Annotated in this window: 196 protein-coding genes, 2 tRNA genes, 3 rRNA genes and 12 pseudogenes (2 of these 213 only partly in view); 89 read left to right on the top strand and 124 right to left on the bottom strand. The window is 59.4% G+C overall.

Going from position 1 to position 230,686, the window contains the following annotated elements; translation table 11 throughout:
- From JTY93_RS09780 to JTY93_RS09760, 5 genes and pseudogenes are all read left to right on the top strand, one after another.
- Window positions 1-926 carry the 3' portion of a glycosyltransferase family 4 protein gene (locus JTY93_RS09780; protein ID WP_205477767.1) on the top strand. The gene continues 289 nt to the left of window position 1, outside the view, so 926 of the gene's 1,215 nt are visible here — the last part of the coding sequence; its start codon lies off the left edge, out of view; it ends in the stop codon at window positions 924-926.
- Window positions 917-2,020 (top strand): glycosyltransferase family 4 protein, encoded by a 1,104-nt coding sequence (locus tag JTY93_RS09775; RefSeq protein ID WP_205477766.1) that lies wholly within the window; start codon window positions 917-919, stop codon window positions 2,018-2,020. The genes JTY93_RS09780 and JTY93_RS09775 overlap by 10 nt, the downstream gene beginning before the upstream one ends.
- Window positions 2,020-3,417 carry an O-antigen ligase family protein gene (locus JTY93_RS09770; protein ID WP_205477765.1) on the top strand — a complete coding sequence of 466 codons (1,398 nt, stop codon included), beginning with the start codon at window positions 2,020-2,022 and terminating at the stop codon, window positions 3,415-3,417. The genes JTY93_RS09775 and JTY93_RS09770 overlap by 1 nt, the downstream gene beginning before the upstream one ends.
- Window positions 3,414-4,235, top strand: coding sequence for an acyltransferase (locus JTY93_RS09765; RefSeq protein ID WP_205477764.1), 822 nt, complete (start codon window positions 3,414-3,416; stop codon window positions 4,233-4,235). Before JTY93_RS09770 ends, JTY93_RS09765 begins: the two co-directional genes overlap by 4 nt.
- Window positions 4,235-5,644 (top strand): annotated as a pseudogene (locus tag JTY93_RS09760) (lipid II flippase MurJ). Before JTY93_RS09765 ends, JTY93_RS09760 begins: the two are co-directional and overlap by 1 nt.
- Before the next feature lie 316 nt (window positions 5,645-5,960).
- On the opposite strand, the gene JTY93_RS09755 reads toward JTY93_RS09760, so the two are convergent.
- The 3 genes from JTY93_RS09755 to JTY93_RS09745 all read right to left on the bottom strand — a co-directional run bounded on the left by JTY93_RS09755 (window position 5,961) and on the right by JTY93_RS09745 (window position 9,721).
- Window positions 5,961-6,515, bottom strand: a complete 555-nt coding sequence (locus JTY93_RS09755; protein WP_205477762.1) for a DUF4174 domain-containing protein — start codon at window positions 6,513-6,515, stop codon at window positions 5,961-5,963.
- Between the two features lie 164 nt (window positions 6,516-6,679).
- Window positions 6,680-7,312, bottom strand: a complete 633-nt coding sequence (locus JTY93_RS09750; protein WP_205477761.1) for a glutathione S-transferase N-terminal domain-containing protein — start codon at window positions 7,310-7,312, stop codon at window positions 6,680-6,682.
- Window positions 7,313-7,363: 51 nt separating this feature from the next.
- Complete coding sequence (locus tag JTY93_RS09745; RefSeq protein ID WP_205477760.1) at window positions 7,364-9,721, bottom strand: DNA polymerase II; 2,358 nt, start codon at window positions 9,719-9,721, stop codon at window positions 7,364-7,366.
- A gap of 199 nt (window positions 9,722-9,920) precedes the next feature.
- On the opposite strand from JTY93_RS09745, the gene JTY93_RS09740 reads away from it, so the two are divergent.
- The 6 genes from JTY93_RS09740 (at window position 9,921) to JTY93_RS09720 (ending at window position 15,274) form a co-directional block, all read left to right on the top strand.
- Complete coding sequence (locus tag JTY93_RS09740; protein ID WP_205477759.1) at window positions 9,921-10,808, top strand: LysR family transcriptional regulator; 888 nt, start codon at window positions 9,921-9,923, stop codon at window positions 10,806-10,808.
- Window positions 10,809-10,924: 116 nt separating this feature from the next.
- Window positions 10,925-12,031 carry a tartrate dehydrogenase gene (locus tag JTY93_RS09735; RefSeq protein ID WP_205477758.1) on the top strand — a complete coding sequence of 369 codons (1,107 nt, stop codon included), beginning with the start codon at window positions 10,925-10,927 and terminating at the stop codon, window positions 12,029-12,031.
- Between the two features lie 2 nt (window positions 12,032-12,033).
- Complete coding sequence (locus JTY93_RS09730; protein ID WP_275899796.1) at window positions 12,034-13,377, top strand: aldehyde dehydrogenase family protein; 1,344 nt, start codon at window positions 12,034-12,036, stop codon at window positions 13,375-13,377.
- The gene (locus JTY93_RS29560) at window positions 13,331-13,483 is read left to right on the top strand and encodes an aldehyde dehydrogenase family protein (protein ID WP_275899795.1); all 153 of its coding nucleotides are present in this window, start codon (window positions 13,331-13,333) and stop codon (window positions 13,481-13,483) included. Before JTY93_RS09730 ends, JTY93_RS29560 begins: the two co-directional genes overlap by 47 nt.
- A gap of 32 nt (window positions 13,484-13,515) precedes the next feature.
- A complete protein-coding gene (locus JTY93_RS09725; RefSeq protein WP_159907053.1) occupies window positions 13,516-14,274 on the top strand; it encodes an SDR family oxidoreductase in 759 nt (252 codons plus the stop codon).
- Between the two features lie 28 nt (window positions 14,275-14,302).
- Entirely contained in the window at window positions 14,303-15,274 is a 972-nt protein-coding gene (locus tag JTY93_RS09720; protein ID WP_029293240.1) for a cyclase family protein, read from the top strand.
- Window positions 15,275-15,443: 169 nt separating this feature from the next.
- Here JTY93_RS09720 and mrdA read toward each other — a convergent pair whose 3' ends face one another.
- From mrdA to JTY93_RS09685, 7 genes are all read right to left on the bottom strand, one after another.
- A complete protein-coding gene (gene mrdA / locus JTY93_RS09715; protein WP_169997623.1) occupies window positions 15,444-17,336 on the bottom strand; it encodes a penicillin-binding protein 2 in 1,893 nt (630 codons plus the stop codon).
- 222 nt (window positions 17,337-17,558) lie between these two features.
- A 5S ribosomal RNA gene (rrf, locus tag JTY93_RS09710) occupies window positions 17,559-17,674 on the bottom strand.
- A gap of 149 nt (window positions 17,675-17,823) precedes the next feature.
- Window positions 17,824-20,724 (bottom strand): 23S ribosomal RNA (locus JTY93_RS09705).
- A gap of 249 nt (window positions 20,725-20,973) precedes the next feature.
- A tRNA-Ala gene (locus JTY93_RS09700) sits at window positions 20,974-21,049 on the bottom strand.
- Window positions 21,050-21,079: 30 nt separating this feature from the next.
- Window positions 21,080-21,156, bottom strand: a tRNA-Ile gene (locus JTY93_RS09695).
- Window positions 21,157-21,238: 82 nt separating this feature from the next.
- Window positions 21,239-22,776: ribosomal RNA gene (locus tag JTY93_RS09690) — 16S ribosomal RNA — on the bottom strand.
- Together the 16S, 23S and 5S rRNA genes with 2 tRNA genes alongside form the textbook arrangement of a ribosomal RNA operon.
- Before the next feature lie 293 nt (window positions 22,777-23,069).
- Complete coding sequence (locus JTY93_RS09685; RefSeq protein ID WP_205519000.1) at window positions 23,070-23,363, bottom strand: hypothetical protein; 294 nt, start codon at window positions 23,361-23,363, stop codon at window positions 23,070-23,072.
- Window positions 23,364-23,404: 41 nt separating this feature from the next.
- Here JTY93_RS09685 and rhtA point away from each other — a divergent pair, with 41 nt between their 5' ends.
- Together rhtA and JTY93_RS09675 are read left to right on the top strand one after the other, a co-directional pair.
- Complete coding sequence (gene rhtA, locus JTY93_RS09680) at window positions 23,405-24,292, top strand: threonine/homoserine exporter RhtA (RefSeq protein ID WP_205518999.1); 888 nt, start codon at window positions 23,405-23,407, stop codon at window positions 24,290-24,292.
- Between the two features lie 169 nt (window positions 24,293-24,461).
- Entirely contained in the window at window positions 24,462-24,743 is a 282-nt protein-coding gene (locus JTY93_RS09675; RefSeq protein WP_205479108.1) for a hypothetical protein, read from the top strand.
- Between the two features lie 4 nt (window positions 24,744-24,747).
- Here JTY93_RS09675 and JTY93_RS09670 read toward each other — a convergent pair whose 3' ends face one another.
- Window positions 24,748-25,308, bottom strand: coding sequence for a TetR/AcrR family transcriptional regulator (locus tag JTY93_RS09670; protein ID WP_205479106.1), 561 nt, complete (start codon window positions 25,306-25,308; stop codon window positions 24,748-24,750).
- A gap of 90 nt (window positions 25,309-25,398) precedes the next feature.
- On the opposite strand from JTY93_RS09670, the gene JTY93_RS09665 reads away from it, so the two are divergent.
- Complete coding sequence (locus tag JTY93_RS09665; protein WP_205479104.1) at window positions 25,399-26,130, top strand: SDR family oxidoreductase; 732 nt, start codon at window positions 25,399-25,401, stop codon at window positions 26,128-26,130.
- A 36-nt stretch (window positions 26,131-26,166) separates the two neighbouring features.
- Window positions 26,167-26,757 (top strand): 2-hydroxychromene-2-carboxylate isomerase, encoded by a 591-nt coding sequence (locus tag JTY93_RS09660; protein ID WP_205479102.1) that lies wholly within the window; start codon window positions 26,167-26,169, stop codon window positions 26,755-26,757.
- 45 nt (window positions 26,758-26,802) lie between these two features.
- Here JTY93_RS09660 and JTY93_RS09655 read toward each other — a convergent pair whose 3' ends face one another.
- From JTY93_RS09655 to JTY93_RS09645, 3 genes are all read right to left on the bottom strand, one after another.
- Complete coding sequence (locus JTY93_RS09655) at window positions 26,803-28,611, bottom strand: aminopeptidase P family protein (protein WP_205479100.1); 1,809 nt, start codon at window positions 28,609-28,611, stop codon at window positions 26,803-26,805.
- 37 nt (window positions 28,612-28,648) lie between these two features.
- Window positions 28,649-29,809, bottom strand: a complete 1,161-nt coding sequence (locus tag JTY93_RS09650; protein ID WP_205479098.1) for a cysteine desulfurase family protein — start codon at window positions 29,807-29,809, stop codon at window positions 28,649-28,651.
- A gap of 220 nt (window positions 29,810-30,029) precedes the next feature.
- Entirely contained in the window at window positions 30,030-30,299 is a 270-nt protein-coding gene (locus JTY93_RS09645; protein WP_169998204.1) for a hypothetical protein, read from the bottom strand.
- Between the two features lie 254 nt (window positions 30,300-30,553).
- Between JTY93_RS09645 and ssuD the strand changes: the two genes are divergently transcribed.
- From ssuD to JTY93_RS09630, 3 genes and pseudogenes are all read left to right on the top strand, one after another.
- Window positions 30,554-31,699 (top strand): FMNH2-dependent alkanesulfonate monooxygenase, encoded by a 1,146-nt coding sequence (ssuD, locus tag JTY93_RS09640; protein WP_205479095.1) that lies wholly within the window; start codon window positions 30,554-30,556, stop codon window positions 31,697-31,699.
- Window positions 31,700-31,754: 55 nt separating this feature from the next.
- Window positions 31,755-31,871: pseudogene (locus JTY93_RS09635) on the top strand (acyl-CoA dehydrogenase family protein); the annotation flags it as partial.
- Window positions 31,872-31,879: 8 nt separating this feature from the next.
- Window positions 31,880-32,983, top strand: a complete 1,104-nt coding sequence (locus JTY93_RS09630; protein WP_205479084.1) for a sigma-54 interaction domain-containing protein — start codon at window positions 31,880-31,882, stop codon at window positions 32,981-32,983.
- Here JTY93_RS09630 and JTY93_RS09625 read toward each other — a convergent pair.
- Window positions 32,972-33,337: an antibiotic biosynthesis monooxygenase gene (locus tag JTY93_RS09625; RefSeq protein WP_169998210.1), complete on the bottom strand. Its 366-nt coding sequence runs from the start codon at window positions 33,335-33,337 to the stop codon at window positions 32,972-32,974. The two genes, JTY93_RS09630 and JTY93_RS09625, sit on opposite strands and share 12 nt — an antisense overlap.
- Before the next feature lie 195 nt (window positions 33,338-33,532).
- Between JTY93_RS09625 and JTY93_RS09620 the strand changes: the two genes are divergently transcribed.
- The 9 genes from JTY93_RS09620 (at window position 33,533) to JTY93_RS09580 (ending at window position 40,423) form a co-directional block, all read left to right on the top strand.
- A complete protein-coding gene (locus tag JTY93_RS09620) occupies window positions 33,533-33,988 on the top strand; it encodes a VOC family protein (protein ID WP_205479082.1) in 456 nt (151 codons plus the stop codon).
- A 272-nt stretch (window positions 33,989-34,260) separates the two neighbouring features.
- Window positions 34,261-35,472, top strand: coding sequence for a PepSY-associated TM helix domain-containing protein (locus JTY93_RS09615; protein WP_205479080.1), 1,212 nt, complete (start codon window positions 34,261-34,263; stop codon window positions 35,470-35,472).
- On the top strand, window positions 35,469-36,008 hold the full coding sequence (locus JTY93_RS09610; RefSeq protein ID WP_205479078.1) for a PA2404 family protein: 540 nt from the start codon (window positions 35,469-35,471) through the stop codon (window positions 36,006-36,008). Before JTY93_RS09615 ends, JTY93_RS09610 begins: the two co-directional genes overlap by 4 nt.
- Window positions 36,005-36,334 carry a hypothetical protein gene (locus JTY93_RS09605; RefSeq protein ID WP_169998218.1) on the top strand — a complete coding sequence of 110 codons (330 nt, stop codon included), beginning with the start codon at window positions 36,005-36,007 and terminating at the stop codon, window positions 36,332-36,334. The genes JTY93_RS09610 and JTY93_RS09605 overlap by 4 nt, the downstream gene beginning before the upstream one ends.
- Window positions 36,331-36,906 (top strand): DUF6162 family protein, encoded by a 576-nt coding sequence (locus JTY93_RS09600; protein WP_205479076.1) that lies wholly within the window; start codon window positions 36,331-36,333, stop codon window positions 36,904-36,906. The genes JTY93_RS09605 and JTY93_RS09600 overlap by 4 nt, the downstream gene beginning before the upstream one ends.
- A gap of 34 nt (window positions 36,907-36,940) precedes the next feature.
- The gene (locus tag JTY93_RS09595) at window positions 36,941-37,861 is read left to right on the top strand and encodes a metal ABC transporter substrate-binding protein (RefSeq protein ID WP_205479074.1); all 921 of its coding nucleotides are present in this window, start codon (window positions 36,941-36,943) and stop codon (window positions 37,859-37,861) included.
- On the top strand, window positions 37,858-38,604 hold the full coding sequence (locus JTY93_RS09590) for a metal ABC transporter ATP-binding protein (protein WP_104912014.1): 747 nt from the start codon (window positions 37,858-37,860) through the stop codon (window positions 38,602-38,604). Before JTY93_RS09595 ends, JTY93_RS09590 begins: the two co-directional genes overlap by 4 nt.
- Window positions 38,601-39,500, top strand: a complete 900-nt coding sequence (locus JTY93_RS09585) for a metal ABC transporter permease (protein ID WP_169998224.1) — start codon at window positions 38,601-38,603, stop codon at window positions 39,498-39,500. Before JTY93_RS09590 ends, JTY93_RS09585 begins: the two co-directional genes overlap by 4 nt.
- Window positions 39,500-40,423 (top strand): metal ABC transporter solute-binding protein, Zn/Mn family, encoded by a 924-nt coding sequence (locus JTY93_RS09580; RefSeq protein WP_205479072.1) that lies wholly within the window; start codon window positions 39,500-39,502, stop codon window positions 40,421-40,423. The genes JTY93_RS09585 and JTY93_RS09580 overlap by 1 nt, the downstream gene beginning before the upstream one ends.
- Window positions 40,424-40,585: 162 nt before the next feature.
- On the opposite strand, the gene JTY93_RS09575 is transcribed toward JTY93_RS09580, so the two are convergent.
- The 5 genes from JTY93_RS09575 to JTY93_RS09555 all read right to left on the bottom strand — a co-directional run bounded on the left by JTY93_RS09575 (window position 40,586) and on the right by JTY93_RS09555 (window position 45,355).
- A complete protein-coding gene (locus JTY93_RS09575) occupies window positions 40,586-40,810 on the bottom strand; it encodes an MbtH family protein (protein WP_205476864.1) in 225 nt (74 codons plus the stop codon).
- A gap of 80 nt (window positions 40,811-40,890) precedes the next feature.
- Entirely contained in the window at window positions 40,891-42,303 is a 1,413-nt protein-coding gene (locus JTY93_RS09570) for an aspartate aminotransferase family protein (RefSeq protein WP_205476863.1), read from the bottom strand.
- 155 nt (window positions 42,304-42,458) lie between these two features.
- Entirely contained in the window at window positions 42,459-43,232 is a 774-nt protein-coding gene (locus tag JTY93_RS09565) for an N-acetylmuramoyl-L-alanine amidase (protein WP_205476862.1), read from the bottom strand.
- A gap of 123 nt (window positions 43,233-43,355) precedes the next feature.
- Entirely contained in the window at window positions 43,356-44,675 is a 1,320-nt protein-coding gene (locus tag JTY93_RS09560; RefSeq protein ID WP_205476861.1) for an ATP-binding protein, read from the bottom strand.
- On the bottom strand, window positions 44,675-45,355 hold the full coding sequence (locus JTY93_RS09555; RefSeq protein WP_169998237.1) for a response regulator: 681 nt from the start codon (window positions 45,353-45,355) through the stop codon (window positions 44,675-44,677). The genes JTY93_RS09560 and JTY93_RS09555 overlap by 1 nt, the downstream gene beginning before the upstream one ends.
- 171 nt (window positions 45,356-45,526) lie before the next feature.
- Here JTY93_RS09555 and dsbD point away from each other — a divergent pair, with 171 nt between their 5' ends.
- The 3 genes from dsbD to dsbG are packed head-to-tail and all read left to right on the top strand — an operon-like array spanning window position 45,527 to window position 48,863.
- The gene (gene dsbD, locus JTY93_RS09550; protein ID WP_205476860.1) at window positions 45,527-47,257 is read left to right on the top strand and encodes a protein-disulfide reductase DsbD; all 1,731 of its coding nucleotides are present in this window, start codon (window positions 45,527-45,529) and stop codon (window positions 47,255-47,257) included.
- Window positions 47,257-48,126: a TlpA disulfide reductase family protein gene (locus JTY93_RS09545; RefSeq protein WP_205476859.1), complete on the top strand. Its 870-nt coding sequence runs from the start codon at window positions 47,257-47,259 to the stop codon at window positions 48,124-48,126. Before dsbD ends, JTY93_RS09545 begins: the two co-directional genes overlap by 1 nt.
- The gene (gene dsbG / locus JTY93_RS09540; RefSeq protein WP_205476858.1) at window positions 48,102-48,863 is read left to right on the top strand and encodes a thiol:disulfide interchange protein DsbG; all 762 of its coding nucleotides are present in this window, start codon (window positions 48,102-48,104) and stop codon (window positions 48,861-48,863) included. Before JTY93_RS09545 ends, dsbG begins: the two co-directional genes overlap by 25 nt.
- Before the next feature lie 92 nt (window positions 48,864-48,955).
- Here the strand turns inward: dsbG and JTY93_RS09535 are convergent, their stop codons facing one another.
- Both JTY93_RS09535 and JTY93_RS09530 read right to left on the bottom strand, forming a co-directional pair.
- Complete coding sequence (locus JTY93_RS09535) at window positions 48,956-61,900, bottom strand: non-ribosomal peptide synthetase (protein ID WP_205476857.1); 12,945 nt, start codon at window positions 61,898-61,900, stop codon at window positions 48,956-48,958.
- A gap of 70 nt (window positions 61,901-61,970) precedes the next feature.
- A complete protein-coding gene (locus JTY93_RS09530) occupies window positions 61,971-62,729 on the bottom strand; it encodes a thioesterase II family protein (protein WP_205476856.1) in 759 nt (252 codons plus the stop codon).
- Window positions 62,730-63,041: 312 nt separating this feature from the next.
- On the opposite strand from JTY93_RS09530, the gene JTY93_RS09525 reads away from it, so the two are divergent.
- A complete protein-coding gene (locus tag JTY93_RS09525; protein ID WP_205476855.1) occupies window positions 63,042-63,593 on the top strand; it encodes an RNA polymerase factor sigma-70 in 552 nt (183 codons plus the stop codon).
- Between the two features lie 166 nt (window positions 63,594-63,759).
- Here JTY93_RS09525 and JTY93_RS09520 read toward each other — a convergent pair whose 3' ends face one another.
- The 3 genes from JTY93_RS09520 to JTY93_RS09510 all read right to left on the bottom strand — a co-directional run bounded on the left by JTY93_RS09520 (window position 63,760) and on the right by JTY93_RS09510 (window position 66,374).
- Window positions 63,760-64,773 carry a GNAT family N-acetyltransferase gene (locus tag JTY93_RS09520; protein WP_205476854.1) on the bottom strand — a complete coding sequence of 338 codons (1,014 nt, stop codon included), beginning with the start codon at window positions 64,771-64,773 and terminating at the stop codon, window positions 63,760-63,762.
- A gap of 81 nt (window positions 64,774-64,854) precedes the next feature.
- Window positions 64,855-65,652, bottom strand: coding sequence for a substrate-binding periplasmic protein (locus tag JTY93_RS09515; protein WP_205476853.1), 798 nt, complete (start codon window positions 65,650-65,652; stop codon window positions 64,855-64,857).
- Window positions 65,653-65,750: 98 nt separating this feature from the next.
- Entirely contained in the window at window positions 65,751-66,374 is a 624-nt protein-coding gene (locus tag JTY93_RS09510) for a TetR/AcrR family transcriptional regulator (RefSeq protein WP_169998253.1), read from the bottom strand.
- 157 nt (window positions 66,375-66,531) lie between these two features.
- Here JTY93_RS09510 and JTY93_RS09505 point away from each other — a divergent pair, with 157 nt between their 5' ends.
- The 8 genes from JTY93_RS09505 to ppnP all read left to right on the top strand — a co-directional run bounded on the left by JTY93_RS09505 (window position 66,532) and on the right by ppnP (window position 76,156).
- A complete protein-coding gene (locus JTY93_RS09505; RefSeq protein WP_205476852.1) occupies window positions 66,532-68,310 on the top strand; it encodes an acyclic terpene utilization AtuA family protein in 1,779 nt (592 codons plus the stop codon).
- Window positions 68,311-68,322: 12 nt separating this feature from the next.
- Window positions 68,323-69,195: an SDR family oxidoreductase gene (locus JTY93_RS09500; protein WP_205476851.1), complete on the top strand. Its 873-nt coding sequence runs from the start codon at window positions 68,323-68,325 to the stop codon at window positions 69,193-69,195.
- 3 nt (window positions 69,196-69,198) lie between these two features.
- Window positions 69,199-70,815, top strand: a complete 1,617-nt coding sequence (gene atuC / locus JTY93_RS09495; RefSeq protein WP_205476850.1) for an acyl-CoA carboxylase subunit beta — start codon at window positions 69,199-69,201, stop codon at window positions 70,813-70,815.
- A 20-nt stretch (window positions 70,816-70,835) separates the two neighbouring features.
- Window positions 70,836-71,993 carry an acyl-CoA dehydrogenase family protein gene (gene atuD / locus JTY93_RS09490; RefSeq protein ID WP_205476849.1) on the top strand — a complete coding sequence of 386 codons (1,158 nt, stop codon included), beginning with the start codon at window positions 70,836-70,838 and terminating at the stop codon, window positions 71,991-71,993.
- Window positions 71,990-72,772, top strand: a complete 783-nt coding sequence (locus JTY93_RS09485; protein WP_205476848.1) for an enoyl-CoA hydratase/isomerase family protein — start codon at window positions 71,990-71,992, stop codon at window positions 72,770-72,772. Before atuD ends, JTY93_RS09485 begins: the two co-directional genes overlap by 4 nt.
- Window positions 72,773-73,275: 503 nt before the next feature.
- Complete coding sequence (locus JTY93_RS09480) at window positions 73,276-75,210, top strand: acetyl/propionyl/methylcrotonyl-CoA carboxylase subunit alpha (protein ID WP_205476847.1); 1,935 nt, start codon at window positions 73,276-73,278, stop codon at window positions 75,208-75,210.
- 70 nt (window positions 75,211-75,280) lie between these two features.
- A complete protein-coding gene (locus tag JTY93_RS09475; RefSeq protein WP_169998267.1) occupies window positions 75,281-75,823 on the top strand; it encodes a 3'-5' exonuclease in 543 nt (180 codons plus the stop codon).
- A gap of 48 nt (window positions 75,824-75,871) precedes the next feature.
- The gene (gene ppnP, locus JTY93_RS09470; RefSeq protein ID WP_205476846.1) at window positions 75,872-76,156 is read left to right on the top strand and encodes a pyrimidine/purine nucleoside phosphorylase; all 285 of its coding nucleotides are present in this window, start codon (window positions 75,872-75,874) and stop codon (window positions 76,154-76,156) included.
- Between the two features lie 63 nt (window positions 76,157-76,219).
- Here the strand turns inward: ppnP and JTY93_RS09465 are convergent, their stop codons facing one another.
- Window positions 76,220-77,026, bottom strand: a complete 807-nt coding sequence (locus JTY93_RS09465) for an MOSC domain-containing protein (protein WP_205476845.1) — start codon at window positions 77,024-77,026, stop codon at window positions 76,220-76,222.
- A gap of 96 nt (window positions 77,027-77,122) precedes the next feature.
- A complete protein-coding gene (locus JTY93_RS09460) occupies window positions 77,123-78,058 on the bottom strand; it encodes a chemotaxis protein CheV (RefSeq protein ID WP_032862773.1) in 936 nt (311 codons plus the stop codon).
- Window positions 78,059-78,614: 556 nt separating this feature from the next.
- On the opposite strand from JTY93_RS09460, the gene JTY93_RS09455 reads away from it, so the two are divergent.
- The 3 genes from JTY93_RS09455 (at window position 78,615) to JTY93_RS09445 (ending at window position 80,938) form a co-directional block, all read left to right on the top strand.
- Complete coding sequence (locus JTY93_RS09455; RefSeq protein ID WP_205476867.1) at window positions 78,615-79,061, top strand: hypothetical protein; 447 nt, start codon at window positions 78,615-78,617, stop codon at window positions 79,059-79,061.
- Between the two features lie 327 nt (window positions 79,062-79,388).
- Window positions 79,389-80,282 (top strand): sensor histidine kinase, encoded by an 894-nt coding sequence (locus tag JTY93_RS09450; RefSeq protein WP_205476844.1) that lies wholly within the window; start codon window positions 79,389-79,391, stop codon window positions 80,280-80,282.
- Window positions 80,279-80,938 carry a response regulator transcription factor gene (locus JTY93_RS09445; protein WP_169998273.1) on the top strand — a complete coding sequence of 220 codons (660 nt, stop codon included), beginning with the start codon at window positions 80,279-80,281 and terminating at the stop codon, window positions 80,936-80,938. Before JTY93_RS09450 ends, JTY93_RS09445 begins: the two co-directional genes overlap by 4 nt.
- On the opposite strand, the pseudogene yegS reads toward JTY93_RS09445, so the two are convergent.
- From yegS to moaB, 3 genes and pseudogenes are all read right to left on the bottom strand, one after another.
- A pseudogene (yegS, locus tag JTY93_RS09440) lies at window positions 80,900-81,824 on the bottom strand (lipid kinase YegS); the annotation flags it as partial. The gene JTY93_RS09445 and the pseudogene yegS overlap by 39 nt on opposite strands.
- An 87-nt stretch (window positions 81,825-81,911) precedes the next feature.
- Window positions 81,912-83,138 (bottom strand): molybdopterin molybdotransferase MoeA, encoded by a 1,227-nt coding sequence (locus JTY93_RS09435; RefSeq protein ID WP_205476842.1) that lies wholly within the window; start codon window positions 83,136-83,138, stop codon window positions 81,912-81,914.
- Window positions 83,122-83,661, bottom strand: coding sequence for a molybdenum cofactor biosynthesis protein B (moaB, locus tag JTY93_RS09430; RefSeq protein WP_205476841.1), 540 nt, complete (start codon window positions 83,659-83,661; stop codon window positions 83,122-83,124). Before moaB ends, JTY93_RS09435 begins: the two co-directional genes overlap by 17 nt.
- 76 nt (window positions 83,662-83,737) lie before the next feature.
- Here moaB and mobA point away from each other — a divergent pair, with 76 nt between their 5' ends.
- The gene (gene mobA / locus JTY93_RS09425; RefSeq protein ID WP_205476840.1) at window positions 83,738-84,340 is read left to right on the top strand and encodes a molybdenum cofactor guanylyltransferase MobA; all 603 of its coding nucleotides are present in this window, start codon (window positions 83,738-83,740) and stop codon (window positions 84,338-84,340) included.
- Window positions 84,341-84,420: 80 nt separating this feature from the next.
- Window positions 84,421-84,642: a YgdI/YgdR family lipoprotein gene (locus JTY93_RS09420; protein ID WP_029298091.1), complete on the top strand. Its 222-nt coding sequence runs from the start codon at window positions 84,421-84,423 to the stop codon at window positions 84,640-84,642.
- Between the two features lie 68 nt (window positions 84,643-84,710).
- Here the strand turns inward: JTY93_RS09420 and JTY93_RS09415 are convergent, their stop codons facing one another.
- From JTY93_RS09415 to JTY93_RS09405, 3 genes are all read right to left on the bottom strand, one after another.
- Window positions 84,711-85,601, bottom strand: a complete 891-nt coding sequence (locus tag JTY93_RS09415; RefSeq protein ID WP_205476839.1) for a pseudouridine synthase — start codon at window positions 85,599-85,601, stop codon at window positions 84,711-84,713.
- A 50-nt stretch (window positions 85,602-85,651) separates the two neighbouring features.
- Window positions 85,652-85,987 (bottom strand): hypothetical protein, encoded by a 336-nt coding sequence (locus JTY93_RS09410; RefSeq protein ID WP_029298086.1) that lies wholly within the window; start codon window positions 85,985-85,987, stop codon window positions 85,652-85,654.
- Between the two features lie 74 nt (window positions 85,988-86,061).
- On the bottom strand, window positions 86,062-86,298 hold the full coding sequence (locus JTY93_RS09405) for a glutaredoxin family protein (RefSeq protein WP_205476866.1): 237 nt from the start codon (window positions 86,296-86,298) through the stop codon (window positions 86,062-86,064).
- 148 nt (window positions 86,299-86,446) lie between these two features.
- Between JTY93_RS09405 and JTY93_RS09400 the strand changes: the two genes are divergently transcribed.
- Complete coding sequence (locus tag JTY93_RS09400; protein ID WP_240344310.1) at window positions 86,447-88,183, top strand: cation:proton antiporter; 1,737 nt, start codon at window positions 86,447-86,449, stop codon at window positions 88,181-88,183.
- On the opposite strand, the gene JTY93_RS09395 is transcribed toward JTY93_RS09400, so the two are convergent.
- Window positions 88,170-89,378 (bottom strand): ammonium transporter, encoded by a 1,209-nt coding sequence (locus JTY93_RS09395; RefSeq protein ID WP_205476837.1) that lies wholly within the window; start codon window positions 89,376-89,378, stop codon window positions 88,170-88,172. The genes JTY93_RS09400 and JTY93_RS09395 overlap by 14 nt on opposite strands.
- Before the next feature lie 354 nt (window positions 89,379-89,732).
- Here JTY93_RS09395 and JTY93_RS09390 point away from each other — a divergent pair, with 354 nt between their 5' ends.
- The 8 genes from JTY93_RS09390 (at window position 89,733) to JTY93_RS09355 (ending at window position 98,699) form a co-directional block, all read left to right on the top strand.
- A complete protein-coding gene (locus JTY93_RS09390; protein WP_029298079.1) occupies window positions 89,733-90,047 on the top strand; it encodes an ElaB/YgaM/YqjD family protein in 315 nt (104 codons plus the stop codon).
- 2 nt (window positions 90,048-90,049) lie between these two features.
- Window positions 90,050-90,436, top strand: a complete 387-nt coding sequence (locus tag JTY93_RS09385; protein WP_205476836.1) for a phage holin family protein — start codon at window positions 90,050-90,052, stop codon at window positions 90,434-90,436.
- Window positions 90,433-90,774 (top strand): hypothetical protein, encoded by a 342-nt coding sequence (locus JTY93_RS09380; protein ID WP_057439165.1) that lies wholly within the window; start codon window positions 90,433-90,435, stop codon window positions 90,772-90,774. The genes JTY93_RS09385 and JTY93_RS09380 overlap by 4 nt, the downstream gene beginning before the upstream one ends.
- Before the next feature lie 94 nt (window positions 90,775-90,868).
- Complete coding sequence (locus JTY93_RS09375) at window positions 90,869-92,032, top strand: EAL domain-containing protein (protein WP_205476835.1); 1,164 nt, start codon at window positions 90,869-90,871, stop codon at window positions 92,030-92,032.
- Window positions 92,033-92,104: 72 nt separating this feature from the next.
- The gene (locus JTY93_RS09370) at window positions 92,105-93,436 is read left to right on the top strand and encodes a deoxyguanosinetriphosphate triphosphohydrolase (RefSeq protein ID WP_169998290.1); all 1,332 of its coding nucleotides are present in this window, start codon (window positions 92,105-92,107) and stop codon (window positions 93,434-93,436) included.
- A 246-nt stretch (window positions 93,437-93,682) separates the two neighbouring features.
- On the top strand, window positions 93,683-94,084 hold the full coding sequence (locus JTY93_RS09365; RefSeq protein ID WP_205476834.1) for a response regulator transcription factor: 402 nt from the start codon (window positions 93,683-93,685) through the stop codon (window positions 94,082-94,084).
- Window positions 94,085-94,437: 353 nt separating this feature from the next.
- Window positions 94,438-95,064 (top strand): response regulator transcription factor, encoded by a 627-nt coding sequence (locus tag JTY93_RS09360; RefSeq protein ID WP_205476833.1) that lies wholly within the window; start codon window positions 94,438-94,440, stop codon window positions 95,062-95,064.
- A gap of 8 nt (window positions 95,065-95,072) precedes the next feature.
- A complete protein-coding gene (locus JTY93_RS09355; RefSeq protein WP_205476832.1) occupies window positions 95,073-98,699 on the top strand; it encodes a transporter substrate-binding domain-containing protein in 3,627 nt (1,208 codons plus the stop codon).
- Window positions 98,700-98,809: 110 nt separating this feature from the next.
- On the opposite strand, the gene msrC is transcribed toward JTY93_RS09355, so the two are convergent.
- Complete coding sequence (gene msrC / locus JTY93_RS09350) at window positions 98,810-99,292, bottom strand: free L-methionine (R)-S-oxide reductase MsrC (RefSeq protein ID WP_205476831.1); 483 nt, start codon at window positions 99,290-99,292, stop codon at window positions 98,810-98,812.
- Entirely contained in the window at window positions 99,289-100,179 is an 891-nt protein-coding gene (locus tag JTY93_RS09345; RefSeq protein ID WP_029298058.1) for an ATP-binding protein, read from the bottom strand. Before JTY93_RS09345 ends, msrC begins: the two co-directional genes overlap by 4 nt.
- 165 nt (window positions 100,180-100,344) lie before the next feature.
- Here JTY93_RS09345 and JTY93_RS09340 point away from each other — a divergent pair, with 165 nt between their 5' ends.
- On the top strand, window positions 100,345-102,669 hold the full coding sequence (locus JTY93_RS09340; protein WP_205476865.1) for a hybrid sensor histidine kinase/response regulator: 2,325 nt from the start codon (window positions 100,345-100,347) through the stop codon (window positions 102,667-102,669).
- Here the strand turns inward: JTY93_RS09340 and JTY93_RS09335 are convergent.
- The 3 genes from JTY93_RS09335 to msrB all read right to left on the bottom strand — a co-directional run bounded on the left by JTY93_RS09335 (window position 102,653) and on the right by msrB (window position 104,172).
- Window positions 102,653-103,114 carry a MarR family winged helix-turn-helix transcriptional regulator gene (locus JTY93_RS09335; protein WP_205476830.1) on the bottom strand — a complete coding sequence of 154 codons (462 nt, stop codon included), beginning with the start codon at window positions 103,112-103,114 and terminating at the stop codon, window positions 102,653-102,655. The two genes, JTY93_RS09340 and JTY93_RS09335, sit on opposite strands and share 17 nt — an antisense overlap.
- Entirely contained in the window at window positions 103,111-103,596 is a 486-nt protein-coding gene (locus JTY93_RS09330; RefSeq protein ID WP_205476829.1) for a glutathione peroxidase, read from the bottom strand. Before JTY93_RS09330 ends, JTY93_RS09335 begins: the two co-directional genes overlap by 4 nt.
- Before the next feature lie 183 nt (window positions 103,597-103,779).
- Window positions 103,780-104,172: a peptide-methionine (R)-S-oxide reductase MsrB gene (gene msrB / locus JTY93_RS09325; RefSeq protein ID WP_029298046.1), complete on the bottom strand. Its 393-nt coding sequence runs from the start codon at window positions 104,170-104,172 to the stop codon at window positions 103,780-103,782.
- Window positions 104,173-104,375: 203 nt separating this feature from the next.
- Here msrB and JTY93_RS09320 point away from each other — a divergent pair, with 203 nt between their 5' ends.
- Together JTY93_RS09320 and htpX are read left to right on the top strand one after the other, a co-directional pair.
- A complete protein-coding gene (locus JTY93_RS09320) occupies window positions 104,376-105,587 on the top strand; it encodes a pyridoxal phosphate-dependent aminotransferase (protein WP_205476828.1) in 1,212 nt (403 codons plus the stop codon).
- Window positions 105,588-105,900: 313 nt separating this feature from the next.
- On the top strand, window positions 105,901-106,788 hold the full coding sequence (htpX, locus tag JTY93_RS09315; RefSeq protein ID WP_029298042.1) for a protease HtpX: 888 nt from the start codon (window positions 105,901-105,903) through the stop codon (window positions 106,786-106,788).
- Between the two features lie 56 nt (window positions 106,789-106,844).
- Here htpX and JTY93_RS09310 read toward each other — a convergent pair whose 3' ends face one another.
- Window positions 106,845-107,501, bottom strand: a complete 657-nt coding sequence (locus JTY93_RS09310; RefSeq protein WP_205476827.1) for a thiopurine S-methyltransferase — start codon at window positions 107,499-107,501, stop codon at window positions 106,845-106,847.
- A gap of 103 nt (window positions 107,502-107,604) precedes the next feature.
- Here JTY93_RS09310 and JTY93_RS09305 point away from each other — a divergent pair, with 103 nt between their 5' ends.
- Entirely contained in the window at window positions 107,605-108,372 is a 768-nt protein-coding gene (locus tag JTY93_RS09305) for a DODA-type extradiol aromatic ring-opening family dioxygenase (RefSeq protein ID WP_205476826.1), read from the top strand.
- A gap of 357 nt (window positions 108,373-108,729) precedes the next feature.
- Here JTY93_RS09305 and JTY93_RS09300 read toward each other — a convergent pair whose 3' ends face one another.
- Window positions 108,730-110,403, bottom strand: a complete 1,674-nt coding sequence (locus JTY93_RS09300) for a DEAD/DEAH box helicase (protein WP_017136163.1) — start codon at window positions 110,401-110,403, stop codon at window positions 108,730-108,732.
- A 422-nt stretch (window positions 110,404-110,825) separates the two neighbouring features.
- Here JTY93_RS09300 and JTY93_RS09295 point away from each other — a divergent pair, with 422 nt between their 5' ends.
- Window positions 110,826-111,617, top strand: a complete 792-nt coding sequence (locus JTY93_RS09295; protein ID WP_205480898.1) for a crotonase/enoyl-CoA hydratase family protein — start codon at window positions 110,826-110,828, stop codon at window positions 111,615-111,617.
- 354 nt (window positions 111,618-111,971) lie between these two features.
- Here the strand turns inward: JTY93_RS09295 and JTY93_RS09290 are convergent, their stop codons facing one another.
- Complete coding sequence (locus JTY93_RS09290; protein ID WP_205478036.1) at window positions 111,972-112,727, bottom strand: spermidine synthase; 756 nt, start codon at window positions 112,725-112,727, stop codon at window positions 111,972-111,974.
- A 142-nt stretch (window positions 112,728-112,869) separates the two neighbouring features.
- Between JTY93_RS09290 and JTY93_RS09285 the strand changes: the two genes are divergently transcribed.
- Window positions 112,870-114,216 carry a class II 3-deoxy-7-phosphoheptulonate synthase gene (locus JTY93_RS09285; RefSeq protein ID WP_169996769.1) on the top strand — a complete coding sequence of 449 codons (1,347 nt, stop codon included), beginning with the start codon at window positions 112,870-112,872 and terminating at the stop codon, window positions 114,214-114,216.
- A 170-nt stretch (window positions 114,217-114,386) separates the two neighbouring features.
- On the opposite strand, the gene JTY93_RS09280 is transcribed toward JTY93_RS09285, so the two are convergent.
- Complete coding sequence (locus JTY93_RS09280) at window positions 114,387-115,613, bottom strand: winged helix-turn-helix domain-containing protein (protein WP_205478037.1); 1,227 nt, start codon at window positions 115,611-115,613, stop codon at window positions 114,387-114,389.
- 44 nt (window positions 115,614-115,657) lie between these two features.
- Entirely contained in the window at window positions 115,658-115,867 is a 210-nt protein-coding gene (locus tag JTY93_RS09275) for a DUF1127 domain-containing protein (RefSeq protein WP_205478059.1), read from the bottom strand.
- Window positions 115,868-115,937: 70 nt separating this feature from the next.
- On the opposite strand from JTY93_RS09275, the gene JTY93_RS09270 reads away from it, so the two are divergent.
- Complete coding sequence (locus tag JTY93_RS09270) at window positions 115,938-116,819, top strand: LysR family transcriptional regulator (protein ID WP_205478038.1); 882 nt, start codon at window positions 115,938-115,940, stop codon at window positions 116,817-116,819.
- Here the strand turns inward: JTY93_RS09270 and JTY93_RS09265 are convergent.
- The gene (locus JTY93_RS09265) at window positions 116,809-117,558 is read right to left on the bottom strand and encodes a sulfite exporter TauE/SafE family protein (RefSeq protein ID WP_205478039.1); all 750 of its coding nucleotides are present in this window, start codon (window positions 117,556-117,558) and stop codon (window positions 116,809-116,811) included. The two genes, JTY93_RS09270 and JTY93_RS09265, sit on opposite strands and share 11 nt — an antisense overlap.
- A gap of 108 nt (window positions 117,559-117,666) precedes the next feature.
- On the opposite strand from JTY93_RS09265, the gene JTY93_RS09260 reads away from it, so the two are divergent.
- From JTY93_RS09260 to JTY93_RS09250, 3 genes are all read left to right on the top strand, one after another.
- Complete coding sequence (locus JTY93_RS09260) at window positions 117,667-118,617, top strand: LysR family transcriptional regulator (protein ID WP_205478040.1); 951 nt, start codon at window positions 117,667-117,669, stop codon at window positions 118,615-118,617.
- Window positions 118,618-118,694: 77 nt separating this feature from the next.
- The gene (locus JTY93_RS09255) at window positions 118,695-119,138 is read left to right on the top strand and encodes a MarR family winged helix-turn-helix transcriptional regulator (protein ID WP_205478041.1); all 444 of its coding nucleotides are present in this window, start codon (window positions 118,695-118,697) and stop codon (window positions 119,136-119,138) included.
- Window positions 119,139-119,372: 234 nt separating this feature from the next.
- A complete protein-coding gene (locus JTY93_RS09250) occupies window positions 119,373-119,792 on the top strand; it encodes an organic hydroperoxide resistance protein (protein ID WP_092235230.1) in 420 nt (139 codons plus the stop codon).
- A gap of 60 nt (window positions 119,793-119,852) precedes the next feature.
- On the opposite strand, the gene JTY93_RS09245 is transcribed toward JTY93_RS09250, so the two are convergent.
- Window positions 119,853-120,425: an elongation factor P gene (locus JTY93_RS09245; RefSeq protein WP_028615646.1), complete on the bottom strand. Its 573-nt coding sequence runs from the start codon at window positions 120,423-120,425 to the stop codon at window positions 119,853-119,855.
- Between the two features lie 49 nt (window positions 120,426-120,474).
- A complete protein-coding gene (gene earP / locus JTY93_RS09240; RefSeq protein ID WP_205478042.1) occupies window positions 120,475-121,608 on the bottom strand; it encodes an elongation factor P maturation arginine rhamnosyltransferase EarP in 1,134 nt (377 codons plus the stop codon).
- 132 nt (window positions 121,609-121,740) lie between these two features.
- On the opposite strand from earP, the gene JTY93_RS09235 reads away from it, so the two are divergent.
- Complete coding sequence (locus JTY93_RS09235; RefSeq protein WP_205478043.1) at window positions 121,741-122,109, top strand: hypothetical protein; 369 nt, start codon at window positions 121,741-121,743, stop codon at window positions 122,107-122,109.
- Between the two features lie 13 nt (window positions 122,110-122,122).
- Window positions 122,123-122,605, top strand: coding sequence for a GreA/GreB family elongation factor (locus tag JTY93_RS09230; RefSeq protein WP_205478044.1), 483 nt, complete (start codon window positions 122,123-122,125; stop codon window positions 122,603-122,605).
- A gap of 5 nt (window positions 122,606-122,610) precedes the next feature.
- Here JTY93_RS09230 and cysB read toward each other — a convergent pair whose 3' ends face one another.
- The 5 genes from cysB to JTY93_RS09205 form a co-directional block, all read right to left on the bottom strand.
- Window positions 122,611-123,585: an HTH-type transcriptional regulator CysB gene (cysB, locus tag JTY93_RS09225; RefSeq protein WP_010176165.1), complete on the bottom strand. Its 975-nt coding sequence runs from the start codon at window positions 123,583-123,585 to the stop codon at window positions 122,611-122,613.
- 105 nt (window positions 123,586-123,690) lie between these two features.
- Window positions 123,691-124,191, bottom strand: coding sequence for a universal stress protein (locus tag JTY93_RS09220; protein ID WP_205478045.1), 501 nt, complete (start codon window positions 124,189-124,191; stop codon window positions 123,691-123,693).
- A 70-nt stretch (window positions 124,192-124,261) separates the two neighbouring features.
- The gene (locus JTY93_RS09215) at window positions 124,262-125,179 is read right to left on the bottom strand and encodes a 5'-nucleotidase (protein WP_169996748.1); all 918 of its coding nucleotides are present in this window, start codon (window positions 125,177-125,179) and stop codon (window positions 124,262-124,264) included.
- 9 nt (window positions 125,180-125,188) lie between these two features.
- Entirely contained in the window at window positions 125,189-126,151 is a 963-nt protein-coding gene (locus JTY93_RS09210) for a putative 2-dehydropantoate 2-reductase (protein ID WP_205478047.1), read from the bottom strand.
- On the bottom strand, window positions 126,148-126,525 hold the full coding sequence (locus JTY93_RS09205) for a YbbN family protein (protein ID WP_240344473.1): 378 nt from the start codon (window positions 126,523-126,525) through the stop codon (window positions 126,148-126,150). Before JTY93_RS09205 ends, JTY93_RS09210 begins: the two co-directional genes overlap by 4 nt.
- A 145-nt stretch (window positions 126,526-126,670) precedes the next feature.
- Between JTY93_RS09205 and JTY93_RS09200 the strand changes: the two genes are divergently transcribed.
- Window positions 126,671-127,747: a 3-deoxy-7-phosphoheptulonate synthase gene (locus JTY93_RS09200; protein WP_029297994.1), complete on the top strand. Its 1,077-nt coding sequence runs from the start codon at window positions 126,671-126,673 to the stop codon at window positions 127,745-127,747.
- Between the two features lie 56 nt (window positions 127,748-127,803).
- Here JTY93_RS09200 and JTY93_RS09195 read toward each other — a convergent pair whose 3' ends face one another.
- Complete coding sequence (locus JTY93_RS09195; RefSeq protein ID WP_029297992.1) at window positions 127,804-128,085, bottom strand: GNAT family N-acetyltransferase; 282 nt, start codon at window positions 128,083-128,085, stop codon at window positions 127,804-127,806.
- 614 nt (window positions 128,086-128,699) lie between these two features.
- Here JTY93_RS09195 and oprI point away from each other — a divergent pair.
- The gene (gene oprI, locus JTY93_RS09190; RefSeq protein WP_003172710.1) at window positions 128,700-128,951 is read left to right on the top strand and encodes an outer membrane lipoprotein OprI; all 252 of its coding nucleotides are present in this window, start codon (window positions 128,700-128,702) and stop codon (window positions 128,949-128,951) included.
- 134 nt (window positions 128,952-129,085) lie between these two features.
- Here oprI and JTY93_RS09185 read toward each other — a convergent pair.
- The 3 genes and pseudogenes from JTY93_RS09185 to JTY93_RS09175 form a co-directional block, all read right to left on the bottom strand.
- A pseudogene (locus tag JTY93_RS09185) lies at window positions 129,086-130,057 on the bottom strand (L,D-transpeptidase family protein).
- Window positions 130,058-130,116: 59 nt separating this feature from the next.
- Window positions 130,117-130,413, bottom strand: a complete 297-nt coding sequence (locus JTY93_RS09180) for a hypothetical protein (protein WP_029297976.1) — start codon at window positions 130,411-130,413, stop codon at window positions 130,117-130,119.
- 56 nt (window positions 130,414-130,469) lie between these two features.
- Window positions 130,470-131,075: an arylesterase gene (locus JTY93_RS09175; protein ID WP_169996742.1), complete on the bottom strand. Its 606-nt coding sequence runs from the start codon at window positions 131,073-131,075 to the stop codon at window positions 130,470-130,472.
- A gap of 10 nt (window positions 131,076-131,085) precedes the next feature.
- Between JTY93_RS09175 and JTY93_RS09170 the strand changes: the two genes are divergently transcribed.
- Both JTY93_RS09170 and JTY93_RS09165 read left to right on the top strand, forming a co-directional pair.
- Window positions 131,086-131,769, top strand: coding sequence for an ABC transporter ATP-binding protein (locus tag JTY93_RS09170; protein ID WP_029297972.1), 684 nt, complete (start codon window positions 131,086-131,088; stop codon window positions 131,767-131,769).
- Window positions 131,769-134,279, top strand: a complete 2,511-nt coding sequence (locus tag JTY93_RS09165; RefSeq protein ID WP_205478050.1) for an ABC transporter permease — start codon at window positions 131,769-131,771, stop codon at window positions 134,277-134,279. The genes JTY93_RS09170 and JTY93_RS09165 overlap by 1 nt, the downstream gene beginning before the upstream one ends.
- 67 nt (window positions 134,280-134,346) lie before the next feature.
- Here JTY93_RS09165 and greB read toward each other — a convergent pair whose 3' ends face one another.
- Window positions 134,347-134,820 (bottom strand): transcription elongation factor GreB, encoded by a 474-nt coding sequence (gene greB / locus JTY93_RS09160; protein WP_169996778.1) that lies wholly within the window; start codon window positions 134,818-134,820, stop codon window positions 134,347-134,349.
- 138 nt (window positions 134,821-134,958) lie between these two features.
- Window positions 134,959-136,152, bottom strand: a complete 1,194-nt coding sequence (locus JTY93_RS09155) for a hypothetical protein (protein WP_205478051.1) — start codon at window positions 136,150-136,152, stop codon at window positions 134,959-134,961.
- Between the two features lie 311 nt (window positions 136,153-136,463).
- Here JTY93_RS09155 and JTY93_RS09150 point away from each other — a divergent pair, with 311 nt between their 5' ends.
- From JTY93_RS09150 to JTY93_RS09140, 3 genes are read left to right on the top strand one after another with little or no spacing between them, the layout of a single operon-like run.
- Complete coding sequence (locus JTY93_RS09150; RefSeq protein WP_205478052.1) at window positions 136,464-137,390, top strand: ABC transporter ATP-binding protein; 927 nt, start codon at window positions 136,464-136,466, stop codon at window positions 137,388-137,390.
- Complete coding sequence (locus JTY93_RS09145) at window positions 137,387-138,112, top strand: ABC transporter permease (RefSeq protein ID WP_205478053.1); 726 nt, start codon at window positions 137,387-137,389, stop codon at window positions 138,110-138,112. The genes JTY93_RS09150 and JTY93_RS09145 overlap by 4 nt, the downstream gene beginning before the upstream one ends.
- A 14-nt stretch (window positions 138,113-138,126) precedes the next feature.
- Window positions 138,127-139,920 (top strand): Gldg family protein, encoded by a 1,794-nt coding sequence (locus JTY93_RS09140; protein ID WP_205478054.1) that lies wholly within the window; start codon window positions 138,127-138,129, stop codon window positions 139,918-139,920.
- A gap of 9 nt (window positions 139,921-139,929) precedes the next feature.
- Here the strand turns inward: JTY93_RS09140 and JTY93_RS09135 are convergent, their stop codons facing one another.
- From JTY93_RS09135 to JTY93_RS09125, 3 genes are all read right to left on the bottom strand, one after another.
- Entirely contained in the window at window positions 139,930-140,238 is a 309-nt protein-coding gene (locus JTY93_RS09135) for a class I SAM-dependent methyltransferase (protein WP_169996727.1), read from the bottom strand.
- Window positions 140,239-140,485: 247 nt separating this feature from the next.
- Window positions 140,486-140,920, bottom strand: a complete 435-nt coding sequence (locus tag JTY93_RS09130; protein ID WP_169996725.1) for a DoxX family protein — start codon at window positions 140,918-140,920, stop codon at window positions 140,486-140,488.
- A gap of 103 nt (window positions 140,921-141,023) precedes the next feature.
- Complete coding sequence (locus JTY93_RS09125; protein WP_169996723.1) at window positions 141,024-142,445, bottom strand: MltF family protein; 1,422 nt, start codon at window positions 142,443-142,445, stop codon at window positions 141,024-141,026.
- Between the two features lie 235 nt (window positions 142,446-142,680).
- Between JTY93_RS09125 and JTY93_RS09120 the strand changes: the two genes are divergently transcribed.
- The 3 genes from JTY93_RS09120 to JTY93_RS09110 all read left to right on the top strand — a co-directional run bounded on the left by JTY93_RS09120 (window position 142,681) and on the right by JTY93_RS09110 (window position 145,572).
- Complete coding sequence (locus JTY93_RS09120) at window positions 142,681-143,487, top strand: TatD family hydrolase (protein ID WP_205478055.1); 807 nt, start codon at window positions 142,681-142,683, stop codon at window positions 143,485-143,487.
- A 96-nt stretch (window positions 143,488-143,583) separates the two neighbouring features.
- Window positions 143,584-145,065, top strand: a complete 1,482-nt coding sequence (locus JTY93_RS09115) for a methyl-accepting chemotaxis protein (RefSeq protein ID WP_169996719.1) — start codon at window positions 143,584-143,586, stop codon at window positions 145,063-145,065.
- Between the two features lie 144 nt (window positions 145,066-145,209).
- On the top strand, window positions 145,210-145,572 hold the full coding sequence (locus JTY93_RS09110; protein ID WP_169996717.1) for an Mpo1-like protein: 363 nt from the start codon (window positions 145,210-145,212) through the stop codon (window positions 145,570-145,572).
- 7 nt (window positions 145,573-145,579) lie between these two features.
- Here JTY93_RS09110 and JTY93_RS09105 read toward each other — a convergent pair whose 3' ends face one another.
- The 3 genes and pseudogenes from JTY93_RS09105 to JTY93_RS09095 form a co-directional block, all read right to left on the bottom strand.
- Window positions 145,580-146,377, bottom strand: coding sequence for an acyl-CoA thioesterase (locus JTY93_RS09105; protein ID WP_205478056.1), 798 nt, complete (start codon window positions 146,375-146,377; stop codon window positions 145,580-145,582).
- Between the two features lie 101 nt (window positions 146,378-146,478).
- Window positions 146,479-147,241, bottom strand: a pseudogene (locus tag JTY93_RS09100) (CHAD domain-containing protein).
- Window positions 147,242-147,336: 95 nt separating this feature from the next.
- Window positions 147,337-147,615 carry a hypothetical protein gene (locus tag JTY93_RS09095; protein WP_029300795.1) on the bottom strand — a complete coding sequence of 93 codons (279 nt, stop codon included), beginning with the start codon at window positions 147,613-147,615 and terminating at the stop codon, window positions 147,337-147,339.
- A 216-nt stretch (window positions 147,616-147,831) separates the two neighbouring features.
- Between JTY93_RS09095 and JTY93_RS09090 the strand changes: the two genes are divergently transcribed.
- Window positions 147,832-148,869, top strand: a complete 1,038-nt coding sequence (locus JTY93_RS09090) for a patatin-like phospholipase family protein (RefSeq protein WP_205478058.1) — start codon at window positions 147,832-147,834, stop codon at window positions 148,867-148,869.
- A gap of 371 nt (window positions 148,870-149,240) precedes the next feature.
- Here the strand turns inward: JTY93_RS09090 and JTY93_RS09085 are convergent.
- From JTY93_RS09085 to kdpF, 6 genes and pseudogenes are all read right to left on the bottom strand, one after another.
- A pseudogene (locus JTY93_RS09085) lies at window positions 149,241-149,931 on the bottom strand (response regulator).
- 49 nt (window positions 149,932-149,980) lie between these two features.
- Window positions 149,981-152,633: pseudogene (locus JTY93_RS09080) on the bottom strand (DUF4118 domain-containing protein).
- Window positions 152,634-152,769: 136 nt separating this feature from the next.
- Window positions 152,770-153,315, bottom strand: coding sequence for a potassium-transporting ATPase subunit KdpC (gene kdpC / locus JTY93_RS09075; protein WP_205477876.1), 546 nt, complete (start codon window positions 153,313-153,315; stop codon window positions 152,770-152,772).
- A 57-nt stretch (window positions 153,316-153,372) separates the two neighbouring features.
- Complete coding sequence (kdpB, locus tag JTY93_RS09070) at window positions 153,373-155,436, bottom strand: potassium-transporting ATPase subunit KdpB (protein ID WP_205477875.1); 2,064 nt, start codon at window positions 155,434-155,436, stop codon at window positions 153,373-153,375.
- A gap of 5 nt (window positions 155,437-155,441) precedes the next feature.
- Entirely contained in the window at window positions 155,442-157,136 is a 1,695-nt protein-coding gene (gene kdpA / locus JTY93_RS09065) for a potassium-transporting ATPase subunit KdpA (protein WP_205477874.1), read from the bottom strand.
- An 8-nt stretch (window positions 157,137-157,144) separates the two neighbouring features.
- Window positions 157,145-157,234, bottom strand: a complete 90-nt coding sequence (kdpF, locus tag JTY93_RS09060; RefSeq protein WP_032863112.1) for a K(+)-transporting ATPase subunit F — start codon at window positions 157,232-157,234, stop codon at window positions 157,145-157,147.
- 300 nt (window positions 157,235-157,534) lie between these two features.
- On the opposite strand from kdpF, the gene eat reads away from it, so the two are divergent.
- The 3 genes from eat (at window position 157,535) to JTY93_RS09045 (ending at window position 159,903) form a co-directional block, all read left to right on the top strand.
- Complete coding sequence (gene eat / locus JTY93_RS09055) at window positions 157,535-158,899, top strand: ethanolamine permease (protein WP_205477873.1); 1,365 nt, start codon at window positions 157,535-157,537, stop codon at window positions 158,897-158,899.
- 111 nt (window positions 158,900-159,010) lie between these two features.
- Entirely contained in the window at window positions 159,011-159,178 is a 168-nt protein-coding gene (locus tag JTY93_RS09050) for a DUF2897 family protein (RefSeq protein WP_003172675.1), read from the top strand.
- A 134-nt stretch (window positions 159,179-159,312) separates the two neighbouring features.
- Entirely contained in the window at window positions 159,313-159,903 is a 591-nt protein-coding gene (locus tag JTY93_RS09045; protein WP_169996697.1) for a TetR/AcrR family transcriptional regulator, read from the top strand.
- 17 nt (window positions 159,904-159,920) lie between these two features.
- Here the strand turns inward: JTY93_RS09045 and JTY93_RS09040 are convergent.
- The 25 genes and pseudogenes from JTY93_RS09040 to JTY93_RS08920 all read right to left on the bottom strand — a co-directional run bounded on the left by JTY93_RS09040 (window position 159,921) and on the right by JTY93_RS08920 (window position 184,526).
- Window positions 159,921-160,257: pseudogene (locus tag JTY93_RS09040) on the bottom strand (ComEA family DNA-binding protein).
- 108 nt (window positions 160,258-160,365) lie between these two features.
- A complete protein-coding gene (locus tag JTY93_RS09035) occupies window positions 160,366-162,360 on the bottom strand; it encodes a polysaccharide biosynthesis protein (protein WP_205477880.1) in 1,995 nt (664 codons plus the stop codon).
- A gap of 87 nt (window positions 162,361-162,447) precedes the next feature.
- Window positions 162,448-163,488, bottom strand: coding sequence for an MraY family glycosyltransferase (locus JTY93_RS09030; protein WP_169996693.1), 1,041 nt, complete (start codon window positions 163,486-163,488; stop codon window positions 162,448-162,450).
- Window positions 163,485-164,447, bottom strand: coding sequence for a UDP-glucose 4-epimerase family protein (locus tag JTY93_RS09025; RefSeq protein ID WP_169996690.1), 963 nt, complete (start codon window positions 164,445-164,447; stop codon window positions 163,485-163,487). The genes JTY93_RS09030 and JTY93_RS09025 overlap by 4 nt, the downstream gene beginning before the upstream one ends.
- Window positions 164,447-165,700 carry a glycosyltransferase family 4 protein gene (locus tag JTY93_RS09020; RefSeq protein WP_169996688.1) on the bottom strand — a complete coding sequence of 418 codons (1,254 nt, stop codon included), beginning with the start codon at window positions 165,698-165,700 and terminating at the stop codon, window positions 164,447-164,449. Before JTY93_RS09020 ends, JTY93_RS09025 begins: the two co-directional genes overlap by 1 nt.
- Before the next feature lie 13 nt (window positions 165,701-165,713).
- A complete protein-coding gene (gene wecB, locus JTY93_RS09015) occupies window positions 165,714-166,844 on the bottom strand; it encodes a non-hydrolyzing UDP-N-acetylglucosamine 2-epimerase (protein WP_205477871.1) in 1,131 nt (376 codons plus the stop codon).
- A 24-nt stretch (window positions 166,845-166,868) separates the two neighbouring features.
- Window positions 166,869-167,987, bottom strand: a complete 1,119-nt coding sequence (gene wbjC, locus JTY93_RS09010) for a UDP-2-acetamido-2,6-beta-L-arabino-hexul-4-ose reductase (protein WP_169996684.1) — start codon at window positions 167,985-167,987, stop codon at window positions 166,869-166,871.
- Between the two features lie 3 nt (window positions 167,988-167,990).
- A complete protein-coding gene (locus JTY93_RS09005; RefSeq protein WP_169996682.1) occupies window positions 167,991-169,025 on the bottom strand; it encodes a polysaccharide biosynthesis protein in 1,035 nt (344 codons plus the stop codon).
- 310 nt (window positions 169,026-169,335) lie between these two features.
- Complete coding sequence (locus JTY93_RS09000) at window positions 169,336-170,118, bottom strand: AglZ/HisF2 family acetamidino modification protein (protein ID WP_205477879.1); 783 nt, start codon at window positions 170,116-170,118, stop codon at window positions 169,336-169,338.
- 1 nt (window position 170,119) lies between these two features.
- Window positions 170,120-170,734, bottom strand: a complete 615-nt coding sequence (hisH, locus tag JTY93_RS08995) for an imidazole glycerol phosphate synthase subunit HisH (RefSeq protein WP_169996680.1) — start codon at window positions 170,732-170,734, stop codon at window positions 170,120-170,122.
- Entirely contained in the window at window positions 170,731-171,873 is a 1,143-nt protein-coding gene (locus JTY93_RS08990; protein WP_205477870.1) for an N-acetyl sugar amidotransferase, read from the bottom strand. The genes hisH and JTY93_RS08990 overlap by 4 nt, the downstream gene beginning before the upstream one ends.
- Before the next feature lie 29 nt (window positions 171,874-171,902).
- Window positions 171,903-172,718, bottom strand: a complete 816-nt coding sequence (locus tag JTY93_RS08985) for a hypothetical protein (protein ID WP_205518998.1) — start codon at window positions 172,716-172,718, stop codon at window positions 171,903-171,905.
- 43 nt (window positions 172,719-172,761) lie between these two features.
- Complete coding sequence (locus JTY93_RS08980; RefSeq protein WP_205518997.1) at window positions 172,762-173,202, bottom strand: hypothetical protein; 441 nt, start codon at window positions 173,200-173,202, stop codon at window positions 172,762-172,764.
- Between the two features lie 120 nt (window positions 173,203-173,322).
- Window positions 173,323-173,700, bottom strand: coding sequence for a polysaccharide biosynthesis protein (locus JTY93_RS08975; protein ID WP_205518996.1), 378 nt, complete (start codon window positions 173,698-173,700; stop codon window positions 173,323-173,325).
- A gap of 493 nt (window positions 173,701-174,193) precedes the next feature.
- Window positions 174,194-174,529, bottom strand: coding sequence for a hypothetical protein (locus JTY93_RS08970; protein WP_205518995.1), 336 nt, complete (start codon window positions 174,527-174,529; stop codon window positions 174,194-174,196).
- A gap of 742 nt (window positions 174,530-175,271) precedes the next feature.
- Window positions 175,272-175,802 carry a hypothetical protein gene (locus JTY93_RS08965; protein WP_205518994.1) on the bottom strand — a complete coding sequence of 177 codons (531 nt, stop codon included), beginning with the start codon at window positions 175,800-175,802 and terminating at the stop codon, window positions 175,272-175,274.
- A gap of 141 nt (window positions 175,803-175,943) precedes the next feature.
- Window positions 175,944-176,426, bottom strand: a complete 483-nt coding sequence (locus JTY93_RS28970; protein WP_240357280.1) for an SDR family oxidoreductase — start codon at window positions 176,424-176,426, stop codon at window positions 175,944-175,946.
- A 190-nt stretch (window positions 176,427-176,616) separates the two neighbouring features.
- A complete protein-coding gene (locus tag JTY93_RS08955) occupies window positions 176,617-177,399 on the bottom strand; it encodes an acylneuraminate cytidylyltransferase family protein (protein ID WP_205518993.1) in 783 nt (260 codons plus the stop codon).
- Complete coding sequence (locus tag JTY93_RS08950; protein WP_205477864.1) at window positions 177,396-178,418, bottom strand: Gfo/Idh/MocA family protein; 1,023 nt, start codon at window positions 178,416-178,418, stop codon at window positions 177,396-177,398. Before JTY93_RS08950 ends, JTY93_RS08955 begins: the two co-directional genes overlap by 4 nt.
- Window positions 178,415-179,419, bottom strand: a complete 1,005-nt coding sequence (locus JTY93_RS08945; RefSeq protein ID WP_240344454.1) for a nucleotidyltransferase family protein — start codon at window positions 179,417-179,419, stop codon at window positions 178,415-178,417. Before JTY93_RS08945 ends, JTY93_RS08950 begins: the two co-directional genes overlap by 4 nt.
- A gap of 60 nt (window positions 179,420-179,479) precedes the next feature.
- The gene (locus JTY93_RS08940) at window positions 179,480-180,148 is read right to left on the bottom strand and encodes an acetyltransferase (RefSeq protein WP_169996655.1); all 669 of its coding nucleotides are present in this window, start codon (window positions 180,146-180,148) and stop codon (window positions 179,480-179,482) included.
- Complete coding sequence (gene neuB, locus JTY93_RS08935; RefSeq protein ID WP_169961283.1) at window positions 180,145-181,230, bottom strand: N-acetylneuraminate synthase; 1,086 nt, start codon at window positions 181,228-181,230, stop codon at window positions 180,145-180,147. Before neuB ends, JTY93_RS08940 begins: the two co-directional genes overlap by 4 nt.
- A gap of 3 nt (window positions 181,231-181,233) precedes the next feature.
- On the bottom strand, window positions 181,234-182,388 hold the full coding sequence (neuC, locus tag JTY93_RS08930) for a UDP-N-acetylglucosamine 2-epimerase (protein WP_169996653.1): 1,155 nt from the start codon (window positions 182,386-182,388) through the stop codon (window positions 181,234-181,236).
- Window positions 182,385-183,536 (bottom strand): LegC family aminotransferase, encoded by a 1,152-nt coding sequence (locus JTY93_RS08925; RefSeq protein WP_169996651.1) that lies wholly within the window; start codon window positions 183,534-183,536, stop codon window positions 182,385-182,387. The genes neuC and JTY93_RS08925 overlap by 4 nt, the downstream gene beginning before the upstream one ends.
- A 9-nt stretch (window positions 183,537-183,545) precedes the next feature.
- On the bottom strand, window positions 183,546-184,526 hold the full coding sequence (locus JTY93_RS08920) for an NAD-dependent 4,6-dehydratase LegB (protein ID WP_169996649.1): 981 nt from the start codon (window positions 184,524-184,526) through the stop codon (window positions 183,546-183,548).
- 583 nt (window positions 184,527-185,109) lie between these two features.
- Between JTY93_RS08920 and JTY93_RS08915 the strand changes: the two genes are divergently transcribed.
- From JTY93_RS08915 to JTY93_RS08900, 4 genes are all read left to right on the top strand, one after another.
- On the top strand, window positions 185,110-186,144 hold the full coding sequence (locus tag JTY93_RS08915; RefSeq protein ID WP_169996647.1) for a glycosyltransferase family 2 protein: 1,035 nt from the start codon (window positions 185,110-185,112) through the stop codon (window positions 186,142-186,144).
- 93 nt (window positions 186,145-186,237) lie between these two features.
- Window positions 186,238-186,927 carry a hypothetical protein gene (locus JTY93_RS08910; protein WP_205477862.1) on the top strand — a complete coding sequence of 230 codons (690 nt, stop codon included), beginning with the start codon at window positions 186,238-186,240 and terminating at the stop codon, window positions 186,925-186,927.
- Window positions 186,924-188,738 (top strand): hypothetical protein, encoded by a 1,815-nt coding sequence (locus tag JTY93_RS08905; protein ID WP_205477861.1) that lies wholly within the window; start codon window positions 186,924-186,926, stop codon window positions 188,736-188,738. Before JTY93_RS08910 ends, JTY93_RS08905 begins: the two co-directional genes overlap by 4 nt.
- A 100-nt stretch (window positions 188,739-188,838) precedes the next feature.
- Complete coding sequence (locus JTY93_RS08900) at window positions 188,839-189,420, top strand: acyltransferase family protein (RefSeq protein WP_205477860.1); 582 nt, start codon at window positions 188,839-188,841, stop codon at window positions 189,418-189,420.
- Here JTY93_RS08900 and JTY93_RS08895 read toward each other — a convergent pair.
- From JTY93_RS08895 to mtnA, 16 genes and pseudogenes are all read right to left on the bottom strand, one after another.
- Complete coding sequence (locus JTY93_RS08895) at window positions 189,409-190,437, bottom strand: IS30-like element ISShes10 family transposase (RefSeq protein ID WP_011711660.1); 1,029 nt, start codon at window positions 190,435-190,437, stop codon at window positions 189,409-189,411. The genes JTY93_RS08900 and JTY93_RS08895 overlap by 12 nt on opposite strands.
- Window positions 190,438-191,099: 662 nt before the next feature.
- Complete coding sequence (locus JTY93_RS08890) at window positions 191,100-191,441, bottom strand: metallophosphoesterase family protein (protein WP_205479656.1); 342 nt, start codon at window positions 191,439-191,441, stop codon at window positions 191,100-191,102.
- A 276-nt stretch (window positions 191,442-191,717) separates the two neighbouring features.
- Window positions 191,718-191,978 carry a DUF6429 family protein gene (locus JTY93_RS08885; protein WP_205479654.1) on the bottom strand — a complete coding sequence of 87 codons (261 nt, stop codon included), beginning with the start codon at window positions 191,976-191,978 and terminating at the stop codon, window positions 191,718-191,720.
- Between the two features lie 65 nt (window positions 191,979-192,043).
- Window positions 192,044-193,554 (bottom strand): annotated as a pseudogene (tnpC, locus tag JTY93_RS08880) (IS66 family transposase).
- An 18-nt stretch (window positions 193,555-193,572) separates the two neighbouring features.
- Window positions 193,573-193,932, bottom strand: a complete 360-nt coding sequence (tnpB, locus tag JTY93_RS08875) for an IS66 family insertion sequence element accessory protein TnpB (RefSeq protein WP_240344616.1) — start codon at window positions 193,930-193,932, stop codon at window positions 193,573-193,575.
- A 404-nt stretch (window positions 193,933-194,336) separates the two neighbouring features.
- Window positions 194,337-195,626: a Wzz/FepE/Etk N-terminal domain-containing protein gene (locus tag JTY93_RS08870; protein ID WP_240344619.1), complete on the bottom strand. Its 1,290-nt coding sequence runs from the start codon at window positions 195,624-195,626 to the stop codon at window positions 194,337-194,339.
- 431 nt (window positions 195,627-196,057) lie between these two features.
- Window positions 196,058-196,291 carry a lipopolysaccharide assembly protein LapA domain-containing protein gene (locus tag JTY93_RS08865; protein WP_205479650.1) on the bottom strand — a complete coding sequence of 78 codons (234 nt, stop codon included), beginning with the start codon at window positions 196,289-196,291 and terminating at the stop codon, window positions 196,058-196,060.
- Window positions 196,292-196,316: 25 nt separating this feature from the next.
- On the bottom strand, window positions 196,317-196,613 hold the full coding sequence (gene ihfB / locus JTY93_RS08860) for an integration host factor subunit beta (RefSeq protein WP_008437689.1): 297 nt from the start codon (window positions 196,611-196,613) through the stop codon (window positions 196,317-196,319).
- 329 nt (window positions 196,614-196,942) lie between these two features.
- Window positions 196,943-198,637 carry a 30S ribosomal protein S1 gene (gene rpsA, locus JTY93_RS08855; RefSeq protein ID WP_029298694.1) on the bottom strand — a complete coding sequence of 565 codons (1,695 nt, stop codon included), beginning with the start codon at window positions 198,635-198,637 and terminating at the stop codon, window positions 196,943-196,945.
- Between the two features lie 121 nt (window positions 198,638-198,758).
- A complete protein-coding gene (gene cmk / locus JTY93_RS08850; protein WP_029298696.1) occupies window positions 198,759-199,448 on the bottom strand; it encodes a (d)CMP kinase in 690 nt (229 codons plus the stop codon).
- Window positions 199,445-201,655 (bottom strand): bifunctional prephenate dehydrogenase/3-phosphoshikimate 1-carboxyvinyltransferase, encoded by a 2,211-nt coding sequence (locus JTY93_RS08845; RefSeq protein WP_205479660.1) that lies wholly within the window; start codon window positions 201,653-201,655, stop codon window positions 199,445-199,447. The genes cmk and JTY93_RS08845 overlap by 4 nt, the downstream gene beginning before the upstream one ends.
- A 28-nt stretch (window positions 201,656-201,683) precedes the next feature.
- Entirely contained in the window at window positions 201,684-202,796 is a 1,113-nt protein-coding gene (gene hisC, locus JTY93_RS08840) for a histidinol-phosphate transaminase (RefSeq protein WP_205479648.1), read from the bottom strand.
- 9 nt (window positions 202,797-202,805) lie between these two features.
- Complete coding sequence (pheA, locus tag JTY93_RS08835; RefSeq protein WP_029298704.1) at window positions 202,806-203,900, bottom strand: prephenate dehydratase; 1,095 nt, start codon at window positions 203,898-203,900, stop codon at window positions 202,806-202,808.
- Window positions 203,900-204,985, bottom strand: coding sequence for a 3-phosphoserine/phosphohydroxythreonine transaminase (gene serC / locus JTY93_RS08830; RefSeq protein ID WP_169996621.1), 1,086 nt, complete (start codon window positions 204,983-204,985; stop codon window positions 203,900-203,902). Before serC ends, pheA begins: the two co-directional genes overlap by 1 nt.
- Before the next feature lie 226 nt (window positions 204,986-205,211).
- Window positions 205,212-207,866 carry a DNA gyrase subunit A gene (gene gyrA, locus JTY93_RS08825; protein WP_205480594.1) on the bottom strand — a complete coding sequence of 885 codons (2,655 nt, stop codon included), beginning with the start codon at window positions 207,864-207,866 and terminating at the stop codon, window positions 205,212-205,214.
- A 424-nt stretch (window positions 207,867-208,290) separates the two neighbouring features.
- Window positions 208,291-209,367, bottom strand: a complete 1,077-nt coding sequence (gene mtnA, locus JTY93_RS08820) for an S-methyl-5-thioribose-1-phosphate isomerase (protein WP_205480592.1) — start codon at window positions 209,365-209,367, stop codon at window positions 208,291-208,293.
- Window positions 209,368-209,476: 109 nt separating this feature from the next.
- Between mtnA and JTY93_RS08815 the strand changes: the two are divergent.
- The 5 genes and pseudogenes from JTY93_RS08815 (at window position 209,477) to JTY93_RS08795 (ending at window position 214,575) form a co-directional block, all read left to right on the top strand.
- Window positions 209,477-210,809, top strand: a pseudogene (locus JTY93_RS08815) (TRZ/ATZ family hydrolase).
- A 63-nt stretch (window positions 210,810-210,872) separates the two neighbouring features.
- Window positions 210,873-211,571 (top strand): bifunctional 2-polyprenyl-6-hydroxyphenol methylase/3-demethylubiquinol 3-O-methyltransferase UbiG, encoded by a 699-nt coding sequence (gene ubiG, locus JTY93_RS08810; RefSeq protein WP_003172645.1) that lies wholly within the window; start codon window positions 210,873-210,875, stop codon window positions 211,569-211,571.
- 4 nt (window positions 211,572-211,575) lie between these two features.
- Window positions 211,576-212,247 (top strand): N-acetylmuramic acid 6-phosphate phosphatase MupP, encoded by a 672-nt coding sequence (gene mupP, locus JTY93_RS08805; protein ID WP_205480582.1) that lies wholly within the window; start codon window positions 211,576-211,578, stop codon window positions 212,245-212,247.
- Window positions 212,248-212,401: 154 nt separating this feature from the next.
- Complete coding sequence (locus JTY93_RS08800; RefSeq protein WP_169996613.1) at window positions 212,402-213,142, top strand: YciK family oxidoreductase; 741 nt, start codon at window positions 212,402-212,404, stop codon at window positions 213,140-213,142.
- Window positions 213,143-213,648: 506 nt separating this feature from the next.
- Complete coding sequence (locus JTY93_RS08795) at window positions 213,649-214,575, top strand: GGDEF domain-containing protein (protein ID WP_205480021.1); 927 nt, start codon at window positions 213,649-213,651, stop codon at window positions 214,573-214,575.
- A gap of 22 nt (window positions 214,576-214,597) precedes the next feature.
- On the opposite strand, the gene JTY93_RS08790 is transcribed toward JTY93_RS08795, so the two are convergent.
- From JTY93_RS08790 to JTY93_RS08760, 8 genes and pseudogenes are all read right to left on the bottom strand, one after another.
- Window positions 214,598-215,356 carry an iron-containing redox enzyme family protein gene (locus tag JTY93_RS08790; RefSeq protein ID WP_178120359.1) on the bottom strand — a complete coding sequence of 253 codons (759 nt, stop codon included), beginning with the start codon at window positions 215,354-215,356 and terminating at the stop codon, window positions 214,598-214,600.
- A gap of 79 nt (window positions 215,357-215,435) precedes the next feature.
- The gene (locus JTY93_RS08785) at window positions 215,436-217,898 is read right to left on the bottom strand and encodes an EAL domain-containing protein (protein ID WP_205480023.1); all 2,463 of its coding nucleotides are present in this window, start codon (window positions 217,896-217,898) and stop codon (window positions 215,436-215,438) included.
- A 95-nt stretch (window positions 217,899-217,993) separates the two neighbouring features.
- Complete coding sequence (locus tag JTY93_RS08780) at window positions 217,994-219,862, bottom strand: ABC transporter ATP-binding protein (RefSeq protein ID WP_240344633.1); 1,869 nt, start codon at window positions 219,860-219,862, stop codon at window positions 217,994-217,996.
- On the bottom strand, window positions 219,792-220,394 hold the full coding sequence (locus tag JTY93_RS08775) for a DsbA family protein (RefSeq protein ID WP_205480055.1): 603 nt from the start codon (window positions 220,392-220,394) through the stop codon (window positions 219,792-219,794). The genes JTY93_RS08780 and JTY93_RS08775 overlap by 71 nt, the downstream gene beginning before the upstream one ends.
- Before the next feature lie 36 nt (window positions 220,395-220,430).
- Window positions 220,431-221,372, bottom strand: coding sequence for an oxygen-dependent tRNA uridine(34) hydroxylase TrhO (trhO, locus tag JTY93_RS08770; RefSeq protein WP_205518992.1), 942 nt, complete (start codon window positions 221,370-221,372; stop codon window positions 220,431-220,433).
- Between the two features lie 103 nt (window positions 221,373-221,475).
- Window positions 221,476-221,565 (bottom strand): annotated as a pseudogene (locus JTY93_RS28965) (outer membrane lipoprotein carrier protein LolA); the annotation flags it as partial.
- A 31-nt stretch (window positions 221,566-221,596) separates the two neighbouring features.
- Window positions 221,597-221,890, bottom strand: a complete 294-nt coding sequence (locus tag JTY93_RS08765; protein WP_029298730.1) for a BolA family protein — start codon at window positions 221,888-221,890, stop codon at window positions 221,597-221,599.
- Window positions 221,891-221,902: 12 nt separating this feature from the next.
- A complete protein-coding gene (locus JTY93_RS08760; RefSeq protein ID WP_205480037.1) occupies window positions 221,903-222,424 on the bottom strand; it encodes a DUF2059 domain-containing protein in 522 nt (173 codons plus the stop codon).
- A 194-nt stretch (window positions 222,425-222,618) separates the two neighbouring features.
- On the opposite strand from JTY93_RS08760, the gene JTY93_RS08755 reads away from it, so the two are divergent.
- Window positions 222,619-224,007, top strand: coding sequence for a class II fumarate hydratase (locus JTY93_RS08755; RefSeq protein WP_205480039.1), 1,389 nt, complete (start codon window positions 222,619-222,621; stop codon window positions 224,005-224,007).
- A 9-nt stretch (window positions 224,008-224,016) separates the two neighbouring features.
- Here the strand turns inward: JTY93_RS08755 and JTY93_RS08750 are convergent, their stop codons facing one another.
- The 5 genes and pseudogenes from JTY93_RS08750 to JTY93_RS28955 form a co-directional block, all read right to left on the bottom strand.
- The gene (locus JTY93_RS08750) at window positions 224,017-224,979 is read right to left on the bottom strand and encodes a DMT family transporter (protein WP_205480042.1); all 963 of its coding nucleotides are present in this window, start codon (window positions 224,977-224,979) and stop codon (window positions 224,017-224,019) included.
- Window positions 224,980-225,169: 190 nt separating this feature from the next.
- A pseudogene (locus JTY93_RS08745) lies at window positions 225,170-226,355 on the bottom strand (thiolase family protein).
- A gap of 104 nt (window positions 226,356-226,459) precedes the next feature.
- Window positions 226,460-227,974 (bottom strand): polyphosphate:AMP phosphotransferase, encoded by a 1,515-nt coding sequence (pap, locus tag JTY93_RS08740; protein WP_205478834.1) that lies wholly within the window; start codon window positions 227,972-227,974, stop codon window positions 226,460-226,462.
- Between the two features lie 102 nt (window positions 227,975-228,076).
- Window positions 228,077-230,149 (bottom strand): NEL-type E3 ubiquitin ligase domain-containing protein, encoded by a 2,073-nt coding sequence (locus JTY93_RS28960; protein ID WP_240357279.1) that lies wholly within the window; start codon window positions 230,147-230,149, stop codon window positions 228,077-228,079.
- A gap of 44 nt (window positions 230,150-230,193) precedes the next feature.
- Window positions 230,194-230,686, bottom strand: the 3' end of a protein-coding gene (locus tag JTY93_RS28955) for a dermonecrotic toxin domain-containing protein (RefSeq protein ID WP_240357278.1). Its footprint extends 2,231 nt past the window's final position; 493 of the gene's 2,724 nt are visible here — the last part of the coding sequence; the start codon falls outside the window, past its right edge; the stop codon is at window positions 230,194-230,196.

The following is a 230,686-nucleotide window of genomic DNA, read 5'->3' as shown; positions in this document are numbered from 1 at the left end:
AGGCGCGCTTTGGCGAACTACTGGCCGAAACCTGGGATGTGATCCAGGTCGAGCACAGCTACAGCCTGCAACCGTACTTCAATATCCTGCGCCAGCAATCGCGGGATTTCGTGCTCACCGAGCACAACCTGGAATCCAGCCTGGGCGGCGCCACCTATGACCGTTTCCCGAAGTGGGCCGGGCCGTTCGTGCGCTACGACCAGTGGCGCTGCCGGCAGTGGGAACGCAAGGCGTTTGATGCGGCGTGCCATGTGGTGGCCGTGACCCAGGCCGACGCCCAGGCCATCGGCCAACTGACCGCCACCCCGGTGAGCGTGGTGGTCAATGGGGTCGACAGCCGTGCATTCAGCACAGTCAGCGCCGATGCGCAGAGCCAGCGCCTGCTGTTTGTCGGCAACTACGAATACGCGCCGAACCTCGACGCGGTGCAGTGGCTGCTCGACGAAATCTTCCCCAGGGTCTGGTTGCAATGCCCCGGCGCGCGCCTGGCGGTGGCCGGCTTCGGCTTGCCCGAACACTGGCGCGAGCGCTGGCCGGACGAACGTATTGAATGGCAGGGCTTTGTCCCCGACCTGACCGCCTTGCAGCGCCGCTGCGCAGGTTTTGTCGCCGCCCTGCGCCACGGCGGCGGCTCCAAACTCAAAGTGCTGGAGGCAATGGCCGCCGGTCTGCCGCTGGTAAGCACCGCCCAGGGCGTGTCCGGGCTGGCGGTCGAGGCGCAGGCACACTATCTGGCCGGTGAAAGCGCCGAAGCCCTGGCCGAGGCCATTGTGCGCCTGCTGGACGAACCGGCGCTGGCCCGCCAACTGGCGGATGCCGCGCGGGACTACGCACGCAACTATCACGACTGGGCGGTGGCCGGTAACGAACTGGAGCAGATCTACCGCACCTTGCCTACCCATCAGGAGCCCCAAGCATGCGCGTAGCCCTGGATTACCGCCCCGCCACGGTCGCGCCTTCGTCGGGCATCGCCCGTCAGGTCCTGGCCCTGGAGCAAGCCTTGCGCGCCCGGGACAACACTGAAGTGGTGCTGTTTAGCGAAGCGCCACTGGATCATCCCCAGCGCGATACGGCGGTGTGCCCACCCTGGGCCAGCCCGCTGGAAGGCCTGCAGCGCCCCCAGGTACGGCTGCGCTTTGAACGCGGTTTTTTGCCCCGGGGGATCCACGAACAGCGGATCGAGTTGTACATCGCCACGGCCAATATGGGCTTGCCCTTGTGCCGCAAACCCGCCGGCACCCGCTATGTGCTGGTGCTGCACGACCTGTTCCAACTGACCCATCGCAACTTCCATCGCTCCCGGCTCAAGGCCCTGGCCTACCGCCTGATCGATGGCGCGTCGATTGCCTGGTCGGTGTGGCAGGCGGATCGGGTGTGGTGCCCGTCGCAGTTTTCGTGCGATGAAGCCGCGCGCCTGTTTCCCTGGGCGCGGGCCAAGTTCCGGGTGCTGAACAACCTGGTGCCAGAGTTCACCCAAGCCTGCGAGCCGCTGCCCGAGGGCTTGCCGACACGCTACTGGCTGGTGGTGGGCACCCGTGAACCACGCAAGAACATGGCGTTTTTTCTTGCGCAATGGCAAGCCAGCCGCGCCAGGGACCCGAACGTGCCGGACCTGGTGCTGGTCGGCCACGCCAGTGATGTGCCGGCGACCCTCGGCGACTTGCCCGGCCTGCATTGGCGCAACGGGCTGTCCGACGGCCAGTTGCAGGCGCTGTACCGGCAGGCCGCCTACCTGTGGCAGCCTTCCTATGCCGAAGGGTTTGGCCTGCCGGTGGTGGAAGCGTTGAGTGTCGGCACGCCAGTGGCGGTCGCCCGTGGTTCGGCCCTGGATGAAGTGGCGCCGCCCACGGCGCCGCGCTTTGCCCCCGACGACGCCGGGCAACTGCAAACATTGATGCTGTCGCTGGCAGCGCCTGGGGCCAAGGCCGACCCCCAATTGCAACGCACGTGGGCCCGGCAATTTGCCGAACCGGCCTATCGCCTGCGCCTGGATAAACTGCTCAAGGAATTGAACCGCTAATGCTGCCAGGAAAACTCGTTAGTCTGCTCCTGGGCCTGGTCTTCGGTGGCTTGCTGTTGGCACTGCCGCCGATGAAGGTCTTTATGATCGTGGTCGGCGTGGGCGTGGCGCTGACCCTGATCCGCAAACCCTTGTGGGGGCTGCTGATCTTTGCCGTCTTGGCCACCAGTATTCCCTACACCACCTTGCAGTTGGGGATCCGCACCACCATCAGCGAAGCCGTGCTGGGCCTGACCTGGGCCGGGGTGTTCTGGCAATCGTTCATCGGCAAGACCCGTGGTTTCATGGTCTGGCGCCCCACCGAACGGGCATTGATGTGGCTGATGCTATTCAGCACCATCCCGTTTATCTGGGGCATGATCATCATCCACGCCGAGGGCAATGGGCCGGTCAACTGGGTACGCTGGCTGATGAACCTGTCGCTGCTGTTTATCGTGCCGCTGCTGCTGCGCACCGATGCCGACCGCGACAAAGTGGTAGTCGCCCTGCTGCTGGGCAACCTGGCGATGCTGTTGCTGTCGATCTTCATGTTCCTCAAGACGCGCAACGCGATGTCGATGATCGACATCCTCACCGACCTCAAATACGCCCACCCCGAGGCGGTGAAGGACATCTTCTCGGCCAACTACAAGCGCATGGCCTCGCCTTGGGTTCACCCGAACCTGACCGGTGGCGTGTTGGTGCTGTTTATCCCGCTGGCGCTGTTCTACGGCTGGACCCGCACCGGCTGGCGCCGCGCCCTGGGCCTGGCGGTGGCCGTGCTCGGTTGCGCCGGGCTGCTGCTGAGTATCTCCCGGGGCGCGATTGTGGCCCTCGCGCTGATCCTGATCTGGCTGACCTATAAGCGTGTGCCCAACAGCGGGCGGATTATCGGCATCGGCGTCGCCTTTGTGATCGCCCTGGTGATGTTCTATCCGCCGTTGCAGGACCGTTTGATGACGATGTTCTCGACCACCAACGCCAGTACCGAGATCCGCTTCGACGAGTACGCCGGGTTCCCCAAAGTAATGGCCAAGTACCCACTAGGCATCGGCTTCAAGATCGACCCACCGGTGCCGGGCAGCAACTTGCTGGGGATTTCCAACCTGTGGCTGAACTTCATCTACAAGATCGGCATTCCCGGGATGCTGCTGTTTATCGCCGTCACCGTGTTGTGGTGGCGTGAGGTTCGGCCGCTGGGCTCGGTGCGCAAAGTCACCGCCGACAACGCGCTGTGGCTGGGCTGCGTGTGCGGCGTGCTGGCGGCGCTGCTGACCGGGATTTTCGACCACTACTTCAGCTTCACCTTTGTATTGATCGCGCTGTTCTGGCTGTTGATGGGCATCAGCCTGCAACAGGTGCGCCTGAGCCCGACCATTACCGCTCCTGTTTCCGTGCCAAAGGATAGCCAACCATGAAACATCGCACTATTCACTCCCCCGACCTGCGTGACCGCCTGCCCGCCCTGGCCAGCGAACTCGGCGTGAGCCTGGAAGACTTGCAAGATGGCTTGGCCTGGTGCCTGGCCAACGAGGTGGTTTTTGAAGAAGGCGAAGGCAGCAACAAACTCTTCTGGATGACCTCCTTCGACGTAGAACCGACCATTGGACATCCGGTGGCACGCCGCTTGTTCCATCGCATGAAACAGGATGTTCCAGCGCAGTTCCTGCCGATCTATGGCAAGAACCTGGCAACCCTCAAGGACCGCTGGCGCAGCGCCTGGGACATGGCCTACAACATCCTGATCAACAAGATCCCCAGCCACCACATCCGTATCGGCTGGCTGCGCCTGGGCGGCGCGAAGATCGGCAAGGGCTCCAGCCTGTGGCGCAACACCGAGGTGCTGGGCATCCACAACCTCAGAGTGGGTGACGACACGGTGATCGGCTGGCATTGCCAGGTGGATGCGCGCTCTGGCCTGGTGATCGGCAACCATGTGGCGATTGCCTCCCATGTACTGATCATCGCTGGCAGCCATGATTTGCAGGCGCCGGAGTTCTGGTCGATTTCCGGGGCGATTTATATCGACGACTACGTGTGGATCGGTAGCCGGGCGCTGATCGGTTTCGGCACCCATCTGTGCGAAGGCTCGGTGGTGACCGCCAATACCGTGGTGGCCAAAACCGTTGCGCCGTACAAAATTGTCGGTGGCACCGGCGCCAAAGTCATGGGCGAACGCGTTCGCGGGCTGAACTACAAGGTGGGTGGCAAGGGCCTGTTCACCCTGTTCCACTGATGTTTGGCAGCACCCTGTGGCTGACCCTGGCGACCCTCGCCGGGCTGGTGGCCGGCTTTGCCCGGGAATGGCTGCTGGTCGCGGCCTGGGGTGCGGGCAGCCGCAGCGACGGGTTCCTAGTGGCGGTGTTTCTGCCCGAAGCGCTGCGCATGACCCTGGCCGCCGGCTTGCTCGCAGCGGCTGCCCTGCCCCTCTATCAACAACGTGATGCGCAGCGCCAGCAAGCCTGGTTGGCGAGCCTGTCGCCGCGCCTGCTCGGCGTGGGCCTGGGTCTGTTCGCCCTGCTGGCACTGGGCGCGCCATTGTGGGTGCGGCTGATCGGCCCGGGGCTGGATGCTTCCGCCCACGACCAGGCGGCCGCCAACCTGCGCTGGCTGGCCGCCTGTGCGCCGGGGCTGGTGATGCATGGCCTGTTCAGTATTCCGTTGCAGGCGCGCCAGCGCTTTGTGCTGCCGGGGTTGGGCTCGTTACTGTTCAATCTGCCGCCGGTGCTGTACCTGTTTATCCGGGGTACGGCCAGCGACAGCCAGGAACTGGCGCTGTGTTTTTTTGCCGGCAGCGTGTTGATGTGCCTGCCGCTGCTGGCGCCGGTCTGGTCGTTCGGCTGGCGCCCCTGGCAGGTCAAGGGCGATGCCCAGGCCGGCCGCGAGTTGCTGGGGCGTATCGGTCCGCTGTTGGCAAGTAATGTCGCCAGCCAGGGCCTGGCCTTGCTCGAACGGCTGATCGCCAGTTACCTGGGCGAAGGCGCGGTGACTTGGGTCAACCTGGCGCGCAAACTGATCAACCTGCCGCTGATTGCCCTGATGAGCCTTAACCAGGTATTGCTGGGGATGATGAGTGGTGAGCAAGGCCAACAACGCCTGGCGCTGCTACGGCGTGGCCTGGACGCCGCCACCCTGCTGAGCCTGCCGGCGGCCCTCGGCCTGATTGGCGCCAGCCCCGTGCTGATTCACCTGCTGATGCCCGCGCAAAGCGCCGACGGCCCACTGCCCGCCCTGCTCGCCTGGTTCGCCACGCCCCTGGTGTTCGGCGCCTGGAACGCCATGCTCGCGCGCTATGCCTACGCCAGCGGCGATACGCGCCTGCCGCTCAAGTGCGAACTGCTGGGCAGCCTGGTCAATGCCGGCCTGCTGGTAGTGCTGCCGTACTTTTTCGGCCTGCCGGGCATTGCCTTGGCGGCCTTGGGTGGGGTGATCGTCACCAACCTGCTACTGATGCAACGCCAACACCTGCTCGGGCAACTGGGCTGGCCATTGCAGTGGGGGGGCTGAGTGTGGTGTTGCTGGGAGCGGCGGCGCTGGTCCTGCACCCGTTGCACAACGATGGTTGGCAATTGGGCTTGAGCACCCTTGCGGGCGCGGGGGGTGCTGCTGGGGTTGGGGCTGTGGCTCAAGCCGTGGAAGGCGTGAGCTGAGCACAGCTAAAGCCAGCGCGTGGCGCTGCTGCCTGGGGGGAGCGGGCTTGCTAGCCGACAAACTCGTTGACTGATACGCCGCTATCGCGAGCAAGCTCGCTCCTACAGGGGATCTTTGTCGGGCGCAGCGTTTTGGCCACACCACCAAACAAAGGGGGAGCTGGCTTGTCGGAACGCCGCATCGCCCGCGCTGTGCTGAGAAGCAGCCCCAGTAAGCCGAGTGCGGTGTATCAGATACTCCGTAGCGGCTGGTTTTGGGGGCTGCTGCGCAGCCCAACGGGGGACAAGCCCCCTCGCCACAATAAGTACGCTTAGTCCTCCAGGGGTTGCGGCGCGTGCTTGCCTGGTTTGGCTTTGGCGCCAGGCTTGCCCGCAGCCGGGGCGGCGGGTTCAGGCTCGGTCGGGGCGGCGGCTTCTTTTTCTGCCATCGGCATTTTGTCGACTGCGGCAAAAAACTCTGCAAGGTCCAGGGTCTCGGGCGGTACGGTCTTTTCGACTTTCTTCTCGCCGTCCTTGCCCACCAGGATCACTTTGGTACCGGCACCGGCGCCAAGCTTAAGCGCACGGATCAGTGCGTTGGTGTCCTGGGCGCCGAGGTCCTTGCCGTCGCGCTGGCCGACGGTGCCGATGCTCGTGTAGTTCACGGTGTAGAGCACCATGTTGCGCTCGGCGAACTTCTGTTTGTTCTCAGGCTGTTCAAGATCTTTCTTGAGTTGGACCTGAGTCGGGTCGATGGAGCTGGGTGCAATCACGATCAGCGGGCGGAATTTGCCTTGATCCTGTTCCAGCGGGCCTCGGTTATCCGCAGCCAACAACGGCCCCGTAAACGCCATTAAGGTAGCCAGGGTCAGCGACCGGACGAGCATGCGTACCTCCTTCCAATTCCATGCAGAGTTTTTGAGTTTCATGTCTGCGACAGCCAATTTCAAGGATGATTCCTACGCGACTATCAGAAAGAGTAGGCCAGGACGCCCGCGACGCAAGGGCTTGAGGCCCCTCGGGCCTCATTGTTTCCTCTGATTACCAGGGCTCACTGCCCGGGCCAATCCGGCCAGTGCCAGGCAAATACCGCAGCTACCTGCGGATCGCCATCCACCTGCGCCAGGGCCTGGGCGCACGTGGGGTGGGAATGCTGCAGGACGTCTCGCACGCCCTCCCAGCGGGACACGGCGGCCGCCATGATGCCCAGGGCGTTGGGCAACCCCTGTGGGGTAAAAAGTTGCCCGGCAAACTGCTCGGCAAATACCTGCCAGGTTTGGTGCAGTTTCTGTTGCGTGCCCGCGATCAATTGCGCCTGCACCGTCTCATCGGCGTCGTCGAGAAAGCGTTGCGGGTAGTCGATGATGGTGATCGCCGAATAGCAGTTGGCGGCGATATACACCAGGCCGCGAATGATCTGGGCGCGGTTGCCGGACAGCAACCCAGAGTCTGGATACTCCAGGCCCAGATGGATCAGGATCGCCGCGCTCTCGGTCAGCACGCTGCCATCCGGCAGTTGCAGGGTGGGGATTTGCCGCAGCGGGTTGATCTGCCCAAGGGCCTCCATCCCCGCCGCATCGCCCCAGGGGCTGGCGTCCACCTGTTGCCACGGCACGCCGCAACGTTGCAGGGCGATTTCGACGATGCATGAGCCTGAGCTTTGTGTGCCGTAGAGCGTGTACATGGGGCGTTCCTCCGACAGGTTCAGCGTCCAGAGTGAAGCGTTTTCCCGCTGTTAAAACAAGCCCATCTGACCACCGACCAAGGTGCTGAAATCGTCATCGACAAACGGCAGGATCGCGTCGGCCACCGGCTGCAATTGCCGGGTGACGTAGTGGTCGTAGTCAATCGGCGCCTGGCGCACTTCCAGGGGCTCAGGGCCATTGACGGTCATCACGTAGCGAATCCAGCCACCATTTTGGTACTGGCGTGGGCGGCCCTCGCGGTCGTTGTACTCATCGGCCAGGCGCGCGGCCCGCACATGGGGCGGCACGTTACGCTCGTAATCGCCCAGTCGGCGGCGCAGGCGCTTGCGGTAGATCAGCAGCTCATCGAATTCGCCGGCGAGGGTGCGGCGCACGTAGTCGCGCACATAGTCCTGGTGGGGCTGGCGGTGGAAGATGCGCTGGTAGAGTTCCTGCTGGAATTGGCGGGCCAGGGGCGACCAGTCGCTGCGCACGGTTTCCAGGCCTTTGTAGATCATTTCTTCACTGCCATCGGCCCGGGTCACCAGGCCGGCGTAGCGCTTCTTGCTGCCCTCCTCCGCACCGCGAATGGTCGGCATCAGGAAGCGGCTGAAGTGGGTTTCGTATTGCAATTCCAGGGCGCTTTGCAGGCCGAATTCGCTTTGCAGACGTTCGCGCCACCACTGGTTGACGTGCTGCACCAGCCCCTGGCCGATGCGCGTGGCATCCTCCTGGGAATGGGCACTCCCGAGCCAGACAAAGGTGGAGTCGGTGTCGCCATAGATCACTTCATAGCCCTGGGCTTCGACCAGTTCGCGGGTCTGGCGCATGATCTGGTGGCCGCGCATCGTGATGGACGACGCCAGCCGCGTGTCGAAGAACCGGCAGCCGCTGGAACCCAGTACGCCGTAGAAGGCATTCATGATGATCTTCAGGGCCTGGGACAACGGCGCATTATGCTCACGCTTGGCCACCTCGCGGCCTTCGGAGACCCGCGCCACAATCGACGGCAGGCAATGCCGGGTGCGGGAAAAACGGGCGCCGCGAAAGCCTTCCACCGACTCGCTGTCGTCAGGGTGGCGCAGGCCTTCGATCAGGCCTACGGGGTCAATCAGGAAGCTGCGAATGATCGACGGATAAAGGCTTTTGTAGTCCAGCACCAACACCGACTCGTAAAGCCCCGGCCGCGAATCCATGACAAAACCGCCAGGGCTGGCCTGGGGTGGTTTGTCCCCCAGGTTGGGGGCGACAAAGCCCTGGCGATGCATCAGTGGCATGTACAAATGGGTGAACGCCGCCACTGAACCGCCGTTGCGATCCGCCGGCAGGCCGGTGACGCTGGCTCGCTCCAGCAGGAATTTGAGCAGCTCGGTCTTTGCGAAAATCCGCGTCACCAGCTCGCAGTCCTTGAGGTTGTAGCGCGCCAGGGCGGGCTTGTCCTCGGCAAACATGCGGTTGATCTCGTCCATGCGCTGGTAGGGCGTGGAAATCGACTTGCCTTCGCCAAGCAGGGTCTGGGCGACGTTTTCCAGGCTGAATGACTCAAAGCTCCAGGTTGCCGAACGCAGGGCTTCGATGCCATCGATGATCAGGCGCCCTGCAGCGGCAGCGAAGTAATGGTTACGGCTGCCGTGTTCACGCCAGGCCATGGCCTCGCCGCCACGGCCGAGCAACAAGGGCACGTTAAGGCGCTGGGCATGCTCGTGGAGGACCCGCAGGTCAAACTGCACCAGGTTCCAGCCGATGATCGCGTCGGGGTCGTGTTGCGCCAGCCATTGGTTCAGGCGCTCCAGCAGTTGGGCGCGGCTGTCGCAGTATTCGAGCTTGAAATCCACGGTGTCCGTTTTATTCGGCGGGCCGAGCATATACACCTGGCGCTCGCCGCAGCCTTCCAGGGCGATGGAATACAGCTCGCCACGCGCGGTGGTTTCGATATCCAGAGACACCAGCTTCAACGCCGGACGGTAGTCGGGCGCCGGCTTCATCTGCGCCTCCAGCAGCATCCCGCCCTCGCCCGGAGTGCCGCCAAACGCCACGGGCGCGGTGATAAAGCGTTCCATCATGTAGCGTTCGGGGGGGCGTACATCGCCTTCATAAACATCCACACCGGCCTGGCGTAGACGTTTTTCCAGGTCCATTGCCTGGCGATGCTGACGGGTATAGAGGCCCAGGACCGGGCGGTGATGGAAGTCACACAACTGCAGCGGGCGCAGATCCACATCGCGCTCGCCCTTGAGCACCCGTTGCGCGTGCTCGCGATGGGCCACGGGAATAAACATCACCGAAGGCTGCACCGGCAGACGGATATACCGCGGCCCCTGGTCGGTCGCCAGCCAAAAGCTGACCTGCGTGCCCGCCGGGGTATCGGACCAATGCCGGGTCAGGACAAAACCCTGCTGTAAATCCACCTTGCCGCACCTCAGGAATCGCTTTCAGGGCGCGATTCTACTCGGCATCCGCCATAAGGCCTTAATAGAAATTTTCTGCCCTTCAGAAAAGTCGAGGGATCGGCGGCGCCTCCAAGTCTGTATCAAAAGCGCAGGCAACCGATTGGACAGCCCGGCCCCAACTGCGTAGTTTTCACAGACCGCGCACAAGGACTCTGGCATGGCCCCCGACCTCACCTCCATCGAGCTGTTCATCAAGACGGTCAAGCTGGGCAATCTGTCCCGGGCTGCCGAGCAGTCGCACCTCTCGCTGTCAGCGGCCAGCCGGCGTCTGTCGTTGCTCGAGCAGCATTTCAAGGTCGCCCTGTTGCACCGCTCCTCGACCGGCGTCTCGCCGACGGCGGCCGGGGAAGTGCTGGTCGAGCATGGGTTGTCGATCTTGCGCGCGGTAGACGTAATGCATGCCGACCTTGCCGACTACGCCAAGGGCGCCACCGGCCGTGTGTGCCTGTATGCCAACAGCTCGGCGATGAGCCAGCAACTGCCCAACCAATTGACCCAATGGAACGCCCTGCATCCCGGTATCCGCCTGGATATCCGCGAGGAGCGCAGCCGCGAAATCCTCCAGGCGGTGCGCGATGGCGTGGCCGATGTGGGGATCGTCACCACCCAACCCGGCGGTGAGGACCTGCGCTTTGTCCCTTACTGCCAGGACCGCCTGTGCCTGCTGGTGCCCGATGATCATCCGTTCAAGATGCGCCATGCGCGCTTTGCGGATTTGCTGGGCTATGACTTTGTCGGTCTGGAAGATAACGCCGCCATCACCGCACTGATCACCGAAGCCGCCGCCGCGATTGGCATGCCGCTGCGCCTGCGGGTCCAGGTACGCAGCTTTGAAGCCGTGTGCCGGCTGATTGCCGCCGGGCAAGGGGTTGGCGTGTTGCCCCAGGGCGCGGTGCAGATCTTTCGCAAGGAAATGGCCTTGCGCTTTATCGAAATCGACGACCCTTGGGCCGACCGCCAGATGTACCTCTGCACCCGCCAGCAACAGCCTTCGCCTACAAGCCTGGCGCTGTTCGACTACCTCGGTGCCTGCCATCGCGCCTAACCACTGGCCTTCGAGTTTTGCGAAGGCCACTTCCATAATCAGCAATTCCCCCACCGATGCAGCTGTGCCAAGAATGTCCCCGCCTCACTGACAACAACAAAAACAGGAGACACGGCGTGTCCAATTCCACGACCAGCACCCCCCATCGTATTGCCGTGATTCCCGGCGACGGTATCGGCCGCGAGGTGGTGCCCGAAGGCCTGCGTGTACTGGAGGCTGTCAGCCGGCGTTTCGGCATTGCCTTTGAGTTCGATCACTTCGCCTGGTGCAGCGAGCACTACCTGGCCCACGGCAGCATGATGCCGGACGACTGGGCCGAGCAGATCGGCAGCCATGACGCGATCTTCTTCGGTGCCGTGGGCGCACCGGACATCATCGCCGACCATACGGCGGTGTGGGAGTCGCTGCTGAAGATCCGCCGCCAGTTCGACCAGTACGTCAACATCCGCCCGGTACGCCTGATGCCCGGCGTGCCCTGCCCGCTCGCCGGCCGTGTGCCGGGGGATATCGACTTTATCGTGGTGCGGGAAAACACCGAGGGCGAATACTCCAGCGTCGGCGGGCGGATGTGGGAAGGCACACCGCGCGAGATCGCGGTGCAAGAGTCGATCTTCTCCCGCGAAGGCGTGGACCGGGTGGTGGACTATGCCTTCAAACTGGCCCAGCAGCGACCGCGCAAGAACCTGGTGGCCGCCACCAAATCCAACGGTATTTCCATCACCATGCCATTCTGGGACGAGCGGGTGAACCTGATCGCCCAGCGCTACCCGGACGTCAAGAGCGCTAAATTCCATATCGATATTCTGTGTGCGCACTTCGTGCAACACCCGGACTGGTTTGACGTGGTGGTGGCCTCCAACCTGTTTGGCGACATTCTCTCCGACCTCGGCCCGGCCTGTACCGGCACCATCGGTATTGCCCCGTCGGCCAACCTCAACCCCGAGCGACGCTACCCGTCGCTGTTCGAGCCGGTGCACGGCTCGGCACCGGATATCGCCGGGCTTGGCGTGGCCAACCCCATCGGGCAGATCTGGTCGGCGGCGTTGATGATCGAGCATCTGGGCAATGGCAACCCGCTCTACCAACAGGCCGCCGCCGCCATTGTCTCGGCCATCGAGACGGTACTTGCCGAAGGTCCACGCACCCGGGAAATGGGCGGCAGCGCCAGCACGATTGAAGTGGGCGTAGCCATCGCCGAATGCATCGCCGGGAACAGGAGCTGAACATGATCAACGCACACTACATCGCCAACCAATGGCAGGCCTCGACGTCGCAGGAAGACATTCCGGTGATCGATCCCAGCAGTGGCGAAACCTACTCCAGCATCGCCCGGGGCACCGCTGCCGATATCCACACCGCCGTCAGCGCCGCCCGCCAGGCCGTGGGCGAGACCTTTGATGGTCCATGGGGCTCGTTGTCGGCCCTGGAGCGCAGCCGCTTGCTGGCCAGGCTCGGTATGGCCGTGTTGCAACACCACGAAGAGTTGGCGCAGATCGAGGCACGGGACACCGGCAAGGCGCTGAAAGTCGCACGGGCCGATGCCACCGCCCTCGCCCGCTACTTCGAGTATTACGCTGGCGCCGCCGACAAGTTGCACGGCGAAACCCTGCCCTATCAAAACGGCTACACGGTGCTGACGGTGCGCGAGCCCCATGGGGTGACGGGGCATATCATCCCGTGGAATTACCCGATGCAGATCTTCGGCCGCAGCGTCGGTGCGTCCCTGGCGGCGGGCAATGCTTGCGTGGTCAAGCCGGCCGAGGATGCCAGCCTGTCGCTGCTGCGCCTGGCGCAGATCGCCGCCGAAGTGGGCTTTCCGGCGGGCGCGATCAATGTGGTGACCGGCTATGGCTACGAAGCGGGCGCGGCATTGTGCAGCCATCCCGGAATCGATCACATCTCCTTTACTGGCTCCACCGTGACCGGCACTGCGGTATCGAAAGCGGCCGCAGAGCGGCATTGCCCGGTGACCCTGGAACTGGGCGGCAAATCACCGCAACTGGTGTTCGCCGATGCGGACCTGGAGGAAGCCCTGCCGGTGCTAGTCAATGCCATTGTGCAGAACTGCGGGCAGACCTGTTCTGCCGGTAGCCGCTTGCTGGTGGAGCGCAGCGTGTATGAAACGGTACTGGCCAGGCTCAGCCAGCGCTTTTGCGAGCTGCGCACCGGGCCTTCGGCGCTGGACCTGGATATGGGCCCGCTGATCAACCAGAAGCAACAGCGCCTGGTGCGCGAGTTTGTGCGCGAAGCCGAGCAGGCCGGAATCCCCGTTGCCGCGCGCGGCCAGGTGGTGGCCGAGGCCGGCAGTGGCGGTTACTTCCAGGAAGCGGTGCTGTTTCGCGACGTGCCGCCCCGCAGCCGCCTGGCCCAGGAAGAAGTCTTTGGCCCGGTGCTGGCCGTGATGCCCTTCGACGACGAAGCCGAAGCCATCCGCCTGGCCAACGGCAGCGATTTCGGCCTGGTCGCCGGCGTGTGGACCCGCGACGGCGCGCGGCAGATGCGCCTGGCCCGCAAACTGCACTGTGGCCAGGTTTTCATCAATAACTACGGGGCCGGCGGCGGGGGTTGAACTGCCCTTCGGCGGCGTCAAGTCCAGCGGTTATGGCCGCGAAAAAGGCTTCGAGGCCCTGCTGGGCTTTACCACCTTGAAGACCATTGCGATCAAACACGGCTAAGCCATTACAACAACAAGAAAGGAGAACACTCCATGCGTCTCGCAAACAAAGTAGCCATCGTCACCGGCGCCGGTTCCGGCTTTGGTGAAGGCATCGCCAAGACCTTCGCCCAACAAGGTGCGCGGGTTATCGTCGCCGACATGAACGCCACCGGCGGCCAGCGGGTGGTCAATGAGATCGCAGCCAGCGGCGGCCATGCCCATTTCGTCGAGGTCAACGTGGCCAACGACGAAAGCGTGGGCGCGCTGCTGCGGGCGACCCTGGAGCAATTCGGCGGGCTGGATATTGTCATCAACAACGCCGGTACCACCCACCGCAACCGGCCGATGCTGGAAGTGGACGAGGCCGAGTTCGACCGGGTGTTCGCGGTCAACGTCAAAAGTATCTTCCTCAGCGCCAAGCACTTTGTGCCGCACTTTCGCGGCCAGGGCGGCGGCGTGTTCGTCAATATTGCCTCGACTGCGGCGATCCGCCCGCGCCCGGGGCTGGTCTGGTATAACGGCAGCAAGGGCGCGGTGGTGGTCATGAGCAAGACCATGGCAGCGGAACTAGGACCGGACAATATCCGCGTCAACTGCGTGAACCCGGTGGTCGGCGCCACTGCGTTGCTCAGTGAGTTCATGGGCGTGCCGGACACCCCGGAGAACCGTCAGAAGTTTATGGCGACTATTCCCCTGGGGCGTTTTTCCACCCCGCAAGACGTGGCCAATGCCTGCCTGTACCTGGCCTCGGACGAAGCGGCCTTTATCACCGGCACTTGCCTTGAAGTCGATGGTGGGCGCTGCGTGTAACTCAACGACTATAGGGATCGGAGTCGATATGTGTGACTTACATAACAAGAACGAACCGAGCACCAAGCAATTACTCGATGGCCTTCCAAAGAACTGGGGTAAATGGGGACCGGACGATGAGGTCGGCGCCCTTAACTACCTGACCGAAGCCGAAGTGCTGCGCGGCGTGGCCTCGGTGCGCCAGGGCAAGACATTTACCCTGCAAGTACAGATTGGGCATCCGGGCGGCGATCCAATGTGGCCGGCGCGCAACCCATCGATGCGCTTCAACACCCTGGATCACAGCCACTACCACTTCGGCAAACAGCCGGAAATGACCGGCGGCGCAGCGTATTGTGACGATGTGATCTTCATGCAGTTGCAAGGCTCGACCCAGTACGACGCCCTCGGGCATGCCTGGTACGACAATCAACTGTGGAACGGCTACGACGCCATGAGCACCGTCGGCGGCATGGCCAAGGCCAGTGTGCTGGCGATTGCCGAACGTGGCGTGGTCGGGCGTGCGGTGCTGATCGACATGGCCCGCCATCGCGGCAAGAAGTACCTGGGCCGTGGCGAAACCTTCAACCACCTGGACTTGCTGGCCGCCGCCAAGGCTCAGGGCGTGACCATCGAAAAACGCGACATCCTGATCATCCGCACCGGCTCCATGGGCGCGTTCTACGAGTACGGCAAGACGGAGTTCTTCAAGGACCTGGTGGAGCCTGGGCTGACCTACAGCCGGGAGTTGGTGGAGTGGTTCCATGCCATGGAGATCCCCAACCTGGTGACCGATACCATCGCCAATGAGGTGATCACCGATCCGGTATCGGGAGTGCAGATTCCATTGCATTGCGCGCTGATGCGCAACCTCGGTATCGCCTTTACCGAGATCGTGCTGCTGGAGGATCTGGCCGCCGATTGCGCTGACGACGGCCAGTGGAAGTTCCTCTATACCGCTGCACCGTTGAAGATTGTCGGTGGCAGCGGCGCACCGGTGAACCCGGTGGTGATCAAGTAACTTACCAATCGTAGGACACGGCCAGGGACGCAGTGCGCTCCTGGCCGTAGTAGCAAGACTCTGCACTTTGAGGATGGCTTCGGCGCCCTTGAATGCAGGGCCTCGTGGCTAACGATGGCCGAACGACTGGGCCTTGAAGGTGTTGGCCGAGTCCGCGGTGGCAGGTGTCCTATACGTGAGGGTCACCCGGTGCCTTGGCCGGGGTAGCGTACTGCGGTTTGAGGTGGCCCTGTTGGTCAAGCAACCAGGCATCCATGATCTGGCGTACCACCGGGCCTGCTACGCGGCCGCCCGCCTCGCCGTTTTCGATCATCACTGAAATCACGATCCTGGGGTGCTCAGCCGGGGCGAAGCCGACGAACAATGCGTTATCGCGATTGCGCTCGCGGGTCTTGAGCCGGTTGTAGCGCTCACCCTGTTTGATCGCCACCACCTGTGCGGTCCCGCTCTTGCCGGCGATCCGGTACTGCGCGCCGGCGGCCGATGCGCGGGCAATGCCGCGCGGATCGTGCATCACCATTTGCATGCCATGGTTGACCTGGTCCCAGTCGCGGGGGTTCTTAAGCACGACATTGGGCATGGGGTGTTCATCCACGGGCGGTACACCGTCGATGGTCTTGGCCAGATGCGGGCGATTCCACACGCCCTTGTTGGCGATCAGCGCGGTGGCCTGGGCCAGTTGCAACGGCGTGACCTGCATATAGCCCTGGCCGATGCCAAGGATCACGGTTTCGCCCGGGAACCACGGCTGGCGGCGCGTCGCACGTTTCCAGGCCTGGGACGGCATCAAGCCAGCCGACTCTTCGAACATATCCAGGGAGACTTTCTGGCCCAGGCCGAATTCGGCCATATAGTCGTGTAGGCGATCGATCCCCAGTTTGTGGGCCAGGTCGTAGAAGTAGGTGTCGTTGGAACGCATGATGGCAGCGTCCATATCTACCCAGCCATCGCCGCTGTGGTTCCAGTTGCGGTATTTGTGATCAAAGTCGGGCAGTTGGTAGTAACCGGGGTCAAAGACCCGTGTCTGCGCGGTGACGACACCACTGTCGAGACCGGCGATGGCCACTTCCGGTTTGATCGTCGAGCCTGGCGCATACAGCCCGCGCAGTACGCGGTTGAACAAGGGGCGGTCGATGGAATCATGCAGAGCGGCATATTCCTTGAAGCTGATGCCGGTGACAAACGCGTTGGGGTCAAAGCTGGGCTTGCTGACCATTGCCAGGACTTCGCCGGTTTGTGGGTCCAGGGCAACCACTGAACCACGACGGTCGCCCAGGGCTTCTTCGGCGGCTTCCTGGAGCTTGATATCCAGGCTCAGGACAATGTTTTTACCAGGGATCGGGTCGGTATGCTTGAGCACTCGCAGGACTCGGCCCTGGGCGTTGGTCTCGACCTCTTCATAGCCCACATGGCCGTGCAACTGTGGCTCGTAGAAACGCTCGATACCGGTTTTTCCGATAGATTGCGTGCCACGATACTCGACCGAATCCAGCTCTTTTGACTCTTTTTCGTTGATACGGCCCACGTAGCCAATGGAGTGCGCGAAGTGTGCACCCAACGGGTAGTGACGCACGAACTGTGGTTCCACATCCACGCCGGGCAGGCGGAATTCGTTGACGGCCAATATGGCGATCTGTTCTTCAGTCAATTCATAGAACAGCGTCACGGGCACAAATGGGTGACGCGCCTGCTTCAAGGCCTTGTCAAAGACTGCGCGGTCTTCGGCTGGCAGGTGCAGGAGAGTGATGATCGAATCCAGCTCGCCTTTGAGGTCGGTCGCCCGTTCGCGGGTGATCGTCAGGTTGTAACTGGGGCGGTTATCGGCCAGGACCACGCCGTTCCGGTCATAGATCAGGCCGCGAGTCGGGGTGATGGGTAGGACGTGGACACGATTGTTTTCGGAGATGGTGGAGTGATAGTCGAACTCAACCACTTGCAGGAAGTACATGCGGGCGACTAGGGCGCAGGTGATGCCAAGCACCAGTATTGCGCAGGCCAGCAGGCGTTTATTGACCAGGCGATGTTCTTTCTCGTGGTCTTTGATAGGTATGGCTTCGGGCATTTCTACAGCATCTCGTTGAGCAGGGACAATGCCGCTTCCTGCGGTGCAAAGATCAGTCCTTGGAACAGGTGCTGCACCATACCAAAAATGCCGAAACACTTTGTATTGAATTACCCGAACGGCATTTCAAGTGGGTACCAACAGCGTCAAGAGCACCCTTTGCTTTTCTACCGCCCAAAACAAAACCCCAAATGCTTTCGCAATTGGGGTTTCGGAATTTAATCTTGACGATGACCTACTCTCACATGGGGAAACCCCACACTACCATCGGCGATGCATCGTTTCACTACTGAGTTCGGGATGGGATCAGGTGGTTCCAATGCTCTATGGTCGTCAAGAAATTCGGGTACTGAGTCGTGGCCAGCTGGCCTCGCTTCAGCAAATTGGGTATGTAATAGAAGTCGGTGTTTGCAAGATCGAACTTTCGGTTCATTTCGTCTTCATACACCGCAATCTGGCCTTTCGACGCAAATTGCTTGGGTGTTATATGGTCAAGCCTCACGGGCAATTAGTATTGGTTAGCTCAACGCCTCACAGCGCTTACACACCCAACCTATCAACGTCGTAGTCTTCGACGGCCCTTCAGGGAACTCAAGGTTCCAGTGAGATCTCATCTTGAGGCTAGTTTCCCGCTTAGATGCTTTCAGCGGTTATCTATTCCGAACATAGCTACCCGGCAATGCCACTGGCGTGACAACCGGAACACCAGAGGTTCGTCCACTCCGGTCCTCTCGTACTAGGAGCAGCCCCTCTCAAATCTCAAACGTCCACGGCAGATAGGGACCGAACTGTCTCACGACGTTCTAAACCCAGCTCGCGTACCACTTTAAATGGCGAACAGCCATACCCTTGGGACCGGCTTCAGCCCCAGGATGTGATGAGCCGACATCGAGGTGCCAAACACCGCCGTCGATATGAACTCTTGGGCGGTATCAGCCTGTTATCCCCCGGAGTACCTTTTATCCGTTGAGCGATGGCCCTTCCATACAGAACCACCGGATCACTAAGACCTACTTTCGTACCTGCTCGACGTGTCTGTCTCGCAGTCAAGCGCGCTTTTGCCTTTATACTCTACGACCGATTTCCGACCGGTCTGAGCGCACCTTCGTACTCCTCCGTTACTCTTTAGGAGGAGACCGCCCCAGTCAAACTACCCACCATACACTGTCCTCGATCCGGATAACGGACCTGAGTTAGAACCTCAAAGTTGCCAGGGTGGTATTTCAAGGTTGGCTCCACGCGAACTGGCGTCCACGCTTCAAAGCCTCCCACCTATCCTACACAAGCAAATTCAAAGTCCAGTGCAAAGCTATAGTAAAGGTTCACGGGGTCTTTCCGTCTAGCCGCGGATACACTGCATCTTCACAGCGATTTCAATTTCACTGAGTCTCGGGTGGAGACAGCGCCGCCATCGTTACGCCATTCGTGCAGGTCGGAACTTACCCGACAAGGAATTTCGCTACCTTAGGACCGTTATAGTTACGGCCGCCGTTTACCGGGGCTTCGATCAAGAGCTTCGCGTTAGCTAACCCCATCAATTAACCTTCCGGCACCGGGCAGGCGTCACACCCTATACGTCCACTTTCGTGTTTGCAGAGTGCTGTGTTTTTAATAAACAGTCGCAGCGGCCTGGTATCTTCGACCGGCATGAGCTTACGGAGCAAGTCCTTCACCCTCACCGGCGCACCTTCTCCCGAAGTTACGGTGCCATTTTGCCTAGTTCCTTCACCCGAGTTCTCTCAAGCGCCTTGGTATTCTCTACCCAACCACCTGTGTCGGTTTGGGGGTACGGTTCCTGGTTACCTGAAGCTTAGAAGCTTTTCTTGGAAGCATGGCATCAACCACTTCGTCACCCAAAGGGTAACTCGTCATCAGCTCTCGGCCTTAGAATCCCGGATTTACCTAAGATTCCAGCCTACCACCTTAAACTTGGACAACCAACGCCAAGCTGGCCTAGCCTTCTCCGTCCCTCCATCGCAATAACCAGAAGTACAGGAATATTAACCTGTTTTCCATCGACTACGCTTTTCAGCCTCGCCTTAGGGACCGACTAACCCTGCGTCGATTAACGTTGCGCAGGAAACCTTGGTCTTTCGGCGTGGGTGTTTTTCACACCCATTGTCGTTACTCATGTCAGCATTCGCACTTCTGATACCTCCAGCAAGCTTCTCAACTCACCTTCACAGGCTTACAGAACGCTCCTCTACCGCATCATCCGAAGATGATACCCGTAGCTTCGGTGTATGGTTTGAGCCCCGTTACATCTTCCGCGCAGGCCGACTCGACTAGTGAGCTATTACGCTTTCTTTAAAGGGTGGCTGCTTCTAAGCCAACCTCCTAGCTGTCTAAGCCTTCCCACATCGTTTCCCACTTAACCATAACTTTGGGACCTTAGCTGACGGTCTGGGTTGTTTCCCTTTTCACGACGGACGTTAGCACCCGCCGTGTGTCTCCCATGCTCGGCACTTGTAGGTATTCGGAGTTTGCATCGGTTTGGTAAGTCGGGATGACCCCCTAGCCGAAACAGTGCTCTACCCCCTACAGTGATACATGAGGCGCTACCTAAATAGCTTTCGAGGAGAACCAGCTATCTCCGAGCTTGATTAGCCTTTCACTCCGATCCACAGGTCATCCGCTAACTTTTCAACGGTAGTCGGTTCGGTCCTCCAGTTAGTGTTACCCAACCTTCAACCTGCCCATGGATAGATCGCCCGGTTTCGGGTCTATTCCCAGCGACTAGACGCCCTATTAAGACTCGCTTTCGCTACGCCTCCCCTATTCGGTTAAGCTCGCCACTGAAAATAAGTCGCTGACCCATTATACAAAAGGTACGCAGTCACCCAACAAAGTGGGCTCCCACTGCTTGTACGCATACGGTTTCAGGATCTATTTCACTCCCCTCTCCGGGGTTCTTTTCGCCTTTCCCTCACGGTACTAGTTCACTATCGGTCAGTCAGTAGTATTTAGCCTTGGAGGATGGTCCCCCCCCCCATATTCAGACAAAGTTTCTCGTGCTCCGTCCTACTCGATTTCATGACTAAGAGATTTTCGCGTACAGGGCTATCACCCACTATGGCCGCACTTTCCAGAGCGTTCCGCTAATCTCAAAGCCACTTAAGGGCTAGTCCCCCGTTCGCTCGCCACTACTAAGGGAATCTCGGTTGATTTCTTTTCCTCAGGGTACTTAGATGTTTCAGTTCCCCTGGTTCGCCTCTTACGCCTATGTATTCAGCGTAAGATAACCATCTTATGATGGCTGGGTTCCCCCATTCAGACATCTCCGGATCAAAGTCTGTTTGCCGACTCCCCGAAGCTTTTCGCAGGCTACCACGTCTTTCATCGCCTCTGACTGCCAAGGCATCCACCGTATGCGCTTCTTCACTTGACCATATAACCCCAAGCAATCTGGTTATACTGTGAAGACAACATTCGCCGAAAATTCGATAATACTCAGTTACGAGTAACTCACAAATTTTACCTTAGCCTGATCCGTTACCAGTGAAAGTAACGTTCAGTCTATCTTTCTATCACATACCCAAATTTTTAAAGAACGAACTAGTCAAAGACTAGAAATCAACATTCACCATCACAACGATGGAATGCTCATTTCTAAGCTTTATACAAACAGAAGCAGTAGTGGTGGAGCCAAACGGGATCGAACCGTTGACCTCCTGCGTGCAAGGCAGGCGCTCTCCCAGCTGAGCTATGGCCCCGTATTTCTACAGGCGTTTCCCACACAAAATTGGTGGGTCTGGGCAGATTCGAACTGCCGACCTCACCCTTATCAGGGGTGCGCTCTAACCAACTGAGCTACAGACCCAATTTCGGGCTGCTTCTTTTCGTCTTCTTCAATGAATCAAGCAATTCGTGTGGGAACTTATGGAGCAGCTGATGTCGTCGATTAAGGAGGTGATCCAGCCGCAGGTTCCCCTACGGCTACCTTGTTACGACTTCACCCCCAGTCATGAATCACACCGTGGTAACCGTCCTCCCGAAGGTTAGACTAGCTACTTCTGGTGCAACCCACTCCCATGGTGTGACGGGCGGTGTGTACAAGGCCCGGGAACGTATTCACCGCGACATTCTGATTCGCGATTACTAGCGATTCCGACTTCACGCAGTCGAGTTGCAGACTGCGATCCGGACTACGATCGGTTTTGTGGGATTAGCTCCACCTCGCGGCTTGGCAACCCTCTGTACCGACCATTGTAGCACGTGTGTAGCCCAGGCCGTAAGGGCCATGATGACTTGACGTCATCCCCACCTTCCTCCGGTTTGTCACCGGCAGTCTCCTTAGAGTGCCCACCATGACGTGCTGGTAACTAAGGACAAGGGTTGCGCTCGTTACGGGACTTAACCCAACATCTCACGACACGAGCTGACGACAGCCATGCAGCACCTGTCTCAATGTTCCCGAAGGCACCAATCTATCTCTAGAAAGTTCATTGGATGTCAAGGCCTGGTAAGGTTCTTCGCGTTGCTTCGAATTAAACCACATGCTCCACCGCTTGTGCGGGCCCCCGTCAATTCATTTGAGTTTTAACCTTGCGGCCGTACTCCCCAGGCGGTCAACTTAATGCGTTAGCTGCGCCACTAAGAGCTCAAGGCTCCCAACGGCTAGTTGACATCGTTTACGGCGTGGACTACCAGGGTATCTAATCCTGTTTGCTCCCCACGCTTTCGCACCTCAGTGTCAGTATCAGTCCAGGTGGTCGCCTTCGCCACTGGTGTTCCTTCCTATATCTACGCATTTCACCGCTACACAGGAAATTCCACCACCCTCTACCATACTCTAGTCAGTCAGTTTTGAATGCAGTTCCCAGGTTGAGCCCGGGGATTTCACATCCAACTTAACTAACCACCTACGCGCGCTTTACGCCCAGTAATTCCGATTAACGCTTGCACCCTCTGTATTACCGCGGCTGCTGGCACAGAGTTAGCCGGTGCTTATTCTGTCGGTAACGTCAAAATTGCAGAGTATTAATCTACAACCCTTCCTCCCAACTTAAAGTGCTTTACAATCCGAAGACCTTCTTCACACACGCGGCATGGCTGGATCAGGCTTTCGCCCATTGTCCAATATTCCCCACTGCTGCCTCCCGTAGGAGTCTGGACCGTGTCTCAGTTCCAGTGTGACTGATCATCCTCTCAGACCAGTTACGGATCGTCGCCTTGGTGAGCCATTACCCCACCAACTAGCTAATCCGACCTAGGCTCATCTGATAGCGCAAGGCCCGAAGGTCCCCTGCTTTCTCCCGTAGGACGTATGCGGTATTAGCGTCCGTTTCCGAACGTTATCCCCCACTACCAGGCAGATTCCTAGGCATTACTCACCCGTCCGCCGCTCTCAAGAGAAGCAAGCTTCTCTCTACCGCTCGACTTGCATGTGTTAGGCCTGCCGCCAGCGTTCAATCTGAGCCATGATCAAACTCTTCAGTTCAAACATCTTTGGGTTTTTAAGAAACCCTAAACTTGGCTCAGCAATCGTTGGTTACATCTTTGATTTCTCGCGGAGTAACTTGTGATGCTGATAATCTTGTTGACCATCAGTCTGACTCCACAAGCACCCACACGAATTGCTTGACTCAGTTGTTAAAGAGCGGTTGGTTAAGATCTTTCGTCTCAACCGAGGCGCGCATTCTACAGCAGCCTCATTTGCTGTCAAGTGGTTATTTTCAGAAGTTTTCGAGGTTTTTCTCAACAACTTCAACCACTTGCGCCTCCGATCTCTCGTCAGCGGGAGGCGAATTCTACAGCGTTACACGCTGCTGTCAACACCTCTTTTTCAACTTCCTTTTGGCCTCGATGAACTGAAGCAACCCACTGTCGAATTCTGCATAACTCATTGTTTACCAAGGAGTTTTCCGTTTCGACTGCGCCGGAAGTGGGGCGAATTATAGACAGATATAATTCGCCGTCAAGGGTTAATGTGGTTTTTCTATCTAGACACTCAATATCCGTCGCTTTAAAGAGAATACGTACAAAACTGAGCAATATATTGCCCATTGCGAACCAGTTGATCATCATAGCGGCCTCTGCCTTTATATGACCCTGGACAAACACCCCCAATGACCACCTCATCCCGCAGCCTGGGTTCAGCGCTTTTCCCTGTCGGCCTGCTGCTGATTGCCATGGCCTCGATCCAGTCAGGCGCCTCGCTGGCCAAAAGCATGTTCCCGATTGTCGGCGCCCAAGGCACTACCACCCTGCGCCTGGTTTTCGCCAGCATCATCATGCTGCTGCTGCTTCGCCCCTGGCGTGCAAAACTCACCGCCAAGTCGCTGCGGACCGTCATCGTCTACGGGATGGCGTTGGGCGGCATGAACTTTCTCTTCTATATGTCATTGCGCACCGTGCCCTTGGGAATTGCAGTGGCCCTGGAATTCACTGGCCCACTGGCGGTGGCCATCTATGCCTCGCGGCGCGCTGTTGACTTCTTGTGGATAGCCTTGGCCGTCATCGGCCTGCTGCTATTGATACCGGTTGGTGAAGCCAGCCAAGGCATCGACTTGACCGGGGCAGCCTACGCACTAGGTGCGGGTATCTGCTGGGCACTCTATATTCTGTTCGGGCAAAAAGCTGGCGCGGACAACGGCGTCCAAACAGCCGCCCTTGGGGTAATGATCGCCGCACTGTTCGTAGCCCCTATCGGTATCGTCCACGCCGGTAGCGCCCTGCTCACACCCTCATTGATTCCCATCGCCATTGGCGTGGCGATTCTTTCCACCGCCCTCCCCTATACCCTGGAGATGGTCGCTCTGACCCGTCTGCCCGCACGCACCTTCGGCACTCTAATGAGTATCGAGCCCGCATTCGGCGCGCTTTCCGGCCTGTTTTTCCTCCAGGAATACCTGTCCCTGGCCCAATGGCTCGCTATCGCCTGCATTATCCTGGCGTCCGTGGGCGCGACGCTGACCATGCGCAGCCAGTCAAAGCCAATCGTCGCGGCAGATTGAGACAGGATTTAACGAAGCTCTGGCATTTGCCGCTCAATTAGGCCATGTTTAGGCCGTAACTCAGTGTCAGTCATGGAGATTTTCGTATAAGGACATACACGAACGCTACACTTGAGAGCGAGCAAAGCCAGCATCGGGCATTCCAGCGGCGCGGCTATTAAGGATGGTAATGAAGCGAATTTTGATAGTGCTTGTAGTCATCGCCATGGCGGGGTGTGCCGCAACCACCAAGACAGAAGTCAAACGCGGAAAGAAAGGGCTGCATATCAACTGCTCTGGCCTGTCCTCCTCCTGGGACCAGTGCTACGCCAGCGCAGCCAACTCGTGTGGCAAGAAGGGCTACCGGGTCATCGCCAAGTCCGGCGACAACACCGAAGAGCCGGGTGATTACCCTTTCGGTATCAACCCTGCCGGCTATACCAGCCGCAGCATGATCGTACTCTGCAAGTAAATGGTCATGGTTGGGCGATTCTCTGGCTGAGCTCTTTATAGCTCGATGAAAGCACCTGTGCTTGAAGATTCGGGTCAACCATCATTCTAGCCACCACCAGTGCCCCCACACACTGGGACAAGATCGCCCAGGCCAAGCTGTCACTCTCCAAAGTCCGCGCCCAGTTGGCCTGCAACCGACAGATCCACTCCTGCGCCTGCTGGCGTACGGCTATATCAGCACGGGCAATTTCCGCCCCCATGCTCGGCAACGCACACCCTTCTTGCACTTGCTCCACGTGGGCCATGCTCAAGTAGATCTTGAGGCATCGATCCAGGCGTTCTCGACTCTGCCCCTCCCCTTCCCCCAAACGCTCAAGGCTTTGGCTCAACTCGTGCTCGACGATTGAGCTGAACAATGCGTCCTTCGAGGAAAAGTGGCTATAAAACGCCCCCCCACTCAAGCCAATGGCCTTCATCAAGCCATCCACTCCAACACTGGCAAACCCTTCTTTTTTTGCCAGGGCCGCACTGCTCTGTAGGAGTTTATCCCTGGTTTGCTGCTTGTGACTGACTGAATAGCGCATCGCCTCTCCCCTTGAATTCACCACCTTGACGCATGCCAAAGCGTAGCATAACGTTCGTTTAGTTAACGATCGTTTACCAAAGGACCTCCCATGACTGAAAATAAGAAAATCGTACTGGTCGTCGGCGCAGGCGACGCTACAGGCGGCGCCATCGCCAAGCGCTTTGCCCGTGAAGGTTATGTGGCCTGCGTCACCCGACGTAGTGCCGACAAGCTGCAGCCACTGGTAGCGAGTATTCAAGCCACTGGCGGCGAAGCTCACGGCTTTGCCTGCGATGCGCGCAAGGAGGACGAGGTGATCGCGCTGATCGAGCAGATCGAAAGCGAGCTGGGTCCGATTGAGGCCTTTGTGTTCAACATTGGCGCCAATGTGCCTTGCAGCATCCTCGAAGAAACCGCACGCAAATATTTCAAGATTTGGGAGATGGCCTGCTTCTCAGGCTTCCTGAATGCCCGGGAAGTAGCCAAGCGCATGGTGACCCGCCGGCGCGGGACGATCCTGTTTACCGGTGCCACCGCCGGGTTACGCGGCGCCGCCGGCTTCGCTGCCTTCGCCGGGGCCAAGCACGGCATTCGCGCCCTCGCTCAAAGCATGGCGCGTGAGCTTGGACCGATGAACATCCATGTGGCCCATGTGGTGGTGGATGGCGCCATTGACACCGACTTCATCCGCGACAACTTCCCAACCAAATACGCTCTCAAGGATCAGGATGGCATCCTTGATCCAGAGCATATCGCCGACAACTATTGGCACTTGCACAGCCAGCCACGGGACGCCTGGACCTTCGAGCTGGACCTGCGTCCCTGGAACGAAACCTGGTAAGCACGCCTACATAACAATAAGCAGCGAGTATCCGAAATGAGCAAAACCCTGGAGTTCTTCTTCGATCTCGGTAGCCCCACCACCTACCTGGCCTACACCCAACTGCCCGGTATCTGTGCTGAAACCGGCAGCCAACTGGTGTACCAGCCGATCCTGCTGGGCGGCATCTTCAAAGCCACTGGCAACGCCTCCCCCATCACTATCCCGGCCAAGGGCCGCTACATGCTGCAAGACCTGGCACGTTACGCCAAGCGTTACGGTGTGCCCCTCAAGTTCAACCCGCACTTCCCCATCAACACCCTGACACTGATGCGCGCCGTCACCGGCATTCAACTGCACCAGCCAGAGCGTTTTATTGACTTTATAGATTGCCTGTTCCGGGCGTTATGGGTGGACGGGCGTAACCTGGGTGATCCAGCAGTCGTAGCGCAGGTCCTGGCGGAACACGGCTTCGACCCTGCACAGGTGCTGGAACTGACCCAGAATGAGGCAGTAAAGGACGCCCTCAAGCGCAAGACTGATGAGGCGATTGCCCGTGGCGTGTTTGGTGCGCCCAGCATGTTTGTCGGTCAACAACTGTTCTTCGGCCAGGATCGCCTGGATTTTGTACGCGAAGCCTTGAGTTGACGCCTATATGCTACTCGCAGGCCTGGACCTGCGAGCAGTCAGTCCTTATATAGCCGCCGTACGCACCTGCAACCACTCCAACGCGGCGCCACTGAGCAACGGGCTCAAGCGCTGCCGCACCTCGGCGTGATAGTCGTTGAACCACTGCCGCTCCTCGAGCGTCAGCAATGATGGTACCAGGCAACGGGTATCGATCGGGCACAGAGTCAGGGTTTCGAACTTGAGGAACTCACCGAACTCGGTCTTACCCGCCTCCCGGTTCAACACCAGGTTCTCGATACGCACCCCCCAACGCCCCGGACGATATGTGCCAGGCTCAATAGAGGTGATCATTCCCGGCTGCATGGCGGTTTGCGGTGCAGCCGCGGCCTGGTAGGCAATCACCTGCGGGCCTTCATGGACATTGAGGAAGTAACCCACCCCATGCCCGGTACCATGGCCATAATCCACGCCTTCGGCCCAGATCGGCGCACGGGCGATCGCGTCCAGCAATGGCGAGAGAATGCCCTTGGGAAATTGCGCGCGTGACAGAGCAATCACGCCCTTGAGCACCCGCGTGCAATCACGTTTTTGTTCCTCGCTCGGCGTGCCGATTGGCACCATCCGCGTGATATCCGTGGTACCGCCCAGATACTGGCCACCGGAATCGATCAACAGCAGGCCATCGCCCTCGATCACCGCGTGCTCTTCTTGCGTGGCATGGTAATGGGGCATCGCGCCATTGCCATTGAACGCGGCGATGGTATTGAAACTCAACGACACATAATCCGGGCGCCGGGCGCGCGCTGCCGTCAGGTGTTCGTCAATCGTCAGTTCGGTGACGCGCTCACGCCCCAGGGCCGAGTCCAGCCAGGCGAAAAACTCGCACAGCGCTGCGCCATCCTGTTCCATCGCCCGGCGAATATGCTCGGCATCCGCCAGGCTTTTACGGGACTTGGCCAGCGTGGTCGGGTTGATGCCTTCCACCAGCTTGACGCCACTACCCAGGTTACCCAGCAACCCTGCGGTAACACGCGCCGGATCGATCTGCAGGCTGGCACCGTCCGGCACTTGAGCCAGGGCCGCAGCCACCTCACTGTAGTCACGCAGCGTCACGCCATCCCGCTCCAGCAACCCGCGCAACTGTGCATCGACCTTGCTCAAGGCAACAAACAGCGTTGCCTGCTGCTGGTTGATCAGGGCGAACGACACAAACACCGGGTTGAACGAAACATCTGCACCGCGCAGGTTGAACAGCCAGGCGATGTCATCCAGGGTGGCAATGAAATGCCAATCCGCGCCCTTTTCCTTCAGGCTGGCACGCAGTGCCGCGAGCTTTTCGACCCGGCTGGCAGTGGCCTGGGGCGGCAGGTGCTCATAGATCGGCTGGCTTGGCAGCGCGGGACGGTCGGTCCAGACCTCGCTCAATAGATCGATATCGGTACGCAGGCGAGCACCCCGCTCCGCCAGCTTGGCGCCCAGGGTACGGGCGGACGCAACGGCCATCACCGCACCGTCCACTGCCACTACCCCACCTTCCGGGGTTTGTTCACCCAGCCATTCCAGCGGGCCGGGCTGCCCCGGTTGCAGTTTCACCAGCTCAATGCCGCTGCCACCCAGTTCCTTGGTTGCCTGCTCCCAGTAACGGCTGTCAGCCCAGACGCCGGCAAAATCAGCCGTGACGATCAGCGTACCTACCGACCCATGAAACCCCGACAACCACTGCCGTCCCTGCCAGTAGCCCGGCAAGTATTCGGACAGGTGCGGGTCGGCCGATGGCACCAGAAGGGCATCGATCCCCTCCCGTTTCATCAACTCGCGGGTATGCGCCAGGCGCTGGGGAACCGTTCCATGGGTCAAAGGCTGCGTACTCATCTTGTCTCCTGCTAACCACTAATAATTGTTATGTGTTTCAAACCGCCCAGAAGGCCGGTGCGCTGGCCAACGAGCTCTTGATCAATTGCACCGCCTGGTCGATATCCTGCTCAGTGGTATACCGCCCCAGGCTCAGGCGAATAGTGCGACCGGCGCTGCGCGCATCATGCCCCAGGGCAAGCAGTACATGGGACGGCGCATTGCTTGCCGAATTGCAGGCAGACGTCGCCGAAAAAGCGATACCCGCGCTCAAGGCCGCCGAATTGAACTCGCCTTCGTTGAAAGTCAGGCTCAAGGTGTGGGGAATACGCTGGGTGGCACTGCCGTTCAGGCGCACGCCGGGCATAGCCTGCACTTGCTCAAGCAGACGCTGGTGCAACGCGACAATTCCCGCCGACTCTTCAGCGAAAAATTGCGCAGCCAAGGCAAAAGCGCTGCCCATGCCGGCGATCTGGTGGGTCGCCAGGGTGCCCGAGCGCAGCCCGCCTTCATGGCCACCGCCGTGGATCTGCGCCGTAACGTTCTGCTGCGCCCTGGGCCCGACATACAACGCACCAATGCCTTTGGGGCCATACAGTTTGTGTGCAGAAAACGACATAAGGTCGACCGGCCAACGCGCCAGGTCGATCTCGACCTTGCCCGCCCCTTGCGCCGCATCCACATGCAACAGCGCGCCATGCTCACGCACTCGCGCGCCAATGGCCGGGATGTCGTTGAGCGTACCCAGCTCATTGTTGACCAACATCAACGACACCAGGAACGTGTCTTCACGCAGGGCCTGGCTGACCGCCTCGGCGGTGATCAGGCCGTCGGCGTCCGGCACCAGGTAGGTCACGGCAATCCCTGCTTCCTGCAATTGGCGCGCAGTGTCCAATGTCGCCTTGTGCTCGATCTGGCTGGTGATGATATGACCACCGGCCACGCCCCGCGCCTGGGTCACGCCCTTGAGCGCCAGGTTGTTGGACTCGGTGGCGCCCGAGGTCCAGACGATCTGTTCGGGCTGGGCGCCGACCAGCTCTGCCACCTGCCGGCGTGCCTGCTCGACCGTGTGCCGGGCCTGCTGGCCAAACGCATGGGAGCTGGACGCGGGGTTACCGAAATTGGCATTGAAACCCAGGCACTCGACCATGACCTGGATGACCCGCTCATCCACCGGTGTGGTGGCGGCGTAGTCGAAATACAAAGGACGTTTATTCATGACGTTAAAGACCCGCAGAGCATGTTCCCGAGATCAGCATCCCAGGGGCAGCGACCAGTACAGAGATCGTCAGGTTAACCCGATCGGATGCCGTTAAAGAATTGAAAAGTGCGTAGGAACGCTCCTGAAATTGAGCTTAACAGGCTCGATGAAAAGGATGGAAAACAAAAAGCCCGAAGTTCCTGCGGGGAACCTCGGGCTCGGGACCATAACCAATGCTTTAGCTCGGACGGCCATGCAACGTCACGTTGCGTTCGGCATTCATTTCGCCCTGGCGATCAAAACCAAACTGCTTCTGTGGCCGGGCCGCCAGTTCGGCTTTCTTCTGCTGATATTCGTCAAACGACAAACCGCGACGGTTGAGCCCCTCCATCGCCAATTGCCTGGTTTCCTCGGCTGTATACGGGCGCAGTTCGGGTCCCGGCTGAGCGGCACAACCGGCGAGGAAAGAGGCAATCAGCAACAGGGAAACAGAGAGGCAATGGTTCATGACGAAGGTCCTGCGAATCGGGGTCAAGGCAATGAACACAGGCTACTCCCGCGCCTTCCCGGGGGAAAATCATCCTCTGTGATAGTCGCTATCAGCCAATCCAGCATATTCCTTATAGATCTATAAATAGAGAAATACGTTCGTTTACGGAATAAACCAGACGATCTATAACGGTCCCCCCCACGCCGCAACTGTTGTTTAGATAACTGTTGATCAGGCAACACTCTCTGTCGAACATCGCTCAAGGACTTGTCATGGATGTTTTCTGGTTTCTTCCCACCCATGGCGACGGCCATTTCCTCGGGACCACCCAAGGCGCGCGCCCGGTCACCCTCAACTATTTGAAGCAAGTAGCCCAGGCCGCCGACAATCTTGGTTATCACGGCGTGCTGATTCCCACTGGCCGCTCCTGCGAAGACTCCTGGGTGATTGCCTCGGCACTGGTGCCTTTGACCGAACGCCTGCGTTACCTAGTGGCGATCCGCCCCGGGATCATCTCGCCCACCGTGTCCGCGCGCATGGCCGCCACCCTTGACCGCCTGTCCAACGGCCGCCTGCTGATCAATGTGGTGACCGGCGGCGACCCCGATGAAAACCGTGGCGACGGCAGTTTCCTCGACCATAGCGAACGTTATGAGGTGACCGATGAGTTCCTCAAGATCTGGCGTCGGGTATTGCAAGGCGAGTCTGTCGACTTTGAAGGCAAACACCTCAAGGTGCAGAACGCCAAGGCCCTCTATCCGCCAGTCCAGAAACCTTACCCACCGCTGTACTTCGGCGGCTCGTCCGATGCGGCCCACAACCTCGCCGCCGAACAGGTCGACGTGTACCTGACCTGGGGCGAGCCGCCCGCAGCTGTCGCCGAGAAACTCGCCGATGTGCGCGAACGTGCGGCGCGCCATGGCCGCACCGTCAAGTTCGGGATCCGCCTGCATGTGATCGTGCGCGAAACCGAAGACGAGGCCTGGAAGGCCGCAGCCAAGTTGATCGAACACATCAGCGACGAGACCATCGCCGCCGCGCAAAAATCCTTCTCGCGCTTTGACTCCGAAGGCCAGCGCCGCATGGCCGCCCTGCACGATGGTCGGCGCGACAACCTGGAAATCGCCCCCAACCTGTGGGCCGGCGTCGGCCTGGTACGCGGGGGCGCCGGCACCGCGCTGGTGGGCAACCCACAGCAAGTGGCCGAACGGATCAAGGAATACGCCGACCTGGGTATCGAGAGCTTCATCTTCTCCGGCTACCCGCACCTGGAAGAGGCCTATCGCTTTGCCGAGCTGGTATTCCCGCTGCTGCCCGAACCCTACGCCAGCCTGGCCGGACGCGGCATCACCAACCTCACCGGGCCGTTTGGCGAAATGATTGCCAACGATGTACTGCCCGCCACCGCAAAGGTCTGACCCAGCCTTTATAGCGCCCTGCCATCCCCTTGCAAGCCGCCAAGCGGCTGATCGCCGCCACTGGCGCGACCTGCACACCCAAAGCCTGCACGATCCGGTGGACTACTAGCTCCACGAACCGGGCGACTGGGCCCTGAACCAGTCCCTGCCGACGCCAACGTTCTATTCCTAGAGGTGCCCATGCAGCTTTTAACCCTACCGCCCTCGCCCGCCCTTGCCACGTCGATTCGCGCCACCGCGCAAGTCTTCGAAGACCCCAAGTCCCAGGCGCTGCTCGCGCATATCCAGCAAGTGGCCCCCAGCGAGGCCAGCGTGCTAATCATCGGCGAAACCGGCACCGGTAAAGAACTGGTGGCCCGCCACATCCACACCCTCAGCGCCCGGCGCAACCGGCCCTTCGTCGCGGTGAATTGCGGGGCATTTTCCGAATCCCTGGTGGAAGCGGAGTTGTTCGGCCATGAAAAAGGCGCGTTCACCGGCGCCCTCAGCGCCAAGGCCGGCTGGTTCGAAGAGGCCGACGGCGGCACTTTGTTCCTCGATGAGATCGGGGACCTGCCCATGGCCATCCAGGTCAAGCTGCTGCGCGTCCTGCAAGAACGCGAAGTGGTGCGCCTGGGCTCACGCAAGAGCATTGCCATCGATGTACGGGTGTTGGCGGCGACCAATGTGCAACTGGAAAGGGCCATCAACGCCGGGCATTTCCGTGAAGACCTGTATTACCGCCTGGACGTGGTCAGCCTGGAACTGAGCCCGTTGCGCGAACGTCCAGGCGATATCCTGCCCCTGACCCGCCACTTTATCGACGCCTATAGCCAGCGCCTGGGCTACGGCCCCATCACCATCAGCCCCGAGGCCGAGCACAAGCTCAAGCGCTACAGTTGGCCGGGCAATATCCGCGAGCTGGAAAACGTCATTCATCACACCTTGCTGATTTGCCGCAACGGTGTGATCGAGCGCGACGACCTGCGCCTGTCGAACATGCGCATCGAGCGCCACGACGACAGTCATCACGGGCTCGACAGTAGTGCCGAAGCCTTGTTGGAGCGGGCCTTCCAGAAGCTGTTTGACGAACAGGCCGGCGCGCTCCATGAGAAGGTCGAAGACGCGCTGCTACGCGCCGCCTACCGCTTCAGTCACTACAACCAGGTGCACACCGCCAATTTGCTCGGCCTGAGCCGCAACATCACACGCACACGCCTGATCAAGATCGGGGAACTGGCGGTCAACAAGCGCCGCCCAGGGGAAACCCTGCAAGGCGAACGCATGTTGCATCTATCGATATAGGTTGCACGCCAATGCATTGTCGGCGCTGCGCTCGATACTGCGCAGCACCTGGAATGAACCGAACGTCACGGCCGTGGCCTGATGGGCGCAAATCAAGGTCCAGAAGTCCCCGCCCTCGCACTCCAGGCGATTGAACGCCGCCTCGCCATCTGCGCGGGTCCGCCATTGCAGGTAGTTGAGCACTCGCCGCCCATCATCACTGACCTGCACACTGGCACTCAGAAACCCCTCATGGCCTTGGGCCAGGCGCTCGGTCTGCTCAGACAGCGCCAACACCAGCGCGCACTGCTGGCGGGGCTCGATCTGAAACTCGATCAATTGGGTAAAACCATAACTTTTCGCGCAAGCCTGCATGACAAATCCCCTTTAGCTGTAGGTGCCACGCAGGGTAAGACCTCTAGTTAAGTCAAGGTCAAGCCTCTGTTCGAGGAAATGTTAAAGGCGCCGAAACAGCACGGTCGTCGGCTGCCCAGAGGCCAGAAAAAACTTGGCCTATAGTGAAAACACCGGAAAAACCGGGCCCCAGAACAAACCATCAAGGAGAGCGAAATGAGCGTCAACCCTATCCCCGAGGGCTATCACAGCATCACGCCCTACCTGGGTATCGAAAAGGCCGCTGAAGCCATCGAGTTCTACAAGAAGGCCTTCGGTGCCACCGTTGTCATGCGCCTGGATATGCCCGACGGCAAGGTCGGCCATGCCGAGCTGCGCATTGGCGACTCGCCGATCATGCTGGCATCACCTTGTGCCGAAATGCCACTTGGCACCCCTGGAGAGCATCCTGCCAGTGTTGGCTTGCACCTCTATGTGGCGGACGTCGACGCGCAGTACAAACAAGCGATCGCGGCCGGCGGCACAGGCATTTGCGAACCCGAGGATCGGTTCTACGGCGACCGCTCCGGCACAGTGAAAGATCCCTTCGGGCACGTCTGGTTTCTCGCCACCCATAAAGAAGAACTGACCGAGGAACAGATCCGCCAGCGCGCCAAGGACCAGTTTGCCTAAACCCAATCACCTGTAGGGGCCGGCTTGCCGGCGAAAAAACCGAGAACACCACGGGATAACCGGTAACCCGCGCAATCGTTGGAGATTTTCGCTGGCGAGCCGGCTCCTACAGGGTGGTTGTTGCGCATTGGAAACATTTGCTTTCATTTCCGCCTTAGGGTTTTGCGATTCTCATCCGTCTTAACTTAGATACAGCCCGTCGCGTAAGCAAAAGCTACGACCGGCCTTTCCCGGGCCTTCTTTGCCCCCCTCCGATCAAGACCCCCATAGACATGTCGAAGAAGTCACGCTCCAAACTCTGGTTTCTCGTACACAGCTGGCTGGCATTGCCCATCTGGTTCTTCGTACTGATCGTCTGCGTCACCGGGACCCTGGCGGTGGTCAGCCAGGAAATCGTCTGGCTGGTGAACCCGGAAATGCGCGCCAACAAACCCTCGGACAACGCCGAGCCGCTGAGCTATGACCAGATCATCAAGGCCATGAACCGCGCCGAACCCGATCTGATTGTCACCGACCTGAGTCGCCACGACGAATCCCACTTTGCGCTGATGTCCCGGGTCACCTACCCCGACGGGCGCGCCGTGACTGTCTACGTCAACCCCTACACCGGGGTGATCCAGGGCATCAGTCCGGCGTTCAATTTCGAGCAATTCACCCGCGCCCTGCATGGGTGGTGGCTAGTGCCCTTCACCAATGGCTACAGCTGGGGCTGGTATCTGGTGTCGTTTCTCGGCTTGCCGATGCTGGCATCTCTGGTCACCGGCCTGGTGGTCTACAAACGCTTCTGGAAAGGTTTTTTCAAACCCACCCTGCGTTTCAAGCATGGTGCACGGATCTTCTGGGGCGACTTTCATCGCCTGAGCGGGATCTGGTCGATCTGGTTTATCGCCGTGATCTCCATCACCGGCACCTGGTTCCTGATTGAAGCAGCGCTGTCGGATAACCAGATCACTATTTCCACGGCGCCGATTGTGCCGGTGATCAGCCGGGACAAAGTGCCGATGTCAGCCCCTGGCGTGCCGGCCCCCATGGTGCCCATCGACGAAGCTATCCGCATTGCGACCGAACGCATTCCCGGGCTGGAGGCCAGCTTCATCAGCCTGCCAAGCACCGCCTATAGCCACCTGAGCATTGGCGGGCGCGGCTGGTACCCATTGATGTACCAGTTTGCCGACATCAACCCCTATAACGGGGAAATCGCCTCCTCGCACCTGCTGTCCGACCGCTCGGCCCTGGAGTTCGTCACCGAGTCCATGCGCCCACTGCACACCGGCGACTTTGGCGGCCTGTGGATCAAGCTGATCTGGGCGTTTTTCGGCCTGTTGCTGAGCATGATGGTCCTCAGCGGGCTGCTGATCTGGAGCAAGCGCACCGCGCTGGCGACGCTGCATGCGTTCAAGCGCAACAACAAGGCACAACGCCAGGCCGAGCACTCCCAAGCCACGCCAGCCCTGCACACCGAAAGCCCGGAGGGCACACGATGAACAAGGCCACTACCGTGCAACCGCCCTCGCCACTGCGGGCCTTTTGGCTGAAATGGCGCTTCCACATCAATATCCTGCTGTTGCTGGTGCCCCTGGGGTTCATGCCCAAGTACTTTGCCGATGCCGCGCTGTTTCGCGGTGACAGCGGTCTGGGCGAACGTGAAGTGGGCGAGGTACAGGTCGGCCCGTGGAGCCTGACACTGGCCGAACTGCGCAACGAAGCCCCACGCCCGGACCCGGCCGGCCCGATGAAATCCTTCAATGCCGCGCTGTGCAAAGAGTGCGTCAAGCAGGTCAAGGCCACTTACCTGCGCATCGGCAAACCCCGCAGCCTGCGCGCCGCCGGGGTGATTTTCTTCGGCACCCCGTACCGCATGGGCGCCGCCCTGCCTGTTCCTGAACGCACATCGCCTGACGCCGAACTGTGGATCACCATGGAAGGCTGGGACGGCAGCATGCAGCAGGCTTCCATTCCCTTGAGTCAGGCTTCGCCTGCCACCGTCGCCTGGTTGACCAAGCAAGGAGTTAAACCATGACTTTGATTCGCCTGACCCGCGCCTGCGCCGTGCTGATCCTCTGCGCCGGCGCAAGCACCCAAGCCCTGGCCCACAACCCGATGTGCGAGTGCAAGGAAATCCCCGGCGAGCAGATCCAGTGCACCGGCGGCTTCTCCGATGGCAGCGGCGCGCCCGGCGTGACCCTGGATGTGATCGGCTACGACGAAACCATCCTGGTGCCCGGCAAGCTGGGGGCCGACTCGACGTTGACCTTCAAGAAACCTGCCAGCGAGTTCTACGTGCTGTTTGACGCCGGTCCCGGCCACGTTGTCGAGATCGACCAAGCGGATATCCAGGCACCATGACCCGTGCGAACCCAGGCAATACCCAGGTTGTCCGGCCGGCCGGTGCCGGCCACGAGACCCTCTACGTCCTGTTGCTGTGCCTGATCATCCTGGCCGTCGCCGGCACCGTGGTGTCGCTGCATGGCGAAACCCAGGAAGTCGAGGCGGTGGTCAGCCATCAATTGGACGCCCGTCGCGACTTGAGCGCCGCCGAGCAAGGCATCTACGCAGACCTGCGGGTGACTCTGGATGAGATCCAGTTGCTGGCGCAGGAACAAAGCACCCTGCCGACGCCCGCGCAACTGGCCGAAGAAGGCTTCGCGCCCTTCGCCCAGGACGCCAGTTCGGTCAGCCGTGGCGATCACCGCTGGCAATTGCTGGCGCCTTCGGCGTACCTGGGCTTGAGCCAGGCCAATGACACCAGCGGTTCGCTGCTGATGCGCGTGAACGGCACCGAGCCGGATATCTGGCTCAACCGCAGCACCAACCTGGCTGCCCCCACTGACCTGAGCGACCAGGGGCTGATCGCCGCTGGCTGGCAGCAGGTCGTTGCGCAATTCGACGCTGGTGTCACCCGCCAGCATCGCCACTGAATTCACGCTGTCTCCGAGAGAAGATCGATTACCCATGTCTATGTCATCTCCCTTGCTCCGCCTGCTGCTGGTGGGCCTGTTCAGCGTCTTGCTGACCCCCCTGGCCAATGCCGAGGCGGCCAAGCGCCTGCGTATCGGTATCACCCTGCACCCTTACTACAGCTACGTGGCGAATATCGTCGGCGACAAGGCCGAAGTGGTGCCGCTGATTCCGGCCGGCTTCAACCCCCATGCCTACGAGCCGCGCGCCGAAGATATCAAGCGCATCGGCACCTTGGACGTGATCGTGCTCAACGGCGTGGGCCATGATGACTTTGCCGACCGCATGATCGCCACCAGCGAGCGCCCGGACATCCCGGTGATAGAAGCCAACGCCAATGTGCCGTTGCTGGCGGCCACCGGCAACGCGGCCCGTGGCGCCGGCAAGGTGGTCAACCCGCACACCTTCCTGTCCATCAGCGCGTCCATCGCCCAGGTCAACAATATCGCCCGGGAACTGGGCAAGCTCGACCCAGACAACGCCAAGACCTACACCCAGAACGCCCGCGCCTATGGCAAACGCCTGCGGCAGATGCGCGCCGATGCCCTGGCCAAGCTCACCAGCGCGCCCAACGCCGACCTGCGCGTGGCCACGGTGCATGCCGCCTACGACTATCTGTTGCGCGAGTTCGGCCTGGAAGTGACCGCCGTAGTGGAACCGGCCCATGGCATCGAGCCAAGCCCGAGCCAACTGAAGAAAACCATCGACCAACTGCGCGAACTGGACGTGAAGGTGATTTTCTCGGAGATGGATTTCCCGTCCTCCTACGTCGATACGATCCAGCGCGAGTCGGGGGTCAAGCTGTACCCGCTGTCGCATATTTCCTACGGTGAATACAGCGCCGATAAATATGAAGTGGAAATGACCGGCAACCTCAATACCGTGGTCCGCGCCATTCAGGAGTCGGGGGCATGACGGCGGCTGAACACCTGAATGTGGCCAGCATCGGCCCAACGATTGAGTTCGATAACGTCTCTCTGACCCTGGGCCGTACCGCGATCCTCGATAACGTCAGCTTCCAGGTGCAACCGGGCAGTATCCACGCCCTGGTCGGCCCTAACGGCGGCGGCAAGAGCTCGCTGATCAAGACCCTGCTGGGGCAGACACCGCACCAGGGCCAACTGAGCCTGCATTGGCCGGGTACTCCCGGCACCATCGGCTACGTGCCCCAGGCCTTGGAATTCGACCGGGGCCTGCCGATGACCGTCGATGACTTTATGGCCGCGATGTGCCAGCGGCGCCCGGCCTTTCTCGGCTTGTCACGGCATTACGCCGGCGCGATTGGCGAAGCGCTGGAGCGCGTGGGCATGCAAGACAAGCGCAAACGCCGCATGGGCGCGCTGTCCGGCGGTGAGCGCCAGCGTGTGTTGCTGGCCCAGGGCTTGATCCCGGCGCCGCAATTGCTGGTCCTCGATGAGCCGATGTCAGCCCTCGACGAAGCCGGGATCCAGGTGTTCGAACGCCTGCTGGGCGACTGGCGCCAGGCCGGGATCACCGTGCTGTGGATCGAACACGACCTAGAGGCCGTCGGTCGCCTGGCGGACCGTGTCACCGGCCTGAACCGCCGCTTGCTGTTCGACGCCACGCCCAAAGAGGCACTGACCCCGGAGCGCTTGCTGACGCTGTTTTCCACTCACCCACGGAGCGCAGCCCAATGAGCTACGAAGCCTTTCGCTTGATGGTCCAGGGCTGGGCCTCCTCCGGCTACCTGCCGGAAGCCCTGGCCTATGGGTTTGTGGTCAACGCCCTGCTCGCCGGCCTATTGATCGGCCCGGTGCTGGGCGGCCTGGGTACGCTGGTGGTGGTCAAACGCTTTGCGTTCTTCTCCGAAGCTGTGGGCCACGCCGCACTCACCGGCGTGGCCGTGGGCATTCTGCTGGGGGAACCCTACACCGGGCCTTACGGCAGCCTGTTCGGTTACTGCCTGTTGTTCGGCATCCTGCTCAACTACCTGCGCAACCGCACCGGCCTGGCCCCCGATACGCTGATCGGCGTGTTCCTCTCGGTGTCCCTGGCGCTGGGCGCAAGCCTGTTGCTGATCCTGGCGGGCAAGATCAACGTGCATATCCTGGAGAACGTGCTGTTTGGTTCGGTCCTGACCGTCAACGGCAATGACCTGCTGGTGCTGGCGGTTGTCGGCTCGCTGGTGATGGCCCTGGCGCTGCCGCTGTACAACCGCATCATGCTCGCCAGCTTCAACCCGCAGTTGGCCGCCGTACGTGGCGTGGCCGTGAAGACCCTGGACTACCTGTTCGTGATCCTCGTGACCCTGATCACCGTGGCGGCAGTCAAGGTCATCGGCGCGATCCTGGTGGGTGCCCTGCTGGTGATTCCGGCCGCTGCGGCGCGCCTGTTGAGCCAGTCGCTCAAGGGGTTCTTCTGGATCTCGGTGGTGATCGCCACGGTCAGCACCCTGTGCGGGATTCTGCTGCCGATCATCTTCGACCTGCCTATCCCATCCGGTGCCGCGATTATCCTCGTCGCCGGCATCGCCTTCGCCCTGGCCGCCATCGCGCGCGGCACGGTCCCCAGCCTGAAAGGGAATCTCGGATAATGCGCTCTGCTCTACGCCCCCTCGTCCTGGCCATCGCTTGCCTGATCAGCACCCCGCTGCTGGCGGCCGACACTGCCAAACCGCTGCCGATGGCAGCCCAATCCGCCAAACTGGTCAAAGTCCTGGCGGCCTTGCCCGTAACCTACGGCCTGGCCGAAACCCTGCTCAAGGGCACCCAGGTCAAGCTGGAACGCGCGGCACCGGCCAACCTGCCAGGTTCGCGCCAGACCTCCTACTTTACCGGGCGCGGTGCGCCGGCCCTGCACACCCTGGCGCTGGACGCCGACGCAGCCATCGGCCTGCGCTCGCTGTGGCCGGATGACCCGCTGTACCCGGTGGCCCGGCGCAGCAACATCCGCATCGTCGAAGTGGACGCCGCGCGCCCGGTAGACGGCGGCTTGCCGGGCGTGGCCCTGCAACCTGGGGCCATGGATGGTCTTAACAGCCAGCCGTGGCAATCGAGCAACAACCTGGGGCGCATGGCCGATGTCATGGCCGCCGACCTGAGCCGCCTGGCGCCCAGCGCCAAGGCCCAGATCGACAGCAACCTGGCCAACCTCAAGCAACGCCTGCTCAAGCTGACTGCCGACAGCGAGGCACGCCTGGCCCAGGCCGATAACCTGAGTGTGGTCAGCCTGAGCGATCATTTTGCTTATCTGGTGAGTGGGTTGAACCTGGAATTGGTCAGCACCGATCCGCGACCGGATACCGAGTGGTCCGCCGCTGCGCTACAGGCACTGACTGCCAGCCTGAAGGACAACGACGTGGCGCTGGTGCTGCACCATCGTCAGCCGGCCGAAGCGGTGAAAGCGGCCATCAGCGCGGGGGGATCGAAGCTGCTGGTGCTGAGCACCGACGGCGCGGATCCGGTGGCGGAGTTGGAAGGGAATGTGGATCAGGTCATCAAGGCCTTGGCGCCCTGAGAACAACGCAATACCGGCAAGACTTCCTGTGGCGAGGGGGCTTGTCCCCCGCTGGGCTGCGTAGCAGCCCCAATAAGACCACCTAGGTATGCCAGGTCAACCGAGAGTGCAGGTTTTTGGGCTGCTACGCAGCCCAACGGGGGTGCCCCCTCGCCACAGACCTCAGCTAGCGACTACCTGGGCGTCCATCTTCTGACGCAGGCTCAACGGACGCATATCAGTCCACACTTCTTCGATGTAGGCCAGGCACTCTTTCTTCATCCCGCTTTTACCCACGGTGCGCCAGCCTTCTGGCACGGCTTTGTAGTCAGGCCAGATGGAATACTGTTCTTCATGGTTGACCACTACCTGGAACAGGATGTCTTCGCGGTCAAATACTGAGGTCATTGCGGTTCTCCGTCACTTAAAAGGCTGCCACGCAGTGCGCGTGGCTGATGTATGTAGGAACGTACGACGACATTGGAAAATTAGAGGCTCGCCACGGCTGCCGCCAACGCCCGGCCAAAGATCTCTGCCACCCGGTCGATTTGTGCGGCGGTGATGACCAGAGGGGGAAGGAAGCGCACCACACTGCCATGCCGCCCGCCCAGTTCCAGGATCAACCCACGCTTGAGGCATTCACGCTGCACCAGCGGCGCCAGTTGCCGATGGACCGGCGGGTGACCCTGGACGTCGGGCGTGCCGCTGGGGTTGACCAGCTCCACCCCTAGCATCAGGCCGCGCCCGCGAATGTCCCCCAGTTGCGGGAAGTCCCGTTGCAGGATGCGCAGGTGCTCAGCCAGGCGCTCGCCCATGGCCGCCGCATGATCCGCGACGCTGTGTTCCTTGAGGTAGCGCATCACTGCCGAACCCGCCGCCATGGCCATCTGATTACCGCGGAAGGTGCCGGCATGGGCGCCCGGCAACCAGGTGTCGAGCCACTCGCGATACACCACCACCGCCAGCGGCAGGCTGCCACCAATGGCTTTGGACAGCACCACCACATCCGGGACAATGCCGGCATGTTCAAAGGCAAACATCTTGCCAGTGCGGCCGAAACCGCTCTGGATTTCGTCGACGATCAACGCCACGCCAGCCTGCTCGGTAATCCGCCGCAGGCCGCGCACCCAGTCGAGGTCGGCCGGAATCACACCGCCCTCGCCCTGCACCACTTCGACGATCACTGCCGCCGGCAGCAATACGCCCGCCTCCGGGTCGTTGAGCAGGTTTTCCAGGTAATGCAGGTTGACCTTGACCCCTTCTGCCCCGCCCAGGCCGAACGGGCAGCGGTAGTCATAGGGGAATGGCAAAAATTGCACGCCATTGGCCAGCAAGGCACCCAACGGCTTTTTCGGCCCCAGGCTGCCCATCAGGCTCAATGCACCCTGGCTCATGCCGTGATAACCGCCCTGGAACGACAACACCGTGCTACGCCCCGTGGCAGTGCGCACCAGTTTCAGCGCGGCTTCCACCGCATCGGTGCCGGTCGGGCCGCAAAACTGGATCTTCGCCTCCCGCGCTAGTTCCGCAGGCAACAGGCCGAACAGGTCTTGCACAAATTGATCCTTGACCGGCGTGGTCAAGTCCAGGGTATGCAGGGGCAACTCGTCCAGCAGCACCTGTTGGATCGCCTCGATCACCACCGGATGGTTATGCCCCAGCGCCAATGTACCGGCCCCGGCCAGGCAGTCGATAAAGCTACGGCCTTCAACGTCCTCGACATAAATGCCCTTGGCCCGCTTGAGCGCCAGGGGAATGCGCCGGGGGTAGCTGCGGGCATTGGACTCCTGCTGGCGCTGGCGGGCCAGTAGCGGTGATTCATCAAACTGGTAAAGCGTTTCTGCTGGAGTCGGGCTGGCCGACGCCAGCGAATCCTCAATGCGACTGGTAGCGACTGACATCTCTAGATCCCTCAATACGCTGATGATGGTGACCAAACTGCCAACCCGTTGACGTCTGGCCCCCAAAGGGCGCGCGCACGGATTTCCTGTTCTGGAAACGCATCAGCGGCGTGGGGATTTACACCAGTGCCTGCGAAAAACCGGCAGATGGCCGGTCACTCGCCGGCACTGGTGTACTTTTCATTCAGCGCATAGAGAATCGCGCAGGTCTCGATATCCAGTTGTCCGCGATAGTCGGCGGGCCGAAAGTGCATCTGGAAGGCGCGCACCCGCTGCTGGAACGCCTGGCGGTTTTTTGCCGGGGCATAGCCGTAGCGCTGGAAGGCCCGTTCGATCTCCACTTCCTGCGGCAACCCCATGCGAAAGCGCCGCTCATAGGCCCCCTTGGCGCCTTCATCGAACCAGGCGCCAATGCCTGCCTTGAACAAAACATGCCAGGGCAACTGCGGCCCTGGGTCACTTTTGCGCCAGAACGCTACATCCGAATGGCCGACGATATCGGTGGCGCCTATCTGCGGATGACGCGCGCAAATGTCGTGGATCAGCGCGATCACTACCTCGACTTGCTCCGGGTCATAAGCTGGGAAGGTAAATACACCCTCATCATCGCGGGCCAGATTAACGATCTCGATGCCGATGGAGCGACTGTTGACGTTATCGCGGCCCGCCCAATGACTGGCTCCCGCATGCCAGGCGCGCTGGTGCTCACCCACCAGTTGGAACACCCGTAGCTCGTCATAGCCGGCGTTGCGATAGCTGGCCTCACCGGGATCGGGTAACAGGTAATGGGCACTGACACCCTGCTGGGTCAGGGTCCGCAGGGAGCAGGCAAAGGGCGCGGCGGTGTAATGCACAACCAACTGGCGCACGGCTTCGCCATTGCGCTGATTAAAATCTTGGGCGGGATAAGTGGAATCGATGACCAACATAGGCGCTGTCCTTTTCAATACAGGCTGAGTCATTCAGCCGGCAAACCTACAAACACAAAAATCACCGCCATCCTGAAGCGTCGGCCCTGAGGATGGCGGTAGTTACGTGTATGCAAGCAAGGATCAGCGCCGCAGCGGCATACCCAGGTCGACCCGCAGGCCATCGGGCTGGCTGTCGAAAGCCAGGGAACAGGAACAGCGCTGGACAATCGCCTGCACAATGGCCAGGCCCAGGCCACATCCGCCGCTGTTGCCATTGCGCCAGAAACGCTGGGTCAGGTGTTGCAGGTCTTCGCTGGAGATCGGTGCGCCATGGTCGCGCACGCGGAACACGACTTGATTGCCCTGGGTGAACACGCTCAATTGCACTCGGGTATCGGCCGGTGTATGGCGCAGGGCGTTATCCAGCAAGTTGCGCAAGGCGGCAACCGCCAGGCCCACGGGCATTTCCACCGGGTCCTGGGGCAGGTTGTCCGGCAGGATCAGGTCGATGCGCCGATTGTCCCCGGCGTTGGCGTCCTGGATCGCCAGGCGTGCCACTTGCTCGGCGCTGGACTGCAAGCCGTCATCAAACGACAGGCTGCCCTCGACCCGCGCCAGCAGCAGCAATTGCTCAAGGGTGCGATGCAGGCGGTCGGCACCCTCCTCGGCATGGGCCAGGGATTGGTCGCGGGCGCTGCCTTCGGTCATGCGCGCCACCTGTAGATGGGTCTTGATCGCCGTGAGGGGGCTGCGCAACTCATGGGCGGCGTCGCCGGTCAGCCGGCGCTCCCGCTCGATGGTCTTGGCGATGCGTTGCAGCAGTTGGTTCTGGGTGTCGAGCAACGGCTTGAGCTCGCTGGGCAACGGATGAATCTGCAACGGCTCAAGGGAGTCGGCGCTGCGCCGCATCAAGGCATCGCGCATGCGGTTGAGCGGCACCAGGCTCTGGCCGATCCCCAGCCACAACAGGCACAGGCAGCCCAACAAGGCCACGCCCACCGGTACCGAGGCCGCCAACAGGATCGACATGTTCAGCGCCTCGCGCTCCACCTGGCGGTCGGCGGTGGTGATAAACAAATCGCCCCGGGCCAGGGTAAAGGTGCGCCAGGCGGCACCGTCGATGATCTGGTCGCGAAACCCGCTTTGCCGGGACTCCAACCCCTGGTCCGGGGTGGTGTGGCTACGGGCCAGGACTTCGCCGCGCAACGAGCTGACCTGGCACGCCATGCCACCGGGCACGTTCAATTGCTCGGCACCAAAGCGCTTGCCCTCGCCCACGCTGGCCAGGCCCGGCATCTGCTCCATCAGCCCGGCCACCATACGCGCCGAGGCCACCAGCCGCTGGTCCAGGGAAAACATCATCTGGTTACGCAGGTCGTTGAGCATCCAGGCCGCCGCCAGCACCCAGATCAGCACAAAAGCGGCGCCCAGCTTGAAGGTCAGACGCAGGCGCAGGCTCATCACGAGGCGTCATCTCCAGCATCCGCCGGGCCCAGGCGATAGCCCAGGCCGCGCACGGTCTCGACAATGCCATTGCCCAACTTGCGGCGCAGGTGGTGGATATGCACGTTCAAGGCATTACTTTCCAGCTCATCGTTGAAGCCATAGACGCTGTCCTTGAGTTGTTCGCTGGACAGCACGCGGCCACGGTTGTGCAGCAGTGCCTGCAACAAAGCCTGTTCGCGACGGGAAAGGTCCACCGGCTTGCCGCCCAACAGGGTTTCGCGGCTGCTGGGGCTGTAACTCAGGCGGCCATGTTCGATCAGGTCGACGCTGCGCCCAGCCACTCGGCGCAGCAGGGTCTGCAGACGGGCGGCCAGTTCACGCAGGTCGAACGGCTTGAGCAGATAATCGTCGGCGCCGGCTTGCAGGCCGTCGACCCGGTTGGTCACCGAGTCCCGTGCGGTAAGGATCAACACCGGGATTTCCAGGCCCGCACTGCGCTGTTGTTGCAACAGCTTGAGGCCGTCTTCATCGGGCAGGCCGAGGTCCAGCACCATGATGTCGAACTGCGCCGCCTTGAGCATCGCCCGGGCGGCTGCGGCCGTGCCCACGCGCTCGACGGTAAAGCCCTGAGCACCAAGGCCGGCAACGATGCCACTGGCGATCAGGTCATCGTCTTCACAGACCAGTACGTGCATGGTGAGCCCTTTGCAAAAATGCTGATTTAAAGGATGGCGGATTAAGCGCGCATTATGCCGCTAAAAGATGCACGCCCAGATAATCCCTACACTCTAGAATAGCCCGGTTAATCATCGGTTAATCAGCGCCACACATTGTGTGCCCCACTTGCATCGAACTAAGGCTTGATCATGCGGCATCTGTTTATCTTCCTGCTGGTGTTGTTCACTGGATTGGCCCAGGCCGCGCCTGGCAACAATCCATTCGAGACCCAACCTGACTTCCTCCCGGTGGGCAAGGCCTTCACCTTTACCTCCGAGCGCCTGGCCTCCGGTGAAACCCAGCTGTATTGGCAGATTGCCGACGGTTATTACCTGTACCAGCAACGCATGAAGTTCGACGGCCTGGCCCAACAGCCAGTGCTGCCGCAAGGCGAAGCCCACAGCGATGAGTTCTTTGGCGAGCAGCAAGTGTATCGCCAGGGCCTGGAAGTGAAGCTACCGGCCAACGCCACCGGCCAGGTCAAGCTGGGCTGGCAGGGTTGTGCCGATGCCGGCCTGTGCTACCCGCCGCAATCGATCACCGTGGACCTGGGCGGCAACCCTGCCGTGGCGGCCACCGCCGAGGCCCAGGATCAGAGCCTGGCCAGCGGCCTGCAACAACGCAGCCTGGGCTGGAGCCTGCTGGTGTTCTTCGGCCTGGGCCTGTTGCTGGCATTTGCCCCTTGCTCGCTGCCGATGCTGCCGATCCTTGCCGGTCTGGTGGTGGGCAGCGGTGCCAGCCCACGTCGCGGTTTTGCCCTGGCCACCAGCTATGTGGTGTGCATGGCGCTGGTCTACGCCGCGCTAGGCGTACTGGCCGCGCTGGCCGGCAGCAACCTCGCCGCGCTGCTGCAAACCCCCTGGATTCTCGGCAGCTTCGCGGCATTGTTTGTGATCCTGGCCCTGCCGATGTTCGGTTTCTTCGAACTGCAACTGCCGGCCTTCCTGCGCGACCGCCTGGACAACGCCACCCGCAAGCAAAGTGGCGGCAGCCTGGTCGGCGCCGGCGTGCTCGGCGCCTTGTCCGGCCTGCTGGTGGGCCCGTGCATGACCGCGCCCCTGGCCGGCGCCCTGCTGTATATCGCGCAAAGCGGCAACGCCCTGCACGGTGGCCTGATCCTGTTTGCCATGGGCATCGGTATCGGCGTGCCATTGCTGCTGCTGGTGACAGTGGGCAATCGCTTCCTGCCCAAGCCGGGTACCTGGATGAATGTGCTCAAGGGCATCTTCGGCTTCCTGTTCCTCGCCACCGCCGTGCTGATGATTCGCCCGGTGCTCGACGAAAGCCTGTGGCTAGGTTTGTGGGGCGTGCTGGCGCTGGTCATGGCCTACTGCGGTTGGAGCCTGGCCCGCGAGTACGGTCTTGGCGCCAAGGTACTGGGCGCCGGTTCCCTGGTCCTGGGGCTGTGGGGCGCGATTCTGGTCGTGGGCGCCGCCGGTGGCAGCGATGACCTGTGGCAACCGCTCAAGGTCTTCGGCGGTTCGCCGGGCGCCAGCGCGCCGACGGCCCATGACGCCTTCACCACGATCAACGACCCCGCCGCCCTACAGACCCAACTCGACAGCGCCAAGGCCCAGGGCCAATGGGTACTGCTGGACTATTACGCCGACTGGTGCGTGTCGTGCAAGATCATGGAAAAACAGGTGTTCGGCAAACCCGAAGTGATGGCCGCACTCAAGGATGTGCGCCTGCTGCGCCTGGATGTGACTGCCGACAACGCCGCCAGCCGCGAACTGTTGGGCCGCTACAAAGTCCCCGGCCCACCGAGCTTTGTGTGGATCGGCCCCGAGGGTGAAGAGCGCCGCGCCCAGCGCATCACCGGCGAAGTGGATGCCGCAGCCTTCCTGCAACGCTGGACCCAGACCCGGGACGCACGCTGATGCTGACCTTGACCATCGGCACCTTCGCCATCGCCCTCAACCACCTGCTGCTGATCAGTGCGCTGATCCTCGCCACGCTGGTGGGCTGGCGCGTGGCCAAGCGTGGCGGCGAAAACCCCGAGTCGGTGCTGTTCAGCCTGTTCCTGCTGGGCATGCTCAGTGCGCGGGTCAGCTTTGTCCTGATGTATTGGGCCTATTACCGTGACGACCCGCTGCAAATCGTCGACCTGCGCGACGGCGGCTTTCTCGCCTGGCCCGGGGTCATCGCCCTGCTGCTCGGCGCCCTGCTCTGGGGCTGGCGTCGCCCGGCCCTGCGCAAGCCGTTGAGTGCAGGCGTCATCACCGGCCTGGCGTTCTGGGCGCTGGCCAGCTTCTCCTTGAACATCTACGAAAAAGGCACCCGCCTGCCGGACATCGCCCTGCGCAATGCCGACGGCGAAACCGTGCAACTGGCCGACTATCAGGGTGGCCCGCTGGTCATCAATCTGTGGGCCACTTGGTGCCCGCCATGCCGGCGGGAAATGCCGGTGCTGGAAAACGCCCAGAAGCAACGGCCTGACGTGACCTTCCTGTTCGTCAACCAGGCCGAAAGCATGCAAAGCGTCAGCACCTACCTGGCCACCCAGGGCCTGAACCTGGATAACGTGCTGTTCGACGCCAGCGGCCGTCTCGGCCAGGCAGTGGGCTCCATGGCTCTGCCCACGACGCTGTTCTATCAACCCGACGGGCGTCTTATCAACAGCCACCTAGGCGAGTTGTCCCAGGCCAGCCTGGCCCGCGCCATGGAATCTTTCGCCCCCACGGACTCGACCGCCGCCCAGCCGGCCATAACAAGGAAACCCCTATGCCCCGCCTCCGCCACCTGCTGACCCTGCTGCCCCTGACACTCGCCGCCAGCCTCGCACACGCTGAAGAATGGCCCGCACCGATCAAACAGATCGAAGCCAAAGGCGCCAAGATCATCGGCAGCTTCGACGCACCGGGCGGCCTCAAGGGGTATGCCGCGCAGTACCAGAACCGTGGCATGGCGCTGTACCTGACCGCCGATGGCCAGCACGTGCTCGCCGGCAACCTGTACGACGCCAAGGGCAACGACCTGAGCACCGCGCCCCTGGAAAAACTGGTCTACGCACCGATGGCCAAGGAAATCTGGGCCAAGATGGAACAGAGCAGCTGGATCCAGGACGGCGATAAAAACGCACCGCGCACCGTCTACCTGTTCAGCGACCCCAACTGCCCGTACTGCAACATGTTCTGGGAACAGGCACGGCCTTGGGTCAAGGCCGGCAAGGTGCAGTTGCGGCACATCATGGTCGGGATCATTCGCGAGGACAGCCCGGGCAAATCCGCGGCGCTACTGGCCAGCAAAGACACGGCCCAGGCCCTGCAAGAGCATGAGTCTGCGGGTAAAGCCAGCAAGCTCAAGGCGCTGGCCAAGATCCCGGCCGAGATCCAGGCCAAACTCGATGCCAACATGAAGTTGATGGATGAATTGGAGTTGTCGGCCACCCCGGCGATTTTCTATCTGGATGACAAGGGGCAGCTGCAGCAACAGCAGGGGGCGCCGTCGCCGGATAAGTTGGGGAAAATTCTCGGGCCCAAGTAAGCCGCACCTGGTCTGACGCCATCGCGAGCGAGCCCACATTCAGATTATAAATGTGGGCTCGTTCGCGATATGACTCCTACCGATAATGCCCTCTATAACCCCTCCAGCTCCGCCATCAGATCACTCAGCCGATCCACCGTCCCGGCGCTGATCTGCTTAGCCGCCAAGCCCTCGATATACGCCGCCAATTGCGCCACCGTGCTGCATTCGAACATCGCCCGCAGCGGTACATCCTGCTGCAGGGTTTTCTGCACGCGCGAGGCGATTTGCGTGGCCAGCAACGAGTGCCCACCCAGTTCGAAGAAGTTATCCAGCACGCCCACCTGCTCGACCTTCAGCACCTGGGCCCAGATCGTGGCCAGGGTTTGCTCCAACTCGCTGCGCGGCGCCAGGTAGTCCTGGTTGTGCAGTTGGCCGATTTCCAGGGCCGGCAGGGCGTTGCGGTCGAGCTTGCCGTTGGCGTTCAACGGCAGGCGCTCCAGCCATAGCCAATGCAACGGCACCATGTACTCCGGCAGTTCGGCACGCAGGCGTTGCTTGATGCGGTCCAGGCGCTCGCCGGGGTTGAGGCTGGCCTCGCTCGCCACCAGGTAGCCGACCAGGTGCTTGCCATTCACGCCTTCCTGCACGCCCACCGCAGCGTCGCGCACTTCGGGCTGTTCGTGCAGGCGCGCTTCGATTTCACCCAGTTCAATGCGGTAACCGCGAATCTTCACCTGATGGTCGATGCGCCCGACGTACTCCAGCACCCCATCGCTGCGCCGCCGCGCCAGGTCGCCGGTGCGGTACAAGCGCTCCCCCGGTGCACCAAACGGATCCGGCACAAATACCTGGGCGGTGCGCAGCGGATCACTGACATACCCGCGCCCCACGCCGGTGCCGGCCACGCACAGCTCGCCAACCGCCCCTTGCGGCACCAACTCCAGCGCGCCGTCGAGCAGGTACAAGCGGTTGTTGTCGGTCGGCGTGCCAATCGGCAGGTAGGTGCCACGGGTCGAGGCCAGGTCCACGCGGAAGAACGCCACGTCATCCGAGCACTCCGCCGGGCCATAGGCGTTGACCAGGCCAATGTCCGGGTAACGCAGCAACCACTGGTGTGCCAGCGCAGGCAACATCGCTTCACCGGTCGGCAACATCCAGCGCAAGCCGTCCAGGCCAATGTGGTCCTGGGCGAGCATGCCCTGGATCAGCGACGGCACGCTTTCCAGCACCGTGATGCCCTGGGCCTGGACATGGGTCAGCAACCCCTGCGGGTCATGGGCAATGGTGTTGGGCACGATGTCCACCCGCGCGCCGAACAGCGGCGCAGCGAGGAACTGCCACACGGAAATATCGAAACTCTGCGATGCCGTCTGGGCGATCACATCCTGCTCGCTCAGTTGCAGGTACGGCACCTTGCTCAGTTGGTTGTTGAGCATGCCGCGCTGCTCGACCATCACGCCCTTGGGCAACCCGGTGGAGCCCGAGGTGTAGATCACATAGGCAAGGTTGTCCGGGGCGCTGTAGATCCCCGGGTTGCTATCGACACCGGCCAATGTTTCCCACACCAGCAACTTGGGCCGCGCGCCACAGGCAAAATCTTCGAGCAGGGCCTGCGCCTGTTCTTGGCAGGCCTGGGTGCACACCAGCAATGGCGTGCGGCTCAAGTCGATGATCCGGCTCAAACGCTGGGTCGGAAGGCCAGGATCCAGCGGCAGGTAACCCGCTCCGGCCTTGAAGCTGCCGATGATCATGCCCAGCAAATCCAGGCCACGCTCGGCCAGCAGTGCGACCGGCTGATCCAGGCCGACACCCGCCGCGACCAGCGCATGGCCCAGGCGGTTGCCGTGCTGGTTCAGCTCGGCATAGGTCCATCGCAGGTCCAGGCAACTGGCGGCAATGCGCTGCGGATGCTGCGCCACTTGCTCTTCGAACAATTCGACGTAGCTGCGCTCCAGCGGGTAGTCATGGGCGCTTTGGTTGCAACCGTCCACCAGGAATTCACGCTCCTGCTCGCCAATCAGCGGCAGGTCGGCCATGTCGCCATGGAAGCCCTGCACCAGCGCCAGCAGCAGGCGCTTGAACTCAGCAAGCATGCCTTGCACGGTGGTTTCATCGAAATAACGCTGGTCGTAGGACAGGTGCAAGCCCAGGTCATCGCCCGGGTAGCACACCGCCGTCAACGGGAAGTTGGTGTGGGTGCGGCCCGAGTCCGAGGTGGCATTCAGGCTTTGCGCGCGGTCCAGTACCGAGACTTCCACCGGGGCGTTTTCAAATACAAACAGGCTGTCGAACAGCGGCTGGCCCTTGGGCAGCTCGCTGTGCTCCTGGATCGTCACCAGCGGCAGGTACTCGTATTCGCGCAGTTGCATATTGCTGTCGAGCAACGCGCTCAGCCACTGGCGCACTCTGCACGGCTGGTCGTCCTCAGGCACCTTGACCCGCAGGGCGATGCTGTTGATAAACAGGCCGACCGTGCGCTGCATCTGCGGCATGTCCACCGGGCGCCCGGCCACGGTGACGCCGAACAACACGTCACGCTCGCCGCTCAAGCGCCGCAGCACCAAGGCCCACGCCGCCTGGGCGAAGGTGTTCACGGTCAACTGATGAGCCTGGGCCAGCTCGCGCAATTGCGCACCGTCGCGTACATCCAGGCGGGTGTAGCAATCCCCCACCACCATGCCGCCGCTATGGCCGGCGTGTTCGCGCATGAATGGCCGGTCGCTCGGAATTGGCGTGGTGCGCTCAAAGCCTTGCAGGTTCTGTTGCCACCACTGCCGCGCCTCGGCCAGGTTCTGGCGTTGCAGCCAGGCGATATAGTCGCGATAGCGTGGCGGCGTTGCCAACTGCGCTTCGCGGCCCTCACCCAGGGCCATATAGATATCGAAGAAGTCGTTCATCAGCAACGAACGGCACCAGGCATCGATCAGGATGTGGTGGTTGCTCATCATGAACCAGTAGCGGGCTTCGCCGACGCGGATCAGGCGCAGGTGGAACGGTGCCTGGTTGAGCAGATCGAAACCGGCCTCGCGCTCACTTTTGAGCAGCGCTTGCAGGCGTGGCTCTTGTTGTTCGGCCGGGGTGCCGGTCCAGTCCAGGTATTCGATAGGCGTGCTGCCGGGCTTGTGGATCACCTGCAACATGTCTTCGCCGATATCCCAGCAGAACGACGCACGCAAGGCCTCGTGTCGGGCGATCACGGCTTTCCAGGCCAGGGCAAAGCGCTCGGGGTTGAGCTCGCTGTTGATGCGGTAACGGTCCTGCATGTAGTAGAGGCCGGTGCCCGGTTCCAGTAGCGTGTGCAACAACAAGCCTTCCTGCATCGGCGTCAGCGGGTACACATCCTCGATGGCGCTGGCCGGTACGGGTAACGCGTCCAACTGCGCCTGGGTCAGGTGCGCCAGGGGGAAGTCGGACGGCGTCAGCCCACCGGCGTCATCGCGCAGACAATGGGCGATCAGGCTCTGCAATTCGCCCAGATAAGCGTCGGCCAGTTCGCTGATGGTCGGGTGCTCGTACTGCTCACGGCTGAAGGTCCAGCGCAGCACCAATTCGCCGCCATACACCTGGCTGTCCACACTCAAGGCATTGGGCAGCGGCGCATCCGGATCGTGGGCCGGGCCGGCAGACGCTTCCAACGGATGGAACAGAGCCTGACTGTCGAAACTCTGGTCGAACTGCCCCAGGTAATTGAAGGTGAGCGAAGCGCTCGGCAACGCGGCCATGGCCTGGCGACAGGTGCTGTCGGCCAGGTACCGCAGCACGCCATAGCCCAGGCCCTTGTGGGGCACCGCGCGCAACTGCTCCTTGATCGCCTTGATCGACGCGCCCTGCCCGCTGGCCTCCTCGATATCCAGAGGGGTCAGGCGCAGCGGGTACGCGCTGGTGAACCACCCGACACTGCGGGTCAGGTCGATGTCATCGAACAGGGTTTCGCGGCCGTGGCCTTCCAGCTGGATCAGGGTTGAGGCGTGTCCACTCCAGCGGCACAGCACGCGGGCCAGTGCGGTCAGCAGCAAATCGTTGACCTGGGTGCGATAGGCGCTCGGCGCCTGTTGCAGCAATTGGCGGGTGCGCCCGGCATCCAGGCGTACGCTGACGGTCTCGGCGTCGCGATTGCGCAGGCTGCCACGCGGGCGGTCCACCGGCAGTTCAACCGCCGGGCCGGCCAACTGTTGCTGCCATAGGCTCAGTTCTTCACGCAGGGATTCGCTGCTGGCATACGCCTGCAAACGCGCGGCCCAGTCGCGCAAGGCACTGGTCTTGGCCGGCAGGCTGAGCGCCTGGCCGTCGCTTAATTGGCGATAGACGTTTTGCAGGTCTTCGAGCAATACACGCCAGGACACACCGTCCACCACCAGGTGATGGATCGCGACCAGCAAGCGTTGCTGCCCCATCGGCCCGTCCACCAGCAAGGCCCGCAGCAGCGGGCCGTGTTCCAGGTCGAGGCTGCGCTGGGCATCGGCGAACAGCGCCTCGCACTGCTGCATATCCGTCACCTGGGCCAGCCACAACACCCCGCCTTCCGGTACTGCCAGATGTTCGGCATGCCATTGCGCATCGCGCTGGGTGAAGCTCAGGCGCAAGGCGTCGTGATGTTCCAGCACGGCCAGCAGCGCCTGCTCAAGGCGGCGCGGGTCGAGGGCCTGCACCGGCGCCAGTAGCAGCGCCTGGTTCCAGTGATGACGCGCCGGGATCGGGCTGTCGAAGAACCAATGCTGGATCGGCGTCATGCCCGAAGGGCCAGTCAATACACCCTGCTCGGCCGTGATCTGCTCACTGCGCGTAGCCACCGTCGCCAGCGCCTGCACAGTCTGGTGCTGGAACAGGTCGCGCGGGCTGAAGTGAATCCCTGCCTGCCGCGCCCGGCTGACCACCTGGATCGACAGGATCGAATCACCGCCCAGTTCGAAGAAGTTGTCGTGCAGCCCGACCTGCTGCACGTTAAGCACCGCACACCAGATCGCGGCGAGGCTCAACTCCAGCTCATTGCTCGGCGCCACGTACGCTTGCCGATTGGCCTCGGGATCCGGTTGCGGCAAGGCGCGGCGATCGAGCTTGCCGTTGGCGGTCAGCGGCATGCTGTCCAGCACCATTAAATGCGCGGGCACCATGTAGTCCGGCAGGTGCGCCTTGAGGTGCGCCTTGAGCGCCTCGCGCAAGGCGGCGTGATCGCTGGCATCGCTGACCAGATACGCCGCCAGTTGCTTGCCACTCGGCGCGTCCAGGGCCAGGACCACGGCCTCACGTACCGCCTCATGTTCAAGCAGGCAGGTTTCGATCTCGCCCAACTCGATGCGGAAACCACGGATTTTCACCTGATGGTCGATCCGCCCCAAGTACTCCACCAGGCCATCGGCGCGCTGGCGCACCAGGTCGCCGGTGCGATAGAGCCGCCCGCCCTCGGCATAAGGATCAGCCACAAAACGTTCGGCGGTCATGCCCGCACGCTGGTGATAACCCTGGGCCAGGCCGGCGCCGCCGACGTACAGCTCGCCGGTGGCACCTTGGGGTATCAGCGCCAGGTCGGCATCCAGAATATAGGCAACCCGCGCACCGATGATGCTGCCGATCGGCACGCTGCCAGCGCCCTCCTCCAACACCTCGGGGGCCAGGCTGGCCAGGGGCATGACCACCGTTTCGGTCGGCCCATAGGCATTGAAGAACAGCGCCGGCTGAAACGCCGCACGGATACGCGCCAAATGCTCGCCGGTCAGGGCTTCGCCGCCAGTGATGCACATGCGCACCGGCAACGTCTGGTGTTGCGTGGCGAGCCACTGTGCCAACTGGCTGCCATAGCTTGGGGTAAAGCCAAGGATGTTGATGCGATGCTCACGGATCAACCCGCAGATTTCTTCGGCATCCCATTGGCCCTGGGCGCGCAATACCACCTGCGCGCCGCTGAGCAGCGGCACCAGCAGGCGCTCGGTGGCGGCGTCGAAGTTGATCGAATAAAAATGCAGTTCGCAATCGTCGGCGCGCATGCCAAAGCGCTCGATCACGGCCTGGCAATGCATGGCGATTTCACCGTGGGACACCACCACGCCCTTGGGCTTGCCGGTGGAACCGGAGGTGTAGATCAGGTACGCCTGATGTTGCGCCAGGCTGATCGCCGGCAGCTCGCTGGCCGGGTAGTTGGCGAGCACCGGCAGGTCATCTTCCAGGCACCAGCAACTGACGCTGGCAGGCAACTCGCCCAGGGCATCGAACATCGCCGCATCGCTGAGCAACAGGCCGATGCCACTGTCTTCGATCATGTAGTGCAGGCGGTCCAGCGGGTATTCCGGGTCCAGCGGCACATAGGCGCCGCCGGCCTTGAGGATCGCCAGCAGGCCGATGACCATTTCCAGGGAACGCGGCAGCGCCAGGCCGACCCGCACCTGCGGGCCAACCCCACGCTCGCGCAGCATCCAGGCCAGGCGATTGGCGCGGCTGTCCAGCTCGCGGTAGCTCAGGGTTTGCCCGGCGAAGGTCAGCGCGGGCGAGTCCGGACGGGCTTGCACCTGTGCGCTGAACAGATGATGGATGCACTGGTCAAGACGATGCTCGCCTGCCTCCACACCGAGGCTGCCTTGCAGGGCGCGCTGCTCATCAGCCTGCAGCATCGGCAGCTCGCTCAAGCGCTGTTGCGGATCGGCAATCAGCGCCTCCAGCAGGTTGCACCAGTGGACGGCCATCCGCGCAATGCGCGGCTCGTCGAACAGGTCGGTGCTGTAGGTCAGGCAGCAACCCAGGCGATGGTCGAGGTCGGTGACTTCCAGATTGAGGTCGAACTTGGTGGCGCGCGCGTCGTTGGCCAGGTATTGGACGGTCATCCCCGCCAGTTGCCGGCTTTGCTGGAACTCCCAGCGCTGCACGTTGCACATCACCTGGAACAGCGGGTTATACGCGGCGCTGCGCGGTGGTTGCAGGGCCTCCACCAGATGATCGAACGGCAGGTCCTGATGGGACTGGCCCTCGATCACGGTGTGGCGCACGTGCTCAAACAGCTCGCCGACACGCATCTGCCCGTCGAGTTGGCAGCGCAATACCTGGGTGTTGAGGAAGGCGCCGATCAGTCCTTCGCTTTCCGGGCGAATACGGTTGGCCACGGGCGCGCCGATGCGCAGGTCGGTCTGGCCGCTGTAGCGGTAAAGCAGGGTCGCCAGGGTTGCGGTCATGGTCATGAACAGGGTCAAGCCATGCTCGGCATTGAAGGCGCGCACCTTGGCGGCGAGTTCATCGCCAAGCTCAAAGCGATACAGCTCGCCCTGGTAACTTTGCACCGCCGGGCGCGGTCGATCGCTGGGCAATTCCAGCAGAGGATGCTCGTTGCCCAGCTGCGAGGTCCAGTAGTCGAGCTGGCGCTGACGCTCACCGGCCTCCAGCCATTGGCGCTGCCACACGCTGTAGTCCAGGTACTGCACCGGCAGGGGTTCGAGCGGCGATTCGCGCTCATCGATAAAGGCTTCGTACAGCGCGCTGAGTTCACGGGCAAAGATGTCCATGGCCCAGCCTTCGGTGACGATATGGTGCAGGGTCAGCACTAGGTAGTGCTCCTGATCGCCAGCCTTGGCCAGGCAGGCGCGCAGCAGCGGCCCGGTCTCCAGATTGAACGGGCTGTGGGCCTCCTGGTCGGCCAGTTGCTGCAAACGCAGTTGGCGCTCGGCCTCGTTCAGCGCCGAAAAATCCTCCCAGCTCATGCGTACGCTGCTTTGCGCGGCGACTTTCTGCCGGGCCACGCCATCGACACTGGGGAAGGTGGTGCGCAGGGTTTCGTGGCGCATGATCAAGGCTTGCAACGCCGCCTCGAAACGCCCCACATCCAGCACCCCACGCAAGCGCGCCATGCCGCCGACGTTATAGGCCGGGCTGTCCGGCTCCATTTGCCAGAGGAACCACATGCGCTGTTGGGAATAGGACAGCGGCACCGGCTGGCGGCGATCGACCTTGCCAATGGCGGTCTGTTGGTTGCGCTGGCCGCTGGCCTGGATCAAGCGGACCTGCTCGGCAAAATCCCCCAACTCGCTGGCTTCAAACAAGGTGCGCAACGCCAGCTCCACATCACAGGCCTGGCGTGTGCGGGAGATGATTTGCGTGGCCAACAGCGAGTGCCCGCCAAGGGCGAAAAAGTCGTCGCGCAGGCCGATGCGCGGCAAGCCCAGCACCTGGCGCCAGATCGCGGCGATCTGCTGTTGCAGGACGGTTTGCGGCTCCACGTGCTCACGCACCTGCCACACCGGCTCCGGCAGGGCACGGCGGTCGACTTTGCCGCTGGGGCTCAAGGGCATGGCGTCGAGGCGGATCAGTTGCGCCGGCACCATGTACTCCGGCAACTCGGCGGCCAGGGCGGCTTTCACGTCCTGCTCAGCCAGCTCGCCACTGGCGGTGTAGTAACCGATCAGTTGTGCACCGCCAGCGGTGTCGCGCACCAGCACCAATGCCTGGGCGATGCCGTGCTGGGCCAGCAACCGCGCCTCGATTTCTTCCGGTTCGACGCGAAACCCGCGCAGCTTGACCTGCTGGTCCAGGCGCCCGAGGTACTCCAGCACGCCATCGGCCGTCCAGCGCACGCGGTCGCCAGTGCGATACAGGCGTGTGCCCGACGCGCCCAGTGGGTCGGCGACAAAACGTTCAGCCGTCAGCCCCGCACGCCCGAGATAACCGCGGGCCAGGCCAATCCCGCCGATGCACAGCTCACCCGGCACACCTGCGGGCAGCAGGTTGAATTGCGCGTCCAGCACCCGGCAAATCACATTGCCCAGTGGCCGGCCAATCGGCGAACGCTCGCCATCTGCACCCTGGCAATGCCAATGGGTGACGTTGATCGCGGTTTCGGTTGGCCCATAGCGGTTGTGCAACTGCACCGCTGGCAATTGCGCCAGGACCCGATTGCGCAATTCGGCGGGCAAGGCTTCGCCACCGCAGAACACTCGGCGCAGGCTGGTGCACTCGGCCGCCAGCGGCTCGTCGACAAATAGCTGCAACAGGGGCGGCACAAAATGCAGGGTGGTCACCCCGTGTTCCTGCACCAGCTGCGCAATGCGATGGGGGTCGCGATGCTCGCCGGGGCCGGCCAGGACCAGGCGGCAACCGGTGATCAGCGGCCAGAAGCATTCCCACACCGACACGTCGAAACTGATTGGTGCCTTTTGCATCAGCACATCACTTTCATCCAGTTGGTAGGTGGCCTGCATCCATTGCAAACGCTCCGCCAGGGCACCATGGGTATTGCCCACGCCCTTGGGCTGGCCGGTGGAACCGGAGGTGTAGATCACATAGGCGAGGTTGTCGGGATGAAGATGCAGGCCCGGGGCCTGGGTCGGCCAGCTGTCGAGCTTGAGGCTGTCCATGGCGATCACCGACACGCCCTCGGCCACCGGCAACTGTTGCAGCAGATGGGTTTGGGTCAGCAGCAATTGCACGCCGCTGTCGGCCAGCATGTAGGCCAGGCGATCGGCTGGGTAGTCCGGGTCCAGTGGCACATAGGCGCCACCGGCCTTGAGGATCGCCAGTAAGCCGATCAGCAGTTGTGGCGAGCGCTCGGCGGCAATCGCTACGCGCACGTCCGGGCCGACGCCTTTGTCACGTAGGTAATGGGCCAGGCGATTGGCCTGGGTGTGCAGTTGGGCGAAGCTCAGGCTGGCGCCCTGCCAGACCAGGGCGGTGCGCTCGTCGCCGTGTTGGTTGAGCTGCTCCGGCACCAGGTGCTGCGCCGGTGCGCAGGGTGCTTCGCCCCAGGTGTGTTGCTCGGCGTGCTCGTTGGCGTTCAGCAGCGGGATATCGCCCAGCGCTTGTTGGGGTTGCGCGCAGACGGCCTGCAACAGGCTGACCAAATGCGCGGCCAGACGCTGGACAGTACTGGCGTCGAACAGTTCGTCGGCGTAGTCGAATGACAGGCTCAGGCGCCCACTGCGGTCTTCTTCGCTGTGCAGTTGCAGGTCGAACTTGGCTTCGCGGCTGTGCCAGGGCAGCTCTTGCGCGAGCAGGCCCGGCAGGCGGCGCAAGGCGCTGAGGTCGCGTTGCTGGTGGTTGAACATGACCTGGAACAGGCCTTGTTCGCGGGCTTGGGGGAAGGCCTCCAGCAGTTGTTCGAAGGGCAAGTCCTGATGGGCCTGGGCCTCGGTGGCCGCCAGGCGAGTCGCCGCCAACAGCTCGCTGAACGGCAGGCGTGCATCCACCTCGGCGCGCAGCACCAGGGTGTTGATAAAGAAGCCGATCAGGCCCTGGGTTTCATGGCGCCCCCGGTTGGCGTTGGGCACGCCGATACGGATATCGCGCTGGCCGCTGTAGCGGTGCAGCAGGCTCTGGAACGCCGCCAGCAACAGTACGAATGGCGTGGTCTGGTGGGCCTGGGCAGTCTGGCGGATGGCTGCGCCGAGGTTCGCGTCCAAGCGCACGCTGAAACGTGAAGCACTGCGCCGTTGCTGGGCCGAGCGCGGGTGGTCGGTGGCCAGGTTCAGGGTGGGAAGTTCGTCACCCAGTTGCTGTTGCCAGTAGGCCAGCTGGCGCTGGCCTTCGCCTGCGGCCAGCCATTGGCGCTGCCAACTGCCGTAGTCGGCGTACTGCACAGCCAAGGCCGGCAACTCGAGGCTCTGGCCTTGAGACGCGGCGGCGTAGAGGCGCGAGAACTCATCGATCAATACATTCAACGACCAGCCGTCAGCAATGATGTGGTGCATCGTCACCAGCAACTGGTGATCGTCATCCTCCAGACGCACTAGCGTGACCCTCAGCAGTGGGCCCTGTTCCAGGTCGAACTGGGTGCGCGCTTCGTCCTCGCGGATCTGTGCGGCGCGGGCTTCACGCTCGGCCACGGGCAAGTCGCGCAGGTCGATGACTTGCACGGCAAATTCACGCTGGGCATCGACACGCTGGTAGCCCTGGCCGTCGCGCTCATAGAAACGCGTGCGCAGCGCTTCGTGGCGCTGGATCAGTTGCGCGAAGCTTGCCTGCAGCGCGTCTTCATCCAGCTCGCCGCGCAGGCGCAGGGCACCGGGGATGGTGTAGGCGCTGCTTTGCGGGTCCAGTTGCCAGGTGATCCACAGGCGGTTCTGCGCCAGGGATTGCGGCATATCCTGCTGGCGTGACAAGGCATTGATTGCGCCCTGGGCCACGCCGCCGTCCTGCTGCAACTGGCCGACGCTGGCGGCGAAATCAGCCAGCACCGGCGCCTCGAACAACAGGCGCAGATTGAGTTCCAGGCCCAGGCGCTCGCGCAGGTGGGCGACCACCTGGGTGGCGCTGATGGAGTTGCCGCCGAGCAAGAAGAAGTGATCATCCCCAGCCACCTGCGGCACTTGCAACTGCTCGCACCAGATCGCTGCGATTTGCTGTTGCAGCGCCGACGCCAAGGCGGTCCCACCCGCCTGCACGGCCTGATCGGGGAACTGCGCATAGCTGTCGAGGCTGCCATCGGCCAGGCGAGTGCGGCAGGCCGAACGCTGGACCTTGCCACTGGAGGTTTTCGGCAACGCACCGGGATTGAGCAACACCACCACGCACGGCGCCTCTTGATAGGCCTCGGCCACCGCCTGGCGGATGGCTTTGATCAGGGCTTCGGGCGGCAGGATTTTTTGCACGCTGCGGCTGATTTCTGCGGCGATGCCGATCCCTTCCAAGCCTTGGTCATTCACCGCAAACGCCGCGACACGTCCCTTGCGCACCACTTCCACTTCGCGCTCGACGGTTTGCTCGATGTCCTGCGGGTAGAGGTTGTGGCCACGCACGATCAGCAGGTCTTTCAGGCGTCCGGTGATAAACACCTCGCCGCCCTGCATAAAGCCCAGGTCTCCAGTGCGCAGCCAGGTGCGACCGGCATGCTGCACGAAGGTCTTGGCGGTGGCTTCGGGGTTGCGCCAGTAACCGTGGGCGATGCTCGGGCCGGTGGCCCAGATTTCGCCGACGCAGTTATCGGCCAGTTCCGCCAGGGTATGGGGCTCGACGATCAGCACCCCATGCTCGGGCTGGCTGGTGCCGCAGCTCATGATCGCGCTGCCCTGCCCTGGTTCGGCGCGGTTGGCGGCCAGCGCCTGCTCGTCCACGCGCAAGGCTGGGATGCCCTGGCCACGGGTGCCGCCGGCGACAAACAGGGTCGCTTCGGCCAAGCCATAGGAGGCGAAGAAGTTGTTCGGGGTAAAGCCGCAGCGGGCGAACTTCTCGGCGAAGCGTTCCAGGGTGTCCAGGCGGATCGGTTCAGAGCCGGAATAGGCCACGCGCCAATGGCTCAGGTCGAGGCGCTCCAGGGCCGAGTCGCTGACCCGCTCGCTGCACAGGCGATAGGCGAAGTCCGGGCCACCGCTGATGGTGCCGCGGTATTGGCTGATCGCTTCCAGCCAGCGCAAGGGCCGGCCGAGGAAGTACGCCGGCGACATCAACACGCACGGCACACCACTGAAGATCGGCTGCAACAGGCCGCCAATCAGGCCCATATCGTGGTACAGCGGCAGCCAACTGACGATCACGTCATCGGGGTTGAGGTCGATGCCAAAGCCACGGCGGATCAGCAGCTCATTGGCCACCAGGTTGCCGTGGGTGACTTGCACGCCTTTGGGCAAGGCCGTGGAGCCGGAGGTGTATTGCAGGAACGCGATGTCGTCGTCCTGCAGGTTGGGTGCAACCCAGCCGGCAGCGCTTTCGCTGTGCAGTTCATCCACGCAGAGCAAGGGCGGCGCTTCCTGGATTTGCCCCAGAGCGTCGCGCAAGCCACTGCTGGTCAGCAACAGCCTGGGCTCGGCATCGGCGATGATCGACAGCAAGCGCTCCTGGTGATGGCGACGGGTCGACTCCGGCGGATAGGCCGGCACTGCAATGACCCCGGCGTACAGGCAGCCAAAGAACGCCGCGACATAATCCGGGCCACTGGGGAACAACAGCACCGCACGCTCACCCCGCCCGGCCGAGGCCTGCAAGGCGGCGGCGATGGTGCGGGCGCGCAGGTCCAGGTCACGGTAGCTGAGCACCACGCTGTCGTCGGCAGACTCGGCCAGAAAGCGCAGGGCCACCTGGTCCGGGGTCTGCGTGGCACGGCGCTGGAGGGACTGGACCAGGGTGCGGGGAAGTTCGAAGGCGTCCATCATGAGGGGTTCCTGCCTGAAATCGGCTTACGGGGAAATCGGGGATAGAGGGCGTGGGCGCGCGGCGGCGTGTTCAGCCGGTCGCCAGGGCCGCCCGCCGGGCAGCGCCATGGCGCCAGCGGGTCAAATGTTCGTCGGCGTAGCGCCGCACGCAGCGCAACAGCGAGCTTTGCTGCTGCATGAGGTAGAAGTGATGGCCTTCAAACATGTCCAGGGAGAAACCGCTGGCGGTGTCTTCCTGCCAGTCGAGCAACTCGTCGGCGCGCACGTCGTCCTGTTTGCCGCCGAACACATGGATCGGCATCGACAGCGGCTCGCGCTCGCCGTAGTGGAAGCTGCCGCACAAGAGGAAGTCGGCACGCAGGATCGGCAGCGCCAACTGCATCAACTCACGGTTGGCCAGGGCGTCTTCGGGCGTGCCCTTGAGCGTGCGCAGGCGCTCGATCAATTGGCTGTCGTCTTTTTCCACGGCGTATTCACTGACGTCGCGGCGCGCCGGGCCGGCGGTGGCCGAGGCAAACAGCGCCAATGGCGCAGGCAGCCCGCGTTCGCGCAGGGCGTGGGCCAGCTCGAACGCCAGCAAGCCACCGAGACTGTGGCCAAACAAGGCGTAGGGACCATCGAGTTCGGCACTGATCTCGCCAGCCAATTGCGCAGCGAGCGCCTTGATATCGCGCTGCAAGGGTTCGTCCATGCGCATGCCGCGCCCTGGTAGCTCCAGCGGGCGCACCTGCAACCACTGGGGCAACGCCCGGCGCCAGCGGCTGTAGAACATGGCGCTGGCGCCCGAATAGGGCAGGCAAAACAGACGCAAGCGGGTCGACGTGCTCATCTCAGACCACCCCTGCCTGGAACGCTGGGTTCTCGCGATACAAACGCATGTCGTCCTCCTCCGGGTGCAAATCCATGGCCGGCGCGGTGGCTGGCCTGTCACCAATGAGAACGGATGGCCCGGCAAAATAATTAGTCGCCAGGCTGTGGCACGGACACAAAGAGAAGCGCCTCACAGTTTGTATTTCGGTATAAGATTAGTTCCACTTCTCATTTGACAATCATTATCATTAAGAATAATTTGTTGCCCGATGTGTAGGAGGCCTCAGCAGGGATGCCCTCCACTAACCTCATTTGCAGCAAGGTGATTTCCATGACGGAACAAGTATCCACAAGCAGGTGCGATTCACCGTTACTCCAGGCGTTCGTCGACAACCGACTGATCCTGGTCAAGATCGCGGCACGCATTACCGGCTGCCGTTCCCGCGCCGAAGACGTGGTGCAGGACGCCTACTTCAGACTGCAATCGGCCCCGCAGATCACTTCATCGTTCAAGGCGCAACTGAGCTATCTGTTCCAGATCGTGCGCAACCTGGCTATCGACCACTACCGTAAACAGGCCCTGGAACTGAAGTACTCCGGGACGGAAGAGGAAGGCTTGAATGTGGTTATTCAGGGCGCTTCACCGGAAACCTCGCACATCAATTTCTCCACCCTGGAAAACATCGCCGACGCCCTGACCGAACTGCCCCAACGCACGCGCTACGCCTTCGAGATGTACCGCCTCCATGGCGTGCCGCAAAAGGACATCGCCAAGGAACTGGGTGTGTCGCCGACCCTGGTCAACTTCATGATCCGCGATGCGCTGGTGCACTGCCGCAAGGTGTCGGGGACCCATAGCGATACGTTTGCCCGACGTGTCTGAGCACCACGCAATTGCAATCACGGGTGAGCTTGTGTGGGAGCGGGCTTGCTCGCGAAGGCGGCTTGTCAATCAATTGATTCGTTGGCTGATACACCGCCTTCGCGAGCAAGCCCGCTCCCACACAAGCCCGTTCCCACAACATTTGATATTCGTTGCCCTGTAGCCCTCAGACCAACCCACACCGCTCAAAAAACCGTTCCCGCCCCAAAATCATCAGCGCCGCACGCTTGTGGGGGAAATCGAATTCCTTCTCGCAGTGGAAACACTGGTTGTGCATATGGCCGATCATCCTCGCGTTGTCAGCCCGCGGCTCCGCCACCACCCGCTGGGTGCGCGGGTCGTCGAGGAACAAGTAGTGCACCAACGCCGACAGCCAACTGGCGACCTTGTGCGGCCCACGGTGATGCTCCTCCCCCACCAGCATATGGATGCCGCGATCGTAATCGTCCACGTCATAGAACGGCGCGATGCGATCCTCCTTGGCCCAATACGCCTCGAAATACGCAAAGGGTTCACCGTCGAAACAGCCGATCAACGTCAAGGTATGCGGGTCAGCTGCAAGCTTCTGCAGATAGTCACGATGCTGTTCCAGGCTGCCGCTTTCCTGCCAGAAGTTGGCGACCCGCACGCTGTTCTGCCAGCGATTGAAACGGGCCAGGTCCACATCGATCTCTAGCGTGCGCAGTGAGATCCAGGCGCCCAGGCGCGCATCGAAACGTCGATAGACTTCGCCGCACGGCTTGGGCGCACGCAGCGGATGGCGCTTGCCCGTGCTGATGACCATCTGCTGCGGGTATACGCCACTCGACGCCTGGCCCAGCCACGGCTGCGGCAATTGCCAGAACAGGGTGCGCTCGCAACGGAACTGCCCCGCCACCTCCGTGGCCAGCAGCAGACCGCTGCGCAGGGCCTCGTCCGGGGCGTGTTCAAGGTGCCAGGCCAGGTGCTGGCGTTCGGGCTCGCGGGCAAACAGCCAGTAACCTGCAGCCCACAACGCCTGCACTGACGGCACCTCACCGGGGCTTTGCAAGCGCAGGTGCAATGTTTCGCCACGCTCCAGGCGCAGACGCACCAGGGGTTGGCCGGCGACGGTCAGCGTCAGGCGGCCATCGCTTTCGTCTGCGTTGAGGGCGGGCCCTGCCGGAAGTGGCAGGACTGACAAGTCTTGGGGATTGGGCATGGAGGGGGCTCACGATAATCGTCGACAGTTAGACGAAGTGACGTGAACCAGCGGCAAAAATTTAAGCCGGCAGTTGCGCGATTACGGCGCGTCAGGCACCGCCAGCACATCAATGCGGTACGGCTCGAAGATCTTCAACAACTCGCCGCTGTCGCGCAGGTCCTTGAGCAATGCGGCAAACGCCGGGCCACTGATGGCTGCCTTGGGCCGCAGCAACGCGTAGTGGTGGTAGACCTGATCAATGCGCTCAGACACCAGGAACTGCCCGGCAGTGTCTGCATTGCGCACCATGAAGTCACTGAGGTAAGAGCGCGTCACCAGGGCGATATCCGCCCGGCCACGGGTGACCATCAGCAAGTTGCTGTCATGGGAATAGGTCAGCGTGGCGTTGAAGTGCGCGGCCATGTACTTGGGGTCGGAGTTGAAGTTGGCAAAGGCGTAGTGATAACCGCTGAACACCGCCAGGCGCTTGCCCTTGAGGTCGGCAAAATACATCTGGTCGCGATCGGCCTGGCGCTGGGCGACGAAAATCTCGGCGTCCTCCAGGCCCATGTCGACAGTGGTATGGGGGATATCCTGCCAGCCCCATTGCGGGTTCTCGAAAATGGCCATGTCGATACGGCCCTGCTCGAAATCCCGAAACCGCCGGGGGATTGAGGTCGGTACCAGCACAAACTGGTACTCGGTCTGCGTACGGTTCAGCGCCGCCAGCAGTTGCGGTAGCAAACCGGTGTCGGCGCCCTGCTCCGGGCGCACCGTGTACGGTGGAAAATGCGCGGCACCAATCCGTACCAATTGGGCCGCCCAGACCTGCGCCTGCCACAAGGTGCCCATTGCCAATACTGTAAGTCCTGCAGCCAGCCGCAATGGCGAAAACATCAGGCACGCACCGTTCAAAATCTGGATCTCGCTAAGCTAGGCGTTTTTGTCTACAGAGACAACTTTCTACCCGACAATAACTGGCCTGCGCTCCACGCCTAATCGGCCTTGAGTACCAGCAGCAACGCTTCATCGGCCAATTGTTCGAGGGTCATGCTGCCCTGGGCGCGGAACCAGGTCGTGGTCCAGGACAACGCCCCGGTCAGGAATCGCCGGGTGATAAACACATCACCCTTGATATAACCGGCCTGCTTGGCCTCGCCCAGCACCTGCAGCCAGATCTCTTCATAGACATCCCGCAGCGCCAGCACCTGGGCCTGGCCCTCTGCCGACAGTGAGCGCCATTCATACACCAACACGGCCATGGCCTCGCCGCTGCCCCCCATGATCGACTGCAACTCGCAGCGAATCAGGGCCAGCACCCGCTCGCGCACGTTGCTCGCCTCGGCCAGGGACGCGCGCATCATCGCGGTGTTGTAATGGATGGTTTCTTCCATCACCGCCCGCAGGATTTCGTCCTTACTCTTGAAGTGGTGAAAGATGCTGCCCGACTGGATCCCCACCGCACCGGCAAGATCGCGCACAGTCGTGCGTTCAAAGCCTTTGTTGCGAAACAAGTGAGCCGCGGTCTGCAGCAGCTTGCCCCGGGCGCTGTCGGGATCGGTCAGTTGCCCGCCGTCCACCATGGTGCGCATCACCGCCAGGGCTTTTTGCTCATCCATGCTGCTCTCCTCAACTACTTTGATTGCGTCATGGCCGGCAATTTAGGCCGTGACAGCCACCCAAGCAAGCGCTTGGGCAAAAGTTATGACCAGAGTTTACAAACCAAGCGCTTGCTTGGTAGTCTCGACCCAGCGATTTTCCAGAGAAGGACTTCCCATGGACAAGACCGTTCGTATCGGCTGCGCCAGTGCATTCTGGGGCGACACCTGCACCGCCGCCGCGCAGCTGGTGCACGGCGGCGCGCTGGATTACCTGGTGTTCGACTACCTGGCGGAAGTCACCATGTCGATCCTCGCCGGCGCGCGAATGAAAGATCCCCAGGCCGGCTACGCCACGGACTTTGTCGAAGTGCTGGCGCCGTTGCTCGGCGATATCCAGCGCCAGGGCATCCGCGTGATCAGCAACGCCGGCGGCATCCACCCCCAGGCCTGCGCCGCGGCATTGCAAGCGGCCTGCGACCAGGCCCGGGTGCCGCTGAAAATCGCCGTGGTGCTGGGCGATGACCTGCAACCGCAGTTCAAGCAACTGCAGGGCATCAACGACATGTTCAACGGCGCACCGTTGCCGGCGATGTGCGTGTCCACCAACGCCTACCTCGGCGCACCGGGCATCGTCCAGGCCCTGCAACTGGGCGCCGATATCGTCATCACCGGGCGCGTGGTGGACAGCGCAGTGGTCAGCGCGGCCCTGGTGCATGAGTTCAACTGGTCGTGGCAGGACTACGACCGCCTGGCCCAGGCCGCACTGGCCGGGCATATCATCGAATGTGGCGCACAGTGCACCGGCGGCAATTTCACCGATTGGCGCGAGGTGCCGGACTACGAGCACATCGGCTTCCCGATTGTCGAAGTCAGCGCCGACGGCCAGTTCACCGTCAGCAAAGCACCGGGCACCGGCGGCCTGATCAGCGAACTGAGCGTCGCCGAACAACTGCTGTACGAAATCGGCAACCCGCGGGCCTATCTGCTGCCGGATGTGATTTGCGACTTCAGCCAGGTCACGCTGCAGCAGCAAGGCGAAAACCGCGTGCGCCTGCACGGCGCCAAAGGGCAGGCACCGACCGATCAGTACAAAGTCAGTGCGACCTACCCCGACGGTTTTCGCTGCACCGCCAGTTGCCTGCTGGCCGGCATCGATGCGCGGGCCAAGGCCGAACGGGTCAGCCAGGCGATCATCAACAAGACTGCCGAGCTGTTCAGCCAGCGCGGCTGGGCGCCCTACACCGAGGTCAATATTGAATTGCTCGGCAGCGAAGCCACCTACGGCGCCCACGCCCGGCGCCAGGACTGCCGCGAAGTGGTGCTCAAACTGGCGGTGCGTCACCCCAGCAAACAGGCACTGGTGCTGTTCGCCCGGGAAATCGCCCAGGCCGCCACCGGCATGGCGCCGGGGCTGACTGGCATTGTCGGCGGCCGGCCCACCGTATATCCGCTGATCCGCCTGTTTTCATTCCTGATCGATAAGCGCGCCTGCAGCCTGAGCGTCGACTTCCAAGGGCAGTCCTACCCCTGCGAACTGCCGGCCACGGCCGCCTTAGGCACACCCCACGCCCCCCTCGACCCACCCCGGCCCGAAGGCCGCGCCGATGCCAGCGTGCCGCTGGTCAAACTGGCCGTGGCGCGCTCCGGAGACAAGGGCAATCACAGCAATATCGGCGTGATCGCGCGCCGGCCCGACTACTTGCCATGGATCGCCGAAGCATTGACCCCAGAAGTGATCGTCGACTGGATGAGCCACGTCCTCGACCCGCTGCACGGGCGCGTAGAACGCTGGTATCTGCCCGGTAGCCACAGCCTCAACTTCCTCCTGGAGAACGCCCTGGGCGGCGGCGGTATCGCCAGCCTGCGCATCGACCCCCAGGGCAAGGCCTTCGCCCAGCAGTTGCTGGAAATACCGATTGCCGTGCCCCGCCACCTCGCTGATCAACTCAACTAAGGGACTCTCGCCGTGGCCTTCGACTCGATCTTCAAAGCCGACCTGTTCCAGGGGCAAACCATTATCGTCACCGGCGGCGGCAGCGGTATTGGCCGTTGCACTGCCCATGAACTAGCGGCACTCGGCGCCCATGTGGTGCTGGTGGGGCGCAAGCCAGAAAAACTGCAACAGGTCACCCAGGAAATTACCGACGATGGCGGCCACGCCAGCTGGCAGGCCTGTGATATTCGCGATGAAGAAGCGGTCAAGGCGCTGGTCAGCCAGATTATTCAGGCGCACGGCCCGATCCACGGCCTGGTGAACAACGCAGGCGGCCAGTACCCCTCGCCCCTGGCGTCGATCAATCAAAAAGGTTTTGAAACCGTACTGCGTACCAACCTGGTGGGCGGTTTCTTGATGGCGCGGGAAGTGTTCAATCAATCGATGAACAAGCACGGCGGCGCCATCGTCAACATGCTGGCCGATATGTGGGGCGGCATGCCCGGCATGGGTCACTCGGGCGCTGCGCGCTCGGGGATGGACAACTTCACCAAGACCGCCGCGTTCGAGTGGGGCTACGCCGGGGTGCGGGTCAATGCCGTGGCGCCAGGCTGGATCGCCTCCAGTGGCATGGACACCTACGAAGGTGCGTTCAAGGCGGTGATCCCGACCCTGCGCGAGCATGTGCCGCTCAAGCGCATTGGCACTGAATCGGAAGTCAGCGCGGCGATTGTGTTCCTCCTCAGCCCCGCCGCCGCGTTCGTCAGCGGCAGCACCTTGCGCATCGACGGCGCCGCCAGCCTGGGCAGCCGCGCCTGGCCGCTGCACAAAGCGCAGACGCCGAGCCCGTCCTTCAATGGCTTTCACCGCGCCTACCTGCCGGATGTGCTCAAGGAGGGCCAATAAACCATGCCGGTCATAGACTCCCAACTCGACGCCCACAGCCCGCAGTTCGCGCAGAACCGCGAGGCCATGCTCACGGCCATCAACCACCTGCGCCAACTGGAACAGAACCTGTTGGACAAGGCCGCCGAGGCCAAGGGCAAGTTCGACAAGCGCGGCCAACTGCTGCCCCGCGAACGCCTGAACCTGTTGCTTGACCCCGGTGCGCCCTTCCTCGAACTGGCGAGCCTGGCCGGCTACAAGCTGCACGATGACAAGGACGGCAGCGCGGCCGGTGGCGGCTTGATTGCCGGTATCGGTTACGTCAGCGGCGTGCGCATGCTGGTGGTGGCCAATAACAGTGCGATCAAGGGCGGGACGATCTCGCCATCCGGCCTGAAAAAATCCCTGCGCCTGCAACAGATCGCCATGGAGAACAAACTGCCAGTGGTGACCCTGGCCGAAAGCGGCGGCGCCAACCTGAATTACGCGGCAGAGATTTTCGTCGAAGGCGCACGCAGCTTTGCCAACCAGGCGCGGATGTCGGCCATGGGCCTGCCGCAAATCACCGTAGTCCACGGTTCGGCCACCGCAGGCGGTGCCTATCAGCCGGGACTTTCGGATTACGTGGTGGTGGTGCGCGGCAAGGCCAAGCTGTTTCTCGCCGGCCCGCCACTGCTCAAGGCCGCCACCGGCGAAGTGGCGACGGATGAAGAACTGGGTGGCGCCCAGATGCATGCGCAAACCGCCGGCACCGCCGAATACCTTGCCGAAAATGATGCTGATGGCGTGCGCATCGTGCGCGAGATTGTCAGCTTATTGCCGTGGGACGACCGGCTGCCGCCCCAGCCTGCGCGGGCCTATGCCGAGCCGCTGTATCCGATTGAAGAGCTGCTGGGGCTGATCCCCGACGACCCGAAAAAACCCTACGACGCACGGGAAATCATCGCGCGCATCGCCGACGGCTCCAACTTCCTCGAATTCAAGGGCGAGTACGATCCCCACACCGTCTGCGGCCACTTGCAGATCCAGGGCCGCGCCTGCGGGTTTATCGGCAATAACGGCCCAGTCACGCCCAAGGGCGCGAGCAAGGCCGCGCAATTTATCCAGCTGTGCGACCAGAGCCAGACGCCGCTGCTGTTCTTGCACAACACCACCGGTTTTATGGTCGGCACCGAATCCGAGCAACAAGGGGTGATCAAGCACGGCGCGAAGATGATCCAGGCGGTGGCCAACGCCCGCGTGCCCAAGCTGACCGTGGTGGTCGGCGGCTCCTATGGCGCCGGCAACTATGCGATGTGCGGTCGGGGCCTGGACCCGCGCTTTATCTTCGCCTGGCCCAACAGCCGCACCGCCGTGATGGGCGGCGCCCAGGCCGGCAAGGTGCTGCGCATTGTCACCGAAGCCAAACAGTTGAAAGACGGTCTGGTGCCCGATCCCAAGGTGCTCGACATGCTCGAACAGGTCACCGCGCAGAAACTCGACAGCCAGTCCACGGCCCTATATGGCAGCGCCAATCTGTGGGACGACGGGCTGATTGACCCACGGGACACCCGCACCTTGCTGGGTTATCTGCTGGATATCTGCCAAGAGGCTCAGGTGCGCCAATTGCAACCCAACAGCTTCGGCGCCGCGCGCTTTTAACGATCAGGAGAACAATAAAAATGATCTTCACCCAGGAACACGAAGAGCTGCGTCGTACCGTACGGGCTTTTGTCGACCGAGAGATCAACCCCCATGTCGACGCATGGGAAAAAGCCGGGCGCTTCCCCATCCACGAGATTTTCCGCAAGGCCGGCGACCTCGGCCTGCTGGGCATTTCCAAGCCGGAGAAGTTTGGCGGCATGGGCCTGGACTACAGCTACTCGATTGTCGCCGCCGAAGAATTCGGCACCATCCGCTGCGGCGGCATCCCGATGTCCATCGGCGTGCAGACCGATATGTGCACCCCGGCCCTGGCCCGTTTCGGCTCCGATGAACTGCGCGAGGAATTCCTGCGCCCGGCCATCAGCGGCGAACAAGTGGGCTGCATCGGCGTCTCGGAAACCGGCGCCGGCTCCGACGTGGCCGGCCTGAAAACCCACGCCCGCAAGGAAGGCGACGACTACGTGATCAACGGCAGCAAGATGTGGATCACCAACTCCCCCAGCGCCGATTTTATCTGCCTGCTGGCCAACACCTCGGACGGCAAGCCCCATATCAACAAGTCATTGATCATGGTGCCGATGAACACCCCCGGCATCAGCGTCAGCCCGCCCCTGGAAAAGCTCGGCATGCACAGTTCGGAAACCGCCCAGGTGTTTTTCGATGATGTGCGCATCCCACAGCGCAACCGCATCGGCCACGAAGGCGCGGGGTTCATGATGCAGATGCTGCAGTTCCAGGAAGAACGGCTGTTTGGCGCGGCCAATATGATCAAGGGCCTGGAGTCGTGCATCGACAGCACCATCGCCTACTGCAAGGAGCGCCAGACCTTCGGCAAGGCCTTGATCGACAACCAGGTGATCCACTTCCGCCTGGCTGAGCTGTCCACCGAAATCGAATGCCTGCGTGCGCTGGTCTACCAGGCGACCGAGCAATACATCAAGGGCCAGGACGTGACGCGGCTGGCCTCGATGGCCAAGCTCAAGGCCGGACGCCTGGGCCGCGAAGTCAGCGACAGCTGCCTGCAATACTGGGGCGGCATGGGTTTTATGTGGGACAACCCGGTGGCCCGTGCCTATCGCGATGTGCGGCTGGTGTCGATTGGCGGCGGCGCCGACGAAATTATGCTGGGGATCATCTGCAAGCTGATGGGCACTCTGCCGGGGAAAAAGTCGTGAACGCCTGTGAAACCCTGCTGCTCGAACCGCATAACGGCGTGCTGCACATCACCCTCAACCGCCCGCAGAACCGCAATGCCATGAGCTTGCAGATGGTCAGCGAACTGCGCGCGGTGCTGGCGGATGTGGCGCGTGACGAGCAAGTACGGGCGCTGGTGATCAGTGGGGCCGGCGGGCACTTCTGTGCAGGCGGCGATGTTAAGGATATGAGCCGCGCGGGCAGCCGCGAAGGCTTGCGTGATTTGAACCGGGTGTTTGGCACGCTGTTGCAGGAAGTCGAAGCGCTGCCGCAGGTGGTGATTGTGGTGTTGCAGGGCGCGGTGTTGGGCGGTGGGTTTGGCCTGGCGTGTGTCAGCGACATCGCGATTGCCGATCACCAGGCGCAGTTCGGCTTGCCGGAAACCAGCCTCGGCGTGCTGCCGGCGCAGATCGCGCCGTTTGTGGTGCGGCGCATCGGCCTGACCCAAGCCCGGCGCCTGGCGTTGACCGCGGCGCGGTTTGACGGGATCGAGGCGCAGCGCCTGGGGGTGGTGCATTTTGTCGAGCATGATCCCCAAGGGTTGGCGCAGCGCCTGGATGAGGTGTTGGGCCAGGTCTTGCGCTGTGCACCACGCGCCAATGCCCGGACCAAGGCGTTGTTGCTCCAGAGCCTGGATCAGCCGTTGGAACTGCTGCTGGATCAGGCTGCCGATTGGTTTGCCGAAGCAGTGACCGGGGAAGAAGGGATTGAAGGGACGCGGGCGTTTGTCGAGAAGCGCAAGGCCAGGTGGGTAATTTGATCTTGAAAACGCCCCACTCCCTGTAGGAGCTGGCTTGCCTGCTCCCACAAGGGAAGGCGCACGCTTCGACGATCAGGCCGGCTCTAAGGCCGCTTTGCTTGTGATTTTGATCTTAGGCGCCCCGTTAAACCACGCTGGCCGCAATCCGATGTTGATTTGGGGGGTAAACCGGCAGGACGCCGGTTTAGCCGCGCTGGGCCATGGAGGGCCCATCGCGGCGGCCCCACAAATCAATTTCGGATTACGGGCACACCGAGCCTAGGCGAGGTGCCGAGTGGTGGGGCAAGAGCGCTTTGGTTACTTTCGCGCTCTTCGAAAGTGACCCGCCGTCAGGGCGGAACCTTAAGTGGCCGTGACCGCAGCAACGGATATGTACACACACCAAGAAGATAGTTGTGTAGATACCTATGCTGCGATGCGGGCACCTCGACGTGATGCAATCGCAGGCAAGCCAGCTCCCACACAAGCCCACACCTGCGCAACCAATCAGACAGGGACCCACAATGCCCAGTTTCAATAAAATACTGATCGCCAACCGCGGCGAAATCGCCTGCCGCATCCAGCGCAGCGCCCAAGCCCTGGGCTACCGCACCGTGGCCGTCTATAGCGAGGCCGACGCCGACGCCCTGCACGTACAAATGGCCGATGAAGCGGTGAACATCGGCCCGGCCCCGGTGCAGCAGTCCTACCTGAACATCTCGGCCATCCTCGACGCCGCGCGCCTCACCGGCGCCGATGCGGTCCACCCCGGCTACGGCTTTCTCTCGGAAAACCCCGAGTTCGCCAAGGCCTGCATCGCCGCCGGCCTGGTATTTATCGGCCCCAGCGCCCACGCCATCGAATTGATGGGCAGCAAGCGCCTGTCGAAAATCGCCATGCTCGCCGCCGGTGTGCCGTGCATTGCCGGCTACCAGGGCAGCGCGCAGGACGACGCCACCCTGCAAAGCGAAGCCGGGCGCATCGGTTACCCGCTGATGATCAAGGCCAGTGCCGGTGGCGGCGGACGCGGCATGCGCCTGGTAAACGCGCCCGGGCAACTGCTCGAACACTTGCATACCGCACGCTCCGAGGCGCTGAACGCCTTTGGCAGTGACGAACTGATTCTGGAGCAGGCGTTGATCGCGCCGCGCCACGTGGAGATCCAACTGTTCGGCGATGCCCACGGCAACCTGATCTACCTGGGCGAACGTGATTGCTCAGTACAGCGCCGCCATCAGAAGGTCATCGAAGAAGCGCCCTGCCCGGTCATGACCGCCGAACTGCGCCAGGCCATGGGCGAAGCGGCGCTCAAGGCCGGGCGCGCGGTGGAGTATGTTGGCGCCGGCACCGTGGAGTTCCTGTTGGACCAAAGCGGGCGTTTCTACTTCCTGGAAATGAACACCCGCCTGCAAGTGGAACACCCGGTCACCGAACTGATCACCGGCCTGGACCTGGTGGATTGGCAACTGCAAATCGCCGCCGGCCAGCCTCTGCCGTTGCGCCAAGAGCAGGTGACACTGACCGGGCATGCCATGGAGGTGCGCCTGTACGCCGAGGACCCGGTCCAGGGCTTCTTGCCACAAACCGGCGAAGTGCTGCGCTGGGAGCCGGCCGCCGGGGTGCGGGTCGATCATGGATTGCTGGCCCCTCAGCGGATCAGCCCGTTCTATGACCCGATGCTGGGCAAGATCATCGCCCATGGCGCTACCCGTGAAGAGGCGCGGCGCAAGCTGCTGCGCGCGGTGCAGGACTGTGTACTGCTGGGGGTTGCCAGCAATCAGCGGTTACTGGTGGACTTGCTCAGCCATCCGCAGTTTGTCGCGGCAGATTTCAGCACCGGGTTTATCGCCGAACATTTCGGCGATATCGCCCGCCCCGTCATCAGCGACGAACAACTGGCAGTGGCCGCCGCATTGTTCTATCGGCACAGCGCGGCAGCGCATCGCCCTGCCTTGGCGGGCTGGCGCAACAATGCCAGCGTGCCCTGGACCTATCGACTGAGCGTCGGGGAGCAGTGTCATGAAGTCAGCGCGCGAGTGTTGGCGGACGATCACCTGCAAATCGGCGACATCGCTGTACAGCTGCTCGACAGTGACGGGCGCTGGGCCAGCCTGGTCATCAACGGTGTTCGGCGCCGACTCGCCTATCACCTGCAAGGCACCCAGCTCTGGCTGTTGCATGCCGGTAGCAGCCTGTGCGTAAACAACCAGACGCAAACCGTGGCCAGTCGTGAGGCGCCGGCCAGCAACGGTACGGTCAAGGCACCGATGGACGGTGCGATTACCCTGGTGCAGGTGTGCGAAGGAGACGTGGTGAGCAAGGGCCAACTGCTGCTGGTGCTCGAGGCGATGAAAATGGAGCACCCGCTCAAGGCGGGTATCGACGGGGTGGTCAAGGCCATTCAAGTCGCCGCAGGCGATCAGGTGCGCAATCGCCAGGTATTGCTGCAGATCGAGTAGCCCTGGGCGGAACTACCAGGCTTGGCTACGCTCTATCCCCATCAGAAAGGGATGAGTACGGGAACCTGCGATGCCTCATTGGCTGATTATTGATCTTGAAGCCACAACGGATGAAGGCGGCTGGCCCGTGTCGGAGATGGAAATCATCGAAATCGGTGTAAGCCTGGTCAACCGCCAGGGCCGCGAACTGGACCACTTCCAGCGCTTCGTGCGGCCCTTGCGCCGCCCGCTGCTGACGCCGTTCTGCCGCCAGTTGACGCACATCAGCCAGGCCAGTATCGACAGCGCGGCGCCCTTGACCGAGGTCTGGCCGCTGTTTGAACGCTGGCTGGGCCAGCACCATCCGCGCCTGGAAGGCTGGGCCAGCTGGGGCGACTACGATCGCCAGCAACTGGAACTGGAGTGGCAGCGCCATGGCTTGGCCAGCGTGCTGGGCCAGACGCCCCATGTGAACCTCAAGCAGCGCTTCGCCAAGGCCCGGCGCCTGGACAAGCCGCTGGGGCTCAATGGCGCGTTGCAACTGGCGGGTATGCAGTTCAACGGCCAGCAACATCGGGCCCTGGAGGATGCGCGGAATACGGCGCGTTTGCTGCCGTTGATTTTGCCCGTGTAGAAGGCATACTGGCCGACCTTTCTTACCCCTTTTTCCGAGGATTCATCCATGTTCAAAGTCAATGAGTACTTCGACGGCACCGTCAAGTCGATCGCCTTCGGTACCCCTGAAGGTCCGGCGACCATCGGCGTCATGGCCCCGGGTGAATACGAATTCGGCACGGCCCAGCGTGAAATCATGCACGTGGTCTCGGGCGCACTGACCGTCAAGCTGCCAGGCAGCGACAGCTGGGAAACCTTCGCTGCAGGCAGCCAGTTCCATGTGCCTGCCGACAGCAAGTTCCAACTCAAGGTGGCCGTGGACACTGCCTACCTGTGCGAATACCGCGGCTAAGCCTTTACCCCGCGCAAAAAAATGCCCGTCTCTGTGAGACGGGCATTTTTTGTGGAGCCTGGTTTACTCCAGGATCGTCACCGGCATGCCGACTTCCAGGCGGCCAACCCCGTCATTGACCAGGTTCTGGCCGAACATCACGCCATCGGGTTCTTTACGGTAGGTTTCCAAGGTCGCCAGCGGCTGGCGGTCGGCGCTGCGCTCACCGGTCGCCGGGTCGATGGTGGTGAGGATGCAACGGGAACAGGACTTGACCACCCGCAACTCCACATCACCAATGCGCAGGCGCTTCCAGCCATCCTCGGCAAACGCCTCGCTGCCTTCAATCACCAGGTTGGGGCGAAAGCGCAGCATTTCCATGGGCCGGCCGATGCGCTGCGACAGGTCGTCGAGGGACGCCTGGCCGATCAGCAACAAAGGGAAACCGTCAGCGAACGCAACCTGGTCATCATCCTTGCCATAGCCGGCCGCCGTGGTGCGCGCACGCGCCAGCGGGACATGCACCAGACGGGTCGGTTTGCCGACGAACCGGCTGACCCAGTCGGCGGCCTCGTCACCGGCATCCGGTACCCGCAAGGTGTCGCGCCAAATGGTGACACCACGCAACTCGGCATCAGCGCCGGGCAACGCCACGTCCAGGGTGGGTCGGCCGGCACCGCTCAAGGTCAGGCCACCGGTGGCATTCCAGAGTGCCGACAGCTGACTCATCTGCGCCACCGCCCGCTGGGTCAGGAAACGCCCGCTGGCCTCGTCCACCAACATCCAGCGTCGGTCCCCGTCCAGCCCAAGTTTGTCCAAGCCGATATGCGCCAAGGTCTCTGCCTTGCCCGACTTCAAGGGGTACCGATACAACGCGCTGAGACGAAGCATGAGCCTAGGTTCCTGTGAGCAAAAACGTCACCCTATACGAGCACGCGGCCAGAATCAAAATATCCCCGGCCGGCAAGTAGAGGCTATCGTGGAGGATCAGGCCGGGACTTCATCCAGCATCAGGCGCTGGCGCACCACGTCCACCAATTTATCGGGCTGGAATTTGGAGAGGAAGTTGTCGCAACCGACCTTTTTCACCATCGAGTCGTTGAAGCTGCCGGACAACGAGGTGTGCAGCACCACGTAGAGGCCACGCAGGCGTGGGTCATTGCGGATCTCGGTGGTCAGGCGGTAGCCGTCCATTTCGGGCATTTCGGCGTCGGTGAAGATCATCAACAGTTTGTCGGTCATCACCACACCGCTGTCCGCCCAGGCCTTGAGCATGTTCAGGGCCTTGAGCCCGTCACTGGCGATATGCATCTTCACCCCCAGTTGCCCCAAGGTGTCGCGCAATTGCGACAAGGCCACGTTGGAGTCATCCACCAGCAGCACTTCGCGGCCACGGGCACGCTCGAGTACCGGGTCCTCGAGTTTTTCCCGGGAGACTTTGGCGTTGTAGGGCACGATCTCGGCGAGGACTTTTTCCACGTCGATAATCTCTACCAACTGCTCATCCACCTTGCTGATGGCCGTGAGGTAATGCTGGCGGCCGGCACTGGCCGGCGGCGGCAGGATCGACTCCCAGGTCATGTTGACAATGCGGTCGACGCCGCCCACCAGGAAGGCCTGTACCGAACGGTTGTACTCGGTAACGATAATGGTGCTGTTGGGCCCCGGAACCAGCGGACGCATGCCGATGGCCTGGGACAGGTCGATCACCGGCAAGGTCTGGCCGCGCAGGTTGACCACGCCACAGACAAACGGGTGGCGCTGGGGCATCAGGGTCAGCTTGGGCAACTGCAGGACTTCCTGCACCTTGAACACGTTGATCGCGAACAACTGGCGCCCGGCCAGGCGAAACATAAGGATCTCCAGGCGATTCTCACCCACCAATTGCGTGCGTTGATCTACCGTGTCGAGAATGCCAGCCATTGAAGACTCCTGGGTGTGCTGAAAAGATTCGCTGCTTACTGGAAAAGGTTATCGGCAGCCAATGCCAGACCTTGACCCCAGCTAAAATGCCACGCAAATGCATTGATGTCACACTGACATCATGGTTTACTGGCTTCACCTTGCTGTCCGGTGGTCACGCAGCGCGCCGAGACCCTCAAACGGTCACAAGGTTCAGCCACGTAAGGGATTCCCCTAGTCGCAATCAGGTCCAACCTGATATTCGCGATATCCAATAGCCATTAATGTGACGCCATTCTCATTGCACGAACGGAGTCAGGCTTTTGTTTGCTATCGCAAGCCCACGGTCCAAGGGCCTTCCAGGCAATAACGCCTGGGCAATCGAAGTAATGCGAATGCCTCTGGTTGTTTCCACTGCAAGCAGCGCCAGCAGTCGCGACGCTGATCATTCAAATAAAAGTACTACTCAAAATTCAGAAACGAACTACAGATTTCGGTCATATTTCGGCGCTAGTTTGAAGCCGTTGCTCCAGTGGTACATCTCATTATCTGACCGTATGTTGTGGAGACTTTCATGATGAACGACGGTAAAGAGTGGCAAGACGCACTTCCCGAGTTCCTCCTGGAGGCAGAAATGCTGCTGGCCAAGTCTGAGGAATGCCTGAGCCACCTGCATTTGATCCGCAACGATAACGATGCCATCGACTGCATGAAAAGCAGCCTGGTCAAACTGGCCGAAAAGGCTGATGCCATGGCACTGCAAGCCATTGGCAACTTTTCCCGGCATATCCAGGACCTGATCTGCAACGCCCAAAGCCCGATGCAACTCCACGACGCGGCACTCGCAGCCCTGCACGACTGCCTGACGCTGCTGGCCTGGCAACTGGAACTGATCGATATCAAGACCGGTAAACTCAGCCTGGATGAAGCCGAGCAAACCACGTTGATTGAAACCGTTGCCCAGCAGATTCCACAGAAGGACGTTGGCGCTCATTATCGCCACTCCATGCACCACGCCTCCTGAACCTGCCGCTCGGTTAATCCAAGACGCCGGCAGGCGCCCAACTAATGTCCTGGCAGGTATTTAGCCAGCCAACTATCAATAAGCCACTATTGGCAATAACGATGCAAAACTTGATTAACCGTACAACTAGAACCCGCTGAACTAAGCACTGCGCCAGGCGACCGACGGTAATTGTTGGTGGTACCATTAGCGCATTCGAAGTGGCTGACAGTGATGATGTAATAAACCCCGAGAAGCGCCTCGAACCAACACCAAACCCAATCGCTTTCCAAACAGAGCCCGGCCAGCGGTCATGACCGGTCTACCCGCAGCGAACCTCCATCTGCCATGTACGCCAGCCCCAAGTCACTTGTCACCAAGGTCGTCTCCCCGGGCACTACCCGTTGGGTCACGCTTGGCCTGTGCCTGTGTGCAACCCTGGTCAGCCTGTGGGTGTATGCCCACGAAGCGCCCCTGCCGATATTTTTGCTGATGCTCAACCTCGCCGCCCTCGCCGCCGCGGGCCTGCAGCGTTGGCGCTCGCGCAAGTCCATCAAGTTCCAACCCCAGGAATTGGCCGACCGCCTGCTACAGGTCCAGGAAAACGAGCGTCATCGCCTCAGCCGCGAACTGCACGACGATATCGGCCAGTTGCTGACCGCCGCCAAGCTGCAAAGCGACTGGCTGCAGCGCCGCCTGCCGGCCGACCTGCAGGAGCAATGCAACGTGCTATGCAACACCCTCAACGAAACCCTGGCCAAGGTGCGCGACGTATCGGCCATTCTCAACCCCCGGCAACTGGCCAGCCTGGGCCTGGAAGCGAGCCTGCGTGCGCATCTGCTCAAGACCCTGGAGAACACCCCGGTGCACTGGAGCCTGGAATGCCATCAACGCCTGACCGGGATTCCGGAAGAGATGGCGGTGGCGGCCTTTCGTATCACCCAGGAGGCCGTGACCAACATGTTGCGCCATGCCCAGGCGCGCAATCTGCTGGTACGCCTGCAACGCTTGCCTCAGGGGCTATCCCTGTATATCAGCGATGACGGTCAGGGATTCCTGCCCGCCACCGACCCAGGCCTGGAAGGCCAGCGGGGCATGGCTGGCATGTCCGAACGCATTGATCAATTGGGCGGCATGTTGTCCGTCCGGAGCCAACCGGGCTTCGGCACGCGGATCGAGGCGCTATTCCCCTGGGCGCCCCGCACCCTCGAACGGGCCAGTCCCGCTAAGGTTCTAGAGTGACCTGCAATTTACTTCTGGTAGATGACCACGCATTGATCCGCGCCGGCGTACGCGCACTGATCCTGGATATCCCCGGCTATGCCGTGATTGGGGAAGCCACCGATGGCGCGCAAGTGCTGGCACAATTTACCGCCTTGCAGCCCGATATCGTCCTGCTGGACCTGTCGATGAAGCACACCAGCGGCCTGGATGCATTGCAACAACTCAAGCACGCCTACCCCAAGAGCAAGGTGCTGATCCTGTCGATGCACACCGACCCGCAGTTGATCATGCGAGCCCTGGAGGCAGGTGCCCACGGCTACCTGCTCAAGGACACCAGCGCCAATGAGCTGGAACATGCGCTACTGGCGCTGCGCAACAACGAGCGCTACCTGAGCCCGGCCATCGCCCACACGGTGATCAACCAGGCCCTGATCCACAGCCAGTCCCACCCGGCGCCGCCGGCGCAACGCCACAACCTGACGGCACGCCAACTGGAAATCCTGCGCCTGATCGTACGTGGCAAGTCCACCCGCGAGATCGCCCACGGCCTGGGCCTGAGCATCAAGACCGTGGAAGCTCACCGCTCGCAAATCATGAAGCGCCTGCAGATTTTCGATGTCGCCGGCCTGGTGCTGTTTGCGGTGCGTGAGCAGATCATCAGCCTGGACGATTAGCCAGTAACGGCGAATCCATCGGCAAGTGCACCTGCAAGGCCTTGGGCAAGGCGCAAAAACGCAGGTTATCGCCCTTGAGCGGCTCGCCATCCAGGTTGATCGCCAGCCCTTCGGCCACCTTGATCTCCACCCACGGCAGGCGCGCCCGCACAAACATATTGTCCAGGCCCCAGCCGTCGGTCATCAGGCTACGCAGGGTACCGACCACTTCCTGGGGCGCGGGCAAGATACTGATATCCAGCAGGCCATCATCGGCCAGAGCGCCCGGACACAGCTCATGCCCGCCCCCGGCCTGGCGACCGTTGCCAATGCCCAAGGCCAGCAACTCGCCACGCCAATGAAAGTCCGGGCCCACTAGCTCCCCATAGGCCGCCCGCAGCTCGCTGAAACGCGAGAGGCCGGTAAACAGATAGGCTGCGCCGCCCAACACCTTTTTCAAATCCTCGGAGGTATTGGCCGTGACCTGGCTGCCAAAACCACCGGTGGCCATATTGAGGAAAACCTGCCCGCCAACCTCCCCCAGGTCAATGGCGCGTGGCGCAATATCCAACAGCTCCAGGGCCAAGCGCGGCTCCAGCGGTACACCGGCCGCACGGGCGAAGTCATTGGCGGTACCCAGGGGCATCAGCACCAGACTGGCATCAGTGTTCGCCCGGACCATGGCCTCTGCCACGTCACGCAATGTGCCATCACCGCCGCCCGCAATCAGGCGTGTGTAGCCGGCATCCAGGGCATCACCCACCAGGCGCTGGGCATCGCCGCCTTCCCAGGTGACGCGCACCGCCAGCTCCCACCCCTGCTCACGCTTGTCTTGCACCGCCGCCCGCACGTCTTCGTTGAGGGCTTGCTTGCCGTGCAGAATCAGCAGTGCCTTGGGTTTGCTCATGGGGTGAAGCTCCTATCGTTGGAGGGGACCTGAGGAATGTTGACCTTCGGCAGTCGGAAAAAAGCCATTGGGCTGAGAATTAATTCTTCAGCCCAACACTTCGCTCAGGGGAATGAAGTTCACCCGGTCGCCGATAGCCAAGGTGGTGCCTTCCAGGACTTCCACCAATCCCTCGGCCCAGGCGGCACTGCGCAATACGCCGGAGCTCTGGTTCTGGTAGATCACCGCCTGTCCCTGCTCCAGGCGCCCGCGCAGGTACTCGCGACGGTTGCCCGGCTTGGCCCAGACGAATCCCACCGGGACTTCGAAACGCAGGGGCTGCACCGCTTCGACACCCTGGCGGCGCAGCAGGTATGGCCGCGCCAGCAGGGCGAACGTGACCAGGGTGGACGCTGGATTCCCCGGCAGACCGATCACCGGCACACCACGGAAATGGCCGAATGTCAGTGGTTTGCCAGGCTTGATCGCCAGCTTCCACAAGGCCAGCTCACCCTCCTCGCGTAGTGCGATACCGAGGAAGTCGGCTTCGCCCACCGAGACACCACCAGTGGACAGAATCAGGTCCACCGAGCCCAGTGCCCCCAGGCGGGTGCGGGTCAATTCCAGGTCATCGGGCAAGATACCGGCGTCGATCACCTCGCAGCCCAGGCGTTGTAACCAACTGCACAGCACCCGCCGGTTGCTGTTGTAGATTTGCCCCGGCCCCAGGGGCAGGCCCGGCTCGATCAACTCGTCGCCAGTGGACAGCACCGCCACACGCACGCGACGCACCACCGCCAGGCGGTCGCGCCCCAGGGAGGCCGCCAGGCCCAGTTCAATCGGGCCGAGCCGCGTACCGGCCGCCAAGACCTCTTCACCGACCGTAGTCTCCTGGCCCTTGGGCCGGATGTTTTGCCCTACCCGCAGCGCCTGGGTAAAGCTCACGCGCTGATCGGGTTGCACCTCGGCGTTTTCCTGCATTTCTACGCAGTCGGCCCCTTCGGGTACCGGGGCACCGGTGAAGATCCGCGCACAGGTCCCCGCCGCCAAGGGCTCGGGGGCCTGGCCGGCGAAGATGCGCTGGCTCACCACCAGCGGCTCACCCGTCCAGTCGGCGGTACATAAGGCGTAGCCGTCCATGGCGCTGTTGGGCCAGGGTGGCAGGTCGAGGGTGGACACCAGCGCCTCGGCCAACACGCGCCCGTCGCACTCGGCCAATGGCAGGTATTGCTGCTCACGGATCGGTGCGGCCTCGGCCATGTTCAACAGGCGCTCGAGTGCTTCTTCTACCGGCATCAATGCACCGGTCTTGCCCGGCTTACCCACGGGATTCACAAGGCTCGGCCAGTTTGAGGTGCGGTACGAAATTGCACGGACGATGACGGGCATCCAGTTGCTCGGCGAGAATCCCATCCCAACCAGTACGCACCGCATTGGTGGAACCCGGCAGGCAACACACCAGGGTGCCATTGGCCAGGCCGGCCAGGGCGCGGGACTGCACGGTGGAAGTGCCAATATCGGCGACCGAAATCTGCCGGAACAGCTCGCCAAACCCGTCCACTTGCTTGTCCAGCAGGCAACTGACAGCTTCCGGGGTGCTGTCGCGGCCAGTGAAGCCGGTACCGCCGGTAATCAGCACCACTTGCACCACGTCCTCGGCGATCCAGTGCGCCACTTGCGCACGGATTTTGTAGAGGTCATCTTTGAGCAGTACCCGTTCGGCCAGGCGATGGCCGGCCGCGAGCAGGCGGTCAACGAATACCTGCCCGGAGGTGTCGGTTTGCAGGGTGCGGGTGTCGCTGACGGTCAGTACAGCGATGTTAAGAGGTACGAAAGGCGCATCAGCCTTGGCTTTCATGGCTCGGTCCGGTTGTCGAAGGAACAGCCCGATGTTATATCACAGCCCCCTATTTCACTGCCGCTGCGGAGCCGTCATGCCATTCAATTCTTCGCCTCTGCCCTGCTCGATCCTCTTGCTGGCCGGCGGTCGCGGCCAGCGCATGGGCGGGCTGGACAAGGGCCTGCTCGACTGGCACGGGCAACCGCTGATTGCCCACCTGCACCAACAGGTGCGACCGTTGACCGATGACCTGATCATTTCCTGCAACCGCAACCAGGCGCAGTACGCCACCTATGGCGACCAGTTGGTAAGCGACGACAGTCCGGATTTCCCGGGCCCCTTGGCCGGCATCCGTGCCGGGCTGGCCGCCGCACGCCATGAACACCTATTGGTATTGCCCTGTGATATGCCGCACATCGACGGACAGTTGCTGGCAGACCTGCTCGAAACCGCCCGACAACACCCACAGGTGCCGGTAATGATCCGGCATGGCACGTTCTGGGAACCTCTGCTCTGCGTCATACCGACGCGCCTGCGCGACGCGGTGGAAGACGCCTGGCAGGCTGCAGAGCGCAGCCCACGCCAGATCCTGCTGAAACTGGGGGCTCAGGCGCTCGATTGCGCAGAAAACGACCCGCGCCTGGCAAACCTCAATACACCAGAGTTGTTGCGCCAACGCCCCGGCGTGTCAGAATGAGCGCTAGACAAGGAACTTTGCCGACGTTGCATACGTCACAAGGTCAGAACTCAACACAGCATTACTCTCGGAGAAGACTCATGACCCAACGGACCATCGCCGCTCTCATGCTTGCACTGGGCCTCGCTACCCTCGCTGGTTGCGCCTCGCCAACAGTGATCACCCTGAATGACGGTCGCGAAATCCAGGCTGTCGACACCCCTAAATTCGATCAGGATTCGGGCTTCTACGAATTCGAACAACTGGATGGCAAGCGTACCCGCATCAACAAGGATCAGGTTCGCACGGTTAAAGACTTGTAAGTCTTAACCCCAGATACAACAAAGCCCGCTTTCGAGCGGGCTTTGTTGTATCTGGGGTGTGGGAAACATCACCACTCAAGCACGATCCTACTGCTGAAACTGCGCTCCTCGCCCGTCACCGGGTCAATAAACCGTACGCCCTGGGCCAGCAACTTGAGCGGGTTGGCATAATCATCCACGGCATCCTTGATGACCTCGGGGTAAAACGGATCATTGCAGATGCTCGCGCCCAGCGCCGTCATGTGCACCCGCAGTTGATGCTTCTTGCCCGTCACCGGAAACAGGCCGTAGCGCCACAGGTCGCCGTTTTTTTCGCGAACCTGCACTGCGGTTTCAGTGTTGCTCACACCTGGCCCTTCCTGCATGCGGAAGAACGGTTCGCCCTCCACCAGGCGGCTCTTGTGCACCAGCGGAAATGTCAGTGCAGGCAAGGCCGGCGCAATGGCTTCGTAGAACTTGTCGATCTGGCGGGTGGGGAACAGTTGTTGATAGGCCGAGCGGCTTTGCGGGTTGGCAGAGAACAGCACCAGCCCGGCGGTATGGCGATCAATACGATGCAACGGCACCAGGGACGGGTTGTCCAGGCGACGAATCAGGCGGCGCAGCAATGTCTGCTCGACATACTCACCGGCTGGGGTCACTGGCAGGAAGTGTGGCTTGTCGGCCACCACCAGATGCTCATCGGCGTACAGGATGGTCTCCTGCACCGGGATCGGCTTTTCATCCGGCACTTCGCGGAAGTAGTGGATGCGCAAACCTTCCTTGTAGGCCAGGTCCACGGCGATGGGCTGGCCATTGCCATCCAGCACCCGGCCACGGGCGATGCGGTCCAGCCACTGTTCGCGGCCGATCGCGCGAAAGTGCTCGCACAGGCAATCGAGCACCGTCGCCCAGGGGCCAGGCGGCAGGTACAGCGTACTGGCTTGGTTCTGGGCAGCGGAAAAACCGGTATCGGACATGCGTACACTCAGGGCCTGGAAAGACTAAGGGGGCATTATCCCCCAGAAGCTCAAGCCCTGACCAATTCGGCCCGCAGCACCGGCGAGGCGCTGGCAGCCTCGGTAAACTCCTTGAGCCAACGCAGTACGTCCACCGCCTCCCAGCGGCCAGGATCGTACAGCGCATACAGCAAGCCCTGGTACCCAACCACATCCAACTGCTTGTGATAACCGGCGCGCTGGAACAACGCTTCGATTTCGGCAAAGCAGGTATTGAAATGCACTTTGTTGAACGGCGTCTTGCCTTCCGTGACCAGGCCATCGAGCCGCAGCTCATTCACAGCATCGCGCACGATATCGACGGACATGCGGTTGACGCTGCTTTTCAATTGTTCAACATTCACCACGGGCGTTCCCTCTCACTCAATCGCTGTACAAACATACAGTAACCGAATAATCAGCAACCTGCCATGGGTTGGCGCTAGATTAGAAAGGTGACCACCTGTTCAGTGTCGAACGGCCAGCCCAGTTCCGCCCCGGTATCGACCCGGCGCAGCACCGGAATGCTTAGGCCATAGGCTTCGAACAGCGCTTGTGAATCAGCGATATCCACCAACTCGACCAGCAGCCCGTGTTCGACCAACGGCATGATTTCAGCTTCGGCAAGTTCACACAGATGGCAGCCCAGGGTGCCGAACAACTGGCATTCAGGAGGCATGACGTACAGACCCGATAAGAAACAGGTATTCATTCTAGGCCCCACGAAAAACCTCGTCGAGTCATGACAAAGACCTGATCCAGATCACCATGGCCTATAACTGATTCAGCGATTCTCGCGGCTTTTTTCCTGCAACACCCCGACGGAGATGTCTGTGTTTGCCAACCTGCTGATCATTCTTGCCTCATCCCTGGTCGTCATTGCACTGTTCCGCCGTCTGCAACTGCCGCCGGTGCTCGGCTACCTGTGCGTGGGCCTGGCCGTCGGGCCAACGGCCCTGGATTGGGTCAATGACAGCGAAGACCTGCCCGACCTCGCCGAACTGGGAGTGGTGTTCCTGCTATTTTCCCTGGGCCTGGAGTTTTCCCTGTCCAAGATGCTCACCCTGCGCCGGGTGGTGTTTGGTCTTGGCAGTCTGCAGGTATTGGGCTGCAGCGTGCTGCTGGGTGCCTTATTGCTATTGATGGGCATGTCGCCAGTGGCCGCGTTGCTGCTGGGGGCCGGGCTGGCACTGTCATCCACCGCCATTGTGAGCAAGGAGTTGACCAGCCTGGGGGAGATTTTCAGCAGCCATGGGCAGAACGCGATTGGCGTGCTGTTGTTCCAGGATGTGGTCGCGGTGCTGCTGCTGACCCTGGTCCCGGTATTTGCCGGCAGCAGCGAGCAGGCCTGGTACTGGGCACTGCCCCTGACCCTGGGCAAGACCGTGGTGTTATTCCTCGGCCTGCTGCTCGCCAGCCGTTGGCTGCTGCCGCGCCTGTTCCATGAAGTGGCCGCCTCACATTCGGCGGAACTGTTCGTGCTACTGGCCCTGGTGATCGTGTTGCTCACCGCCTGGCTCACACACCTGCTGGGCCTGTCGCCGGCCCTCGGCGCGTTCCTGGCGGGCATGCTGCTAGGTGAAAGTCACTACCGGCACCAGATCGAAGCCGATATCCGCCCCTTTCGCGACATCCTGCTGGGGCTGTTTTTTGTCAGTATCGGCATGCTGATCGACCTGCAGTTGTTCGTCAGTCACAGCCTGCTGATCCTCGGGCTGACCCTGGCACTGATGTTGATCAAGGGCTGCGTTGTAGCCGCCCTGGTCAAGCTGCGTGGCAGCGACAGCGAAACCGCCTGGCGCAGCGGCCTGGCCCTGGCCCAGGGCGGCGAGTTCTGCTTTGCACTGATGGCGCAGATGCAACTGAGCAATATGCTGCCAGGCGACATCAGTAGCCTGCTACTGGCCGCCACTTTCTGCTCCATGCTGCTCACGCCCCTGCTATTGCGCGCCGCACCCGCTATCGCGCTGCGCCTGCATCGCAAACCCAACCAACAAGTGCAACTGGAGGCAATCACCGCGCTTAACGCCGAGTTGCGCGGGCATGTAGTGATCTGCGGCTATGGCCGGGTCGGTCAATCCATCGGGCGCTTCCTGCGCCGTGAACAACAGGCGTTCATTGCCCTGGACGATGACCCCGAACGCGTGCAGGAAGCCGCCACCGAGGACAGCGGCGTGCATTATGGTGATTGCCGGCGCGGTGCCCTGCTCAGCGCCGTCGGCCTGGAACGCGCGCGCCTGGTGGTGATTGCCGTAGACAATAGCGACGTGGCCCTGACGGTGCTCAAGGAAGCACGACGGATCAACCATAAAGTGCCGATCCTGGTGCGCACCCGCGACGACAGCCAGTTGACTGAACTGAAAGCCGCCGGCGCCAGTGAAGTGGTGCCGGAGCTACTGGAGTCGAGCCTGATGCTCGCGTCCCACGCGATGATCATGCTCGGCCTGCCCGACCAGCAGGTACGCGACCGGGTCGATGAGGTGCGGCGCAATCGCTACCGTTTGCTCCACGGTTTCTACCAGCACACCGACGACAGCCGTGAAGCCCCGATCAATCCTGACTGACTGCGCCAATCTTATGGATCGACAAATCCGCGCCGTAGTACTCCTCTTCCTGGCTCAAGCGCAGGCCGCACAGGCGCTTGAGCACGCCGTACACCAACAATCCGCCAGCCAGGGCCACCACAACCCCCAGGGCTGTGCCGATCAACTGGCTGATCAGACTCACACCGCCCAGCCCACCCAAGGCGCTCTGACCGAAGATCCCGCAGGCAATCCCACCCCACACACCGCACAAACCATGCAGCGGCCACACACCCAGCACATCATCGATCTTCCAGCGAGCCTGGGCGGCGATAAAGCACCACACGAACAAGCCACCGGCCACCACACCGGTAACCAACGCGCCGACCGGATGCATCAGGTCGGAACCCGCACAAATCGCCACCAGCCCGGCCAACGGACCATTGTGCAAGAAGCCCGGGTCGTTACGCCCGATCACCAGTGCTGCGACCGTACCGCCGACCATGGCCATCAACGAGTTGACCGCCACCAACCCGCTCACCCCGGACAGGGTCTGCGCGCTCATTACGTTGAAACCGAACCAGCCGACGATCAATATCCACGAGCCCAGCGCCAGGAACGGAATGCTCGAAGGCGCGAACGCCACCAGGCGCCCCTCGCGATAGCGGCCCTGGCGCGGACCCAGCAGCAACACCGCCGCCAGCGCCAGCCAGCCGCCCATGGCGTGGACCACCACGGAGCCGGCAAAGTCATGGAACGCTGCGCCAAAGCTCGCCAGCAACCAGGCTTGCAGACCGAAGTTGCCATTCCACACCATGCCCTCGAAAAAAGGGTAGATGAACGCCACGATCAACGCGGTGGCACACAGCTGAGGAACAAAGCGTGCACGCTCGGCAATGCCCCCGGAGATGATCGCCGGGATGGCTGCCGCGAAGGTCAGCAGGAAAAAGAACTTCACCAGACCATAGCCGTGGTCGGCACTGAGCACCGCGGCCGGCTGCATAAAGCTGACCCCGTAGGAGATCCAATAGCCTATAAAGAAATAGGCCAGGGTCGAAACTGCAAAATCACTGAGGACTTTCGACAACGCGTTGACTTGGTTCTTCTGCCGCACCGTCCCGACTTCCAGAAACGCGAAGCCGGCATGCATTGCCAGGACCATCACCGCGCCGATCAGAATAAACAGCGTATTGGAGCTGTGGACCAGGGTGTCCACCGCGCTTTGCACATTTTCCATGGGGATTGGCAGGCCTGCAGCTCAGGAAAAAGCACCAAAACAGGTCGCCGCCTAATGATCGCGCACTAAATTGGCACTGCGCGCCCTACCCTTCTTCAGAGGGTATGAGCCGCTTTGGCGCGATGACGATTGAATAAGGCAGTGACTTGCGGGTTTTTCCACGGGTTTTAGTGATTTAGGGTAAGGTTTTTCAAGGCTTTGGCCCAAACCGCCCACATTGCGCGCAAGCCTTGCGGCAGGCGCACCAAGGCAAAGCAAAAGCTGTACCAGACAATTGCAGTGAACCTTCACTGATGCCCGCGACTCTCAACCAAAACCCTGTAAAGCACCAGACAGCCACTCACGGAGATAACCATGGCCAGAAAAACGGCAAAGACTGCTCAAGAGATACTGATGGAAGATTTCCAGACCCTGGTCAGCGATACCGAAAAGCTGCTGGACGACACCGCGATTCTGGCCGGTGACCAGGCTGATGAACTGCGTTCGAAGATCCACGACAGCCTGTTGCAGGCCCGGGAAACCCTGAAGCTGACCGAAGATTCCCTGCGCGAACGCGGCAAGGCGGCAGTCACCGCCACTGAAGACTACGTACAGGCCAACCCGTGGCAATCCGTAGGCATCGCCGCCGGCGTGGGCTTCCTGATCGGTCTTCTGGCTACAAGGCGCTAATCATGGCTATCGGCGAAACCGGCTCGTCCTCGGGCCCAAGCTCCACATCGCGGCGCCTCGGCGCAGCTGTCCTGGGCTTGCTGCACAGCCATGTCGAGCTGTTCGGCATCGAGTTACAGGAACAGAAGGCACGCACCGTCAGCCTGCTGCTGTTTGCCGGCCTGGCGCTGGTGTTCGCCCTGTTGCTGCTGGTGGGGTTATCGGCGCTGGTCATGATCCTCGTCTGGGACACCTATCGCCTCACCGGGATCATCAGCCTTTGCGTGTTTTACGTACTGGCCGCAGCGTTCTGCGGGCTGCGGTTGAAGGCGGCGGTGTTTGATGAATCCACGCCTTTCCACGCCACCCTCGAAGAGTTGGCCAACGACCGGGAGCGCCTGCTGCCATGAGCCTGACTGAACTGCCGCACACCAACTCCCGGCGAGAGATGCGCAAGGCCTTGATCCGCCTGCGCATGGAAATGCACCGCCAGGAAATTCGCCACGAGTCCCAGCAATTGCTGCTGCCCTTGCAAAAGGTGCGCAACATGGGCCAAAGCTGGCAAGACGGGTTTGGCATCAAGCATGCGCCGCTGTGGGGCGTCGCGGCGGTGACCCTGCTGGGATTCTTCACCGGGAAAGGCGCCAAAGGTGGCGGGATCGGCACCATGACTCGCCTGGTACGGCTCGGCGCAGGCCTGATCCCCTTGATCAAGCTGGCCATGCAGGGTGCCTCCCGCAAGCCCTGAGGTAACTGGCTGCAATCTTGCAAACGGATCAGGCCCGGTTCCCTCCCTGTAGGGGCCGGGCCTTTTCCATGCCCAAGCATTTTAAGGAGGCTCTGTGATTGACGGGCAACCGCTCGCCTGTTTCCAACCCTTTATCGACACCGCTACCGGCCGCATCGCCGGGGTGGAAGCATTGGGCCGCCTGCTGCAGGCAGATGGCCAACTGCACTCGGTCGGCCCGTTGTTCGCCGACGCTCGCACGCCCACCTCGGCGTTGCGGCGCCTGGACCGCAAGATCCGCGACAACGCCCTGAGCCGCCTGCATGAAGTGCCTGAAGACTGGTTCCTGAGCCTTAACATTTCGCCACGCTGGATCACCCTGCTGCGACCAGGGCAAGCACTGCCCAGCCTGAAGCAGTTGCAGGCCCATGACGTCGATCCAAAGCGCATCGTGTTTGAGATCACCGAACTGGGAGGCGACAGCCGGCGTCTGGCAGAAGTCGTATCCCGCTACCGTGAGGCCGGTGCACGCATTGCCATCGATGATTTTGGTGCCGGGTACTCACAACTGGATCGGGTCCTGGCCTTGCGCCCGGACATCCTCAAGCTGGATATGCGCCTATTCCAGGCCGCCGCGTTGGGCGGCCCGAGCGGTGAGGTGGTGCGCGCCCTGGCGCAGATGGCGGAAAAAACCGGCTGCTGGATCATTGCCGAAGGCGTGGAAACCGAGGCGCAACTCAGTTTTGCCCTTGAATGTGGGGCACGTTATGTCCAGGGCTACCTGTTTGCCCAGGCGCAGCTGGACTGGTTCGCTGCCGATGCATTCGTCCCGCGTTTCGCCGTACTGCGCCAGGCTTACGTCCAGCAGAAATTGACCGAGCGTGGGCGAATCATGCTGCTGCGCCAGCAACTGATCGAACTGATGCAGATCCTGCAAGGCTGGGCGCTGGCCCAGGCGCCACTCAGCCGGCTGCCATGGCTGCCGGGTTTTCCCAGGTTATTGCGGTTTTATCAGTGCGATCGCCACGGCACCCAACTGACCCCAAACTTCGAATGGCGCCAGGATGCCTGGCAAGCCGACAGCCGCTACCTGGGCCACAACTGGTCATGGCGACCTTACTTCTATCATCTGTTGGCCGAGGGCTGGGAGGAACGCCGCCTGATTCTGTCCAGCACCTACCGCGATGCCACGACCAATCAATACTGCCTGACAGCAGGACAATTCTTCGATAACGGTCAGCGCTTGCTGTTAATCGATATTGACGCTGCCGGCCTGTAGTTTTTCGCTTGCTCCGGGCACGCCGAACCGGGAAGCTGGAGGTCGACATTTATCCCACGGAGAGCCCTCGCCTTGGATTGGCCTACCCTGCTTACCCGCGAACGCCTTGGAAAATCCCTGCACAGCCCGGAAGAACTGGGCCGCAGCCCGTTTCACAAAGACCATGACCGGATCATCTTCTCCGGCGCCTTTCGCCGCCTGGGCCGCAAGACCCAGGTTCATCCGGTGACCAGCAATGATCATATCCACACACGGCTCACCCACTCGCTGGAAGTCAGTTGCGTGGGTCGCTCCCTGGGTATGCGCGTCGGCGAGACCATTCGCAGCGCCCTGCCCGACTGGTGCGACCCCAGTGACCTGGGGATGGTGGTGCAATCGGCGTGCCTGGCCCACGATATCGGCAACCCGCCGTTCGGCCATTCTGGCGAAGATGCAATTCGCCACTGGTTCCAGCAGGCGGCAGGCCGTGGCTGGCTGGACGACATGAGCGGCGCCGAGCGCAATGACTTCCTCAACTTCGAAGGCAACGCGCAAGGGTTCCGAGTGCTGACGCAATTGGAGTACCACCAGTTCGACGGCGGCACACGCCTGACCTACGCCACCCTGGGCACTTACCTCAAGTACCCCTGGACCGCCCGTCACGCCGACTCCCTGGGCTACAAGAAACACAAGTTCGGCTGCTACCAGAGCGAGTTGCCGATCCTTGAACAGATCGCCCAGAAACTCGGCCTGCCACAGCTCGAAGAACAACGCTGGGCGCGCCACCCGCTGGTCTACCTGATGGAGGCCGCCGACGACATCTGCTACGCCTTGATCGATCTGGAAGATGGCCTGGAAATGGACTTGCTGGAGTATGCCGAGGTCGAGTCACTGCTGTTGAACCTGGTAGGCGATGACCTGCCTGAAACCTACCGGCAACTGGGCCCCCAGGATTCCCGGCGGCGCAAACTCGCGATTCTGCGTGGCAAGGCGATCGAGCACCTGACCAACGCCGCCGCACGGGCGTTCGTCGAACAACAGCCAGCGCTGCTGGCCGGAACCCTGCAAGGCGACCTGGTGGAGCATATGCATGGCCCGGCAAAACGTTGTGTACTGAATGCCAAGGACATGGCGCGCAAGAAAATCTTCCAGGACAAGCGCAAGACACTGCATGAGATCGGCGCCTACACCACCCTGGAGATCCTCCTGAACACCTTTTGTGGCGCTGCCCTGGAACAACATGGCGGCCGTACCCCGTCCTTCAAGAATCGACGCGTCCTCGATTTGCTGGGTAATAGCGCCCCCCATCCTGATTGGCCGCTGCACCGCTCATTCCTGCGCATGATCGACTTCATCGCCGGCATGACCGACAGCTACGCCAGCGAAATGGCACGGGAGATGACTGGGCGTTCGCACCCTCAATGACCCATGGCCCGGGCAGGCTTTCCTGCCTGGGCACTTGCCTCGAAGAATCGACCTACGCTGGCACCAGAGCGGCCTGATCGAACTCGCCCCAACACCCGATGAATAATCACCCCTCTCTGATCCACTCCAGTGATCAGCTCCTACATTCACCCCAACCCACGATCGCCCAGCGCCTGGTTCATTGGGTCATTCAACACAGGCAATGGCTTGCACTTTCCCGCTGCTGCTACTTCCACGGAACCTCCTATGCCCGAACGACAATTGCGCATCCTGTTGGTGGAAGATCACCCGTTCCAACTCCTGGCCATGCAATGCCTGCTCAAGAGTTTCGGTTTCAACCAACTGACCCCTGCTGAAAATGCCGAGCAGGCGATCAAGTTGATGAGAGCAACCGAGGCCCCCTTTGATGTCATGTTATGTGATCAATGCCTGCCCGACCTCACCGGGTTGGAGCTGGTGGAGATCGCCAGCCATGCAGGCTTTGTCAAAAGTGCGGTATTGCTAAGTGGCCTGCCGGCCCTTGAACTGGAATATTTGAAAACCCTTGCCATTCAACGCAACTTGCGTCTGCTGGGGTATTTGACCAAACCCTTGAACAAAGAAGCCTGGATCGAGTTGATCAGCCAATCAGGGCTTGGCCAGGATTAAAAAGTGCGCCCTTGGAATTAAGCAAAAACAGTGTGGCAAACCTGAAGCACCCTGCCGCACCTGCATGCTGTTATCGCCTAGGTAATTTTTCAACTTCCAACGTAGGACATTAAACGCTCTTGCAAATGAAATATCACCCTTATTCAGCCTATCAATAACACCGCTCAACTTTAAAGCCTATCACTTAAGAAACTCTTACAATACGAGCAATAAAGCCTTAGCACATCGTAGTCCAATGCTTTTTTATACGTAGGAATTTTCCTGTTTTATATCTACTCAGCCTTCCCTTCATGCTCCTGACCTACCTTCTGAGCTAATGTGCGCGCTTATTTGCACTAGTATGGAATTGGCTCATGAATACAGTTTTTATTATTGACGACCACCCGGTTATTCGACTTGCAATCCGAATGTTGCTGGAACACGAAGGTTACAAAGTAGTCGGTGAAACAGATAACGGTTGCGACGCAATACAAATGGTCCGCGAATGCCTTCCAGACCTCATCATACTTGATATCAGTATTCCCAAGCTCGACGGTCTGGAGGTCCTCTGCAGGTTCAACGCTATGAGTACGCCAATGAAAACCCTGATTCTGACGGCCCAATCTCCGACACTTTTTGCCACACGCTGCATGCGTTCAGGTGCCGACGGCTATGTCTGCAAAAAAGGTGACTTAAGCGAACTGCTAAGTGCCATCAGAGCTGTACTTTCAGGTTACAACTATTTCCCAAGTCAGGCCTTGAATACTGCTGGCGCCGAGCTGGGTGAAAACGAAGAATTGGTTCTTTTCAAATCAGTCAATGACCGAGAACTTATGGTCTTACAACTTTTCGCGCAAGGTCGCACAAACAAGGAAATTGCCAAAGGCATGTTCCTCAGCAACAAAACTGTCAGCACTTATAAAAAACGATTGATGCAAAAACTCAAAGCCAAGTCTTTGGTAGAACTTATCGAGATGGCAAAACGCAACGCGTTAGTGTGAGAAACAGGATGCCAAGGCGTTTAAAGGACTATCTAATCATTTTGAGTACCGGACTGTGCTTGAGTACAGCCGTGCCAGCCACTCAAACCGCTCCAGAACGCTACTCTCTGCTCAGTCGTGCCGGTATTGTTCAGTTGGACGTTCAACTGGACCCTGCCCAGCGCCAATGGCTACAAAACAAGCGCGAACTGGTGCTAGGCACCTCGATACCCGACTACCAGCCTTTCGACATCACCGCCAGCGGTCATGACTACGAAGGTATTACTGCCGACTACGCGGGCATCCTCGCCAAAACCCTGGCAGTGCCCATCACGGTGATGCGCTACCCGTCGCGGGAAGCGGCCATCCAGGCACTGGAAGACGGGAAAATCGATTTGCTCGGTAGCGCCAACGGCTTTGAAGCGAACAACGCCGACATTGTCCTGTCAACACCCTACGCGGTCGACCAGCCGGTGCTGGTCACCCGTGACGCAGAAACCCGCCCGCTCAACCAGGGGCTGGCGGGCATGCGCCTGAGCCTTGTCTACCACTACCTGCCGCTGAAGGAAGTCGAAGCGCTGTACCCCAATGCGATCATCCAGGTCTATCCGTCTTATTTGAATGCGCTGAACGCCGTGGCTTTCGACCAGGCCGACGTATTTCTCGGCGATACCATTTCCACCCACTACATGATTAACAAGGGCTACCTGAAGAACATCCGCATGGCCAATTTCGGCAAGCACGAAGCGTACGGCTTCAGCTTTGCCATACATCGCGACCAGCAAACCCTGCTGGGCATCGTCGATTCGGTCCTCGCCAGCGTCGAGACCCACGAGCGCGAAAGCATCGCCAAACGCTGGAGCGCGGGCAGCGATATCCTGCTGACCGACCACAAGCTGCAGTTGAGCCAGCGTGAAGAACGCTGGCTCAAGGACCACCCGGTGGTGAAAGTGGTCATCAACGAAACCTTCGCGCCACTGACATTCGTCGATTCAGACGGCCAGTTGCGGGGCATGACCGCCGACCTGCTGGAACTGATCCGGCTACGCACGGGCTTGCGCCTGGAGCTCCAGTACACCCGCAACGTCAACCAGATGATCGAGCAGGTCGAGAACGGCAGCGCCGACATCATTGCCGCCATCAGTCCGACCCGCGAACGTGAAACCAGGCTCAATTTCAGCCGTCCCTACCTGCAGAACTCCTACGTCCTACTTACGCGCAGGGAACTTGGAGCCCCCTCCAGCCTTGAGCAACTGGCAGGAAAAAAACTGGCAATCACCGACGGCAGCCCCTTGGTGGATTATCTGCGCCGGGAGTTTCCACAGATCACCCTGGTGCAGGCCGCCGATACTTTCAAGGCCTCGGAAATGCTCGCCCAGGGACAAGTGGATGGGGCCGTCAACTCTTTGGTGGTCGCCAACTACTTCCTTTCCTCCCAGTTCTTTCACGACCGATTGCAGATCAGTTCAAGTATCGGCACGCAACTGGCCTCTTTTTCCCTGGCAACGTCACGCAGCGCCACCGAACTGGCGTCCATTCTTGACAAGGCCCTGCTCAGCATCGCGCCGGATGAACTGGGGGTTATCAACAACCGCTGGCGTGGCTACACGGCCGCATCCGACAGTTATTGGCGCAACTATCACCGCCTGATTATCCAGATCATCAGCGCCGCCGCGCTGCTGTTGCTCACTTCATTGGCCTGGAACGGCTACATGCGCAGGCAGATAAAGCACCGGCAGATGGCAGAGCGGGCCTTAAGCGACCAATACGAATTCATGCGAGCCCTGGTCAATGAGACACCTCACCCCATCTACGTGCGGGATCGCAACGGTTTGCTGCAGACGTGCAATGACAGTTACTTGCAGGTCTTCGGCGTCAGGCGCGAGGAGGTCATTGGCAAGAGTGTCATGCAAATCAACTTGGCGGACGCGGCCCAGGCCAGCCAGTACCATGCCGACTATCTGCGCGTGGTGGCCGAGGGCACGCCACTGATCCTTGATCGCTCTCTGCAGATTCACGGGCAACACCTGACGATCTATCACTGGATCCTGCCTTACCGGGATTCGGTCGGTATGGTGCAGGGCATCATCGGCGGCTGGATCGACATCAGCGAGCGTCGCCAATTGTTCGACGACCTGCGCGCTGCCAAGGACCGCGCAGATGAGGCCAATCGCGCGAAAAGCACGTTCCTGGCGACCATGAGCCATGAGATCCGCACCCCCATGAACGCGGTGATCGGCATGCTGGAGCTGACCCTGAAGCGGGCCGACCAGGGGCACCTGGATCGTCCGGCGATCGAGGTGGCCTACAATTCGGCCAAGGACTTGCTGGAGTTGATTGGCGATATCCTCGACATCGCGCGCATCGAATCGGGCCGCCTGAGCCTGGCGCCGGAGCGCGTCAACCTGCGGGAGCTGACCGAGTCGGTCGTGCGGGTATTCGACGGCCTGGCACGCCAGAAAAACCTCAACCTGCTGCTGGAGTTCAACCCCGGCGTCGAAGAACGTGACGTGCAGATCGACCCCCTGCGCTTCAAACAGGTCCTGTCCAATCTGGTGAGCAACGCCATCAAGTTCACCGAGCAGGGTGAGGTGAAGATCAAGGTGGATATCCAGGCCACCGGAGAGCCACAACAGATCCAGATGAAACTGGTGGTCGAGGACACCGGTATCGGTATCAGTCGGGATGATCAGCAACGCCTGTTCGAACCTTTTTCCCAGGCCGACAATTCCGGGCACCTGGCCAGGAGCGGCGCCGGTCTTGGCCTGGTGATCTGTCGCAGCCTATGCGAAATGATGGGCGGAGAGCTTGCCTTGAGCAGCGTCCCCAGTGTCGGCACCCAGGTGTTTGTCTCGCTGCAGCTGACCAGCCTGCCTCCTGCCTACCCTCTGATCGAACTCAAGCCTGCGGCCCAGGATGCCGCAGCCGTGCTGAATGTGCTGGTGGTGGACGACCATCCGGCCAATCGCCTGCTCATGTGTCAGCAACTGGGCTTCCTCGGGCATCGCTTCACCGCAGTCCAACATGGCGCGGCGGGCTTCCAGGCCTGGCGCCAGGAACACTTCGACCTGATCATTGCCGACTGCAATATGCCGGTAATGAACGGTTATGAACTGGCCCGTTCAATTCGCGAACATGAGCAACGGGAGAACATGACGCCCTGTATCATTCTGGGCTTCACCGCCAATGCCCAGCCGGAGGAAAAGCAACGCTGCCGGGACGCGGGCATGAATGACTGCCTGTTCAAGCCCATCAGCCTCACGACACTGGAGCACCAGTTGGCCGAAATCACCCCACACTCGCCAACGCGGATCTTTGACCTCGACGGCCTGAACGCCCTCACTGGCGGCGATCCACTGCTCAGCCAACGTCTGTTGGAAGAACTGTTGAGCAGCAGCCGGCGTGATCGCGAGGAACTCATGGCATTGCCCCTACAAGGTGCACGCCAGGACCTGATCGACCAGGCCCACAAGATCAAGGGCGCCGCCAGGATCGCCCAAGCCCGCACACTGGCCGAGCAATGCGAGGTGCTGGAACAGGCTGGCGAGGATGCCGACCTGGCGCAAGTCGAGACCTGGATCATGGCCATCGAAAAAGCCATGTTCGACCTTGAACACGCGCTGCAGGAGCAGTTGGAAATCCTCGCTCCATTGTAGAAGCCGGCTTGCCGGCGATGGTCGCTAACGAAGACGGGGGGCCTGACACTCCCTGTGTTCTTCCGGGCGCCATCGCAGGCAAGCCAGCTCCCACAGGGTATGGAGCTTACTCAGCAGGCCGTCAACCGCAGAAAAATGGCGGCCAGCCGCTCAATCCCCACCTGATCCTCAGCACTGAAACGCGCCAATTTCGGACTATCCAGATCCAGCACCCCGATCAACTTCCCATCCTTGATCAATGGCACCACCAACTCACTGTTCGAAGCACTGTCGCAGGCAATGTGGCCGGCAAACGCATGCACATCTTCCACCCGCTGGGTTTGCCGTGAAGCCGCCGCGGCACCACATACACCCCGGCCAAACGGAATCCGCACGCAGGCGATCTGCCCCTGGAAAGGCCCGAGTACCAGCTCTTCATCCCGGTTGAGATAAAAGCCAGCCCAGTTCAAGTCATCGAGCTGGTGGTACAGGAACGCGGAAAACTGCGCCGCGTTGGCGATAAAGTCGCGCTCATCGGCCAGCAGCGATTCCAGCTGTGCACAGAGCATGGCGTACCCATCGAGACCGCTGCCCGCCTGTTGTAAATCGATCATGGCTGACGCTCCAGCAATTTGAGACCCACCCAGTAGCGGGCGAATTGGTAGGCACACCGGCCATTGCGATTGCCACGGCCCGTCGCCCAGCGCACCGCAAGGATGTCGAGTGCTTCGTCGCGCTGCCACTGCAAGCCTGCCTTGTTCGCCAGCTCGCCGATCCAGTGCTCCACCACGTCCAGGAAGTGCTCCTGAGTGAACGGGTAGAACGACAACCACAAGCCAAAACGGTCGGACAAGGCGATCTTGTCTTCCACCGCCTCACTGGGGTGCAGCTCACCATCCACGCGTTTCCAGTTGTCGTTGTCGCTCTGGTTTTCCGGCACCAGGTGACGACGGTTGGAGGTGGCGTACAGTAATACGTTTTCCGGGGCTTGCTCCAGCGAACCGTCGAGCACGCTCTTGAGCACACGATAGTCGCCTTCGCCGGCCTCGAACGACAGGTCGTCGCAGAACAGGATAAAACGCTGTGGCAACTTGAGCAGTTGTTCGACCACTCGCGGCAGGTCTGCCAGGTGGTCACGCTCGATTTCGATCAGGCGCAAGCCGGCCTTGGCATGCTGGGCCAGCAAGGCGCGGACCATTGAGGACTTGCCAGTGCCACGCGAGCCCCAGAGCAGCGCATGGTTGGCAGGCAGGCCATCGAGGAACTGCTGGGTATTGCGCGCTAATTGCTCGCGTTGCTTATCGACGCCGATCAAGTCGGACAAACGCATATCCAGGCTGACTTCCAACGGCAGCAGAAAACCGCTGCGCCCCTCGCGCTGCCAGCGAGCCGCCAGGCAGTGGTTCCAGTCAATCACCGCACGAGGCGCTGGCAACAGGGGTTCCAGACGAGCAAGCACCGCATCGGCCCGCTCAAGAAAGGCATTCAATCGCGAATCCATGACTATTCCTGTGGCAAGTTCTTGTAAAAGATGGCGTATTGGCAACCCTGACGCAGTTGCCAGACGGCTGCACCTGAAAAACGATTCATGCCGGGCAAGGCTGGCGCCGAGGATGTTCAGCTATGCTTGCCGGGCGAAGGGAAACGTAAAGTGGCTCAGCACCCAATGGATATCAAGTTCGCCCACCGCTTGTCTTATAAACAAGCCAGACTGACTGTGCTGGTCGGTTTCGTGTTGGGAACCTTGCTCAGCCTGATCCAAATCGGCATTGATTATGCCAGCGAAGACGCGTCCATCAACCGTGAAATACACGCGCTACTTGAAATCAGTCACAACCCGGCCTCACGCATCGCCTACAACATCGACGCCGAACTGGCCCAGGAACTGACCCTGGGCCTGCTGCACTCCCCCGCCATTACCCGGGCGCAACTGGTCGACAACAATGGCCTGGTGCTGGCTGACGTTGACAGGCCGCGCAAGGAGAGCAGCTACCGCCCCATCAGCGACTTCCTGTTCGGCGCCAACCGCCAGTTTGAAGACCGCCTGTACCTCACCCATATGCCCGACGAATCCCTCGGTGTGTTACGCCTTGACGTCGACACCTACGCGTTCGGCAGCCGCTTCCTGCGCCGTGCCGAGATCACCCTGCTCAATGGCTTTGCCCGCAGCCTGATCCTGACCGGTATCCTCCTGGGCCTGTTCTACGTGATGCTGACCCAGCCCTTGGTGCGCATCATCCACGAACTGAGCACCCGCAGCCCTGGTACTGCGCCCCAGACTCGCCTGGATTGCCCGCCCGGGCACGAACACGATGAGATCGGCGTGCTGGTCAACGTCGCCAACCAACAGTTCGAGAATATGGAGACCGAAATCCAACAACGACGCCACGCCGAGGACCGCCTGACCGAGTATCTTGGCCAGTTGGAAGACATTGTTTCAGCGCGTACCACCGAGCTTAAGGCGATCAACCAGCGGCTGAGCCAATCCAACGAAGAACTGGAGGCGTCGAAAATGACCGCCCTGGGCATGGCCCAGGCGCGTGCGGCCTTCCTTGCCAACATGAGCCATGAAATCCGCACCCCGCTCAATGGCCTGCTGGGCATGATCGCGCTGTCCCTGGACAGCGCGCTGAATGCCGAGCAGCGCCAACAATTGTCGATTGCCCATGACTCCGGCAAAGTCCTGGTTGAGCTGCTCAACGATATTCTCGACCTGTCCAAGTTCGATGCAGGGCAACTGGAGTTGGAGAGCATCCCCTTCGACCTCGGCTCCCAGGTGGAAGACACCGCTAACCTGCTGTCGCAAAACGCCGCGCCAAGTGTGGAGTTGACCTGCCTGATCGACCCACAGTTTCCCGCCCAGGTCGTGGGTGACCCGACCCGGGTCCGGCAGATTGTCAGTAACCTGCTGTCCAATGCCTTGAAGTTCACCCGCTTCGGCCGCGTCGATGTACGCCTCAGTGCCCAACCCGATGGCGTGCGGATCGAAGTGTGTGACACCGGTATCGGCATTGCCCAAGAGGCCCAGGCACGGATCTTCAAACCCTTCACCCAGGCGGGCGCTGGCATTACCCGCCAGTTCGGCGGGACTGGCCTGGGCTTGGCGCTGACCTACAATCTTTGCGAGGCCATGCGAGGCCGGCTGACCATCAGCTCAGAAACCGGCTTCGGCAGCCAGTTCTGTGCCGAACTGCCACTCCCCGCCCACACACCGGCTGCGCGGCCCGGCACGTTGAGCGGCGAAGTTGCAGTCATTACTGGGGTCAGCAGCGGCTTGGCAGAACTGCTGCACACCCTGCTGCCGCATTGGGGGCTGACGCCGCGCAGCTATACGATCGACGATGATTTGAGCAGCCTTGCACCGGACATCCTGATCACCGACTGCCCCGAATGCCTGTTCCGCCTGCGCCCGAGCGTCAGGGCACCGATCCTGCTGGTCACCGCCTACGGCAACTTCATGCCCAGCGAGGAAGTGGCCGCGCTGGCGCCCCTGCAACAGCAGGCACGCCCGCTGAGCCGCGCCGCGTTGTATCAGGTTTTGCAGCGCACCCTGCGCGCCGACAGCGAAATCGTCCTCGACCTGGCCCAATTGGAAGCCAGCCCGCTCGCCCACCGGGCGCGCATCCTGTTGGTGGAAGACAATCCGGTCAATCAACTGGTGGCCAAAGGCATGCTCAGTAAGCTTGGCTGCGAGGTGGTGGTCGCCGCCCATGGCGGCGAGGCGTTGAAACAGTTGGAAGAACAACGTTTCGATATGGTGCTGATGGACTGCAACATGCCGGTCATGGATGGCTACGAGGCAAGCCGGCAGATTCGCCGCAGCGGGCGCTGGCCAGAGCTGCCGATTGTCGCACTGACCGCCAATGCCCTGGCCGAGGAACGCGAACGGTGCAGGGCCGCCGGGATGAACGACTACCTGGCCAAGCCCTTTCGCCGCGAAGAACTCAACGCCCTGCTCGACCTCTGGGTGCCGACTACGACAACGCTCTGACTTGCCGCAGCAACTGGTCCAGGCCCTGGCGCAGAGCATCGGCCTGGCTCAGGTCCACGCCGCTGTCGCACAACAGGCGCGCCTTCAGCGGCTGGACGCGGTCCCGCAGCGCCTGGCCTGCGTCGGCAAGGCTGAGGTGCACTTCACGCTCATCGACCGCGCTCCGGCGACGCTTGATCAGCGCCAGTTGTTCCAGGCGCTTGAGCAGCGGCGTCAAAGTGCCGGAGTCGAGCAACAAGCGCTCCCCCAGCGCCTTGACCGTCGGCTGGTGCGGCGCGCAGGCGTGCCATTCCCACAGGACTAACATGACCAGGTATTGCGGGTATGTCAGGCCCAACTGGTCGAGCATCGGTTTATAGGCCCGTGTCACCGCCCTGGAGGCCGCGTAAAGCTTGAAGCAAAGCTGGTCATCCAGAGCCAGGGATACGGCAGGCAAGTCGTTCATTTGAGCAACGCTTCAATCTCTTGGGTCAGCTCTTGGGGCTTGGTGGTCGGGGCAAAACGCTTGACCACCTGGCCATCTCGGCCGATCAGGAACTTGGTGAAGTTCCACTTGATGCCCTTGGAGCCCAGCAGACCTGGCGCACGCTGCTTCAACTGCACAAACAGCGGATGGGCCTCGCCGCCATTGACATCGACCTTCTTGAACAGCGGGAAGCTGACCCCGAAGTTCAGCTCGCAAAACTCAGAAATGGCACCCTCGTTACCCGGTTCCTGCTTGCCGAACTGATTGCACGGAAAGCCCAACACGACCAGGCCCTGGTCCTTGTACTGCTGCCAGAGCTGCTCAAGGCCTTTGTACTGCGGGGTAAACCCGCATTTGCTGGCGGTGTTGACCACCAGGATCGTCTTGCCGGCGAAGTCCGCCAGGGTCTTTTGCTCGCCCTTGATGGTGGTGCAGGGAATGGTCAGCAGATTGTCGCTCATGGGGACGCCTCGCAGGCAAAGAAGAAAGATGAAACATAGCGAGCAATTAAATTGCATGCAATTTAATTGACCAGACTGATAACCCACCATCACCTTGTGGCTAGGGGGCTTGTCCCCCTTGCCACAACAAGCCCCCTAGCCACGCAAGCACCTCTTCATAACAGCCCTATGACTACAGGGATTTCAGCGCGGAACCAGGTCCAGGCACACCGAGTTGATGCAGTAACGCAAACCAGTAGGCGGCGGTCCATCAGGGAATACATGACCCAAGTGTGCATCGCACTTGGCACAGGTCACTTCGGTGCGAATCATCCCGTGGCTGACGTCGCGAATCTCGATCATCGCGCTGTCGGCAATCGGCTCATAAAAACTGGGCCATCCACAACCGGCATCGAACTTGGTCTTGGAATCGAACAGCGGTTCATTGCAGCAAATACAGTGATACACACCATCGGTCGTGGTGGCGTTGTACTTACCGGAAAACGGCCGTTCGGTACCCTTGAGGCGACACACTTGATACTGCGCCGGATCAAGCATTTCCCGCCATTCATCCAGGGTCTTATCCAACTTTTCCATCAATACACCTCGACTACTGAAAAAGCCTGATCTGTGTCTTTTCCACGGATCAGGCGGCACGTATGATTGCGCCTCTTCAAAGCGCCAGTCTGGCACCCGCGTTATCGGCATTCAAACGTATTTAAGGGTCAGGCCACACGCAGGATTCCCAGCACGGTAGTCTTCACATCGTCTGGATCGTTCATTTTCGGGATCACATCGCCATGCAGGTCAGCAAATCGAACAAGCTCGCCAACGTCTGCTACGACATTCGCGGCCCAGTGCTCAAGCACGCCAAACGCCTGGAAGAGGAAGGTCATCGCATCCTCAAGCTGAACATTGGCAACCCAGCACCCTTTGGTTTCGAAGCGCCGGATGAAATTCTCCAGGACGTGATCCGCAACCTGCCCACCGCCCAAGGCTATAGCGACTCCAAAGGTCTGTTCAGCGCACGCAAGGCGGTGATGCAGTACTACCAGCAAAAGCAGGTGGAAGGGGTTGGTATCGAAGATATCTACCTGGGCAATGGTGTCTCCGAGTTGATCGTGATGGCCATGCAGGCCTTGCTCAACAATGGCGACGAAGTACTGGTACCGGCGCCTGACTACCCGCTGTGGACCGCCGCCGTGACCCTGGCCGGCGGCCATCCGGTGCATTACCTGTGCGACGAGCAAGCCAACTGGTGGCCGGACCTGGCCGATATCAAAGCCAAGATCACCCCCAACACCAAGGCGCTGGTCATCATCAACCCCAACAACCCGACCGGCGCGGTGTACTCCAAGGAAGTGCTGCTGGGCATGCTGGAACTGGCGCGCCAGCACAACCTGGTGGTGTTCTCCGACGAAATCTACGACAAGATCCTCTATGACGACGCTGTGCACATCTGCACGGCCTCCCTCGCACCGGACCTGTTGTGCCTGACCTTCAACGGCCTGTCCAAATCCTACCGGGTGGCGGGCTTCCGTTCCGGCTGGGTCGCCATCTCGGGCCCCAAGCACAATGCCCAGAGCTATATCGAAGGCATCGATATGCTGGCCAATATGCGCCTGTGCGCCAACGTGCCGAGCCAACACGCGATCCAGACGGCATTGGGCGGTTACCAGAGCATCAACGACCTGGTGCTGCCTGCCGGCCGCCTGCTGGAGCAGCGCAACCGTACCTGGGAACTGCTCAACGACATTCCCGGCGTCAGTTGCGTCAAACCCATGGGCGCGCTGTACGCATTCCCACGGATCGACCCGAAGATCTGCCCGATCCACAACGATGAGAAGTTCGTGCTCGACCTGCTGCTGTCGGAAAAGCTCCTGGTGGTCCAGGGCACGGCGTTCAACTGGCCGTGGCCTGATCACTTCCGCGTGGTGACCCTGCCGCGCGTGGATGACCTGGACATGGCCATCGGGCGCATCGGCAACTTCCTGAAGTCCTATCGCCAGTAACCGTGCTTTCGCTGTACGACCCGCTACAGGTCGTACAGCGAGTATCTGGCAACACATCTTTGCCCGCATCGGGCAGAAACACCTTCTACCCTGCCCCGATTCCCTTCTACTCTGTACGTCCCAACAATCACGGGGCTCCAAGGCTGCCGAACGGGAATTTCCAGCGACATCCAGAGTCAGAAATTCCCTTCACGGCTCTACATTCAAGCTGTAGGACACAGTTTGAAATAGTCGCCCGGTTGAATAGCCCAGTGCCGCACCTTATATACCCCGCAGTACGCGACATATTAAGCATGAGGAGAATTCTACAACCATGATGCGCATCCTGCTGTTCTTGGCCACTAACCTGGCGGTCGTGCTGATTGCCAGCATCACCCTGAGCCTTTTCGGCTTCAACGGGTTCATGGCGGCCAACGGGGTTGATCTGAACCTCAATCAGCTGCTGGTTTTCTGTGCCGTCTTTGGTTTTGCCGGCTCGATCTTCTCGCTGTTCATCTCCAAGTGGATGGCGAAGATGAGCACCAGCACCCAGATCATCACCCAGCCGCGCACCCGGCATGAGCAATGGCTGCTGCAGACCGTCGAGCAACTGTCCCGCGAAGCCGGGATCAAGATGCCGGAAGTCGGGATCTTCCCGGCCTACGAGGCCAACGCCTTCGCCACCGGCTGGAACAAGAACGATGCTCTTGTTGCCGTCAGCCAGGGCTTGCTGGAGCGCTTCTCGCCCGACGAAGTGAAGGCTGTATTGGCCCACGAGATCGGCCACGTCGCCAACGGCGACATGGTGACCCTGGCTTTGGTCCAGGGCGTGGTGAACACCTTCGTGATGTTCTTTGCGCGGATCATCGGCAACTTTGTCGACAAGGTGATCTTCAAGAACGAAGGCGGCCAGGGTATCGCCTACTACGTGGCGACCATCTTTGCCGAACTGGTACTGGGCTTCCTCGCCAGCTCCATCGTGATGTGGTTCTCGCGCAAACGCGAATTCCGCGCGGACGAAGCCGGCGCCCAACTGGCCGGTACTGCCGCCATGATCGGCGCCCTGCAACGCCTGCGCTCCGAACAGGGCCTGCCAGTGCATATGCCTGACACCCTGAATGCCTTCGGCATCAATGGCGGCGTCAAGCAAGGCCTGGCGCGCATGTTCATGAGCCACCCACCGCTGGAAGAGCGGATTGACGCGCTGCGTCGTCGCGGCTGACAGCCAGCAAGTAAAAAAGGGGCGATCCAATCGCCCCTTTTTTGTGGCCGCAGATTTTACCGCCCCGCCAACTGGTAGACCCGCTCCTCCAGCCGCGTGACGCCAGCCTGGGCGAACTTCGGGCTCTCGGCCAGGATATCCCGTTGCTCCAGGGTGCTCAGCCGCCAGTGCGCTCCCAGTAGCCTATGGACTTCAGCGTCGCTGACCGCAAATGGCGGGCCTGCTTTCTGGACCTGCTGATAATCCAGACTGATCAGCAGACCACTTTCCACCTGTGGCGCAATCGCCTGCAAATGCGCCGTGTAGCGCTCGCGCATCAACGGCGGCAAGGCAATCAGCGCCGCACGGTCATAGAGGGCCGTGCAGCCCGCTACATCCTCACGACTCAATTCAAAAAAATCGCCGCACCACAATTCGATAGCGCCCGCCTGATAAACCTTGAAGCTTCCCCGCTGGCTGACTTGCGCAACCAGGCAATGCTCCTGGAAGAACTCTTGGACTGCCTTTTCCGAGAGCTCCACACCCAGCACCCCATACCCCTGCTGCACCAGCCACATCAGGTCCAGGCTTTTGCCACACAGCGGCACCAGTACCCGTGCCTGATTGGCCAACCCGAGGCCCGGCCAGTGCCGCTGCAGGTAGGGGTTGACCTCGGGCAGGTGAAAGCCGATCTGATTGCTTGCCCAGCGGTCATGCCAAAAGGTGGAGTCCATGAGTAGTCCTGAAAATTCGATCAAATAGCGCTAAAACTTATATTAGATTTAGATCAATGATCTGATTGAAGATGGTCCCATCTTAACCTTGAGGACCCCGCCCATGCTCCCCAGCCTGTTTATTTCCCACGGCTCGCCCATGCTTGCCCTGCAACCTGGCGCCAGCGGGCCGGCCCTGGAGCGACTGGCTGATGCCCTGCCACGGCCCAAGGCTATCGTGGTGGTGTCCGCGCACTGGGAAAGCCATGAACTACTGGTCAGTGGCAACCCTGCCCCAGCGACCTGGCACGACTTCGGTGGCTTCCCTCCCGAACTGTTTGCGGTGCAGTATCCAGCGCCCGGCGACCCTGCACTCGCACGACAGATCGTCGAACTGCTCACCGCCAATGGCCTACAGGCCCGCCTCGACAACCAGCGTCCTTTTGACCATGGCACTTGGGTGCCGCTGTCGTTGATGTATCCGGCGGCCGATATCCCCGTGGTGCAGGTGTCCTTGCCCAGCCATATGGGGCCCGCGCTGCAAACCCGGATCGGGCAGGCTCTCGCGAGCTTACGCACAGAAGGCGTTCTACTGATCGGTTCCGGCAGCATTACCCATAACCTCGGTGAGCTGGACTGGCGCGCCGGCCCGGAAAGCATTGAGCCCTGGGCGCGGGAATTTCGCGACTGGGTGGTCGACAAACTGTCCACACAGGATGAGGCCGCGTTGCACGACTACCGCCAGCAAGCGCCTTATGCGGTACGCAGCCATCCCAGCGATGAGCACTTGCTGCCGTTGTACTTCGCACGCGGCGCGGGTGGGCAGTTCAGTGTGGCGCACCAGGGGTTCACCCTGGGCGCCTTGGGGATGGATATCTATCGATTTGACTAACAACGCAGGCTTGTCCCCCTTCCCCATCATAGGTATCTACACAACTTTGCCGCAACGCCTAGATCCAGGCAGATAGCGCAGTTGTGGCGAGCGGGCTTGCCCCGCGCTGGGCTGCGAAGCAGCCCCAAAACCAGCCGCTGCGGTGTATCTGGTACAACGCATTCGGCTTATTGGGGCTGCTTCGCAGCCCAGCGCGGGGCAAGCCCGCTCGCCACAGGGGAGTTCGTCAGTTTCTGAAAGTTGTGTAGATACTTATGCCTTCCCCATAGCAGCCAGGGCCAGGTGAAATCCGAGGAATAAAAAATCCCCGAACCAGTCGGGGATTTTTTATGTTCGATCAATCAGCCTGCAGGCCGATCAATCTTCGCGATAGCGACGCAGCTTGAGCTGCTTGCCGGCAACGCGGGTGTCCTTCAGCTTGGCCAGCAACTTCTCCAGGCCATCTTCCGGCAGCTCCACCAGGGAGAAGCTGTCACGCACCTGGATGCGACCGATCGCTTCACGTGCCAGGCCACCCTCGTTGAGGATAGCGCCCAGCAGGTTCTTGGCGGCGATGCCATCACGCGCGCCCAGCGCGGTACGGCAGCGAGCACGGCCTTCAGCCAATGGAACCGGAGCGCGACGCTCACGATCACCACGGTCCGGACGGTCACCCGTACGCTCTGGACGATCACCGCGCGGTGCGTTGTTCGGCACCAGTGGGCGTTCTTTCTCGATCGCCGCCAGGGTCAGAGCCTGACCGTTGGTAGCCTTGCGCAGCAGGGCTGCAGCCAGGGCACGCGGGGTGCAACCGATATCGGCGGTCAGGCGGTCCAGCAGGTCGCCGTGGGTCGATTCAGCGTCAGCCACCAGTGGCGACAGGCTGTTGGTCAGTTTCTTGATGCGCGCATCGAGAACGGCCTGGGCATCCGGCAGGCGGACTTCGGCAACTTTCTGACCGGTTACACGCTCGATCACTTGCAGCATGCGGCGCTCACGCGGAGTCACCAGCAGCAGTGCACGACCTTCGCGACCGGCACGGCCAGTACGGCCGATACGGTGAACGTAGGACTCTGGGTCGTACGGCATGTCAACGTTGAACACGTGGGTGATACGCGGAACGTCGAGACCACGAGCAGCTACGTCGGTCGCCACAACGATGTCCAGGCGGCCATCCTTGAGGGAGTCGATCACGCGCTCACGTTGGTTCTGGGCAATGTCGCCGTTCAGCGCAGCGGCTTTATAGCCTTTGGCTTCCAGGGCACTGGCCAGGTCCAGGGTCGCTTGCTTGGTGCGCACGAACATGATCAGGGCGTCAAAGTCTTCGACTTCCAGCAGGCTCAATACAGCCGAGGTCTTCTGGTCAGCGTGAACCAACAGGTGAGCCTGTTCGATCGCGGTAACGGTCTGGGTCTTGGTCTGGATCTTCACGTGTTGCGGATCGCGCAGATGGCGTTCGGCAATAGCACGGATCGACTGTGGCAAGGTGGCCGAGAACAGTACGGTCTGACGGGTCGGTGGCAGCGCCTTGAAGATGACTTCCAGGTCATCCATAAAGCCCAGCTTCAACATTTCGTCAGCTTCGTCGAGAACCAGGTGGTTCACGGTCGACAGCACTTTTTCGTCGCGACGCAGGTGGTCGCACAGACGGCCCGGGGTGGCGACAACGATCTGTGCGCCGTTACGGATTGCTTTCAGTTGTGGGCCCATAGGCGCGCCGCCGTAAACGGCCACAACGGTAACGCCCGGCATTTGCTTGGCGTAGGTTTCGAAAGCGGTTGCTACTTGCAGCGCCAACTCACGGGTTGGCGCCAGGATCAGGGCTTGCGGCTCGCGCTTGGCAGGATCGATGCAATGCAGGATAGGCAGGGCGAACGCGGCGGTTTTACCGGTACCGGTTTGCGCCTGGCCAATCATGTCTTGGCCGGCCATGATGATCGGGATCGATTGCTGCTGAATAGCCGAAGGTTCTTCGTAGCCGGTCGCGATGACGGCAGCAAGAATGTTCGGGTTAAGATTAAAAGCGGCGAAGCCGCCGGTTTCCTGGGTCATGGGTCTGCCTCTAAGTGCATCCGCAAAGACCCATGCTCCAAAGCTGCGCATGCCGTGTTGAGACTCAAGAGTCGCCCTGGCTGCTTTGTCGGCGGGGATTTGCGAAAACGAATGAATGAAAAAGATTCGTCAAGGGAGAGTCCGCTGTGCGGACGTGCAGCCGAAGCTGACTTCGGGGAATTGCGCTACCTAAACGCGGCCCGGTTAAAGGCCGGCGCGCACTATACCGGAAATCCCTGAAAAAGGGAGCTTTTTTTATCGCAAAAGCCCATTCAACTGCTCTGTGTCACAGGCTTTGCGCATCCGTGCAGGAGCGTCTATTTTTCAAAGGCCCGGCCCTGTTGGTCATTGCGCTTAAACGCTTCACCTTTTGCAGTGGGCCCTTCGGTCCGAAACTGCCTTTCGCGCCCGAGGATCTCCCCATGAATCAAGCCAGCAGCAGCCGCGTCAGCCGTGAACTACAAGGGCATGTCCTGCTGCTGGGGCTCGATCGGGTCGCCAAGCGCAACGCTTTTGACCTCGACCTGCTCAACGAACTGAGCCTGGCCTACGGCGAATTCGATCGCAATGAAGAAGCCCGCGTGGCCGTAGTGTTCGGCCATGGCGACCACTTCACCGCCGGGCTGGACCTGATCAACGTCGCCCACACCATGGCCCAGGGCTGGCAACCGCCGCTGGGAGGCTGTGATCCATGGGGCGTGTTCGCCGGGCCACGCGTCAGCAAACCGGTGATCGTTGCCGTCCAGGGCTATTGCCTGACCATCGGTATCGAGTTGATGCTCGCAGCTGACATCAACCTGTGCGCCAGCAATACACGCTTTGCGCAGATGGAAGTTCAGCGTGGGATCTTCCCTTTTGGTGGCGCTACCTTGCGCCTGCACCAGATTGCCGGCTGGGGCAACGCCATGCGCTGGCTGCTGACTGGCGATGAGTTCGATGCCCATGAAGCCCTGCGCCTGGGATTGGTGCAAGAGGTCATGGCCAGCGAAGACCTGCTGCCCCGGGCGCTGGCCCTGGCCAATCGGATTGCCAGCCAGGCGCCGTTGGGCGTGCAGGCGACTTTGATGTCAGCACGCCAGGCTAGGGATGAAGGTGAAAGCGCGGCAGCTGCGGGGTTGCCGGTGCTGGTGGAGAAGTTGCTGGGCAGCGAGGATGCCAAGGAGGGTGTAAGGGCGATGCTGGAGAAGCGGCCGGGGGTGTTCAAAGGGTTGTAAACAGACTCAGTAGGTCGCTGTCCATGATGGCCTCATCGCGGCATAAGCATCTACACAACTTTCAGAAGCTGACGATCTTCCCTGTGGCGAGCGGGCTTGCCCCGCGCTGGGCTGCGAAGCAGCCCCAATAAGCCCGCCGCGTTTCTTCAGATAAACCGCGATAGCCGGGTTTAGGGCGGCTTCGCCGCCCAGCGCGGGGCAAGCCCGCTCGCCACAACAGCCCTATCTGCCTGGGTTTATGCGATGCAGCAAAATTGTGTAGATACCTATGCTCATCGCGGGCGAGCCCGCTCCCACATTTGACCGCGTACACCTGTGGGAGCGGGCTTGCCCGCGATGGGCCAGTACAGGCACCTAAGTCGCCGGCCGAACCGCCTTGATCAACGCCTGCAACGAATACCCCAGGCGCGGCGCCATCGCCTCGGCCCGCGCAGAAACCGCCGCCAGGTCTAGGATCTGGTCCAGATCCGCCGGCACGATCAGGATCACATTGCCCTCCTTCACCGGCAACTCCCAGTAGTGCCGATGATAAAGCCCGCGCAACAGCGCAGCACCCAGCGGCTTGCCATCATCGGTCGCCCACTGGTTGATCACCAACCAACCGCCTGGGTTGAGTTTCTTCTGGCAGTTTTCCAGGAAGGTCCAGGCCAGATGGCCAACCCCAGGTCCCACATCGGTATACAGGTCGACGAAAATCAGGTCCGCCGGCTCCGCAGTTTCCAGCAACTCCAACGCATCGCCCACGCGGATGTACAAGCGCGGGTCATCATCAAGCCCCAGGTACTCGATGGCCAGGCGCGGTACGTCCGGGCGCAGCTCAATCGCCTCGACATCTTCCAGGGGCAGGAACTTGAGGCAGGCCTGGGTCAGCGTCCCGGCCCCCAGGCCAAGGAACAGCGCACTTTCGGGCTGCTCATGGCACAAGGCGCCAATCAACATGGCGCGGGTGTAGTCGTACTCGAGCCAGCTGGGGTCGGCGGTGAACACACAGCTCTGCTCGATGGCATCGCCAAACTCGAGAAAGCGGTAGTCCGCCACTTCCAGCACACGGATCATGCCGAAGTCATCGTGGACCTCAGCCAACAGGCGCTCGACGCGCTCCTCAGTCATTTCATCTCCTAATGGGCCCGGGCACGGGTGCAAGCCGCCTGGTAGCAAGCGGGAAAGGCGCGATTGTCGGCCAAGCAGCGCCAGCAGGTCACGCACTAATTGCTGATAACATGCACGCTCCCGACATTCATTCGAGTTCACGATGAGCCAACCTTGGAGCCCCGACAGCTGGCGCGCCCTGCCGATCCAGCAACAACCCCACTACCCCGATGCCGCGCACTTGCTACAGGTCGAGCAGAGCCTGGCCAGTTACCCGCCGCTGGTCTTCGCCGGTGAAGCCCGGGAGTTGCGCCGCCAGTTTGCCGAGGTGACCCAGGGTCGCGCGTTCCTGCTGCAAGGCGGCGACTGCGCCGAGAGCTTTGCCGAGTTCTCCGCAGCCAAGATCCGCGACACTTTTAAAGTGTTGCTGCAGATGGCCATTGTCATGACCTTCGCCGCCGGCTGCCCAGTGGTCAAAGTCGGGCGTATGGCCGGCCAGTTCGCCAAGCCGCGCTCGGCCAACGATGAAACCATCGACGGCATCACCCTGCCCGCCTACCGTGGCGATATCGTCAACGGCATTGGTTTCGACGAGAAAAGCCGCGTCCCGGACCCCGACCGCCTGTTGCAGTCCTACCACCAGTCCACCGCCACCCTGAACCTGCTGCGGGCGTTCGCCCAGGGCGGTTTTGCCGACCTGCACCAGGTGCACAAGTGGAACCTGGACTTTATCGCCAACTCCGCCCTGGCCGACAAGTACAGCCAACTGGCGGATCGCATCGACGAGACCCTGGCCTTCATGCGCGCCTGCGGCATGGACAGCTCGCCACAATTGCGCGAGACCAGCTTCTTCACCGCCCACGAAGCGCTGCTGCTCAACTACGAGCAAGCCTTCGTGCGCCGCGACAGCCTGACCAATGATTACTACGACTGCTCGGCCCACATGCTGTGGATCGGCGACCGCACGCGCCAGCTCGATGGTGCACACGTCGAGTTCCTGCGCGGGGTGAACAACCCGATCGGGGTCAAGGTCGGCCCGAGCATGAATCCTGACGACCTGATTCGCCTGATCGACATTCTCAACCCGGACAACGACCCCGGCCGCCTGAACCTGATCGCGCGCATGGGCGCCAACAAGGTCGGCGATCACCTGCCCAACCTGATCCGCGCCGTGCAGCGCGAAGGCAAGCAGGTGCTGTGGAGCAGCGACCCGATGCATGGCAACACCATCAAGGCCAGCAGCGGCTACAAGACCCGGGACTTCGCGCAGATCCTCAGCGAAGTGAAGGAATTCTTCCAGGTCCATGAAGCCGAAGGTACATACGCCGGCGGGATTCATATCGAAATGACCGGGCAAAATGTCACCGAGTGCATTGGTGGTGCGCGACCGATTACCGAAGATGGCTTGTCGGACCGCTACCACACGCACTGCGACCCGCGGATGAATGCCGATCAGTCGCTGGAGCTGGCGTTCCTGATTGCCGAGACGCTGAAGCAGGTCAAACGCTAGGGCCGCGAATCCCCCTGTGGCGAGCGGGCTCGCCCCGCGCTGGGCTGCGAAGCAGCCCTAAAACCAGGCAACTACGCAGTATCTGATACACCGCATTGGCTTACTGGGGCTGCTTCGCAGCCCAGCGCGGGCGATGCGGCGTTCCGACAAGCCCGCTCGCCACAGCTGCTCTATCTGACCGCTTGCAGCATCGCCACCCGCAACCGGGCCGCACTGTGCCGCTGACAATTGATCTGCACCTGCTCCAACCCCAGCCAATCAGCCATTTGCCGCAAGTTCAACGCCAACGCCAACATTCCCGCCTCGTCCAACCCCGGTTCTTCCTCGTGCACCGCGTGGACCGCCAGCCGCCCGTTGGCACGCTCGGCCCGCAAATCTACCCGCGCAGTAATCCGTTCGTTGTGCACGAATGGCAGCACGTAATAGCCGTAAACCCTTTTGTGCTGCGGGGTGTAGATCTCCAATCGATAACGGAAGTCGAACAGCCGCTCGGTACGGCTACGCTCCCAGATCAATGAATCGAAGGGCGACAGCAAGGCACTGGCCGCCACTTTGCGTGGAACACTCGGCTCAGGCAGGCAATACGCCGGCTGTTTCCAATCTTGGACCTGGCAGACCTGCAATTGCCCATCCTCGACCAGCTCGGCAAGGCGCCCGCGGCTGTCTGCCGGTTCCAGGCGAAAGTAATCGCGCAGGTCCTTTTCCGTCCCCACGCCCAACGCCGTCGCGGCATGCAGCAGCAGGCCACGCTGGGCACTGTGCTCACTCAAGGGCGCCTGTTGCAGAATCGCCGGCGCAATGACCCGCTCCGGCAGGTCGTACAGCCGCTCGAAACCACGGCGCCCGGCCACCGTCACCAGGCCGGCGGCAAACAACCATTCCAACGCATGCTTTTCCTCACTCCAGTCCCACCAGGGCCCGGCGCGCTCCTCACGGGTCGACAGGCTGCCAGCCCCCAACGCGCCCTGCTGCTCGACGATAGCCAATACCCGGCGGATGGTGGCCTGTTGCTCGCGTCCAAAACGCGCCATCTGCTGATAGATCCCCTGCCCCTCGGACGCACGCTGCATACGCCAGCGCATCAGCGGATACAGGGCCATGGGCAGCAGCGAGGCCTCATGCCCCCAATATTCAAACAACATGCGCCGCCGCCCCTGACTCCAGGCGGCCTGTTCGAGCAGCAGCGGGGAATAACTGCCCAGGCGGGAATACAGCGGCAGATAGTGGGAACGCACCACGGCATTGACCGAATCAATCTGCAACACCCCCAGGCGCTCGATCAGGCGATTGACCTGCACGGCCTTGACCTGCGCAGGCGGTTGGCGCCCGGAAAAGCCTTGGGCCGCCAGCGCCATGCGGCGCGCCTGCTTAAGGGAGAAACTCAGATCTGCGGGCATGTGCATCTCCTGATTAGGCCCGCAGACTGTAGCGCGAACCCCCATCATTTACCCAACGGATCATTCCAGAAATGCCGGTGGCGCTCTTGCTCGACATCTGCCCGGGACAAGCCGATATCCTTGAGAGATTCATCACTCAGCTCTGCCAGGAACTGCCGCTCGCACTGCAGCGCGTACCAACGTGAAACCCTTTGAAACAGCCCAACAAACGGGCGCTTCGCCAGCACCCCATCCTCTTTTTTTTGACCTTTCATCATCTCGCCCTCCAGTGGGGATGACTAAAGTCTGTGCCTGGCGCTAACATCAATCCAACGAATGTTTCTTATGAAATACATCTCTAGGATTGATCAATTGCGTAATTACCCGAGTATCGATACCGAAGTACTGCGCACCTTCGTTGCCATTGCCGACCTGGGTGGTTTCACCCGTGCTGGCGAGCAGATCAATCGCACTCAGTCAGCGGTCAGCATGCAGATGAAGCGCCTGGAAGAGGACGTGCTGCAACGCAAGCTCTTCGAGCGTGACGGCCGACAGGTCAGGCTCACGCCCGAGGGCCAGGTGCTGCTGGGGTATGCGCGGCGCATCCTGAAGCTGCACAGCGAAGTCTTCAATACATTGCGCGAGCCGCACATGGTCGGGCTGGTGCGGATCGGCACGCCGGACGACTACGTGATGCGCTACCTGCCCGGCATTCTCAAGCGGTTTTCCAAAGCGTACCCGCTGATCCAGATCGAGATGCACTGCGAAGGCACGCCGGTGTTGATGCAGCGACGTGACTTGGCACTGACCGTCATCAGCCGCGAACCGGGGAGCGAAGTTGGGGAACTGCTGCGCAACGAACGTATGGTCTGGGTGGCATCCCAATGCTTCTGCGTGGACGAGCACGAAGTCCTGCCCCTGGCGATTTCCGGCATGGACAGCTATTGCACCCACTGGGCCACCGCGTCGCTGGATGCCTCGGGGCGTCCGTACCGCCTGGCCTATCACAGCTCCAACGGGGCCGCGATTCTAGCGGTAGTCGGCGCAGGTCTGGCGGCGATGGTCATGATGGAAAGCCTGGTCACCGACGATCTGCGCATACTCGGCAGCGACGAGGGTTTCGGCCCACTGCCGATGGTCAATTTACGGATGCTGCGCAATCCAGCCATGGCCTCCCCGATCACCGAATGCCTGGCCGAGTACATTCTTGAGGGCTTCAGACCTTAAAGGTCAGCATCACCGCGCACACCACCAGGAAGCCGCAGAACAACCCGCGCAGCAAACGCTCCGGCAACGCGTGGGCGATCTTCACTCCCCAACTGATGCTGAGCAGCCCGCCGACGGCCAGAGGCACGCCGATCAGCCAGTCCACTTCCTGATGCCAGGCATAGGTCACCAGGGTGACGCTGGTACTGGGTAAAGCTAGCGCCAGGGACAAGCCTTGGGCGACCACTTGGGTGGTGCCGAAAATGCTGGTCAACACCGGGGTAGCAACCACCGCACCACCGACGCCGAACAAGCCGCCCATGGAGCCGGACACCGCCCCCAATACCCCGAGCCACGGCCAGGAATAGCGCATCTGCGCTGAAGGAGGCGCATTGCGGGTGACCATGCGCAACAGGTTGTACGCCGACAGCGCCACCAGAAACGCAATGAAGCCAATGCGCATGACACCTGCATCGATACCCACAGCCCAGATCGAACCCAACCAAGCAAAGCAAAAACCCATGAGTCCAAGTGGCAAGGCATGGCGCAGCTCGATCCGATTGCGCTGGTGATAACGCCACAGCGCCAGCATGACATTGGGCACAACCATCACCAGCGCAGTACCTTGGGCGATTTGCTGATCCAGGCCGACCAGCACGCCCAGTACCGGAATTGCGATCAGCCCGCCACCAATGCCGAACAATCCGCCCACGGTGCCCAGGGCTATGCCCAGCAGCACATACATCGCTAGATCCACCACAACACAACACTCCGCCGTCTCGAGCCCTGCATGCTACGCAGTCCCCTCTAGCATGGAAACGCACAGCAACGCACAATGGCTATGCCAAATCCGCACAAGCGCACCCTCATGAACCCCACCACCTTGACTGATCAACTGAGCCTGTTCCTCGATGTGCTGGAGGCAGGCAGCTTTTCTGCTGCCGCGCGGCGCCACCCACTCACGCCCTCCGCTGTGGCCCGTCGGATCGACAGCCTGGAAAGCGCCGTGGGTAGCCGGCTATTCCTGCGCAGTACCCATGCGGTGCTGCCCACGCCTGCAGGCACGGCATTTGCCGAGCGTGCAAGGCGGATTGTCCGGGAGTTGCAACTGGCCCGTGCCGAGGCTGTGTCCTTGAGCCATGCGCCCGAAGGCCTGATTCGCGTGGATGCACCCGCCGCGTTTGGCCGGCGACACCTGGCGCCGGCAATCGCAGACTTTCTGACCGTCTACCCGGGGCTGGATGTGCACCTGCACTTGATCGACAGCTTTGTCGACATGCAGGGCGAGCACTTGGGCAAGGTTGACCTGGTACTGCGCGCGGGGCATATCGTCGATACACGGCTGATCGCCACACCGCTGGCCAGCATCGTGCGCATCGCCTGCGCCAGCCCGGCCTACCTGAAAAACCGCGGCACGCCGACCCACCCCAGCCAGTTGAATGAACATGATGGCCTGGACTGGGAAGGCTTGGCGCCAATGTTCGCCTGGCGCTTTGAACTCGATGGCCGTAAGAACACCTACCGTCCGCAGCGTATCCGCATGAGCGCCAACAATGCCGAAGCCCTGCTATCCGGCGCCCTGGCCGGGCTGGGCATCGCACACCTGCCCACCTGGCTGGCCAGCGAGTATCTAGTGCGTGGCGAACTGATGCCGTTATTCTGCGAAAACGGCCTGCCTAACGCCGAAAGCGCTGGCATTTACGCCCTACGCCTGGAACAACATGCCAACGCCCGCAGCCGCCTGCTACTGGAGTACCTCAAGAGCCGTTTCAGCCCTATCCCACCGTGGGATCTGGCGCTGCAAAGCGGTTGGGGCTGACTGCTACGACAGAATTATCTGGCGCGTTAAAGGTTTGGCCGCTAGATTCCAGAGCAAATACGTTTTAAGGCACTGCCATGACCGACCCTTGCGATTCCCTGCTCCTCGACAACCAACTGTGCTTTGCCCTGCACTCCACGTCGTTGTTGATGACCAAGGTCTACAAACCCCTGCTGCAAGCCATTGGCCTGACCTACCCACAGTATTTGGCGATGATGGTGTTGTGGGAAGAAGATGGTTTGACCGTGGGCGAAATCAGTAGCCGCCTGCTCACCGATCCGGGCTCACTGACACCACTGCTCAAGCGCCTGGAAGCTGAGGGCCTGTTGAGTCGCACCCGTAGCCGTAGCGATGAGCGCGTAGTCGTCGTTGAGCTGACCGCAACCGGCCGAGCGCTGCGGGACAAGGCCGTGGATGTTCCCCCATGCATCCTAGGCGCCAGCGGGATGCAGATGGAGCAACTGCAGAAGCTGCAGGCGGATTTGCTGGAGTTGCGCAGGAACCTGCAGGGTAGCGTCTGACCGAATAGAGGCCCCTGTAGGAGCCGGCTTGCCGGCGAAAATCGCCAGCGATAACGCGGGGTGCCTGGCGCCGCGCGTCGCACTCGGGCTTTTCGCCGGCAAGCCGGCTCCTACAGGGGATTGGGATTAGTTTGGAAATTTATATTGCGCGCTAAAGATTTGCGCGATACATTCACCTCGCCACTTACTTAGCGCGCAAACTTTTAGCGCAAATAAAACCGCGAGGCGTCTCCCATGCAAACTCTCTATACCGCAGTAGCCACCGCCACCGGCGGCCGTGATGGTCGTGCCGTTTCCAGCGACAACATCCTCGATGTGAAACTTTCTACGCCAAAAGAGTTGGGCGGCGCTGGCGGTCAAGCCACCAACCCGGAACAACTGTTCGCCGCTGGCTACTCGGCCTGTTTTATCGGCGCCCTGAAATTCGTCGCCAGCCAGAGCAAGCGTAAAATCCCCGATGACGCCTCGATCACCGCCCATGTGGGCATCGGCCAGATTCCCGGTGGATTTGGCCTGGACATCGACCTTCACGTGTCCCTGCCCGGCTTGGAACACGACGAAGCGCAAAGCCTGGTGGAGGCTGCCCATCAGGTCTGCCCTTACTCCAACGCCACCCGTGGCAACGTCGATGTGCGCCTGCATATCACGGTGTGACTGGCAAACAGGCACAAAAAACCCGACTCATGGTCGGGTTTTTTATCAGTAACGCCAGAATTACTTCTTGGCGCGACCTTTGTACGAACCACCTTCACGGGTGTCGATCTCGATCAGGTCGTCGATTTCGATGAAATCGGCCACTTGCAGTTCGGTACCGTTAGCCAGCTTGGCCGGCTTCATCACTTTGCCCGAAGTGTCGCCACGAGCGGAACCTTCGGTGTAGGCAACCTTACGCACGATGGTGGTCGGCAGCTCTACGGAAACCAGGCGCTCTTCGAAGAAAATGGCTTCGCAGACGTCTTCCATACCTTCTTCAATGAACGGCAGAACGGCTTCGATATCTTCAGCGTTCAGCTCGTACATGGTGTAGTCGGTAGTGTCCATGAACGTGTAGGTGTCGCCGCTGATGAAGGACAGGGTCGCTTCTTTACGGTCGAGGATTACGTCGTCCAGTTTGTCATCGGCGCTGTAGACGATCTCGGTCTTGTAACCGGTCAGCAGGTTCTTCAGCTTGGTCTTCATGATTGCGCTGTTACGACCAGACTTGGTGAACTCAGCTTTCTGAACCAGCCAAGGGTCGTTTTCGAGACGGATCACTGTACCGGGTTTCAGTTCTTTACCAGTTTTCATTACGAATATCCGAAATTTGGATGGGATTTACAAAAATCAAGGTCGCGTATCATATCCAATTTTCATAAAACTGTACCAGCGCCGTCGCAAGATCAGCCTGCAAGGCCTGTTCCAGACACCATTTTTCGGCGTGTACGGTCAGTTCCGTCCAATGCTCAAGCAGGATTTTCCAGCTTGAGGCCATATCGCTGTCCGTGTTCCAGGCTTGCCATAGGGCAATCAGCGCAGCTTTCGCAGGTACAGACAGGCCCTGGGTATAGAGCGTGAGGAAGGCATCGAGCTTGTCCAGGTGAATATCATCGTCCTGGCGATAGATGTGCCATAGCAACGGGCGCCCAGCCCATTGCGCACGCACAAAGGAGTCTTCGCCGCGCACGGCGTTGAAATCGCAGCACCACAACAGGCGGTCGTATTGTTCCTGCCGCACGAACGGCAGTACCTGGATCGTCAGCGTACCGCGCAGATGAATATCACCTGCTACCAACACCTCGACACCCAGCCAGCGCTGCACGTCGCCGAGGATGCGCCCTTCCGGCACCAGCAGATGAGTGGCTTGCCCATCAGCGGCCAGCACGTCCAGCCAACTGGCCAATCCGACGTTTTCATAGGCAAACAGCGACATCAAACGGGCGCCCTGCGTGGGAAAGACACCCAGCGCCTGCAGGAATTGTTGCCGAGCCTGCGGGTCACGCTGAAAGGCCTGCCGTTGTTCAATCAGCCCGGCCTCACGCAACAAGCCGCCCGTACCAGAACGAAACCCCGGGAAGAAGAAGTACTTTTGCACACCCTTGAACTTCACCGACGGCAGGCCGTGGCAACCGACGACCCATTCCTCGGCGCTTAGATAGTCAAGGTTCATCCACAGTGGCGGGAGCTCACACCCAGCCATTGCCTCCATATAGTCATGGGGCAATTGGCAGGCAAACGCGGCAATCACCACATCGGCCGCTGGCGTAGCCGCCCAGTGCGGTGACCAGTGCCGCACATCGACGCCCTCTTGCCACTGCTGGTCCAACTGCACATCCACCTCTGGGCACATGCGTTCGAACGCCCGCAAATCATCGACCCACAAGCGCACCACGCAGGCGTGTTCCGCAGCCAATTGCCGGGCCAGGCGCCAAGTCACGCCGATGTCGCCGTAGTTGTCGACGACGCTGCAAAAAATATCCCAGCGGGCTTTCATTCCGGGCTCCATCATTCAAAGGCTCGATTGTCCGCATAAATGCCGCCATGCAGAAGGGTTGATCGCGATTATTCTGCACGCCGGCTATGCGACAATCCTTCGCTCACCGCAACCGTATGCCAGGAGGCCGCCATGTCCGATCGCCCGCTGTCGATGTTCAAACTCAGTATTGCCGTGGCCCTGGGCCTGTGGCTGGGCTTTGTCGCCATCGCGCTGACAGGCTGGCTGGCCTCGCGCTACCTGCTTGAACAGCCCGTGGCCGCCGTCAGCCAAGCCGTCCAACAACTGGGCAAGCCGCCCGCCGTTGCACCAGAGCCACCGAACCGGATGTTTGAGCAATACCAACAGAACCTGCACAAGCAGGAACAGCAACAGGCCCTGGACCAGACGCGGGCGAACCCGCGCAATCTGTCCAACCCCAAATGCCAGTTCTGGCTCCAGCAGGACCAGAACGCCCCCAACGACAAGAGCCGGGCCAACGTCCTGCAATTTTGTGATTGAGCCGCACGCCCCCATGAATAAACACGCCGTCCTCCAGTTGATCCTGGAAAAACTCTCCGCCGACCTGGATGTGGCGCAACGCGCCGCGCAAACCGCCTACGAAACCGCAACCCACGAAGAAAACATCGCCGAGAACAAGTACGACACCCTGGGCCTGGAAGCGTCTTACCTCGCCGCCGGACAAGCCAAGCGCGTGGAGGAAATCAGGCAATCACTGGTGCTGTGCCAAAACCTCAACCTGCGACCCTACGATGAACAACGGGGCATTGAAGTAGGCGCCCTGCTCGGCCTGGAAGACGACAACGGCCGCCAGCAATGGCTATTCCTCGCGCCGGACGCGGCAGGCCTGAAAGTCTATGTGGTGGGGCAATTGGTGACCGTCATCACCCCTCGCTCGCCGCTGGGCAAAAGCCTGCTGGGCAAATTCGAAGGGGATGAGGTGGAGATTCTGGTGGCGGGCGCCCGGCAACAATTCGTGGTGACCGAGGCCCGCTAGATCGGTCAGTGAACCGGCAGTTCAACGCCGTCGAACAGCTCTTCCAGTTCCTGCTTGTTATGGCACTGGATCGCCTTGGCCATGACTTCACGGGTTAGGTGCGGGGCGAACTTCTCGATGAAATCGCACATGAAGCCACGCAGGAACGTGCCACGACGGAAGCCGATCTTGGTCACACTGGACTCGAACAATTCGCTGGCATCGAGCACCACCAGGTCGCTGTCGAGCTTGGTATCGACAGCCATCTTGGCCACGATGCCAACGCCCAGGCCCAGGCGCACGTAAGTCTTGATCACGTCGGCGTCCGCTGCAGTGAACACCACTTTGGGCGTGAGGCCACGATGGCTGAAGGCTTCGTCGAGCTTGGAGCGGCCGGTGAAGCCGAACACGTAGGTGACAATCGGATATTCCGCCAGCGCTTCCAGGGTCAGCTTCGGCAGCTTGGCCAATGGGTGCCCCTGGGGTACCACGACGCAGCGGTTCCAGCGATAGCACGGCATCATCACCAGGTCGCCGAACAGCTCCAGGGCTTCGGTGGCAATGGCGAAATCGACGGTGCCATCGGCCGCCATTTCGGCGATCTGCATCGGCGAGCCCTGGTGCATGTGCAAGGCCACGTCCGGGTACTGCTTGATGAACGAACTGATCACCGGCGGCAGCGCGTAACGGGCCTGAGTGTGGGTGGTGGCGATCGACAGGGTGCCTTTTTTCTCGTTGGAAAATTCCTGGGCGATCTGCTTGATGCTTTCAACCTTGCGCAGGATTTCACCGGCCGTGGTGATGATGCGCTCACCGGCAGGCGTGACGCGGGTCAAGTGCTTGCCGCTGCGGGCGAACACTTCGACGCCCAATTCGTCTTCGAGCAGGCGGATCTGTTTACTGATACCCGGTTGCGAGGTGTAGAGGCTTTGAGCCGTGGCGGAAACGTTGAGGTCGTGGTGCGCCACTTCCCAGATGTAGCGCAGTTGTTGAAGCTTCATATGTGTCCCTCAAAGCAGATAGACGCCACGGATATCAGCGACGGTATATAACTATATTAAAGGTTGGATTTATAAATCTAGAACTTTTTTATCGTTTTCACCCCATCACACATCATCACTGCGCCGACGCTGCAGCAAAGGCACCAGATAGACCGGTACCTGAGACAACTGCAGCACCCGCGCCGCGGTACGCCCCAGTGGCGCCGAGATCCCTGTGCCCTGGCTATGACTCCCTACGATCAACAAATCCACCGAGAGTTTCTGCGCCTGGTCGAGAATCACTTGGGCGGGATCCCCCTGGATCACCCGCACCGAACGAATCGCCAGCAAGTCCTGCTCGCCGTCCTGCAACTCTTCACGAAAACTGTCCAGCACCCGCTGTTCGATGTTCGCCATTACGGTGTTCAGCCCCTGGCTCTGCCATTCGCTCAACGCCTGCTCATCAAGATAGGTTTGCAGCACCGATTCTGCGAACAGCCCGATCGGCTCCACCACATGAATCACATACAGGTCCGCCTTGAACGTACGCGCCATCGCCAGCGCATGTTGCATCACGTAAGGCGCATATACACCCAGGTCTGAGGCATACAACATCGACCGAATCATAGAACCTCCTGGGCTGCCAGGATGGCGGGGATTGTTTCAGCTTAGCAGCGCCTCCGCGACTGCGATGAACTTAGCTCTGGACCTGGACTTTCGGCTCATTGCTCACGCCATGGGGCACATGCCCGGTGGCCACAACCTCCCTGGCTTTCTCGCAATGGCCGGCCTGGTCGTCAAAAAACACGTCGGCGGCGAACGCCTCAAGGAACGCTGATTTTTCCAGGCCGCCAAGAAACAGCGACTCATCCAGGCGGATGTCCCACTCGCGCAATGTGCGGATCACCCGTTCGTGGGACGGGGCCGAACGCGCCGTCACCAACGCTGTGCGGATCGGGCATGACTCATCGGGGAACTCGCGCTGCAACAGATTGAGAGCTGCCAGGAACCCTTTGAATGGCCCGCCACGCAGTGGTTCGCGGGCCGCTTGCCGCTCGCTGGCCTGGAAGGCTTCCAGGCCGCCGCTCTGGTACACGCGCTCGGACTCGTCGGAAAACAACACCGCATCTCCATCGAAGGCAATCCGCAATTCGGCACTGCAAGCCCGGCGGGCGCCGCCAGACAGAATGGTCGCCGCCGCAAAACCGGCATCCAGTGCGCTGCGTACATCTTCGGCATGGGTCGAGAGGAACAGGTGACTGCCAAACGCCGCCAGATAAGGGTGGGGGTTACGCCCACCGACGAAGGCGGCGCGGGAAATATCCAGGCCGTAATGCTGGATCGAATTGAACACACGCAAACCGGTATCGGCACTGTTGCGCGAAACCAGCACCACTTCGACCCTCGCGCGGCCCAGGCTGGCATTGAGGGTCAGGAGCTTCTTGACCAGGGGGAAGGCATCGCCCGGCTCAAGGATTTCTTCCTCGTGATCGATCTGATACTTGCGGTAGGCCTCGACGCCCTGGGCCAGATAAACCTTATGGCTTTCACCCAGGTCGAACAGTGCCCGCGAGGAAATCGCCAATACCAGTTTGTCGCTCATGCCTTTGGCCATATCTGTTCCTCAGCCGTTGCGTCGATCAATGAAGCCCAAAGCCTGATACAGCGCCTGCATCCGCGGCATTTCACAGCCGGCGGCCCGGGCGGCAGCCAGTGGACGGGCGTAGATCGCAGCCAGTTCCAGGGGGCGCTGGTGCAGATGATCGTGATACATGCTGGGCCAATAGTCCGTCAAACGCTCGGTCATGCTGAACATCTGCGCGGCGTAGCCGGGCGCGATTTCATGACCGCATGCATGGGCGCCCTGCACCACTTCGGCCATAAGGCCCTGAATCAATTCCCGGCTGGATTCGTCAGCCATCAACTCCGAGGTATTGGCACCGAGCAACACCGACAGGCCGTTGTACGGCACATTCCACACCAGCTTATGCCAGCGCGCCTGGTCCAGGTCAGGCATGGCCTGGGAGTCGATCCCAGCCTGGCGGAACAGCCCGGCCCCCTCTTCGACAATCGCCTGACGACGAGCAGTATCATGTGTGGCATCGCCACTGTGATAACCCAGACTGACCCGGCCCATGGCCTGGTGTTCGACAATCCCCGGTCCGGAACGGTGAACGCAGATATAGCAAAGCCCGCCGAGCAAATGCAGGGACTCAGGCAAATGTTCGCGCAGGCCGTCCTCGACACCCAGGCCATTTTGCAACAGCACGACCTTGGCATCCGGCGCCGCCACCTGGGCAATGGTCGGTGCCAGCTCAACGTTGCCGGTGGTTTTGGTGCCCACCAGCAGCCAGTCGCAAGGCGGCATGTCGGCCGCATTGGCATAGGCCTGGACCGGGTGCAGGCTCAAGGCCCCGTGTATCGCACTATTGAGTTGCAAGCCACGCTCACTCACCGCCGCATATTCGCTGCGCAACAGGAAATGCACGTCAAAACCGGCACGCGCCAGCATCAACCCGTAAAAACCACCGATGGCACCGGTGCCGATAATCCCAACGCGTGGTCCAGGTTCAACTGCACTCGTCATGGCAACTCCTCTGGTTCTTGTTGGAGCGCCTCATTTATAGCGTCACTGAGGTCACTCGGGTTCAGGCCCACCTGTAGTGCGCCGTGGAGTTGACCCTCGCACACTACAAATAAAGCCGGCAAATGAAAGATCCCGTAGCGCGCAACCGCGCCACCATTATGCCCAGCGTCGACCCAACAGATGCGCGCCACCGGCAGGTTCCAGCCCGGCATCTGTTGACGCGCCCAACGACAACTGGAACAGCCAACGCTGGTAAACACCAGCAGCGAAGCACCAGGCAGCGCCAGCAACTGCTGGTCGATATCCAAATCCGTCAATTCAAACGCTTTCACTCGATCCGCACCACCACCTTTAACCAGGCAACACACTATCAGTCCACACCACAACGCGCGCAATTGCCCATTGTCGAGCAGGCTTGTACGCGCTAAGGTTCGGCTCCCCGCTGCATTTAAATCATGCTGTGCTCCGCCGCACGGGGTTCGCTGGCGGCCGGCACCCGTGACCCTGACGAGTAACACGATGGCTGATTTACCGATCAACGACCTAAACGTCGAATCCAACGAGACCCTGATCACGCCCGATCAGCTCAAGCGCGAAATCCCTTTGAGCGACGCTGCACTGCAGACTGTCACCAAGGGCCGCGAAGTCATTCGTGACATCCTCGACGGCACTGACCACCGCCTGTTCGTGGTGATCGGCCCTTGCTCGATCCACGACCTCAAGGCTGCACACGAGTACGCCGAGCGCCTCAAAGTACTGGCTGCGGAAGTTTCCGACACCCTGTACCTGGTGATGCGCGTGTATTTCGAGAAGCCGCGTACCACCGTCGGCTGGAAAGGCCTGATCAACGATCCGTACCTGGACGACTCGTTCAAGATCCAGGACGGCTTGCATATCGGCCGCAAGTTGCTGCTGGATCTGGCTGAAATGGGCCTGCCCACGGCCACCGAAGCCCTGGACCCGATTTCCCCGCAATACCTGCAGGACCTGATCAGTTGGTCGGCGATTGGCGCACGTACTACCGAATCGCAAACCCACCGCGAAATGGCCTCTGGCCTGTCCTCGGCCGTGGGTTTCAAGAACGGTACCGATGGCGGCCTGACCGTGGCGATCAACGCCTTGCAGTCGGTTTCCAGCCCTCATCGTTTCCTGGGGATCAACCAGGAAGGCGGCGTGTCCATCGTCACCACCAAAGGCAACGCCTATGGCCACGTGGTACTGCGTGGCGGCAATGGCAAGCCCAACTATGATTCGGTCAGCGTGGCCTTGTGCGAACAGGCGTTGACCAAGGCGAAGATCAAGCCAAACATCATGGTCGATTGCAGCCACGCCAATTCCAATAAAGATCCGGCGCTGCAACCGCTGGTGATGGAGAACGTGGCCAACCAGATCCTGGAAGGCAACCAGTCGATTATCGGCCTGATGGTCGAGAGTCACCTGAACTGGGGTTGCCAGGCGATTCCAAAAGATCTGGCCGACCTGCAATACGGTGTGTCGATCACCGATGCCTGCATCGACTGGTCCGCCACCGAGACCACTCTGCGCAGCATGCACGCCAAGCTCAAGGACGTATTGCCCAAGCGCAAACGTACCTGACGCACACAAAAACGCCGGGCTAAGCCCGGCGTTTTTTTATGTGCGCATATTTGCTTTCACAGCTTCGCCGCATGGCGCTGGTGGCGCTCCATGTAGCGCTCCACATAGGAACAGGACGGGATCACCGTATAACCCATGCTCTCGGCGTATTGCAGCGCCTCTTCGGTCAGCGCAGCAGCAATGCCGCGCCCACGCAGGGCATTGGGCACAAACGTGCGGTAGATATCCAGGGTCTGTTTCCCCAGGTCCATGTAGGTCAGATAGGCACGATGACCGTCCACATTGGTCTCGAACTGATGACCAGCCTGGTCATGGTGGATGGACAACGCCTCGCTCATCACTACTCCTCGCGGGTCTTGGTTTCTGACCCCTACCTTACCGATGTTTTTCCGGCGAAGGAACATCTACGCCACCCCGTGCCGGTTTCGACAACGAGAAAAGCCCTACAGCACTCACGCCCCGCACCCAGGAATAGTAGGCACCAATCCTGTCATTGCTCAAGGGACGCTCGTCATCCATCAGGCTGGCGGACATAGAAAGGGCTGATCGAACATCTGGTGGTCGATAGCCTGAACATTGCCGGCAGTTGAAGCTTGAGACGAAGCACCGCTCTTAAAGTCACCTCTACATGCGCGAAAGATGCCCATCAGCGCCTGGATAATCTGAACAATAGTATTGGTGCAGATATATAAATTGACATCGACTTACAACGTTTAACACTTGCCAGGCGGCGCTTTCAGCCTGGATCCAATCTCTGACCGCGCAGCAAAAACTGGATATTTTTTATACAAACTCGCTAAAGATTAGCCAAAATAGATTCAGCACAAGAATTTTTTTTGCTTCTTGCGCTACGTCAGTTTACTTACTACAAGTAATGGGTAGTATGTACGCCGGCTATTAGCTCACTCTGAGATAGTAGCCATTAAATAGAAAGTCCTTGAAGGGGAACACGATGAACAACGTTCTGAAATTCTCTGCTCTGGCTCTGGCCGCAGTTCTGGCTACCGGTTGCAGCAGCGTCTCCAAAGAAACCGAAGCTCGTCTGACTGCAACTGAAGACGCAGCAGCTCGCTCCCAGGCTCGTGCAGACGAAGCCTACCGTAAAGCTGATGAAGCTCTGGCTGCTGCTCAAAAAGCACAACAGACTGCTGACGAAGCTAACGAGCGCGCTCTGCGCATGCTTGAAAAAGCTAGCCGCAAGTAATAATCCTTCGGGGTTGTTATCAAGCCGATCCATTTTTGGATCGGCTTTTTATTGCCCGGGATTCGGCTCTGGATCCCGGGCAATAAAAAGCCCGCCAGGAGCAATCCATGGCGGGCGTCGATTGGCGGCAGGTGTTACTGCTGCAGATCGACCGGCATGCTGGTGACCATCGGCGCCGCTCCTGGCTCGCCGATCTGCGCGGGCAAGCCGTCTTCGGCTGCGACAACATCACGCACGCCATCCCAGTTGACCCGCAGGTTGTTGGCCAGGTCTTCGCGCTTGAGCATCGCGTTGATGACGGCCGTGTGCTTGTCGACCACCGACGGCGTGCCATCATCGTTCAATGGCGCGTGGGCCTCCAGGTAGACCTTGCCGCCGCTGATGCCGAACTTGTACGCCTCATTGATGATCCGCACGGGCGTACCCACCGGGACCATCTTGGCCATCTCCAACACGTTGTTGTTGAACATGCGGAAGCAGCCATGACTGGTGCGGGTACCAATGCCGAACTTCTTGTTGGAACCATGAATCAGGTAGCCCGGCGTGCCCAGGGTGAACTTGAACGGCCCCAAAGGGTTGTCGGGGCCGGCCGGCACCACATTGGGCAGCGGGTCGCCGTCCGCCGCATGCTCGGCCTTGATCGACGCGGGTGGGGGTCCAGGTCGGGTTGGGGGGTCTTGGCAATGATGCTGGTATGGGCAATCGGCGAGCCCCAGCCTTCACGACCGATTCCGAGCGGGAAGGTGTACACCACGTCCTGGCCCTTGGGGTAATAGTACAGACGGTACTCCGCCAGGTTGATCACGATGCCTTCCCGGGGACCTGGCGGCAAAATGAAACGGGTCGGCAGCACAATCTCGACCCCGGCCCCCCGGCAACCAGGCATCGACGCCGGGGTTGGCCGCGACCATCTCCGAATAGCCCAGGTCATAAGTCACCCCCAGGTCGGCAAACGTGTCTTCGTACTTGGCCTTGATCACCTGGACCTGGCCGACAATGTCCTCACCCGGCGGTGGCAGGGGCAGTTGCAGGGCCGCAACAGGACCGGCTGCACACAAGGCAGCGAGAGACAGGCAACGGGTGACGACAGGCAGACGCGACAACATCCGGAAAATCCTTCGCAGATCGACGGGGGTAAAATGGCGATTGTAGCGTGTACCTGCCCTTAAAGCTCGAAGCGCAGTTCAGGCCAGATAGGCGGCGTACCACGCTTTTGCGATTCGAGAATCGCACGGCACAAGGGGCATAGCCGCTGGTCCTGGAAGATCGAACGATCCACCGAAGACCAGCGTGGCTGGGCCGGCAGCAAGGTGCCGCAGAGCGTGCGATCGATGGTGCCACCCAGTTCCAACTGGCGCGTCACCAGGTGCACCTTCACTTCCTGGCAGGCAAACAGATCCAACTGCTCGTCGGGCTCGATCAGTTGGTAGGCAAACAGGGACCAGGCAGGACGCGACGACATCGGGGGCTCCAAATCGGGGGCGCCACCTTAGCCGAAAGACCGCTGCTAGAAAAGCGTCATAACAGCGGTTTTAGCGTCGGCCAGACATTTTCCAGCAACTTGGCCTGGGCGCCGACTGCCGGGTGCAGTTGATCAGCCTGCATCATCTGCGGATCGCCCCCCACACCTTCAAGGAAAAACGGCACCAGGGGGACGTTTTTTTCCTTGGCCAACACACCATAGACTTCGGCAAATGCGGTGGTGTATCGCGGGCCATAATTGGGCGGCAACTGCATCCCCAACAGCAACACCTTGGCGCCACCGGCCTTGGACTGGTCAATCATCGACGCAAGATTTTGTTGCAATTGCGCCGGGGGCTGCCCGCGCAAGCCGTCGTTCCCCCCCAACTCGATAACCACCACGTCGGGCTTATGCTCTGCAAGCGCCGCCGGCAGCCGCGCCAAGCCTCCGGCGCTGGTGTCGCCGCTGATGGAGGCGTTGACCACTTTATCGTCGAAACCCTCCTGCTTGAGGCGCTGCTCCAGCAGTGCGACCCACCCTTTGCTGGTATCCAGGCCGAAACCGGCACTGATACTATCGCCAACGATCAGGACAGTACCCGCCGCTGCGTTCTGGGCCATGCACATCAGGGCCAGGCCAGCACTCAAAAACCATATTCGCATCGGATTCTCCATGGGCGCATGCATTCTCACCGCGCAGAACCTTAGCAAAGTGGTTCCCAGCGCGGAAGGTGAACTGACCATCCTGCACGAACTGAGCCTGGAACTGAACAAGGGCGATAGCCTGGCCATCGTCGGTAGCTCCGGTTCCGGAAAATCCACGCTCCTTGGCCTGCTGGCCGGGCTCGACCTGCCCAGCAGCGGTGAAGTCACCCTCGCCGGCCAGGCCCTGAGCGTCCTCGACGAGGATCAACGGGCACGTATCCGCGCCGAACACGTCGGCTTTGTGTTCCAGTCGTTCCAGTTGCTCGACAGCCTCAATGCCCTGGAAAACGTCATGCTGCCCCTGGAGTTGGACGGGCGCAAAGACGCCCGCGAACGCGCCAGGCACTTGCTCGAACGGGTCGGTCTGGGCCAGCGCCTGACCCATTCGCCCCGCCAACTCTCCGGTGGCGAGCAGCAACGCGTGGCGATTGCCCGGGCATTCGCTGCCGAGCCGGACGTGTTGTTTGCCGATGAACCCACCGGCAACCTCGACAGCCACACCGGCGAGCGCATCAGTGACCTGCTGTTTGAACTCAATAAAGAAAACGGTACCACTCTGGTACTGGTGACCCACGACGAGCGCCTGGCCCATCGCTGCCGACGCCTGATCCGCCTTGAAGCCGGCCTGATGGTCGAGCCCCTGGAGCCTTGATGGCACGTCTGCCGCTGTTGCGCCTGTTCAGCCTTGCCCTACGCCAGTTATTGCGCGATGCCCGCGCCGGTGAATTGCGCGTGTTGTTCTTCGCCCTGCTGGTGGCGGTGGCCGCCAGCACTGCCATCGGTTATTTCGGGGCGCGGCTCAACGGCGCGATGCTGCTGCGCGCCACCGAGTTCCTCGGCGCCGACCTCGTGCTGGAGGGCAGTTCTCCTGCCCGTCCCGAGCAGGTAACCAGCGGCACGCAACTGGGCCTGGCGCACGCCAGGGTGGTGGAGTTCTCCAGCGTCATCGCCACCGACAACGGCATTCAGCTATCGAGTATCAAGGCAGTCAACGAGCAATACCCGCTTCGCGGCCAACTGAAAAGCGCGGCCGAGCCATTTGCCGAAGAAACCTCGGGCGGCGGGCCGAAATCCGGCGAGGCCTGGGTCGAGGCACGCCTGCTAACGGCACTGGACCTGAAAGTCGGCGACAGCATCGACGTGGGCATGAAAACCCTGCGCCTGGCCCGCGTCCTCACCTATGAGCCAGATCGGGCGGGCAACTTCTATAGCCTAACCCCTCGGGTGATGATCAACCTGGCTGACCTTGAGGCCACCGGTGTAGTCCAGCCGGGCAGCCGGGTCAGCTACCGCGAGCTGTGGCGCGCGCCGCCAGCCAGTACCGCCCTGCAGACCTACCGCGACCAGATAACGCCGGGGCTGGCCGCCAACCAGCGCCTGCAGGACGCACGGGACGGCAACCAACAGATCGGGGGTGCCTTGGGCAAGGCCGAGCGCTACCTGAACATGGCCAGTCTGGTTGCCGTGCTGCTGTCCGGGGTGGCCGTGGCGCTGTCGGCGAACCGCTTTGCCAGCCGCCGCTTCGACGCCAGCGCACTGTTGCGCTGCCTGGGCCTGTCGCGCCGGGAAACCATGCTGTTGTTCAGCCTGCAACTGACTGTCCTGGGCTTGTTGGCCAGCCTTGCTGGTGCGGCACTGGGCTGGCTTGCACAGTTGGGGCTGTTTTACCTGTTGCACGATCTGCTGCCGGCAGACGTGCCGCCTGGTGGACTGCTGCCCGCTGTCGCTGGCATCGGTACCGGGCTGGTGGCCCTGGCCGGTTTTGCCCTGCCCCCTCTGGCGGCCCTGGGCCGAGTGCCGCCGCTGCGGGTATTGCGGCGCGACTTGCTGCCGATCCCCTCCAGTACCTGGATGGTGTATGGCGCGGCGTTGTTTGCTCTGGGCCTGATCATGTGGCGCCTGAGCCTGGACCTGGTGCTGACCTTCGCCCTACTGGGCGGTGGGGTTATCGCCGCGTTGATCCTCGGGGGCCTGCTCCTGCTGTTGTTGCAAAGCCTGCGCCGCCTGCTGGCACGCGCCGCCCTGCCCTGGCGCCTGGGTTTGGGCCAGTTGTTGCGTCACCCGTTGGCGGCGGCGGGCCAGTCTCTGGCGTTTGGCCTGATCCTGCTATCGATGGGTTTGATCGCCCTGCTGCGTGGCGAGTTACTGGACACCTGGCAGAACCAGTTGCCCAAGGATGCACCCAACTATTTCGCCCTCAATATCCTGCCGGCCGACAAGGACGCCTTCGGTGCGCGCCTGCTTGAACTGCAGGCGCAGGCAGCGCCCTTGTATCCCGTGGTGCCGGGACGCCTGATCAGTATCAACGGCGAGCCGGTCCAGGAAATTGTCAGCAAGGACTCCAGTGGCGATCGCGCGATACAACGGGACTTGAGCCTGACCTGGGCGGCCAACCTCCCCCCGGGCAACACCCTGACATCAGGCACTTGGTGGTCGGATCAGCCGGGCGATGCCATTCCAGGTGTGTCGGTAGAGGCCAAGGTCGCCGACAGCCTCAAGCTCAAACTCAACGATCACCTGATCTTCACTGTTGGCGGAGAAAACCGTGAGGCCAGGGTCACCAGCTTGCGGGAAATCAATTGGGACAACTTCCAACCCAACTTCTTCATGATCTTCCAACCGGGCACCCTCAAGGACCTGCCGGCCACATACTTGACCAGCTTTTATCTGGCCGCCGGCCATGACCAGCAGATCGTCGATCTTTCCCGAGCCTTTCCGGCAGTGACCATCCTGCAGGTCGAGGCGCTGCTTGCCCAACTGCGCAGCATCCTGGCCCAGGTCACGCTGGCCGTGGAGTACGTGCTGCTGTTTGTCCTGGCGGCTGGCATGGCGGTGCTGTTCTCCGGCCTTCAGGCCACCCTGGACGAACGCATCCGCCAGGGCGCCTTGTTGCGCGCCCTGGGTGCGGAACGCAGGTTGCTGGTCAAGGCCCGGCGCATCGAGTTCGGGCTACTGGGTGCGGTCAGCGGACTGCTGGCCGCGCTGGGTACCGAACTGGTGACCCTGGTCCTGTATCGCTATGCTTTTGACCTGGTCTGGCACCCTCACCCCTGGCTGCTGGTGCTTCCAGTGATTGGTGCAGTGTTGATCGGCGGTGCCGGGGTATTCGGTACACGCCGGGCGTTGAACGCCAGCCCGCTGGCGGTATTGCGCGAAGGTTGAAACAAAAACACCGGCTCCCCTTTGGGAGCCGGTGTTCATAAAAGCGCCATCGCCAGCATGCCGGCGCCTACCTGATGTACTCGATGCCGGTGATCCACCAGCACATTTCGCCGCTTGGTGTCTGCACAATGGCTTCATCATCCACCTCTTTACGCAGCAAGGCCCTGGCCATGGGTGAGTCGATAGAAATGTAGTCCATGCGCTCATAAATCTCGTCATAGCCCACGATTCGAAAACGCTTGGTTTCCCCCTGCTCGTTCTCGATATCCACCCAAGCCCCGAAGAACACCTTGCCCTCCTGCTCGGGCATGTATTCCACCACCCGCATATCTTCCAGGCGCTTGCGCAGGTAACGCACCCGGCGATCGATTTCGCGCAACAGCTTCTTGTTGTACTGGTAGTCGGCGTTCTCGCTGCGATCTCCCAGCGAAGCTGCCCAAGTCACTTTGCGCGTGGTATCAGGACGCTTTTCTCGCCACAGGTAATCAAGCTCTTTCTTCAGCGCTTCATGACCTTCTTTGGTAATCAGCTTGGTACTCAAAAGCGTCACATCCCTCGGAAATTTCCATTGGTTCAGAGCACTGCCGCATCCGCAAAAGATGCACTGGCTGCCTGACGGCAACCGGTCGGCCTTGATCATAAATGAACGCCAGAAAGTATCCAGGCCTGATTCCCCTGGTCAATCGGGACCAGGTACATTGCCCGCATCCACGCCGCGCTGCCGGTCGATCTTTTCTGCAGGAAACAAGGTTGCGTCCAGGCGATACAACAACGCCTTCAGATCGCCCCTTAGGCCCGATAACTGCCCCATGTTGCTCGCCAGTTGCTCAGCCTGTTGCTGGGTTGCCCGATCCAGCGCCTGCAGCCTGAACGACTCATCTTCTATCTCACGCGCCCAACCCTCCAGGCGGCGTTGCTCTGCCTGCTGCAACTGCACCTCCCGGGCCTGGTGCTCTTCACGCCCCTTCAACGCCAGGGTTCTTTGCTGCAAGTCTGTCTCCAGCGCCGCCAACTGTTGATTGGCCTGCTCCAGTGCGTTTTTTTCCCGTAGCAACTGACTTCTCTGCTGCTCAAGTTCCTCCTGCTGCTCAAACGCCGCGCGCTTCTGTTGCGTCAACTCTTGCGCCACACGGGCAAGGTTGGTCAGCGTGGTATCCACTTCAAGCAGGGACGCCTGATCCGGCACTACGGCTGGCGGGACGACTTCGGGTGGTGCCACAGGCTCCTGCACTCGCGGAGCAGGTTGCTGGGGCTGCGACGCCTTTGGCGCAGTAGGTAATGGCTCAACAGGCGTTAACGCCGGCAAAACTACCGTCGGCTCCTCGTCCGGCTCCGGCGCCACAGCCTCAGCAAGACTTGCCGTACTGGGTGGCGACACCATTTTTGACGAGAAGCGAATGGACGGCACAATCAACTCGGCGCTCTCAATCGCAGGCAGGCCAATGACTGAAGTCCCCAGGGTGATCACCTTCATCACCAATACCTTCTTGATCATCAGCGAGTGGTGATCCTCTGGCCTCGCCGTCGGTAGCTTGCTGCCCTTCAAATCAATGAAGTGATAAGGCACCTGCGACTCCGAGCCATTGCCATCCTTGACCCCGGATGTGGTGGCCAGAGTGATGATCTGTTTGAGGACGCTCATCGCCAGTTGCAGGTTGTCCTTGGACTCGATACCTCCAAGAAAATACCGCTCGGCCTTTTTGCGCAATGCAGCGATATAGACACGTGAGCTCCCGGGCTCGACCTCTTCGTCCAGGCTATAGACAAGAAAGTTCGCAGCGATTTGCGGCACCGCAAAGCAACAGAGCAATGCACCGTTAACCGGGGAATCATGACCAGAATGTTCAAGAACAAGAGTACGTAGAAGCATCATCAGTATCGGACTCCATTACGGCAGTACTTCATATACACGCCATCTATCAAATCAAAATCAACACTTCACCAAGAGCAACACAATTGTTTCAGCGAGTGATTGAAGCACATGTAGGACTTACCTTATTCCAGCGTTTCAGCGTTTCCAATCGTCCCTATTGAACGTACCATTTTTTAACAAAACCGCACCTTAAACACTTGATCAACACTTTTTCACCCACGACCTTCGGCCATTTTCAACCTGAAAAAACAGGCTTATGGAGCCACTGCATACTCCGCATGCCCCGGCAAACAACCAAGTAGAAAAGTCCAATGATCGAAATAACAAATCTAACAAAAAAAACCGGACGAACAATGACCATTGACAACTTGACGTTTAGCGCTAGCCCCCGCGAATGTCTAGGATTGTTTGGACATGATGGCGCAGGCAAAAGCACATTACTCAAATTGCTTTCAGGCGCTATTCCGATAACTTCCGGCACGATAAAAATATATGGCACGGATATCTCCACCCATCCCATAAAGGCGAAAAAAACAATAGGTTATCAACCTGAATCGGCACTCGGCCACGGCAACATGACAGTCAAGAACTTCCTGGGTTTCATGGCCGAGATACGCGGGCTCCGTGGCCTGGAAAAACGCAAGATGGTTGATCGGGCAATCACCCGCCTGGAGCTCTGGCGAGTACTTGACTCACCTATCGCAACCCTTCCTCAAGGGCACCAGCGCAAAGTGGCGCTGGCCCAAGCCATCCTGCATGACCCCAGACTGCTGTTGCTCGATGAGCCCACCGCTGGCCTGGATCCTCTGCAAAAACAAAAGGTCGGGACGCTCATCCAGTCCCTGGCCGAAGAAATGACGGTCATTGTCGCCTCACGCAATCCCGAAGAGTTCTCCTGTATCTGTCAGCGGGCGCTGGTTATAGCCGAGGGAAGATTGCTGGCCGATGCCCCCATCAGCGAGCTACAGCGCAGTTCGCACCATTACCAGGCAATCACTCTGGCCGCCGATACCCCCCTGGACCTGCTGGCACTGGCCGTGCTCCCGGGAGTGGCTGGCATCGAAGAACACCGGCATGCCGCCGGCAGCGTGACCGTGCTCGCGATGCCGGGGCAAATCATCTATCCACACGTCAATGCCCTGGTTGCCAACCGTCGCTGGAAGATCAACACCCTGAGCCTTGAGCCGGGGCGCCTGAGCGATGTCATCCACCACTTGAGCCAGGAGGCACTCAATTGAAACGTCTACCCGTGATATTCAAGCGGCAACTGAGCAGTTACTTATCGAACCCGACTACTTACTTTGGCATCGCGATCTTCTTGATGGCCAACACCGTGCTCGGCTTGCATGTAGGAAACTTCTTGGAAAACACTCCGGAAAACTTACACGCGTTTTTTCAGTTCCATCCTTGGCTTTATCTTTTTTTCATTCCTTTTATTTCAACACTGCTTTGGGCGAACGAGCACAAAGACGATGCCTTCTACTTTGCAAGCACACTGCCAGTATCTGCCTTCGAGCTGACACTGGGCAAATTTTTGGCCGCCTGGACCCTCTGCGCGTTAACGATTTTATTGAACTTCCCGCTGATCATTACCATAGACTACCTGGGCATAGCGGAGTATTCGACCATGCTGGCCCAGTTCATCGGGAGTTGGCTACTGGCAGGTGCTTATCTTTCATTCGCCTGCCTGATCTGTGTGCTGGCCTACAATCGCCTGATTATTTTCACCATCACACTCGCGCTACTGTTGGCAGTAAGCACGTTATCGCTAGTACTGGATATGTTGGACCATCAGGCACCCATCTGGGTAATCGACAGTTTGATTTCACTCAACCCTCAAATACGTTTCAGCGCGATAGATAGCGGCCTTCTGACACTGCACGACACGTTGTACTTCATAAGCATGATCATTGCGTTCCTCACCGCGACCACCCTTACTTTAAATTTCAGGAAAAGCTGAGAAAGGAAATCCCCATGAGGAACCTCATGCACTTCGGCATGACGTTGATCGTCATCGCCCTGCTTTTTCTTGCCTTCAATCTGGTTTGGGCACTGAAGCTGCCCAATTATCGTCTGGACCTCTCAGAGAAAAAAATCCATACCCTGTCGCCTTCGACGCAGGCCCTGCTCGCGGGGCTTGAAAGCCCCATGGACGTATATTTTTTCAACGCCAGCCACGCCAGTAAAAGTGAAGCATTGAAAAGTTATGGCGCGTACATCGCCCTGCTGCTCAAGACCTATGAAAGCGCATCAAAGGGCAACGTTACGCTGCACCTGATTGACCCTGAACCCTTTTCAGAGGAGGAGTACAAGGCAGAGTCATTGGGCCTGGATAGAAAGCCGGGGCTATTTGGGCTCATCGGTACCCGTGCCAACCATGAACCTCAGAAAATCCAACGATTCGACCCGGCCCAGGCGAACTTCCTGGAGTATGAGATCAGCCAATTGATCCACAATGTCGCACGCCAGGAACAACCAGTAATCGGCCTGATCTGCGGAATAACCGTGGACGGCAGCCGGGATGAACGCAATCAGCAAATCGCACCACCATGGCAGTTGCTCAAGGAACTGCGCGGTCAGTTCAATCTGATGAGCCTGGGCAGCGACATTTCGCGCATCCCCGGGCACGTCAAGACCTTGATGGTGGTCCAGCCCGCTCGACTACCGGAACAGACCCTTTTTGCCATTGATCAATTTGTCCTGGCAGGGGGCAAGTTGATGATGTTTATCGACCCCCTGGATGATCCGGGCTCAACCACCGAGAACCCAGGCCAGCAAAGCCTGCTCACCGCATGGGGCGTACAGATTCCGGCGAACCAGGTATTGGCAGACAGCCTTTATGCAACGCCGGTAGTAGTCGCGAGTGGCCAAACACCCGTACGCCATCCTGGGGCGCTGACCCTCCCCCGGGAGGCAATGGCGCAGCACGATATCAGCACCTGGGGCGTTGACAGGGTAACGCTGTTGAATTCCGGTACGCTCATGCCCCTGAAAAAAAGCCGCACCACCTTCACGCCGTTGCTCCAGAGCTCAGGGCAAGCCTATACGTTCGATGGCGCACGCTTCGCCCAACAGGATGGATTCGACTCCATGCTCAGCGAGGCCTCCATTCGCGGCCGGCCGAATGTGATCGCAGCACGGATACAGGGCCCCGCCTATTCCGCCTTTCCTGACGGCATCAATGGCCAGAAAGCGACGTTGCAAAAGGCCGCCAATATCCATGTGGTACTGGTTGCCGACACTGACGTGCTCAGTGACCGCGTCTGGCTGGCCGCACGCACTGCCGATGGACAACAAGCGCAGCGCCCGGGCAATGCCAGGTTTGTCTTCAATACCCTGGATAACCTGGCGGCGCCTGACACACTAAGCGCTATCAACCCTCGTGCGAGCGACGCGCAACAGCCAGGGTTGCTGGACAACATGCGCAACGAGGCTGCGCAGTCCTACCGGAAAAAAGCCAGCCTCCTGGAGCAACGCCTGGATCAGGCCGAAAAGGAATGGCAGACGCTGAACACGCCATCATCAATGCTGGGGAGCCAGGCCCTCTCCTCCAGCACGCTGCTGCAGGCGCTTAACAAAGAACGCCTGCGCCTGCGCATGGAGCTTCACACCCTGGAAAAGGAAGCCTACAAGGACGTCCGACAGTTGGAACACACCGTGGCACTGCTCACTATCATCCCTGTTCCGTTGGTAGTGAGCCTGCTAGGGCTGGGGGTTCTCATGTCGCACCGTCGTCGCCAACATCCACCTGCCGCAGCATTCTATTGAGCGTCGCAGTCAGCGACGGGTAATCAAGCCCTGGCGTGCCACGCGGGTCAGATGCCGGATGAACTCACCGGCATCTTCGGCGTTGGGCGCCTGGATCACCGCCAGGTCAAAGCTGTCCGTGGCAAAGCGCGCCAGGGACTCGCCGTCTTCGACAAACTGGATCAAGAAAGCCGAAGGGCGGCCAGTACGGCGGGGCCAGCCATCGAGGTAGCGCAACAGCGTCGGCTGGTGCTTGCCGCCAAGGAGAATTTTAGGGTTGCGCTGAGTGAGGCCCGCAGTGATCGGGGCCAGGCGTACAAGAGGTCGTAGTGCATTCATCGTGTCGTGTCTCTGCCTCAAAAGTCTGCGGGCAGGTGAGAGGCAACACCGAACCAGCGCTTTAGCGGTATTTCGAAACCTGGAGCAGGCTTCTGTCGGGACTGCAACGAGTCCCTGTGGCGCCCCGCAATTAGCTGTTTAAATCGGCGCATGCAGCATCCTAGAGAAGCCGGTGGGGCGGTGTCAAGAATCCCGTACAACGAAAAAGGCCCGCACGGGGCGGGCCTTTAACACGTGTGCAGCAAGATCAATTGGCGATGGCGCGGTCGGCAGACAGCTTGCCAGCACCTTCGAACAGGACCGCCACAGTGCCGCCCAGCAGTGCCAGGGCGAACTCATAGCCGTTGTTGGCCATGAACAAACCGTTGCTGATATGCACCGAGAAAATCGCCACCAGCGAGACAATGGTCAAACCCAGCGCCGCTGGGCGGGCCAGCAAGCCAATGATCAGCGCCAGGCCGGCAAAGAATTCGGTGCCGCCCGACAACAGGGCCATCAGCGTACCCGGTGCCAGGCCGATGCTCTCCATCCACTGCGCCGTGCCCGCCAGGCCACCACCACCGAACCAGCCAAAGAGTTTTTGCGAACCGTGGGCGGCAAAAATGATACCGACGAAAATCCGCAATACAGTCAAGCCGAAGCCTGCACGGGTGGACAAAACGTTTTTGATCATTGGGCTCATGTAGATAATCCTTTTCGATGATGGGGTGGGTTGGCCGCTATATTAATCAGTTTAGAGAATGATAAAAGCCGAAAAAAGCGCTAATCAATATCGATAAATTAGATTATTTGCGTGAGGCAACCTTGGACGTCACCGGTTCCAGGGAGTCCCGTTCCCGATCAAAGGCCAAGTAGTACTTGTTCACGCTATTAACATAGCTGACGCCGCCCATTCCGACCTGCTCCATGGCGATGCGCTCCACCTGGAAGAACCACTGATTGGGGTTCAAACCCCGGCGCCTGGCCTCGGCACGCATGCCCTGCACCCGCTCCGGCCCCATGTTGTAGGCTGCCAGGACGAACGCCATACGTTCGCGCTCATTGAGCTTGGGGCTGGCGAAGAACTTGCGGCGAATCAGGGCCAGGTATCGCGCGCCCGCCTGCACATTGCTGTCCAGGGTCTGGATATTGTTGACCCCTACCCGCTGGGCGGCCGAAGGGGTGATCTGCATCAGGCCCGTCGGCCCACTGCCACTTTTCGCGGCGGGGTTGAAGGACGACTCCTTGAAAGCCAGGGCCGCCAGGTTCAGCCAGTCCATGCCTTGTTCGCGGGCATGCTTTTGCAGGACCGGGCGCAGTTTTTCCAAGCGCTGGCGATCAGCCCGCGCCAAGGGGTAGCGCACCTGATAGAGGCGCCGATAGATACGCTGGAAAGCTACATCCTGGTCTGACGGGGTCGTGTAGGTTTTCAGGAAGCGGTCGATGCTGGCCCGCAGCATCGAGGCATCCTGGCGCACAAACCAGTACTCCTCGCCCGGCTCACTGATCGCTACTTGCTTGTCGAAACGCAACTTGGGCAGGATCTTCGACCAGCGCTCGGCAATCGGTCGCTCGACAATGGTCAGGTGGAAGATCCCGGCCTGGACCATCTCCAGCACATCCTCCACCGCCAGGCTGGGGTCCACCCATTCCACCTTGACCGGCGGCAGCTTGCGTAGCGCCAGCTTCTGGTTGATCTGGTTGACCGCCTCCCCTGCAGCGCTGCCCGTGGTCAGGGCCAGGGTGCGCCCGGAGAGTTGTTCCAACCGGGTAAACCGCCGCTCGCCCTTGAGACCCACCAGCCACAGCGGCACGTCACTGGCAATCGGGTCACTGCTGCTGATCTTGTGGGCAGCCGTCGCATCCAGCAGCTCACCGGGCGCCACCAGGTCACCTTCGCCACGGGCCAGCGCGCCCAGCAACTGATCCTTGGCCTTGGGAATGATCTTGAGGTTGATTTCCTGGCCATCGCGGGCCCGGCCATTGAGGTAGTGTTCGAAGGCCCGCAGGCGATGGTACTCGACACCAATTGACTGGCCCTGGACTTCACCGGAACTGTTGCGACTCTGGTTGACCAGCACGCGCAACGTGCGACTGCTGCGGATTTCGGCCAGGTCGCGGACCTTGCCCGGCTTGGTCACTTCCAGCGGCCCGTCCAGGCGCGCAACCGCCGCGTTGGGCAGCAGTAGCGTCAGGCATACCATGAGCAATGCCGAGGGTCGGATCATCCGCTCTCCGGAAAGAACAAGGCCCCATGCATCGCGAAAAACGCCACATTGGGGGACAGAAACAGAGCGCCAGAGGCGCAGACTTTGGGCGCAAGGGTGTCACAGCAGCAGGCCATCGGCCAACCACGGTGTGACTTGCGACGTTCAAAGACAGCGATAACTCGTTGTAGTTCTTGGCTTTTCTTATAAATCTACAGCTCTGATAGACTTTCCGGCCGCAGGCGGAGATAGCACCATGCAACTCATTGATATTGGCGTCAACCTGACCAACCCCAGTTTCGACGACAAACACCAGGCCGTGCTCGACCGCGCCTATGCCGCCGGCGTGGGCCAACTGGTCGTCACCGGCACCAGCGTGCCCGGCAGCGAACAAGCCCTGGACCTGTGCCAGCGCTGGGATCCAAGCGCCCGACGATTGTTCTGCACCGCAGGCATTCACCCCCATAGCGCCAGCGACTGGAACGCCGACAGTGCACGGCAACTGCGCGACCTGCTCAGCCAGGACCGGGTGCGGGCCGTGGGTGAATGCGGGCTGGACTTCAACCGTGATTTCTCACCCCGCCCCCAGCAGGAAAAAGTCCTCGAAGCCCACCTGGCATTGGCCGTCGAATTGCGCTTGCCGGTGTTTCTCCATGAACGGGACGCCAACCAGCGCCTGCTGGAGATCCTGCGCGATTACCGTGATCAACTGCCCGCCGCGGTGGTGCACTGCTTCACTGGCGAACAACGTGCGCTGTTCAGCTACCTCGATCTGGACCTGCATATCGGTATCACCGGCTGGATCTGTGACGAACGCCGTGGCACGCACCTGCACCCGCTGGTCAGGGAAATCCCCCGGGGCCGCCTGATGCTGGAAAGCGACGCGCCCTACCTGCTACCGCGCACCCTGCGGCCCAAACCGAAGAACGGGCGCAATGAGCCAGCCTACTTGCCAGAGGTGTTGCGCGAAGTGGCCCTGCACCGCGAAGAAAGCCTGGAAGACCTGGCCCAACACAGCACCGCCTGCGCCCGTGAGTTTTTCGGCCTGCCTGCGTTGGATTGACGCGGTGCATTGACCCATATCAACACCCATTTTCCGGATAGCGGCACAATAATGGCACCTTGCCAATACTGTTTCCGCTATCAGAGAAAACCTTCCATGGGTGCCTGGCTTAGCAATATCTCGCTGAAGTACAAATTCTGGGCCGTGAATGCGGTCGCTTTCATCACCACACTGCTGCTGGTGCTGTATGCCGTGCACCTTGAGCAACAGGCTCGCAGCCATGCCTCCCAAGCCTCGGCACAAGCCCAGGGCCGCTTGCTCGGCGCGTGGCCGGCCGGGCAACCGCTGCCCAAGGACGAGCACTGGCTGGTGTTCCAGCGGGGCCTGGCTCCCGAACTGGCAGACCAGGACCTGTCCGCCCTCAGCGAAGCCCAAGGCTGGGTCGAGTTAAACCCTATGCCGCTGTTCGGCGAAAACCCGTTGCTGGGCGCCGAAGTCATCTCCCGCGCCGACGGCCAGCAAATCGCCGTGCTGGCTTATGCGCCGAGCCTGAGCCAGGTGTTTACCGAACGCTTCACCAACTATGCAGTGGCGGTGCTGATCCTGATGCTGGCGATGCTTTGCGCCTCGCAACTGCTGATCCGCTTTTTGCTCGCCCAACTCAACACCTTGAAAGACGTGATGCTGCACGTCGAGAAAACCGGCGACCTCTCGGCCCGCGTGCCCCTGGCGTGCAAGGATGAGGTCGGGCAGATGGCCAGTGCCTTCAACGCCATGCAGGCCGGCTACCAACGCGTGGTAAGCACCGTGGCGCGCACCGCCAAACTGCTGGACGACGGCGCCGCACGCCTGGCCAGCAGCATGAATGAAGTCCAGCACGGCATGCTCGGCCAGCAAAGCGAGACTGACCAGGCAGCCACCGCGATCAATGAAATGACCGCCACCGTGTACCACATTGCCCAGCACGCCGGCGCCACACGGGACCTGTCCCAGACCGCCGACACCCTGGCCGGCAGCGGCCAGGAAGTAGTGACCCGGGTCCAGCGTTCGATTGCCGGGTTGTCCACCGGTGTGCAGCAGACCGCCGAAATGATCCAGAAGCTGGCCGAGGACAGTCAGAAGATCAATGGCGTGGTCGGGGTGATCCATAGCATCGCCGAACAGACCAACTTACTGGCCCTCAACGCGGCCATCGAAGCCGCTCGCGCCGGGGAGATGGGCCGCGGCTTTGCCGTAGTAGCCGATGAAGTACGCAACCTGGCCAAGCGCGTGCAAAGCTCCACCGATGAGATCACACGCATGGTCTCAGCCCTGCAGGCCGGCACCCGGGATGCGGTGGATTTTATGCAGGAAAGCTCGTTCAAGGCCGATGACTGCGTGCAGCAGGCCCAGGAAGCCGGCGCCTCACTCGCTGAAATCACCAGCGCCGTGGCGCAGATGCGCGAGAGCAACACGCAGATTGCGGTCGCCGCCGAACAGCAGAGCCATGTAGCCGAAGAGATGAACCGCGCGGTGGTGAGCATCCGCGATGTCACGGAAAACACCGTGCAACAGACCGTGGACTCAGCGACCACCAGCAACGAACTGGCAACCCTGGCTGGCGAGTTGAGCAAGGCCATCGGCCAACTGAAGTTGTGAAGTTGGCTGCCGATCCGTCAGCGCACGCCGCTGACGGATCCCATCAAAACGCTATAACCCCCCATAGGCAACCCCAATTCGCCGCCCCTGCCCGCCCAACCTAAACTCTGTTCATCGTGTTTCAACGGACAGAGGATTCTCAACATGGGCAAACGTCACCCCAATCTCCCGGCCTGGCAATGGCGCGTCTACCCGCAGAACCATCAGCACCCGACCAATCTGGTATTGCACCTGATTGCCGTGCCGCTGTTCATCGTCGGGTTTCTGCTGATTGTGTCCGGCGTATTCAGCCTGAGCCTGGCCAGTTTTGCCATCGGTGTAGTCGGCGTACTCGCCGGCCTTGCCCTGCAGCGCCATGGCCATAGCCTGGAAGCCCAGGCCAGCGAGCCATTCAGTGATCGTAAAGATGCGGTGCAGCGCCTGGTGGTCGAGCAGTTCGTGACCTTTCCGCGCTTTGTCCTCAGCGGTGGCTGGTGGCAAGCCTGGCGTCAGCGCCACCGCCACTAACGCGGGCTCAGGCGAAGACCACCACGGTCTGACGGCTGATGGCGATCAACTGACCGTCAGGCCCCCACAACATCGCAGCGGCATGGCCGTAGCCATCGCGGGCATGCTCGATCTCGACGTGGTACTGGCACCAATCCAGGGTCGTCAACTGCGCCAGGGGCTGGATGAATTCGATGGTCCAGGTCAAGGTGCTGCCCGCCGCCGGCCGCTTGAGGTGCGGGAGCAAGGCCGGTGGCCAGGCATCCACCAGCGCGAGGATATGCGCTTCGGTCAAAGGCTCCTCCTTCACGTCCCCCCGCAAACGTACCCAGCCGCCCATCTCCCGGGATTTGTTGCCCGTGAACGGCAAGCCGCCGACGCTCCAGCGCATCGCCAGATGGCGCATGAACTCAGGCGTCACGCCTTTGATATAGGGCAGTTCCTGGCATTCGTCCCAATGCTTGAAGGTTGGCGCGGGCAAGGCCGGCACATCGATCTCTGAAGGCCGTGATGCGCCGAAGCTGGCCTGGGCCAGGGTCATTACTTCCCCGCCCTGCACCACCTGCCCCAGCAGTTGGCTGACCGCCTTGCCTTCGCGTAGCACTTGCACTTGATAGCTGGCAGATACGTCTGGCGCCACCGGCCCGACAAAGGTCACGGCCAACGAACGCAACGGCCGGTCTGCCGGCACCTGAGCGCGAAAGGCTTCGTATTGCAAGGCGGCAACCAGGCCGCCAAAGGTGGCACGGCCCTGGGCCCATTGCGCCGGGATAGACACGTCCAACGGGTTATTACGGGCGGCGTCGAGCAAATCACTAAAGCGCATGGCGACCTCACATCAAGAAAACCGATGAGCGATCTTAACCAGCGTCCACACCCGGCACAGCGCTTATTCCGGCCAAATACCCAGACAGATAAGCCGCTGGCTCAGAAACAATCCGCCGCCAACTTGTCGAGTACCCGATCCGCCTTGCCTTCGGCCTGGGCCATGGTGCGCTGCCAAACCGCGACACAGGGCTGCAGATCGGCCTGGTGCTCGGCTTGCGCCAGCCATTGCCAGCAGTCGTGCCAATCCCCCAGCGCACCCTGGGCCGACTTGAGACGGGCCATGGCCTTGAGCGGCACCTTGCCCAATTGCGGATAGGCTTCGGCCGCATAGCGCACGCGCTTGATCAACAAGCGCAGGCGATGACGGTCGTGATCGGGATCGTGCAATGCCACCTCGAGCGCCTGCCATTGCTTGGCCAGGCGCTTTTCGATACGGATGCGCAGGCCCTTGAGCAGTTTTTGCTGCTGGGACGCGCGGATAAATCGGGGGAAGGCTTCCATGATGCGCAGTAGTTGCGCCAGTTCCGGGCTTTGCGCCACGTCTTTGTAGGTCTGCGGCTGCTGGCGCAAACGCCGGGCCGCAGCTTCGTGATAGCCGTGCTGCTGCAGATAGGCCGCCAGCACCTCACGGTCGCGCAACGGCGTGGTCAATTGGCCGACTGCGCTGGCGGCCGCCTCCAGTTGCTCGACGCCGGGCAGCCCGCGCAAAGGGGCGCAATAGGCTGCGCAGACGCCGCACCGTGGTGCGCAGGTCGTGCAGCGCTTCGTCATCGGTAACCGCCGCCAAGCGCGCCTGACAACTCAACAATCCGACTTCCAGACCAATGATCTGGGCGACTAACTGATCCACCAACGCCGACATGCTGCTTCCCCTGTTAAACAACGTCCATGCACCTGCGCAAAACAGGTGCCTGGAACCACCTTAACCACTCCCCCGGCATGTTGCGCTGACTCGGATCAACGCCCGGCGCGCGACTCACGGATATAGAAACGGGCTTTTTCCGCTTTACTGGCGCACCCTTCGAACGCTTCGAATTGTTGCTGGGTCTTGGCACCGGTCAACAACGACAGGGCCTTGGAATAGCTGACCGTCCCGGCGAAACCTTCAGCCTTGGCCAAATCCAGCTCGTGCCACGCGGCATCCAACTGGCTGCCACAGCTATCGCGATAGGCCGTTTTGCCGGCACAACCGGCCAGGGCCAACACAATCACAGGCAAACACATCCAGGCTTTCATCAATGACACCTCAAGAAAAGAAAACAGTCGTGGGATGTAGACGTTGCCTACATCGAAAAGTGCCTTATCACACAGCCTGAAATGCCCAGCGCCGATAGCCAAAGCATACCCGAGCAAATAGCTCGACTTACGAAATTTATCGCTCTGCTCAGCAAGGATTGAAGCCACCCCCTGCTTGGGTGCATTGTGGACAGCTGTTTTGCGAAGGATCCGATTATGAAAAAACGCGTTGCATTGGTCCTTGGCTCCGGTGGAGCGAGGGGTTACGCCCATATCGGGGTGATCGAAGAGATCGAAAAACGCGGCTATGAAATCGCCTGTATCGCTGGCTGTTCCATGGGCGCGGTGGTGGGCGGGATCTATGCGGCAGGCAAGCTGCAGGACTACCGGAACTGGATCGAAAGCCTGGATTATCTGGACGTTCTGCGCCTGGTGGATGTGAGTTTTCGCCTGGGCGCGATACGCGGCGAAAAGGTCTTCGGGCAGATCCGCAAAATCGTCGGCGAGATCAATATCGAAGACCTGCGCATTCCTTACACCGCGGTCGCCACCGACCTGACCAACCAACAGGAAATCTGGTTCCAGGAAGGCTGCCTGCACCAGGCCATGCGCGCCTCGGCGGCGATTCCCAGCCTGTTTACCCCGGTGATGCAGGGCAACCGCATGCTGGTGGACGGCGGCCTGCTCAATCCGCTGCCAATTGTCCCGGTGGTGTCGAGCCATTGCGACTTGATCATTGCGGTCAACCTGAACTCCACCAACCAGAAGCATTACAAACTGCCGGTGATCCAGCGCCCGCCAGCATTCAAAAGCCGCTTCGACAACCTGGTGCGTTCGCTGGGCTCGCACCTGCCGTTTCGGCGCAAGCAGGCCGAGCAACTGTTGTTGCTGGAGCAAGAAGCGCTGCAGGCGCAAGCCGCCGACATCAACCCCTGGCTCGAAGGCGCCGAGCCCGAAGCCCAGCAACCGGCCGCAGCCCCAGAGTCCGCCGGTGCGCCGAAATCCGCTACCGGTTCGTTCATCATCGATAACGTGGGGCCGGCATCGCTGCTGGATCTGATCAACCAGAGCTTCGAGGTGATGCAGACGTCGTTGGCCCAGTACAAAATCGCAGGCTACCCGCCGGATGTGCTGATCAACGTGCCCAAGCGCGTGTGCCGGTTTTTCGAGTTCTACAAGGCGCCGGAATTGATCGCGCTGGGGCGCGAGATTGCCAGTGATACGTTGGATCGGTATGAGAGTGAGCAGAGTTGAGAGCTTCGCTGGGGCTTGGGGCCCTATCGCGGCATAGGTATCTACACAACTTTCAGAAACTGACGAACTCCGCCGTGGCGAGCGGGCTTGCCCGCGCTGGGCTGCGAAGCAGCCCCCAAAAAGCCCTTCGCATTTTTTTCAGATAAACCGCGATGGCAGGGTTTAGGGCTGCTACGCAGCCCAGCGCGGGGCAAGCCCGCTCGCCACAACTGCGCTATCTGCCTGGATTTAGGTGTTGCGGCAAAGTTGTGTAGATACCGATGCCTATCGCGGGCAAGCCGGCTCCCACATTTAGATTTGTGAATGCATTCAAAGGTGGGAGCCGGCTTGCCCGCGATTAGGCCGGTCCAGCCACCACAATCCCTCAGCCCTCAGCCCCCCAACAACCGATACCCCACCCCCCGCCTCGGTCACGATAAAACGCGGCTGGGTCGGGTCATCCGCCAGTTTCTGACGCAAGTGCCCCACCACAATGCGCAGGTAGTGGCTGTCTTCGGTATGGGTCGGGCCCCAGATATCCTTGAGCAACTGCTGCTGGGTAATCACCCGGCCGGGATAGCGTGCCAGTTGCGCCAGCACCGCGTATTCCTTGCGGGTCAGGGCCACGTCGACACCGTCCAGCAACACCCGCCGATAGGCCAGGTCCACGGTCAGCGGGCCAAACTGCAGCGCCGCCTGTTGGGCTTCTCCAGCAGGCGCCTGGCGTAACAACGCACGGACCCGGGCCAGGAACTCCTGGATGCCAAATGGCTTAGTCACGTAGTCGTTGGCGCCACCGTCCAGCGCCTGGACCTTCTGCCCTTCACTGGCACGTACCGACAACACCAGCACCGGGGCCGCCGACCATTCGCGCAACTCGCGCAGTACTTGCTGGCCGTCCATGTCCGGCAGGCCCAGGTCCAGCACCAGCAGGTCCGGCTTGCTCAAGGCCGCCTGGGCCAGCCCTTCGGCGCCGGTCCCGGCCTCAATTACCTTGTAGCCCTGGGAGGCCAGGCTGATGCGCAAGAACTTGCGGATCTGCGGCTCGTCATCAATGACCAAAATCGTCGCAGTCTGGCTCATGGTGTTCCGTCACAATCGCTGAAAAAAATCAAGAGTAGCGCACCTGATATCACGCTTCACTGTCCAGGCTCGGCTGGGTCTGCAATGGCAGGAACAAGGTGATACACGTGCCCCGCCCGTCGATGCCCTCGGCCACGCTGATATGTCCGCCGTGGGCGCCGACCATGCCCTGGCAGATTGCCAGGCCGAGCCCGGTACCCTGTCCGCCCCGGTCGCCGCGGGCGGCGGTGTAGAACATATCGAAAATCTTCGCCCGCTCCTCTTCGGGAATCCCAGGGCCTTCGTCACTGACCGAGAAAAACAACGCCTGGTCCGCCACACCGGCACGCAGTTGCAAGCGACCATGGGGCGGTGAAAAACGCGCGGCGTTTTCCAGCACATTGACCAAGGCCTGCTCGATCAAGGCGGCATGCACATAAAGCAGCGGCAACTCGGGCGGCACATCGGTACTCACCTGCAACGGCGCCAATACCGCGCGCAAACGGCCGAGGGAGCTGCCGACGATATCGGCGGGCGACACCCAGTCCCGCGCCAGCTTCAGTGCACCATGGCCGAGACGGGTCATGTCCAGCAGGTTTTGGATATAGCGGTCCAGGCGCTCGGCTTCGTCGCGGGTGCCTTCGAGCAGCTCACGGCGATCTTCCAGGGGAATCGCTTCGCCCAGGGCCAGCAGGCTGTCGATGCTGCCGCGCATGGAGGTCAGCGGCGTGCGCAGGTCATGGGACACCGAAGCCAGCAAGGCACTGCGCAGTTGCTCGGTTTCGCCATGCAAACGGGCTGCCTCCAGGTTCTGCGCCAACTGGGCACGGGCCAGCGCCTGGGCCAATGGCTGGCTCAAGGCCGTGAGCAGGCGCCGACGTTGGCCACTGAGCTCCAGGCCGGCCTTGGGGCTGACGCCGAGCAAGCCCAATGGGCCATTTTCAGCGGACAACGGCCACCACCACCAACGCCCGAACGGCAAGGTGCCAGTGCCCATGCCCGCCGGCTGGTCGTGCTGCCAGGCCCAGTCGGCGGCGGCACGTTCGGCCTCGGTGAAGGTGATCGGCCCACCGGTCTCGACCTTCCACTCACTGGGCCCGTCGCGATTGACCAGGCATAGCTGCAAATCGCTCCAGCCCTGTAGGTGATGGGCCGCGGCGCTGATCACCGCCTGGCGATCGGTGGCGGCGGTGAGTTTGCGCGACAGGTCGAGCAACTCGCTGGTTTCTTGCTGGGTATCGCGCAGGGCCTGCAGTTGCCGACGCTGGCGAGCGGCCAGGTTGCCGGTCAGCGCCGCCATCAGCAGGAAAAACAACAGCGTCAGCACATCTTCTTCACGCTGGATGGCGAAGGAAAAAATTCGGCGGAATAAACAAAAAGTCATAGGTCATGAACGACAGCGCCGCACAGGCCAGTGCCGGGCCCAGGCTGCTGCGAACCGCCACCAGCAGCACCGCCGCGAGGAACACCAGGGAGATGTTGGGCAGCGGCAGGATACTCGACACTCCCCATGCCAATGCACTGGCCAGCACGGTTGCCAGCAGCGCCAGAGCGTAGTCGAACCACACCAGGCCCCGCACCTCGGGCAAGCGTGGCGGCACCGGCGTTTCATCGCTGTCGAGGACGTTGATTTCCAGGCCTCGGGCATTGCGCAACAAGCGCGCCGCCAAGCCGCCGCCGAACAGTCGGCGCCGCCAGCGTGGGCGCGACTGCCCCACCAACACCAGGCTGGCACGGCGTTCGGCCGCGTGCTGGATCAGGGTCTTGGCCACTTCACCGGCACGCAGCAACACCACTTCGCCGCCCAGGCGCTCGGCCAGTTGCTGGGCATTTTGCAGGCGCAGCCGTGACTGCTCGTCACGCACCCGGCCGTTGTCCACATGCACCAGGCTCCAAGGCAAATGCCGGCGCTGGGCCACACGGCTGGCGTGGCGCACCAGGCGCTCGGCCTCGGCATCGCCATCCACCCCCACCAACAGACGACCGCGCACCGTCGGCGCGGCCTGGCCCAGTTGCCGGTAGCCCTGGGCCAGATCGTCATCCACGTGAGCGGCGGCGGTCTGCATCGCCAACTCGCGCAGGGCCATGAGGTTGGTCTGGGTAAAGAATGCATCGATGGCGGCGCGCGCCTGTTCCGGCACGTAGACCTTGCCGTCGCGCAGGCGCTCCAGCAACTCGCGGGATGGCAAGTCGATCAGCAGCAGCTCATCGGCTTCCTGCAACACCCAATCCGGCAGGGTTTCGCGCACTTGCACACCGGTGATGCCGCGCACCTGATCGTTGAGGCTTTCCAGGTGCTGGACGTTGACCGTCGTGAACACGTTGATGCCGGCTGAGAGCAGTTCCTGGATGTCCTGCCAGCGCTTTTCATGGCGGCTGCCGGGCGCGTTGCTGTGGGCCAGTTCGTCTACCAGCACCAGCCGGGGCTTGCTGGCGAGCAAGCCGTCGAGGTCCATCTCTTCGAGCATTACCCCACGGTATTCAGAGCGCAGCAGCGGTTGCTGGGGCAGGCCACTGAGCAAGGCTTCGGTCTCGGCGCGACCATGGGTCTCGACCACCCCGGCCACCACTTTGACGCCCTGGCGCAGTTGGGTGTGGGCCGCCTGGAGCATGGCGTAGGTCTTGCCCACGCCCGGTGCGGCACCAAGAAATACTTTGAGCCGGCCACGGCCGTGCTTGGGTAGGTCGGCTAGGAGGGCGTCGGCGCGGCCGGAGTCACTCATGGGAACAGGTCTCTCAAGGTCAATAGAGCCACTGTAGGAGCGAGCTTGCTCGCGAAGCACTCAAGTACACCGCGCTCATCCTGGATAAGCGCGGCGCCCTCAGGTTTTTCGCGAGCAAGCTCGCTCCTACAGGGAGTTACAACTTTTCCAGCGCCATGTTCAGCGCCAGTACATTCACCACCGGCGGCCCCACCAGCGGCTGCTCGATATGCTCGTCCATCAAGCGCTCCAGGGTCGACACCGGTAGCTGGCGTGCGGCCGCCACCCGCGCCAGTTGATAGGCAATTGCCTGCGGTGGCAAGTGCGGATCAAGACCACTGCCGGAGGTCGTCAACAGCGCCAGAGGCACGGGGCCCTGGCCTGGGACCTGGATTTTGCCAGCGTCGTCGAACACCCGCGTCGCCAGCGCCGGGTTGCTTGGGCCCAGGTTGCTGGCACTGCTGGAGACCGTGGCAAACGCACCTGCCGAAGGCCGCGAGTGGAACCAGCGCTCGCCGGTAAATTCCTGGGCAATCAGGCTTGAACCCCGCACCTTGCCTTCAGCATCGCGCACCAGGCTGCCATTGGCCTGGTCGGGAAAGGCTACTTGGGCGACGCCGGTCACTACCAGTGGATAGGCCACGCCAGTGATCAGGGTCATCAATACCAACAGGCTTATGGCCGGACGGATCATGTTGGACATTTCAGCTTCCTCAATTCAATCGTGACCTTGCAGGAGCCGGCTCCTGCAAGGGTTGGGTCAGACCAGATGCAGCGCAGTCAGCAGCATGTCGATCGCCTTGATCCCGGCGAACGGCACCAAAAGCCCGCCCACGCCATAGATCAGCAGGTTGCGCCGCAGCAACGCCGCCGCACTCGCCGCCTGCACCCGCACACCGCGCAGTGCCAAAGGAATGAGCACCACGATGATCAGCGCGTTGAACACAATGGCCGACAGAATCGCGCTCTGCGGGCTGCTCAGATGCATCACGTTGAGTACGCCCAGTTGCGGATAGATCGAGGCGAACAGTGCCGGCAGGATCGCGAAGTACTTGGCCACGTCGTTGGCGATGGAAAAGGTCGTCAGCGCGCCCCGGGTCACCAGCAATTCCTTGCCGATCTGCACCACGTCCAGCAGCTTGGTCGGATCGCTGTCGAGGTCGACCATATTCGCCGCCTCGCGGGCCGCCTGGGTCCCGTCATTCATCGCCATGCCCACATCCGCCTGGGCCAGGGCCGGAGCGTCGTTGGCACCGTCGCCACACATGGCCACCAGGCGCCCGTCGTTCTGCTCATGGCGGATGCGCGCCAGTTTCTTCTCTGGCGTGGCCTCTGCCAGCACATCATCCACACCGGCTTCGGCGGCAATGGCGGCGGCGGTCAAGGGGTTGTCGCCGGTCACCATCACCGTGCGGATCCCCAGCTTGCGCAGCTCGGCAAAGCGTTCGCGAATACCGGGCTTGACCACGTCCTTGAGGTGGATCGCCCCCAGCAATTTGCCATCGGCACACACCAGCAACGGGGTGCCGCCACTCTGGGCGATCTTGTCGATTTCCCGGGACAGCGCCGGCAACAGGTCCTGGCGTTGCAGACCGATAAACGCCAGCAGCGAATCAACAGCGCCTTTACGGTAGACGCGGCCTTGATAGTCCACACCGGACAAGCGCGTTTCGGCACTGAACGGCACGCCCGTCAGTTCTTGTACCGAGGGCTCGGTGTACGGATGCAGGGCACGCAGGTATTCGACGATGGACTTGCCTTCCGCCGTATCGTCTGCCAGCGAGGCCAGCAGCGCGCCTTCGGCCAACTCCTTGCCGTTGACGCCGGGCGCGGCATAAACGCCAGCGCAGCGGCGGTTACCGAAGGTGATGGTGCCGGTCTTGTCCAGCAACAGCACGTGCACGTCCCCCGCCGCTTCCACGGCGCGCCCGGACTTGGCGATCACATTGAGGCGCACCAGGCGATCCATACCGGCGATGCCGATGGCCGATAGCAGGCCACCGATGGTGGTGGGAATCAGCGTGACCAGCAGCGCCACCAGGAACACCAGGGGCAGGCTGCCATTGGCGAAATGGGCGAACGGCTGCAAGGTCACGACCACCAGCAGGAAGATCAGGGTCAAGCCGATCAGTAGGATGTCCAACGCCACTTCGTTGGGGGTTTTCTGGCGCTTGGCGCCTTCGACCAAGGCGATCATGCGGTCCAGGGTCGACTCGCCGGGGTTGGCGGTGATGCGAATCACCAGCCAGTCCGAGACCAACCGGGTATTGCCGGTGACCGCCGAACGATCGCCGCCGGATTCGCGGATGACCGGCGCGGACTCACCGGTGATCGCCGCTTCGTTGACCGCCGCGATGCCTTCGATGACTTCGCCGTCACCAGGGATCATTTCCCCGGCCGCTACCCGCACCACATCGCCTTTGCGCAGGCTGGTGGCGGGTACCACCTTGAAGCTGCCATCGGCCTCCTGGCGCCGCGCACTCAGGCCTTCACTGCCGGCCTTGAGGCTATCGGCGCGTGCCTTGCCACGGCCCTCGGCCAGGGCTTCGGCGAAGTTGGCGAACAGCACGGTGAACCACAGCCACAGAGCAATCTGCACCGCGACAAAGGTCGGCACGCTGCTGTCCGGCACCAGGCACAGCACGGTAGTGAGGATCGCGGTCAACTCAACCACCAGCATCACCGGCGAACGCTTCAACTGGCGCGGGTCCAGCTTGACGAACGCCTGGACCAGCGCGGGGCGCCACAGGGCCGAGATCGCAGTCTTGGCCGACTCCTGGGTCTTGACCGGAGCGGCGTTGTTTACAGGCATATTCATGTTCATACCCCTTAGAAGCCCATGCTCAGGTGTTCAGCGATAGGGCCCAATGCCAGCGCCGGCAGGAACGTCAGGCCGCCCACCAGCAAAATGGTCACGGTCAGCAACGTCACGAACAACGGGCCGTGGGTCGGGAAACTGTTCTGGCCAATCGGTGCGCTTTTCTTCATCGCCAGGCTACCGGCCAGGGCCAGGACTGGGAGGATGTAGCCAAAGCGGCCGATCAACATGCCCAACCCGAGCATCAGGTTGTGAAACGGCGTGTTGGCGCCAAGGCCAGCAAACGCCGAACCGTTGTTGGCACTGGCCGAGGTGTAGCCGTACAGCAACTGGCTGAAACCGTGGGGGCCAGGGTTGGTGATGGTCGCGGCGGTAGCCGGCACGCTGGCGGCAATCGCGCCAAGTACCAGTACGCCAACGGGCATCACCAACAGGGTCACCACCAGCAGTTGCACTTCCCGGGCCTGGAGTTTCTTGCCGAGGTATTCCGGGGTGCGGCCAATCATCAAGCCGGCGAGGAATACCGCGATCAGCACGTTAAGCAGCATGCCGTACATGCCGGCGCCGACGCCGCCGAAGATCACTTCGCCGACCATCATATTGACCAGCGCCACCATCCCGCTCAGGGGGTTGAGGCTGTCCTGCATGCCGTTGACCGAACCGTTGGACGCCGCCGTGGTGGTCACCGACCACAGCACCGTGCCGGTGGTGCCGAAGCGCGCTTCCTTACCTTCCAGCGGCGCAGTCTGCTCCACGGCCGGATTGTTCAGGGTCGGGTTGGGTTGGTACTCGGACCACAGCGACACCGAACCGCCGATCAGGAACAGCGCGAGCATGCAGCCAAGGATCGCGCGGCTCTGGCGCAGGTCCTTGACGTAGTGGCCAAAGGTGAACACCAGCGCCACCGGGATCATGATGATCGCCGCCACTTCAAACAGGTTGGCCCAGGCCGTCGGGTCTTCGAATGGGTGCGCCGAGTTGACACCGAAGAAGCCACCGCCGTTGGTCCCCAGTTGCTTGATCGCAATCTGGCTGGCGGCCGGGCCGAGCGGGATCACTTGGTCGACACCCTGTAGGGTCAGCGCATCAACGTAGTGGGCGAAGGTTTGCGGCACGCCCTGCCACACCAGGAACAACGCCAGCACCAGGCACAATGGCAGCAGGCCATAGAGGGTGGCGCGGGTCATGTCCACCCAGAAATTACCCAGGGTGCTGGCGGATTTGCGACCAATCCCACGGCAAAGGGCGACAAGGACGGCAAGGCCCGTGGCCGCACTGACAAAGTTCTGCACGGTCAGGCCAGCCATCTGGCTCAGGTAGCTGAGAGTCGCCTCACCGCTGTAGGACTGCCAGTTGGTGTTGGTCATGAAACTGACTGCGGTGTTGAACGCCTGCGTCCACTCCTGACCGGGTAATTGCTGCGGGTTGAGCGGCAAGTAGTCCTGGAACAACAGGATCGCGAACAGCAGTAAAAAGCCCGCCAGGTTGAACGCCAGCAGCGCCAAGGTGTATTTCTGCCAACTCTGCTCTTGTTGCGCATCGACCCCGGCCACGCGATAACACACGCGCTCCACCGGCCCGAGCACCGGCGTTAGCCAGGTGCGCTGCCCTTCCATCACCTTGTAGTAGAAGCGCCCCAGAAATGGCGCCGGAACCAGCACCAAGACGAAGAAGGCGATGATCAGCCAATAATCATAACTTTGCATAGCCGCTCCTAGCCCCGATCCGCGCGCAACAGCGCAACCAGCAGATAAATGAACAGCGCCACGGCCAATAGCAGTGACACCCCATCCAGAACACTCATGGAAGTTTCTCCGTCATACGGCGACTGCCGCGTATGGGGGGCATTGTCCGCAGGAGGGGTGTAAAGGAGCGAGGGCGAGGGGGGTGGAGGGGGGCGTAAAGATGGCGTAAAGAGTGGGTGAAGGTGAGGTTTTTGGGGCTGTTGAGACCGCTATCGCCCTACCCTGGTGCACGAAATAACGGTCTCAAGCAACAGACTATCTCCCGCACGACAGTTCCAGCCCTTTACGACACCCTTTTCCAAGCTGGCATGGCCGCTGCAACGTCCTGAAACATTCCAAACCGTTCAGGAAGCAGCGCAATGAACACACAACTCAAGCCCACCTTGGGCACCTTGCACCTGTGGGGCATCGCCGTCGGGCTGGTGATCTCCGGCGAGTACTTTGGCTGGAGCTATGGTTGGGGCGTGGCCGGGACGCTGGGCTTCCTGGTGACGTCATTGATGGTCGCCGCCATGTACACCTGTTTCATCTTCAGCTTCACCGAACTGACCACCGCGATTCCCCACGCAGGCGGGCCGTTTGCCTACAGCCGTCGGGCCTTCGGCGAGAAAGGTGGATTGATTGCAGGGCTGGCCACCTTGATCGAATTCGTCTTCGCGCCGCCGGCGATTGCCCTGGCCATTGGTGCCTACCTGAATGTGCAGTTCCCGGCACTCGACCCTAAACACGCGGCGGTCGGGGCCTACTTCGTGTTCATGGGTTTGAATATTCTCGGGGTGAAACTGGCCGCGACCTTCGAGTTGGTGGTGTGTGTACTGGCCGTGGCCGAGTTGCTGGTATTCATGGGCGTGGTCGCGCCGGCGTTCAGCTTCAGCAACTTCGCCCTCAACGGCTGGGCAGGCTCCGACACCTTTGGCACGCCGGCGATTGCCGGAATCTTTGCCGCAATCCCCTTCGCCATCTGGTTCTTCCTCGCCATCGAAGGCGCCGCCATGGCCGCCGAAGAAGCCAAGGACCCCAAGCGCACGATCCCCAAGGCTTATATCAGCGGCATCCTGACCCTGGTGTTTTTGGCCATGGGCGTGATGTTCTTTGCTGGCGGCGTGGGCGACTGGCGCACCCTGTCGAACATCAACGACCCATTGCCCCAGGCGATGAAGACCGTGGTGGGCGAAAGCTCCGGCTGGCTGCATATGCTGGTGTGGATTGGCCTGTTTGGCCTGGTCGCCAGCTTCCACGGCATCATCCTCGGCTACTCGCGCCAGTTCTTCGCCCTGGCCCGCGCCGGCTACCTGCCCTCCTCTCTGGCCAAGCTGTCACGCTTCCAGACACCCCACCGGGCCATTCTTGCCGGTGGTGTGGTGGGCATCGCCGCGATCTACAGCGACGGCCTGATCAACCTCGGCGGCATGACCCTCACCGCCGCGATGATCACCATGGCGGTGTTCGGTGCCATCGTCATGTACATCATGAGCATGCTCAGCCTGTTCAAGCTGCGTAGGAGCGAACCGCTGCTGGAACGCACCTTCCGCGCGCCGGGATATCCCATCGTACCGGCAATCGCCCTGATCCTGGCGCTGGTCTGCCTGGTGGCCATGGCATGGTTCAACACCCTGATCGGCCTGATCTTCCTTGGGTTCATGGCCGCAGGCTTCATCTACTTCCAACTGACTGCCCAAGACCGCGCCGACGCACCGGCAGATGCAATGTTGACTGGGCTCTAAACCAGCGAGGCAGAACGGGCCTACAATGGAACGACTGACGAACGCCGTCACTCAAAGCTGATAGTGCCGTGGGGAATCTTCCCTATGGCAGTCAGCCTCAAGGAGAGCCCTATGCCCTGGTATGCCTGGTTGATCATGGTGGTCGCCATCGGTTCGATCGTTGGTGGCTTGATGATGCTGCGTGACAGCGCCAACAAAGTGGAACTGACCGACGAACAACGCAAACGCGTCGCCGAGCGCAATGCTCAGGCTGACGCCAAGGATGCGCAAGATCGCTGAAACAAACGCCCCGTGCTGACCGATACCGGCAGCACGCCAGGCGAACCGATTCAGATTAGTGCAAATTTGTAATCGCACCGAGAAACGCCGCCAAACCTTGGTTAATATGGCCTGATGTTTCAGAGGGCCCTCTTATGCGCTACTCGCAAAATCACAAAGCTCAAACCCACCAGCGCATCATTAAAGAGGCGTCGGTGCGGTTTCGTCGCGACGGCATCGGCGCCACCGGGCTTCAGCCCCTGATGAAAGCGCTGAACCTGACCCATGGCGGGTTCTACGCCCACTTCAAATCCAAAGACGAACTGGTGGAAAAAGCCCTGCAAGCGGCCTCCGCCGAGCTGGATGCCCATTGTGCGGCGCTCTTCAGCCAAGAGCGGCCGCTGGAAGCATTCATCGACAGCTACTTGTCCGAGTGGCACCACACCTCCCCCGACCAAGGCTGCCCGTTGCCCACCATGTCCTCGGAACTGGGGCAACGCGGCCAACAGAGCCCCACCACCGATACAGTCCTCGACGCCCGACTCAAGCAAATCGAAACCGCATTGGGCAGCCCCAGTGCAGACGAACAAAGCCTGGTGATCATGTCGACACTGGTAGGCGCATTGGTACTGGCACGTAGTGTCGAAAACCCACAACTGGCGACACGCATTCTCGACGTCGTGCGGGAAAGCCTGAAAACCGGGGTCAATACAGCCACTGCAGATATAAAAAAGGCCGGTCAATGACCGGCCTCCTGCCTTGATTACTTAACCTCCAGCCTGTCGCGATTCTTCTCCAGCAGCGACTTGCCAATCCCCCTTCACCTCCAGCAACTCATCCACCGCCGTGAACGATCCATTGGACTCGCGATAAGCGATGATCGCCTTGGCCTTGGCGGCGCCAATACCGAACAGATCTCGGCGCAGGGTTTCAGCGTCGGCTGCGTTGAGGTTGACTTTTGGGGCCGACTTTTCGCTTTTGTCTACCTGGGCCGCTACCGGCATTGGCGCTTCGGGCTTGGCCGACGGGGCGGCCATGGCCGTGACGGACAGGCTGGTGAGAAGGGCAAAAAGCAGGGAGGAAAAAACGGATTTACGCATTAGAGACGCTCCATGACAACAGTGGGAAAAGCAGCTTTCCGAAGCTGCCTTTCAAACTTAGGTGATGTGGGGGGATAGTCAAAAATGGGTGAGTTACAGGGTGTTAACTCAGGGCTCCAAGCGCCGTTGCTGGTAGATCCAATCGACAATCTCACCGTCTGGGGCATAACCGCTGACGGTATCGCGCAAGAGCTGGCGGACGCGGTTGTAGTCGTCCGCTTCCACTGCCGCGAGCAATTGAGTCAGCTTGTCCTTGAGTACATCCCATGGCAGGTGATCTTCGTTGGCACTCATGATCATCGGGTGCTGGGTCGCGACAACATTGTCACCGATGAGCAACTCTTCGTAGAGCTTCTCGCCAGGGCGCAAGCCGGAAAACTCGATGGCAATGTCGCCGTGGGGATTTTTGTCGGAGCGTACGCTAAGGCCGGACAGATGGATCATTTTCTCGGCCAGTTCAACGATTTTCACCGGTTCGCCCATGTCCAGTACAAACACATCACCGCCCTGCCCCATGGAACCGGCCTGAATGACCAACTGCGCGGCCTCGGGGATGGTCATGAAGTAGCGCGTGATTTTCGGGTGGGTCACAGTCAGAGGCCCGCCGGACTTGATTTGCTTGTGAAACAGCGGAATCACCGAGCCAGAGGAACCCAACACATTACCGAAACGCACCATGGTGAAACGGGTTTTGTTGACACGGGAAATATTGGCATTATCACCGAACAATACCGGCGCCAGTTCACGACTCAGGGCTTGCAACGTCAGCTCGGCCAGACGCTTGGTGCTGCCCATGACATTGGTGGGACGCACAGCCTTGTCGGTGGAGATCAGGACAAAGTTGGCAACGCCCGACTGCAACGCAGCTTGAGCCGTGTTCAGGGTGCCGATCACATTGTTCAACACGCCCTCAGCAATATTGTGCTCGACCATCGGCACATGCTTGTAGGCAGCAGCGTGGTAGACGGTATCTACATGCCAGGTTTTCATCACGTCCAGCAATTTGGACTGATTACGCACCGAGCCCAGTATAGGTAGCAGCTTGACTGGCAGCGACTCGCGAACGATCCGTTGCTCAAGCTCCGAGAGGATGCTGTAAAGGTTGAACTCGCTGTGCTCGAACAACAGCAGTGTCGTGGGGCGCAGAGACAGAATCTGCCGGCATAACTCAGAACCGATGGAGCCACCAGCCCCCGTCACCAGGACATTCTGACCCTTAACGCAGTGCTCCAGGAGTTCGCCCTGAGCAGGTACGGTATCACGGCCCAAGAGGTCGGCGATGTCGACTTCCTGAATGTCATCGACCTTGACTCGACCGCTGGCCAGATCCATAAAGCCAGGAACACTTCGTACATGGAGGGGGAAGCCTTCGAGGAACCCAAGAATTTCACGACGCCGGCCACGATTGGATGAGGGAATCGCGAGCAGGATCTCTTGAGCGCCGGTGGCGTCGATCATACGTTGGATATGTTTAGGTTTGTATACTTGTAGTCCGGAGATGACCCGCTCGGTAATACTGGCATCGTCGTCGATAAAGGCAACTGGGCGCATCGCGCGGCCCATGCGCAAGGCCGCCACCAATTGGTTGCCTGCTGCTCCCGCACCATAGATGGCAACACGCGGCAGACCGTCTTCACGACTGGTAAACGGCATGTGCTGCGATGCGGAGAACCAGTCTCCCAGAAAGTATTGGCGCATGGCTAAACGTAGCCCACCCACCATGATCAGGCTGAGCCACCAGTAGTTGAAAATAATGGAGCGTGGGACGACATTCTGGTGGTTACTGTACCAGTAAACGACAACGCCCAAAATCAAGGAGGACAAGCTGACTGCCTTGATGATTGCGATTAGTGCATCGTTACCAAAATATCGCATCACTGCGCGATACATGCCAAAGCGGACAAACAAAGGGATAGCGACCACAGGCGCGGCGATAAACAGCCAGAGATGCTCCAGAAACGGATTGACCATCTCATCAATCCCAAGCCGTACGATGAACGCAAGCCATAGCGCCGCCCAAACGACCAACACATCAGTAGCCACCTGAATCAGTCGTTTTTTGCGGCGCGGCAACCCCACCAGGAACGCCCGTAATGTTTCCATAACCCCTTCGCCCACCTCAGACCGCTCCTATAGATTATTACTGCGTACCCATTCTACGTTTATCGACATATTCTGACCTATAAATCGTCACCTGTTACTGGTAGTCGCAGAAGCGCTGCTTTCCAACTCACCAGCATGAAACTTGAGCGCCAGCGCAATAAGGGGTATGTAGGCGATAACCACGCCCAATGCGCCGTCCAGCCCTAGCAAGACCACGCACATCGCAATCGGTAGTAACCAAAACAGGTTAAGAGCTGCAACCGCCAGTGTCACCGGCAAATGCTTGCCACAACGCCTGGAGGCAAATTGATAAGCGTGACTACGATGGGCCTCATAAACTTTGTCTCCGCGCACCAACCGGCGGATCAGTGTGAAGGTGGCGTCCACGATGAATACACCCAACAGAATCAGCCACGCCCATAACAACTGTGAGGAAGCCCACGCCGCCTGGATAGAAAGAACACCTAAGATCATCCCCAAAAAACCGCTGCCTGCATCCCCCATGAAAATTCGAGCAGGCGGGAAGTTCCAGAACAGAAACCCAGCGACAGCCATCGCCAGCAAGAGCGGAAGTAAAACCAAGTCTTCAAGACCATTCAACCAGTAGAGAAGGCAAATACCCAGGCACACACAGATAGCCTCAACGCTGGCAATGCCGTCAATACCATCCATGAAGTTGTACAAATTGAGCATCCATACAAGATAAAAAGCGGCGAGAACACCACCAGCCCACCCCAGGTCCACGCTCATGCCAAAGAGCGTTATTGCTGGTAGCCCGCCCAACCAGAACAGCGCCCAGGCCGCAGCGGCAAAGTGACCCAGCAAGCGCCAACGAGCGGCAATATGACCGTGGTCATCCATGAAACCTATAATCGCGATCAACGCGCCCGAACCACCCGCGGCTATCAAGACATCAGACGACACTGCGTGTGTCCAGCCCAAAAACGGTAAAGCCAAAGTGAAAGCAGCCACAATAGCTACGCCTCCACCACGCGGGGTTGGCACGGAATGAGAGCTGCGGGCGTTTGGAATATCAATAATGCTGCGAACAAGCGCATAACGTCGCAGCGCCGCAGTCAACGCAAACGACAAAACAGCAACGACAGGAATCAACCACCAATAAATCATTGTTTTTTATGTTCCATATAATGCGCCGCGGCTACTTTTAATGCGTTATCCACGGAAACCGGGGGCGTCCATTGTAATAAGGATCGTGTTTTGCTGATATCAACCTGCAAAGAACCGCAAAGTCGCTGAGACAATGACTTTTTACCGAGCAGGTTTGCAGTTGTGCTGAGTATCCAACTGGGGACCGGTAACAACCGCGCCGATTTATCCAGCGCCAGGGCCATCCTGCGCAACAACTGGGTGGTTGAAAGATCCTCTCCATCGCTAACCAAAAATGTCTGATTGGCCGCCCCGCTATGGACTATGGACGTTACGATCAAGTCGACCAGATTATCCAAGGCCACCAGACTCCGGCCGTTATGAATTGCGCCAAATGGCAAAGGGACAGCCTTGTCCAGCCAGCGCATCATGTTCAGAAAGTTGGCCTTCACACCTGGGCCATAAACTAATACCGGCCGAATAATCACGACTTCCATTGCGGTACGACCCGCCAAATCCCGCAATCCCTGCTCCGCTTCCATCTTGGAAACACCATAGGGGTCGCGTGGTTCAGGGCGGTCATCTGCAGTATAGGGCTTACCTGGCTCGGTGCCCTCGCCATTGACCTTGATGGAGCTGATAAAGACAAAACGTCGGACTCCCGCTTCAGCCGCTTGCCGAGCGAGATTCAAGGTGCCCTCAACATTAACCTTGCGAAAAGCCGCCAGTGGATCAGTCACAGTATCGTTCATCACATGTACGCGGGCAGCGCAATGAACTACTGCATCGACCCCGGTAAGATGTTCGCTCCAGGAAGCCCCTTCAAAAGAATCGAATCGAACGGTATCCACGTCCTCTTTAACCCCTTGGGATCCATTGCGAACAGCTGCTGTCACGGAGAAACCATCGGCTGCCAAGCGGCGCAACACGGCGCCACCGACAAAGCCGGTGGCACCGGTCAAAAAAATAGATTGCGACATTACTGGCGTCCTTTACGTAAGGTTGCATCATGAAACAGCTGTTCCAGGCGAGCCAACAAAGTGGGCTTTGAATAGTTACCCAGGTAGTACTCACGGCCAGATTTGCCCATGCGCATACGCTGATCCGCGTCGGTAGTCGCCAACTCAAGCGTGATACGCGCGAGTGCTACGGCATCACCTGATGGACACGACAAACCTGCCCCGGACTCATCGATGACGCGCGCGGCCTCGCCATTGATCATGCCAAGGATGGGTTTACCAGAAGCCAAATAGGCCTGGACCTTGCCGGGAATAGTCTTTTCGAATACGTCATTTGTCTTCAGCGAGACCAGCAACGCATCGGCACAAGCAAACAAGGCGGGCATTTCCTCCAGAGGATGACGTCCCAACAGCAGAACATTATCCAGCTGGCGGGACTTAACCTGGTCGGCGAGCCATTCGCTCATACGCCCATCACCGACAATGACCCAGCGTACGGGTACTTTACCTACTAGCGCCTGAGCGGCATCTATAACCGCGGGGAAATCCTGTGCATCACCCAGATTACCCGCAAATAAAACAGTAAAGACTGTTTCGTCACGCTCCAGCAAGGACGAAGCAGGAGGCGTAGCGCTGGAAAAGTCATCTTCAGCCCAACTGGGAAAGTAAACCAAACGCTCGGGGGCAATTTCCTGAGTACAGTAGCGCTTCACGTTTTCAAAAAAGCCGTGGGATTGTAGCAAGAGATAGTCCGCACGATTGTAAATCCAGGAAACCATTCGCCCTACCATCGCCAGTAACAGCGGTCGCCGTAACACGCCGACTGCCCGAAGGGTTTCTGGCCATAAATCCAAGACCCAAATGAAAACCGGAGCTTTCTTCAAACGGCCAATCACCAAGGAGGGTATCGCCGCCATGATGGGAGAAACCGCATAAACAAAAATTGCATCAAACCTCTCACCACGTAACTTCCATGGTCCTACTATTGAGGCCGAGGTAAAAAAAGAGAGATAGTTCAGTATCAGACCAATACTCCGTTTACCACGAGGGATCAGCGGTACCCTGACAACCTTGGCACCTGAATATTCCATAAAACTACCTGGCTGCGCACGATAACTTTCGTAGACCTTGCCTTCAGGGTAGTTGGGCAGTCCGGTCAATACCGTGACATTGTGCCCCTTCTCGGAAAAGTCTCGAACAAGATCATTGATGCGCATATTTTCCGGCCAAAAATATTGCGTCACCACCAGAATATTCAGCTTATTATCAGGCATTAAAATAACTCAATCAGTAGCGTTTCCAGACAATACGATTCACATAATCGGTATAGCTATGAATAATCCTGGCAACTTTCTCTGAAACATTAGGCATGCTGTAATCGCCTACCAGACGCAAAGTGCGCTCATCACCCGAACCTTGACTCTCCAGGATATTTAGCCCTTGAAGTACACGGTTGACCTCAAGCCCAACCATCATGACCGCTGCCTCTTCCATCCCTTCTGGACGCTCATGTGCTTCACGGATATTCAAGGCCGGGAAGTTCAGGATAGAGGACTCCTCGTTGATCGTACCACTGTCCGACAATACCGCCTTGGCGGTCAGTTGCAGTTTGTTGTAATCCTTGAAGCCTAGCGGCTTGAGCAACTGTACGTTCTTATGAAACGTTACACCCATTGCATCCACACGTTTTTGTGTACGAGGATGGGTTGAAACGATGACCGGAAGCTCATAGTGAGCAGCGATGGTGTTGAGCACATCCACCAGCTTGAGGAAGTTCTTGTCCGAATCGATATTCTCTTCGCGGTGAGCACTGCAGACAAAAAACTTGCCATGCTCCAGCCCCAGGCGTTCAAGTACATCCGACCCATCAATACCCGCACGATAGTAATTAAGCACCTCGAACATAGGGCTGCCGGTCTTGATCACCATGTCCGGGGATAGCCCTTCACGTAGCAGATAATCGCGCGCGATTGTGCTGTACGTCAGATTGATATCGGCGGTGTGATCAACGATACGGCGGTTGATTTCCTCAGGGACCCGCATATCGAAGCAGCGATTGCCGGCTTCCATGTGAAACGTTGGGATCTTGCGGCGCTTGGCAGGAATGACTGCCATACAGCTATTGGTATCACCCAGTACCAGCAGCGCTTCGGGCTGGACTTCAGCGAGCACGCGATCAACAGAAATAATCACATTACCAATGGTTTCTGCGCCGCTCGTACCGGCTGCGTTCAAAAAGTGATCGGGCTTGCGAATGCCCAAATCCTGGAAAAAAATCTCATTGAGTTCATAGTCGTAGTTCTGCCCGGTATGAACCAACACATGATCACAATGCCTGTCGAGCGAATCAATGACTCGCGACAGACGAATAATCTCGGGACGAGTGCCTACTACCGTAACAACTTTCAACTTCTTCATGGCTGTCTCTACTTGAGCATGTGTTTAGGCTTCAGTGCCCACGGGCAACGCATAGGTGTCGGGGTGTTCACGATCAAAAATTTCGTTAGCCCAGAGCATGACGATCATCTCATCATGGCCGACATTAGTAATATCGTGGGTCCAGCCTGGCACTGTTTCTACAATTTCAGGTTTTTCACCAGTGGTAAACAGTTCGTAAAATTCGCCTGACACGATGTGTCGGAAACGAAAACATGCATCACCTTTGATCACCAGAAATTTTTCGGTTTTCGAATGATGGTAATGGCCACCGCGGGTGACTCCAGGGTGCGCGGTGAAGTAGGAAAACTGGCCAGAATCCCGAGTCTTGAGCATCTCGACAAAGACACCACGCGGATCACCATACTTGGGAACTTCATAGGTAAAACGCTCTGGGGGCACGTAACTCAGGTAGGTGGAATAGAGTGCCCTGGTCAACCCGGTGCCGACCGCTTCCGTTAACAGGGTTCCACGGCTATCGCGAAAGGCCGTCAATTGTGTTGAAAGCGCTCCTACCGTTGTTCCATAGACGGGCTCAACCGTGATGAAGGGATTACCGGACAGCTTGCCATCCATCACCGCGATAAACTGGGCGATCACATCGTCGATATAAACCAATGTAATAGCAGCGTCAGGATTATTGATCTGGATTGGCTGGTCACGGGCAATATTATTACAGAACGTCGCTACCGCCGAGTTGTAGTTGGGACGAGCCCACTTTCCAAACACATTGGGCAAGCGAAAAATATGTACCTGTACGCCATGCTCCGCTGCCAAATCAACCAACGCTTGCTCAGCACCCAATTTGCTGACCCCATAGGCATTATCAAGCTCTGCCTGACTGGATGAAGTGTAAAGCACTGGGATTTTTCTACCGCTGGCAACAATACCGTCACAGACTGCACGAGTCAGATCCGTATTTCCGGTTTTGAAATCTTCAGGATCCTGCGGCCGATTGACACCCGCCAGATGAAATACAAAATCGGCCTGCAAGAGCATTTCTTTCAACGAAAAAATGCTGTCCTCACGAGAAAATTGCAAAACCTCAACATCCGGACGCTCTCGCAAATGTACACAGAGATTTTTAGCTACAAAACCTTGGGCGCCTGTGATCAGTACCTTCATTGCTTACTCCTCAAGAGTGGCGTATTCGCCACGCTGGATTGCGCGCATGAATTCCAGTTTCAGGAGCAACTTTTGCATGCCCTCTACATCCAAGCGATCGGTGTTGTGAGAGTTATAATCTTCCATAGTAGAAATTTTCTCCTCACCTTCCTCCACAAATTTACTGTAGTTCAAATCACGTAAATCAGGTGGTACGCGGAAGTATTCACCACGGTCTTCGGCGCACGCCATTTCCTCACGACTCAAAAGTGCCTCGTACAGTTTCTCGCCGTGGCGGGTGCCAATGATCTGAATAGGGTGCTGCGGCAGCCCCATCAAGGCAGTCAGCGCTCGCGCCAAGGTTTCAACAGTGGCCGCAGGAGCCTTTTGAACGAACAGATCGCCGTTATTCCCGTGCTCAAACGCATAAAGAACCAAATCAACTGCGTCCGCCAACGTCATCATGAAACGAGTCATGTTGGGATCAGTGATCGACAGCGCCTTTCCAGCTCGAATCTGATCGATAAACAGTGGAATAACTGAACCACGGGACGCCATGACGTTACCGTAGCGTGTACCGCAAATGACAGTTTTAGTTTCGTCAACATTACGAGACTTAGCTACCATGACTTTTTCCATCATGGCTTTTGAAATACCCATCGCATTGATTGGGTAAACCGCCTTATCGGTACTGAGGCAGACGACTCGCTTTACTTCGTTTTGAATGGCTGCTTCCAGCACGTTGTCAGTACCAATAACATTGGTTTTGACAGCCTCCATCGGATGAAACTCGCAAGATGGGACTTGCTTGAGTGCAGCCGCATGAAAGATGTAATCGACACCACGGGTAGCATTCAGCACGCTTTGGTAATCACGAACATCACCAATATAAAACTTCAACTTTGAATTGTTGTAGTGCTTGCGCATGTCGTCTTGTTTTTTTTCATCACGACTAAAAATGCGGATCTCGGCGATATCCGTATCTAAAAACCTCTTCAGGACTGCATTGCCAAAAGAGCCGGTGCCGCCTGATATGAGAAGTTTTTTTCCATTAAACATAATTCACCTAAACCTTTATATGAAATCCAAATCAGTCAGAATACGGCACAAAACAAAGACATCTATTTTTCCGGCCCCTCGAAAAGCCAACAAATACTGCGTAAGCACCTGAGCGCAGCCGCTTTTCCAGGCCTCATCTCACCCAGCGCAGTAACGGGCTTATGTACAGGGCAAACTCATATCATACCACCTCGCTAGCCTGCACTCCCCAACAAGTCCGGCGTAACGCCAGTGGCCACGCATCAAGCTCAGCCGCCCTTGCGCGACTCGAATAATGCGATCATCACTACAAGCTCATCGCCCCGAAAAATCAATGTAATTTCAAAGCCGAAAGTATCAATGTATCCTTTTGTGCTGCACTGGGATAGCTGATCAGAACGGCACGATAAGGTCCCTTGAATACAAAGAAACTGCCTGCTGCGACGCCCACGACACCACAGACCGAAATCACCTCGCCCATATGCTCCAGCGAACCACCGCCCCCCAAAATGGTGACAGGAATACTCACGGCCTTACGTAATTCCATCGCCAGATCAATGTCATAGCCCTTCATCCGGCCATCATTGTCGATGGAGTTGATCACGATCTCCCCCGCCCCATGTTTCTCCACCTCGGCTGCGACATCCAACACATTACGCTTGGTATTACGCGTGCCATTGTGCGTCCAGACATCATGTTGTTTGCTGAGCAAGCGCTTCTTATGATCGAGCACAACCACAACGCTTTGCCGACCGATTTCTTCAGCAATACGGGTAATCAGCTGTGGTTCTTCCAACGCGGCAGCGCTGATAGCCACCTTCTCTACACCAGACGCAATGATTCGCTTGGCCTGTTCCGGCGTGCGAATACCACCGCCATAACACAGAGGCATACGGCATTCAGCAGCCAAGTGCGCAATCTGCTTGTAATTGGGCTCACGACCATTAACGGTGGCGTCAATGTCCACGACAATCAATTCGTCGGCTTCTTTCTCGTTGAAAATTTTCACCGCGTTGATCGGATCACCCACGTACTTGGGATCTTTGAAACGTACGGTTTTTACTAACCCGCTATCCTGAATCAATAAACAGGGAATAATTCTAGGTCTTAGCATTTCATAGTTCCGCGAAATTTTTAAGAAGGCCCACCCCAAAATGATGGCTCTTCTCCGGGTGGAACTGAACGCCATAGACATTATCCACAGCCACCGCACAACTGAAATCCAGACCGTACGAAGCGCGGGCAGACGCATGGGACTCCTGACTACATTCGAAATAGAAGGAATGGAGAAAGTAGAAACGCGCGTCCTCTTCGAACCCCTTAAACAAGGGATTCAAGTGCAATGGCTCGACATCATTCCACCCCATGTGAGGCAGCGCCAAGCGTTCCAGTCCAGGCACAGAACGAAAGTGTCGTACTCGCCCCGGCACCCAGCCGAGCCCTGGCAATGACCCTTCATCGCTGGAGTCTGCAAGGATCTGCATACCCACGCAGATACCAACAACCGGGACTTTTTTTACAAGAACCAACTCATCGAGTGTTTCACGCATCCCGGATGCATTCAAACGCCCCATAGCATGATCAAACGCACCTACACCCGGCAAAATCAGCTTGCTTGCACCCAGCAGTTCCTGCGCAGAGCGGGCGACAGTCACTGGTATATGGAGGCGCTTGTAGACATTCACGAAGGCCTGGATATTGCCCAAGCCGTAATCGATTATGGTAATCATCTGAACAGTCTTCTTTCCAGACCCAGCGCACCGAGCACACGGGCCCCCAGACCGATCATGAAACGTTTATTTTTGTAGTCATGAAACGTTTTGTTCTGGCCCTCAAAAAGCGCTTGCAACTCCTCGACACTCAAGTCGAGCTTATTGGCAACGTACTCAAACTCCGACTTCAGGAACTGTTCATCCAGTTCGGGCCGGGAAATGCGCTCCAACGCCGCCTCACGGGTCATTTGCCCCGTCATGATCAAGCTGGAGAAGTGAGCCCGGCGCTTTTCGTAACCAAATTTCCGGGGCATCCAGTAATCTTCGTAAAAACGGGTAAAGCGCGACTCATGGTGCTTGTGCTGGAACTTCTTCCATCCAAACAACCGCTCAAGAGTCTCTTCTGCATCCTGCTTGATGTAGGGCAACAAATTCAGCGGGCGCACCACTTGCATACCGAGTACGTAGCGGTAATAAATCTTGTATGCCAACACATCAACAATCGGGAAACTTTTCAACTTTCGTGAGCCGAACTTTCCATGAATATCATTTATCAGGGTCTTATCGATGCCCGGGTAAGCGCCCCATTCCTCAGGTTCGCGGCAGCATTCAGTAGAAAAATTCCCCCCAGTCAACACATATTTTATCTTGTGTGCCTTGGCGAATTTGTACAGTCCCGAGAAAAACGCAGTGTCCTGTGGGATATCCTGGTCAGCAACCTGAGCCTTGAGAAAAGCCAGTTGCAGGCTTTTCATCTCTTCCCAGTTAATGACTTCGGTGTAGAGATCCAGACCCAGACCGTCAACCAGTTTTTCAATGTTACCTACCGCCTGATCTGTGTTCCAACCAGCGTCGACGTGAAAAAGCAGCGGCCGCAAACCCATTACTTCTTTGGCTACATAGCTTACATATGAGCTATCCAAGCCTCCGCTCAGCCCAATGATGCAATCAAAATCCCGATTTTTACCATCCCTCTTGATTTTTTTGCTCAACGTCATGAGCTCTGCGTACCCTCCTTCGCCCGTGTTCCAATTTGGCTTGATGGCTAAATTGAAATTTACACAGTAGTCGCACAAGCCCTGCTCATCAAAGTGGATATTCGGATCACTGCTATCCATAATACAGCGTGAACACATTTGATAGGTTTTATCGCTCATACCCCCCCCAAAATAATTAGAAATCATATCTACGACCGTTTCTCGCAAGCCAATAGGTCTAATTTTGTCTTGACTGACTCTAGAAGGCCAGTAGAAAAATTCTTATCCAGATCCAATGAGTGGAGCACCGCAGGAATGCCTGAGGCAGCGTACTCACTCACAAGCGTCGATGGATATGCTATGAGGAAATCCACCTCGGGGAAAAAGTTTCGCCCGACGATGATTCCCCATTTTTTTTGCTTGACCGACTCACTGAATCCTGCCGTTGGATGCGGCTTATAATAAAAACTGACATCATATTCTAGACTCAAGCTTTCATACAAAGAAATATGTAAATCCTCGCAAATCGGGTGCCCGACAAACAAAATGCGCAATCTATGTTCAGAGTGCAATTGTACCAACTCGATCATCGGCTTAAAATAATTAACATCTACTCCGCGAGCAACACAACTAGCAGAAAACACATCACCTTCAAATGTGAGACGTGAGGCGTCATCATATGCGTAGAGCTGAGTTACGCTTGCAAGTCGACATTTAAGAGTAAACGGCAATCTCGCTGGAGACTGACATTCTAATGTCAGCCCGGAAAGCGTCCCGTGCTGCATTAAGATGAACTCCGCCTGCCCCACCCCAATTGAAGGCGAACGTGATCTCCTGCGAGAAATAATTTTATCCGCAAGTACCGCCCACCTATCATAATGTTCGGCAATCACAAACCGTTTAATTTCGAGTTTTTCAAGTGCAATTCTGACAGCAAACCAGCGGAAAGCGGTATAACTTTGTAACGCCCAATTTTTCGTCTGCCTACGAGATACAAATTTTCTAGAAGCCGTAACCGCAAGCATGTACGCGCTAATAAAATCTTTTCTTTCAAGCAGAGAGAAAATATCAATATATCGCCCCCCCCTGCTTAGGATCCGTTAAGGGTACCCATGGAAAAGTAATCCAACACTTTGGCTCAAAGCCAAGCACCCCCGACTGTAAAATATCGGCAGCGCGTGATGAAAAAACCAGCGCGTACTCACCCAACCCATTACAACTACTCAAGTTATCTGCGCATCGCTTAGAGTAACGATAAAAAACAAACATCTCGTATAAAAAAAACACTGACGCCCCGCCAAACCTCCATATCACTTTAAAGAGAACCATAAATAACTTGAAGGCAACTCTATTCTTGGAAAACATGCTAAGTATCTTAGCCGGGCGCGGCGCATAACCGAGTTCTTTTGGAGATACGCCTGAAAGTTTATAGATACTGGCATCGATGGAAATCTCATTCTCAGTTGCACAAATATAATCAACAATAAACTTTAGCTTTTGAGTAGTCATCAATTCCACCAAACCAAATCACCAGTTAAACAACATCTATACATCAGCACACAAAAACTGCCATAGTAAAACACATCAACAAACAATGTTACCGATATAATCCAACAACAATAGCCAAACTCAAGTCGAAACATCTCGCTCCGTCAGCATCGACCAATAAGCAATTAACTTCCAGCTAAAAATCAAGATAAATGCTGCACACATCCCTATTGGCACAGCCACAACGCCCAAGGAGTCACAGAAGCTATACACCAACGCCAAAAATACAAAAAAACCTGTCAGCTGACTATAAGAAATCGTCTTATCATAGCCAAAAGCATAAAGACCAAGATGAGGAATCATACTAAGTGAATATATAGTCACTGCTAGCAACAGCCAGTACAAGATAAAGACATTTTCTGCATACACAGGATTATTTAACCATTGTAAAACATAACCACTTACGCCAAAACAAGCCAAAACAAGACAAGCAGTAACTCCTATGATATTAATCGTCAAGCTCCACATATGTTTTTTTAAAAAAAACCATCTGGCCGCCCTTCGCGGAGGACACCAACTTCGGATAAAAAAATACTATAACCCCAGCATCTAAAAAGGACAGCACTGCGGATGCCATACCCACAAATAGTACATATGCTCCTAATACGCTCAAACTTGAAATACTCTCCACCCAATATCTATCGATTGTGAAAATCCCTCTCATCGCGAGGCTTGCTATCAGCAACGGGATGGCAGCCCTGATCCCTCTCCTGATCCAGGTCCAATTTATTGGATGACTTAACGATACTTTATCAAAACTTAAAAATTTTTCTTATGGCAATTAGGCAGGCAAAGAAACAACCAACGACCCATCCCGCCAGCGCAAACTCCAGCTTACGTACGGCTGGATCGGCCCACATTACCGCCACTACAACCAAACACCAAGCACCACTGCGTAAAAACAAAACGCAACTAGCAAGTAATTGCTCTGAAGTAGCCACGAGTATTCTATTTAACTCTTGAGCAATGTGCTCCAGCAATGCCAAAACCAAAAACCAAAAAATATACGCCCAAGGCAACCATCCGTTAAAAAAAAACAAACAGTGCGAATGGCAAAAAATACAAAATATAATATCAGATAAAGGACAAGTTGATCCCTGATCATCCCTAGCCAAAGCTTAGGATTTTCACCAATCATCTCTCGTGTAGCAAAATTATAAAACTCAAAACCAACCACATACAACGCATATCCGATGGTCGCAGACAGCAGCCCGTACAATCCCACCTCGCTGGCTTGCAGGAATTTAGCGAGAAAAAAAATCAGCACGAACTTACTGATCAGCGTCATACCACGAAGTACAATATTGACGCATCGTATTAGATTCTCTTTCAAGACAACCCCAGGTAGTACAAGTATAAATTTTACTCAGCCACATAAATCAAAGTGACTGAACCCGAACGAACAACAAACGCCTCACACACCAAATAAAAAAATAGAAGCCCACATTAAATAACGCAATCCACTGAAACATACTGCCCCTGAACATACTTAAAAACAGCAACAACTCTGAAATGTAAATGAATAAAAAAAACCGGCCCTCCTCTGAAGCGCATATAGTAAAGACTGCAAATATATAAAGAGCAAAAAAATATAGGCACTACCCAAAAGACATAATATCCATAATTTAAATACAACTCAGTCTCTACAGGCCATTGTTGAGTCGCTGATTCATCGAACCACTGGGATGGAAAATAAATCGATGTAAGCCATCGACTTATATCATGCAAATAGCCTTCAGAGGGCACGCCAACGAAAGTCAACCATTTATTAAATGGATACTGGAAAGTCAGAAAAAAATCAGGCGGCATATCACTCAAAATCATATCATGCAAAAAATATAGTGTTGAAATAAGTCAAGAAGTACTCCAAAAGCATTTCTGGCGTACTGTAAAATGCATTTGACCTAAAATACATCGCAAAGCTGAATAATAGAACGAACCCCCAAAAAAAGCACCGTACTTTTTAAAAATAGTCACTTTAAATGTACACAACCATGGAAGACTAAAAAAATATCATGAAATAGAAGATCCTACTTTTGATTCCTTGAATGTAGGCACAAAAAAGACAAAACAACCAAAACAACCAAAACAAGAAATATACTGATGTTTTTCTTTGTACGGAAATACACTCCCAGAGTAAAAGCTAGGAAATTAGCCCCCATCAACAGTAGGAAATTTAGAACACCATATCCTTTCTTTTTTTCAAGATAGGTTTGACTATAATCGTTGAACCACGCTTCCGTACCACCGGTTACTTGAAAAAAATACACACCCCCGATAAAAAGCATTATTGCACAAATAGCAATCCCGAGAGGTCTTACTTGATACTCTTGGAAAGGGTCTCTAACCGGGCGACTATCTATTAATATCTCAATAGATCTTGTGATCACAAAAAAAACAGTAAAGACGTACGCAAAAGAAAATACAGCCTCATCAGAAAGAGCAGACCAATCGTTAATTTTCCCCCAAGGAAGAACATATTGCCAATTGATCGCCTCAAGAAAATAAAATAGCAAGCCTGGGAAAACAAAATACAAAAAAATAACTGGCAAATACAACATTTGACGGACTTAGGGCTTGTTTATTTCTAAAAAAATAAATACACCCCTAACATGTACATAATAATTATTAGTATCATAACGCCTGCATGTAGTTAGCTTCATCCATTTATTAAATCTATTGTACTAGGTGACGACTTTTTTTCATAACGAGAAGCCATCATCTACAACTAGATTCTGACCGTTCAGGTATCTAGACTCATCAGACAATAAAAATATAATAGAGCCCATCACATCGACTATGTCGAGCATTCCTTTCCCTAAACAGTATTTCCTATATTTCTCTACAAATACTTCCGGTTGATTATCAAATATCCCGCCCGGACTAACACAATTAGATCTAAACTGGCTATCCGAAACATAACTGGTCAAATACTTACTCAACTGTAGCACAGCCGATTTTATCGCGGCGTACTCCACGGGCATCGTCATCGGCGTATCGTCATACACTTCAAATCTTGGAGCCATAAGACCATAGACGGAAGATATGTTAACTAGTGAGAACAATGTGCGCTCTTTTTGAAAATATGCCGCACACTGCTGCATAAACAAGAACGACGCACCTAAATGAAGTGAAACATTTTCATTAAAGTCTTCAAGTTCTACCGAAAAAAAACGCAGCTCCATACTTTTTTATTCCTTGGGTACGCACAATTAACCGCGCCGTCCAACCCTTTCACCGTTGAAAAAAAATAATTTTACTTGGGCTGAATCATTTAAATCCAGTTGAACACCAGAAATTTTTTTCCAATCCTTTGCCTGGAATATTTTTTTTCAAAACGAGCCATCATGCCTTGCAAATCAACATCAGTAGCTATTACGGATGCACCTTGCTCAACCAGGCTGAATACCAATCGAGTTCCGAGCAAACCACCAGCACCCGCGACCAAAATGGTTTTATTTTTTCAACATAATCAGTACCTTTCTCTGCTAAAAAAAACTCAGCCATCTTAAAATCGTAAATGTCGTCGATATCAACCGCCCGCTCACGGGGCACTACAACAGACCTCACCCGCCCGGAAAAGATACGTTCATTGTTCAATATAAATTCAGGGCTTGTTACGTATGCCACCGTGGTCATATCATAAATCGCCGGGGCATCTTGGCGCCGGTGCACACCATTGCCAGAACACACCAGTGTGCTGGCACCTTGCTCATCGCGAACGACCATGTTGAAGTAAGGGCTGCGAGAAGCAGGTGTTACGGTCACAACAACATCGGTATTAGGATCAAGGCTTGCCATGCACAACTCAACATCCTCTACACTTCTGAGCGGGCTGGTTGCAGGCAGACTGACGAACACATCAAATACATGACCTTGAGCTCGCAAATGATTGATCGCATGTCGCCACGCTAGCCATTCTGGCGCTGTATCTGTGGCTAACTCATCTGGCCTCCTGATGACAATAGCCTGATAAGCTTCTGCTACTGCGGCAATCTCATCAGAATCAGTAGACACGAAGACCTTACTGATACCCGCAACTTGCTGCGCCACCATTATGGAGTGTGCAAGTAATGGATGCCCCCCCAGCAGCCTGATATTTTTCCCTGATAACCCCTTGGAATTACCCCTCGCAAAAATAAAGGCGTACACTTTCACGCTTGAATATCTCCGATTTTGACAACCTGGCCAGTCACGGCGGATTTTTTCATCGCCTCAATCAGACGAAGTGTTTGAAGCCCATCCTCAAGTCTGATCGCAGGCATTGCACTACCCATTGCCACTTGGGAAAAATGGCAAAGCTGATCAATGTACATATTGTTACGGTCGTAGCAACTATCTTCGAACAGCACACTTTGCTGATCCTTGCCGACGTGCAGGATGATCCCATTGTTAAGAATGTCCCAGATCAGCGTGCCTTTTTCCCCAACCACCTTACATATTCGTACCGGTGCCCTCTGCAGGAAATCCATATGCACACTGATAGTAAGTTGATCTGCCCGGACCAGCAACGCATCCACTGTGTCTTCAACATCTATTTCCAGCGCACCTGTATTTCGGGCGACACAATAGGCAGTCGAAAATGGGCCGAACAGCCATCCAAGATAATCAAGTTCGTGGCTTAGTTCCAGCAACACGCCACCACCCAACTCGCTACGAGCAGAAACATTCTTCCGATAATCGGTCATGGGACGCCAATCAGGCAGATATTGCCCAACATCGACACTTACACTTCGAACCGCACCCACGACGCTCTCGGACAGTAAGTCCCTAAACTTCACTGCCGACGACATAAATCGTAGATTGTAGGCAATCTCAATTTTATTGCTGTGCGCAGTTAACGTATCACCGTGAGCAGCAAAACGCGCCAATGAGTCCGACAACGGTTTTTCAATTAGAACTGGAACTTGCTGTTTGAGCAATTGTGCAGCGTGTATCGCGTGCAGTGGCGCGGGCGAAGCAATAATTGCGAACACAGGATTATCATTAAGTGCTTGTGCTAATGACTCATAGATGACCGTATCGTTACCGACCTCTTGCGTAGACAATACCCTGCCAGTCGCGGAAATGCAGCCTATACGAGCTGTCACTGTGCCAAAGAGCTGTTTGAGATTTTCAATATGACGTTTCGCAATACTGCCGCTACCGACGACCAAATACATGGGTAATCTGCTCATAGCCCACCAAACTCCTGCTGGGCTCGCTGAAAATCTTCCATGCGGCCGATATCAAGCCAATACTCGTGGACAGGAAACATATTGACCTCGCGACCGGCGCTAATCTCTTGTTCAAGCAACGTAGGCATATCCACCCGTGTCCCTGCGGCAACACTCTTTACTAGTTCCGGAGAGAGTAAATAGATTCCCGCATTTATGAAAAAATGCTGGACCGGCTTTTCCACCATCGATTGAATGCGATGACCATCATTCTGAATAACGCCGTAGGGCACGCAATACTCATATTCGCGTACGCACATGGTCGCCGCGCCAGGATGCCCCTGATGGAATTCCAGAAGATTCTCGAAGTTAAGCGTGGTCAGCAAGTCACCATTCATCATAAACAGCGGAAGATCGATCTCATCATGAGGCAGCAACCCCAGAGCACCGCCAGTACCCAGAGGTGCCTCTTCATGAATGTAACGAATCGAGACACCCCATTGACTACCGTCACCAAAATGTTCGCGAATCATTTCCGGCATGTAGTGGGTGGAGATAAAGAAGCGGTGGAAACCGGAATTAATAAACCGTTCGAGAATCAGCTCCAGGATCGGCTTGTCTCCGACCTTGAGCAGGGGTTTTGGGCAATTATGCGTCAAGGGACGCAAGCGGGTACCAAAGCCCCCCGCCATCAAAAATACCGGATTATCCCTGCGGCGCTTGTGCAAAAGATCGTGCAATGTTTCCAAGCCAATGACTTGCCCATGGGAATCCACCACCGGCAGTTGCAACAACTGATAGGTTTCCATGACGGCTAGGATTCTTTCCCTACTCCAGCCAAGACCAGCGGTACGCGGTGTCGTGCACATGATTTCCTGAATAGGGGTCGTCAATGGTCGCTGCTTCAATAAGGCCCGGCGGACATCGCCATCGGTCAGGGTGCCCAACAGGCGACGCTCCTGATCGACAACCATGACAATACGCACCGCAACACGATCAAGCGTTGCGATGGCCTCTTCCATTGAGCACTCTGGACCGACGAGTGTTAACTCCCATTGTTTCATTGAATACCTTCTCTATGTTTACTCGCCCGACACAGGTCTGGAACGCGCCGTTTGTCCTAATAAAATGCTCCGGGCTGGTAAGTCACGAACCATCACCGCCCCGGCACCGACAACTGCATACTCTCCAATCACCAGCCCTTGAATCACCGTCGCACCTGCACCGACGAACGCACAGGTTGCCACCTGAACGTTTCCACAAAGTGTCGCACCGGGGGCAATGTGCACATGGGCAGCCACACGGCAATCATGGTCCACACTCGCCCTAGTATTGACTATGGTGTTGCATCCCAGGCTCGCATCCGGCTGAATGACAACTCCCGCCATCACCTGCACCCCCTCTGCCAAAACCGCAGACCCATCGACGAAAGCTGTCGGATGCACCAGAGTGGGAAATCGAAAACCCTTGTCCACCGCTCGCTCATAGATTGTTTGCCGAAGGCTACTCCCGACTACCTGCCCAATGCCGTTTATCAGACCAACGCGCGCACAATCGAGTTGCTCCAGCACCTCGTCGCCGCCCAATACTCTGATTCCACGCCATTCTACAACTCCCAACCGATGGAGTTCCGGATCACAGACACCCTGCACTTCCAAGCCTCTGGCGATAGCCAGTGAAAGCAAGACCTTCGCGTGACCACCCGCCCCCAGCATGACCAACTTCAGCGACCCACTCGGCGGAGTGGTCATTGCTCAATAATCTCACCAGCTTGAACAGCCCGCTGACTGCGGCTGCCAACCAGTTCCCACAAAGCCGTGGGCGGCAAACCGGAGCCACTGCGAGCGGTTGTCAGGTCATCTCTGGTAATGATCGAGTCTGATTTGATATCTCTTGCCGCCACCACCTGCTGTCGAGCAGCTTTACGAGTATCCCATTCACTCGGCTGAGGCGCCTTGCACCCATCTCCCAACGCCAACTCCAGAGCGCGAATCTGACTGACCATGGACTTCAACTCATCAGGCTCCAGCGATGCCTTATGATCCGGCCCCGGCATCGAGCGGTCCAACGTGAAATGTTTCTCGATGACCTTGGCTCCACGGGCTACGGCAGCGATGGAAATCAAACTACCTTCCGTATGATCCGAATAACCCACCGTCAAACCGAAAGCCTTCAACGTGTCCATCGCCCGCAGATTGACCTCTGCCCAAGGCGTCGGATATTGAGATGTGCAATGAAGTAGCGTGACGTGGCCATGAAGACGCTGACGAACCTCTGGGCGGCTCCAATTCTTCCAGACTTCGTCCATATTGGCAGGCTCACGGTCAGAGACCACTGCATGCGCTACGATCGCTAACCCCTGCTCAACTTCGCTAATGGTCGCCATGCCGGTAGAAAGCACAAGGGGCTTGCCAGTATGTGCGAATTGCCATAACAGCGGGCCATTTGTAAGCTCTCCAGAGGGCACCTTGAAAAATGGCAACCCCATTTCACACAAAAAATTCAGGCTGTCGGTATCAAACGCGGTAGACAAAAATTCGATACCACTACGCCGTGCATGGGCCTGCAAATCAACATGCCACGCTCTTGGCAACTCAAGCTTTTTGAGCATGGCAAGCTGGCTTTCTGCCACGTCAGTACTCTGCTTTTGATATGAGGCCTTGGGAGCAGCCTTTGATGCTAGACGTACTGCGTCAAACGTCTGAAACTTCACTGCATTAGCACCCGCTGCCGCTGCCGCGTCAACGAGGGCGAACGCCAGATCACGCTCACCATTATGGTTAACGCCCGCTTCAGCGATGATGTAAACCGAATCTTCGTTGGATGCTTTCATGGTTTAACTCAAATCGTGAAATGACTTGTGATAGGCCCCATCGAAACGCTCGAGAACATCAACAATGCGATGGGCCGCATTGCCAGCGCCGTAGGGGTTGACCGCCTCTTTGCAAACACTGGCGAACGCTGTAGAGAGCGCGCGGCGAATCGCGTCTTCAATTGATCGTATGTCAGGTGTGCAATTGATCACAGAAGCAGAGGCGAGGCGACCGGCTTGCCGGGCACCAATGTTTACAGTAGGGACACCGAAAGCCGGCACTTCAATAATGCCGCTGGAAGAGTTACCCACCACCACATCGGCCAACGCAACCGCGCTCAGGTAGCGCCTGAATCCGAGTGAGGGAATTGCCTTGACTCGCTCAGGGGCACACTGCGCATATTCTTCCAGCAACGGAATAATTGCCCGCCCACCGTTATCGGCGTTGGGATACGTGAGAATAATCTTGTGCTCAGGAAACTGATCAAGAGCGGACAACAGCGCATTGAAGCTTTGCCTTGGATCCTCTTCAAGCATCGTTACGGGGTGGTAAGTCACCAACAGAAAAGGCGAGTTCAGATCAAACTCCAGACTCTCCGACAACTCATCTCGCGTCATTCTTGGACTGCGCAGCAGATGGTCCAAACCTACCGCTCCCACGTTGAACACTCGCTCAGGTGACTCACCCATCTGGATGACACGCTGGCGATACGGCTGCGTAGCCACAAAGTGGAAATAGGCCATTTTGGTGATGGCGTGGCGAATAGCATCGTCGTAAGCGCCCTCGGTAATTTCGCCACCATGCAAATGCGCCACCGGAATCTTCATGATCAGGGCGGCCTGCACGATTGCCAGCGCTTCGAAACGATCCCCGAGCACAATCAAAATATCAGGACGCAAACGATCCAGGGTATCGGCGAAGCCCAGGGTGCCGAGCCCCATGGACTTCACTACTCCCACGTCGCTATCCGAAGACAGGAGCATTTCGACTTTGGCATCAATGGCAAAACCGTCAGCCTCAATGCCTTTCCAGGTTTCTCCAAACTCAGGTGAAAGGTGCATACCACTCACAATCACCTGCAACGCCAAGCGCTCACTCGCCTGAATATCTTTCATCAGCCAATAAAGCAAACCGTACTCGGCGCGAGTTCCAGTAAACACTGCAATGTTGCGCTTCAAACCTGCAACTCCGGCACAACGCTGCTCGGTATATTAACAACCCGCTCTTCCAGCCACAGGGCGTTGCTCAAATCACCCTGCAGACTCTTCGAATAAGCAGGCAAATGACTCATCAACTTCCAGATTGGCCGCGTCATTACGCCTGCCTGGTTGCTGAACGCCAGTAACTCATCGCGCTGCATGAGGTTTTCACAAATCACGGCGTTGAGCCAGTAATTGGAACGACACCCCTGGGGCTCAACGACAAACTGGAACTGGCTGCCCTCGAAGAATGCCTGGTAACGGCCTGCCAGAATGCGCTTGGCCGCAATAAAGGAGTCCAGCTGTTCAAGCTGAGCACACCCAAGGGCCGCATTCAGATTCGGTAACCTATAGTTATAGCCCACCTCGTCATGAACGTACTCGTACGCATGGGCCTTTTTCGCAGTGGTAGTGAGATGTTTTGCGCGGCCCCCCAGAGCTTCATTGGCCAGGATCATACCGCCGCCGCCAGTGGTGATAGTTTTATTGCCGTTAAAACTCAACGTCCCCACACAACCGAACGTACCGGTATGACGCCCCTTGTAAAGACTGCCCAGAGACTCCGCGGCATCTTCAACCAACGCCAGCCCCCAGCACCCACACACCTCAATCAGAGAATCCAGTTCTACAGGGTGACCAAATGTATGCATGGGCAAACAGGCGCGGAGCACCCTGTCACTACTTTTTACTCTGCAGACACCGTCGACATCCAAATAGGCATGCTCCTGCAGCCAGCGCTCAAGCGCTACCGGTGAAAGCCCCAGGGTGTGTTTGTCCACATCGATAAATACAGGCTCGGCACCGCAGTAAGCAATAGCATTACAGGTCGCTACAAAGGTGAGCGGTTGCGTCAGGACCAAATCACCGGACTTGACACCAGCCAGCATCAAGGCGACATGCAAGGCGGCGGTACCATTGACAGTTGCGACCGCTCGCGGACTGCCGGTATATGCTTCCATCTCGCGTTCGAAACGATCAACGAAAGCACCGACGCTGGAAACAAACGTCGAGTCTACAGTTTCCAGCACATAGCGCTTTTCGTTCCCGCCAAAGACAGGAGCATGCAAAGGAATGAATTCATTAGTGCGATATTGTTCCCGCACAAACTTCACAAGTGAGTCGAGCATGGCAGCGCCTCAGACGTTGTAGAGATCGGCTTTATATTTAGCCAGGTTCTCTGGGCGAGTAAACCAGTCAATGGTTTCCTGCAGACCTTGGCGGATCGAATACTGCGGTTCAAAACCTGTAAGGCCGTGAATTTTTCTGTTGTCGCACCACAGCCGGAACACTTCCGACTTCTCTGGGCGCAAACGCTGGTCATCTGTCAGAAACTCCACATCGCTACCCATCAACTCGCGAATGAGATTAAGGGTATCACCCACAGTGATCTCGTAGTTGGAGCCAATATTGACGACTTCACCGACAGCCTTTTCGCAACGTAACAGGTCCAGAAAACCACGGCAGGTATCAGCCACATAATTGAAGTCACGAGTTGGCGAGACATCACCCAGCTTGATCTGCTTCTTACCACTGGCAATTTGCGTGATGATCGTCGGAATAACCGCACGCGCTGATTGACGGGGTCCGTAAGTGTTAAACGGACGAGCAATAGTCAGTGGAAGATCGAAGGCGTTGAAAAAGCTCATGGCCATGGCATCAGCACCCATCTTCGACGCACTGTAAGGTGACTGCGGCTGGAGCGGGTGATTCTCATCTATTGGTACATATTGGGCAGTACCATAGACCTCGCTGGTGGAGGTATGGATAACCCTCTGCACGCCGTTATCGATAGCAGCCTGACAAATATTCAAGGTGCCTTTGACGTTAGTGTCCACATAACTATCAGGCGCAACGTACGAGTATGGAATAGCGATCAACGCCGCTAGATGAAACACCGCATCAACACCCTTAGTAATATGTTTGCAATAGTGCGGATCACGGACGTCGCCATTCAACACTTCAATATCTTTCAGGCAACTTACATCTTCCAGCCAGCCCCAATAATTGAAAGAATTATACTGAGATAACGCCTTGACTTCGTACCCTTCCCGAACCAAGAGCTCGGTCAGATGCGACCCAATAAATCCATCTGCGCCGGTCACCAAAATTTTCTTCATCACGTCACCTTAACTGTAAATCCAACTACGATACGATTCGCCAGTGCAGGTAGAGCGAAAAAACCGCCCAACACCTACATCGGACTACGCATCGCGCGCTTCATCTCAGACCACATCAAATTTTTCTTCCAGCAATTTACAGTCTTTAGTCCGACAACACTAGCTTTCAAGCCTCACAACCCACCAGTGTCGGCGTACCGCGATCAATCCAAATACCACACACCCATCCCCTCCAAACGACCTGCACTCAACCCCACAGAAGATGAGGTCGCGGCCAGTCAGGACGGCAGAGACGCGGCGGGAGTGCGATGTGGCGAAGCTGTTCGTAGGAGTATTTATTGACCAGTCGGGATGAAGCGAAGACCCACAGCTTATCAGGAACAACGCGGAGCCAATAAATGTGATGACCCACAGAAAATTATGACCTGTTCCCGCGCCCGTACAGCGAAACCTTGGGGCCAGCCATTTTCAGCAAGGTGCGTACGGACAGCTTGCGGCAGTGGCATTTTGCCGTATTTTTGATTGCAATACAGTGGCATTTAGACATAAAATAATTAGACACATAACAAAAATGGACTTTTCCGTGATTTTGATTCCTGCCTACGAACCGGACGGCACTCTAGTCAAGCTAGTGGATGAACTTTTGGCACTAATGAACACAAATGAGCAGACAATACCGCTGCTCATTGTGAATGACGGTTCGCGCACTGCGACGGCGCTTAAGGTGTTCGCCATCTTGGTAGAACGTGGCATTGAAGTATTGACACATACCGTGAACATGGGGAAAGGGGCGGCGCTGAAGACGGGCGTCGCCGTCGCCCGCGATCGGGGACTTTCCTTTGTAGTCACAGCAGACGCCGATGGACAGCATCTGCCGGTAGACATCATGCGTGTATTGGCGGCAGGCGTGGAAACGGAGGATTCAGTCATTCTTGGCCGTCGCGTATTTGACGCTTCGACGCCCTTGCGCTCGAAGTTTGGCAACGAACTGACGACACGTGTATTCCATCTTGTTCATGGTAAACGTGTAAATGACACGCAAACTGGACTTCGATTTATTCCTGCTTGCTTTTATGAAGACCTGCTGGCCATACCCAAAAATCAATATGACTTCGAGCTGGCGGCACTTATTTTGTTTGCCCGCAAGAACAAACTGCAGGAAGTGGTGATTAAAACCATTTACGAGCCGGGCAACCCGTCGTCGCACTTTCGTAAACTTCAGGATTCAGCAAAAATCTACGCCGTGCTATTACGCGGCGGATTAGCTTCATTGTTCCTAGCACTCATGGATTTCCTGACGTTCCACCTGGTCGACTTGTTCAGCGGCTCGACAACCTTGTCCGTGATTGGAGCCCGCACCGTCGGAACACTTGGTTATTTCTACCTCGCTCGCAATTTTGTGTACAAAGTCGATGGCGATGTAGTCAGCACATTCATCCGGTACTTGCTGCTAGTACTGCTCAACATCTCAATACTGGTGCCGATGATCGATATTGCAAAGGAGCAGTTTGCGATACCCAAGATAGCCACTTACATCTTCGGGACTCTGGTACTGTTCTTCTTCAATTTCTTCGTTCAGAAAGCCTTCATTTTCAAGTCACCTGCCACCGAGCAATAGCGAATAGGGCCTTTCTCTAGGCCTTCTCGATACATACACGTGAAATAAACAGTAATCGGAGTGCCAATTGGTACTGCGTCTTGGCGAGCTAGAATGCCCTATACAACCCAATCGTTTCCTCCTGCCCCCCCTTCATCCGCCGAGGCGCTATTACCGCAGCGTGCATTCCGCTGGATCGCCGCGCTACTCGGGTTATGGCTCGCCGTTGGCGCGTGCTATCTGTACCGGCAGGAACTCGCGATGAAACTCGGGTTATGGGATGCCTTCGCGATCAACGCAGTGAACTACTCAAGATTCAGTGACGCTCGCGATTCCGAACCAGTCTTCCAGGACCAACTACTGCTAGTCCGGCAAGGGTATCGCTCCGGTGCGCTGTTCGTCGGCCCTATCACCATTTATAGCCGTCAACTGCTGCCGATTGACAGCCAGATGAGCTACCAGATGAGTTTCGACCTGATGACCGTCACCGACGGCACAAATGATCAGGGCTCAGAAACCTACGCTGGCGTAGTGTTCTACGACGAGGGTCAGAACATCATCGTTCAACCGGAGTCGCACATGTATGGCGTTGCCTGGAAGGACCGTGTTCTTCGTGCCACGGGCAGGCTTACCTTACGCGGAGTCTTCTCGCCGACGGGGCTGGCCCTCAACCGGATCCCGGCGAATGCCCGCTACATTAAGATCGCCATCGATCTTAATTATGCTGATCCTCGCGCGGCGGCCATCCTTTCAAATATCACTTTTGTGCCGCTTCCATCTGTTGCGCCAGGAGAGAACAAATGACGCTGTTTCATGGTTTTCTGGCGGTTGCCGTATTTCTGTTGTTGATTGGCTTCACATGGCCGATCAAAGGCAGAATTGACGTGCTGTCTCTGACCACACTGACCGTCGCTAAATCGATGTGGCTGAGCTGGATGGTAGTTTTTTCTTCATACTGGCTGAATCTGGGTGATGTGTCGGCGATGGTCCTGCTAGCAGTCACTTTGCTCACGCTCTGGCGTTTGCGCCAAGGGGGCGCTGCAGACGTCTGGTTCAGCGGCTATGGGCTATTACTTGCGATTGCACTAATGGTAATTGGCTATGCGCTAAGCCCATTGGACGCGATCAAGCCGATTTTGGATGGACAGATCGTGCTATCGGGCTGGGATGTGAATGCATCCTGGAACAATTGGGCGATGCAGCTCTTCGAGAATACCTATTCGCCTTATATAGCAGCGTATCCGCTTTTCCTCCCGGGCTTGTGGTCCCTAATCTACAAGGCGCAGGCCAACCCGATGGTATGGGTAATGACACGCCTTATGCTGTGTGCATTTCCACTGATCCTGATGATACAGATCGGCTCGCTCGCGATTGCACGGCGCCCACTGGCAGCGCTGTTGGTGTTCCTGTCGTTATGGGAGATCTTCCTCGCTAACCCGTTGCTTTTGGTCGGTCTCACCGACCCGATTGTAATGATGCTGACCTTGATTGCAGGTGTGGCACTGTACCTAGCGATCTGCAGCGACGAGCAGGAAGGTCCGGTCGACCATTACACCTTGTGTGCCGCCCTGTTCGCCGGGGTCGGGGCAATAACCAAGCAACCTGGCACACTGAGCGCCGTGATCATCGGCCTGGGGGTGCTGCTGGTCGGCATTCATCGCTCAAAACAGCTAACGTGGTACTTGGTACGGCTGCTGGTGCTGGTACTGCCGGTTGCGACCTTCATGCTTATCTTCTTCACGAGACCGTCGCTGCCCACTGCACTGGGCAACCTGAGCTTCCTTATGAGCCTGACCTCCAAGGCGTCCGCCGGTGGTGGTATCTACGAGCACGGCTGGACTTACGTCGTTTCCATGTTTGGCAGGTTTCCATTACTGCTGATGCTTACGCTGGCAGCATTAAATCTGGCGACACCCAAGCGCAAGCTCAGTCAGATCGGTCTTTTGTACCTCGCAGGCTTTGGCATCGCGTTCACGACCTATTCGAACTGCTGTGCCTACGATGAGCGTAATGGCTGGTTCCTGATCGCATTGCTGAGTATGTCGGCGATCTGTGGCGTTTCGATTCTTGAAGGCGCGATGATGCGTGAACTCGCTCCGTGGCGTCGCTTTTTTGGCCGTCTGTTGCGTCATGATGATCCATTGGCGCGCCCGCGCACAATACGCAGCGCAAAGTTTCAGTTGCTGGCCATTGTGCTTGCAGTGGCCGTAGCGGGCCTGCTGCAGATGGTGGTGGGGGAGTCGCGCTATCTCGAGGCTGAAAAGAATGCCCGTCGCAATATTGTTTGGCCAACGGTCAACAACCTTGCCTATTTGAACATCGACTCGCTAGGGAAAGGTCTGATCATCACCAATTACCAGTTCGTATCCTTGTTGCCCGACCTGGAGAAACGCTATCGTATCTGTCCGGACATTGCATGCGTCGCTGCGGCCATCAAGCAGTTCCCAGGGAGCCGGGTGCTAATAGGCCCAGAGTCCTTCGACTATCCCCCCTTGCGGGCTGCGCTGGGGCCGAACGATTATCTTGCAACCGAAGCTAAGTATGGGTTCAGCCTCACTCGAGGGCTGACCATCAGCGACCTGCCGTTGAATCTAGTGACGCCCCTCCATCCGTGACCGGGAGCGCTTTGCAGGCCTGCTCCAGGCATGCAAGGTTATTTGGACGGATACTGATAAACTGCGAGTCTTTACTTAAATTCGAATAAGGGGGGTGGTAGTGAGTCCGTTAAGTCCTAGGTGTATTACTTATTTCGACTGCCTGAGATTTTTACTTGCTCAAACAGTGGTTGTGGGCCATGGTTTCGGTTTCTTCTTCGGTTATTGGGGTGGTTTTTTTCCATCAAAGGCACCTTATATCCAGTCGATTGCGGTTGTTGGGTTCTTTTTTGTCTCTGGATTTCTAATATGTCGGAGTGCAGTTGCAAACATAAAGTACAAAGGCGGCGACTATGTGCGCTACTATGTGGATAGATTATCTAGAGTATACACCACTCTTGCTCCATGTTTGATTTTTGTTTTTTTGGTTGATCTTTTCTTCTCTTATCAGGTTTCTGATTTTGAGTTGGGGGATAATTTAACAATAAGTACGTTCTTCAAAAATCTTCTTCTTCTTCCGTCGATGCCGTTCGGAACGATGAGGCCGATATGGAGTTTGATGTTTGAGTGGTGGATATACATCCTATTTGGAGGAGTTGTATTTTTTCGAAAAAATTGGATTTTTTCGGCTATATGTATTGGGGTGGGCGGGTATTATACCTGGCGGTTGCAGGATCTGAGTGCAACACGGTTATTGAATTGAAGCGGGAGCATCATGCCGCATCACCACGGCTTCTTGCATCACTTCGCCCATCACCTCGATCGGGCATTTGAAGTCGAAGCGTTTGCGCGGTCGCATATTCAGTTGCAAAGCGATGGCGTCCAGGGCTTCCTGACTATGCACCGACAAGTCCGTGCCCTTGGGCAGGTACTGGCGGATCAGTCCATTGATGTTCTCATTGCTGCCGCGTTGCCAGGGGCTGTGCGGGTCGCAGAAGTAGATCGCCACCCCGGTCCGCTGGGTGATCTCGGCGTGCCGCGCCATCTCCCGGCCCTGGTCGTAGGTCATGCTCTTGCGCACCGCCAGCGGCATGCCATTGAGCGCCGCACTGAAGCCCTCCAGCGCCGAGGTCGCCGTCGCGTCGGCCATCTTGATCAGCATCAGGTAGCCGCTGGTACGCTCCACCAAGGTGCCCACCGCCGAGGCATTGGCCTTGCCCTTGATCAGGTCGCCCTCCCAATGGCCTGGCATCAGCCGGTCTTCGACCTCCGGCGGGCGCACGTGGATGCTGAGCATTTCAGGGATCTGGCCGCGCCGATCGACGCCGCCAGAGCGCGGCCTGCGACTCGTCTTGCCCTGGCGCAGGCAGATGATCAGCTCCTTGCGCAGGCCACCGACCGGCAGGGCGTAGATCGCGTTATAGATCGTCTCGCGGCAGACGTAGGCCTCTCTGAGGCTGGGTATGTTCATGCTGCGCAGCTTGCCGGCAATCTGCTCGGGAGACAAACCCTCACGCAGCATATGGACGACCAGCTCGAAGCGCTCACTGCCCGGCAGCAGCTTGCACTGAGGCCTGCAGACCTGGCGGCGGACCTGCATCTGCTGCTGGGCAGCACAGGCCTGGTAGCGGGTGCCAGGGGCCCGGTTGCGGCGCAGCTCCCGGCTGATGGTCGAGGGGGAGCGGCCGAGCATCCGGGCAATTCGCCGCTGGCTGAAACCTTGGGCAAGGCCGAGTTGAAGGGTCGCACGTTCGGGGATACTGAGTTCGTGATAGGACATAGTGGCAGCACCGTACCGGAAAGGTCAGGTGTTGCACTCAGTTTTTGCGGCCGCCCCTTTAAGGTAAATGCGAAAGGAGAGGCTGGTCATTTAGAGGTTATTTGGATGACTGGAGCTATCGCGTCAGTTATATTTGAGAGCATTGGAAGATATGCTTACTCTCGATATGCAGCCTGGGTATCTTTATCGTTTGCGACTGTTATTTATCTGCTGACACGCGATGCTTATAATATTTTTGCTGGCTTGCTTTTTTTCGTGCGGCTTATTGTTTATAGCTATAAGCTTTAATTGTAATAATGCGATTATTAGTTCAAAAGTTTCGTGGTGCTTTAATAGATTGGCAGGTTACAGCTTTACGTTATTTTTAACGCATTATACAGTTCTGTACTGGCTGCAGAAGATGGGTTTCTCAGGATTGGGCGGTCTTTTTCTGGCGCTCATTCTAGCGAATATAACTGCCTTTTTTATCGCATCGTTTACTGAAGATCATCACAAAAGTGTATCGAGCAAAATCCTAAACGTCATTACGAACTTAAGAGCAATAGTAATTGTACGATAGAGGTTTCTGTAAGCGGTGCGACTTTGTTTTATATATGCCTGGTTATAATTATTTTGTATTCGCGCAGTGAAACTTCTGACCAGGCACGCAGTGTTTTTTTTCACTACACCGCACGCATGGAGACACTTATATTGGCCTGAGTATTAAGTTCGATGATAGTTAATGCTCCACCATCAAAGGAACGGCCCATATCGATGTATACTACACCCCCCAAACATGTAACCGAGGTCACTGTTGAGTGACCGACATAAACGTGGTTTATGCCTTTAATTAAAACCTCATCATGATTTTCGATTTTGTTTCTGGCATACAGTGCTTTTTCCAAAGCTAAACGCTCATAAGTTTCGCCAAGTCGACCAGTAATAGCGTCTTTTGCATTCTGCCATTTTGTCATTATTATGTATAAGCGGCGCTTCAGCATGCACAATACCAATTGTTCTTCCATTCGTTAACTCAACCTCAATTATTAGAGGGAGATTTTGCAATGTATCAGACAGTTTTTGTTGGAATATAGACGGTAGTTCATAGAGCCATGCCCCACCATTGCGAGAATGCCTGGCAACGTCCCCCTTGCCAGAAACACAGTCGATGAGCATCTGTTCGTGGTTACCTCTCACGGCATGAAACCATGGCTCCTGCAGCCAATCCATGACGTCGATGGAGTCGGGTCCTCCCGTAAGCGCTCCATAAACCCCACCTACCGTATGGCCGGGGTATGAAGTCAGGTATCCGAGTCGGATGCATGCTCTGCTTGAGTTCTTACCCCAAACAACCGGTCGGCTATCTGCCGACCTCGCTCCAGCCCTTCAGCCGTCAACCAAATCGATTTGTTCTTGTTCACCGGATTACTGATTAAACCCTGTTCATGCAATCGATTCATGGTCTCGAAGTCGAACCCTTTCCAAGCATTGCCGTCATCAAAACTGAAGGTTGCCAACAGGGCAAGCATGGCTTCTTCAATCAATTTATCGTCGTATTCCATGATCGTTGCTCCGCTCATATCTTTAAGCTCACCATAAACCCCACCAGCCATGATGGATAGCGCGTTTAGCTATGCGATACCGGCGAGCAGTTCCAGGGTAGTAAAGCTTCGTAATCCTCAATCGAGGATGCCAGTGGCAGCCGCTCAAGTGCGTGGCGCAGCCACGCATAGGGCTCTTGGCCGTTGGCTTTGGCGGTCTCAACCAAGCTGTAAAGTTGAGCGCTGGCCGTCGCGCCTTTGGGCGTGTCGCTGAACAACCAGTTCTTCCTTCCGATCACGAAGGGCCTGATGGCTCGTTCGGCTGAGTTGTTGTCGATCGGCAAGTAGCCTTCCTCGACATACCGCTCAAGTTTGCTCCAGTTATTGGCCAGGTAGGTGATGGCTTTTCCCAGCGCGTTCTGAGCGGTGACCTGGGGCTGCGTCTTTTCGATCCAGCTTTTCAACTGAGCCAGCACCGGCAGGCTGTGTTCGTGCCGGCCAACTTTGCGTTCCGCATCGCCGCTGGTCTTGAAGTCGCGTTCGATACCGTAAAGCTTGTTGATCAGGGTCAGCGCGATATCAGCGCGCCCCGTCTTGCCTTTGGGCTGTACTTTTTGAGCATCGATGAATTTGCGCCGCGCATGTGCCCAGCAGCCTAAACGCTCCACTTCGACCTGAGCGCCCAGCGCGTTGTAACCGGCGTAATCATCGGTCATCACGTAGCCGCGATAGCCATCAAGCAGGCGCGTCGGCACCTCCTGAGCCCGGCTGGTGGAGTAGTCGAAAAGGATCACTGGTTTGTCGGGTGGGCCGCCGGTTTGCACCCACATCCAGAACTGGCTGCTGGGCTCCAGATCCTGCTCTTTCAACACCTGCACGCGGGTTTCATCGCAGTGGATGACGCGGCTTTCCAATAACTGGTCGCGCATTAAATTCAGCAGTGGTTGCAAGTGTTCACCGCACTGGATAACCCAGCGGGCCAAGGTCTGACGCGGGATATCGATGCCATGGCGGCCCAGCACTTTTTCAAAACAGTGAAGCGATAAACCGTCCACGTATTTGGTGGTCAGCAGCATCGCCAGCACGCTTGGGCTGGCCATACTTTTTTCAATCAACTGAGCGGGCTTGTCCGCAGTGACCGGAGCCGTTTCACAGGCACGGCAACCGTAGACCTTACGGACGTGTTTGATCACGCGGATTTGCATCGGCACGATTTCAAGCTGCTCGCTGAGCTCCTCGCCGATGGCGTGTTTGCGGCAGCCGCAGACACAGGTCAGTTCATGTTCGGGCAGTTCGTGGATGATTTCGATGCGGGGAGATCGGCCGGCAACGGTTTGCGTTTGCCACGCCGCTGGGTTGGCGCAACAGCCTCTTCTTCTGCGGCTTCATCAATGGGTTCGATGACGCTTTCCGCTTCATTGAACAGGGCCAACTGCGGCGTTGCCGGATCAGCCGTTTGCTCGGACTTGCGTCCGAACAGGCACTGACGCGGCAGTGCGTTTTCTTCTTCGAGGAAACCGACTCTGGACTGCATCTTCGCAAGCATCTGCTTGAGCAATTCAGGATCATCGGGGAGGATTTCGGGCATGGAAATCATACCCTGGATTATACCGAATCAGGCCACGTATCGAGGCGTCAAAACCTGATGAGGACGGTTGCGCCACAGATCAAAACCATCAAGTAGCCAGTTCAGTTCCTGGACGGTCAGGATGATCGCTTCATCGTTGGCATCGGGCGATGTTTTAAATCGTTCGGATTCGAGGCGCTTGAGCCAGAGGCAGAAGCCGTTGCGTTCCCAATACAAAATCTTCACGCGGTTGCGTGGCTTGTTGAGGAAGACGAAAAGCACAGGATCGAATACCGCGACTTTGATATCCAGTTCGACCAGCGCCGCTAGGCCATCAATGGATTTTCGAAAGTCGACAGGCTTGGGGTAGAGACAGACTTTTTCGACTTTAGCATCGGGTCGCATCATGGCGGGCTGGCTCCTGAGGGAATCGGGAGCACAGCATCCGGGATCAGCTAAGCGCTTTGAATGTGGGGTTCATGAAGCGCTTACGAAGATCCGATCTGCGCTTTTATTAAAACCGATTTTTTTAAAAGATATGTTAAGAGTTTTAAGCATCCGTGGATGTCATGCCCTTATGCAAGCTGATCAGGGTGAGCGTTACAGCCCCCCCAGGTGCCCCATATGCGCTAACCTAACCTCTCGCCCCACAACTCATCTGCTGATAACCCCGCTTTCGTGGGGATTAACGCAGCTCTTTGCTAGTCTCTTGACCACTACACATCACCGCAAGCCATTCGCCCGCTTGCCCTGCTTGCAAGGGGTGTAGTGACCGAATAAAACAGTGAGGCACAGGCCTCACGGCAGTAACATTAGTTCTTGGAGAGCCCACCGGAACGCTCGCGCGGAAGGCTAGCGCACTCAGCAAAGGGGCTTGGCAGCAACCTGCTGTTAACGCTGGCCACTTGGAAGGCATGTCGAGCAAGCGCTATGCATACTGCAATAATGGCTCCCAGTAGTAGACCAAGCGTCACCACCAGCAGCCGATTTGGCTTGACGGCAGACAAAGGCTCCAACGCTTGTTGGTCAATAGTCACCAGCTTAAGCCGACTCATATCAATATTCAGATTATTAAGACGAGTTACCTCTGCACGCAGAGATTGCACGCCGGCAAGAAAAATATCTTCATTCTCTCGGCGGTTGAGCACTTCGATTTCGCGATTGGTCGCCAACATTTGAAGCTCCTTGGCGATCTGCGCTATTCGAACCTCAGTGAAGTCGTCCGACTTTCTCTGCTGCAATGCTGTCAGTTCGGCTTTTAGGGCCTCTACACCCATAAAGTAAAGCGGGATCTGTTGGTTGTTGATCTCAGTGCGCATTACGCTGGAAGCACCAGAACGTACCGACTCACCCAACGAAGATGGCGTCGTCGGTTTTTGGATACCCAGTGACCGGGCGATACCAATAGCTTCATTGAGCTGAGCCATTCGATCGCTACGCTGGGTTTTAAGTTGCGTGCGAAGCGCCTTCAACTCATCCTGTAACTGAGCCCGCCGGGTAAAGTCGGCTTCCTGCAAAGACGCGATCTTGGCTTCCTTTTCAATATCGTAGCTTGACCGAGCGGAATCGAGTTTTCCTTTAAGCTCATTGAGCCGATTCTTAACAATTGCCTGCAAATCAGCAGCAATCTGCTCACGCTCGTTAGCGATGGCGTAATCAACAAATCCATTGAGAATAGCGACGCCATCAATTCCTTTCGGATAGCTCATTTCGAGCTTGATATATGCGCTCAGGGAATCCTTCTTGCTGACGTCCGGCAAAACCAGATTGATTGAGTTGCGATTGAACGCTTCAAAACTCTGCTCCAAGGTTCGACCTGGCCGCTCAAACGCCTTGAATAAATTCTGGTTTGCTCTGAAAAAAGCCAGACGAGTATCATATGACTCCAATGAAGCGCCTACTTTAATAAGCGCCTCGGATGGAGGAAGCTGATAAACCTCAGATCGGTTCAACGCATCGAGCTCATTCAGTGCGGCTGGCCGCAATACAGCGCTGACGCTATATACAGGAGTAGCCAGAAACGCATATGCCGCCGCGATCAAACCGACCCCGGCAGTCACAAGCAAAAGAAGTCTTTTCTGCTCCCAAACGACTTTAAACAACGCGACGAGATCAATCTCGCCTGAGGAGGGAACCGGGGGGGGCGCGGAAGCTACTACTCACAACAAAAAACCTGCCTTCAAAGAGAAACTGCGGGCTCGTTATGCAGACGATTTTGTGGTTTTTTTGTATTTATAAGGGTCGGCCAAAAAGCCCAGCGTCGCTGCCAGGCCCTGGACACACAAAATGACTGGAATCGAGAACAGGTTGCATTTTGCCATCTCGCCATAACATTACAAGACTTGACATGCCCGTAGGGCAATTCCTACTCAATTGAGGAAGCTGCAGGGAAAATGATTCAGCGGAGCCCCAATATCACTATTTCCTGCCGACAGAGAAGCGTTAACGCATCCTAGCGGGTAGAGCCAACGCCCAACGGAGGGCCTTACACCTGCAATCGAAGCGACAAACGGTATGCACCTTCCGACCAACCCTACAGCGCGGGCTTTAGGCGTTTCTTACGGCGAACCAGCAAACTCAGAAACGGCCCCACCAACATCCCCACAATCAACGCCAACGTCACAAACACCGAAACCGGCAGCTGTGGCGTAGACCACCCCAAGAACGCCAGGGCGACGTCTTGCTGGTTTTCCAGTACGAATGCCAGGATCGCCAAGGCGGCGATCAGCACGATCAGTACCAGAGCGACGCGCTTTACACCGCGCATAAACTTCTCCTATCCCCAAAAAAACTCAGACGCTTTCTTCTTCGTCTTCGTTCACTCGATCCCGCAATTCCTTGCCCGGCTTGAAATGAGGCACGAATTTGCCGTCGAGGCTGACGGACTGGCCGGTTTTCGGGTTACGGCCCACGCGCGGAGCGCGGTAATGCAGCGAGAAGCTGCCAAAGCCGCGGATCTCGATCCGATCACCAGTGGCCAGGCACTGGGACATTTGCTCAAGCATGGTCTTGATGGCCAACTCCACATCCTTGGATGAGAGTAGCCCTTGATGGGTGACAATTCGTTCGATCAACTCCGACTTCGTCATATTTTTCCCTTCTTTTTCAAGCAGCTAGGAAAAGCGCTCCGAAGGTTTTAGCATGACCAGATGAATTTGAACAGCCTGTGGCTTGACTTATCTTGCGCAAACTATGGCAACCCTCACAGAATCCGCGATAACAGCCGATAGCCCCCAGGAAGCCACAGCAGACGCCTTACCGACAAAGCGCTGTCAGTGCCGGAATCAGAAACCCTCAGCCCGTACGCAGCCTCAGGCCGCCCCCATTGCGCAGACCAATCGCACCCAAGGGCAAAACCCAAATCCCAGACACAAAAAAGGGCGACCGAAGTCGCCCTTTTTCTATGGTCTGACAGAACTTAGTTCTGTTTTTCCATTTGTGCACGCAACAGGTCGCCCAGAGTGGTCGGACCCGAAGCAATGTCAGAGGTAGCTGGCTTGTCGCGCAGGCTCTGGATTGCTTCTTTCTCTTCGATCTCGTCTTTCGACTTGATGGAGAGTTGGATTACGCGGCTCTTGCGGTCAACGCTGATGATCTTGGCTTCTACTTCCTGGCCTTCTTTCAGAACGTTACGAGCGTCTTCAACGCGATCACGGCTGATTTCGGAGGCTTTCAGAGTCGCTTCGATATCGTCACCCAAAGTGATGATGGCGCCTTTAGCGTCAACTTCCTTCACGATGCCTTTAACGATTGCACCCTTGTCGTTCTCTTGAACGTACTCGGAGAACGGATCGCTTTCCAGTTGCTTGATACCCAGGGAGATGCGCTCGCGCTCTGGGTCAACCGACAGGATAACGGTGTCCAGCTCGTCGCCCTTCTTGAAACGACGAACAGCTTCTTCGCCAACTTCATTCCAGGAGATGTCGGACAGGTGAACCAGGCCGTCGATGCCGCCGTCCAGACCAATGAAGATACCGAAATCGGTGATCGACTTGATGGTGCCGGAGATTTTATCGCCCTTGTTGAACTGGCCAGAGAAATCTTCCCATGGGTTAGATTTGCACTGCTTGATGCCCAGGGAGATACGACGACGCTCTTCGTCGATGTCCAGAACCATAACTTCCACTTCGTCGCCGACTTGTACGACTTTCGAAGGGTGGATGTTCTTGTTGGTCCAGTCCATTTCGGAAACGTGTACCAGGCCTTCCACGCCTTCTTCCAGCTCTGCGAAGCAGCCGTAGTCGGTCAGGTTGGTAACACGCGCAGTTACGCGAGTGCTTTCTGGGTAACGGGCTTTGATAGCAACCCATGGATCTTCACCCAGTTGCTTCAGGCCCAGGGAAACACGGTTGCGCTCGCGATCGTATTTCAGAACCTTGACATCGATCTCGTCGCCAACGTTGACGATTTCGGAAGGATGCTTGATACGCTTCCAAGCCATGTCGGTAATGTGCAGCAGGCCATCGACGCCACCCAGATCGACGAATGCGCCGTAATCGGTGAGGTTTTTGACGATACCTTTGACTTGTTGGCCTTCCTGCAGGGATTCCAGCAGAGCTTCACGCTCGGCGGAGTTCTCTGCTTCCAGCACGCTGCGACGGGAAACGACAACGTTGTTGCGCTTCTGGTCGAGCTTGATGACCTTGAATTCGAGTTCTTTGCCTTCCAGGTGCGTGGTGTCGCGCACTGGACGAACGTCGACCAAAGAACCTGGCAGGAACGCACGGATGCCGTTAACGTCGACAGTGAAGCCGCCTTTAACCTTACCGTTGATAACGCCCTTGACCACTTCTTCAGCTGCGAAGGCTGCTTCGAGAACAATCCAGCATTCAGCGCGCTTGGCTTTTTCACGGGACAGCTTGGTTTCACCGAAACCGTCTTCAACCGAGTCCAGAGCAACGTGAACTTCGTCACCGACATTGATAGTCAGGTCACCAGCGTCGTTGTAGAACTGCTCAAGCGGGATGAGTGCTTCAGACTTCAGACCAGCGTGAACGGTTACCCAGCGAGCTTGGTAATCGATATCAACGATAACACCGGTGATGATGGAGCCAGCCTGAAGGTTCAGGGTTTTTAGGCTTTCTTCAAAGAGTTCCGCAAAGCTTTCGCTCATTTTAATTCCTGTTGATAAGGGCGAAGAATACGCCCATCTGCCACACCCCAGACGGTGTGGGTTACGTTCATATAAGAGAAGAAGCGCAGGTCTAGGACTGGTCCCCTGCACTTCCTCTGAGTCATCCGGCGATATCGCGAAGGGCGATTTCACTCAAGATGCGTTCCAGCACCTGCTCGATGGACAATTCCGTGGAATCCAGCTGTATGGCGTCAGCCGCCGGTTTGAGCGGGGCTACCGCACGCTGGGTGTCACGCTCATCGCGCGCACGAATCTCATCTAGCAGACTCGACAGACTAACACCATCCACCTTGCCCTTCAACTGCAAGTAACGGCGGCGCGCCCGCTCCTCGGCACTGGCCGTCAGGAAAATCTTCAGCGGCGCCTCGGGGAACACCACGGTCCCCATATCACGGCCATCGGCCACAAGACCCGGCGGCTCCTGAAAAGCCCGTTGACGCTGGAGCAAGGCATCACGCACGGCCGGCAAGGCGGCGACCTGGGAGGCCCAGGAGCCAACCTGCTCATTACGCAGATCATCGGTTACGTCATCCCCTTCCAGGATAATGCGCAGCGAGTGACCTTCGGTCGCGCCGACGAACTGCACATCAAGGTGAGCCGCCAGCAACACCAACGATGCTTCATTGGTCAGGTCGACGCCATGATTACGTGCGGCGAAAGCCAGCAGGCGATACAACGCCCCGGAGTCCAGCAGACACCACCCCAGACGCTTGGCCAACAAGCCTGCGACGGTGCCTTTGCCAGAGCCGCTCGGCCCGTCGATGGTAATCACCGGTGCTTTGATATTCACAATTGAGCCTCTTGGGCTACACGAATGCCGACTTGGGCAGACAGTGTAAGAAAATTCGGAAAAGATGTAGCTACGTTGGCACAGTCATGGATACGAATCGGCGCAGTGGCACACAGGGACGCCACACTGAACGCCATGGCGATCCGATGATCACCGTGGGCATGCACTTCACCCCCGGCCATGCCACCGCCATCAATGATAATCCCATCAGGGGTCGGCACACACTTCACACCCAGCGCCAACAGACCGTCGGCCATTACCTGGATGCGGTCAGACTCCTTGACCCGCAACTCTTCGGCACCACGCAATACCGTGCGCCCCTGGGCGCAAGCGGCGGCGACAAACAGCACTGGGAATTCGTCGATAGCCAGGGGAACCAGCGCTTCGGGAATCTCGATACCCTTGAGCGGTGCCGCGCGTACACGCAGGTCCGCAACCGGTTCACCGCCCACTTCACGCAGGTTTTCCAGGGTGATATCGGCCCCCATGAGACGCAGGATATCGATCACCCCGGTGCGGGTAGGATTGATTCCCACATGCTCCAGCAACAATTCGGACCCCTCGGCAATCGAGGCGGCCACCAGGAAGAATGCCGCGGAAGAGATATCACCCGGCACTTCGATGCGCGTGGCCACCAGTGCATGGCCCGACTCAACCGCCGCCGTCGCGCCAACGACCTCCACCGGCCAGCCAAAACCGCGCAACATCCGCTCAGTATGATCACGGGTGGGCGCAGGCTCGGTCACCGCCGTCCGACCTTCGGCGTACAACCCAGCCAGCAACAGGCTGGACTTGACCTGGGCGCTAGCCATCGGCAGCGTGTAATTCAGCCCCTTGAGAGCCTGCCCGCCACGAATGGTCAGCGGTGGCCGGCCTTCCGGCCCGGTCTCGATCACCGCACCCATCGCCCGCAACGGCTTGGCCACGCGATTCATCGGCCGCTTGGACAGCGAAGCATCGCCGGTCAGGACACTGTCAAAACGCTGCGCCGCCAACAAGCCTGACAGCAGGCGCATGGACGTGCCCGAATTGCCGAGATAGATCGGCCCCGGGGCCGGCTTCAAGCCATGCAGGCCCACACCATGGATGGTCACTCGCCCATGATGCGGACCTTCGATCACCACACCCATGTCGCGAAACGCCTGCAAGGTCGCCAGGGCATCCTCACCCTCAAGGAACCCCTCGACTTCGGTAATACCGTCCGCCAGCGACCCGAGCATGATCGAGCGATGGGAAATGGATTTATCCCCCGGCACCCGGACCTTGCCACTCAACTGCCCACCGGGGCTGGCGACAAACACCACATCGTCAGCGTTGACGGCGGCGTCCATATAGGCACGCCGCGCCAGGATCTTGCTGAAATGCTCGCGCGCTACCCGAGCACGGGTGAAAACACCCAGCAACTGGTGACCATCTCCCGCGTCGACCGCATCGCGCAAGGCATCCAAGTCGCTGCGGAAGGTGTCCAGGGTGCGCAGCACCGCCTCGCGATTGGCGAGAAAAATATCGTGCCACATCACCGGATCGCTCCCGGCAATCCGCGTGAAATCGCGAAAACCGCCGGCGGCGTAACGGAAAATTTCCAGATTTTCATTGCGCTTGGCCAGGGAGTCGACCAGGCCAAAGGCCAGCAAATGCGGCAGATGACTGGTCGCCGCCAGCACTTCGTCATGGCGCTCGACCTGCATGTGCTCGACATCCGCCCCCAGCTCGCGCCACAGCCGATCCACCACCGCCAAGGCGGCGGGATCGGTTTCGGGTAGCGGCGTGAGGATCACCTTGTGCCGACGAAACAGCTGGGCGTTGGAGGCTTCCACCCCGCTCTGCTCGGAGCCAGCGATCGGATGCCCCGGCACGAACCGCGCCGGCATGCCGCCAAACGCCAGCCGCGCCGCGCGCACTACATTGCCTTTGGCACTGCCGACATCCGTGAGGATCGCCTGGCCCAGGCCCATGCCAGCCAGCAACCCCAGCAGTTTTTCCATGGCCAGGATCGGTACCGCCAACTGAATGACATCGGCGCCCTGGCATGCCAGGGCCAAGTCCGCCTCACAGCGGTCCACCACCCCCAGCTCAACCGCCAACCGACGCGATTGCGGGTCCAGATCCACACCGACCACTTCGCCACAGAGGCCGCTTTCACGCAGGCCCTTGGCAAAGGAGCCGCCAATCAATCCCAGGCCGACCACCACCAGGCGACCGATCACAGGCACAACAGGTTGCATTGCAATCACATCAACCACGGGCCAGGACCTTGGCCAGCGCCTCAAGGAAGCGACTGTTTTCAGCCGGCAAACCGATGGTGATACGCAAATGGTTGGGCATGCCGTAATTGGCCACCGGACGCACGATCACGCCTTCGCGCAGCAGGCCTTGGAATACCGGAGCGGCGTCCTGGGCGAGATCTACGCAGACAAAGTTGCCCTTGGACTCAATCCAGCCCAGGCCCAACTCACGAAAGCCTTGCTGCAGCTGCTGCATACCGCTTTCGTTGATCCGCCGCCCTTCTTCCAGGTACTCGGCATCCTTGAGCGCCGCACAGGCCGCCGCCAGCGCCAGGCTGTTGACGTTGAAGGGCTGGCGCACGCGGTTCAGCACATCCGCGACAACGGCTGTGGATAACCCGTAGCCAACCCGCAGCGACGCCAGGCCGTAAGCCTTGGAGAACGTGCGCGATACCAGCAGGTTCGGGTAGGCCGCGAGGAAGTCCAGGCCGTCGGGCAAGTCACTGCCTTCGGCGTATTCGATGTAGGCCTCGTCCAGCACCACCAGCACATGCTCAGGCACATCCTGCAGGAACTCGTTCAGCGCACCGGCACCGAACCAGGTGCCGGTCGGGTTGTTCGGGTTGGCGATAAACACCACGCGGGTCTGGGCATCGATGGCCGCCAGCATGGCCGGTAGGTCATGCCCCCAGTCCTTGGCCGCAATCACCCGCGCCTCGGCACCAACGGCCTGGGTGACAATCGGATACACCGCAAACGCGTGCTCACTGAACACCGCATTCAGGCCCGGGGCCAGATAAGCACGCGCCACCAACTCCAGAATGTCGTTGGAGCCATTGCCCAGGGTCACCTGATTCAACTCGACCCGGCAGCTCTCGGCCAACAGGGACTTGAGGGCAAAGCCGTTGCCGTCGGGATAACGGGTCAGCTCCACCAACTCTTCGCGGATCGCCGCCAACACCTTGGGGCTTGGGCCCAGGGGATTTTCATTGCTGGCCAGCTTGACGATCTTCGCCGGATCCAGATTCAACTCGCGCGCCAACTCGTCCACAGGCTTGCCTGGAACGTAAGGCGACAGTTGTTGCACGCCCGGCTGCGCCAGGGCGAGGAAGTTGCCACTCATGTCAAAGCCTCACAAAACCGCTTTCGGGTAGGAACCCAGCACCTTGAGTGCCACGGCTTCCTGACTGATTTTCTCCAGCACACCCTTGACCAGCGGATCACGGTGGTGGCCGACGAAGTCGATAAAGAACACATAGGTCCATTTACCGCTGCGCGAAGGACGGGTCTCGATGCGCGTCAGGTCAATCCCGTTGTCATGGAACGGCACCAGCAGCTCATGCAGCGCCCCCGGCTTGTTGCTCATGGAGACGATGATCGACGTCTTGTCGTCGCCGGTCGGCGGCACTTCCTGGCTACCAATCATCAAGAAGCGCGTGGAGTTATCCGGGCGGTCCTCGATTTTTTCGGCCAGGCGCGTCAGACCGTACAGGCCCGCAGCCATATCCCCGGCAATCGCCGCCGAGTTCCACTCGCCCTTGACCCGCTTGGCCGCCTCGGCGTTGCTGGACACCGCCACGCGCTCGACATTCGGGTAATGAGCATCCAGCCACTTGCGGCACTGGGCCAGGGACTGGGCGTGGGAGTAAATGCGGCTGATGCTGTCGGTCTTGGTGTTTTCACCCACCAGCAAGTGGTGGTGAATACGCAGCTCGACTTCGCCACAGATCACCATGTCGTGCTCAAGGAAGCTGTCGAGCGTATGGTTGACCGCGCCTTCGGTGGAGTTTTCCACCGGTACTACGCCGAAATTCACCGCACCGGCAGCCACTTCGCGGAACACCTCATCGATGGCCGCCATCGGCTTGCTGATCACGGCGTGGCCGAAATGCTTCATCGCCGCCGCCTGGGTGAAGGTGCCCTCAGGGCCGAGGTACGCCACTTTCAAGGGCTGCTCAAGGGCCAGGCACGAAGACATGATTTCGCGGAACAACCGCGCCATCTCTTCATTACCCAGCGGCCCCTGGTTACGCTCCATCACCCGCTTGAGCACTTGGGCTTCGCGCTCTGGGCGATAGAACACCGGCACTTCGCCTTCGGCCAGGGAGGCCATCTTGACCCGCGCCACTTCCTGGGCACAGCGCGCCCGCTCACTGATCAGCTCCAGGACTTTGGTGTCCAGGGCGTCAATGCGTACACGCAGGGCCTTGAGTTCTTGCTCAGACATTAGCCGTGTTCCTTTTCGAACTCTGCCATGTAGGCCACCAGTGCCTTGATGGCATTGATGTCGACGGCGTTGTAGATGGAGGCGCGCATGCCGCCTACCGAACGATGCCCCTTGAGGTTGAGCAGGCCACGCTCGTCGGCACCCGCCAGGAATGGTTTGTCCAGGCGGTCGTCGGCCAGGCGGAACGGCACGTTCATCCACGAGCGGTCGCTCGGGTTGATCGGGTTGCTGTACAGGCCGCTGGCGTCGATGAAGTCGTACAGGGTGCGCTTCTTCTCTTCATTGAGCTTGCCCATGGCTGCCACGCCGCCCTGCTCTTTGAGCCACTCGAACACCAGGCCCGACAGGTACCAGGCAAAAGCCGGCGGGGTATTGTACATCGAGCCATTGTCGGCCGCGACTTTGTAGTTGAGCATGGTCGGGCACACCGACCGGGCACGACCGAGCAGGTCTTCACGGATGATGTTGACCAGGATGCCACTCGGGCCGATGTTCTTCTGCGCGCCGGCGTAGATCATGCCGTAGCGGGACACATCCATCGGGCGCGAAAGAATGTCCGAGGACATGTCGCACACCAACGGGACATCACCAACTTCAGGCACCCAGTCAAATTCCAGGCCACCGATGGTTTCGTTCTGGACGTAGTGAACATAGGACGCGTCCTTGGACAGCTTCCACTCGTTCTGACCTGGAATAGCGAAATAATCGTAGGGCTTGGCAGTACCGGCCACGTTGACGTTGCCGTAGCGCGAGGCCTCTTCAATGGCCTTCTGCCCCCAGATACCGGTATCGATATAGTCGGCAGTACCGTCTTCCGGCAGCAGGTTCAGCGGGATCTGGGCGAACTGCTGGCTGGCGCCGCCTTGCAGGAACAGCACCTTGTAGTCCGACGGGATGTCCAGCAGGTCACGCAGATCCTGCTCGGCCTTGGTGGCAATGGATACGAACTCATCGCTGCGATGGCTCATTTCCATCACGGAGAGGCCTTTGCCATGCCAGTCGAGGAGTTCACCCTGCGCGCGCTGCAGGACTGCTTCAGGAAGTGCCGCGGGACCAGCACAGAAGTTATAGGCTCTCTTGCTCACATCCAATCTCGCTCTGATCTGTTGGTCACATAATTCGTGTTCGACATATAACCCCTGTGGGAGCGGGCTTGCTCGCGAAAGCGGTGTGTCAGCCCGCCTATGCGCTGACTGATACGCCGCTTTCGCGAGCAAGCCCGCTCCCACAGGGGAATGCGCAGTATCGCAAACTTTCAAAAGGGACAAATAACAAGGGGGCGAATTTTCATCCGCCCCCTTGGTTGTCCGCTTATTCCTGCGGTTCTTCTTCGTCTGCGGCAGCATCGAGGGTTGGCTCGTCGACGTTGTCATCGCCGGCTGCGATCACCTCGCCATCGAACTCCTCACCTTCCAGCTCCTCGCCTTCGACTTCCGATGGTTCCTGGACACGCTCCAGACCCACCAGGGTCTCGTCGCTGGCCAGCTTGATCAAGGTCACGCCCTGGGTGTTACGGCCCAGGCTCGAGACTTCATCAACACGGGTACGTACCAGGGTGCCCTGGTCGGAAATCAGCATGATTTCCTCGCCATCCAGCACCTGGACCGCGCCGACCAAACGGCCGTTGCGATCGTTGCTGACCATGGCGATAACACCCTGGCCGCCACGCTTGTACTCGGGGAACTCGCTGATAGCGGTACGTTTGCCATAACCACGGGCCGAAGCCGTGAGGATCTGGCTGCCTTCTTCCGGGATCAGCATGGAAATCAGCTTCTGCCCTTCCGGCAGGCGCATACCGCGAACACCACGGGCGGTACGACCCATCGCACGCACGTCGGACTCTTTGAAGCGCGTCACCTTGCCACCGTCGGAGAACAGCATGACTTCACGCTCGCCATCGGTAATGGCCGCGGAGATCAGCACGTCGCCTTCGTCCAGCTCCAGGGCGATCAGGCCCACGCTGCGCTGGCGACTGAAGGATTCCAGCGGGGTCTTCTTCACGGTGCCTTTGGCGGTTGCCATGAAGATGAAGTGACCTTCGGTGTATTCCTCGACCGGCAACATCGTGGTGATGTATTCATCGGTGTCCAGCGGCAACAGGTTGACCAGCGGACGACCACGGGCAGCGCGGGACGCTTCCGGGATCTCGTAAGTCTTGAGCCAGTACACCTTGCCCTTGCTGGAGAACAGCAGCAGCGTGGTGTGGCTGTTGGCTACCAGCAGGTGAGCGATGTAGTCCTCATCCTTGACGCCAGTCGCCGACTTGCCTTTACCACCGCGACGCTGAGCCTGATACGCAGCCAAAGGCTGGGTCTTGGCATAGCCACCGTGGGAAATGGTCACCACACGCTCTTCTTCCGGGATCATGTCACCCAGGGTCAGGTCGAGGCGCGCATCGAGAATTTCAGTGCGACGCACGTCGCCGTATTCGGCGCGGATCACTTCCAGTTCTTCGCGGATCACTTCCATCAGGCGCACGGCGCTGTTGAGGATGCGGATCAGCTCGCCGATCTGGTTGAGGATCTCCTGGTACTCGGCCAGCAGCTTCTCGTGCTCCAGACCGGTCAGGCGGTGCAGGCGCAGTTCCAGGATGGCCTGGGCCTGTTCCGGCGACAGGAAATACTTGCCATCACGCAGGCCGTATTGCGGATCCAGGGTCTCCGGACGGCACGAATCGGCACCGGCACGTTCAACCATCGCCACAACGGCGCTGGATTCCCATGGCATCTTGATCAGTGCTTCCTTGGCTTCCGACGGAGTCGGCGAAGCCTTGATCAGGGCGATGACCGGATCGATGTTCGACAGCGCAACCGCCTGGCCTTCCAGGATGTGCCCACGTTCACGGGCCTTGCGCAGTTCGAATACGGTACGGCGGGTCACCACTTCGCGGCGGTGACGGACGAAGGCTTCCAGCAGATCCTTGAGGTTCAGGATGCGCGGGCGACCGTCGATCAGGGCCACGACGTTGATACCAAACACGCTTTGCAACTGGGTCTGGGCGTAGAGGTTGTTGAGTATCACCTCAGGCACTTCGCCACGACGCAGCTCGATCACCACGCGCATACCGTCTTTGTCAGACTCGTCGCGCAGCTCGGTGATGCCTTCGAGCTTCTTCTCTTTAACCAGCTCGGCGATCTTCTCGATCAGACGCGCCTTGTTCAACTGGTACGGGAGTTCGGTGATGACGATCTGCTGGCGGCCACCGACCTTGTCGATGTCTTCGATCATCGAGCGGGCGCGCATGTAGATGCGGCCACGACCGGTGCGATAGGCTTCGATGATGCCGGCGCGACCGTTGATGATCGCGGCGGTCGGGAAGTCCGGGCCAGGGATGTACTGCATCAACTCATCGACGGTCAGCTCGGGGTTGTCGATAAGCGCCAGGCAACCGTCGATGACTTCACCGAGGTTGTGTGGCGGAATGTTGGTGGCCATGCCCACGGCAATACCGCTGGAGCCGTTGACCAACAGGTTGGGAATACGGGTCGGCATGACCGCCGGGATCATTTCGGTGCCGTCGTAGTTCGGCACCCAGTCCACGGTTTCTTTGTGCAGGTCAGCCAGCAGCTCGTGTGCCAGCTTGGTCATGCGCACTTCGGTGTATCGCATGGCCGCGGCGTTGTCGCCGTCGACCGAACCGAAGTTGCCCTGGCCGTCTACCAGCAGGTAGCGCAGGGAAAACGGCTGGGCCATCCGAACGATGGTGTCGTACACCGCAGTGTCGCCGTGAGGGTGATACTTACCGATCACGTCACCGACAACACGGGCAGATTTCTTGTACGGCTTGTTCCAGTCGTTACCCAGCTCGCTCATCGCGAACAGCACACGCCGGTGCACGGGCTTCAAGCCATCGCGCGCATCAGGCAGTGCCCGACCGACAATTACGCTCATCGCGTAGTCGAGGTAGGACTGTTTCAGCTCGTCTTCGATATTGACCGGGAGGATTTCTTTGGCCAGTTCGCCCATGAGAAGCCTGATTCCTTTTTCGGGTGAAACCTCGTCACATCCATATGGGACGAACGAAGCTCGCCGTCGCCGGCATGATGCCTGGCAACGACTTACGACAAATCAACGAGTTATGACACGGATCTGCGCATTAAAGGCCGCCCCTTGGGGTGACCTTGGAAACCGCCGAATGGTATCACAATCGCCGCCACGCACCTATCCCCCAGATGCGCATGGAGCGTAGTAAGTTGACGGATGACAGGCTTGAGGGCGACGAGAGGGGCTCAGAGCTGGATAGAGGCTAGGATTTGCCTGTGGATCCGAGGGTTTTGCTGGTTTTTAGGGCCGATCGCGGGCAAGCCCACTCCCACATTTAGACTGTATTCACAAATCAAGTGCGGGAGCGGGCTTACTCGCGATTGCAATCTGCCAGGCACCAGCGCCCTTAGTGCAGGCGCTTACGGCACATCAGTTTGGCGATCTTGGCGGTATCAGGCCGCTCGACAATGCCTTTTTCGGTGACGATCACGTCAATCAGGTCTGCCGGCGTGACATCAAACACCGGGTTGAAGGCCGCTACATCGGCGGCAAATCGCTGCCCGGCGACTTCCAGCAGTTCGCCGGCATCCCGCTCTTCCAGGGCAACATCGTCGCCAGTGGCCATCATCAGGTCCAGGGTGGAACTCGGGGCCACCACCATAAAGCGCACACCATGGTGCATGGCGCAGACCGCCAACTGGTAGGTGCCGATCTTGCTGATCACATCGCCATTGGCGGCGATGCACTCAGCGCCCACAATCACCCAGGTCACGCCCTTGGTCTTGAGGATATGCGCGCCGGCCGAGTCTGCATTCACTGTGACCGGAATACCCTCGCCCGCCAGTTCCCAGGCGGTCAGCCGCGAGCCTTGCAGCCAGGGGCGGGTTTCGTTGGCATAGACCTGCTCGACCATGCCCTCCAGAAACGCCCCTCGGATCACCCCCAGCGCAGTGCCTACACCACCGCTGGCCAAGGCCCCGGCATTGCCGTGGGTCAGGATCGCCTGGGCATTGCCCTGGTGCTTGCGGATCAATTCGACGCCCAGTTGCGCCATGGTCAGGTTGGCTTCACGGTCGCTTTCATGGATCGCGACGGCTTCGGCCTCCAGCACCGCCAGCGGGTCGGCGTGCTTTTTGAGGCGGTCGAGGCGATCGCGCATGCGCTTGAGGGCCCAGAACAGGTTCGACGCGGTAGGACGGCTTTCGGCCAATAGCGCATAGTCCTCCTCCCATGCAGCCTGCCAGTCACCGCCCTCGGCGATCCGTGCGTGCGCGGCCAGCACCAGGCCATAGGCGGCGCTGATGCCGATGGCCGGCGCGCCGCGCACCACCATCGTACGAATGGCCGCAGCCACTTCATCGACCGTCGCGCAGGCCACCCAGTTTTCCCGGGACGGCAGCGCACGCTGATCGAGCAGGTGCAGTGCGCCATCACGCCAATCGATGGCCTTCACTTTCTCCGCTGCCAACAGTCGATCGCGCATCCCTCACCCCGTACTCATCAACAAAAGCCGCGGATTATAGCGATCCGCCAGCCAGGACGCTCGGGTATACTTCGCCCTCTTTATATGACCGCCTCGGACGATGCCCGCTATGACGCCACCTGCCGCCCCGCTCGACTTACTGTTGCTGCCAAGCTGGCTGGTACCGGTCGAACCTGCGGGCGTGGTGCTCAAGGCGCACGCCCTGGGCATCCGGGACGGACGTATCGCGTTTATCGGCCCGCGGGCGCAGGCCCTGAAGCTGGTAGCCCACGAAGTGCGCGAGTTGCCCGGAGTGCTGCTCAGCCCCGGCCTGGTGAATGCCCATGGCCACGCGGCAATGACCCTGTTTCGCGGCCTGGCCGACGACCTGCCACTGATGACCTGGCTGCAACAGCATATCTGGCCGGCCGAAGCCAAGTGGGTCGATGAGACGTTTGTACGTGACGGCACCGACCTGGCGATTGCCGAGCAGATCAAGGGCGGCATCAGTTGCTTCTCGGACATGTACTTCTTCCCCAAGGTCGCCAGCGAACGCGTACACAACAGCGGCTTGCGCGCACAGATTGCAATTCCGATCCTCGACTTCCCGATCCCCGGCGCAGCCAATGCCGACGAGGCGATCCGCCAGGGCGTGGAGTTGTTTGGCGACCTCAAGCATCACCCACGGATCAAGATCGCCTTTGGCCCCCATGCCCCCCTATACCGTCAGCGATGCAACCCTGGAAAAAGTCCGGGTGATCGCCGAGGAGCTGGATGCCGCCATTCATATGCATGTCCACGAAACCGCCTTTGAAGTGCAGCAGTCCGTGGAACAGTATGGCGAGCGCCCCCTGGCCCGACTCGCGCGCCTGGGCCTGCTCGGCCCGCGCCTGCAGGCCGTTCATATGACCCAAATCAGCGAAGAAGACCTGGCGTTGCTGGTAGAAAGCAACAGCAGCGTGATCCATTGCCCGGAATCCAACCTCAAACTGGCCAGTGGCTTCTGCCCGGTGGAACGCTTGTGGCAGGCCGGCGTCAATGTGGCAGTAGGCACCGATGGCGCGGCAAGCAACAATGATCTGGATCTGCTGGGAGAAACCCGCACTGCCGCGCTGCTGGCCAAGGCCGTCGCCGGTTCGGCCAGCGCCCTGGATGCCCATCGCGCGCTGCGCATGGCTACCCTCAACGGTGCGCGGGCCATGGGCCTGGAGGCTGAAATCGGCTCGCTGGAAGTGGGCAAGGCTGCGGATATCGTAGCCTTCGACCTTTCGGGGCTGGCCCAGCAACCGATCTACGACCCGGTCTCGCAGCTTATATATGCCACCGGACGCGATTGTGTGAAACACCTTTGGGTCGGCGGCAAGCAACTGCTCGACGACCGGCAACTGACCCGCATGGATGAACAGCAACTGAGCGCCACAGCCGCTGCCTGGGGCCGGCGCATCAGTGGACACCACGAATAACGCCGGCCCGGGATCAACATTCCGCGCCAGGCACACCGTTTTATCGGATTTAGAGGACTACCCATGAGTAACGTCGACCACGCCGAAATCGCCAAATTCGAAGCCCTGGCCCACCGCTGGTGGGACCGCGAAAGCGAGTTCAAGCCCCTGCACGACATCAACCCGCTGCGGGTCAACTGGATCGACGAGCGCGTCAATCTGGCCGGCAAGAAAGTCCTCGACGTGGGCTGCGGCGGCGGCATCCTCAGCGAAGCCATGGCCCAGCGCGGCGCCACGGTGATGGGCATCGACATGGGCGAAGCGCCTCTTGCCGTGGCCCAGTTGCATCAGTTGGAGTCGGGGGTGAGTGTGGAGTACCGGCAAATCACCGCCGAAGCCCTGGCCGAGGAAATGCCCGAACAGTTCGACGTCGTGACCTGCCTGGAGATGCTGGAGCACGTGCCCGATCCATCGTCGGTGATCCGTGCATGCTTCCGCATGGTCAAGCCCGGCGGCCAGGTGTTCTTCTCCACCATCAACCGCAACCCCAAGGCCTACCTGTTCGCGATCATCGGCGCCGAATACATCATGAAGCTGCTGCCGCGCGGCACCCACGACTTCAAGAAATTCATCCGTCCTTCCGAACTGGGTGCCTGGAGCCGCCAGGCCGGGCTGACCGTCAAGGACATCATCGGCTTGACCTACAACCCGCTGACCAAGCACTACAAGCTCGCCAGCGACGTCGACGTCAACTACATGATCCAGACCCTGCGAGAGGAATAAACCTGTGAAGTTGAAAGCGGTTCTTTTCGACATGGACGGTACGCTGCTCGATACCGCGCCGGACTTTATCGCCATCTGCCAGGCCATGCGCACCGAACGCGGGCTTGCGCCGATCAACGACCAGCATATCCGCGACGAAGTCTCCGGCGGCGCCCGGGCCATGGTTGCCGTGACGTTTGCCATGGACCCGGAGTCCCCAGGCTTTGAAGCGTTGCGCCTGGAGTTCCTCGAACGTTACCTCAAGGGTTGCGCGATCCATAGCAAGCTGTTTGATGGCATGGCCGAACTGCTGGAAGACATCGAACGGTCCAAGCTGATCTGGGGCGTGGTCACCAACAAGCCACTGCGCTTTGCCGAGCCGATCATGGAGCAACTGGGCCTAGCCCAACGCTCGGCGCTGCTGATCTGCCCGGACCACGTGAAAAACAGCAAGCCCGACCCGGAGCCGCTGATCCTGGCCTGCAAGATGCTCGACCTGGACCCGGCCAGCGTACTGTTCGTGGGCGACGACCTGCGGGATATCGAGTCGGGGCGCGATGCCGGCACCCGCACCGCCGCCGTCACCTATGGCTACATCCACCCCGACGATAATGCCCGCAACTGGGGCGCCGACGTCGTGGTCGATCACCCACTGGAACTGCGCAAGGTGCTCGATAGCGCACTCTGCAGCTGCTGAATGGCTAACCAATGAAGCTTTAATGTGGGAGCGGGCTTGCTCGCGAAGGCGGTGGGTCATCTGCTAGAGAGTTGACTGACACCACGCTTTCGCGAGCAAGCCCGCTCCCACATTCAGATATGTGCTGCCCCACTGAATTTTGTTGAGGTCGATTATGTTTGATTACTCCGCTCGCCCAGAATTGCTCAAGGACCGGGTCATTCTGGTCACCGGCGCCGGTCGCGGGATTGGTGCTGCGGCGGCCAAGACCTATGCCGCCCACGGTGCCACCGTGCTGTTGCTGGGCAAGACCGAAGCCAACCTGGCCCAGGTCTACGATGAAATCGAAGCCGCCGGCCACCCGCAACCGGTGGTGATCCCATTCAATCTGGAAACCGCCCTGCCCCATCAATACGATGAGCTGGCAGCGATGATCGAAAAAGAATTCGGCCATCTCGACGGACTGCTGCACAACGCTTCGATCATCGGCCCGCGCACCCCGATCGAACAACTGTCGGGCGAGAATTTCATGCGCGTCATGCATATCAACGTCAACGCCATGTTTATGCTGACCGCCACCCTGCTGCCACTGCTCAAGCTGTCCCAGGACGCGTCGGTGGTGTTCACCTCCAGCAGCGTCGGGCGCAAGGGTCGTGCCTACTGGGGCGCCTATGGCGTATCGAAGTTCGCCACCGAAGGCCTGATGCAAACCCTGGCCGACGAACTCGACACCGTCGCCGCAGTACGCTCCAACAGCATCAACCCAGGCGCCACCCGCACCAGCATGCGCGCCCAGGCTTATCCTGGAGAAAACCCGGCCAACAACCCGCTGCCGGAAGAGATCATGCCGGTGTACCTGTACCTGATGGGCCCGGATAGCTCGGGGATCAATGGGCAGGCATTCGACGCGCAGTAATCCCCAGAATGCGGGAGCGGGCTTGCCTGGGATAATCCTACGTCTCTAACTGACGACTCACCCTGTGGCGAGCGGGCTTGCCCCGCGCTGGGCTGCGTAGCAGCCCCACCCCAGACACCGCAGTTGTTTCAGACATACCGAGTCGGCAGGTTTTGGGGCGGCTACGCCACCCGACGCGGGACAAGCCCGCTCGCCACAACAAGCCCCCCCCCACAGGAGCTGGCGCCAAATTCCCAGCACTGTGCATACGCAGTAAATCCCATCCCCTTGTTTTATAAGCAATAAAAAACATCGCATTAAATGGCACGATTTTCGCTCTAACTTGCTTGAAACAGGCGGCACGACGTAAAGACGTGCGGCATGGGATCAGGGGTTATAACCCCCGGCAAAGCGGACTAAACTGTTACCTATGTTTTACGGAGCTGAAGGAACAGTAAGGCGCCCGCCAGTGGCCGCTCCCATTGAGCCTGTAAGACAGCATTAAGTGCTTAGAGGCCTACCCGCTTATGAAAACACCGACCCAGACCAACGCAATTGACTTCGACAGTGCCAAATTGCAACGCCTGGGCTTTGGTCAGCCTTCCCTTATCACACGGCGCCCCATTAGCCTCGGGCAACTGCGCCAGCAACTGAACCTGCAATTGCAGACCAGCCTGGAAGCGGAACGGATCCTTGGCCTGTTCTTTCGCGAAGTGCAGCGCCTGGTGCCCCTGGATGCCCTGCAATACCGCCATGAAGCCAGCGACCTGCGCCTGGAATACGGCCAGCGCGGCCATCACTCCGTGAGCTACAGCCTCAGCCACGAGGGCGAGCACCTGGGAGAGTTGGTATTTCGCCGCAACCAGCGTTTCACGGAGGAGGAACAGGGCAATTTGGAGTCGCTGCTGGCCAGTCTGCTCTACCCCATGCGCAATGCCTTGCTGTATCGCTCCGCGACCCGCACCGCGCTGCGCGATCCACTGACCGAGACTGGCAACCGCGTCGCCATGGACCAGACCCTGGGCCGCGAGATCGAAATGGCCAAGCGGCACCTGCATCCGCTGTCCTTGCTGATGCTCGACATCGATCACTTCAAGCACATCAACGACACCCATGGCCACGCCACCGGCGACAAAGTGCTCAAGGCCGTCGCAGCCTCGATCAAAAGCCAGTTGCGCAATGTGGATATGGTGTTTCGGTTTGGTGGGGACGAGTTCCTGATCCTGCTTTCCAACACCAGCCGGGAGGCCGCCACCCTGGTCGGCGAACGCCTGCGCCAGGCAGCACAGGCCCAGGACTACTGGGCGGACACCACGCGTATCGAATTGACGGTGAGCCTGGGTTGCGCGACCTGGCTGGCGGGTGAGTCTGCCGAGAGCCTGCTGCGCCGGGCCGACAATGCCTTGTACGTGGCCAAGCGCGAAGGCCGCAACCGCCTGGCAATGGCGGGGTAGACGCTACCCCGCCATGCCCGGGTCAGGCTTCGCTGGTCGCCAGCACCTGGCGCTCGCGGGTCACTGGGGTTTTCTCCAGTTGCATGCAGCGCTCCAGGAACAGGTACATGTAGTCGTAGCTTTTGCACACAGCCTGGCGCAGTTCTACTTGCAACGCCTTGCTCGGGTTCATGCCCGCCAGGGTGCAAATGATCTCCAACGCTTCCCACGGGTGGGCGTCGTCGTACTGGGCATGCATCTTCAGCCACTTCATGGCGCGCTTGCGATCTTCTTCAGGGAAAGCGGCGGCATACACGCCCGTCGAACACACCAGCGCAGACCACTCCCCAGTGGCGCCTTCGATGGCGTAGTTGGTGGCGGCAATTGCAACGATCAACGAATCGGCCGAACTGGTGTGCCAGCACCAATGACTCAGTGCATGCAGCTCTGGCGCTACGTTTTGCGCCTGCAGTTCTTCCAGGCCTACACCGTGGGCGCGCGCCCAATGCATCCAATAATCGGCATGGTTCAGTTCCACGCGAATATTGCGCATCAACCAACGTCGCGCCATATCCTCCCCTGGATGACGGGCAAACTTGGTCTTGGTCAGGTTTTGTGCCATGTACAACGCGAACTGTTCCACCACTGGCCAGCCACCAATCAGGTACTGACGCATGGTCTTGGCACTGAGCTTGTTATCGCGCATGCGCTGGTACAGTTCGTGTTCGACAACTCGGCGCTTGCTCTCGCTACAGTCCTGGATCAATTGCTGAGCCCAGGCGGGGTAACTTGAGGCTTCCATAAGCGGGCCGGTTCTGCTGAATGTGTCGATCACTGTCGGGCTCCTTTTGATTTGTGATGTGTACAGACCAGCAGATGTTTCAGCGGAACGTGCCGGGCGCCTTGAATAACAGAGGCTGCGGGCGCGCAGGTCGACATTGCAAACTATCGCAGGTAAACAATTGCGGGCGCTCAATCAGGTAGCCCTGAGCGTAGTCAACGCCAATCTCGAGCAATGCCTGCTCGATGTGCGGCGTTTCGACAAACTCAGCAATAGTGCGTTTACCCATGACATGGCCGATGTGATTGATCACTTCGACCATGGCGCGGTTAATCGGGTCGTCCAGCATATCCTTTACGAAACTTCCATCGATCTTCAGGAAGTCTACAGGTAAATGTTTGAGGTAGGCGAATGAGGACATTCCGGCACAAAAGTCATCCAGGGAGAAGCAGCAACCCAAGGCCTTGAGCTCATTGATAAAACGAATCGCGCTACCCAAATTGGAAATTGCGCTGGTTTCGGTGATTTCAAAACAGATCATGCCCGGTGGAATGCCATAGGCACTGAATTTCTCCCGCAGGAAGCTCAGGAAATCATCATCGCCGATGGTGATGCCCGACAGGTTGATCGCACACATCGCCATGGGCCTGCCGGGTCGCTCAAGCATGCAACGGGCAATCAACTTGAACACGTTCTCCACCACCCAGCGGTCCAGGGAGGTCATTAACCCGTAGCGTTCGGCGGCCGGGATAAAGCTGTCAGGCAAAATGATCCGCCCCGCCTCGTCGTGCAGGCGCAACAGAATCTCGATATGCCCGGCACCCGCCTCGGTGTGACCCAGGGGCGCGATTTCCTGGGCATACAGGCAGAAACGGTCCTCTTCCAGGGCCATGTGCAGGCGCTGGATCCAGGCCATTTCGCCAAAGCGCAAGGACAGTTCGGTGTCATCGGCATGATAGACCTGCACCCGGTTGCGCCCCTTCTCCTTGGCCATATAGCAGGCCATATCCGCGGCACGCAATGAAGTCTCCAGGGTGGTCGGTGTGTGCGAGATATGCACCAGACCGATACTGACCGTGGTGACAAACGGTCGACCTTTCCAGACAAAGTGCAAGTTTTGTACGGTATGTCGCAGGCTCTCGGCGATCTTCTCGGCCACCGGCGCCGGGCAGTTCTCCAGCAAGATGCCAAACTCATCCCCCCCAAGGCGGGCCAGGATATCGCCTTCGCGCAGGTCCGATTGCAGCAAGGCGCAGATATGCCGCAACAGTTCATCGCCCGCCGCATGGCCACAGGTGTCGTTGACCAGCTTGAACTGGTCCAGATCCAGGAACATCAAGGCATGACGCGCCGACTGCTGGCGCCCGATGCCATGCAGCACCTGCTCAAGGCGATATTCAAATTCACGCCGGTTGGCCAGCCCGGTCAACGCATCATGGGTCGCCTGCCAGGACAGATTGGCAATGTACTGGCGCTCCTGAGTCATGTCGTGCAACACCAACACCGCACCGCTGACCTTGCCAGCGCTGCGGATCGGTGCGCCCACCAGGGTCACGGAAACGGTGCTGCCATCCAGGCGCTGGATCAGCTTGGAGTGTTCGCTGCCACCGCTGAGTTGGCCGTCAAGAATATGGTCGATCAGGGTAAACCCGTCGACCTGGGCGTGCTCATCCAGCAAATTGAACAACGCGGCCAACGGCAAGCCTTGGGCCTGGGCCGCGTTCCAGTGGGTCAGGGATTCCGCCGCCGGGTTCATATACGCGATAGCCCCGTCGACATCGGTGGTGATCACCCCATCGCCGATGGACTCCAGGGTGATCTGCGCCCGCTCCTTCTCCAATTGCAAGGCATCGGCAAACGCATGACGCTGGGCCAACAGCTTGCGCGTGCGCAGCAACGCCAAGGCGATCAGCCCCAAGGCGGTGGCCAGGTTGGTGATCAGCAACAGGCGCAGAATCACTCTGGAGCCTTCACCCAAGGCGTCGCTGAAGGCCTTGGCCGCGGGTGTCACCCCATCGTTGATGGCGATGATGCGGTCTTTCCAGGCATGGATATCGGCACCACTGACCCGATTGGCGATGATTTGCCGGTGCATCTCCTGCGCCAGCTCATCAAGTTGCACCAGGTAGCTGTCACCGACGGTCCACAGTTCGATGGCTTTTTCCAAGTAGCTGAAATGGCGAAAGTTGAGATACAGCCAGATCAGGCTCGACACATCATCAGGATGGTTGCCGCCCTTGAGGATCCCCTGGCGCGCCGCCGCCAGATCAGGACTGGAGCGATCCAGGGCGATACGCAGCTCGTGCCCGCCCTGGGGTACGGCAATGGCATTCTGGTATTTGAGAAAGGTCGCCTGGTCGCGGTTGTCGGCGTACAGGGTCAGGTAGTAGATGGCGTCTTTCTGGCCCTTGGACCACAGGCTCTCGCCCGCCACGTAGCCACGCACAGCCGACAGCATGTAAAGACTGACGCAGCCCAGCAGTGCCTGGAACAGCACAACGGCAATAAAAGGCCAGACAATACCGAGCAAACGGGGTGTTCCGAGAGTTCGCTTCTGCTTCATGAGATCCCTTGCTTGAGCACAGGCGAGTAAAAACTGCTCCTGACAGCACAGCCGAGGCCAAACACGACCCCTTCAGGGCCGGAGCCGGGATCGATTCAGCGAACTTGTTGCAAGTGTCCATAAAGCTTGGCGTACAAGCCGCCATCGGCTATCAGTTGCTGGTGGTCGCCATCTTCGGCGATGTGCCCACCGTCAAACACTAACACCCTATCAGCCTGCTTCACCGCCGACAAACGGTGCGCAATGATCAGTGTAGTACGCCCACTGAGAAACCGCGCCAGGGCCTGGTGCAGGTTGTACTCGGTAGCCGCATCCAGGGCCGAGGTGGCTTCGTCGAGAATCACCACTTTTGGCTCGGCCAGCACCATCCGGGCAATCGCCAAACGTTGGCGCTGGCCACCGGACAGACGCACGCCCGAACGCCCGACAACACTGTCCAGGCCCTGGGGCAACCCTTTGACCGTAGCATCCAGCTGGGCAATTTCAAGGGCCTGCCAACAGGCCTGGTCAGTGCGCTCGCGGCCCATGGTGAGGTTGGCGCGCACGGTGTCGTTGAACAGCGCCGGATGCTGCAGCACCACCGCGACATGCTCGCGGATGGTTTCCAGGCCAATCGCCTGCTGGGTCGCGCCGCCGAAGCTGATCGTCCCCGCTTGCGGGGTGTAGAGCCCCAGTAGCAGTTGCACCAGGGTACTTTTACCGCCGCCACTGGCCCCGACGATCGCAACCTTTTCGCCGGGGGCAATGGCCAGGTTCAACTGGTTGAGCACCAGGTCTTCGCCGTAGCCGAAATCCAGGCCCCGTACTTCGATGCCCACGGTTTCGCGCCCGGTAAACGGATCCTCGCCCCCGGCATATTGCGGCTCGTCAGCTCGGGCCAGCAGTTCGTTGATGCGCGTCAGCGCACCGCCAGCGGCGTAGTAGGCGTACTGCAGGTTCAGCAGTTGTTCCACCGGGCCGATCATGAACCACAGGTAGCTGAACACCGCGAGCATCTGGCCGATGGACAGGTCGGAAAACAGCACCGTGAGCATCGCCGCCGCACGGAAAATATCGATACCAAACTGGAACAACAGGCCACTGGCGCGGCTGGAGGCATCGCTTTTCCACTGGGAGTTGATGGCAAAGTCGCGCACTTCCTGGGCTCGCTGCCCCAGGCGCCCGAGGAAGAAGCCCTGGCGATTGCCGGCGCGCACTTCCTGGATGGCATCCAGGGTTTCCGTGAGGGCCTGGGTGAACCGCGAGGTGCTGTCGTTTTCCAGCTTCTTCAGGTGCTTGACCCGCTTGCCCAACTGCACCGTGGCATAGATCACCAATGGGTTGAACAGCAGGATCAACAGCGCCAGCTTCCAGTGCATCCACATCAGGATGCCGGAGGTGCCGACCAGGGTCAGCATGGCCACCAGGAAGCGGCTCAAGGTTTCACCGACAAACTTGTCCACAGTGTCCAAGTCGGTCACCAGGTGCGTGGTCACGGTACCGCCGCCCAGGCTTTCGTATTCACTCAGGGAAATGCGCTTGAGCCGTTCGATCAACCGCACGCGGATGCGGTAGACAATATCCTTGGCCAGCCCGGCAAACAGGCGCGCCTGGACCACGTTGAACACCAGCGCCGCGCAACGCAGCACCAGAGTGATCAGCAGCATCAGGCCGATATAGCCTGCGGCCTGCTGCCAGGGTGCTGGCAACGCGTGGTTCATCACCTTCAGTGCGGCATCGCCATTGCCCAGCAACACCTCGTCCACCAGCAACGGCAGGAGCAAGGGAATCGGTACGCTGCACAGGGTCGCCAGAACGGCGACACCATTGGCGATCCACAGGTCTTTTTTATGACGCAGGGCCAGGCGGCGGATTTCTGCCCAGGTCAGCCGATCAACGCGTACGGCGGGTTGATCAGCCACAGGCGGCTCGCTCCAGCCAGCGACCGAGCAACGGCGACAGCTCGGACAGCGGCTGGTAGCCATTGGTCAACAAGGCCAATTGGCCATTGCGCTCGGCCAACAAGGTAGGGAAACCGGCGATGCCCAGGTCCTGAACCCAAGTGAAATCGGCGGCCGTGGCGGCATGTTGTTCGGCGCGATCAAAGGCCTCGGCAAACTCGATACGCGGCACTCCGGCGGTCTCGGCCAGTTCCACCAACACACTGGCGCGGGTCACATCGCGACCCTCGACGTAAAATGCCTGCTGGATCAGCCCCAGCAGGTTCCACGCACAATCGGGCGCCAAACCGCGAGCCGTCACGAGCGCCCGGCATGCCGGCTCCGTGTCATATACAAAGCCGTCAGGCAAGGCGCCCTCCAGGCGGAACGGCTGGCCAGTGGCTTCAGTCACCGCCTGCCAGTGTTCCAGGATATAGCGCCGGGTGGCCGGCTCCAGTGCCGAGCCACTGCCGGTGCGCAAACCGCCGACCACCAGGTGCAATTCCACGCCAGCCGCCTGGGCCTGCTCAACCAGGGCCTTGGCCACCGGGGCAAAACCCCAGCACCAGGAACACATCGGGTCCATTACATAGAGCAGGCGCGCGGACATGGTTCAAGCCTCGGTGGATGATTGCTTGTAGTTGTAACCAATCGGGTGCGGCATATTGCGGGCCTTGGCCAGTTCGATCTGCTTCTGGCGGTCGATCGCACTGCGACGGGTCTTCTCGGACAGCTTATCCCAGCAATGCGGGCAACTGATGCCGGCCACGTAATGCTCGGATGCGCGGTCCTCTACGCTAACCGGTGTGCGGCAGGCATGACATTGATCGTAGTCACCTTCGCTCAAGTCGTGGCGCACGGTCACGCGGTTATCGAAAACAAAACAGTCGCCCTGCCATTTGGTTTGCTCCTGGGGCACCTCTTCGAGGTACTTGAGGATGCCGCCCTTGAGGTGATACACCTCATCGAAGCCTTCGCTGAGCATGTAGCTGGAGGCCTTTTCACAGCGAATGCCGCCGGTGCAGAACATGGCGACTTTCTTGTGTTTGGTCGGGTCGAAGTTGGCTTTGATGTAGTCGGGAAATTCGCGAAAACTGGTGGTCTTCGGGTCGATCGCGCCTTCAAAGGTGCCGATCGATACTTCATAGTCGTTACGGGTGTCGATCAACAGCACTTCCGGATCGCTGATCAGGGCGTTCCAGTCTTGTGGATCAACGTAGGTACCGACTTTCTTGTTGGGGTCGACGCCTTCGACGCCCAGGGTCACGATCTCTTTTTTCAGCTTGACCTTGGTGCGGTAGAACGGCTGCTCATCGCAGTACGACTCTTTGTGGTCGATATCGACCATGCGTGGGTCGTTCTTCAGCCAGGCCATCAGGCCATCAATGCCTTCGCGACTGCCGGAAACGGTGCCGTTGATGCCTTCTTCGGCGATCAGCAAGGTGCCCTTGATACCGTTGTCGACCATGGCCTGCAACAGGGGCTCGCGCAGGGCGACGTAATCTTCGAGGGTGACGAACTTATACAGTGCCGCCACGACGATGGGTTGTGTCATGGGTGTTCTCTCCAGGTGGCTACCCTCGCAAAGGGTGAACCGGATGCAAAAAAAACGCGCCGACTGAGCGGCGCGTTGCGGATTCTATCAGGGATAAACCCCGAACTGTAGGAGCGAGCTTGCTCGCGAAAAACCTCAGAACACCGCGTGCTTTCAGAATGCGCGCGTCATCGTTAACGATCTTCGCGAGCAAGCTCGCTCCTACAGAGGTTGAGCATTACCGATCAATGTCCGCCGGCGCAGGTCGGCGAGGCCGGCGCTGCGTCGATTTTCGCCCATTCTTCAGGCGTGTAGGTATGCAGTGCCAGCGCATGGAACTCGCCCATCAGGTCACCCAACGTGGCGTAGACCTTCTGGTGGCGCTTGACGCGGTTGAGCCCGTCGAACTGCTGGCTGACCAGCACTGCCTTGAAGTGCGTCTGCAATCCACGGCTGTGCATATGGCTTTCGTCCAGCACACTCACGTGTTCCGGGCTCAGGGCGGCAAGTGCCGTCTCGATGCGCTGTTGCATGGTCATTCCTGGCTCCACTTACTTCTTGGCAGGCGCGGCGGCTTTTTTCGCCGGAGCCAATTCGTTGGTCATGTCTTCCAACAGCTTGTTCACGACCGGTACCGCGCTTTCCAGCTTGGCCTGGGTCAGTTGGGCCGATTGCTGGGTCAGTTGCGGCATTTTCTCCAGGACTTTCTTGCCCAGTGGCGATTTGTAGAAGGCAACCAGGTCCTTGAGTTCTGACTCACTGAAGTTGCTGGTATACAGCTTGACCATGTCCGGCTTGAGCTTGTTCCAGCCAATGGCCTGGTCCAGGGCGGCGTTGGCCTTGGCCTGGTAGGTGTCCAGCACGGTCTGCTTGGCGGCAGGCGCTTTGGTCTGCTCGAAGCGCTGGGCGAACATTTGCTGCACTTGCATGTACACCGGGGTGCCGAGCTTGTCTGCGTGAGCCAGGGTCAGGAAGGCTTCGGCACTGGCGTTGTGGCTGGCGGTATCGGCAAAAACCTGGCCGCTGGCACATACCAGGGCAACCGCGGTACAGATGGCACGAAGACGAGTCATCGAATTTCCTTTTCTAGCAGGCGAGGTAAGACCCCAAGGGCGACCATTCTGCGCCTAAAAAACGCCGGTACTCAACCCCACGCCTTGTCGGGCCTGGTTTTGCGGGGGATTGCCCGATGAAATGGCTTTTATGGAACCCAAGCGTGCCTCCAGGGCCTAAACTGCGCAAACCGACTACAAGGAGAGTCACCGCGATGAGCCGTATCGAAACCGACAGCCTGGGTGAAGTACAAGTCCCGGATGACGCTTACTGGGGCGCACAGACCCAGCGTTCACTGGTCAATTTCGCCATCGGCGAGCAACGCATGCCACTGGCCGTCCTGCACGCCCTGGCCCTGATCAAGAAAGCTGCGGCGCGGGTCAACGATCGCAATGGCGACCTGCCCGCCGACATCGCCCGCCTGATCGAACAGGCCGCCGACGAAGTACTCGACGGCAAGCATGATGACCAGTTCCCGTTGGTGGTCTGGCAGACCGGCAGCGGTACCCAGAGCAACATGAACGCCAACGAGGTGATCGCCGGCCGCGCCAATGAACTATCGGGCAAGCCCCGTGGTGGCAAGAGCCCGGTGCACCCCAACGATCACGTCAACCGCTCCCAGAGTTCCAACGACAGCTTCCCCACCGCCATGAGCATTGCCACCGTGCAGGCGGTGCATGAGCAGTTGCTGCCGGCGCTGCGCGAGCTGTCCGGTGGGCTGGCCGAGCTGTCGGCGCGCCATATGAAGCTGGTCAAGACCGGCCGCACCCACATGATGGACGCCACGCCCATCACCTTCGGCCAGGAAGTCTCGGCGTTTATTGCGCAACTCGATTATGCCGAGCGCGCCATTCGCAGTGCCCTGCCCGCCGTCTACGAACTGGCACAAGGCGGCACAGCAGTCGGCACCGGCCTGAACTCGCCCCATGGCTTTGGTGAGGCAATTGCCGCAGAAATTGCCGCGTTGTCCGGGTTGCCGTTTGTCACCGCACCCAACAAATTCGCCGCGCTGTCGGGCCATGAGCCGCTGACCACCCTGTCTGGCGCCCTGAAGACCCTGGCCGTGGCCTTGATGAAAATCGCCAACGACCTGCGCCTGCTGGGCTCGGGCCCACGCGCCGGGTTGGCTGAAGTGCGCCTGCCGGCCAATGAGCCGGGCAGTTCGATCATGCCCGGCAAGGTCAACCCGACCCAGTGCGAAGCCCTGTCGATGCTGGCCTGCCAGGTACTGGGCAATGACGTGACCATCGGCATTGCCGCAAGCCAGGGGCATTTGCAGTTGAACGTGTACAAGCCGGTGATTATCCACAACCTGCTGGAGTCGATCCGCTTGCTCGCCGACGGCTGCCGCAACTTCCAGGAACATTGCATCGCCGGCCTTGAGCCCGACGCCGAGCAAATGGCCGAACACCTGGAGCGCGGCCTGATGCTGGTGACGGCGCTAAACCCGCATATCGGTTATGACAAGTCGGCAGAGATTGCCAAGAAAGCCTATGCCCAAGGGCTGACACTGCGCGAAGCGGCGCTGGAGTTGGGCTACCTCACCGATGCCGAGTTCGACCAGTGGGTACGCCCGGAAAACATGCTCGAAGCCGGGCACTGATCCCCTCTCCTACAGGGGTTGTATCAACCTTGCACGCCGGGCCTTGAGCCCGGCGATCAAGGACGGGGCCAACGCCACCGATGCCGATCCCAGCACCACCAGTACCGCGCCACCGTAGCCAAGGCCATTGATCTGCTCGGCGTGCACATAGTCGGGCCACAGCCAGGCCGCAATCGCCACCGCCACGAACGTCACCAACGGCGTGATCGCCAGGGTCGCGCTGACCCGCGAAGCCTCCCAATGGGCCAAGGCCTCGGCAAAAGCGCCGTAGGCAATCAGGGTATTGAAACAGCACGCCAGCAACAGCCAGCCTTGCAAGGGGCTCAGTTGCAGCGCTGCCATGGGATGCACCCACGGCAGCAGGAGAAATGCGCAGCACAGGTAGATCACCATCATCACCTGCAGGGAATTCCACACCGTCAACAACTGCTTCTGGCCCAAGGCGTAGAACACCCAGATAGTGGTTGCCAGCAGAATCGTCAACACCCCGGCGGTGTAGGTCCCCAGGGACGTCAACAACTCTGCCAGGCGCTGGTTGAAGAACAGCGCAAAACCGATGATCAACACCAGCAGGCCTACGCCCTGCCCCAGGCTGAAACGCTCCTTGAACAGGAACACGCTGGCAATCATCAGGAAGATCGGCCCCATCTGCACCACCAGTTGCGCGGTGCCGGGGCTCAACATCTTCAGCCCGACCAGATAGAGCACGTAGTTGCCCACCAGTCCGCATACCGCCATCGCCACCAGCCAGCCACCGCGCTTGCCCAGGACTTTCGGGCTGGGCAGACGCTTGACGGCGGCCAGGTAAATGAACAGGCAAGTGCCGGACACCATCAGGCGAAACCAGGTCACGGTGATCGGGTCCATTACCTGCAAGACCTGCTTGAGCTTGATCGGCAGAATGCCCCAGAGCAGCGCGGTCAGCAGGGTCAGGGATAAACCGTAGACCCAGCGGCCGGAAGAGATGTGCATGAGTGCCCCAAGAGCCAGAGGAGTGAGGGATGCATTCTATGGGGATGCGAGGTGATTGAGGTAAGCGCCAATCAAAAATGTGGGAGCGGGCTTGCTCGCGAAAGCGGTGGGTCAGTCAGATATTTACCAACTGACCCACCGCTTTCGCGAGCAAGCCCGCTCCCACATTTGATCTTCGGTGTTTTATAGATCAGCGCACGGCTTCGAACAACCCGGTCGCCCCCCATCCCACCACCGACGCACATGGTGACGATACCGTAGCGCAAATCACGCCGCTGCAGCTCACGCACCAGATGCCCGACCTGCCGCGAACCGGTCATGCCGAACGGATGGCCAATGGAGATCGAGCCACCGTTGACGTTGTATTTGGCATTGTCGATTTCCAGGCGATTACGCGCATACAGGCACTGCGAAGCAAACGCCTCGTTGAGTTCCCACAGGTCAATATCCGCCACTTGCAGGCCACGGGCCTTGAGCAATTTGGGCACCGAGAACACCGGGCCGATGCCCATCTCGTCCGGCTCGCAACCGGCCACGGTAAACCCTCGGAAAAACGCCTTGGGCTTGAGCCCCAGTTCCAGGGCTTTTTCCAGGCTCATCACCAGGGTCATCGATGCGCCGTCAGACAATTGCGAGGAATTGCCTGCCGTCACCGAGCCATCCTCGGCAAACACCGGCTTGAGCCCGCTGAGGCTGGCCAGGGTGGTGTCTGGGCGGTTGCAATCGTCGCGATCGACCACGCCATCAAGAATCTGTACCTCGCCGGTGTTTTTATCCTCGACCTTGTACTTGACCGCCATGGCTACGATTTCATCATCGAACAGCCCGTCAGCCTGGGCCTGGGCGGTGCGCTGCTGGCTTTGCAGGGCGTACAGGTCCTGCTCCTCGCGGCTGACGTTATAGCGCCGAGCGACAATTTCGGCGGTCTGGCCCATGGGGAAATAAATGCCCGGCACCTGCTCCTTGAGCAATGGGTTGATCAGGTTGTCGGTATTCACGCTTTTCATGGTCAGGCTGATGGACTCGACGCCACCGGCAACAATGATGTCGCTGCAACCCGAGGCAATCTGGTTCGCCGCGATGGCAATCGCCTGCAGCCCCGAAGAACAGAAACGGTTGAGGGTCATGCCGGCGGTGCCAGTGCCAAGGCGCGACAGCACTGCCACGTTGCGGCCGATGTTGTAGCCCTGGGCGCCTTCGTTGGAGCCAGCGCCGACGATGCAATCCTCGACGCTGCTGGGGTCGATGCCGTTGCGGGTCAACAGGGCGTTGACACAATGCGCGGCCATGTCATCGGGGCGGGTCTGGTTGAACTTGCCGCGAAAGGACTTGGCCAGGCCGGTTCGCACGCTGTCGACGATCACTACTTCACGCATGGGCTACCTCGATCTTGTGGTTGTTGGGAGACAGATCGAGGATAGATCCAGCGCCTGGCGATCGCGACGATCATTCACCTGGCGTATGCAAAAGCATGGCGTTCCTACTTGCCCTTCTTCTTGTCGTGTTTATCGGACTTGGCGAACGCCTCTTCCAGCGCCAGGTTGATGGTGCGCAATACCTTGACCCGCGCCCAGCGCTTGTCGTTGGCCTCAACCAGGGTCCAGGGGGCGATCTCGGTGCTGGTGCGGTCCACCATGTCGCCCACCGCTGCCCGGTAGGCATCCCACTTGTCGCGGTTGCGCCAATCGTCTTCGGTGATTTTGAAGCGCTTGAAGGGGATTTCTTCGCGCGCCTGGAAGCGCTCCAACTGGGTGTCCTTGTCGATGGCCAGCCAGAACTTGACCACGATCACCCCGGCGTCGCGCAGTTGCTCCTCGAAATCGTTGATCTCGGCGTAGGCCCGCATCCAGTCCGCCGTGCTGCAGAAGCCTTCGATTCGTTCCACCAACACCCGGCCATACCAAGAGCGGTCAAACACGGTGAACATGCCCCGCGCCGGGATCTGCCTCCAGAAACGCCACAGGTACGGCTGGGCCCGTTCGTCTTCGGTGGGCGCGGCAATCGGTACGATGCGGTATTGGCGCGGGTCCAGCGCCGCCGCTACCCGGCGTATCGCCCCGCCCTTGCCCGCCGCGTCGTTACCTTCGAATACGGTGATCAGCGCGTGCTTGCGCATGCGCTTGTCGCGCATCAAGCCCGAGAGCCGTGCCTGTTCGGTAATCAGTTGCTCTTCGTAATCGTCCTTCTCCAGGCGCTGGGTCATGTCCAGGCTGTCGAGCAGGCTCATCTGGTCCACCGATGATGGCAATGGCGCCGGATGAATACCGCTGACCTTGGTTTTTGGCACCTTCAGGGCATTTTGCAGGCCCTCCAGCAAGATCTTGCCCACCGTCAGCCCACGGTAATTGGCATCGACGCCTTCGATCACATGCCAGGGCGCGTAGTCCCGGCTGGTGCGGCGCAGCACGCGCTCACCAAAATGCACGAACTTGTCGTAGGTCTCGGACTGCTGCCAGTCCAGCGGGCTGATGCGCCAGCTGTGCAGCGGATCGTCCTGCAAGGCCTTGAGCCGTGCCTTCATTTGTTTCTTGGACAGATGGAACCAGAACTTGAAGATCAGCGCGCCTTCATCGCAGAGCATCTGCTCCAGGCGTTCGGCCCCGGCGATAGCCTGGTCCAGTCGCGCACCCTTGATCTGCCCATGGACCCGCGCCTGCAACATCTGGCTGTACCAGTTGCCGAAGAACACCCCCATGCGCCCCTTGCCCGGCAATTGCCGCCAATAGCGCCAGGCCGGCGGGCGCGCCAGTTCTTCGTCGGTCTGCTGGTCGAAGGTACGCACTTCGATCAGACGCGGGTCCATCCATTCGTTGAGCAGCTTGACCGTTTCGCCCTTGCCGGCGCCTTCAACGCCATTGATCAGGACGATCACGGGGAAGCGTCCCTGCTGGTGCAACTCAAACTGAGCCTCCAGCAAGGCTTCACGCAATGCCGGGACTTCTGCGTCGTAAATGTCTTTATCGACGGCGTGACCGATTTCTGCGGATTCGAACATGGGCGACTCCCTTCCAAGATGGATCAAGACTAGCGGATTGGGCTTCGCGGCGGGCAAGCAATTCCATAGGGCTTGCCGTGGATCAATCCGCACCCCTGCCAGCTAGTCTTCCGGCAGATGGCAGATGTCCAGGTCCTGATGCTTCATCATCTGCTGGGTCAGGCGCTCCATCATCTCGTTGATCGCCTGCCTGCGCGGCGCGCGCAGGGCTTCCATTTGCGCCAGGTATTGACCGTCGGTGAGATTCTGGCTGTTCTCGAAAAGCGCCTGCTGCTGTTCATCAAACGGCTCGGCTGCGCGGCTGAATGTCTTGGGAAACTGCTGTTTGAGGTGGGCCTTCCAGAACGACAGCTGGGCAATAAACCGCAAAAACAACGGTGACAGTTCGGCGCTGAGGACTTGCTCATGCGCCTGCTCCAGGTTCTCGCTGGTCAAGTCCGCCAATGACGCGTAGCGCATGTGCTTGGGTTGCCCCGGCAACTGCAGGATCTTCGCCAGGCCGACCCGATACGCCAGGCTGACCTCCAGCGGATCTTCGCTGGCATGTTCGGCGGCGTAAGTGGCCGCAATCTTTTCCAGTTCACTGAGGCGAAACAAACCGCGCCCCAGGGTCAGCAGCACCCCGGAGTTGCCTTGCCCTCGACTGGCCTGGCGCGTGGCGTTCGCCACGGCCTTGAGCACTTCGACCTGGCTGAAAATCTCTGTCGCGCCATCGACACAGTTCGCCGGATGGGCCACCAGTTGAAACACCTGCTCGCGCAACTCGACGCTGTCATGGGTCGCCTGCAGGACTTCCCAGACCCGCCGGGTCATGTCCTCGCGCACGTAACGGCTGTCGGCGGCGCCGGAGAGTTGCGCCAACAACGTCATCAGTGGCATCGATTCCGGATCGTCGCGCAGGTTGGCCCAGATCGCCCGCTTGCTGGCATCGGCCGCCGCCACCTCGTCTGGCAGCCAGGTGCGCCTGGCCTTCAGCTCAGTGAAGCGTGACTGATCGTCCTCCACATAGCCCATGCCAATGCCCACTTCATCGCGGTAACGAATCAACGCGGTCATTGTCGTCGAGGACAAGGGGTTGCCCCCCAGATTGATCGCCTGGCTGAACCTGCGTGTCGACGCGAACAACCAGTCGGGCAATACAGTGATCCAGTTGCTGCGCAGGTCGACCTGCTCCAAATGGGCCAGGCGTGCGATCCCGGTGGGCAGGTCCACCAGCTTGGCGTCCTCCAGCAACAGGGTATGCAAGTCGCGCATGTTGCTCACATCCAGATGCGACTCGATGGGGTTGTGGCTCAAGTCCAACAGACACAAGGTGCTCATGTCCGCCAGTTTGCGCCGGGTGTACTCAGTCAGCGCCAACTGATTGTGGGGCAAACACAGGCTGTTGAGTTCGGGCATGCGCGAGAGGTATTCCGGAAGCCGGGTCAGGCGGTTGCGGTCCAGATTCAGGCGCCGCACGCCCTTGAAGCACTTGAGGAAATACGCCACGTCATCACCCAGGCGCATGTTTTTCAGGGACAGGTGCCGCACATGGTCGAAGCGGATCTCGGCGGCCAGGTTCGGCAAGGCGCCCACGCGCATGCCATCCAATACCAACCCCGGCACGGGCACTTGTTGATCATCGAGGACAAAGCTCTGGCGGCGCCAGCAGGCTTCAATCCGCTCGGCCACTTGCTGGCGGCTCTGGCGCACATCAGCCATGCCCGGCTGCGCCTCCAGATCACCGACGTTGTTCTTCCAGTGTTTGAGGATCGTGCGCAGGTGCTCCAGGTCAGCCTGCAGGCGGGCAACGGCCTTGGCCTGGGCCAGGGCGTCGGTCCCCAGGCTGCGCAACAACTCTGCGGCCTGGACATCACTGAACAGGGGATAAATTTTCTGCACCTTGCCCACCAGTGGCGAGCGCAGCGCCAAAGGGCTGGTCGGTGAATCCGCCAGGCGGCAGGGGACCTCCAGCGCTCGGGGCTCGCTGGCCTGATCGGAAAAGGCTTCACCCGCCACCCCACGCTCGCTCTGCGCCCGGGCAGCCACCCGGCGGCGCAGTCTCCAGCCGCTTTCGCCAGGATTGAGCGGCAACTCCAGGGCGCTGCGCTGGGTAGCCGAGAGCGTGTGCATGATTGCCTCGAACAGCCCGTCGGAACCGGCTTGGGCCGGCCCCCATGCTGACGCCGTGGGCATCGAATGGCGCAAACCCCGCCGCCGAACTGACCACCACCCGACGCTCACTCGCGCCCGCCCTCGCCCCCCAGGGCCAACAGCGGCCCGGTGGGCGAATCCTGACGCAACTCCAATTGCAGTGCGCTATCCCAGCCTTCGAGGCCCGGCAGCATGCGTACCGCCACGCACTGGGTGTCGAGACCCGCCAACTCCGGCTGCTCGAAACCGGCCAGGGCACGATCCAGGCGCTGTGTCTCAAGGGTCACGCGCGCCGACTCTGCCAGGGCCATGGGCACCCGCTGATTGTCCCGCAGGGCTTGACGCTCCAAGGAGGACACCTGGGCCATGAGCTCGCGCATCACCCGGGTGGGCAGTTGCGGGTAGGCCTGGCGCAGCGCTGCCCACTCCTGGGGCAGCGGCCCGTCGTAGGCCTGATACAGCTGTTCAAACAACGGTTTGCGATCAGCCTTGAGGTGGGCGAGCAATTGACGCGCCAGCGCCCCGTGCTCGTCATTGGCGGCCACCCCCTCACCCAATAGTGCAGCCTTGTGTTGCGTA

It is taken from the genome of Pseudomonas hygromyciniae (assembly GCF_016925675.1).
In the GTDB taxonomy this organism is placed as follows: Bacteria; Pseudomonadota; Gammaproteobacteria; order Pseudomonadales; family Pseudomonadaceae; genus Aquipseudomonas; species Aquipseudomonas hygromyciniae.
Note: the sequence above shows the minus strand (reverse complement) of the source record. Positions and strands in the feature narration are given on the sequence as shown.

Excerpts from the sequence above, each read along its gene's own strand:
- JTY93_RS09775 (WP_205477766.1), top strand. The coding sequence starts at position 917 with ATGCGCGTAGCCCTGGATTACCGCCCCGCCACGGTCGCGCCTTCGTCG.
- JTY93_RS09770 (WP_205477765.1), top strand. The coding sequence starts at position 2,020 with ATGCTGCCAGGAAAACTCGTTAGTCTGCTCCTGGGCCTGGTCTTCGGT.
- JTY93_RS09765 (WP_205477764.1), top strand. The coding sequence starts at position 3,414 with ATGAAACATCGCACTATTCACTCCCCCGACCTGCGTGACCGCCTGCCC.
- JTY93_RS09755 (WP_205477762.1), bottom strand. The coding sequence starts at position 6,515 with ATGCTCGTCCGGTCGCTGACCCTGGCTACCTTAATGGCGTTTACGGGG.
- JTY93_RS09750 (WP_205477761.1), bottom strand. The coding sequence starts at position 7,312 with ATGTACACGCTCTACGGCACACAAAGCTCAGGCTCATGCATCGTCGAA.
- JTY93_RS09740 (WP_205477759.1), top strand. The coding sequence starts at position 9,921 with ATGGCCCCCGACCTCACCTCCATCGAGCTGTTCATCAAGACGGTCAAG.
- JTY93_RS09730 (WP_275899796.1), top strand. The coding sequence starts at position 12,034 with ATGATCAACGCACACTACATCGCCAACCAATGGCAGGCCTCGACGTCG.
- JTY93_RS09725 (WP_159907053.1), top strand. The coding sequence starts at position 13,516 with ATGCGTCTCGCAAACAAAGTAGCCATCGTCACCGGCGCCGGTTCCGGC.
- JTY93_RS09720 (WP_029293240.1), top strand. The coding sequence starts at position 14,303 with ATGTGTGACTTACATAACAAGAACGAACCGAGCACCAAGCAATTACTC.
- mrdA (WP_169997623.1), bottom strand. The coding sequence starts at position 17,336 with ATGCCCGAAGCCATACCTATCAAAGACCACGAGAAAGAACATCGCCTG.
- JTY93_RS09685 (WP_205519000.1), bottom strand. The coding sequence starts at position 23,363 with ATGATGATCAACTGGTTCGCAATGGGCAATATATTGCTCAGTTTTGTA.
- rhtA (WP_205518999.1), top strand. The coding sequence starts at position 23,405 with ATGACCACCTCATCCCGCAGCCTGGGTTCAGCGCTTTTCCCTGTCGGC.
- JTY93_RS09675 (WP_205479108.1), top strand. The coding sequence starts at position 24,462 with ATGAAGCGAATTTTGATAGTGCTTGTAGTCATCGCCATGGCGGGGTGT.
- JTY93_RS09670 (WP_205479106.1), bottom strand. The coding sequence starts at position 25,308 with ATGCGCTATTCAGTCAGTCACAAGCAGCAAACCAGGGATAAACTCCTA.
- JTY93_RS09665 (WP_205479104.1), top strand. The coding sequence starts at position 25,399 with ATGACTGAAAATAAGAAAATCGTACTGGTCGTCGGCGCAGGCGACGCT.
- JTY93_RS09660 (WP_205479102.1), top strand. The coding sequence starts at position 26,167 with ATGAGCAAAACCCTGGAGTTCTTCTTCGATCTCGGTAGCCCCACCACC.
- JTY93_RS09655 (WP_205479100.1), bottom strand. The coding sequence starts at position 28,611 with ATGAGTACGCAGCCTTTGACCCATGGAACGGTTCCCCAGCGCCTGGCG.
- JTY93_RS09650 (WP_205479098.1), bottom strand. The coding sequence starts at position 29,809 with ATGAATAAACGTCCTTTGTATTTCGACTACGCCGCCACCACACCGGTG.
- JTY93_RS09645 (WP_169998204.1), bottom strand. The coding sequence starts at position 30,299 with ATGAACCATTGCCTCTCTGTTTCCCTGTTGCTGATTGCCTCTTTCCTC.
- ssuD (WP_205479095.1), top strand. The coding sequence starts at position 30,554 with ATGGATGTTTTCTGGTTTCTTCCCACCCATGGCGACGGCCATTTCCTC.
- JTY93_RS09630 (WP_205479084.1), top strand. The coding sequence starts at position 31,880 with ATGCAGCTTTTAACCCTACCGCCCTCGCCCGCCCTTGCCACGTCGATT.
- JTY93_RS09625 (WP_169998210.1), bottom strand. The coding sequence starts at position 33,337 with ATGCAGGCTTGCGCGAAAAGTTATGGTTTTACCCAATTGATCGAGTTT.
- JTY93_RS09620 (WP_205479082.1), top strand. The coding sequence starts at position 33,533 with ATGAGCGTCAACCCTATCCCCGAGGGCTATCACAGCATCACGCCCTAC.
- JTY93_RS09615 (WP_205479080.1), top strand. The coding sequence starts at position 34,261 with ATGTCGAAGAAGTCACGCTCCAAACTCTGGTTTCTCGTACACAGCTGG.
- JTY93_RS09610 (WP_205479078.1), top strand. The coding sequence starts at position 35,469 with ATGAACAAGGCCACTACCGTGCAACCGCCCTCGCCACTGCGGGCCTTT.
- JTY93_RS09605 (WP_169998218.1), top strand. The coding sequence starts at position 36,005 with ATGACTTTGATTCGCCTGACCCGCGCCTGCGCCGTGCTGATCCTCTGC.
- JTY93_RS09600 (WP_205479076.1), top strand. The coding sequence starts at position 36,331 with ATGACCCGTGCGAACCCAGGCAATACCCAGGTTGTCCGGCCGGCCGGT.
- JTY93_RS09595 (WP_205479074.1), top strand. The coding sequence starts at position 36,941 with ATGTCTATGTCATCTCCCTTGCTCCGCCTGCTGCTGGTGGGCCTGTTC.
- JTY93_RS09590 (WP_104912014.1), top strand. The coding sequence starts at position 37,858 with ATGACGGCGGCTGAACACCTGAATGTGGCCAGCATCGGCCCAACGATT.
- JTY93_RS09585 (WP_169998224.1), top strand. The coding sequence starts at position 38,601 with ATGAGCTACGAAGCCTTTCGCTTGATGGTCCAGGGCTGGGCCTCCTCC.
- JTY93_RS09580 (WP_205479072.1), top strand. The coding sequence starts at position 39,500 with ATGCGCTCTGCTCTACGCCCCCTCGTCCTGGCCATCGCTTGCCTGATC.
- JTY93_RS09575 (WP_205476864.1), bottom strand. The coding sequence starts at position 40,810 with ATGACCTCAGTATTTGACCGCGAAGACATCCTGTTCCAGGTAGTGGTC.
- JTY93_RS09570 (WP_205476863.1), bottom strand. The coding sequence starts at position 42,303 with ATGTCAGTCGCTACCAGTCGCATTGAGGATTCGCTGGCGTCGGCCAGC.
- JTY93_RS09565 (WP_205476862.1), bottom strand. The coding sequence starts at position 43,232 with ATGTTGGTCATCGATTCCACTTATCCCGCCCAAGATTTTAATCAGCGC.
- JTY93_RS09560 (WP_205476861.1), bottom strand. The coding sequence starts at position 44,675 with ATGAGCCTGCGCCTGCGTCTGACCTTCAAGCTGGGCGCCGCTTTTGTG.
- JTY93_RS09555 (WP_169998237.1), bottom strand. The coding sequence starts at position 45,355 with ATGCACGTACTGGTCTGTGAAGACGATGACCTGATCGCCAGTGGCATC.
- dsbD (WP_205476860.1), top strand. The coding sequence starts at position 45,527 with ATGCGGCATCTGTTTATCTTCCTGCTGGTGTTGTTCACTGGATTGGCC.
- JTY93_RS09545 (WP_205476859.1), top strand. The coding sequence starts at position 47,257 with ATGCTGACCTTGACCATCGGCACCTTCGCCATCGCCCTCAACCACCTG.
- dsbG (WP_205476858.1), top strand. The coding sequence starts at position 48,102 with ATGCCCCGCCTCCGCCACCTGCTGACCCTGCTGCCCCTGACACTCGCC.
- JTY93_RS09535 (WP_205476857.1), bottom strand. The coding sequence starts at position 61,900 with ATGATGGACGCCTTCGAACTTCCCCGCACCCTGGTCCAGTCCCTCCAG.
- JTY93_RS09530 (WP_205476856.1), bottom strand. The coding sequence starts at position 62,729 with ATGAGCACGTCGACCCGCTTGCGTCTGTTTTGCCTGCCCTATTCGGGC.
- JTY93_RS09525 (WP_205476855.1), top strand. The coding sequence starts at position 63,042 with ATGACGGAACAAGTATCCACAAGCAGGTGCGATTCACCGTTACTCCAG.
- JTY93_RS09520 (WP_205476854.1), bottom strand. The coding sequence starts at position 64,773 with ATGCCCAATCCCCAAGACTTGTCAGTCCTGCCACTTCCGGCAGGGCCC.
- JTY93_RS09515 (WP_205476853.1), bottom strand. The coding sequence starts at position 65,652 with ATGTTTTCGCCATTGCGGCTGGCTGCAGGACTTACAGTATTGGCAATG.
- JTY93_RS09510 (WP_169998253.1), bottom strand. The coding sequence starts at position 66,374 with ATGGATGAGCAAAAAGCCCTGGCGGTGATGCGCACCATGGTGGACGGC.
- JTY93_RS09505 (WP_205476852.1), top strand. The coding sequence starts at position 66,532 with ATGGACAAGACCGTTCGTATCGGCTGCGCCAGTGCATTCTGGGGCGAC.
- atuC (WP_205476850.1), top strand. The coding sequence starts at position 69,199 with ATGCCGGTCATAGACTCCCAACTCGACGCCCACAGCCCGCAGTTCGCG.
- atuD (WP_205476849.1), top strand. The coding sequence starts at position 70,836 with ATGATCTTCACCCAGGAACACGAAGAGCTGCGTCGTACCGTACGGGCT.
- JTY93_RS09480 (WP_205476847.1), top strand. The coding sequence starts at position 73,276 with ATGCCCAGTTTCAATAAAATACTGATCGCCAACCGCGGCGAAATCGCC.
- JTY93_RS09475 (WP_169998267.1), top strand. The coding sequence starts at position 75,281 with ATGCCTCATTGGCTGATTATTGATCTTGAAGCCACAACGGATGAAGGC.
- ppnP (WP_205476846.1), top strand. The coding sequence starts at position 75,872 with ATGTTCAAAGTCAATGAGTACTTCGACGGCACCGTCAAGTCGATCGCC.
- JTY93_RS09465 (WP_205476845.1), bottom strand. The coding sequence starts at position 77,026 with ATGCTTCGTCTCAGCGCGTTGTATCGGTACCCCTTGAAGTCGGGCAAG.
- JTY93_RS09460 (WP_032862773.1), bottom strand. The coding sequence starts at position 78,058 with ATGGCTGGCATTCTCGACACGGTAGATCAACGCACGCAATTGGTGGGT.
- JTY93_RS09455 (WP_205476867.1), top strand. The coding sequence starts at position 78,615 with ATGAACGACGGTAAAGAGTGGCAAGACGCACTTCCCGAGTTCCTCCTG.
- JTY93_RS09450 (WP_205476844.1), top strand. The coding sequence starts at position 79,389 with ATGTACGCCAGCCCCAAGTCACTTGTCACCAAGGTCGTCTCCCCGGGC.
- moaB (WP_205476841.1), bottom strand. The coding sequence starts at position 83,661 with ATGAAAGCCAAGGCTGATGCGCCTTTCGTACCTCTTAACATCGCTGTA.
- mobA (WP_205476840.1), top strand. The coding sequence starts at position 83,738 with ATGCCATTCAATTCTTCGCCTCTGCCCTGCTCGATCCTCTTGCTGGCC.
- JTY93_RS09420 (WP_029298091.1), top strand. The coding sequence starts at position 84,421 with ATGACCCAACGGACCATCGCCGCTCTCATGCTTGCACTGGGCCTCGCT.
- JTY93_RS09415 (WP_205476839.1), bottom strand. The coding sequence starts at position 85,601 with ATGTCCGATACCGGTTTTTCCGCTGCCCAGAACCAAGCCAGTACGCTG.
- JTY93_RS09405 (WP_205476866.1), bottom strand. The coding sequence starts at position 86,298 with ATGCCTCCTGAATGCCAGTTGTTCGGCACCCTGGGCTGCCATCTGTGT.
- JTY93_RS09400 (WP_240344310.1), top strand. The coding sequence starts at position 86,447 with ATGTCTGTGTTTGCCAACCTGCTGATCATTCTTGCCTCATCCCTGGTC.
- JTY93_RS09395 (WP_205476837.1), bottom strand. The coding sequence starts at position 89,378 with ATGGAAAATGTGCAAAGCGCGGTGGACACCCTGGTCCACAGCTCCAAT.
- JTY93_RS09390 (WP_029298079.1), top strand. The coding sequence starts at position 89,733 with ATGGCCAGAAAAACGGCAAAGACTGCTCAAGAGATACTGATGGAAGAT.
- JTY93_RS09385 (WP_205476836.1), top strand. The coding sequence starts at position 90,050 with ATGGCTATCGGCGAAACCGGCTCGTCCTCGGGCCCAAGCTCCACATCG.
- JTY93_RS09380 (WP_057439165.1), top strand. The coding sequence starts at position 90,433 with ATGAGCCTGACTGAACTGCCGCACACCAACTCCCGGCGAGAGATGCGC.
- JTY93_RS09365 (WP_205476834.1), top strand. The coding sequence starts at position 93,683 with ATGCCCGAACGACAATTGCGCATCCTGTTGGTGGAAGATCACCCGTTC.
- JTY93_RS09360 (WP_205476833.1), top strand. The coding sequence starts at position 94,438 with ATGAATACAGTTTTTATTATTGACGACCACCCGGTTATTCGACTTGCA.
- JTY93_RS09355 (WP_205476832.1), top strand. The coding sequence starts at position 95,073 with ATGCCAAGGCGTTTAAAGGACTATCTAATCATTTTGAGTACCGGACTG.
- msrC (WP_205476831.1), bottom strand. The coding sequence starts at position 99,292 with ATGATCGATTTACAACAGGCGGGCAGCGGTCTCGATGGGTACGCCATG.
- JTY93_RS09345 (WP_029298058.1), bottom strand. The coding sequence starts at position 100,179 with ATGGATTCGCGATTGAATGCCTTTCTTGAGCGGGCCGATGCGGTGCTT.
- JTY93_RS09340 (WP_205476865.1), top strand. The coding sequence starts at position 100,345 with ATGGATATCAAGTTCGCCCACCGCTTGTCTTATAAACAAGCCAGACTG.
- JTY93_RS09335 (WP_205476830.1), bottom strand. The coding sequence starts at position 103,114 with ATGAACGACTTGCCTGCCGTATCCCTGGCTCTGGATGACCAGCTTTGC.
- JTY93_RS09330 (WP_205476829.1), bottom strand. The coding sequence starts at position 103,596 with ATGAGCGACAATCTGCTGACCATTCCCTGCACCACCATCAAGGGCGAG.
- msrB (WP_029298046.1), bottom strand. The coding sequence starts at position 104,172 with ATGGAAAAGTTGGATAAGACCCTGGATGAATGGCGGGAAATGCTTGAT.
- JTY93_RS09320 (WP_205476828.1), top strand. The coding sequence starts at position 104,376 with ATGCAGGTCAGCAAATCGAACAAGCTCGCCAACGTCTGCTACGACATT.
- htpX (WP_029298042.1), top strand. The coding sequence starts at position 105,901 with ATGATGCGCATCCTGCTGTTCTTGGCCACTAACCTGGCGGTCGTGCTG.
- JTY93_RS09310 (WP_205476827.1), bottom strand. The coding sequence starts at position 107,501 with ATGGACTCCACCTTTTGGCATGACCGCTGGGCAAGCAATCAGATCGGC.
- JTY93_RS09305 (WP_205476826.1), top strand. The coding sequence starts at position 107,605 with ATGCTCCCCAGCCTGTTTATTTCCCACGGCTCGCCCATGCTTGCCCTG.
- JTY93_RS09300 (WP_017136163.1), bottom strand. The coding sequence starts at position 110,403 with ATGACCCAGGAAACCGGCGGCTTCGCCGCTTTTAATCTTAACCCGAAC.
- JTY93_RS09295 (WP_205480898.1), top strand. The coding sequence starts at position 110,826 with ATGAATCAAGCCAGCAGCAGCCGCGTCAGCCGTGAACTACAAGGGCAT.
- JTY93_RS09290 (WP_205478036.1), bottom strand. The coding sequence starts at position 112,727 with ATGACTGAGGAGCGCGTCGAGCGCCTGTTGGCTGAGGTCCACGATGAC.
- JTY93_RS09285 (WP_169996769.1), top strand. The coding sequence starts at position 112,870 with ATGAGCCAACCTTGGAGCCCCGACAGCTGGCGCGCCCTGCCGATCCAG.
- JTY93_RS09280 (WP_205478037.1), bottom strand. The coding sequence starts at position 115,613 with ATGCCCGCAGATCTGAGTTTCTCCCTTAAGCAGGCGCGCCGCATGGCG.
- JTY93_RS09275 (WP_205478059.1), bottom strand. The coding sequence starts at position 115,867 with ATGAAAGGTCAAAAAAAAGAGGATGGGGTGCTGGCGAAGCGCCCGTTT.
- JTY93_RS09270 (WP_205478038.1), top strand. The coding sequence starts at position 115,938 with ATGAAATACATCTCTAGGATTGATCAATTGCGTAATTACCCGAGTATC.
- JTY93_RS09260 (WP_205478040.1), top strand. The coding sequence starts at position 117,667 with ATGAACCCCACCACCTTGACTGATCAACTGAGCCTGTTCCTCGATGTG.
- JTY93_RS09255 (WP_205478041.1), top strand. The coding sequence starts at position 118,695 with ATGACCGACCCTTGCGATTCCCTGCTCCTCGACAACCAACTGTGCTTT.
- JTY93_RS09250 (WP_092235230.1), top strand. The coding sequence starts at position 119,373 with ATGCAAACTCTCTATACCGCAGTAGCCACCGCCACCGGCGGCCGTGAT.
- JTY93_RS09245 (WP_028615646.1), bottom strand. The coding sequence starts at position 120,425 with ATGAAAACTGGTAAAGAACTGAAACCCGGTACAGTGATCCGTCTCGAA.
- earP (WP_205478042.1), bottom strand. The coding sequence starts at position 121,608 with ATGAAAGCCCGCTGGGATATTTTTTGCAGCGTCGTCGACAACTACGGC.
- JTY93_RS09235 (WP_205478043.1), top strand. The coding sequence starts at position 121,741 with ATGTCCGATCGCCCGCTGTCGATGTTCAAACTCAGTATTGCCGTGGCC.
- JTY93_RS09230 (WP_205478044.1), top strand. The coding sequence starts at position 122,123 with ATGAATAAACACGCCGTCCTCCAGTTGATCCTGGAAAAACTCTCCGCC.
- cysB (WP_010176165.1), bottom strand. The coding sequence starts at position 123,585 with ATGAAGCTTCAACAACTGCGCTACATCTGGGAAGTGGCGCACCACGAC.
- JTY93_RS09220 (WP_205478045.1), bottom strand. The coding sequence starts at position 124,191 with ATGATTCGGTCGATGTTGTATGCCTCAGACCTGGGTGTATATGCGCCT.
- JTY93_RS09215 (WP_169996748.1), bottom strand. The coding sequence starts at position 125,179 with ATGGCCAAAGGCATGAGCGACAAACTGGTATTGGCGATTTCCTCGCGG.
- JTY93_RS09210 (WP_205478047.1), bottom strand. The coding sequence starts at position 126,151 with ATGACGAGTGCAGTTGAACCTGGACCACGCGTTGGGATTATCGGCACC.
- JTY93_RS09200 (WP_029297994.1), top strand. The coding sequence starts at position 126,671 with ATGGCTGATTTACCGATCAACGACCTAAACGTCGAATCCAACGAGACC.
- JTY93_RS09195 (WP_029297992.1), bottom strand. The coding sequence starts at position 128,085 with ATGAGCGAGGCGTTGTCCATCCACCATGACCAGGCTGGTCATCAGTTC.
- oprI (WP_003172710.1), top strand. The coding sequence starts at position 128,700 with ATGAACAACGTTCTGAAATTCTCTGCTCTGGCTCTGGCCGCAGTTCTG.
- JTY93_RS09180 (WP_029297976.1), bottom strand. The coding sequence starts at position 130,413 with ATGTCGTCGCGTCCTGCCTGGTCCCTGTTTGCCTACCAACTGATCGAG.
- JTY93_RS09175 (WP_169996742.1), bottom strand. The coding sequence starts at position 131,075 with ATGCGAATATGGTTTTTGAGTGCTGGCCTGGCCCTGATGTGCATGGCC.
- JTY93_RS09170 (WP_029297972.1), top strand. The coding sequence starts at position 131,086 with ATGGGCGCATGCATTCTCACCGCGCAGAACCTTAGCAAAGTGGTTCCC.
- JTY93_RS09165 (WP_205478050.1), top strand. The coding sequence starts at position 131,769 with ATGGCACGTCTGCCGCTGTTGCGCCTGTTCAGCCTTGCCCTACGCCAG.
- JTY93_RS09155 (WP_205478051.1), bottom strand. The coding sequence starts at position 136,152 with ATGATGCTTCTACGTACTCTTGTTCTTGAACATTCTGGTCATGATTCC.
- JTY93_RS09150 (WP_205478052.1), top strand. The coding sequence starts at position 136,464 with ATGATCGAAATAACAAATCTAACAAAAAAAACCGGACGAACAATGACC.
- JTY93_RS09140 (WP_205478054.1), top strand. The coding sequence starts at position 138,127 with ATGAGGAACCTCATGCACTTCGGCATGACGTTGATCGTCATCGCCCTG.
- JTY93_RS09135 (WP_169996727.1), bottom strand. The coding sequence starts at position 140,238 with ATGAATGCACTACGACCTCTTGTACGCCTGGCCCCGATCACTGCGGGC.
- JTY93_RS09130 (WP_169996725.1), bottom strand. The coding sequence starts at position 140,920 with ATGAGCCCAATGATCAAAAACGTTTTGTCCACCCGTGCAGGCTTCGGC.
- JTY93_RS09125 (WP_169996723.1), bottom strand. The coding sequence starts at position 142,445 with ATGATCCGACCCTCGGCATTGCTCATGGTATGCCTGACGCTACTGCTG.
- JTY93_RS09120 (WP_205478055.1), top strand. The coding sequence starts at position 142,681 with ATGCAACTCATTGATATTGGCGTCAACCTGACCAACCCCAGTTTCGAC.
- JTY93_RS09115 (WP_169996719.1), top strand. The coding sequence starts at position 143,584 with ATGGGTGCCTGGCTTAGCAATATCTCGCTGAAGTACAAATTCTGGGCC.
- JTY93_RS09110 (WP_169996717.1), top strand. The coding sequence starts at position 145,210 with ATGGGCAAACGTCACCCCAATCTCCCGGCCTGGCAATGGCGCGTCTAC.
- JTY93_RS09105 (WP_205478056.1), bottom strand. The coding sequence starts at position 146,377 with ATGCGCTTTAGTGATTTGCTCGACGCCGCCCGTAATAACCCGTTGGAC.
- JTY93_RS09095 (WP_029300795.1), bottom strand. The coding sequence starts at position 147,615 with ATGAAAGCCTGGATGTGTTTGCCTGTGATTGTGTTGGCCCTGGCCGGT.
- JTY93_RS09090 (WP_205478058.1), top strand. The coding sequence starts at position 147,832 with ATGAAAAAACGCGTTGCATTGGTCCTTGGCTCCGGTGGAGCGAGGGGT.
- kdpC (WP_205477876.1), bottom strand. The coding sequence starts at position 153,315 with ATGTCCAACATGATCCGTCCGGCCATAAGCCTGTTGGTATTGATGACC.
- kdpB (WP_205477875.1), bottom strand. The coding sequence starts at position 155,436 with ATGAACATGAATATGCCTGTAAACAACGCCGCTCCGGTCAAGACCCAG.
- kdpA (WP_205477874.1), bottom strand. The coding sequence starts at position 157,136 with ATGCAAAGTTATGATTATTGGCTGATCATCGCCTTCTTCGTCTTGGTG.
- kdpF (WP_032863112.1), bottom strand. The coding sequence starts at position 157,234 with ATGAGTGTTCTGGATGGGGTGTCACTGCTATTGGCCGTGGCGCTGTTC.
- eat (WP_205477873.1), top strand. The coding sequence starts at position 157,535 with ATGAACACACAACTCAAGCCCACCTTGGGCACCTTGCACCTGTGGGGC.
- JTY93_RS09050 (WP_003172675.1), top strand. The coding sequence starts at position 159,011 with ATGCCCTGGTATGCCTGGTTGATCATGGTGGTCGCCATCGGTTCGATC.
- JTY93_RS09045 (WP_169996697.1), top strand. The coding sequence starts at position 159,313 with ATGCGCTACTCGCAAAATCACAAAGCTCAAACCCACCAGCGCATCATT.
- JTY93_RS09035 (WP_205477880.1), bottom strand. The coding sequence starts at position 162,360 with ATGGAAACATTACGGGCGTTCCTGGTGGGGTTGCCGCGCCGCAAAAAA.
- JTY93_RS09030 (WP_169996693.1), bottom strand. The coding sequence starts at position 163,488 with ATGATTTATTGGTGGTTGATTCCTGTCGTTGCTGTTTTGTCGTTTGCG.
- JTY93_RS09025 (WP_169996690.1), bottom strand. The coding sequence starts at position 164,447 with ATGTCGCAATCTATTTTTTTGACCGGTGCCACCGGCTTTGTCGGTGGC.
- JTY93_RS09020 (WP_169996688.1), bottom strand. The coding sequence starts at position 165,700 with ATGCCTGATAATAAGCTGAATATTCTGGTGGTGACGCAATATTTTTGG.
- wecB (WP_205477871.1), bottom strand. The coding sequence starts at position 166,844 with ATGAAGAAGTTGAAAGTTGTTACGGTAGTAGGCACTCGTCCCGAGATT.
- wbjC (WP_169996684.1), bottom strand. The coding sequence starts at position 167,987 with ATGAAGGTACTGATCACAGGCGCCCAAGGTTTTGTAGCTAAAAATCTC.
- JTY93_RS09005 (WP_169996682.1), bottom strand. The coding sequence starts at position 169,025 with ATGTTTAATGGAAAAAAACTTCTCATATCAGGCGGCACCGGCTCTTTT.
- JTY93_RS09000 (WP_205477879.1), bottom strand. The coding sequence starts at position 170,118 with ATGCTAAGACCTAGAATTATTCCCTGTTTATTGATTCAGGATAGCGGG.
- hisH (WP_169996680.1), bottom strand. The coding sequence starts at position 170,734 with ATGATTACCATAATCGATTACGGCTTGGGCAATATCCAGGCCTTCGTG.
- JTY93_RS08990 (WP_205477870.1), bottom strand. The coding sequence starts at position 171,873 with ATGAGCGATAAAACCTATCAAATGTGTTCACGCTGTATTATGGATAGC.
- JTY93_RS08985 (WP_205518998.1), bottom strand. The coding sequence starts at position 172,718 with ATGCTTGCGGTTACGGCTTCTAGAAAATTTGTATCTCGTAGGCAGACG.
- JTY93_RS08980 (WP_205518997.1), bottom strand. The coding sequence starts at position 173,202 with ATGACTACTCAAAAGCTAAAGTTTATTGTTGATTATATTTGTGCAACT.
- JTY93_RS08970 (WP_205518995.1), bottom strand. The coding sequence starts at position 174,529 with ATGACGCTGATCAGTAAGTTCGTGCTGATTTTTTTTCTCGCTAAATTC.
- JTY93_RS08965 (WP_205518994.1), bottom strand. The coding sequence starts at position 175,802 with ATGTTGTATTTGCCAGTTATTTTTTTGTATTTTGTTTTCCCAGGCTTG.
- JTY93_RS28970 (WP_240357280.1), bottom strand. The coding sequence starts at position 176,426 with ATGGAGCTGCGTTTTTTTTCGGTAGAACTTGAAGACTTTAATGAAAAT.
- JTY93_RS08950 (WP_205477864.1), bottom strand. The coding sequence starts at position 178,418 with ATGAGCAGATTACCCATGTATTTGGTCGTCGGTAGCGGCAGTATTGCG.
- JTY93_RS08945 (WP_240344454.1), bottom strand. The coding sequence starts at position 179,419 with ATGGAAGAGGCCATCGCAACGCTTGATCGTGTTGCGGTGCGTATTGTC.
- JTY93_RS08940 (WP_169996655.1), bottom strand. The coding sequence starts at position 180,148 with ATGACCACTCCGCCGAGTGGGTCGCTGAAGTTGGTCATGCTGGGGGCG.
- neuB (WP_169961283.1), bottom strand. The coding sequence starts at position 181,230 with ATGAAAGCATCCAACGAAGATTCGGTTTACATCATCGCTGAAGCGGGC.
- JTY93_RS08925 (WP_169996651.1), bottom strand. The coding sequence starts at position 183,536 with ATGCTCGACTCACTTGTGAAGTTTGTGCGGGAACAATATCGCACTAAT.
- JTY93_RS08920 (WP_169996649.1), bottom strand. The coding sequence starts at position 184,526 with ATGAAGAAAATTTTGGTGACCGGCGCAGATGGATTTATTGGGTCGCAT.
- JTY93_RS08910 (WP_205477862.1), top strand. The coding sequence starts at position 186,238 with ATGCCCTATACAACCCAATCGTTTCCTCCTGCCCCCCCTTCATCCGCC.
- JTY93_RS08905 (WP_205477861.1), top strand. The coding sequence starts at position 186,924 with ATGACGCTGTTTCATGGTTTTCTGGCGGTTGCCGTATTTCTGTTGTTG.
- JTY93_RS08895 (WP_011711660.1), bottom strand. The coding sequence starts at position 190,437 with ATGTCCTATCACGAACTCAGTATCCCCGAACGTGCGACCCTTCAACTC.
- JTY93_RS08890 (WP_205479656.1), bottom strand. The coding sequence starts at position 191,441 with ATGGAAGAACAATTGGTATTGTGCATGCTGAAGCGCCGCTTATACATA.
- JTY93_RS08885 (WP_205479654.1), bottom strand. The coding sequence starts at position 191,978 with ATGGAATACGACGATAAATTGATTGAAGAAGCCATGCTTGCCCTGTTG.
- tnpB (WP_240344616.1), bottom strand. The coding sequence starts at position 193,932 with ATGATGCGACCCGATGCTAAAGTCGAAAAAGTCTGTCTCTACCCCAAG.
- JTY93_RS08865 (WP_205479650.1), bottom strand. The coding sequence starts at position 196,291 with ATGCGCGGTGTAAAGCGCGTCGCTCTGGTACTGATCGTGCTGATCGCC.
- ihfB (WP_008437689.1), bottom strand. The coding sequence starts at position 196,613 with ATGACGAAGTCGGAGTTGATCGAACGAATTGTCACCCATCAAGGGCTA.
- rpsA (WP_029298694.1), bottom strand. The coding sequence starts at position 198,637 with ATGAGCGAAAGCTTTGCGGAACTCTTTGAAGAAAGCCTAAAAACCCTG.
- hisC (WP_205479648.1), bottom strand. The coding sequence starts at position 202,796 with ATGAGTGGCAACTTCCTCGCCCTGGCGCAGCCGGGCGTGCAACAACTG.
- pheA (WP_029298704.1), bottom strand. The coding sequence starts at position 203,900 with ATGTCTGAGCAAGAACTCAAGGCCCTGCGTGTACGCATTGACGCCCTG.
- gyrA (WP_205480594.1), bottom strand. The coding sequence starts at position 207,866 with ATGGGCGAACTGGCCAAAGAAATCCTCCCGGTCAATATCGAAGACGAG.
- mtnA (WP_205480592.1), bottom strand. The coding sequence starts at position 209,367 with ATGCGCGATCGACTGTTGGCAGCGGAGAAAGTGAAGGCCATCGATTGG.
- ubiG (WP_003172645.1), top strand. The coding sequence starts at position 210,873 with ATGAGTAACGTCGACCACGCCGAAATCGCCAAATTCGAAGCCCTGGCC.
- JTY93_RS08800 (WP_169996613.1), top strand. The coding sequence starts at position 212,402 with ATGTTTGATTACTCCGCTCGCCCAGAATTGCTCAAGGACCGGGTCATT.
- JTY93_RS08795 (WP_205480021.1), top strand. The coding sequence starts at position 213,649 with ATGAAAACACCGACCCAGACCAACGCAATTGACTTCGACAGTGCCAAA.
- JTY93_RS08790 (WP_178120359.1), bottom strand. The coding sequence starts at position 215,356 with ATGGAAGCCTCAAGTTACCCCGCCTGGGCTCAGCAATTGATCCAGGAC.
- JTY93_RS08785 (WP_205480023.1), bottom strand. The coding sequence starts at position 217,898 with ATGAAGCAGAAGCGAACTCTCGGAACACCCCGTTTGCTCGGTATTGTC.
- JTY93_RS08780 (WP_240344633.1), bottom strand. The coding sequence starts at position 219,862 with ATGGCTACCAGCCGCTGTCCGAGCTGTCGCCGTTGCTCGGTCGCTGGC.
- JTY93_RS08775 (WP_205480055.1), bottom strand. The coding sequence starts at position 220,394 with ATGTGTTCCTGGTGCTGGGGTTTTGCCCCGGTGGCCAAGGCCCTGGTT.
- trhO (WP_205518992.1), bottom strand. The coding sequence starts at position 221,372 with ATGACACAACCCATCGTCGTGGCGGCACTGTATAAGTTCGTCACCCTC.
- JTY93_RS08765 (WP_029298730.1), bottom strand. The coding sequence starts at position 221,890 with ATGACCATGCAACAGCGCATCGAGACGGCACTTGCCGCCCTGAGCCCG.
- JTY93_RS08760 (WP_205480037.1), bottom strand. The coding sequence starts at position 222,424 with ATGACTCGTCTTCGTGCCATCTGTACCGCGGTTGCCCTGGTATGTGCC.
- JTY93_RS08755 (WP_205480039.1), top strand. The coding sequence starts at position 222,619 with ATGAGCCGTATCGAAACCGACAGCCTGGGTGAAGTACAAGTCCCGGAT.
- JTY93_RS08750 (WP_205480042.1), bottom strand. The coding sequence starts at position 224,979 with ATGCACATCTCTTCCGGCCGCTGGGTCTACGGTTTATCCCTGACCCTG.
- pap (WP_205478834.1), bottom strand. The coding sequence starts at position 227,974 with ATGTTCGAATCCGCAGAAATCGGTCACGCCGTCGATAAAGACATTTAC.
- JTY93_RS28960 (WP_240357279.1), bottom strand. The coding sequence starts at position 230,149 with ATGCCCACGGCGTCAGCATGGGGGCCGGCCCAAGCCGGTTCCGACGGG.